The 230,686-nt window shown below is 72.9% G+C and carries 186 protein-coding genes, 1 pseudogene and 1 riboswitch (2 of these 188 running past the window's edge); of the genes and pseudogenes, 90 read left to right on the plus strand and 97 right to left on the minus strand.

Annotation, left to right across the window (positions count from 1 at the left end; all coding sequences use genetic code 11):
• Positions 1-117: the 5' portion of a hypothetical protein gene (locus O7602_RS10965; RefSeq protein WP_281588426.1), read on the minus strand. The gene continues 573 nt to the left of window position 1, outside the view; 117 of the gene's 690 nt are visible here — the first part of the coding sequence; the start codon lies at positions 115-117; its stop codon lies off the left edge, out of view.
• 244 nt (positions 118-361) lie between these two features.
• On the opposite strand from O7602_RS10965, the gene O7602_RS10970 reads away from it, so the two are divergent.
• Positions 362-961 carry an SMI1/KNR4 family protein gene (locus O7602_RS10970; protein WP_281588427.1) on the plus strand — a complete coding sequence of 200 codons (600 nt, stop codon included), beginning with the start codon at positions 362-364 and terminating at the stop codon, positions 959-961.
• Between the two features lie 162 nt (positions 962-1,123).
• Here O7602_RS10970 and O7602_RS10975 read toward each other — a convergent pair whose 3' ends face one another.
• The gene (locus tag O7602_RS10975) at positions 1,124-1,723 is read right to left on the minus strand and encodes a TetR/AcrR family transcriptional regulator (RefSeq protein ID WP_281588428.1); all 600 of its coding nucleotides are present in this window, start codon (positions 1,721-1,723) and stop codon (positions 1,124-1,126) included.
• A gap of 80 nt (positions 1,724-1,803) precedes the next feature.
• Between O7602_RS10975 and O7602_RS10980 the strand changes: the two genes are divergently transcribed.
• The gene (locus tag O7602_RS10980; protein ID WP_281588430.1) at positions 1,804-2,688 is read left to right on the plus strand and encodes an alpha/beta hydrolase; all 885 of its coding nucleotides are present in this window, start codon (positions 1,804-1,806) and stop codon (positions 2,686-2,688) included.
• 275 nt (positions 2,689-2,963) lie between these two features.
• Here O7602_RS10980 and O7602_RS10985 read toward each other — a convergent pair whose 3' ends face one another.
• The 4 genes from O7602_RS10985 to O7602_RS11000 all read right to left on the minus strand — a co-directional run bounded on the left by O7602_RS10985 (position 2,964) and on the right by O7602_RS11000 (position 4,833).
• Positions 2,964-3,362 (minus strand): hypothetical protein, encoded by a 399-nt coding sequence (locus tag O7602_RS10985; RefSeq protein WP_281588432.1) that lies wholly within the window; start codon positions 3,360-3,362, stop codon positions 2,964-2,966.
• Between the two features lie 64 nt (positions 3,363-3,426).
• The gene (locus tag O7602_RS10990) at positions 3,427-3,894 is read right to left on the minus strand and encodes an NUDIX domain-containing protein (protein WP_281588434.1); all 468 of its coding nucleotides are present in this window, start codon (positions 3,892-3,894) and stop codon (positions 3,427-3,429) included.
• 90 nt (positions 3,895-3,984) lie between these two features.
• Positions 3,985-4,506: a PspC domain-containing protein gene (locus O7602_RS10995; protein ID WP_281588435.1), complete on the minus strand. Its 522-nt coding sequence runs from the start codon at positions 4,504-4,506 to the stop codon at positions 3,985-3,987.
• A gap of 3 nt (positions 4,507-4,509) precedes the next feature.
• Positions 4,510-4,833 carry a PadR family transcriptional regulator gene (locus tag O7602_RS11000; protein WP_281588437.1) on the minus strand — a complete coding sequence of 108 codons (324 nt, stop codon included), beginning with the start codon at positions 4,831-4,833 and terminating at the stop codon, positions 4,510-4,512.
• Positions 4,834-4,960: 127 nt separating this feature from the next.
• On the opposite strand from O7602_RS11000, the gene O7602_RS11005 reads away from it, so the two are divergent.
• A complete protein-coding gene (locus O7602_RS11005; protein ID WP_281588439.1) occupies positions 4,961-6,430 on the plus strand; it encodes a glycoside hydrolase family 5 protein in 1,470 nt (489 codons plus the stop codon).
• Positions 6,431-6,792: 362 nt separating this feature from the next.
• Here the strand turns inward: O7602_RS11005 and O7602_RS11010 are convergent, their stop codons facing one another.
• Both O7602_RS11010 and O7602_RS11015 read right to left on the minus strand, forming a co-directional pair.
• The gene (locus O7602_RS11010; RefSeq protein ID WP_281588441.1) at positions 6,793-7,185 is read right to left on the minus strand and encodes a VOC family protein; all 393 of its coding nucleotides are present in this window, start codon (positions 7,183-7,185) and stop codon (positions 6,793-6,795) included.
• A gap of 72 nt (positions 7,186-7,257) precedes the next feature.
• Complete coding sequence (locus O7602_RS11015; protein ID WP_281588443.1) at positions 7,258-7,734, minus strand: hypothetical protein; 477 nt, start codon at positions 7,732-7,734, stop codon at positions 7,258-7,260.
• A 675-nt stretch (positions 7,735-8,409) separates the two neighbouring features.
• On the opposite strand from O7602_RS11015, the gene O7602_RS11020 reads away from it, so the two are divergent.
• Positions 8,410-9,111: a hypothetical protein gene (locus O7602_RS11020; RefSeq protein WP_281588445.1), complete on the plus strand. Its 702-nt coding sequence runs from the start codon at positions 8,410-8,412 to the stop codon at positions 9,109-9,111.
• A 157-nt stretch (positions 9,112-9,268) separates the two neighbouring features.
• Here the strand turns inward: O7602_RS11020 and O7602_RS11025 are convergent, their stop codons facing one another.
• Together O7602_RS11025 and O7602_RS11030 are read right to left on the minus strand one after the other, a co-directional pair.
• A complete protein-coding gene (locus tag O7602_RS11025; RefSeq protein ID WP_281588447.1) occupies positions 9,269-10,018 on the minus strand; it encodes a 2-hydroxy-acid oxidase in 750 nt (249 codons plus the stop codon).
• A 175-nt stretch (positions 10,019-10,193) separates the two neighbouring features.
• Positions 10,194-11,132, minus strand: coding sequence for a 3-oxoacyl-[acyl-carrier-protein] synthase III C-terminal domain-containing protein (locus O7602_RS11030; RefSeq protein ID WP_281588449.1), 939 nt, complete (start codon positions 11,130-11,132; stop codon positions 10,194-10,196).
• Between the two features lie 32 nt (positions 11,133-11,164).
• Here O7602_RS11030 and O7602_RS11035 point away from each other — a divergent pair, with 32 nt between their 5' ends.
• The 4 genes from O7602_RS11035 to O7602_RS11050 all read left to right on the plus strand — a co-directional run bounded on the left by O7602_RS11035 (position 11,165) and on the right by O7602_RS11050 (position 15,933).
• Positions 11,165-12,355 (plus strand): glycosyltransferase, encoded by a 1,191-nt coding sequence (locus O7602_RS11035; protein WP_281588450.1) that lies wholly within the window; start codon positions 11,165-11,167, stop codon positions 12,353-12,355.
• A 60-nt stretch (positions 12,356-12,415) separates the two neighbouring features.
• Complete coding sequence (locus O7602_RS11040) at positions 12,416-13,393, plus strand: ATP-binding cassette domain-containing protein (RefSeq protein ID WP_281588451.1); 978 nt, start codon at positions 12,416-12,418, stop codon at positions 13,391-13,393.
• 2 nt (positions 13,394-13,395) lie between these two features.
• Complete coding sequence (locus O7602_RS11045) at positions 13,396-14,160, plus strand: ABC transporter permease (RefSeq protein WP_281588452.1); 765 nt, start codon at positions 13,396-13,398, stop codon at positions 14,158-14,160.
• A gap of 120 nt (positions 14,161-14,280) precedes the next feature.
• A complete protein-coding gene (locus O7602_RS11050) occupies positions 14,281-15,933 on the plus strand; it encodes a class I adenylate-forming enzyme family protein (RefSeq protein WP_281588454.1) in 1,653 nt (550 codons plus the stop codon).
• A 100-nt stretch (positions 15,934-16,033) separates the two neighbouring features.
• Here O7602_RS11050 and O7602_RS11055 read toward each other — a convergent pair whose 3' ends face one another.
• From O7602_RS11055 to O7602_RS11105, 11 genes are all read right to left on the minus strand, one after another.
• Positions 16,034-17,062, minus strand: coding sequence for an alcohol dehydrogenase catalytic domain-containing protein (locus tag O7602_RS11055; protein WP_281588456.1), 1,029 nt, complete (start codon positions 17,060-17,062; stop codon positions 16,034-16,036).
• Positions 17,049-17,699 carry a GntR family transcriptional regulator gene (locus O7602_RS11060; protein WP_281588458.1) on the minus strand — a complete coding sequence of 217 codons (651 nt, stop codon included), beginning with the start codon at positions 17,697-17,699 and terminating at the stop codon, positions 17,049-17,051. Before O7602_RS11060 ends, O7602_RS11055 begins: the two co-directional genes overlap by 14 nt.
• A complete protein-coding gene (locus tag O7602_RS11065) occupies positions 17,696-18,556 on the minus strand; it encodes a DUF2090 domain-containing protein (protein ID WP_281588460.1) in 861 nt (286 codons plus the stop codon). Before O7602_RS11065 ends, O7602_RS11060 begins: the two co-directional genes overlap by 4 nt.
• Complete coding sequence (locus tag O7602_RS11070) at positions 18,553-19,539, minus strand: alcohol dehydrogenase catalytic domain-containing protein (protein ID WP_281590249.1); 987 nt, start codon at positions 19,537-19,539, stop codon at positions 18,553-18,555. Before O7602_RS11070 ends, O7602_RS11065 begins: the two co-directional genes overlap by 4 nt.
• 5 nt (positions 19,540-19,544) lie before the next feature.
• A complete protein-coding gene (locus O7602_RS11075) occupies positions 19,545-20,360 on the minus strand; it encodes a carbohydrate ABC transporter permease (protein WP_281588462.1) in 816 nt (271 codons plus the stop codon).
• Positions 20,357-21,310 carry a sugar ABC transporter permease gene (locus O7602_RS11080; protein ID WP_281588463.1) on the minus strand — a complete coding sequence of 318 codons (954 nt, stop codon included), beginning with the start codon at positions 21,308-21,310 and terminating at the stop codon, positions 20,357-20,359. Before O7602_RS11080 ends, O7602_RS11075 begins: the two co-directional genes overlap by 4 nt.
• Positions 21,311-21,314: 4 nt before the next feature.
• Positions 21,315-22,613 carry a sugar ABC transporter substrate-binding protein gene (locus tag O7602_RS11085; RefSeq protein ID WP_281588465.1) on the minus strand — a complete coding sequence of 433 codons (1,299 nt, stop codon included), beginning with the start codon at positions 22,611-22,613 and terminating at the stop codon, positions 21,315-21,317.
• Between the two features lie 11 nt (positions 22,614-22,624).
• Positions 22,625-23,728, minus strand: a complete 1,104-nt coding sequence (locus O7602_RS11090) for a 6-phosphofructokinase (protein WP_281588467.1) — start codon at positions 23,726-23,728, stop codon at positions 22,625-22,627.
• A gap of 1 nt (position 23,729) precedes the next feature.
• Entirely contained in the window at positions 23,730-25,181 is a 1,452-nt protein-coding gene (locus O7602_RS11095) for an aldehyde dehydrogenase family protein (RefSeq protein WP_281588469.1), read from the minus strand.
• Positions 25,178-26,344, minus strand: a complete 1,167-nt coding sequence (locus O7602_RS11100) for a mandelate racemase/muconate lactonizing enzyme family protein (protein WP_281588471.1) — start codon at positions 26,342-26,344, stop codon at positions 25,178-25,180. The genes O7602_RS11095 and O7602_RS11100 overlap by 4 nt, the downstream gene beginning before the upstream one ends.
• A gap of 269 nt (positions 26,345-26,613) precedes the next feature.
• Positions 26,614-27,396 (minus strand): DeoR/GlpR family DNA-binding transcription regulator, encoded by a 783-nt coding sequence (locus O7602_RS11105; protein WP_281588473.1) that lies wholly within the window; start codon positions 27,394-27,396, stop codon positions 26,614-26,616.
• 121 nt (positions 27,397-27,517) lie between these two features.
• Here O7602_RS11105 and O7602_RS11110 point away from each other — a divergent pair, with 121 nt between their 5' ends.
• From O7602_RS11110 to O7602_RS11130, 5 genes are all read left to right on the plus strand, one after another.
• Positions 27,518-28,384: a hypothetical protein gene (locus O7602_RS11110; RefSeq protein ID WP_281588475.1), complete on the plus strand. Its 867-nt coding sequence runs from the start codon at positions 27,518-27,520 to the stop codon at positions 28,382-28,384.
• The gene (locus tag O7602_RS11115) at positions 28,385-29,110 is read left to right on the plus strand and encodes a sulfite exporter TauE/SafE family protein (RefSeq protein ID WP_281588477.1); all 726 of its coding nucleotides are present in this window, start codon (positions 28,385-28,387) and stop codon (positions 29,108-29,110) included.
• The gene (locus tag O7602_RS11120) at positions 29,104-29,475 is read left to right on the plus strand and encodes a DUF202 domain-containing protein (protein ID WP_281588478.1); all 372 of its coding nucleotides are present in this window, start codon (positions 29,104-29,106) and stop codon (positions 29,473-29,475) included. Before O7602_RS11115 ends, O7602_RS11120 begins: the two co-directional genes overlap by 7 nt.
• A gap of 98 nt (positions 29,476-29,573) precedes the next feature.
• Positions 29,574-29,921, plus strand: coding sequence for a DUF202 domain-containing protein (locus tag O7602_RS11125; protein WP_281588480.1), 348 nt, complete (start codon positions 29,574-29,576; stop codon positions 29,919-29,921).
• Between the two features lie 348 nt (positions 29,922-30,269).
• Entirely contained in the window at positions 30,270-30,749 is a 480-nt protein-coding gene (locus O7602_RS11130) for a hypothetical protein (RefSeq protein WP_281588482.1), read from the plus strand.
• 152 nt (positions 30,750-30,901) lie between these two features.
• Here the strand turns inward: O7602_RS11130 and O7602_RS11135 are convergent, their stop codons facing one another.
• Both O7602_RS11135 and O7602_RS11140 read right to left on the minus strand, forming a co-directional pair.
• A complete protein-coding gene (locus O7602_RS11135) occupies positions 30,902-31,093 on the minus strand; it encodes a DUF397 domain-containing protein (protein WP_281590251.1) in 192 nt (63 codons plus the stop codon).
• Entirely contained in the window at positions 31,090-31,887 is a 798-nt protein-coding gene (locus tag O7602_RS11140) for a helix-turn-helix transcriptional regulator (protein WP_281588484.1), read from the minus strand. Before O7602_RS11140 ends, O7602_RS11135 begins: the two co-directional genes overlap by 4 nt.
• A gap of 177 nt (positions 31,888-32,064) precedes the next feature.
• On the opposite strand from O7602_RS11140, the gene O7602_RS11145 reads away from it, so the two are divergent.
• A complete protein-coding gene (locus O7602_RS11145) occupies positions 32,065-33,042 on the plus strand; it encodes an aldo/keto reductase (protein ID WP_281588485.1) in 978 nt (325 codons plus the stop codon).
• 94 nt (positions 33,043-33,136) lie between these two features.
• Here O7602_RS11145 and O7602_RS11150 read toward each other — a convergent pair whose 3' ends face one another.
• Positions 33,137-34,507 (minus strand): PHB depolymerase family esterase, encoded by a 1,371-nt coding sequence (locus O7602_RS11150; protein ID WP_281588487.1) that lies wholly within the window; start codon positions 34,505-34,507, stop codon positions 33,137-33,139.
• 187 nt (positions 34,508-34,694) lie between these two features.
• Between O7602_RS11150 and O7602_RS11155 the strand changes: the two genes are divergently transcribed.
• The 5 genes from O7602_RS11155 to katG all read left to right on the plus strand — a co-directional run bounded on the left by O7602_RS11155 (position 34,695) and on the right by katG (position 40,804).
• Positions 34,695-35,663 (plus strand): PaaX family transcriptional regulator C-terminal domain-containing protein, encoded by a 969-nt coding sequence (locus O7602_RS11155; protein WP_281588489.1) that lies wholly within the window; start codon positions 34,695-34,697, stop codon positions 35,661-35,663.
• Between the two features lie 44 nt (positions 35,664-35,707).
• The gene (locus O7602_RS11160; RefSeq protein WP_281588491.1) at positions 35,708-36,496 is read left to right on the plus strand and encodes an aminoglycoside adenylyltransferase domain-containing protein; all 789 of its coding nucleotides are present in this window, start codon (positions 35,708-35,710) and stop codon (positions 36,494-36,496) included.
• Positions 36,497-36,928: 432 nt separating this feature from the next.
• On the plus strand, positions 36,929-37,936 hold the full coding sequence (locus tag O7602_RS11165; protein WP_281588492.1) for a glycoside hydrolase family 11 protein: 1,008 nt from the start codon (positions 36,929-36,931) through the stop codon (positions 37,934-37,936).
• Positions 37,937-38,055: 119 nt separating this feature from the next.
• Complete coding sequence (locus tag O7602_RS11170; RefSeq protein ID WP_281588494.1) at positions 38,056-38,484, plus strand: Fur family transcriptional regulator; 429 nt, start codon at positions 38,056-38,058, stop codon at positions 38,482-38,484.
• Positions 38,485-38,527: 43 nt separating this feature from the next.
• A complete protein-coding gene (katG, locus tag O7602_RS11175; protein ID WP_281588496.1) occupies positions 38,528-40,804 on the plus strand; it encodes a catalase/peroxidase HPI in 2,277 nt (758 codons plus the stop codon).
• Positions 40,805-40,866: 62 nt separating this feature from the next.
• Here the strand turns inward: katG and O7602_RS11180 are convergent, their stop codons facing one another.
• Positions 40,867-41,430: a GNAT family N-acetyltransferase gene (locus O7602_RS11180; RefSeq protein ID WP_281588498.1), complete on the minus strand. Its 564-nt coding sequence runs from the start codon at positions 41,428-41,430 to the stop codon at positions 40,867-40,869.
• A gap of 143 nt (positions 41,431-41,573) precedes the next feature.
• On the opposite strand from O7602_RS11180, the gene O7602_RS11185 reads away from it, so the two are divergent.
• The gene (locus tag O7602_RS11185; protein ID WP_281588499.1) at positions 41,574-42,356 is read left to right on the plus strand and encodes a methyltransferase domain-containing protein; all 783 of its coding nucleotides are present in this window, start codon (positions 41,574-41,576) and stop codon (positions 42,354-42,356) included.
• Positions 42,357-42,680: 324 nt separating this feature from the next.
• A complete protein-coding gene (locus O7602_RS11190; protein WP_281588501.1) occupies positions 42,681-44,858 on the plus strand; it encodes a carbohydrate-binding module family 20 domain-containing protein in 2,178 nt (725 codons plus the stop codon).
• A 55-nt stretch (positions 44,859-44,913) separates the two neighbouring features.
• Here O7602_RS11190 and O7602_RS11195 read toward each other — a convergent pair whose 3' ends face one another.
• The 6 genes from O7602_RS11195 to O7602_RS11220 all read right to left on the minus strand — a co-directional run bounded on the left by O7602_RS11195 (position 44,914) and on the right by O7602_RS11220 (position 50,363).
• On the minus strand, positions 44,914-46,119 hold the full coding sequence (locus tag O7602_RS11195; protein ID WP_281588503.1) for an MFS transporter: 1,206 nt from the start codon (positions 46,117-46,119) through the stop codon (positions 44,914-44,916).
• A 77-nt stretch (positions 46,120-46,196) separates the two neighbouring features.
• Positions 46,197-46,673, minus strand: coding sequence for a hypothetical protein (locus tag O7602_RS11200; protein WP_281588504.1), 477 nt, complete (start codon positions 46,671-46,673; stop codon positions 46,197-46,199).
• Positions 46,674-46,687: 14 nt separating this feature from the next.
• Entirely contained in the window at positions 46,688-47,518 is an 831-nt protein-coding gene (locus O7602_RS11205) for a hypothetical protein (RefSeq protein WP_281588506.1), read from the minus strand.
• 83 nt (positions 47,519-47,601) lie between these two features.
• Positions 47,602-48,360 carry an SDR family oxidoreductase gene (locus O7602_RS11210; RefSeq protein WP_281588508.1) on the minus strand — a complete coding sequence of 253 codons (759 nt, stop codon included), beginning with the start codon at positions 48,358-48,360 and terminating at the stop codon, positions 47,602-47,604.
• Positions 48,357-49,382: an alcohol dehydrogenase catalytic domain-containing protein gene (locus tag O7602_RS11215; RefSeq protein ID WP_281588510.1), complete on the minus strand. Its 1,026-nt coding sequence runs from the start codon at positions 49,380-49,382 to the stop codon at positions 48,357-48,359. Before O7602_RS11215 ends, O7602_RS11210 begins: the two co-directional genes overlap by 4 nt.
• A 33-nt stretch (positions 49,383-49,415) precedes the next feature.
• Positions 49,416-50,363 carry an aldo/keto reductase gene (locus O7602_RS11220; RefSeq protein ID WP_281588511.1) on the minus strand — a complete coding sequence of 316 codons (948 nt, stop codon included), beginning with the start codon at positions 50,361-50,363 and terminating at the stop codon, positions 49,416-49,418.
• A 134-nt stretch (positions 50,364-50,497) separates the two neighbouring features.
• On the opposite strand from O7602_RS11220, the gene O7602_RS11225 reads away from it, so the two are divergent.
• Complete coding sequence (locus tag O7602_RS11225) at positions 50,498-51,193, plus strand: FadR/GntR family transcriptional regulator (protein WP_281588513.1); 696 nt, start codon at positions 50,498-50,500, stop codon at positions 51,191-51,193.
• Positions 51,194-51,210: 17 nt separating this feature from the next.
• On the opposite strand, the gene O7602_RS11230 is transcribed toward O7602_RS11225, so the two are convergent.
• The 9 genes from O7602_RS11230 to O7602_RS11270 form a co-directional block, all read right to left on the minus strand.
• Entirely contained in the window at positions 51,211-52,065 is an 855-nt protein-coding gene (locus tag O7602_RS11230; RefSeq protein ID WP_281588515.1) for an amidohydrolase family protein, read from the minus strand.
• Positions 52,062-53,375, minus strand: coding sequence for an enolase C-terminal domain-like protein (locus tag O7602_RS11235; RefSeq protein ID WP_281588518.1), 1,314 nt, complete (start codon positions 53,373-53,375; stop codon positions 52,062-52,064). Before O7602_RS11235 ends, O7602_RS11230 begins: the two co-directional genes overlap by 4 nt.
• 24 nt (positions 53,376-53,399) lie before the next feature.
• Positions 53,400-54,440 carry an ABC transporter permease gene (locus O7602_RS11240; RefSeq protein WP_281588520.1) on the minus strand — a complete coding sequence of 347 codons (1,041 nt, stop codon included), beginning with the start codon at positions 54,438-54,440 and terminating at the stop codon, positions 53,400-53,402.
• On the minus strand, positions 54,433-55,974 hold the full coding sequence (locus O7602_RS11245) for a sugar ABC transporter ATP-binding protein (protein WP_281588522.1): 1,542 nt from the start codon (positions 55,972-55,974) through the stop codon (positions 54,433-54,435). The genes O7602_RS11240 and O7602_RS11245 overlap by 8 nt, the downstream gene beginning before the upstream one ends.
• The gene (locus tag O7602_RS11250) at positions 55,971-57,038 is read right to left on the minus strand and encodes a sugar ABC transporter substrate-binding protein (protein ID WP_281588524.1); all 1,068 of its coding nucleotides are present in this window, start codon (positions 57,036-57,038) and stop codon (positions 55,971-55,973) included. Before O7602_RS11250 ends, O7602_RS11245 begins: the two co-directional genes overlap by 4 nt.
• A 38-nt stretch (positions 57,039-57,076) precedes the next feature.
• On the minus strand, positions 57,077-59,062 hold the full coding sequence (locus O7602_RS11255; RefSeq protein ID WP_281588526.1) for an alpha-L-fucosidase: 1,986 nt from the start codon (positions 59,060-59,062) through the stop codon (positions 57,077-57,079).
• 190 nt (positions 59,063-59,252) lie between these two features.
• Positions 59,253-59,552, minus strand: coding sequence for an STAS domain-containing protein (locus O7602_RS11260; RefSeq protein ID WP_281588528.1), 300 nt, complete (start codon positions 59,550-59,552; stop codon positions 59,253-59,255).
• The gene (locus O7602_RS11265; protein ID WP_281588529.1) at positions 59,549-63,703 is read right to left on the minus strand and encodes a SpoIIE family protein phosphatase; all 4,155 of its coding nucleotides are present in this window, start codon (positions 63,701-63,703) and stop codon (positions 59,549-59,551) included. The genes O7602_RS11260 and O7602_RS11265 overlap by 4 nt, the downstream gene beginning before the upstream one ends.
• 208 nt (positions 63,704-63,911) lie before the next feature.
• A complete protein-coding gene (locus tag O7602_RS11270; RefSeq protein WP_281588531.1) occupies positions 63,912-65,015 on the minus strand; it encodes a DUF4037 domain-containing protein in 1,104 nt (367 codons plus the stop codon).
• A gap of 262 nt (positions 65,016-65,277) precedes the next feature.
• On the opposite strand from O7602_RS11270, the gene rph reads away from it, so the two are divergent.
• Complete coding sequence (rph, locus tag O7602_RS11275; RefSeq protein ID WP_281588532.1) at positions 65,278-67,875, plus strand: rifamycin-inactivating phosphotransferase; 2,598 nt, start codon at positions 65,278-65,280, stop codon at positions 67,873-67,875.
• 61 nt (positions 67,876-67,936) lie between these two features.
• On the opposite strand, the gene O7602_RS11280 is transcribed toward rph, so the two are convergent.
• From O7602_RS11280 to O7602_RS11305, 6 genes are all read right to left on the minus strand, one after another.
• Complete coding sequence (locus O7602_RS11280) at positions 67,937-69,406, minus strand: arabinofuranosidase catalytic domain-containing protein (protein WP_281588534.1); 1,470 nt, start codon at positions 69,404-69,406, stop codon at positions 67,937-67,939.
• Between the two features lie 272 nt (positions 69,407-69,678).
• Positions 69,679-70,548: an STM4011 family radical SAM protein gene (locus O7602_RS11285; protein WP_281588536.1), complete on the minus strand. Its 870-nt coding sequence runs from the start codon at positions 70,546-70,548 to the stop codon at positions 69,679-69,681.
• Positions 70,545-71,873, minus strand: coding sequence for an STM4012 family radical SAM protein (locus tag O7602_RS11290; RefSeq protein WP_281588538.1), 1,329 nt, complete (start codon positions 71,871-71,873; stop codon positions 70,545-70,547). Before O7602_RS11290 ends, O7602_RS11285 begins: the two co-directional genes overlap by 4 nt.
• Positions 71,867-72,670: an STM4013/SEN3800 family hydrolase gene (locus tag O7602_RS11295; RefSeq protein ID WP_281588540.1), complete on the minus strand. Its 804-nt coding sequence runs from the start codon at positions 72,668-72,670 to the stop codon at positions 71,867-71,869. The genes O7602_RS11290 and O7602_RS11295 overlap by 7 nt, the downstream gene beginning before the upstream one ends.
• A complete protein-coding gene (locus tag O7602_RS11300) occupies positions 72,658-73,737 on the minus strand; it encodes an STM4014 family protein (protein ID WP_281588542.1) in 1,080 nt (359 codons plus the stop codon). The genes O7602_RS11295 and O7602_RS11300 overlap by 13 nt, the downstream gene beginning before the upstream one ends.
• Before the next feature lie 42 nt (positions 73,738-73,779).
• Entirely contained in the window at positions 73,780-74,712 is a 933-nt protein-coding gene (locus O7602_RS11305) for an STM4015 family protein (RefSeq protein ID WP_281588543.1), read from the minus strand.
• A 230-nt stretch (positions 74,713-74,942) separates the two neighbouring features.
• Here O7602_RS11305 and O7602_RS11310 point away from each other — a divergent pair, with 230 nt between their 5' ends.
• From O7602_RS11310 to mmsB, 5 genes are all read left to right on the plus strand, one after another.
• A complete protein-coding gene (locus O7602_RS11310) occupies positions 74,943-76,301 on the plus strand; it encodes an endo-1,4-beta-xylanase (RefSeq protein WP_281588544.1) in 1,359 nt (452 codons plus the stop codon).
• Between the two features lie 79 nt (positions 76,302-76,380).
• A complete protein-coding gene (locus tag O7602_RS11315; RefSeq protein ID WP_281588546.1) occupies positions 76,381-77,703 on the plus strand; it encodes a PHB depolymerase family esterase in 1,323 nt (440 codons plus the stop codon).
• A 200-nt stretch (positions 77,704-77,903) separates the two neighbouring features.
• Positions 77,904-79,043, plus strand: a complete 1,140-nt coding sequence (chvE, locus tag O7602_RS11320) for a multiple monosaccharide ABC transporter substrate-binding protein (protein WP_281588547.1) — start codon at positions 77,904-77,906, stop codon at positions 79,041-79,043.
• An 82-nt stretch (positions 79,044-79,125) separates the two neighbouring features.
• The gene (gene mmsA / locus O7602_RS11325) at positions 79,126-80,664 is read left to right on the plus strand and encodes a multiple monosaccharide ABC transporter ATP-binding protein (protein ID WP_281588549.1); all 1,539 of its coding nucleotides are present in this window, start codon (positions 79,126-79,128) and stop codon (positions 80,662-80,664) included.
• Positions 80,661-81,911: a multiple monosaccharide ABC transporter permease gene (gene mmsB, locus O7602_RS11330; RefSeq protein WP_281588551.1), complete on the plus strand. Its 1,251-nt coding sequence runs from the start codon at positions 80,661-80,663 to the stop codon at positions 81,909-81,911. Before mmsA ends, mmsB begins: the two co-directional genes overlap by 4 nt.
• 50 nt (positions 81,912-81,961) lie before the next feature.
• On the opposite strand, the gene O7602_RS11335 is transcribed toward mmsB, so the two are convergent.
• Positions 81,962-83,482, minus strand: coding sequence for a ricin-type beta-trefoil lectin domain protein (locus O7602_RS11335; RefSeq protein ID WP_281590253.1), 1,521 nt, complete (start codon positions 83,480-83,482; stop codon positions 81,962-81,964).
• Between the two features lie 789 nt (positions 83,483-84,271).
• Between O7602_RS11335 and araB the strand changes: the two genes are divergently transcribed.
• The 9 genes from araB to O7602_RS11380 all read left to right on the plus strand — a co-directional run bounded on the left by araB (position 84,272) and on the right by O7602_RS11380 (position 96,472).
• The gene (gene araB, locus O7602_RS11340) at positions 84,272-85,954 is read left to right on the plus strand and encodes a ribulokinase (protein ID WP_281588553.1); all 1,683 of its coding nucleotides are present in this window, start codon (positions 84,272-84,274) and stop codon (positions 85,952-85,954) included.
• Complete coding sequence (locus tag O7602_RS11345) at positions 85,951-86,634, plus strand: L-ribulose-5-phosphate 4-epimerase (RefSeq protein WP_281588554.1); 684 nt, start codon at positions 85,951-85,953, stop codon at positions 86,632-86,634. Before araB ends, O7602_RS11345 begins: the two co-directional genes overlap by 4 nt.
• Before the next feature lie 94 nt (positions 86,635-86,728).
• On the plus strand, positions 86,729-87,724 hold the full coding sequence (locus O7602_RS11350; protein ID WP_281588556.1) for an ABC transporter substrate-binding protein: 996 nt from the start codon (positions 86,729-86,731) through the stop codon (positions 87,722-87,724).
• Between the two features lie 72 nt (positions 87,725-87,796).
• Positions 87,797-89,335, plus strand: a complete 1,539-nt coding sequence (locus tag O7602_RS11355; protein ID WP_281588557.1) for a sugar ABC transporter ATP-binding protein — start codon at positions 87,797-87,799, stop codon at positions 89,333-89,335.
• Positions 89,332-90,402, plus strand: coding sequence for an ABC transporter permease (locus O7602_RS11360; RefSeq protein ID WP_281588558.1), 1,071 nt, complete (start codon positions 89,332-89,334; stop codon positions 90,400-90,402). Before O7602_RS11355 ends, O7602_RS11360 begins: the two co-directional genes overlap by 4 nt.
• A complete protein-coding gene (yjfF, locus tag O7602_RS11365) occupies positions 90,399-91,391 on the plus strand; it encodes a galactofuranose ABC transporter, permease protein YjfF (RefSeq protein ID WP_281588559.1) in 993 nt (330 codons plus the stop codon). Before O7602_RS11360 ends, yjfF begins: the two co-directional genes overlap by 4 nt.
• 26 nt (positions 91,392-91,417) lie before the next feature.
• Entirely contained in the window at positions 91,418-92,920 is a 1,503-nt protein-coding gene (gene araA, locus O7602_RS11370) for an L-arabinose isomerase (protein ID WP_281588561.1), read from the plus strand.
• A 234-nt stretch (positions 92,921-93,154) separates the two neighbouring features.
• The gene (locus O7602_RS11375) at positions 93,155-95,221 is read left to right on the plus strand and encodes an RICIN domain-containing protein (protein WP_281588563.1); all 2,067 of its coding nucleotides are present in this window, start codon (positions 93,155-93,157) and stop codon (positions 95,219-95,221) included.
• A 261-nt stretch (positions 95,222-95,482) separates the two neighbouring features.
• Positions 95,483-96,472, plus strand: a complete 990-nt coding sequence (locus tag O7602_RS11380) for a LacI family DNA-binding transcriptional regulator (protein ID WP_281588565.1) — start codon at positions 95,483-95,485, stop codon at positions 96,470-96,472.
• A gap of 615 nt (positions 96,473-97,087) precedes the next feature.
• Here the strand turns inward: O7602_RS11380 and O7602_RS11385 are convergent.
• Positions 97,088-99,844, minus strand: coding sequence for a beta-L-arabinofuranosidase domain-containing protein (locus O7602_RS11385; RefSeq protein ID WP_281588567.1), 2,757 nt, complete (start codon positions 99,842-99,844; stop codon positions 97,088-97,090).
• A gap of 80 nt (positions 99,845-99,924) precedes the next feature.
• The gene (locus O7602_RS11390) at positions 99,925-101,400 is read right to left on the minus strand and encodes an arabinofuranosidase catalytic domain-containing protein (protein ID WP_281588569.1); all 1,476 of its coding nucleotides are present in this window, start codon (positions 101,398-101,400) and stop codon (positions 99,925-99,927) included.
• A gap of 246 nt (positions 101,401-101,646) precedes the next feature.
• On the opposite strand from O7602_RS11390, the gene O7602_RS11395 reads away from it, so the two are divergent.
• Together O7602_RS11395 and O7602_RS11400 are read left to right on the plus strand one after the other, a co-directional pair.
• Complete coding sequence (locus O7602_RS11395) at positions 101,647-102,873, plus strand: sensor histidine kinase (RefSeq protein WP_281588571.1); 1,227 nt, start codon at positions 101,647-101,649, stop codon at positions 102,871-102,873.
• Positions 102,861-103,523, plus strand: a complete 663-nt coding sequence (locus O7602_RS11400) for a response regulator transcription factor (RefSeq protein WP_281588574.1) — start codon at positions 102,861-102,863, stop codon at positions 103,521-103,523. The genes O7602_RS11395 and O7602_RS11400 overlap by 13 nt, the downstream gene beginning before the upstream one ends.
• 51 nt (positions 103,524-103,574) lie before the next feature.
• Here the strand turns inward: O7602_RS11400 and O7602_RS11405 are convergent, their stop codons facing one another.
• A complete protein-coding gene (locus O7602_RS11405) occupies positions 103,575-104,735 on the minus strand; it encodes a serine hydrolase domain-containing protein (RefSeq protein ID WP_281588575.1) in 1,161 nt (386 codons plus the stop codon).
• Positions 104,736-105,061: 326 nt separating this feature from the next.
• On the opposite strand from O7602_RS11405, the gene O7602_RS11410 reads away from it, so the two are divergent.
• The 7 genes from O7602_RS11410 to O7602_RS11440 all read left to right on the plus strand — a co-directional run bounded on the left by O7602_RS11410 (position 105,062) and on the right by O7602_RS11440 (position 115,963).
• Positions 105,062-105,847 carry a BTAD domain-containing putative transcriptional regulator gene (locus O7602_RS11410; protein ID WP_281588576.1) on the plus strand — a complete coding sequence of 262 codons (786 nt, stop codon included), beginning with the start codon at positions 105,062-105,064 and terminating at the stop codon, positions 105,845-105,847.
• Positions 105,844-109,173 carry a type 2 lanthipeptide synthetase LanM family protein gene (locus O7602_RS11415; protein ID WP_281588577.1) on the plus strand — a complete coding sequence of 1,110 codons (3,330 nt, stop codon included), beginning with the start codon at positions 105,844-105,846 and terminating at the stop codon, positions 109,171-109,173. The genes O7602_RS11410 and O7602_RS11415 overlap by 4 nt, the downstream gene beginning before the upstream one ends.
• Before the next feature lie 71 nt (positions 109,174-109,244).
• Positions 109,245-109,496, plus strand: coding sequence for a mersacidin/lichenicidin family type 2 lantibiotic (locus O7602_RS11420; RefSeq protein WP_281588579.1), 252 nt, complete (start codon positions 109,245-109,247; stop codon positions 109,494-109,496).
• A gap of 88 nt (positions 109,497-109,584) precedes the next feature.
• Complete coding sequence (locus O7602_RS11425) at positions 109,585-109,863, plus strand: mersacidin/lichenicidin family type 2 lantibiotic (protein ID WP_281588580.1); 279 nt, start codon at positions 109,585-109,587, stop codon at positions 109,861-109,863.
• Between the two features lie 94 nt (positions 109,864-109,957).
• Positions 109,958-113,305: a type 2 lanthipeptide synthetase LanM family protein gene (locus O7602_RS11430; RefSeq protein WP_281588582.1), complete on the plus strand. Its 3,348-nt coding sequence runs from the start codon at positions 109,958-109,960 to the stop codon at positions 113,303-113,305.
• Entirely contained in the window at positions 113,298-113,792 is a 495-nt protein-coding gene (locus O7602_RS11435; protein WP_281588584.1) for a hypothetical protein, read from the plus strand. Before O7602_RS11430 ends, O7602_RS11435 begins: the two co-directional genes overlap by 8 nt.
• Positions 113,789-115,963, plus strand: coding sequence for a peptidase domain-containing ABC transporter (locus tag O7602_RS11440; protein ID WP_281588586.1), 2,175 nt, complete (start codon positions 113,789-113,791; stop codon positions 115,961-115,963). Before O7602_RS11435 ends, O7602_RS11440 begins: the two co-directional genes overlap by 4 nt.
• 14 nt (positions 115,964-115,977) lie before the next feature.
• On the opposite strand, the gene O7602_RS11445 is transcribed toward O7602_RS11440, so the two are convergent.
• Complete coding sequence (locus tag O7602_RS11445) at positions 115,978-118,812, minus strand: BTAD domain-containing putative transcriptional regulator (RefSeq protein ID WP_281588588.1); 2,835 nt, start codon at positions 118,810-118,812, stop codon at positions 115,978-115,980.
• A gap of 117 nt (positions 118,813-118,929) precedes the next feature.
• Entirely contained in the window at positions 118,930-119,745 is an 816-nt protein-coding gene (locus O7602_RS11450) for a hypothetical protein (protein ID WP_281588590.1), read from the minus strand.
• Positions 119,746-120,092: 347 nt separating this feature from the next.
• On the opposite strand from O7602_RS11450, the gene O7602_RS11455 reads away from it, so the two are divergent.
• From O7602_RS11455 to O7602_RS11475, 5 genes are all read left to right on the plus strand, one after another.
• Entirely contained in the window at positions 120,093-121,715 is a 1,623-nt protein-coding gene (locus tag O7602_RS11455; RefSeq protein ID WP_281588592.1) for a cellulose-binding domain-containing protein, read from the plus strand.
• A 1,053-nt stretch (positions 121,716-122,768) separates the two neighbouring features.
• The gene (locus O7602_RS11460) at positions 122,769-123,578 is read left to right on the plus strand and encodes an ABC transporter ATP-binding protein (protein WP_281590255.1); all 810 of its coding nucleotides are present in this window, start codon (positions 122,769-122,771) and stop codon (positions 123,576-123,578) included.
• A gap of 28 nt (positions 123,579-123,606) precedes the next feature.
• Entirely contained in the window at positions 123,607-124,593 is a 987-nt protein-coding gene (locus O7602_RS11465; RefSeq protein WP_281588594.1) for an iron-siderophore ABC transporter substrate-binding protein, read from the plus strand.
• 5 nt (positions 124,594-124,598) lie between these two features.
• A complete protein-coding gene (locus O7602_RS11470; protein WP_281588596.1) occupies positions 124,599-126,698 on the plus strand; it encodes an iron ABC transporter permease in 2,100 nt (699 codons plus the stop codon).
• Positions 126,699-126,716: 18 nt separating this feature from the next.
• Complete coding sequence (locus O7602_RS11475) at positions 126,717-127,661, plus strand: siderophore-interacting protein (RefSeq protein ID WP_281588598.1); 945 nt, start codon at positions 126,717-126,719, stop codon at positions 127,659-127,661.
• 23 nt (positions 127,662-127,684) lie between these two features.
• Here the strand turns inward: O7602_RS11475 and O7602_RS11480 are convergent, their stop codons facing one another.
• The 10 genes from O7602_RS11480 to O7602_RS11525 form a co-directional block, all read right to left on the minus strand.
• Positions 127,685-128,830: an alanine racemase gene (locus tag O7602_RS11480; RefSeq protein ID WP_281588600.1), complete on the minus strand. Its 1,146-nt coding sequence runs from the start codon at positions 128,828-128,830 to the stop codon at positions 127,685-127,687.
• Positions 128,827-130,422 (minus strand): IucA/IucC family protein, encoded by a 1,596-nt coding sequence (locus tag O7602_RS11485; protein ID WP_281588602.1) that lies wholly within the window; start codon positions 130,420-130,422, stop codon positions 128,827-128,829. Before O7602_RS11485 ends, O7602_RS11480 begins: the two co-directional genes overlap by 4 nt.
• Positions 130,419-132,038 (minus strand): IucA/IucC family siderophore biosynthesis protein, encoded by a 1,620-nt coding sequence (locus tag O7602_RS11490; protein ID WP_281588604.1) that lies wholly within the window; start codon positions 132,036-132,038, stop codon positions 130,419-130,421. The genes O7602_RS11485 and O7602_RS11490 overlap by 4 nt, the downstream gene beginning before the upstream one ends.
• Entirely contained in the window at positions 132,038-133,210 is a 1,173-nt protein-coding gene (locus O7602_RS11495; protein WP_281588605.1) for a siderophore biosynthesis protein, read from the minus strand. The genes O7602_RS11490 and O7602_RS11495 overlap by 1 nt, the downstream gene beginning before the upstream one ends.
• Positions 133,211-133,324: 114 nt before the next feature.
• Positions 133,325-135,094, minus strand: coding sequence for an IucA/IucC family siderophore biosynthesis protein (locus tag O7602_RS11500; RefSeq protein ID WP_281588607.1), 1,770 nt, complete (start codon positions 135,092-135,094; stop codon positions 133,325-133,327).
• Positions 135,091-135,660 (minus strand): GNAT family N-acetyltransferase, encoded by a 570-nt coding sequence (locus O7602_RS11505; RefSeq protein ID WP_281588609.1) that lies wholly within the window; start codon positions 135,658-135,660, stop codon positions 135,091-135,093. Before O7602_RS11505 ends, O7602_RS11500 begins: the two co-directional genes overlap by 4 nt.
• Positions 135,657-136,919, minus strand: coding sequence for a SidA/IucD/PvdA family monooxygenase (locus tag O7602_RS11510; protein ID WP_281588611.1), 1,263 nt, complete (start codon positions 136,917-136,919; stop codon positions 135,657-135,659). Before O7602_RS11510 ends, O7602_RS11505 begins: the two co-directional genes overlap by 4 nt.
• An 8-nt stretch (positions 136,920-136,927) precedes the next feature.
• Entirely contained in the window at positions 136,928-138,433 is a 1,506-nt protein-coding gene (locus tag O7602_RS11515) for an aspartate aminotransferase family protein (protein ID WP_281588613.1), read from the minus strand.
• Between the two features lie 68 nt (positions 138,434-138,501).
• Positions 138,502-139,746, minus strand: a complete 1,245-nt coding sequence (locus O7602_RS11520) for an MFS transporter (RefSeq protein ID WP_281588615.1) — start codon at positions 139,744-139,746, stop codon at positions 138,502-138,504.
• The gene (locus O7602_RS11525; RefSeq protein WP_281588617.1) at positions 139,746-140,456 is read right to left on the minus strand and encodes a siderophore-interacting protein; all 711 of its coding nucleotides are present in this window, start codon (positions 140,454-140,456) and stop codon (positions 139,746-139,748) included. Before O7602_RS11525 ends, O7602_RS11520 begins: the two co-directional genes overlap by 1 nt.
• Positions 140,457-140,544: 88 nt before the next feature.
• Here O7602_RS11525 and O7602_RS11530 point away from each other — a divergent pair.
• Together O7602_RS11530 and O7602_RS11535 are read left to right on the plus strand one after the other, a co-directional pair.
• Positions 140,545-142,773 (plus strand): annotated as a pseudogene (locus O7602_RS11530) (penicillin acylase family protein); the annotation flags it as partial.
• 27 nt (positions 142,774-142,800) lie between these two features.
• A complete protein-coding gene (locus O7602_RS11535) occupies positions 142,801-143,343 on the plus strand; it encodes a GNAT family N-acetyltransferase (protein WP_281590257.1) in 543 nt (180 codons plus the stop codon).
• Between the two features lie 474 nt (positions 143,344-143,817).
• Here O7602_RS11535 and O7602_RS11540 read toward each other — a convergent pair whose 3' ends face one another.
• The 3 genes from O7602_RS11540 to O7602_RS11550 all read right to left on the minus strand — a co-directional run bounded on the left by O7602_RS11540 (position 143,818) and on the right by O7602_RS11550 (position 146,124).
• The gene (locus tag O7602_RS11540) at positions 143,818-144,708 is read right to left on the minus strand and encodes an SGNH/GDSL hydrolase family protein (protein ID WP_281588628.1); all 891 of its coding nucleotides are present in this window, start codon (positions 144,706-144,708) and stop codon (positions 143,818-143,820) included.
• A gap of 124 nt (positions 144,709-144,832) precedes the next feature.
• Positions 144,833-145,978 (minus strand): helix-turn-helix transcriptional regulator, encoded by a 1,146-nt coding sequence (locus O7602_RS11545; RefSeq protein WP_281588630.1) that lies wholly within the window; start codon positions 145,976-145,978, stop codon positions 144,833-144,835.
• Positions 145,975-146,124: a hypothetical protein gene (locus O7602_RS11550; protein ID WP_281588632.1), complete on the minus strand. Its 150-nt coding sequence runs from the start codon at positions 146,122-146,124 to the stop codon at positions 145,975-145,977. The genes O7602_RS11545 and O7602_RS11550 overlap by 4 nt, the downstream gene beginning before the upstream one ends.
• 127 nt (positions 146,125-146,251) lie before the next feature.
• Here O7602_RS11550 and O7602_RS11555 point away from each other — a divergent pair, with 127 nt between their 5' ends.
• The 3 genes from O7602_RS11555 (at position 146,252) to O7602_RS11565 (ending at position 148,642) form a co-directional block, all read left to right on the plus strand.
• Entirely contained in the window at positions 146,252-147,664 is a 1,413-nt protein-coding gene (locus O7602_RS11555; RefSeq protein WP_281588634.1) for a Tat pathway signal protein, read from the plus strand.
• Positions 147,665-147,755: 91 nt separating this feature from the next.
• Positions 147,756-148,310 (plus strand): GCN5 family acetyltransferase, encoded by a 555-nt coding sequence (locus O7602_RS11560; RefSeq protein WP_281588636.1) that lies wholly within the window; start codon positions 147,756-147,758, stop codon positions 148,308-148,310.
• 143 nt (positions 148,311-148,453) lie between these two features.
• Entirely contained in the window at positions 148,454-148,642 is a 189-nt protein-coding gene (locus O7602_RS11565; protein WP_281588638.1) for a DUF397 domain-containing protein, read from the plus strand.
• Between the two features lie 528 nt (positions 148,643-149,170).
• Here O7602_RS11565 and O7602_RS11570 read toward each other — a convergent pair.
• Complete coding sequence (locus O7602_RS11570) at positions 149,171-149,773, minus strand: hypothetical protein (protein ID WP_281588640.1); 603 nt, start codon at positions 149,771-149,773, stop codon at positions 149,171-149,173.
• Positions 149,774-150,028: 255 nt separating this feature from the next.
• Positions 150,029-150,625 (minus strand): TetR/AcrR family transcriptional regulator, encoded by a 597-nt coding sequence (locus O7602_RS11575; protein WP_281588641.1) that lies wholly within the window; start codon positions 150,623-150,625, stop codon positions 150,029-150,031.
• A gap of 69 nt (positions 150,626-150,694) precedes the next feature.
• Here O7602_RS11575 and O7602_RS11580 point away from each other — a divergent pair, with 69 nt between their 5' ends.
• The gene (locus O7602_RS11580; RefSeq protein ID WP_281588643.1) at positions 150,695-151,069 is read left to right on the plus strand and encodes a nuclear transport factor 2 family protein; all 375 of its coding nucleotides are present in this window, start codon (positions 150,695-150,697) and stop codon (positions 151,067-151,069) included.
• 13 nt (positions 151,070-151,082) lie between these two features.
• Here O7602_RS11580 and coaD read toward each other — a convergent pair whose 3' ends face one another.
• Positions 151,083-151,592 carry a pantetheine-phosphate adenylyltransferase gene (gene coaD, locus O7602_RS11585; RefSeq protein ID WP_281588645.1) on the minus strand — a complete coding sequence of 170 codons (510 nt, stop codon included), beginning with the start codon at positions 151,590-151,592 and terminating at the stop codon, positions 151,083-151,085.
• 582 nt (positions 151,593-152,174) lie between these two features.
• Between coaD and O7602_RS11590 the strand changes: the two genes are divergently transcribed.
• The 9 genes from O7602_RS11590 (at position 152,175) to O7602_RS11630 (ending at position 162,843) form a co-directional block, all read left to right on the plus strand.
• Positions 152,175-153,338 carry an ROK family protein gene (locus O7602_RS11590; protein WP_281588647.1) on the plus strand — a complete coding sequence of 388 codons (1,164 nt, stop codon included), beginning with the start codon at positions 152,175-152,177 and terminating at the stop codon, positions 153,336-153,338.
• A 36-nt stretch (positions 153,339-153,374) separates the two neighbouring features.
• On the plus strand, positions 153,375-154,424 hold the full coding sequence (locus O7602_RS11595; protein ID WP_281588649.1) for an extracellular solute-binding protein: 1,050 nt from the start codon (positions 153,375-153,377) through the stop codon (positions 154,422-154,424).
• A gap of 109 nt (positions 154,425-154,533) precedes the next feature.
• Positions 154,534-155,607 (plus strand): ABC transporter ATP-binding protein, encoded by a 1,074-nt coding sequence (locus tag O7602_RS11600; RefSeq protein WP_281588651.1) that lies wholly within the window; start codon positions 154,534-154,536, stop codon positions 155,605-155,607.
• On the plus strand, positions 155,604-157,388 hold the full coding sequence (locus O7602_RS11605; RefSeq protein WP_281588653.1) for an iron ABC transporter permease: 1,785 nt from the start codon (positions 155,604-155,606) through the stop codon (positions 157,386-157,388). The genes O7602_RS11600 and O7602_RS11605 overlap by 4 nt, the downstream gene beginning before the upstream one ends.
• Positions 157,376-158,215 (plus strand): creatininase family protein, encoded by an 840-nt coding sequence (locus tag O7602_RS11610; protein WP_281588655.1) that lies wholly within the window; start codon positions 157,376-157,378, stop codon positions 158,213-158,215. Before O7602_RS11605 ends, O7602_RS11610 begins: the two co-directional genes overlap by 13 nt.
• A complete protein-coding gene (locus O7602_RS11615) occupies positions 158,212-159,183 on the plus strand; it encodes an amidohydrolase family protein (RefSeq protein ID WP_281588657.1) in 972 nt (323 codons plus the stop codon). The genes O7602_RS11610 and O7602_RS11615 overlap by 4 nt, the downstream gene beginning before the upstream one ends.
• Complete coding sequence (locus O7602_RS11620; RefSeq protein WP_281588659.1) at positions 159,180-160,631, plus strand: lyase family protein; 1,452 nt, start codon at positions 159,180-159,182, stop codon at positions 160,629-160,631. The genes O7602_RS11615 and O7602_RS11620 overlap by 4 nt, the downstream gene beginning before the upstream one ends.
• Entirely contained in the window at positions 160,628-161,548 is a 921-nt protein-coding gene (locus O7602_RS11625) for an ROK family protein (protein WP_281588661.1), read from the plus strand. The genes O7602_RS11620 and O7602_RS11625 overlap by 4 nt, the downstream gene beginning before the upstream one ends.
• Positions 161,549-161,808: 260 nt before the next feature.
• On the plus strand, positions 161,809-162,843 hold the full coding sequence (locus tag O7602_RS11630; RefSeq protein WP_281588662.1) for a hypothetical protein: 1,035 nt from the start codon (positions 161,809-161,811) through the stop codon (positions 162,841-162,843).
• A gap of 55 nt (positions 162,844-162,898) precedes the next feature.
• Here O7602_RS11630 and O7602_RS11635 read toward each other — a convergent pair whose 3' ends face one another.
• From O7602_RS11635 to O7602_RS11695, 13 genes are all read right to left on the minus strand, one after another.
• The gene (locus tag O7602_RS11635; protein ID WP_281588664.1) at positions 162,899-164,725 is read right to left on the minus strand and encodes an AfsR/SARP family transcriptional regulator; all 1,827 of its coding nucleotides are present in this window, start codon (positions 164,723-164,725) and stop codon (positions 162,899-162,901) included.
• Between the two features lie 99 nt (positions 164,726-164,824).
• Positions 164,825-165,781, minus strand: a complete 957-nt coding sequence (locus O7602_RS11640; RefSeq protein ID WP_281588666.1) for a Gfo/Idh/MocA family oxidoreductase — start codon at positions 165,779-165,781, stop codon at positions 164,825-164,827.
• Positions 165,778-166,620 carry an inositol monophosphatase family protein gene (locus O7602_RS11645; RefSeq protein WP_281588667.1) on the minus strand — a complete coding sequence of 281 codons (843 nt, stop codon included), beginning with the start codon at positions 166,618-166,620 and terminating at the stop codon, positions 165,778-165,780. Before O7602_RS11645 ends, O7602_RS11640 begins: the two co-directional genes overlap by 4 nt.
• Positions 166,617-167,150: a flavin reductase family protein gene (locus tag O7602_RS11650; RefSeq protein WP_281588669.1), complete on the minus strand. Its 534-nt coding sequence runs from the start codon at positions 167,148-167,150 to the stop codon at positions 166,617-166,619. The genes O7602_RS11645 and O7602_RS11650 overlap by 4 nt, the downstream gene beginning before the upstream one ends.
• Positions 167,150-168,649, minus strand: coding sequence for an amino acid adenylation domain-containing protein (locus O7602_RS11655; protein WP_281588670.1), 1,500 nt, complete (start codon positions 168,647-168,649; stop codon positions 167,150-167,152). The genes O7602_RS11650 and O7602_RS11655 overlap by 1 nt, the downstream gene beginning before the upstream one ends.
• A 91-nt stretch (positions 168,650-168,740) precedes the next feature.
• On the minus strand, positions 168,741-169,802 hold the full coding sequence (locus O7602_RS11660; protein ID WP_281588672.1) for an acyl-CoA dehydrogenase family protein: 1,062 nt from the start codon (positions 169,800-169,802) through the stop codon (positions 168,741-168,743).
• Between the two features lie 127 nt (positions 169,803-169,929).
• Positions 169,930-171,087, minus strand: coding sequence for an acyl-CoA dehydrogenase family protein (locus tag O7602_RS11665; RefSeq protein ID WP_281588674.1), 1,158 nt, complete (start codon positions 171,085-171,087; stop codon positions 169,930-169,932).
• Entirely contained in the window at positions 171,084-171,338 is a 255-nt protein-coding gene (locus O7602_RS11670; protein WP_281588676.1) for a phosphopantetheine-binding protein, read from the minus strand. The genes O7602_RS11665 and O7602_RS11670 overlap by 4 nt, the downstream gene beginning before the upstream one ends.
• A gap of 4 nt (positions 171,339-171,342) precedes the next feature.
• On the minus strand, positions 171,343-172,578 hold the full coding sequence (locus O7602_RS11675) for an alanine racemase (protein ID WP_281588678.1): 1,236 nt from the start codon (positions 172,576-172,578) through the stop codon (positions 171,343-171,345).
• Entirely contained in the window at positions 172,571-174,067 is a 1,497-nt protein-coding gene (locus O7602_RS11680) for an AMP-binding protein (RefSeq protein WP_281588680.1), read from the minus strand. Before O7602_RS11680 ends, O7602_RS11675 begins: the two co-directional genes overlap by 8 nt.
• Entirely contained in the window at positions 174,064-175,284 is a 1,221-nt protein-coding gene (locus O7602_RS11685; RefSeq protein WP_281588682.1) for an acyl carrier protein, read from the minus strand. Before O7602_RS11685 ends, O7602_RS11680 begins: the two co-directional genes overlap by 4 nt.
• 77 nt (positions 175,285-175,361) lie before the next feature.
• The gene (locus tag O7602_RS11690) at positions 175,362-176,576 is read right to left on the minus strand and encodes an inositol-3-phosphate synthase (protein WP_281588684.1); all 1,215 of its coding nucleotides are present in this window, start codon (positions 176,574-176,576) and stop codon (positions 175,362-175,364) included.
• Between the two features lie 41 nt (positions 176,577-176,617).
• Complete coding sequence (locus O7602_RS11695; RefSeq protein ID WP_281588686.1) at positions 176,618-177,892, minus strand: DegT/DnrJ/EryC1/StrS family aminotransferase; 1,275 nt, start codon at positions 177,890-177,892, stop codon at positions 176,618-176,620.
• A 105-nt stretch (positions 177,893-177,997) separates the two neighbouring features.
• Between O7602_RS11695 and O7602_RS11700 the strand changes: the two genes are divergently transcribed.
• From O7602_RS11700 to O7602_RS11715, 4 genes are all read left to right on the plus strand, one after another.
• Positions 177,998-179,113: a glycosyltransferase gene (locus O7602_RS11700; RefSeq protein WP_281588688.1), complete on the plus strand. Its 1,116-nt coding sequence runs from the start codon at positions 177,998-178,000 to the stop codon at positions 179,111-179,113.
• Positions 179,114-179,123: 10 nt separating this feature from the next.
• Positions 179,124-180,563, plus strand: coding sequence for a condensation domain-containing protein (locus tag O7602_RS11705; RefSeq protein WP_281588690.1), 1,440 nt, complete (start codon positions 179,124-179,126; stop codon positions 180,561-180,563).
• A 39-nt stretch (positions 180,564-180,602) separates the two neighbouring features.
• The gene (locus tag O7602_RS11710) at positions 180,603-181,829 is read left to right on the plus strand and encodes an MFS transporter (protein WP_281588692.1); all 1,227 of its coding nucleotides are present in this window, start codon (positions 180,603-180,605) and stop codon (positions 181,827-181,829) included.
• Positions 181,830-181,920: 91 nt separating this feature from the next.
• Positions 181,921-182,700 carry a helix-turn-helix transcriptional regulator gene (locus tag O7602_RS11715; protein ID WP_281588694.1) on the plus strand — a complete coding sequence of 260 codons (780 nt, stop codon included), beginning with the start codon at positions 181,921-181,923 and terminating at the stop codon, positions 182,698-182,700.
• Here O7602_RS11715 and O7602_RS11720 read toward each other — a convergent pair.
• The 12 genes from O7602_RS11720 to O7602_RS11775 form a co-directional block, all read right to left on the minus strand.
• Positions 182,697-183,239: a hypothetical protein gene (locus O7602_RS11720; protein ID WP_281588696.1), complete on the minus strand. Its 543-nt coding sequence runs from the start codon at positions 183,237-183,239 to the stop codon at positions 182,697-182,699. The two genes, O7602_RS11715 and O7602_RS11720, sit on opposite strands and share 4 nt — an antisense overlap.
• Positions 183,218-185,452: a hypothetical protein gene (locus O7602_RS11725; RefSeq protein WP_281588698.1), complete on the minus strand. Its 2,235-nt coding sequence runs from the start codon at positions 185,450-185,452 to the stop codon at positions 183,218-183,220. The genes O7602_RS11720 and O7602_RS11725 overlap by 22 nt, the downstream gene beginning before the upstream one ends.
• A 185-nt stretch (positions 185,453-185,637) precedes the next feature.
• Positions 185,638-186,615 (minus strand): ribonucleotide-diphosphate reductase subunit beta, encoded by a 978-nt coding sequence (locus O7602_RS11730; RefSeq protein ID WP_281590259.1) that lies wholly within the window; start codon positions 186,613-186,615, stop codon positions 185,638-185,640.
• 38 nt (positions 186,616-186,653) lie between these two features.
• Positions 186,654-188,999, minus strand: coding sequence for a ribonucleoside-diphosphate reductase subunit alpha (locus O7602_RS11735; RefSeq protein ID WP_281588700.1), 2,346 nt, complete (start codon positions 188,997-188,999; stop codon positions 186,654-186,656).
• Positions 189,000-189,121: 122 nt separating this feature from the next.
• A riboswitch (cobalamin riboswitch) is annotated at positions 189,122-189,333 on the minus strand.
• A 124-nt stretch (positions 189,334-189,457) separates the two neighbouring features.
• Entirely contained in the window at positions 189,458-190,921 is a 1,464-nt protein-coding gene (locus tag O7602_RS11740) for a PepSY domain-containing protein (RefSeq protein WP_281588702.1), read from the minus strand.
• A 139-nt stretch (positions 190,922-191,060) separates the two neighbouring features.
• Complete coding sequence (locus O7602_RS11745; protein WP_281588703.1) at positions 191,061-193,007, minus strand: bifunctional copper resistance protein CopD/cytochrome c oxidase assembly protein; 1,947 nt, start codon at positions 193,005-193,007, stop codon at positions 191,061-191,063.
• A 386-nt stretch (positions 193,008-193,393) separates the two neighbouring features.
• On the minus strand, positions 193,394-194,011 hold the full coding sequence (locus tag O7602_RS11750; protein ID WP_281590260.1) for a copper resistance CopC family protein: 618 nt from the start codon (positions 194,009-194,011) through the stop codon (positions 193,394-193,396).
• A 26-nt stretch (positions 194,012-194,037) separates the two neighbouring features.
• A complete protein-coding gene (locus O7602_RS11755) occupies positions 194,038-195,267 on the minus strand; it encodes a Dyp-type peroxidase (RefSeq protein ID WP_281590262.1) in 1,230 nt (409 codons plus the stop codon).
• Between the two features lie 167 nt (positions 195,268-195,434).
• Positions 195,435-196,025 carry a copper chaperone PCu(A)C gene (locus O7602_RS11760; protein ID WP_281588705.1) on the minus strand — a complete coding sequence of 197 codons (591 nt, stop codon included), beginning with the start codon at positions 196,023-196,025 and terminating at the stop codon, positions 195,435-195,437.
• 157 nt (positions 196,026-196,182) lie between these two features.
• A complete protein-coding gene (locus O7602_RS11765) occupies positions 196,183-196,575 on the minus strand; it encodes an SCO5389 family protein (RefSeq protein ID WP_281588707.1) in 393 nt (130 codons plus the stop codon).
• Between the two features lie 144 nt (positions 196,576-196,719).
• Positions 196,720-202,185, minus strand: a complete 5,466-nt coding sequence (locus tag O7602_RS11770; protein ID WP_281588709.1) for a carboxyl transferase domain-containing protein — start codon at positions 202,183-202,185, stop codon at positions 196,720-196,722.
• 217 nt (positions 202,186-202,402) lie between these two features.
• Positions 202,403-202,510: a DUF2188 domain-containing protein gene (locus O7602_RS11775; RefSeq protein WP_281588711.1), complete on the minus strand. Its 108-nt coding sequence runs from the start codon at positions 202,508-202,510 to the stop codon at positions 202,403-202,405.
• A gap of 86 nt (positions 202,511-202,596) precedes the next feature.
• Between O7602_RS11775 and O7602_RS11780 the strand changes: the two genes are divergently transcribed.
• The gene (locus O7602_RS11780; RefSeq protein ID WP_281588713.1) at positions 202,597-203,466 is read left to right on the plus strand and encodes an LLM class F420-dependent oxidoreductase; all 870 of its coding nucleotides are present in this window, start codon (positions 202,597-202,599) and stop codon (positions 203,464-203,466) included.
• 103 nt (positions 203,467-203,569) lie between these two features.
• Complete coding sequence (locus tag O7602_RS11785; protein WP_281588715.1) at positions 203,570-204,220, plus strand: class I SAM-dependent methyltransferase; 651 nt, start codon at positions 203,570-203,572, stop codon at positions 204,218-204,220.
• A 99-nt stretch (positions 204,221-204,319) separates the two neighbouring features.
• Here the strand turns inward: O7602_RS11785 and O7602_RS11790 are convergent, their stop codons facing one another.
• Both O7602_RS11790 and O7602_RS11795 read right to left on the minus strand, forming a co-directional pair.
• Positions 204,320-205,519 carry a sugar efflux transporter gene (locus tag O7602_RS11790; protein WP_281588717.1) on the minus strand — a complete coding sequence of 400 codons (1,200 nt, stop codon included), beginning with the start codon at positions 205,517-205,519 and terminating at the stop codon, positions 204,320-204,322.
• Positions 205,520-205,641: 122 nt separating this feature from the next.
• Positions 205,642-207,216, minus strand: coding sequence for an FMN-binding glutamate synthase family protein (locus O7602_RS11795; protein WP_281588719.1), 1,575 nt, complete (start codon positions 207,214-207,216; stop codon positions 205,642-205,644).
• Positions 207,217-207,333: 117 nt separating this feature from the next.
• Between O7602_RS11795 and O7602_RS11800 the strand changes: the two genes are divergently transcribed.
• Positions 207,334-207,894 carry a hypothetical protein gene (locus O7602_RS11800; RefSeq protein WP_281588721.1) on the plus strand — a complete coding sequence of 187 codons (561 nt, stop codon included), beginning with the start codon at positions 207,334-207,336 and terminating at the stop codon, positions 207,892-207,894.
• Positions 207,895-207,901: 7 nt separating this feature from the next.
• On the opposite strand, the gene O7602_RS11805 is transcribed toward O7602_RS11800, so the two are convergent.
• The gene (locus tag O7602_RS11805) at positions 207,902-209,095 is read right to left on the minus strand and encodes an endo-1,4-beta-xylanase (protein ID WP_281588723.1); all 1,194 of its coding nucleotides are present in this window, start codon (positions 209,093-209,095) and stop codon (positions 207,902-207,904) included.
• 178 nt (positions 209,096-209,273) lie between these two features.
• Between O7602_RS11805 and O7602_RS11810 the strand changes: the two genes are divergently transcribed.
• Positions 209,274-210,758: an RICIN domain-containing protein gene (locus O7602_RS11810; protein WP_281588725.1), complete on the plus strand. Its 1,485-nt coding sequence runs from the start codon at positions 209,274-209,276 to the stop codon at positions 210,756-210,758.
• On the opposite strand, the gene O7602_RS11815 is transcribed toward O7602_RS11810, so the two are convergent.
• Positions 210,755-211,759: a LacI family DNA-binding transcriptional regulator gene (locus O7602_RS11815; RefSeq protein ID WP_281588726.1), complete on the minus strand. Its 1,005-nt coding sequence runs from the start codon at positions 211,757-211,759 to the stop codon at positions 210,755-210,757. The two genes, O7602_RS11810 and O7602_RS11815, sit on opposite strands and share 4 nt — an antisense overlap.
• Positions 211,760-211,936: 177 nt before the next feature.
• Between O7602_RS11815 and O7602_RS11820 the strand changes: the two genes are divergently transcribed.
• The 16 genes from O7602_RS11820 to O7602_RS11895 all read left to right on the plus strand — a co-directional run.
• Positions 211,937-213,205 carry an extracellular solute-binding protein gene (locus O7602_RS11820; protein WP_281588728.1) on the plus strand — a complete coding sequence of 423 codons (1,269 nt, stop codon included), beginning with the start codon at positions 211,937-211,939 and terminating at the stop codon, positions 213,203-213,205.
• Positions 213,202-214,200 (plus strand): sugar ABC transporter permease, encoded by a 999-nt coding sequence (locus tag O7602_RS11825; RefSeq protein WP_281588730.1) that lies wholly within the window; start codon positions 213,202-213,204, stop codon positions 214,198-214,200. Before O7602_RS11820 ends, O7602_RS11825 begins: the two co-directional genes overlap by 4 nt.
• 1 nt (position 214,201) lies before the next feature.
• Complete coding sequence (locus O7602_RS11830) at positions 214,202-215,062, plus strand: carbohydrate ABC transporter permease (protein ID WP_281588731.1); 861 nt, start codon at positions 214,202-214,204, stop codon at positions 215,060-215,062.
• Between the two features lie 39 nt (positions 215,063-215,101).
• The gene (locus tag O7602_RS11835; protein ID WP_281588733.1) at positions 215,102-217,426 is read left to right on the plus strand and encodes a glycoside hydrolase family 3 N-terminal domain-containing protein; all 2,325 of its coding nucleotides are present in this window, start codon (positions 215,102-215,104) and stop codon (positions 217,424-217,426) included.
• A gap of 145 nt (positions 217,427-217,571) precedes the next feature.
• Positions 217,572-218,636 carry a glycosyltransferase family 39 protein gene (locus O7602_RS11840; RefSeq protein WP_281588735.1) on the plus strand — a complete coding sequence of 355 codons (1,065 nt, stop codon included), beginning with the start codon at positions 217,572-217,574 and terminating at the stop codon, positions 218,634-218,636.
• A 93-nt stretch (positions 218,637-218,729) separates the two neighbouring features.
• Complete coding sequence (locus tag O7602_RS11845) at positions 218,730-220,601, plus strand: glycosyltransferase family 2 protein (RefSeq protein ID WP_281588737.1); 1,872 nt, start codon at positions 218,730-218,732, stop codon at positions 220,599-220,601.
• On the plus strand, positions 220,595-221,755 hold the full coding sequence (locus O7602_RS11850; protein WP_281588739.1) for a glycosyl hydrolase: 1,161 nt from the start codon (positions 220,595-220,597) through the stop codon (positions 221,753-221,755). The genes O7602_RS11845 and O7602_RS11850 overlap by 7 nt, the downstream gene beginning before the upstream one ends.
• Positions 221,756-221,889: 134 nt before the next feature.
• Positions 221,890-224,157: an FAD-dependent monooxygenase gene (locus O7602_RS11855; RefSeq protein WP_281588741.1), complete on the plus strand. Its 2,268-nt coding sequence runs from the start codon at positions 221,890-221,892 to the stop codon at positions 224,155-224,157.
• A 23-nt stretch (positions 224,158-224,180) separates the two neighbouring features.
• A complete protein-coding gene (locus O7602_RS11860) occupies positions 224,181-224,477 on the plus strand; it encodes an antibiotic biosynthesis monooxygenase family protein (RefSeq protein ID WP_281588743.1) in 297 nt (98 codons plus the stop codon).
• Positions 224,474-225,739, plus strand: coding sequence for a cytochrome P450 (locus O7602_RS11865; RefSeq protein WP_281588745.1), 1,266 nt, complete (start codon positions 224,474-224,476; stop codon positions 225,737-225,739). The genes O7602_RS11860 and O7602_RS11865 overlap by 4 nt, the downstream gene beginning before the upstream one ends.
• Positions 225,721-226,386, plus strand: a complete 666-nt coding sequence (locus O7602_RS11870; protein ID WP_281588747.1) for a TcmI family type II polyketide cyclase — start codon at positions 225,721-225,723, stop codon at positions 226,384-226,386. Before O7602_RS11865 ends, O7602_RS11870 begins: the two co-directional genes overlap by 19 nt.
• 103 nt (positions 226,387-226,489) lie before the next feature.
• On the plus strand, positions 226,490-227,656 hold the full coding sequence (locus O7602_RS11875) for a sigma-70 family RNA polymerase sigma factor (RefSeq protein WP_281588749.1): 1,167 nt from the start codon (positions 226,490-226,492) through the stop codon (positions 227,654-227,656).
• Positions 227,538-228,899: a pectinesterase family protein gene (locus O7602_RS11880; RefSeq protein WP_281590264.1), complete on the plus strand. Its 1,362-nt coding sequence runs from the start codon at positions 227,538-227,540 to the stop codon at positions 228,897-228,899. Before O7602_RS11875 ends, O7602_RS11880 begins: the two co-directional genes overlap by 119 nt.
• Positions 228,900-229,037: 138 nt before the next feature.
• Positions 229,038-229,415, plus strand: a complete 378-nt coding sequence (locus tag O7602_RS11885) for a DUF1622 domain-containing protein (protein ID WP_281588750.1) — start codon at positions 229,038-229,040, stop codon at positions 229,413-229,415.
• Between the two features lie 96 nt (positions 229,416-229,511).
• Entirely contained in the window at positions 229,512-229,790 is a 279-nt protein-coding gene (locus tag O7602_RS11890) for a hypothetical protein (protein ID WP_281588751.1), read from the plus strand.
• Positions 229,791-229,884: 94 nt separating this feature from the next.
• On the plus strand, positions 229,885-230,686 hold the 5' portion of the coding sequence (locus O7602_RS11895; protein ID WP_281588752.1) for a dehydrogenase. 176 nt of this gene lie beyond the right edge of the window; the window shows 802 of its 978 coding nt (coding positions 1-802); its start codon is at positions 229,885-229,887; its stop codon lies off the right edge, out of view.

The raw sequence follows: 230,686 nt of genomic DNA on the forward strand, positions 1-230,686 counted from the left end.
GCACTCGTCGTCACTCGGACCTGCCTCGACTGGCACCACCCGCGCGTGCGCGGTCAAGAACTTCCGCGCACGTGCGCCCAACGGCGAAGGGGAGACGAGGATGCGTGGGTGCGACATCAACGCATTCTCCGACACGACGTGGCACGCGCGGTCCGATCCCGAACGCCCGATTCTCGCCAAGAAGGGAGCCGTGCCGCGCCGCGCCGCTCACGGACTGTGGCCGGAGTCGACGGATTCAACCGTGAACGCGCCCGACCTGCGGCATGAGCGTGCAGAGCCAGCTCGTGTTGCTTGCCTCCCTACGCCGGGTCGTGAGCGCTGCCGTTCTCCAAGTTCCGCAGGTACGCGTCACAATGATCGCGTGACTGCTGATCCCCACTTGTCGGCGCGCCTCGACCGGGTAGCGGAGAAACTGGCTGTCGCAGCGAGACGGCCAGGCAAGTCAGTCATGTTCGGGGCGTCGGCTCACCGATTCGAACTGGGTCCGCCGTTGCCCCAGACCGAGGTCGCTGCATTCGAACGTGAGCACGGCGTTTCACTACCGGAGGACTACCGGGCGTTCATCACCGTGATCGGGCACGGCGGGCCGGGCCGTTGGGGTGGTGCCGGCCCGTACTACGGCCTGCACTCTCTTCAGGACTGGGCCACCAGCCTGTGGGGCATGCCCGACTCGAACACGCTGAGCAAGCCTTTCCCCGCTGAGCCGGGACGGGTGTACTCAGATTGGCCGACTGACGTTGCGCCCGGTGACGACGACGAGCCATATACCGGGACGCTGGCGCTGAGTGATCAGGGCTGCGGCTACCTGTCCATCCTTGTGGTCAGCGGACCCGCCCGCAGCCGCGTCACCGACAATAGCGATACCTCGACCGGACCGACCTTCACCAACGATGCCGACTTCCTCGGGTGGTATGAACGCTGGCTCGACGCTGTGTTAGACGGCGCGACTTATTTCCGATGATCACCTTCGCGCCCAACTCGGCCATACACACATCAATCGCCACCGTGCATCGATGACTCACCGTGACGCCCGGTCGGCGGCATGTGCGGATGCCGTTGGTGCGTGGCCAATCGTGCATGCCGCTGCTCGGGTCGTTTCTTCGTGATGTCGTCGGTTCGGTGGTCAGGGCTTGAACAAGCGATCGATGTGGTAGGTGAGAACGGCGAGTGCGGTTTCGCCGTCTCGTTGGCCGCCGAGCACGCTTGCACCGAGGCCGTTAGTGAGGGCGAGCAGCCCGGCGGCGGTCGTCTCTGGGTCCAGGGTGGCGTCGATCTGGCCGGCCTGCTGTGCGGCGCTGAGTTGCCCGGCGAGTAGCCGTTCGAGCTTGTCGGGGTAGGTGGCGCCGTGCCGGGTGGCGAGGTCCGGATCGGTGAAGACCAGGGTGTAGTAGCCGGTGTAGGCCCTGGTCATGTCGAGGCTCTCGGTGTCGGTGGGCAGGATTGCGGTGAGCGTGCCGTAGACGACGCTGCGGGGGGTTACCGGGCCCCAGGCGCGGATGTGGCTCTCGACCCGCGTGGCCAACCGTTCGCCGAGATAGGCCAAGGAGCTGAGCAGTAGCTCTTCCTTGGTGTGGAAGTAGTACTGCACCAGGCGGAGGGAGACGCCGGCTTCGGCGGCCACCTCGCGCATGCTGGCGGAGTGCAGACCGCGGGCGCTGGCGATGCGCAACAGCGCCTCCCCGATCTGCCGACGGCGTATCTCGTGATCCACACGTTTGGGCACGGTGATCCGTTTCCGGGATGGACGTCTATGGCTTTGATGATACGCTCGTATCAAGAAACGTCGGATGAGGTGGCGACAGCATGCCAGCTGCCGGGATCAGTAGCTTCGCCAGCGACAAGGCGCAGACGCGGTTCGCGCGGGCGTACGAGGACTTGCGTCTGCGGCGCTGGCCGGCCGATGCGGTCGCGGTCGACGTGCCGACCAGCTTCGGCGTAACCAGGGCGTACCAGACCGGCGGTGAAGGCATCCCGTTCGTGCTGCTACCGGGGGCCGGCGGCAACGCACTGTCGTGGCTCCACTACATGTCTCGGTTGGCCGCGACGCGGCCGGTGATCGCCATCGACCCGGTCGGCGAGCCCGGACGCTCGGTGCAGGAAAAACCGCTGTACAACGGCCGCGACTGGGCCGACTGGCTGGACGGGGCCCTCACCGCACTGGGAGTCGAGCGCGCTCATCTAGTCGGCGTCTCCTACGGCGGCTGGATCGCCTTGCAGTACAACCTGCACCTGCCTGGCCGTGCCGAAACGATCACCCTGCTCGACCCCGCCGGCTTCGGCCGTGTCAGCGGTCGCTTCCTCGCCTGGATCATGCTGGGCGGGCTGGCCGCATTCAGCCCCGCGCCGTTCCGCCGCCTCGCAGCGCGCGTCCTGCGGAACGCAACTCTGCTCGAGGACGACCTGATGCGACTGCTGCGAGCCAGCACCGCCTTCCGTCGCCGCCATCTCAATCCCCCCGAGCTCACCGACGAAGAGTTGGGCAGGGTGACCGCCCCGACCCTGGCACTGCTCGGCGAAAGAAGCCAGATGTACGACGCCCAGTCGGTGGCCACCCGGATCCGGGCGCAGATCCCCGGCGCACGCGCCGAGACCGTCCCCGAAGCCGGCCACGACCTTCCCGTCCGCTGCCCCGACCTCGTCAGCGACCGGACCATCCAGTTCACCGCCGCGACCGAAACGCGAGGATGAGAAACATCCGCTCATCGGCATGACAGTGGCTGCCACGGACTCGGCGCGCGTCACACGGTCGACCAGCGTGCCCAGGACGTCGCCGCCGAGGTGTGTCGGCCTGGCCCGGGCGGGGCGGCCTCCACCACCACTTCGCCGCCAAGCAGGAGCTGGCCGTCGCCGCGATCCGACTCGACGCCTGCCCGGCAGAATCGCGGGCGATGGCGTACACCTCGTCGAGCGTGACGAGCACGTCCATCCGGCGGTTCTGGACGGCGGCGACTCGTACCAAAAGTCTATTGGCGACGGTGCGGTCCCGCGGCCATCCGGATGGCCTTCCACACGCGCCCATACCAAGGCGGACGGCGCGGGTGGAGGTAGATCCTGATGTCGCTCAACGCGCCGGTCGCGCCGACGCGGCGTAGCTCGGGAACCACCCGGTCCTCGTCCAGCCGGCCATGGACCCGCGCCAGGTGTCCCAGGCACGTCGCGGCAAGCAGCCTCACCTGTCTGTCCTCGTGATCGAGCAGGCCAAGATAGAGTTCCTGAAGCTCCTGCCAGTCTCCATCGCCATGCAGGACCGCGCCGACCATGGCGTCCAGGGCACGGGAAAGCTCACCGCAGTCGAGCGCCGCACGTACCTCGCCCGGTGCTGCCGGCGGGGGGTTGCGGAAGACGTGGTGCTGATGGCTCATGGACCGCATCCTTGCTCACCGGTACGGTTCCGTCGAATTGTCCGTGCCGTGCGGCTCGACGCCGTCAGGTGATGAGGTGGCCGGTGGCCCGCAGCAGCGCGCGGGCGAACCGGTTGAGATCCACGCCGGGTAGCTGCGTCGGGGTGAACCAGCCCAGCTCGCTGATCTCGTCGTGGTCGGGCGTCGGGGTCCCGTCCGTGTGGCCGGCCCGGTAGACGGCGGTGACGTAGGCGACGCGGTCGCCGTTGGGATAGGTCACCTCGTAGTCGGCGCCGCCGAGCACGTCCAGCAGTCGCGGCGTGCCGATCTGGATGCCGGTTTCCTCGCGGATCTCCCGGATGGCCGCCTGGGCCGGTGACTCGCCGACGTCGACCGCGCCGCCGGGCACCGCCCACCCGTCCGAGCTGCCGGCGTGACGCACCAGCAGGAGCCGGGCGTGGTCGTCGACGACGAGGACCGACACCGACGGGAGCTGGATCAACTCGTGGCCGAGAATGGTCCGCAGCCGGGCGAGATGGGACGACATGGCCATCAGGGCACGGTAGCCGCCGACAGGACGTGCTCAACGAGGCAGTTCGGTGCCGGGCCGCGTCCAGACGTCGGCACGATCGCGCCTACCTGGTCACCTGCCGTCCCGTTGGCGCTCGTAGTCGGCAACCGTCGGGACGACGGGGAGCAGGAGCAGCAGGACCAGATACGGTACGGCGAGTGCGCCACCGGTGAGCAGGGTCAGCAGCAACACGACGGTTCGTACCCAGTCGACGCGGAACCCGCCGTACGCCGCGATGCCGAGGCAGACGCCGCCGAACCACTTGCCCTCGTCGATCCGGCACCAGAACCGGCCACGCGGCCGTCCCTCGACGGGGGAGGGCGGCGCGGGGCGTGCGGGGCTCACCGGCCCCAGCTCGGCCAGGATCGTGGCCATCTGGGCGCCGGTAACCGGCTCGTCGCCCGAGTCGGTGAGCGCGCCCAACCGGTCGCCGATCGCGGATTCGAGATCTCGGACGATCTCGTCGGCGTCCGGGTCGCCGCTCAGCGCGCGTCGCGCCTCGTCGAGATACTGCCGCAGGGCGTCGCGTGCTTCGGCGGTGGCGGGATAGGCCGCGACGTGACCGGTGAGACGAATGGCTGTCGGCTCGTTCACGGGTCATCGTCCCATCGTGTTGATCATGCGGGTCAACTCGTTCCAGTAGTCGCGGAACGCGGCGAGTTGGCTTCTGCCGGCATCCGTGAGGGAGAAGTATTTCCGGGGCGGCCCGGACGGCGACTCGTGCCACTCGTGGTGCACGAGGCCGTCTCGTCGGAGCCTGCTCAGCAGCGGGTAGAGCGTGCCCTCCTGGGTGGGGAAGCCTGCCTCCTGGAGCGCGGCGAGGATCTCCGCCGCGTACCGCTGCCGGGACTCGACCGCGGCCAGGACGAGTGGCTCCAGCAGGCCGCGCCGCAGCGCCACGAGCTTCGGATCGGTCTGCATACCAATACCTTGCCATAACAAGGTACCTGTCGCAACATGACAAGGGTGCGGGCTGATCCGTGGCGGGAGCGCTCCCGTAAACCCCTCGGTACGGATGTGAGACACCCGGCGAGAGGTGGCGGTTCCGATGGGCAGTTCGAGGTTCGGCAGGTCACGCAGGTCAGAGCGTCGTTGGCGGCTCGGCGCCGTCGCCGGGGTCGCGGTTCTCGCCGTCGGCGTCGGGTTGGGCATCGCCTCCGCCGACGAGTCGGCGCCCACCGTCAGTTGCCCGAAGGTCACCGTCGGTGTGAACATCCCGGCTCCACAGCAGGCCGAGGTGCGGCGCAACCTCGAACTGCTCGACACCCAGATCGCCGAGGCCGACAAGCGGCTGCGCGACTCGGTCGGTCAGGGCGGTCCCGACTTCGCCCGGAACGCGGTCCTCGGCCCGCTGCGGGACAAGCGATTCGCCACCATCAACCGGATCGAGACGGCGATCGGCCGTAACGCCGCGAAGCCCGACCTCGACGCCGAGGGCTTGTCGGCCTGTGCGCTCAGCGACGGCACCAGGGCGGCACCGGTCACCAAGCCCACCACCGCCCCGACGACCGGCGCGGCGGCCGAGCCGGCACCCGCCGAATCCGCGGCCGTGCCGGGGGCATCCACGTCCGCGCCGGCCGGTACGCCCGTGGCGGTCAACGGTCAGCTCAGCGTGTGCGGTGTGCAGTTGTGCAACGAGGCCGGCGAGGCGATCCAACTGCGCGGCATGAGTAGCCACGGCCTGCAGTTCTTCCCGAACTGCGTGAACGCCGACTCGCTCGCGGCGCTGCGCACCGACTGGAACGCCGACTTCATCCGGCTGTCGATGTACGTGCAGGAGGGCGGCCTGGAGACCGACCCGGTCGGCTTCACCGCCAAGGTGAACGGCCTCGTCGACGAGGCCACCCGGCTCGGGCTCTACGTCCTGGTGGACTTCCACATCCTCACCCCGGGCGACCCCAACGTGAACCTGAATCTGGCCAGGACGTTCTTCGCGGACGTCTCGGCCCGGCACGCGGCGAACGACAACGTGCTCTACGAGGTCGCGAACGAGCCGAACGGGGTCAGCTGGGACGGCATCAAGACGTACGCCGAGCAGGTGATCCCGGTGATCCGGAAGAACTCGCCGGACAGCGTCGTGCTGGTCGGCACCCGCGGCTTCTCGTCGCTGGGCCTCAGCGAGGGCAGCGACGAGACCGAGGTCGTCAACGATCCGGTCGACGCCGAGAACGTCATGTACACGTTCCACTTCTACGCGGCCTCGCACGGCGCCGACCGGCGCGCGGTGGTGGCTCGGGCGGCGAAGAGCCTGCCGCTGTTCGTCAGCGAGTTCGGCACGCAGACCTTCACCGGCGACGGCACCAACGACTTCGCCAGCACCACCGCCTGGCTGGACCTGCTCAAGAGCAACAAGATCTCGTACGGGATGTGGAGCTTCTCCGACGGCCGGGAAACCAACTCGGCGTTCCAGCAGGGCACCTGCGCCGGTGCGAACTTCACCGGCAACGGCGTGCTGACCGAGGCGGGCCGGTACCTCCGCAGCCGGATCCTCACCGGCGTCGGCAACCCGAACGGCTGATCGCCCGACGGCGCGCGGCCCGGATCCCGGTTGCCGGATCCGGGCCGCGTGGCCCCAGTCGACTGCCGAGGCGCTGCCGCACTCGCCGGGATGCGGCCTGGGCCGCGCGGCGCGACGCGCGGACTCGCGCGGAACGGATCGAAATCGCGATGGCGGAACTCGACGACAAGCCGTCGACCGACGACATCGACTTCGGACCCGGCCGCGATAATCGACTTCGGACCCGGCCGCGATACCCGTGTACGGCGCGGAGGATTGCCGGGCCCCGGCCGAGGTCGGTAACCTATCCGCCGGGTCACTCTGGTGAAGCCCAAACAGCCCGGCCGCTGGTGTCGGTGGCTCGGCTGGCGAATGCGGTGACGTCAGGTCGCGCCGAGGAGGTCCCACCGGTTGCCGGCGATGTCGAGGAAGACCGCAACCCGGCCGTAGGGCTCGGTCCGCGGTCCGCGGACGAAGGTGACGCCGGCCTCGCCCATCCGCCGGTAAGCAGCGTCGAAGTCGTCGACACGGAGGAAGAACCCGACCCGGCCGGCTACCTGGTTACCGACAGCGGCACGCTGGTGTCTTCCGTCGGCGCGAGCGAGCAGAATCCCGGTCTGGGCACCCGGGGGCCGGACGACGACCCATCGCTTGGGTCGTCCGTCATTGGTCAGCGATGGAGTGTCCTCGAGAAGGTCGAAGCCGAGTACGCCGATGAAGAATGCGATCGCCGGGTCATACTCCTCGACAACCAGGGCAACCAAGTCGATCCGCACCACGGAAGCGTACCCGCGGTCGTGTTGTACTCGCTGATCGCGCGCCGACAGCGGCAGATGCAGATATGGACATCAAACGGTAGGTGTCGAGTCGGGACGGTCGATATCTTGCTCGTCGTCGTGTGTCGGTCTGGGCGTCGGGTACATCGGTCGGTCAAGGCGGGCCTGACGTCGTGCCAGGCGCATCAACACAGCGGCCAGGCCAGCGCCGGTCGATGCCGCGACAGCGATGCTGACGATGAGCGTGACGACGCTGCTGACCTGGGATAGACCGTGAACCGCGGCGGCGGTGGCTGTGCCGAGGAACAACGACGCCAGCGCCACCAGGACAAGCCAGGCGGCGAAGGTCTTGCTGCCCCGAGGGTTGTTGAACGGTGTCGGCCAGTCGTCATAGATGGTGTCCGACAGATATGGCTGGACTTCGGGCGCCTGGCTGACGAAGTAGTGGCGCAGTCTGGTCTGCGCCTTCTCGGCCTCCGTCAGACTGCCGCGGGCGACGAAGTCCCGATAGCTGACCAGCAGAGTAAACGCCGACGACATGGCGCACACGGCCGCTACGGCAAGCCAGAACCGGGCTCCGATCGGCAGGCCAGGTCGCCGCGTAGATCGCCACCAGCGTGGACAGCAGTAGCGTCAGGCCGGTTCCAAGGATGGTCGGCGTCTGATCCACCCGGGCCGAGGCGGCCTGGGCCTGTTGAACGCGACGCTGGTACTCATGCGAAGCGATCATCAATGCCACGCTCGCGGATTCGCCCACCAACCGCCCCCTCAACGCGAACCGAATCGTACAACCGCCGGACCCGTTGCCCGTCTCTTCACAGCGTCCGCTCACGGCAGCTCGGGAAGGCGCCTTGGCCGAAGTCCGGCCACGCAGCGTAACGGCAGCAGCCGGCAGGTAGGGCGTCCACTCGGCGGCATTTGAGTAAGCCCTGTCTGCGCGATCGCGGTGGCCTTGCCTCGGAGGTCGCGGCTCGGACGTAGCCAGCAACCAGGTTTGACGTCGGTGGCACCCCGAGGTTCGCGGGACCGGCGTCGGCTCAGTGATCGCAAATACGGGCAATTCGTGCAGATCTGGAGCTTTAATCAGCATTGGCGCGGCGGCAGGCAATTCCACTGCGCCCGCTGGGATGAAATTCTGTGTTTGACGATCTCGATACGATGCGGTGCAAGTGAATCGTTGGTTTCGCGGCTCTTGATTGGATCAGGGTGATACCACAAGATCAATTGAAGGACCAGGTTCCCAAAGAGCGCACCGCGCGCGAATGGCTTCAGTTGATGGCGGCCTTGGTGGGGCTCGCGGCCGCTATCGTCACTGGAATCTATGGCATCTGGGCAAACAAGGCCAAGACGGACGCCCAAGCCGAGTCCGCGACGGCGCAACAGGATGTCGACAACGCGCATAAGCAGATCCAGGATCTGCAGAAGCAGGTTCAGGCTATACAAAGCGAGAATGCGCGGCTTCGCGAACAGGGCAATCCACAGGGCGCTCCCCCCTCCTCGCCCTCCGCAGATGTTGCTATCGGTGACATATACCACAAAGGCTTGGTGACCGTCGCATACGGAAAACGCATCGACCTTGATGCGCCGCCGGATGACCCGCAATGGGGTTCGATCGTCGACGATCGCGCCAAAGTTGATCTGGGCTGGCAATTTTATTGTGATGGCCTCTGTTTTGGAGAAGGATCGGCGCGCTTTCCCATTCAGGACAACAACCTGATTGTCGGCAGTGAAGCTACCGGGGAAACATGCATGGCGACTAGCGGATACAAGATCGGAAGCATCGCTCGAACTAAGGTCAAAAGGGGGCTCACCGTCTGTGTGGTTACTGATGAGGGGCGATTTTCCCTGGTCCGCGTTGCTGACGTCGGCGATCCGGCAAGTCCGATTCGTTTCGAGGTGACTACGTTCATGAAGTCGGGGGATTAGCTTGCAGCTCGGGGCTTTTCCGACGATCTCCTTCGGCTGCGATGCAGATTGGAAACCTTGGACCTCCAGGCTCGTTCGAGTGTCCAATCGAAAAGCAGGCTCTTCTCGGCTCCGGATGCTGGTGGACGTCGTGCTCGACCGAGCATCTCCGCGCCGGTTATTCGCTGCCCTCGTTCCTGCCATCGGTATCGAAAGTCTCGTGCGGATGCCCCGTCACGATCGCCACCAGACACAGGTAGCGCAGCTCAGGGTCGTAGTCGGCGACCACCACCGTCCCGGGCCGTACCGGACCGTCGTCGAGTCGGTCCAGCAGCGCCCACCAGACACCGGTGGACGGCTGCCCCGGCGGCGCCACCGTCACCGGCTTCCCGCCGGATGCGACGACCCCGTTCGCGACCCCGGCGAGGCCCGCGCCAAGCACCACCGCCACATCCGCCCGGCCGGCGCCGAGCCCGCGCAGCTCGGCCGCCGCCAGCCCGGCCACGTCCTCCGGCGCGACGTCCGCGCATTGCCGCAACGCCGTCACCCGCGCGCCCGCGCCGGCAGCCGGCCCGCCGCCCGGCGGCGGGTCACCCCCGACGGCCGGGCCGCCGCCGAGCAGCAGCGCCACGGCCCGGTGCCGCTCCGGCACGGCAACCCCCGGGTCGTACGGCAGGACGGACTGCTCGACGGCGAGCACCAACGAACGGCGGCCCGCCGGCTGGGCGCCAGCGATCCGCAGCCCGGTGAACGCCGCCGCCGAGCCCTGGTCGCAGAGCGCGAACGACATCGGCGTCCCCGGGCAGACGTGACTGAGGTACGCGGCGGTGGCCCGGCCGGGCAGCGCGTCGTGCACGGCGAACGCCAGCACCAGCAGGTCCACCGGCTCGTCGTCGGGCACGAGCGCCGGGATCAGCGAAGCGGCCATCTCCCCGTAGGACTGGCCGAGCGCCGCCGGGTCGACCGGCAGGCCGTACGGGCGGGTCAGGTCCGTCAGGTATTCGGCGGTCCGGTCCCGCAGGTCGGGGTCGGCGAGCAGGTCGGCCGCGCCGGTGAACTCCCGGCGCGCGGCGCGGATCAGGTGCAGCAGGACGCCTCCCAGGTCAGTGTTCGAACACCATGGCGGCGAACGTCGCCCCGTCGCCGGCGCCGACGGCCGCGACGAGGTAGCGGTCGCCGGGGCGCAGCAGGTCGCGTTCCCGGGCGGTGCGGTAGTTGACGAACGCGTCCGCGCAGTAGACGTGCCCGGCCCCGGTGATGTTGTCCAGCACCACCTTCTCCAGCGGCAGCCCGATCAGCTTGCACAGCCGCTTCCAGGTCATCAGGTTGACGTTGTGCGGTAGCACCAGCCGCAGGTCCGCCAGCCCCACCCCGGCGTCGGCCAGGGCGCGGCCGATCACGTCGGCCAGCGCCGGCCGGTACGCGCGCTGGAACCGGGCCGGGGACTCGCCGCCGGCCACGTCGAACTCGCCGCGTTGGGCGCAGGCGTACGCCAGCAGCCGGTCCCGGTCGCCGTGCGCGCTGACCAGGCAGGCGGACGCGCCCTCGCTGAACATCGAGGTTTCCGGGATGAACTGGGCGTCGCGGGTGAACGCCTTCTCCCCGGTGAGGACGAGCGCGAGCGGCTCCTCGCCCGGTTGGTGCGGTTCGGCGGCGAGCAGCCGGCCGGCCACCTCGATCGCGGTGAGCGCGCTGGCGCAGGACTGCTGGGTCAGGGTGAACGCGAGCGCGTGGCTCAGGCCGAGCGCCCGGCAGACGTCGTGCAGCGGGTTGGCCGGGTACGGGCTGACCACCGGGAACGCGCGGCCGTACAGGACGAACCGCACCCGGTGTTCGGCGCCGCGTAGCGCGGTGAGGCCGTCGACCGCGCGCAGCAGCAGGTCGGGCAGGGACCGGGCGGGGTCGCGGCGCACCTCGGTCAGGCCGTGGAACCGCCGGAACAGCCGGATCTGCATCTCGGTCAGGCGCAGCGGCGCGGCCAGGGTCTCGATCGGCACCCGGTGGCTCGGCAGGAACACCGAGACGGCGTCGATCGCCGTCATCCGTACACCGTCACGCGTGCCATCATATCGACGTGGCTCGGTTCCTTTTCGTGGTGCTGCCGGTGCACTCGCATCTGAACGCGCCCTACGCCATCGCCCAGCAGCTTGAGGCCGCCGGGCACGAGGTGGCGTGGTGCGGGCCGCGCAGCGACCTGCGGCCGATGATCGGCGCGGACGCCACGCTCTATCCCACCGGCAAGCGTCACTACCGCCCGGACGGCGGGACGGGGATGGCCTCGGTGCGCAGCCTCTGGGAGGGGCACGTGCTGCCGGCCAACCGCTTCATCCGGGACGCCGCCGAGCGGGCGGTCGTCGACTACCGGCCGGACGTGGTGGTCGCCGACCAGTACGCGCTGGCCGGCGCGCTCGCCGCGCACCGGCACGGGCTGCCGTGGGCGACGTTCTGCGTCGGCATGCTGGAGCTGACGCCGCCGGGCGAGGAGATGCCGGAGTTCGCCGACTACGTGCGGGCGCAGTTGACGCGGGTGTGGGCGATGACCGACCTGCCCGTCGACGGGACGCTGGATCTGCGCTTCTCGCCGTACCTGGTGATCGGGTTGACCACGGCGGCGCTCACCGGTCCGGCGGCGATGCCGGCGCGGTGCGTGCTCGTCGGGCCGGCCCTGGGCCGGCGCCCGCACGCGCCCGGCTTCGCCTGGGACGCCTGGGATCCGGACCGTCGGCATCTGCTGGTCACGGTCGGGACGATGGCCGAGCACCTGGCCCGCGACTTCTTCCACCGCACGCTCGCCGCCACGGCGCCGCTCGCCGACCGCCTCCAGGTGGTCCTTACCGCCTCGCCGGAGCTGGTGCCGGATCCGCCGGCGCACGTGCTCGTCGCGCCCCGGGTGCCGGTGCTGGAGCTGATGCCGCGCCTGGACGCCGTGGTGTCGCACGGCGGGCTGGGTACGGTCACCGAGGCGATGGCGCACGGCGTGCCGGTGGTGGTCGCGCCGATCCGGCACGACCATCCGGCCGTGGCGCGGCAGGTGACGCGCGCCGAGGCCGGCGTCGAGGTGTCCTTCCACGCGGCCACCCCGGCGGAGCTGACCACGGCGGTGACCGCTGTGCTCGACGACCCGGCGTACCGGGCCGGGGCGTGTCGGGTGGGGGAGTCGTTCGCGGCGGCGGGCGGTGCCCGGGCCGCCGCCGCTCACCTCGCCGAGCTGGCCCGCGCACATCGACCGTTGTCCAACGCTCCGGGCCCCACTAGCCTGACCTGACGCACCCGCGCGAGCGCCGTGGCGGGTCGGCCCGGCGTGGCCGCCGCACGAGGAGGCTCGATGATCGAGGCCACCGGCCTTCGCAAGTCGTTTCGGGTGGGTCGCGGCCGTGGCGCCAACACGGTCGAGGCGGTACGCGGGGTCGACTTCGCGGTGCGGCGCGGCGAGATCGTCGGCTTCCTCGGCCCCAACGGCGCGGGGAAGTCCACCACCCTGCGGATGCTGGCGACGCTGCTGAAGCCCAGCGGGGGAGCGGCCACGATCGCGGGCGTCGACCTGCTGCGCTCGCCCGCCCAGGTGCGGCGGCGGATCGGGTTCGTGGCGCAGGCCAGCGGCACCTACGACGACTCGACGGCCCGCCGGGACCTGGTGCTCCAGGCGCGGATGCACGGCCGGTCGAAGAGCGTGGCGCAGGAGCTGGCGGCGGCGGCGATCCGCGCGTTCCAGCTCGACGACTTCGCCGACCGGAAGATCAGGACCTACTCGGGTGGGCAGCGCCGCCGGCTCGACGTGGCGCTCGGCGTCATCCACTCGCCGCAGGTGATGTTTCTGGACGAGCCCACCGCGGGGCTCGACCCGCCCAGCCGGACCCGGATGTGGCAGGAGGTGCGGCGGCTGCGCGACGAGGGCATGACGATCTTCCTGACCACGCACTACCTGGACGAGGCGGACAGCCTGTGCGACCGGGTGTCCATCATCGACGCCGGCCGGATCGTCGCCGAGGGCACGCCGTCCGACCTGAAGCGCGAGATCTCCGGCGACGTGGTCGCGATCGACTTCGCCGCGCCCGACCTCGTCGCCGCGGCCGGCGGTGACCTGCCGGCCGCGACGAAGCTGCTGGCCGAGGCGCCCTACGTCCGCGCGGCGGAGCCGGTCGACGCCACCCTGCGGCTCTACGTCGACAGCGCCGCCACGGCCATCCCGCAGATCATGCGGGCGCTCTACGACCGGGGCGTCGAGCCGGCCGCGATCGAGACCCGCCGGCCCAGCCTCGACGACGTGTTCCTGGCCAAGACCGGCCGTTCGCTTGAGGAGTGACGGTGCGACTCGTCCGTGACACCTGGCTGATCTTTCAGCAGGAAGCCGGCCTGATGGTGCGCAACCCGGTGATGGTCGCGTTCAGCCTGGCCCAGCCGATCACCTACCTCATCCTCTTCGCCCCGTTCCTCAAGGTGGTGATGGTCGACCGGGGCGCGTCCACGTACGCCGACGCCTACCGCATCTACGTGCCCGGCCTGTTCGTGGCGATGGGGCTGTTCGGCGGCCTGTTCGCCGGCTACGGGCTGCTCAGCGCGTTGCGCGCGGGCATCATCGACAGGTGCCGGGTGACGCCGGTGAGCCGCACCGCGCTGCTGCTCGGCCGGGCGCTGATGCACGTGTGTCTCAATGTGACGCAGGCGGTCGTGGTCACGCTTGTGGCGCTGCCGTTCGGCCTGCGCGTGCACCTGGTCAACCTGCTCGTCTCGTACGGGCTGCTGGGCGTGATGGTGCTGCTGAGCACGTCCATCTCGTACGACATCGCGTTGCTGGTCCGCAACGAGAACAGCCTCGGCGTGCTGGTGAACACCGTGGGTCAGCCGATCTCGCTGCTCGCCGGCGTGCTCATTCCGCTGGTGCTCGCGCCGATGTGGATCCAGCGGGTCGCGCTCTGGAACCCGTTCGCCTGGGCCACCGACGGGATGCGGGCGCTGTTCGCCGGCCAGATCTTCCAGACCGTGGTGTGGCAGGGCGCGCTCATCATGGTCGGGTTGGCCGCCGCGAGCCTCCTCTGGTCGTCGCACCTGTTCAACCGCGAGGTCTCCTGACCGTCCTATATAGACCATTGTCTCGCCGTGACGGGCGCTCTAGCCTGATCGTGTCCTCGCGCGGTGAGGGCGCGCGGGGGCGTGGCTTCGGTGGGCGTGTCACACAGAGGAGGCAACGCGTTGGGTGCCGACAACTTCCGGGCGACCCTGGCGGCGGACCAGGAACTGGGCGCGGGCAACGTCCTGCTGCGGCTGGCCGAGCACGGGGCCGACATGCGGATGCCCCGGGTGACGTTCGACGTCGACGTGGACGGGATCCCCGCCTGGACCCCGCTGTCACTCGCCACGCTCACCGAGCGGGTGGCCGCCCGGGCGGCCTGGTTCGCCGCGCGTGGCATCGGCCGGCGGGACCCGGTCGCGGTGTACGTGACGTCCGCGCCGGACGTGTTTCTCACCTTCCTGGCCCTCACCTGGCTCGGTGCCATCCCGGCGCTGATGAACGGCAACATGCCTGTCGAGCTGGCCGCCGAGTTCGTCCGCCGGCTGCGCGGCGTCGGTGTCGTGGTGGACGCCGACCACGCCGCGTTGCGCGAGCACGACCTCGGCGTGCCGATCCTCGGCGACGCGGCGGAGACCGGCGCCGGTGACCCCGCGCAGGCGCCGCCGCACCACCGGCACCACCCGGAGGACCCGGTCGCCATCACCCACTCCTCGGGCACCACCCGGGTGCCGGCGGCGATCGTTCACTCGCACCACGGCCTGTTCGCCGCGATCCGCGCGGTGCGGCTCACCGAGTCCCGGCCGTACGGCGAGGTGCGGGAGCTGTCCGCGCTGCCGGCCGCGCACGCCGCCGGCATCATCACGCTCAACCAGGCGCTCTGCAACGGCTACCAGTTGCTCTGCCTGTCGGCGCAGGGCGGCCCGTTCGCGCGCAGCGCCGAGACGATCCTCGACGCGATCGAGCGGTGGCGTCCGACCGGCGTGTTCGGCTTCGCCGTGACCTGGTCGGAGCTGGCCCGCGTCGACCTGAGCACCCGCGACCTCAGCTCGGTGCGCAACTGGTTCAACACCGGCGACTGCGCGCACGAGTCGCACGTACGCCGGCTGGTCGCCGTCGGCAGCCACCCCACCTGGACCCGGGACGGCATGGTCGACGTGCCCGGCTCCAAGTTCGTCGACATGCTCGGCTCCACCGAGATGGGCCACGGCGCGTTCCGGATCACCCACCGGCTCGGCAGCGACCGCTACGACCGCTGCGTCGGCAAGCCGTACCCGTTCGCCGAGATCGCCCTGCTGGACGTGCGCACCGGCGAGGAGGTCCCGGAGGGGCAGGTCGGGCACGTCGGGTTGAAGTCGCCGACGCTGGCGATCGGCTACTGGAACGACTCGGTCACCACCTGGCGGACCCGGCTGAACGGCTACTACCTGACCGGCGACCTGATGTACCGCGATCCGAACGGCGACTACCACCACGTCGACCGGGCCAGCGACGCGGTCGACCTGGGCGACGGCGCGTGGCTCTACACCGCGCTGTCCGAGGAGCGCATCCTCGCGCACTGCCCGGACGTGCGGGACTGCACGGTCGTGGCCGCCACCGCCGACGGGGGCGGGACGGTCACCGACGTGCTGCTCCTGCTCGCCGACGACTCCGATCCCACGCTCGACCGCACCGAGCGGGTCCGGGCGGCGCTGGGGCCGGCGGTGGCCGCGACGCTGCGGCGGGTGGTGACCGTCCCCGAGGACGGCGTGGTGATGGGACCCACCGGCAAGGTGCGCAAGTTCCTCATGCGCCAGCGCCTGCTGGCCGACGCCGGGGCGCCGGCCGCCGGATAGCCGGCGTCGGCCCCGGACCCGCCGGTCAGCCGCGCGCGGACAGCCGGCGTCGGCCCGGTCAGCCGCGCGCGGACAGCCGGCGTCCGCTCCGAAGTCGCCGTCAGCCGCGTGCGGCGGCGACGCCGTGCGGCGCGACGAACACCTTGTCGGCCGTGCCGGCGCGCTGCGCGTCCAGGGCCGCCGGCAGGTCGTCCAGGCCGTAGAACGCCGGTCGCAGCCGGTCCAGGCCGAGGGTCGGCAGCATCCGCACGGCACGGTGATGGGTGTACGGGTTGATCACCGCGCCGACGAGCGTCAGCTCCCGGGAGAAGATGTCGTGCGGGCGTACCCGGGCCTCGTCGTCGGGCCGGGCCACCCCGAAGACGAGGATCCGGCCGCCGCGCGACGACGCGGTGACCGCCGACTCCAGGATCCGGCCGGACCCGACCGCGTCGATCACGTGCGGGAAGCCCAGGCCGTCGGTGAGCGCGACCGCCTCGGCGAGGGCCGCCGGGTCGAGGGCGGCGTCCGCGCCCATCCGCAGGGCGGCGTCGCGCCGGTCGGCGCGCGGGTCCAGCACCACGATCGGGGCGAGCCCGCGCGCCCGGGCCAGGGCGACCATCATGGCGCCCGCGGGTCCGGCGCCGAAGATGAGGATCGGCAGCCCCGAACGCGGGTCCAACTGGTCCACCCCGTGCAGGCAGCAGGCGAGCGGTTCGGTGAGCGCCCCGATCCACGGCGGCGTCCCGCCCGGCAGCCGGTACGCGATCCGCGCCGGCACCGTCATCCGTTCGGTCATCCCGCCGTCGAGCTTGACGCCGTAGCCGCGTTTGCGGTCGCAGAGGTGTTCCTGCCCGAGGCGGCAGTAGGCGCACCTGGTGCAGTAGTCGTGCGGCTCGACGGTGACCAGGTCGCCGACGGTCAGCTCGTCGACCTCGGCGCCCACCTCGGTGACCCGGCCGCACACCTCGTGCCCGAGCACGACCTGCGGCGCGGCCGGGAAGCTGCCGGCGACGATGTGGCTGTCGGTGCCGCAGACGCCCACCGCGAGCGGCGCGATCGCCACCTCGGCCGGGCCCAGCGGCGGCGGCGCGGACCGGAGCAGCCGGACGTCCCCGGCGCCGAAGAAACGGGCCTCAGTCAGCAGCACGCAGCAGCTCCTTGAGTCGCCGGATGTGGGCGCGGGCGGCCTCCTCGGCGGCTTCCGCGTCGCCGGACCCGATCGCCTCGAAGATGGCCTGGTGGTCGTGGACGGCCTGGACCATGCCCCCGGTCAGGCTGGTCGAGCGCATCGCCACCAGCACCCGGGTCTGGACGCTGTCGAGCATCTGCGCCAGCACCGGGCTCTGCGCCGCCTGTCGGATCTCCCGGTGGAACGCGGCGTCCAGCTCGATGTGGCGGGCGAAGTCGCCGGTGGCGGCGACGGTGCGGTGCTCGGCGAGCAGCGCGAGCAGCGTCCGCCGCAGCGTCGCGTGGTATTTCCCGGTGGCCAGCCGGGCGACCGCGCCCTCCAGCACCTCGCGCGCCTCGTAGAGGCTGACCAGCTCGGCGGGGGAGATGCGGGCGACCTCCGCGCCACGGTTCATCGTCTCGGTGACCAGGTTCTCCTGCACCAGGCGAATCACCGCGTCCCGGACCGGGCTGCGGCTGACCCGGAACTCCTCGGCGAGGGCCGGGACGCTCAGCCGGGTGCCCGGCCGCAGCTCACCGGAGATGATCCGGTCGCGGAGGGTCTTGTAGAGCACCTCGCCGACGCGCTGCTGGTCGGCCTGGAGAAGACTTGTCACCTGAGGAACGTCCCTGCGAAGTGGCGGTAGTTGGCGGCGACCGCCGCGACCGCCTCGGGCCGCGTCAACTCGCCGGCCAGAAGTCCGCGCAACGATTCCCACCAGATGCTACGGCCGATCGCGAAGCCGGTGAATCCGTTGTCCGCCGCGTCGGTGAGCCACCGGTCCAGGGTGGGCCGCGGCGCGTTCGCGCCGAGCAGAATGCACTCGCCGCCGGCCTGCGCGGCGAGGGCGGCGGCGGTCCGGTAGTGCTCCGGCGCGCCCAGGTGCTCCAGCTTCCACACGTCGACGGGCACCTCCTCGGCGATCTCCGTCATGGCCCGGTGGATGAGCGCCGGCCGTACCTCGGTCTCGAACACCTCGGTCGGGACGGCCCGCTGCTCCGCCGTCGGCGGGACGAGCAGCTCGAAGAGGAACCGGCCGCCGGCGTCGCGTACCGCCTGGGCGACCTTGGCGAGCCGGGACCGCTGCTCGCGGTTGTCCGCGGCCGATCCCTCGACCTGGTAGCGGACCAGCACCTTGGGCAGCTCGGGACGGAAGTGGGCGAGGAAACCCGGCAGGTCGTCCGGCTCGGTCTCGTACAGCTCGCGGCCACCACGCTCCACCGGCATGCTCAGCGTCACGTGGTGGGCCCGGGCCCGCTCGGGTACGCCGGCGCCGAGCTGCTCGTCGACCAGGATGCCGGCGTGCTCGGCCAGCCGGGGCTCGGCGTCGAGCGCGGCGAGCAGCCCGTCCAGGACCATGTGCTTGCCGTCGGTGACCGCGGCGCGTTCGGCCGGCAGCGCGGTCCGGGTGTGACCGTAGAGCGCCTGGGTGAGCCAGGGACGCTGGTCGACGGCGAGGATCAACAGGCTCATCGGGTTACCTCCGTGAGATGGGCGTCCGTCGACACGATGCAGGGCTTGACGTGGTCGCCGGCCACGAAGCGGGCGAACGCCTCGGGCAGCTCGGGCAGGGTGAGGGGCTTGACGATCAGGTCGCGCAGGGCGGCGCCGACGACCCGCAGCAGGTCCCAGTTCGCGTCGACCTCGTCGACGGGGAAGTAGAACGACCGCACCGTGTAGCAGTCGGTCCGCCGCCAGCGCGGCGTCGCCGGCATGGTGTACGGCTCGTTCGACTCGCCGAGCGCGACGACCGTGCCGCCGGGCCGGACCACCCGCTGTGCCGTCTCCCGGGCCGCGTCGGCGCCGCTGACCTCGACGACCATGTCGTACTGGTTCTCGGCGGACAGGTCGCCGGCGGGGCGGGCGCCGAGCGCGGTGGCGGTCGCCAGGCGCGCCGGGTTCGGGTCGAAGGCGTCGACGGCGACGCCCATGGCCTGCGCGACCGCGACGACACCGAGGCCGAGCGGCCCGGCCCCGACGACGAGCGCGCGGTCCACCGTGTCCTGGGTGCGCAGCGCCAGCCGCAGGGCGTGCGCCGCGGTGCCGACCGTGTCCAGGCCGAGGACCGCGACGGACAGCGGGATGTCGTCCGGCACCGGCAGGACGCACCGCGCCGGCACGTCCACGTGTTCGGCGAAACCGCCGTCGCGCTGCCAGCCGATCAGCTCCGACAGGTGCAGGCACTGGTTGGTGCGGCCGGCGACGCAGCGGACGCAGGCGCCGCAGAAGACGGGGATGTAGACGATGCCCCGGGTGCCCTCGGGCAGCGCGCCCCCGACGACCGTGCCGCCGATCTCGTGGCCCGGTACGACCGGCGAGCCGCTGTGCAGCAGCCGCTTGTCCGATCCGCAGAGCGCGCAGACGTCGACCCGTAGGCGTACGTCGCCGTCGGCGATGTCACCGAGCGGCGCCTTCTCGAACTCGATCTCGCCGTGGCCCCGGAACCGGGCCCGCATGGACGTCACTTGACGGCTCCTCCGGTGATGCCGCGCACCAACCAGCGCTGCGCGAAGATCGTCAGCAGCAGGGCGGGCGCGGAGATGAGCGTGCTCGCGGCCATCAGGCCGCCGAAGTCGTTGGATCCCTGGCCGATGAAGTTGAACGCGATCACGGTCAGTGGCAGCGTCCGGTCGTTTGCCAGGGCCAGCGCGAACAGGAAGTAGTTCCAGCTGAAGACGAAGCTGAGCGTCAGCGCGACCGACACCCCGGGCAGGGCCAGCGGCAGCGCGATCCGGCGGAACCGCTGCCAGGCGTTCGCGCCGTCGATGAGCGTCGACTCCTCGATGCTGATCGGGATCTCCTCGAAGAACGGCACCAGCAGCCAGATGCACAGCGGCAGCGTGATGATCAGGTGCGCGACGATCAGCAGGGTGTAGTTGAGCGCCACGCTGTCCGGGCCGCCCACACGCACCGAGAGCACGAACAGCGGGAGCACGAACAGCACGCCGGGCGCCATCCGGGCCAGCAGCGTGAGGAAGCCGAGCGCGGCCAGCTTGCGGCGCACGATGACGTACGCCGCCGGCGCGCCGAGGACCAGCCCGAGGATCGTCGAGCCGCCGGCCACGATGAAGCTGTTGGCGATGTAGCGGCCGAAGGTGAAGCGCTCGAAGAGGTTGGTGAAGTTCTCGAGCGTCAGCGGTGACCCGACGTCGAACAGCGAGCCGGTGATGTCGACGTTGTTCCGCAGCGACGACCAGAGCATGAACAGGACCGGGCCGAAGAACACGACGGTGAACACGAGGTACGCGGCGTACACGCCGCTGAGTCGCTTGCTCATTGCGACGCCCGCTGCCGGAACCAGGTGAACGCGCCGGCGATGACGACCACCAGGGCGAGCAGCGCGATCTGGAGGGCGGCGGCGTAGCTCGGCTCCTGGTCGACGAAGCCGGCGTTGTAGCCGTACACGTTGAGGGTGTTCGTGGAGTTCACCGGACCCCCCTGGGTCATGATGTAGATCGTGTCGAAGAAGCGCACCAGGTCCACGGTGCGCAGCAGCATCGCCACGGTGAGCACCGGGCGCAGCAGCGGCAGGCCGATGTTCCAGGCCGTACGCCAGCCGCTCGCCCCGTCGATGGCGGCGGCCTCGAACGGCTCCTCGGGCAGCGACCGGATCCCGGCCGCGATGATCAGCGCCATGAACGGCGTCCACTGCCAGATGTCGACGAGCGCGATGGACCACGGCGCGATGTCCGGGTCGCCGAGCCACACCACCGGGTCGATGCCGACCTTGCCGAGGAGCTGGTTGGCCGCGCCGAGCGTCGGGTCCATGATGAGCAACCAGACCAGGCCGACCGCGACCGACGCGGTGATCGCCGGGATCAGCATCATGCCCTGGAAGATCCGCCGGCCGGGCACGTCGAGGCTCATCACGTAGCCGAGCGCCAATCCCAGGACGGTCTCCACGAGCAGGCAGACCACGAAGAGGAACAGCGTGATCTTCAGCGAGTTCCAGAACTCGGGGTTGCCGAACATATCGGCGTAGTTGGCGAACCCGAGGAAGCCCGAGTTCGTCCCGTCGGCCTGCCGGTCGCTGACCGAGAGCCAGATCGCGTACGCCACCGGCACCAGCACCAGCACGGCCGTGACCAGCACCGCCGGGAGCGCGAACGGCCACACGCCCCGCGCGGTCGGATCGTGCCGGCGGCGCCTACGGCGGGCCGCCCCCGCCCCCGGGCCCGCGGTGGCGGGTCCGGAGGCGGCGGACGGCTTCGTCATCAGGTCACTCATGGCGCTATCCGGCGTTCTTCGCCAGCAGCGGGGTTAGTCCGTCCTGGATCTCCTTGGCGGCGGTGGCCGCGTCCGCCTGACCGAGGATCGCCTTGCCGACCGCGTCGCCGACGACCTTGCGCATCTCGGGCGCGGCGACACCCACCGGGCCGACCTCGGTGGAGCCGTTGGCCTGCACGTTCGCCAGGGCAGCGCTCCACTGCTTGAGCGTGTCGGTGTCGAGCGTGTCGGTGTAGCTCTTGTCCTGCGCCACCGAGGTCCGGGGCGGGGCGATGCCGCCCTCGGTGAGCTTCAGCTGGGTCGCCTTGCCGGTCGCCCACTCGATGAACTTCCAGGCGGCGTCCTTGTTCTTGGAGTACGACGACATCGCGACGCCCCAGTTCAGGACCGTCGACTTCGAGCCGGCCGAGCCGGCCGGGAAATCCAGCACGCCGATCTTGCCGACGACCTTGGAGGTCTTCGGGTCGTTGATGGCGCTGATCTCGTTGCTGGACTCCAGCTCCATCGCCGCGTTGCCGGCCGCGAAGAGCGCCGACGACTGGGTGAAGGTGTTGTTGACCACGCCGGGCGGGCCGAAGTCCTTGGCGAGGGTCGCGTACCGGGCGATCGCGTCGGCGGCGCCGGGCGAGTCGAAGTTCGGGGTGCCGTCCGGCTTGGTCCACTCCACGCCCTGCGAGTGCAGGAACGGGCCGAAGGTGAACGGCAGCGCGGCGGACTGGCCGCGCAGGGCGATCGGGGTGATCTTGCCGTCGGACTTCTGCTTGATCGCGGCGGCGACCGTGGGCAGCTCGTCGAGGGTCTTCGGCGGGGTGATGCCGTACTTCTCGAACAGGTCCGTGCGGTAGTAGAGGACGACGCCCTCGACGTTCACCGGCGCGGCGATGGTCTTGTCCTGGATCGTCATGCCGGTCTTGACCGCGGCCGGGAAGTCGGCGACGTCGTACTCCGCCGACTTGTTCATGTAGTCGTCGAGCGGGGCGTAGTAGCCGGCCTTGCTGAACTGCAGGCCCTCCCGCGACGGCAGCGTCATGAACACGTCCATGGACGAGCTGCGCGACTGCAACGTCAGCGAGATCTTGTCGCGGGCCTGCTGCTCGGCGAAGGTCTGCACCTTCACTCGGACGCCCGACTCCTGCTCGAACTCGGGGATCAGCGGCTCGATGGCCTTCTGCCACGGGTGGTTGGACATGACGAGGGTGATCTCGTCGGCGCCGTCGCCCGAGGCGTCGCCGCCACCGCAGCCGGCGGCGAGCCCGCCGACGAGGACCAGGGCGAACCCGGCGCTCAGAATCTTGTTCCGCATCAGTGTGCCTTTCAGTTCTGACCGAGGAGTGGGGCGAGCCAGTCATGGAAGTCGCCGAGGTCGGCGGGGTTGGTGCTGCGCCACCGCGGGGGCACCGGCCGGGTCCGGCCGGCCACCTCCGCGAGTGGCACCGGGTCGTACGTGGTGGCGCCGGCGCTGCGGTGCAGGCCGACCATCAGTCCGGTGGCGCGGTCGGCGAGCAGCGTGGCCGCGTGCCGCCCGGCCTGCGTCGCCTCCGCCCGGTCGACGTCGCTCGCCAGCGCGCCGCTGCTGCGCTGGACCATGCCGAGCACCTCGCCGCGGGCGGTGACCCCCAGTTCGGCGCCGACCAGCCCGGCGAGCGCCCGGGAGACGCCGCCGACGATGATCCGGGCGTGGTTGACGGCCTCGAACGGATCGTCGGTCAGCCCGCTCGCCGCGCCCTCGCTGACCACCACGAACGCCCGGCCGTGGACGCGCAGGGCGTCCTGCACGGCGGTGAGGAACGCCGCCCGGTCGAACGCGAGCTCCGGGATCAGGACCAGGTGCGGCGCGTACGCCGGGTCGTCGCGGTGCCAGGTCGCGGCCAGCGCCAGCCAGCCGACCGAACGGCCGAGGGTCTCCACGATCCGGACCGGCTCGATGCCGGACATGGCGGCGTGGTCGCGGGCCAGGTCCGGGACGACTGTCGTCAGGTAGCGCGCGGCGGAGCCGTACCCGGGGCAGTGGTCCACCCCGACGAGGTCGTTGTCGACGGTCTTCGGGATGCCGACGACGGCGAGGTCGCGGCCGGTCGCGGCGGCCCGGCCGGCGAGCGCGTGCAGCAGGGCCATGGTCCCGTTGCCGCCGATCAGGGCCAGGCCGTCGACGCCGTTGGCGGTCAGCACGTCGAGGGCGGTGTCGAGGTCGGCCCCGGTGACCGCCCGTCGCCCGGCGCCGAGCCAGGACCCGCCGTGCCGGGTGACCGCGACCGGCACGTCGGCGGCGGTGACCGGGGTGAACCGGCCCTCGACGAGACCGTCCGGGCCGCCCCGCAACGCCAGCACGTCGTGCTCCGCCGCCGCCTCCAGGAAGCCGCGGAGGCTGGCGTTGACGACGCTCGTCGGCGCGCCGGTCTGTCCGATCAGCAGGCGCATGTCACACCTGCGCCTTCGCGCCGACGGACAGGAAGGTCTGGAACGCCTCCAGGCCGGGGCGACCGCCCTCGTAGCCGAGCCCCGAGTCGGCCACCCCGCCGAACGGGATCCACGGCGTGTTCGGGGTGCCGGTGTTGATGCCCACGATCCCGGCGCGCAGCCGCTCGGCCACCGCGTGGGCCCGGTCGAGGTCGGTGCCGCAGACGTAACCGGCCAGGCCGTACCCGGTGGCCCGGTGCAGGGCCAGCGCGTCGTCGAGGTCGTCGTAGACGTGGACGGGCGCGATCGGCCCGAAGATCTCGTCGGTCATCACCCGGGCGTGCACCGGCGCGTCCAGCAGCACGGTCGCCGGGGTGAAGTGCCCCCGGTCGGGGAGCGCGCCGCCGCTGATCCGGCGGGCGCCCTTCGCGACCGCCTCGTCGACGAGCGCGGCCATCCGGGCCGGGTCGCCGGCCGGGGCCAGGGGACCGAGGTCGGTGGCCGGGTCGGTGGGGTCGCCGACGACCATCTTCCCGGTGGCCGCGACGAACGCCTCGGTGAACTCGGCCGCCACCTCGCGGGCCACCAGGACCTGGTTGGCGGCGATGCAGGACTGGCCGTTGTTGCGGTACTTCGCGACCAGCAGCGTCTGCGCGGCGGCCTGCGGGTCCGCGTCCGGCAGCACCAGGAACGGCGCGCAGCCGCCCAGCTCCATCACGGTGCGCAGGAAGCGCGGCGCCGCGGCGGCGGCCACCAGCCGACCCACCCGGGTCGACCCGGTGAAGGACACCACCCCGACGGCCGGGTCCGCGAGCCACGGGTCGACCACGTCACCCGGGGCGCCGAGCACGGTGGACAGCACGCCGGCGGGCACGTGCCGTTCCACGACCGCGGCCAGCACCACCGACGACAGCGGGCTCAGCTCGGAGGGCTTGAAGAGCACCGGACACCCGGCGGCGAGCGCCGGCGCGATCTTGCGGGCCGGGATGGAGACGGGGAAGTTCCAGGGGGTGAGCACCGCGGCGACGCCGGCCGGCCGGGCGGTCACCCGGTGCGCGATCCCGGGTACGACGGACAGGCGCTCGGTCTCCTGCCGGTCCAGCAGGTCGGCCATGATCCGGAAGTAGGCGACGGTCAGCCCCAGCTCGGCGGTGGACTCGGCGAGCCGCTTGCCGGTCTCCCGGGTGATCAGCGCGGGCCACTCGCGCTCGGCGGCCAGCGTCTCCACGTCCGCGGCGATCGCCCGCAGCGCCGCCGACCGGGCCTGGGGCGGGGTGCCCGCCCAGGCCGGCAGGGCCCGCCGCGCGACGTCGAGCGCGGCGCTCGCGTCCGCGCCGGACCCGGTGGTGACCTCGGTGTACGCCTGGCCGGTGGCCGGGTCGAGGACGGCGAGGCGTGGCCCGTCGGCCGTCCGGTCGGCCACCCGGACGGCGGTGGCGGCGGCGAGCACGTCGTTGACGATGGGGTCGGTCACGGTAGCTGCTCCTCGTAGGCGTCGAGCGGGTGCGTGTCGAGTGCGATGCCGAAGCCGGGCCCGTCCGGCACGCGGACCGTGCCGTGGTCGGTGAGCAGGTCGTCGGCGGCCCGACGCAGCGGGTTCGAGCGGATGTCCCACTCGATGAGCCGGGTGGCGGGGGAGATCGCGCCGGCCTGGACGGTGGTGGCGGTGGCGACGGCGCCGTTGTAGAGGTGCGGGTTGACGGTCCGTCCGGCGGCCTCCGCCGCGGTCAGCACGTCGAGATACTCGGTGACGCCGCCGACCTTGCCGAGGTCGGGCTGCACGATGTCGACGGCCTCCAGGTACGGCGTGAACGCCGCCGCGCCGTAGAGGTTCTCGCCGGTGGCCAACGGCATGCCGGTGCGCTGCCGCAGCTCGGCCAGGTCGGCGGGGCGGTCGCCGGCGAGGGGCTCCTCGACCCAGGCGACGCCGAGGTCGGCGAGCGCGCGGACCATCTCCAGCGCGTCCGGGAGCGTCCACGCCTGGTTGGCGTCGGCGAAGATCTGGACCCGGTCACCGAGGATCCGGCGGGCGGCGCCGACGTTCGTCAGGTCGGTGTCCGCGCCGAAGCCGACCTTGACCTTGACGGCGGTGAGTCCGAGCGCGGCGCACCTGTGGGCCACCTCGGCGACGCCCGTGGGCCCGAGGCTGGAGCCGTACACGGGCAGCTCGGTGCGGGGGCTCGCGCTGAGCAGCCGGGCCAGGCTGGTGCCGGCGTGGCGGGCGGCGAGGTCCCACAGCGCCATGTCGACGCCGCTGACCGCCTGGTGGACCGGGCCGGGCGCGCCCCACTGGCGGCCCAGCGGCACCAGCCGGGCGAGCAGCGCCCGCTGGGCGGTGGCCGGGTCGGGGAAGCGGTGGCCGGTCATCAGTGGCGCGATGCCGTGGCGGATCGTGGCGTCCCGCTCGCGCCACGCCCAGGACGGGTAGTTCGCCCAGCTCTCGCCGACGCCGACCGAGCCGTCGGCGAGTTCGACCTCGACCAGGACCATCACGCGGTGGGTGAGCGGCGCGAACGACATGGCGATCCGCTCGGCGGGACGCGCCCGGAAGACGCGGCACCGCACGTCCACCACCGCGGCGTCGGGCAGCGCGACGGCGCGGCTCCGCCCGACTGCGGGGTTGACATCGAGGTCCATGTGCCTTCTCTCACGTTCGACGTTAACTGCATGCAGTGTTGAACGTGCGTGACCGGAACGTCAAGAGCCGGAAACAAAGAATTCGCCGGCCGGCGGCCCGCCGGGGGAGATCCGTGCCGGGGTGGGCGCTTCCGGGTGATCCTCAACGGGGTGTGGCGCTGCTGCTGGTGGCGCCGCTGCGCCGCAGCTCGCTGCTGGCGGTGTCCCAGACCGGGCCGATGGTGGTGCTCAGGATGCGGCGTTGCCGCTGGCCGCGGCGGGACCGTAGGTCAGGCGGTGAGGACGCGGGTGCCGGTGCGCCGGGCCGCGGTGGCCACCGGCTCGGGCAGCGGACCGTCCACCACGAGCGTGTCGATCCGGTCGAACCCGCACACCTGGACCGGCGCGGTGGCCGTCAGCTTGCTGGTGTCGGCCAGCAGCACGACCTCGTCGGCGATGTCCATCAGGGCATGCTTGGCGCTCAACTCGACCTCCGAGCGCACGTACGCGCCCCGCTCGTCGATCGCGCTCGCGCCGAGGAACAGCAGGCGCACGCGCATCCGTCGGACCAGGTCGAGCGCGGCGAAACCGACCATCGCCTGGTTGTCGTGCAGCAGCTCCCCGCCGATGCCGATCACCCGTGACCTGGGCCGGGACAGCATGTGGGCGAGGACCGGCACGGAGTGGGTGAGCACGCAGCCGTCGAAGTCCTCGGGGAGCGCGTGCGCCACCTCCGCCGCCGTGGTGCCGCTGTCGACGCCGATCGTGTCGCCCGGCTGGACCAGGCGGGCCGCCGCGGCGCCGATCGCCCGCTTGGCGCCGGCGTGGCTGAGCGCGCGGGAGGCGTACCCCTGGCCCACGGCGCCGCCCGGCGGCAGGCTGACCCCGCCGTGGACAAGCAGGACCTCGCCGCCGTCGGCGAGTCGCCGCAGGTCACGGCGAACGGTCATCTGGGAGACGCCGAGCTGTGCGCTGAGGTCGGCGACGGAGAGGAAGCCGGCGCGGCGCAGCGCCGCCATGATGTGCGTCCGACGCTGCGGGGCGCCGTCGTAGCGCATGGCTTCCAGGGACACGGCGGTAGTGTAGCCCCTGTTCTTCGACTACCAACGGATGTTATTTTTCGAACAACCGTTGATTCAGCCGACTCGACGTCGCCGACCCCCGGCGGCGTCGCGGCCGTCCCCTGGAGGAACCGTGACCGTCGACCCCTCGATCCTCGCCCGCCCGTCCGGCGGCTACGCCATGCTCGCCGTCGACCAGCGCGAGGCGCTGCGGGCCATGTTCGCCGCGCACCAGGACGAGCCGGTGTCCGACGCGCAGCTCACCGCGTTCAAGGTCGACGCCGCGCGCGCCCTCAGCCCCTACGCGTCGGCGCTCCTCGTCGACAAGCAGTTCGGCTGGGACGCGGTCGTCGCGAACGACGCCGTCGACCCTGGCTGCGCCCTGATCGCGGCGGCCGACGCGTTCACGCCCAGCGCCACCGAGTTCGTGGCCGACGTGACCATCGACCCCGAGGTCGACCCCGCGACCGTCCGCGAGGAGGGCGCGAAGGCCCTCAAGCTGCTCGTGCTCTACCGGCCCGACGAGGCGCCGGAGCCCCGCGTCGCCCTGGTCACCGACTTCGTCACCCGCTGCCGCGAGGCCGGCCTGGTGAGCATCGTCGAACCCGTGTCCCGTGGCCCGCGCGACGGCGGCGCCTACGACCACGAGGCGGGCATCTTCGCCGCCGCCCGCGAGTTGGGCGACCTCGGCGCCGACCTCTACAAGTCGGAGGTGCCCACGCACGGCAAGGGCACCCCGGACGAGATCACCGCCGGCTGCGCGGCGCTCACGTCCGCGATCAGCGGCCCCTGGGTGGTGCTGTCCTCCGGCGTACCCGCCGAGGTCTTCCCCGACGCGGTGCGCCTCGCCTGCCGGGCCGGGGCCTCGGGCTTCCTCGCCGGCCGGGCCGTCTGGGCCTCCGTGGTCGGCAGCCCCACCATGGCCGACGACCTCCGGACGATCTCCGTGGACCGGCTGCGCCGCCTGGCCGACGTGGTCGACGACGCCGTGTCGCGCTAGATGCTGCCCGTCGGTGACCTGCTCGCCGTCGGCGCCGTCGCGGTCGGCGCCGCCATGCAGCGCGCGACAGGTCTCGGCTTCGCCCTGGTCGCCGCGCCGTTCCTGGTCGTCATCCTCGGGCCGTTCTCCGGGGTGACCCTGGCCAACCTGCTCTCCGCGGTGATCAACCTGATCGTGCTCTGCGTGACCGCCCGGGCGCTGCGCCGTCGCCTCGCCCTCCAGATGATCGCCGGAGTGATCCTGGCCCTGCCGCTCGGCGTCTGGGTGGTGCGGGAACTCCCCGGTCCGGTCCTGCTCGTCGGCATCGGCCTGATCACCGCCGGCTCCGTGGGCTGGGTGGCGCTGGGCCAGAGCATGCCGTTCCTGCGGAACCGGGGCGGGGCGGTGGCGTCCGGCTTCGCGTCCGGCTTCTTCAACACCACCGCCGGCACGGGCGGACCGCCCCTGGCCGTGTACGCCGCAACCACCGACTGGGAACACCGCAGCTTCGTCCCGACCGTGCAACTGGTCGGGCTGGTCACCAACGTGCTGTCGCTGGCCGCGAAGGGCCCACCGACCCTGTCCTGGCGGATGCTGCTGGCCTGCGGGGCGGCCATGGCCGTGGGCATCGGCGGCGGGCACTGGCTGGGACGCTGGCTGCCGGAGCGGGCGGCCCGACGCTGGATGCTGGCCCTGGCCCTCGCCGGCAGCGTCATCGCGATCGGCAAGGGGGTGGCAGCGTGGTGAGACGATCACCGGCGACCCGCTGGCCGCACCGCGTCTTCGGACAGGGCAGCGACCCGGACCCCCGCTTCAGCCTGGCCAACGAACGCACGTTCCTGGCCTGGATCCGCACCTCCCTCGCACTGTTCGCGGCCGGCGTGGCACTGGAGGCGGTGCACCTGCCGATGGTGCCCGGGCTGCGCCGGGCCGCCGCGATCACGCTGATCGTGCTGGGTGCCGCCGCCCCGGCCCAGGCGTGGTTGGGGTGGCTCCGCACCGAGCTGGCCCTGCGGCGGGGGAGCGGGTTGCCGCCACCGGTGATGGCGGTGCCGCTCGGCGCCGGTCTCCTGCTCGTCGGCGTCCTGGTTCTCCTCGGGCTCGTGCTGTGACCCGACCCGGCCTCCCGCCATCCGTCTCGTCCGGCCGTGCGTCGTCCGGCCGTGCGTCGTCCGGCCGTGCGTCGTCCGGCCCTGTGTCGTCCGGCCCTGTGTCGTCCGGCCCCGCGGCCAACGCGCCCACCGACCGGGGGCTCCAGGTGGAACGGACGGTGTTGGCCTGGCGGCGTACCGCGGCTGCGTTCGTCGTGGCGGCGGCCGTGGCCGGCCGGCTCCTGCTGCCGCACCGCGGCGGGTGGCTCTTCCTGGCCGCCGTCACGGGCGCGACCGCGATCGTCGTCGCCGCGGCGGTGGCGCTGCGCCGCCGCCACCCCGTCACCGACCTGCCGGCGGCCCCGGACGCCGCCCGTACACCCGCCCGCTGGCTGGCGGCGGTGACGGTCGCCACTCTCGTCGGAGGGCTCGGCGTCGCGCTCGCCGTCCTCGTCGGCTCACCCTGACCGGAGCCGGACAGTCCGCGTCCCGATGGACGGCCACCGGCCACACCGACCGGCGTCACCAGCTCGCGGGCTGCGCGGAGGGCGGGTGGAACGTCATGGGTGTCTCGGGCGGCCTGATGCACCCGTGGCGTTCCACTCGTGGGTTGATCGGAGGGTGGGTGGAACGTCATGGGTGTCTGCGGCGCGGGAATGCGGCCACGGCGCTGGCCCCGGGCGGGAGGTCGGCAATCCGGTGCACGCGCGGTGGGTTCCCGACCCCCCACCGACGAACGCACCGGGCCCGCGCTCAAGGTTCCGACCGACCACTGATCGGTCGTGGGGTGCGCGGACGTGCCAGAATCGGCAGCCGTGTCCTACCTACCCGCGCAGCCGTACCAGCCGATGCCGGCCGCCCCACTGACCGCCTACCCGCAACCGATCACGCCGCCGCCGGGCCACGCGGTGCTCGTCGTCTCGGTGAACCGGGGGCCGTACGCGATCCCGGTGCCGACGACCAGCCGCTTCAAGGTCGACAAGCTGGCGGTGCCGATCCCCGGCGAGGGCACCTGGCACATCGCGGTCCCGCCCGGCCCGCACGACGTCCGGTACACCGACTTCATGGGCATCCCGATCGTCACCACGTCGCTGGTGGCCCAGCCGGGGGCGGCGCATCACCTGTCGTTCCGCTTCGGCGCGTGGCGCAACCGGGTGCACGACGGCTACGGCACCGACGTGACGCGCTTCGGCCTCTGGTCGAACTACACCGTCGCGCTCGTCGCACTGGCCGTCATGGTGCCGCTCTGCTGCGGAGTGGTCGGGCTGATTTCGGGCGGCCTCACCTCGACCTGACCGACCCGAAGCCGCCCGAGCCGGCGCGGTGACCACGGCGTAGGTCTGCGCGAGCGCTGCTCCGGCCGGGTCGGGAGGTCGATGTGGTCGGTGCCGACCCGACGGCAAGGATGCCCTTCGGTGTGACGCCGGAGGGCATCGACGCGGACGGGTCAGGCGGGGCCGAGCCGCTTGGCCAGGTCCACGAAGGACCGCCAGGACGCGGCGTCGACGTGCAGGGTGCCGCCGTCGCGGTCCTTGGTGTCGCGGACCAGCACGATGCCCGGCAGGTTGTCGGCGACCTCGACGCAGGAGCCACCGTTGCCGCCGGACCGGGTCGACTTCCGCCACTGAGGGGTGGTCAGTTCCATGACTTCGCCACTTCCTTGATCAGCTTGAGGGACTGCCGGCGGGGGAGTGCCTCGTTCCGCACGATCTCCCACGTCTTCGCGAGCCTAGCAACGTCGGCCGGCGCCTCGACGATCTGCGCGGTGAGCTGGTTGTCCGCATGAACCACCCGGCTCCCGTCGGGCAGCTCCGCGATGATGAACTGCCCGGCCAGGCCCAGGTACATGCCGGCGTCGACCGGCACCACGTGCACCTGGACGTGTTCCAGCACGGCCAGTTCCACCAGCCGGTCGAACTGCTCGGCCATCAGCCCCGGGGCGTCGAGCACCGGCCGGCGCAGCACCGACTCGTCGATGACGGCGATGAGCTGCGGCGGATGCGGCCCGGTCAGGACCGCCTGCCGACCGAGACGGCTCGTCACGATGCGGTCGCACTCCTCCGGGGTGAACCGGCCGCCGGCAAGCGTCGCGCGGGCGTACCGCTCGGTCTGGAACAGGCCCGGCAGGTAGGCCAGCTCGAACCAGCGCAGCGTGGTCGCCTCCCGCTCGAACACGATCCACTCCCGCAGCCACGCCGGATCGGCGTCGAGCGACCCCAGCGCGCGCAGCATCCGCTCGAACCGGCCGCCGGTGCCGAACCGCTCGTCGATCGTCCGCATGTATTCCTTGGTCGGGGCGCGTCCGGCGGTCTCCACCCCGCTGACGTGCGACCCCGAGTAGTCGATCTTCCGGGCGAATTCCTCCTGGCTCATCTCGACCGACGCCCGGAACAGGCGCAGCTCGCCGATCACATAGTTCGTCGCGTTCCCCATCGTCTCCCCGATCTCCGCCCGGCCCGACTGCCCCGATGCCGCCGGTCCTGACCCGTACGGACGCACCGGGCGTTGATCCACGGTAGTCGAACAATTACCAACTGTCATCGAGGCGAGCCGTCGTGGACCGTGTCCCCGAGATCTTGGTGCGGGGCCGCCATGTGCTATCCACGACGCATGGCCGACGACCAGCACGTTTCCCCCGCGGGTGCCGACATCCGCGACCACCGACTGATCTACGGCTGCATGGGGCTGGGCGGCGGGTGGGACGACGAACCGTACGGCGCGCCGGAGATCGCGGCGGCCCAGGCGGCCGTCGAGGCCGCCCTGGAGATCGGCGTCACCGCGTTCGACCACGCGGACATCTACCGCAACGGCAAGGCCGAGGCGGTCTTCGGTGAGGTGCTCGCCCGCGCGCCGGAACTCCGCTCGCGCGTCCAGATCCAGACGAAGTGCGGCATCCGCCTGGCCGGCGACGACGGGCCGGGCCGCTACGACCTGCGCGGCACGCACATCACGCACAGCGTCGAACGGAGCCTGACCCGGCTGCGCACCGACGTGCTCGATGTGCTGCTGCTGCACCGGCCGGACCCGCTGGCCGACCCGGACGAGGTGGCCGAGGCGCTGACCTCGCTGCACCGGCAGGGCCTGGTGCGGCAGTTCGGCGTGTCGAACATGGCGGCGGCGCAGATCGCCCACCTCCAGGCGTCGCTCGACGTGCCGCTGGTCGTCAACCAGTTGGAGATGAGCCTCGCCCGCCGCGACTGGGTCGAGGCCGGCGTCCTGGTGAACACCGCCGAGTCCACAAGCACCGGGTTTCCGCTCGGCACCCTGGAGCACTGCCGGGCGCACCGGATCGGCGTCCAGGCATGGAGTCCGCTGGCGCGCGGGCGCTTCACCGGCGCCGGGCGTACCCCGGCCGACCGGGAGACCGCCGAGAGGGTCGCCGCGCTCGCCGGCGCCAAGGGCACCACGCCGGAGGCGATCGTCCTGTGGTGGATCCAGCGGCATCCGGCGCGGGTGGCGCCGGTGATCGGCACCGCGGACCCGGACCGCATCCGCGCCTGCCGGGACGCGGCCCGCCGCGACCCGGAACTGACCCGCGAGGACTGGTACGACCTCTGGGTTACCGCCCGCGGCGCCCCACTGCCCTGACAGCCCGTGCCCCCGCGCGCCCATGCCGGATTCCCGGAAAGAGTGGCTGTCCGAGCCTGGACAGCCACTCTTTCCGGGAATCAGCGGGACGGGGTCAGGCGAGGGTGCAGGTGGCGCCGTTGAGGGTGAAGGAACTCGGGCGGCCGGTGTTACCGGTGTGGGTGGCCTGGAATCCGATCGTGGTCGATCCGTTCGCCGGGATGGTGCCGTTGTAGCTGACGTTGCGCGCCGTCACCTGGCCGGAGCTGGGGGAGTACGACGCGTTCCAGCCCGAGGTGATGTTCTGTCCACCGGGCAGCGTGAACCCCAGCGACCAGCCGTTCACCGCGGCGGATCCGGTGTTGGTGATGGTGATGTTCTCCGTCAGCCCGGTGTTCCAGGCGTTCAGGTCGACGCTCACCCGGCAGGCGCCGGAGCCCGGCGGCGGCGTGGTCGGGGGCGGCGTCGGCGAGGTGGTCGGGCTCGGCGAGGTGGTGGGGCTCGGCGAGACGGTCGGGCTGGGTGAGACGGTCGGCGACGTGGTGGGGCTCGTGCCGGTCAGGCCGAAGAACGCGATGGCGACCGCCGCCATGCCGCCGGACGGCAGGCTGTGCCCGGCGCCCTGGACGCTGTACGCCTCGACCTGGACGGTGCCGTTGGCGTCGGCGTAGCGCCGCCGGTTCCAGTTGGCCTGCGGCGTGTCGGTGGAGGTGGGCGTCTGGCTGAGGCCGAACACGTTCGTCCACTGCTCGATGGTCTCCTGGAGCAGCGAGTACGGCACGAGGGTGTCGGCGGTGCCGTGCCAGAGCTGCACCCGGGGGCGGGGACCGGAGTAGCCGGGGTACGCCGCGCGGACCGCGTCGCCCCACTGCTGCGGGGTCCGGTTCATGTTGCCGCCGGTGCACTGGCTGCTGCCCGGCGGGTAGTCCGCCGCGTTCGCGAAGCAGTTGTAGGGCACGCCCATGAATGCCGCGCCGGCCTTGAACACGTCCGGGTAGAGCGCCAGCATGTGGTTGGTCATCATGCCGCCGGACGAGCTGCCGGTGGCGTAGACCCGGTCCGGGTCGGCGCCGTACTGCTGCTGGACATAGCGGACCATCGAGACGATCGACACCGGGTCGCTGCCGCCGCCGCGGCGCTTGGCGGCGTCGGACCAGGTGTCGAAGCAGTTGCCGAAGCCGGCCTGCTGGGTCGCGCTGGGGTAGATCACGATGTACCCGTACCGGTCGGCGAGCGAGGCGAACTCGCTGCCGGAGTAGAAGCCCGGTCCGGAGCCGCCGCAGCCGTGCATGGCCACCACGGTCGCCGGTCGCGCCGGCCGGTTGTCCGGGACGTAGACGTGCATGCGCATCCGCCCCGGGTTGTCGCCGAAGCTGGTCACCTCGGTCAGCGACGCCGCGTACGCGGGTTGCATGGCCGGGATGACCAGGCCGGCGCCCGCCAGCGTGGCGGCCAGCGCGAGCAGCATCTTCCCTCTGATTTTCACGGAGACTCCTTCGATCACCTGTGCAGGTTGGGGTCGTCGGTGGTGCGCCCTGCCCGGCTCCGCGTCGGGTAGCACATAGTGTTCTCGCCGGTCCGCGAAGTGTCAATCGACGTATCACGATGTGCATGACACCGGCGTGATCCGTCTACAGTCGAGGTCCCATCCCCGAGCCGAGTCCGGAGCGCCCGTGGCCAGCGCGTTCGACATCGAGGAGATCTACCCGGACGAGCCGTCGGTGCGGCTGCCCCGGAGGCAGTCCGGCACCGCGCCGCAGGGCGTCGCGGTGACGCTGATGGCGGACTACACCCTGCGTACCCGGGCGGCTCTTCCGTCCGCGGCGATCGTGGCGCTGCTCGCGGAGGCCGGGGTGAGCAGCGCCGGCGCCCGGACCGCGATCAGCCGGCTGGCCCGCCGCGGCGTGCTGGAGCGCAGCCGGGCGGGCCGCAACAGCTCCTACCGGCTCAGCCAATCCGTCGCCGCGAACCTCTCCGCCGGCGGGCACTGGATCCTCGACTCCACCTCGCCCGCGGCGCCGTGGGACGGGTGCTGGACGATCGTCGCCTTCTCGCTGCCGCAGGATCACAGCGCGCAGCGGCGGGCGTTGCGCGGCCAGCTCCGCTGGCTCGGCTACGCGCCGCTGTACGACGGGCTGTGGATCTCGCCGCACGAGTTGACCCGGGCGGCGCGTGCGCGGCTGGCCCAGCTCACCCTGGGCGCGGTCACGGTGTTCCGGGGCCGGCACGCGGAGCTGGACGCGCCCGGCGGGCGTCCGCCGATCGAGGCATGGGACATCACCGCCATCAGCCGGCAGTACGAGGAGTTCCTGCGCCGGTGGACCCCGCTGGCGTCCCGGACCGGGTCGGTCGACGGCGCGGCGGCGGTGCGGGCGCGCACCGAGGTGATGGACACCTACCGGCGGTTCCCCACGCTCGACCCGCAACTGCCGCTGGAGCTGCTGCCGGCCGGCTGGCCCCGGCAGGCGGCCCGGGACCTGTTCGCGGCCGTCTACGACGGCCTGGCCGAACCCGCCGAGCGGCACGTCCGGGACGTCGTCGCGGGGCACGCCGGCGGCGCGTCGCCGGAGGTCCGGGCGCACACCACCGCCGACCTGCTTGCCGGGGTACGCGCGAACCCGTGCGCCGCACCGCCGGGGTGACGAGCGCGGGGTCCCGTCGCTCCGGCGTCGGGCAGGATGGCGAAGTGATCTCGCCAGAACCCGTTCTGACCGACCTCCGTACCGCCTGGGCGCACGAGCTCTCCGACCGGCTGGCCGGTCTCTACCTGCACGGGTCGCTCGTGGGCGGCGACTTCGCCCCGGGGCGCAGCGACCTCGACCTGCTGGCGGTGCTCGACCGCGACCCGGACGAGCCGCTCCTCGGCGTGCTCGCCGTGCTGCACGCCGACCTGGACCGCCGGCATCCGGAGTGGGCCGGCCGGATCGAGGTGGAGTACGTCTCGGTGGCGGCGGTCCGCGACGCCGCTCGCGGGCAGGCCGACCGGCAGCACGTCATCGCCCGGGTCAGTCCCGGCGAACTGCTGCACCTGCTGCCCGCCACCAGCCATCGCGTGGTCACCTGGTCATCGGTGCGGGAGCATGGCCGTACGCTGCTCGGCCCGGCGGCCGACGCGTTGCTGCCGGAGATCGATCCCGGTCGCGTCCGCGCGGCCCTGCTCGACCACGTACGCGACTGGCCGGACTGGGTGGTCGAGATGACCGGCGCCGGCGCGCAGTCCTACGCGGTGCTCACCCTGTGCCGTGCCTACCAGCGCCTCCGGTGCGGTCGGCAGTTGTCCAAGCGGCAGGCCGCCGAACCGACCGCCGCCGCGTTCCCGCACTGGGCGGGCCTCATCGGCTGGGCGCGCGACTGGTGGTACGAATCCGGGCTGGACAGTGATCCGGGCCGGGCCGGCGACGTGCCCGCGTTCGTGCGCGAGGTGAGCGCCGCCGTCCTGGCCGGGGAACCCGACATTCGAGACCGTGTTCGCTGATCAGCCGGGTACCGAACGTGGGCCGGCGTCCGCGGGCTTCGCGTCCCCGCTCGCCGGCCGGCGCGGCCCGGTCAGGCGGGCTGACCCGCGGTGAGCGCGGCGGCCGGAGCGGCAGGCGACCGAAGGCCCCGGTCCCGATCTTCTGGACCGGAAAGTCTCCGAAAGTTTCGGTACCTGATCTCCGTCAGGGCCCACCGGACGTGCGGTGTCGAAGCGCTTCACCTGACCGTCTGCCAGCACCTATGCCGTCTCCATGGCCCCGCTGCCGCGGTCATCGGTTTCCATGATGTTTCCGGAAGTTGTTGACACAATGAACGACGTCTCCAATACTGTGGCCATCGACTCGCCTCGATGGCGATCGAGGTTCGTCGGCCGGTCGTGGTGCTGCCACCCGCCGGCCGCGCCCCGCCACCACAGGGAGGTAACACGCCCATGAACGACGCCCCCGTCCGCTCGGGCAGCCGCAGGCGCGGACGCCTCAGGATGCTCCTCGGCGGCGCCTGCGCCGTGGCGCTCGCCGCCGCCGGCACGACGGCGGTCCTGTCCAGTCCGGCCTACGCCGACACGACCGTCACGTCGAACCAGACCGGCACCAACAACGGCTACTTCTTCTCCTTCTGGAAGGACAGTGGCAACGTCTCCATGACCATGGGGAACGGCGGTCAGTACAGCACCCAGTGGAGCGGCATCAACAACTTCGTGGCCGGCAAGGGCTGGAATCCCGGCACCGCGCGCAACGTCACGTACTCCGGTAGCTTCAACCCGTCCGGCAACGCCTACCTCACGTTGTACGGCTGGACCCACAACCCCCTGGTCGAGTACTACATCGTCGACAGCTGGGGCAGCTGGCGCCCGCCGGGCAGCGGCTACATGGGCTCGGTCAGCTCGGACGGCGGCACGTACGACATCTACCGCACCCAGCGGGTCAACGCGCCGTCGATCGAGGGCGACAACAAGACCTTCTACCAGTACTGGAGCGTCCGGCAGTCGAAGCGGGTCGGCGGCACCATCTCCGCGGGCAACCACTTCAGCGCCTGGTCCCGGCTCGGCATGAACCTCGGCAACCACGACTACCAGATTCTGGCCACCGAGGGCTACCAGAGCAGCGGAAACTCCAACGTCACGGTGGACGGCACCGGCGGCTCGAACCCGACCACCCCGCCGCCGAACAACGGTGGCGGCTGCACGGTCAGCGTGAACCGGGCCGAGGAGTGGGGTGACCGGTTCAACACGACGTTCTCGGTCAGCGGCAGCAGCAACTGGACGGTGCGGATCCAGACCCAGGGCGGGCAGAGCCTGCAGAACAGCTGGAACGCGTCGATCAGCGGCAACAGCGGCACGCTCACGGCACGTCCGAACGGCAACGGCAACAACTTCGGCATCACGCTCTACAAGAACGGCAACAGCAACACGCCGACGGCGACCTGTTCGGCTAGCTGAGCCGACCTTTCGCCCGGGTGGGGGCGCCGCGACAGCGGCGCCCCCACCGTCGCGTGTGCCGGCCGACACACCCAGGCCGAAACTTGATTGATTCCAGAAGACTGGACTAAGGTCGTGGCATGACGTCCGACTTCGAGACCCAGTTGCGGGCGGTCTCGTTGCGCGTGACCCGGCCTCGCCTGGCGGTGCTCGCCGCCCTGCGGGACCATCCGCACGTCGACACCGACACCGTGATCGCACTGGTCCGGGCGGACCAGCCCACGGTCTCCCACCAGGCGGTCTACGACGTGCTCCGGGCGCTCACCGACGCCGGGCTGGTGCGCCGCATCCAGCCCGCCGGCGCCGTCGCCCGCTACGAGTCGCGGGTGGGGGACAACCACCACCACATCGTGTGCCGCTCGTGCGGCACGATCGCCGACGTCGAGTGCGCCGTCGGTCATGCCCCCTGCCTCACCGCCGCCGACGACCACGGGTTCGTGGTCGACGAGGCGGAAGTCGTCTACTGGGGCACCTGCCCCGACTGCGCGACCGACCGCACCACCAAGTGATCAGCCAGTTCGGCCAGTGATCCGCCAGTTCGGAAGGAAACAGATGAGCGACACCCAGGACAACGGGCCCGTCAGCGCCCAGGGCGTGGACGCCAAGGAGGCGGCCGGCTGCCCGGTCGCGCACGACTCCGTGACCGCCCAGGGCAGCGAGAGCGAGAACCCGGCGATCGACTCGCCGACCCCGAAGACCGGTGGCCGCCCGCGCACCAACCGGGACTGGTGGCCCAACCAGCTCGACCTGTCGGTGCTGCACGCCCACTCGTCCAAGGGCAACCCGCTGGGGCCGGAGTTCAGCTACGCCCGGGAGTTCGCCAAGCTCGACGTCGAGGCGCTCAAGCGCGACATCACCCAGGTGCTCACCACCTCGCAGGAGTGGTGGCCGGCCGACTTCGGCCACTACGGCGGGCTGATGATCCGGATGAGCTGGCACGCGGCGGGCACCTACCGCATCGAGGACGGCCGCGGCGGCGCCGGTGACGGCGGCCAGCGGTTCGCCCCGCTGAACAGTTGGCCGGACAACGCCAACCTGGACAAGGCCCGCCGGCTGCTCTGGCCGGTCAAGCAGAAGTACGGCCAGAAGATCTCCTGGGCCGACCTGCTGGTGCTGGCCGGCAACGTCGCGCTGGAGTCGATGGGCTTCAAGACCTTCGGCTTCGGCTTCGGCCGCGAGGACGTCTGGGAGCCCGAGGAGATCTTCTGGGGCCCGGAGGACACCTGGCTCGGCGACGAGCGCTACGCCTCCGACAAGGAGATGACCGCCGGCGTCGGCGCGACCGAGATGGGCCTCATCTACGTCAACCCGGAGGGCCCCCGCGGCAACGCGGACCCGCTCGCGGCGGCGCACTTCATCCGGGAGACCTTCCGCCGGATGGCGATGAACGACGAGGAGACCGTCGCCCTCATCGCCGGTGGCCACACGTTCGGCAAGACCCACGGCGCCGGCGTCGCCGACGACCACGTCGGCCCGGAGCCCGAGGGCGCCCCGCTGGAGGCGCAGGGCCTCGGCTGGCTGAGCACGCACGGCACCGGCAAGGGCGGTGACACGATCACCAGCGGCCTCGAGGTGACCTGGACCGACCGGCCGACGCAGTGGAGCAACCGCTTCTTCGAGATCCTCTTCGGCTACGAGTGGGAGCTCACCACCAGCCCGGGCGGGGCCAAGCAGTGGGTCGCCAAGGACGCCGAGGCGATCATCCCGGACGCGCACGACCCGGCCAAGAAGCACCGGCCGACGATGCTGACGACCGACCTGTCGCTGCGCGTCGACCCGGCGTACGAGAAGATCTCGCGTCGTTTCCTGGAGAACCCGGACGAGTTCGCGCTGGCGTTCGCCAAGGCGTGGTACAAGCTTTTGCACCGCGACATGGGTCCGGTCAGCCGCTTCCTCGGCCCGTGGGTGCCGGAGGCGCAGCTCTGGCAGGACCCGGTCCCGGCCGCCGACCACGAGCTCGTCGGTGACGCCGACGTCGCCGCGCTCAAGGCGAAGGTCCTCGACTCCGGCCTCACCACCGCCCAGCTCGTCTCCACCGCCTGGGCCTCGGCCGCGAGCTACCGCTCGACCGACAAGCGCGGCGGCGCGAACGGCGCGCGGATCCGGCTGGAGCCGCAGCGTAACTGGGAGGTCAACCAGCCCGAGCAGCTCGCCACCGTGCTGGCGGCCCTGGAGGGCATCCAGCGGGAGTTCAACGCCGCCGGCGGCGCCCGGATCTCGCTGGCCGACCTGATCGTGCTGGCCGGCTCGGCCGCGGTCGAGAAGGCGGCGCGGGACGCCGGGGTCGAGGTGACGGTGCCGTTCCACCCGGGGCGCACCGACGCCACCCAGGAGCAGACCGACGTCGAGTCGTTCCGGGTGATGGAGCCGCGCGCCGACGGTTTCCGCAACTACCTGCGGCCGGGCGAGAAGACCGAGCCGGAGGTGCTGCTCGTCGACCGGGCGTACATGCTCAGCCTGACCGCGCCGGAGATGACCGTCCTCGTCGGTGGCCTGCGCGCCCTCGGCAACAACGTCGGCGGCGCGGCGCACGGCGTGCTCACCGACCGGCCCGGCGTGCTCACGAACGACTTCTTCACCAACCTGCTCTCCCCGGGCACCCGGTGGAAGGCGTCGGAGTCCGAGGAGCACGTGTACGAGGTCCGCGACCTGGCCACCGACACGGTGAAGTGGACCGCCACCGCGGTCGACCTCATCTTCGGCTCGAACTCCCAGCTCCGGGCGCTGGCCGAGGTCTACGCCAGCGACGACGCGCGGGAGAAGTTCGTGACCGACTTCGTCGCCGCCTGGACCAAGGTGATGGAGCTGGACCGGTTCGACAGGTCCTGATCCGCCTGTTCCACCCGACGAGCCCCGGTCGATCCGTCACGGACCGATCGGGGCTCGTCCGGCTACTGCCGCTCCCACCGCTCCTTGGTGATCTCGTACCGTACGTCCCCGTGCTCGGCGCCCTCGATCATTTCCAGGTCCGGGGGAGTGGGAACGGTGCCCACGAGCGTCATGCCGAGCTTCTCCATGACGTGGCGCGAACCGTGGTTCACCGCCATCGTCTCCGCCCAGACCATGCGTATGCCGAGCTTCGTGAACGCCGTGCCCAGCAGCGCCCGCGAGCCCTCGGTGGCGTAGCCGTTGCCCCAGGCCGCCTGCCGCAGCCGGTAGCCGAGTTCGACCTCGTCCAGCGGGCCCTGCGGCGCGGGACGCAGGATGAACCAGCCGATGAACGCGCCGCCGTCCTTCTCGTGCGCGGCGAACAGCCCGAGGTCGCCGCCCCACTTCTGGTAGCCGGCGAGGATGTTCGGGAGATAGCGCTCGCGGATGATCTCCGGCGCGGTCGGTGTGCCGCCGGTCAGGTAGCGCATCACCGCCGGGTCGCTGTCCAGCTCGATCAGCAGCTCCGCGTCGTCGGCGGTGAAACGGCGCAGGACCAGGCGCTCGGTCTCCAGGTAGGTGTCCACGAGTCGATCATGCGGGAAGCGCGTCCGGCAGCCCACGGGTTTTCCCGCGCTTACCTCGCCGACCCGATCGGCCCGGGGCGTGGTGGTGGCCGTCGGGGCGACGACTTCCACAACCGGAGGCGTCCGACCAATACGCTTCGGTCATGCACGGGTTTACCGACGTCGACCGTCAACCGACCCCGGACGCCTGGGTCGGCGTGCTCGACCGTCTCGGCGAGGAGCCCTTCTACCGGTCGTACCAGCGGCGGGTCCGGGAGCTGCTCGACCCCTTGCCCGGTGGTCGTTACCTCGACGTCGGCGCCGGCACCGGGGCAGGCGCGGCCTCCCTGACGGACGAATACGACGTCAGCGTGGTGGCCGTCGATCACGCGTGGACCATGGCCGCCGCCATGCGGGCGCGCGGTCTGCCCCGGTGCGCCGTCGCCGACGCCCATCACCTGCCGTTCACCGACGACTCCTGCGACGGGGCATGGGCCGACCGCACGCTGCAACACCTCGCCGATCCCCACGCCGCGATCCGGGAACTCGTCCGGGTCGTCCGCCCGGGTGGCCGTGTCGTCCTCGCCGACCCGGACTACGACACCCAGGCGCTCGACATCGCCGACCAGGGGTTGGCGCGGCGCGTGCTGCGGTTCCGGGCTGACGTTCTCCTGCGCAACGGCGCTCTGGCCCATCAGCATGCCGGCCTTCTGGCCGCGCACGGCCTGGTCGACGTCGCCGTGGAGCCCCGGACGCTGCTGGTGCGGGACCCGACCGCCGTCGACAACGTGCTCGGCCTCCGCAGCTGGGCCGCCACAGCCGCGCGACGCGGAGCACTCGACCCGGCCGACGCCCGCGCGTTCGAAGACCAGTTCGACGATGCCGTCGCTGCGCGCCGGTTCACCTACGCGGTGACGTTCTTCCTGACCGCCGCGACGGTCACCTGACTGACGGCCCGCCGCCGATGCCGCGAACGGCACGAACGCCGCACCGGTGGGTGTGGTGGCCGCCGGGGAGCGATCATGAGGTTGACGGCGGCGTTGATCTCCGTAGGCGGCGTCAACTTCATGATCACCCCCTTCTTCGGCTGACCTCCGTGCAGATTCACGGAAAGAGTGCGGGGAAGGCGGGCGCGGGTGTTGCTTGCAAGTTTCAAAAAGTTTGCCGCAAGGTATTGCAAAGACTTTCATGGATGCCGCATCGTGGTCGCACCTGGACGGCCGTCCTTCCCCCTGTGAGCCCTTTCGAGCACCGGAAGAGGTCCCCCTGTCATGGAATCCGTCAGGCCACACCCCCGTGGCCGCGCCGGTCGTCTGCTGCTCGCCGCCGCGCTCGTCGCGGCCGGCGGCACGGCCGTCGTCGCCGCCGCCACCACCGCCACCCCCGCCCGCGCCGCCACCGTCCTCAACGACAGCGAGGTGACCGCCAACCTCTGGGAATGGAACTGGACGTCGATCGCCGCCGCCTGCACCGACCACCTCGGCCCCGCCGGGTACGGCGCGGTGCAGGTAGCCCCGCCGCAGGAGTCGGTGAGCCTGCCGAACAGCCCCGACGGCGTGCACCCCTGGTACGAGGTGTACCAGCCGGTGTCGTACAAGCTGGACAGCCGGTTCGGCAACCGGCAGCAGTTCGCCGCCATGGTCACCGCCTGCCACGCCGCCGGCGTCCGGGTCTACGTCGACGCGGTGGTCAACCACATGGCCGGCACCAACAACCCGGCCGGCACGCGCGGCTACGCCGGCACCGAGTTCTCCGGCTACAGCTACCCGGCGGTGCCCTACGGCAGCGGGGACTTCCACCGACCGGGGGACAACTGCCCGACCGGCGGCGGGATCAGCGACTGGAACAACGAAGCCCAGGTGACCAGCTGTGAGCTGCTCTCCCTGTCCGACCTCTACACCGAGAAGGAGGCGGTCCGCACCAAGATCGCCGGCTACCTGAACGACCTGATCGGCCTCGGGGTCGACGGGTTCCGGGTGGACGCGGTCAAGCACGTCAAGAAGGACGACTTCGCGGCGATCCTCGGCAAGCTGAGCAACACCGTCGCGGAGGGCCGCCGCCCGTACGTCGCCCAGGAGATCTTCGACGGCGCGAGCAACCCGGCGTTGCAGGCCCGGGCGTACGTCGGCAACGGCGACGTGCTCGACTTCGGGTACGCCAAGGGCATCCGCTCGGCGTTCCTCGGCTCCATCTCCACGCTGGCGAACGTGCCGAACTGGAACCTCGACGCGCCGAGCGCCAACGTCTTCGCCATGGTCACCAACCACGACCTGGAGCGCGACGGGGTGGTGTTGTCGTACCAGAACGGCGCCGACTACGTGCTCGCCAACTACTTCGCGCTCGCCTACCCGCACGGCAAGCCGTCGGTCTACGACAGCTTCACCTGGTCGAACCGGAACCAGTCCCCGCCGAGCGACGGCACCGGGCGGGTCACCGACACGGTCTGCGGCGCCGCGTGGAACTGCCTGACCCGCAGCGCCGGCATCAAGGGCATGGTCGGCTGGGCCAACGCGGCGCGGCAGGTGAAGACGGTCTCGGACTTCACCACCGTGAACAGCAACGTGATCGGCTTCCACCGCGGCGACCGGGCCTGGATCGGCATCAACGACTCCGGTTCCGCCGCCACCGCCACGTTCACCACGGGTCTCGCCGACGGCAGCTACTGTGACGTCGTCTCCGGCAGCGCCACCGCCGGTGGCTGCACCGGCGGCACGATCACCGTCTCCGGTGGCCGGGCGACCGTGACCATCCCGGCCAACAACGCCGTCGCGGTCCACGTCAACGCGCGGCCGGGCACCGGTCCGTCGCCGACCGCGTCGCCGACGACCAGCCCGACCGGCAACCCCACCGACCGGGTCGCCACCACGTTCACCGTGAGCGCGTCCCCGGCCGCGGGCCAGGACGTGTACGTCGTCGGCAACGTCGCCGAGCTGGGCTCGTGGACGCCGGCCAACGGCGTCAAGCTCGCCGCGCAGGGCGGCGGCGCGTACCGTGCCACGGTCGACCTGCCCCGGTCGACGGCGGTGGAGTACAAGCTCGTCAAGATCAGCACGGCCGGGGCGGTGACCTGGGAGTCCGGCGCGAACCGGAGCTTCACCACGCCGGCCGCCGGCACGTACGCGGTGACCGGGACGTTCCGTGGCGACACCGTCTCCACGGCGGTGGCCACCTCGTTCGCGGTCACCGCGACCACCACGTACGGCCAGAACGTGTTCGTGGTCGGTGACGTCGCGGCGTTGGGCGGGTGGAACCCGGCGAACGCGGTCGCGCTCTCCCCGGCCACCTACCCGGTCTGGCGGGCCACCGTCGACCTGCCGCCGAACACCGCGGTCGCGTACAAGTACGTGAGGAAGAACCCGGACGGCACGGTGACCTGGGAGTCCGGCGCGAACCGGACCTTCACCACCCCGGCCGGCGGCACCCGCGCCAACACCGACACCTGGCGGTAGCGGCCGACGCTGCCCGTCCTCCTTCGTCGAGGGCGGGCCGCGTCGTACCCCGAGGTCATGACCCCGCGCGCGGCCGGAGCCGGGCCACCGGCCGTCCGACGACCGCGACCAGCGCGGCGGCCAGGCACACCGCGGCGGCGGCGACGAACGGTGGTCGGCCGCCGGCGTGCACGGCCACCGAGCCCAGCGGGATGGCCAGCGTGATCGGCCCGAACATCGCCGTGTTCGCGGTGCCGGACACCCGTCCGAGCAGCTTCGGCGGCGTGTGCGTCTGTACCGCGGTGACGGCGGCGACGAGCGTCCACGGCAGGCCGACTCCGATCACCACCGAGGCGGCCACCGTGGCCGGCCACCAGGGCAGGCAGCGGCCCAGGCAGCCGGCGGCGAACAGCGCCGCGCCGGCCACGCCGACGGCGGACGCGCCCCGGTGGCGGACCAGCCGGCCGACGACCAGCCCGGCCAGCACCGAACCGGCGCCCTGTGCGCTGGCCAGCACGCCGAGGAACGTGGACGGCAGGGCCAGCTCCTCGGTCACCACGGCGTAGAGCGCCGCGGTGGTGAAGCCGGACATCGCGATCGACACCGCCGCCAACGCCACGGGTACGCGCACCGCGCGGCGGCGGAGGAGGACGGCGAGCCCGGCCCGGGGGCCGGACGGACGGGCCGGCGCCGGGTCGGCCGTCGCGGACCGGTCGGCCGGGGCGGCGTCGGTGGTCCGTAGCCGCAGCGCGCCGTAGAGCACGGCGACCAGCAGCGGCACGGCGGCGCTGAGCACGGCGACCGGGTGCCCGCCCCGCCAGGCGTAGAGGCCCGCCCCGGCCAGCGGCGCGACCAGCTTCATGCCCTCCTGGGCGCTGGACCGCCAGCCGTTGACGTCGGCGAGTCGCGCCGGGGGCAGCGCCGCCGGCAGCAGCGCCGTCTCGCCGGCGTCGATCACCACGTAGCTGACGCCGTAGGCGAGCGTGACCGCGAAGATCAGCCAGGTCTGGCCCGGCCCGCGGACCGCGAGCAGGCTGAGCAGGGCGGCGGCCAGCGCCAGGTTGACGGCGATGACGAGCGGTCGCCGGGGCGCCCGGTCGAGCAGCCCGCCGAGCCAGGGACCGGCAAGCACCGGGGCGTAGACGCAGAGCCCGGCGAGCGCGGCCAGCCCGGTGGAGCCGGTGAGGTCGAGCACCCAGATGCCGGCGACGAGCGCCATGGCGCTGCCGCCCAGCCCGGACAGCACCGAGATGGCCACGAACAGCGCGGCGTTGCGGCGCATGAGCCCTCCGGAGTTGAGCGGGGAAGACTCACATCCTCAAATCCTGAGTGGGAGCGACGCAATGCCGCTGGCGCATGTCAATCTTTCGTTGACAGCGCGGCGGCGATCCGTCCGGCGGCGTCGCGGGCCGGCGCCGGCAGTCGCGGTCCGACCCCGGCCAGGTCCCCGACGAGGTACGCGGCCAGCGCGAACAACGGTCCCGGCGCGGCGTCCAGGGCCGACGCGCAGGTACGGCGCACCAGCGCCGCCCGGCGGAAGCGGCCGTCCCACGCCCGGTCCGCCGCGATCCACCGATCGAGATCGGTCACGGCGGCCCGCAACCCCACCACCTCGGCCGACCATGTGCGGTCGAGTCGCCCCAGCCGCGCGCGGCGGGCCGCCACGAGCCGTTGCCGGCGTTGCTCGGCGGCCTGCCGGCTGCTCAGCCCCAACGCGCCGGCGATCTCCGCCCAGGTGGCGCCGTCGTGCCGGGCCCGGTCGATCAGCTCCAGCTCCCGCTCGTCCAGCCGGGCGCGGGCGGCCCCGATCTCGGACAGGAGGGACAGGTCCGTCAACGCCACCGTGACGGTCAGCGGGGTGGGGCGACATACAGGCCGGTCCGGCAGCCCGTCTCGCCGGGCTCCAGCCAGATCCGGTCGTACCCGGGCTCCTCGATCTTTCCGGCCGGCGTGCGGACCAGCAGGAGGCACTGCCGTTCCTGCGGTACGCCCACGGCGGCGACGAGCGCGCCCTCGTGGGTGATCGTGTCCACGGTGATCCACTCCTGCGGGAACGCCGCCCGCACCGCGCCCGCGAGCGTCGCCGGGGTGGCGGCGCGCAGCACCGTCGTGAGCCGCTCGCGCCCGTCCGCCGGCAGCGCCGGCACCGGCGCGGCGGTCGGCGGCGGGGGAGCGGCACCGGGCGGGCACTCGATCTCCCGGTAGGTGGTGTAGCGGTAGAGCCGGAGTTCGTAGCGGTAGCAGCGGGTGGCCCGGCCGGCGGGTTGGCCGCTCCCGCCGGGCCGGGCCGTCGGCCCTTCCCCGAGGGACACGAACCGGACGTCGATGGTCGCCAGTTCGTCCGCGTAGACGCGACCCGACCAGGCCAGGGCCTCCTGCCGGGCGGCCGGGTCGGCGCCGGGCGGCGGCGTCGCGACGTCCGTCACGACCTCGGTGGCGGCGATCGACGCGGCGTCCCGGATCCGGTTGCGGTGCCCGAGCGCCTGGTTGAGGCGCTCCGCCGCAGCCGCCGCGGGTTCGGTGGTGGTCCGCGCGGCGTCCGGCACCGGCGCGTCGTCCCTCGCCGGATCGGCGCCGGGGCGCGCACCGCACCCGAGAAGCGCCAGCGTGACCGTGACCGCGACGGCGCCCCGTCGTCGCCGGCCGGATCCCGGCTTCGCCCGTACCGATGCCCCGTTCACGGGCGCCACGCTACCGCCGCGCCGCCGTCGCGGAGGTCCCGGCCACCGCGTCCCGGCGGCGGGCGGCGGGGCCGGGCCTGCGGTCAGCGGGCCAGCCAGGCGCCGTCGACCGGGATCACCGCGCCGTGCACGTAGGCCGCCGCGTCGGAGGCGAGGAAGACGGTGACGCCGCCGAGGTCGTCCGGTCGCCCCCAGCGTCCGGCCGGGATCCGGTCCAGGATCGCCCGGTTGCGTTCCGGCTGTTCGCGCAGCGCGCGGGTGTTGTCCGTGGCGATGTAGCCGGGCGCGATCGCGTTGACGTTCACCCCGTGCGGCGCCCACTCGTTCGCCAGCGCCCGGGTCAGCCCGGCGATGCCCGACTTCGCCGCGGCGTAACCCGGCACGGTCACGCCGCCCTGGAAGCTGAGCATCGACGCGGTGAAGATGATCTTGCCGGAGCCGCGCCGGACCATGGCCCGGCCGATCTCCCGGGCCAGCACGAACGGCGCGGACAGGTCGACCTCCAGCACGTGGTCCCAGTCGTCGTCGGAGTGCTCGGCGGCCGGCGCGCGGCGGATCGTGCCGGCGTTGTTGACCAGGATGTCGACCGGGCCGCGCGCGAGCAGCCATTCGGCCAGCTCACGCACGGCGGCCCGGTCGGACAGGTCGGCGCGGCGGGGCACGAACTCCCGCCCGTGCGCCGCCACCCGCTCCGCCACCTCGCTGCCGGTCTCCTCCAGGGCGGCGCTCACCCCGACCACGTCGGCGCCGGCCGCGGCCAGAGCCTCCGCCATGGCCAGGCCGATGCCCCGCCGGCAGCCGGTGACCACCGCCACCCGGCCGCTGAGATCGAACGGGTTCACGCGCCCCCTCCACAGTCGACGAGCACCTTCACGTCGCCGCCGGCCGCGAGCGCCTCGAACGCCCGCGACACCTCGTCCAGCGGCACGATCCGGGAGATGAGCCGGTCGGCGGGCACCCGGCCGCCGTGCACCAGGCGGACCGCCTCGGCATAGTCGTCCGGCTCGTACACCCGCACGCCGATCAGCTCCAACTCGCGCCAGAAGACCCGGTGCAGGTCCACCTGCCGCGGAGTGGGATGGATCGCCACCACCACCAGGCGTCCGCGTACCGCCAGCAGGTCGGTGGCGAGGCGTACCCCGCTGGCCGAGCCGGACACCTCGAACACCACGTCGGCGCCCGCGCCGCCGGTCGCCTCCCGGATCGCCTCCGGCACGTCGACCGCCGCCGGGTCCAGCGTGGTGAGCCCGAGGTCGGCGGCGAGCGCACGCCGGTCCGGGTCGATCTCCAGGACCGTCACCGTGGCGCCGGTGCCCCGGGCGACCACGCCGATGAGCAGCCCCACCGGCCCGGCGCCGATGACGACCGCGTGCTCGCCGGCGGCGAGACGGGAGCGGCGGACGTCGTGCACGGCCACCGCGGTCGGCTCCACGAGCGCGGCCCGCGGCAGGGGCAGGTCCGCCGGCAGCGGCACCACGATGCGCTCCGGGACGGTCCAGGAGCGCTGCATCGCGCCGGGTGAGTCGACGCCGACGAAGGTGAGCCGGTGGCAGACGTGGGGGTGGCCGGCACGGCACGCCGGGCACCGCCCGCACCAGTCCAGCGGCATCACGGTCACCGGGTCGCCCACCCGGTGCGCGTCCACGCCCGGCCCCAGCTCGGCGATCCGGCCGGACATCTCGTGGCCGAGCACCGCCGGTGGGCGGACCCGCTGGTCCATCGCGCCGTGCGCGATGTGCAGGTCGGTGCCGCAGATCCCGGTGTACGCGACCGCGATGCGCACCTGGCCGGGGCCGGGCGGCACAGAGTCGGTGTCCTCGACGACGAAGCTCCGCTCGCCGACGTAGTGCGCGCTGCGGTTCACGCCGCCTCCTCGGTGTCGCCTGGTCGTCGCACGTCACGCCCTTCCGGTGGCAGGGTTGTTCTCGTCCCGGCCGCTGGTCCAGGCGTAGCCGAGCACCGGCGCCAGCAGCGTCTCGATCTCGTCGAGCAGGTCGGGGTCGGTCTCGGTGAGCGCCCAGCGCACGTTGCGGGCCATGTTCCCGGCGCTCGCGGTGCCGACGAAGGTGGTGGCGAAGGCCGCCGGCGCGGCGGCGAAGCTCAGCGCCACCTGGGCGATGTCGACGCCCCGGCGGGCGCACAGCTCGGCCGCCGCCGCGGCGGCCCGCCGCACCGGTGGCGGCGCCGGGTGCCAGTCGGGCGCGCCCCGCCGCGAGAGCAGCCCCATCGCCAGTGGCGACGCGTTCATCACCGCCGTGCCGAGGGCGGCGAACCCGGGCGCGCTGTCGGCGAGCGCGCGGTCCAGCAGCGTGTAGCGGCAGTAGGACAGCACGGTGTCCACAGGTGTCGCCGCGGCGACCCGGGTGAGCGCGGCCAGCGGATAGCCGGTGACGCCGAGGAAGCGGACCTTCCCCGCCTCGCGCAGCTTCTCCAGCGCCGGCAGCGTCTCGGCGATGACCTGGTTGAGGTCGCCGAACTCGATGTCGTGGCACTGGATCAGGTCGAGGTGGTCGGTGCCGAGCCGGGCCAGGCTCTCCTCGACGCTCGCCGTGACGCGCGCGGCGGAGAAGTCGAACGCCGCCTCGCCGTACCGGCCGACCTTCGTGGCCAGGACGTAGCCGGACCTGTCGACGCCGCGCAGCGCCCGGCCGAGCACCGTCTCGGCGACCGTGGCGCCGTAGTAGGGCGAGACGTCGATGATGTTCACGCCCAGGTCGAGGGCGGTACGGACGGCGCGGATGCCGTCCCGCTCGTCGATCCGGCCGTAGACCCCGCCGAGGGGCGAGGCGCCGTAGCCGAGCATCGACACGTCCAGGCCGGTCCGGCCGAGGGGGCGGTACCGCACGCCGATCACGCTCCCTTCGGCCACGACCGGGTCAAAGATCCGACGTCTCTATAGTGGGGAGCGTCGCCGAGGCTCGCCACCCCGCACGCGGTCGGGGCTACCGCGCACGGCGAGCCGGTCCGGAGGGGGCGTGGATGGCACTTACCGACGACGCGATCGCGAGGATCCGCGGCATGATCTCCAGCGGTGAGCTGCCCCCGGGCGCGCGGCTGCCACCGGAGCCGCAGTTGGCGGCGCAGATGGGCCTGTCGCGCAGCGGTGTCCGGGAAGCGGTGAAGGTGCTCGAGTCGGCCCGGGTGCTCGACGTGCGCCGCGGCGACGGGACGTACGTGACGAGCCTCGCGCCCCGGCTGCTGCTGGAGGGCCTCGGCGTCGCGGTGGAGCTGCTGCGCGACGACACGCTGCTGGAGGTCATGGAGGTACGCCGGATGTTGGAGCCGGTGGCGACCGGGATGGCGGCGCTGCGGATGACCGACGCCGGGCTCGACGAGCTGGCCCGGATCCTGGAGGACATGCGCGCGGCGGCCGGCGACGCCGAGAAACTGATCACCTTCGACACCGCCTTCCACCACACCGTCGTGGCGTCGACCGGCAACGAGACGCTCACCTCGCTGCTGGACGGGTTGTCCGGCCGCACCCTGCGGGCCCGGGTGTGGCGCGGTCTGATCGAGGCCAACGCCGCGCACACGACGATCGACGAGCACCACGCGATCTACCTCGCCCTGCGGTCGCGGGACCAACTGCTCGCCCAGGCCAGCGCGCTGCTGCATGTGAACACCTCCGAGGCGTGGTTGCGTACGGTGCTGGCGGCCAAGGCGGCGGCCGAGTGAGGCGCGGCGGCGTGTGGTCACGCCGGTGACCCCAGGCGGTAGGTCCGCACGGCGGTGCCGGCGAAGATCTCCTGGCGGTGCCGGGTCGGCAGCGGCGGCAGCGCGCTCTCCAACGCCCGGCGCACCCCCGGATAGTCGGACCGCAGCAGGCAGACCGGCCAGTCCGAGCCGAACATCAGACGATCCGGGCCGAACTCGTCCACCGCGACGTCGACGAAGGGCGCCAGGTCGGCCGGTGCCCAGCCCGGCGTGGCCTCGGTGACCAGGCCGGACAGCTTGGCGGTGACGTTGGCGTTCGCGGCGAGCGCGGCGAGTGGGTCGCGCCAGCTCCGCAGTCCCGCCGCGCCCTGGTCGATCCGGGGCTTGCCGAGGTGGTCGAGCACGAGGCGCAGCCCGGGGACCGCGCGCGCGGCCCGGGCCGCCGCCGGCAACTGGTCGGCGCGGATCACCAGGTCGAACGCGAGGTCGGCGGCGGCGACCTCGGCGAGACCCCGCAGCACCTCGGGGCGGTCCAGATAGTCCGGGTCCGCCTTTCCCTGCACCTGGGAGCGCGCGCCGACGAGGAACTCGCCCCCGCGCAACCCCCGGTAGCGCGCGACGGTGGCCGCGACGTCGTCGGCCGCGACGTCGAGCCAGGCCACCACGCCGAGGATCGGCGGCGTGTCGGCGGCGTACCCGAGGAACTCGGGCACCTCGTCGCGGTGGCACCGGCCGCCCTCGACAAGCACGGTGCCGTCCACGCCGGACGCGCTCAGCTCGGCGGTCAGGTCCGCCGGGGTGAAGGGACGGCGGATGGCGTCCAGCCCGGGCCCGTCGAGCCAGTCGTACCCGTGCTCGGGCCGCCACAGGTGGTGGTGCGCGTCGATGATCACGTGCGGGCCTCCTTCGCCGCGGCCCACCGTGCGCCGTCGGGGAACCGGTACGCGGCCCGCGAGGCGGCGAGCATCTCCGCGCTCATGCCCGGCGCCCGGGGCGCGTGGTAGCGGCCGTCCCGGACGACCACCGGGTCGGCGAAGTGCTCGTGCAGGTGGTCGACGTACTCGATGGCCCGGTCCTCGGTGCTGCCGCTGAGCGCGAGGAAGTCGAACATGGCCAGGTGCTGCACCAACTCGCACAGCCCCACCCCGCCGGCGTGCGGGCAGACCGGCGCCCCGAACTTCGCGGCGAGCAGCAGGATCGCCAGGTTCTCGTTGACGCCGGCGACCCGGCAGGCGTCGATCTGCACCACGTCGACGGCGCCGGCCTGCAACAACTGCTTGAACATCACCGCGTTGTGCGCGTGCTCGCCGGTGGCGACCTTCACCGGCGCCAGGGCGGTGCGGACGGCGGCGTGCCCGAGCACGTCGTCGGGCGAGGTCGGCTCCTCGATCCAGTACGGGTCGAACGGCGCGAGCGCGCGCATCCACCGGATCGCCTCCGGCACGCCCCAGACCTGGTTGGCGTCGACCGCGATGCGGATGTCCGGCCCGACGGTCTGCCGGGCGATGCCCAGGCGGCGGACGTCCTCGCCGAGGTCGGCGCCGACCTTGAGCTTGATCAGGCGGAATCCGGCGTCGACCGCCTCCTTGCAGAGCCGGGCCAGCTTGTCGTCGTCGTAACCGAGCCAGCCCGGTGTGGTGGTGTAGGCCGGGTAGCCCTCGGACAGCAGCAGGCGCTCCCGCTCGGCGCGTCCGTCCCGGGCGGCCCGGAGCAGCCCCAGCGCGTCCTCCTCGGTGAGGGCGTCGCGCAGGTAGCGGAAGTCGACCTGCGCCACCACCTGTTCCGGGGTGAGGTCGGCGAGCAGCCGCCACAGTGGCTTGCCGGCGCGCCGGGCGGCGAGATCCCACACCGCGTTGACCAGGCCGCCGGCGGCCATGTGCACGACCCCCTTCTCCGGGCCCAGCCAGCGCATCTGGCTGTCGCCGACGAGCCGGCGGGCGAGCGCGCCGGGGTCGGCGAGGAGCCGGTCGACCGGCTCACCGACCACCATCGGCGCGAGTGACCGCAGCGCCGCGACCACGAGCTCGGTGCCCCGCCCGACGGTGAACACCAGGCCGTGCCCCTCGTCGCCGGCCGAGGTGCGCAGGAGCAGGTAGGCGGCCGAGTAGTCGGGGAAGGGGTTCATCGCGTCCGACCCGTCGCGCTGGCGGGACGTCGGGAACCGTACGTCGATGGCTTCTACGGACGTGATGCGCTCGCTCAACGGGTCTCCTGGGGTCGGACGGTCTCAGGTCTGTGCCTTGCCACCGGTGATGCGGGAGACCACCAGGGCCACCAGGATGACGGTGCCGTTGAGGAAGTTGGTCCACTGCGCGGGCACCCCGGCCAGGGTCAGCACATTTATGATCATGAAGAGCAGCAGGACGCCGGTGAAGGCGCCGAAGACGCTGCCCCGGCCGCCGTTGAGGCTGACACCGCCGATCACCGCGGCGGCGAAGACCTGGAAGATCGCGCCACTGCCCTGGGCGGCCGGCACCGCCGCGAGTCGACCGCTGATCAGCAGACCGGCCAGCGCGGCGAGGACACTCGCCACGATCAGGGCGATCCACAGCACCCGGTCGGTGCGGATGCCCGCGGCCCGGGCCGCATCGGTGTTGCCGCCGATCGCGTAGAGCGCCCGACCGGCGCGGGTGAAGCCGAGGACGACCACTCCGGCGGCGAACAGCAGCAGCGACACCCAGATGGACGCCGGCACCCCGAGCCAGGTGGTGGAGCCGAGGTACGTCATCGACTCCGGCAGCGCGAAGAAGGTCTGCCCGCCGGAGATGCCGGTGAGCAGGCCGCGCAGGACGATGAGCATGCCCAGCGTGACGACGAACCCGTTCAGCCCGAAGCGCACGATGAGCAGCCCGTTGAACGCGCCGACGAACGCGCCGACGAGCAGGACCACCGGCACCGCCCAGGCGCCGGGCAGCAGATCCAGCCCCAGCCCTCGGGTGAGCGCCGGGTCGACGGTCAGCCAGGCCGCGATGCCCGGCGCGAGGCCGAAGGTGGACTCCAACGACAGGTCCATCTTGCCGGCGATCAGCACGATCGTCTGGGCGAGGACCACGATGGCGATCTCCGACATGCTCTGCAGCACGTTGATGATGTTGTCGGGGCTGAGGAAGACCGGGCTGACGACCCACCCGACGATCGCGACCGCGACGATCGCCGGCACCAGGGCCAGGTCGCGGAGCCGGGCGACGGCCAGGCTCCGCGACGAGGGCGTCGGTGGCGACGCCGGCGGGGCCGGGGACGGGGTGGCGGCGGACAGCGTCTCAGACATGGTGGAGATCCACCCCTTCCATGGCGGCTACCAGGTCGTTGTCGCTCCAGTCGTGCGCCAGCTCGCCGACCACCCGGCCCTGGAACATGACGAGCACGCGATCACAGATCCGCAGGTCGTCGAGTTCGTCGGAGACGACGAGCACGGCCGCGCCGCGCCGGCGTACGCCCTCCACCACCCCGAGCAGCGTCTGCTTGGACCGCACGTCGACCCCGGCGGTCGGGGTGATGAGGACCAGCACCTTCGGCTCGCTGGCCAGGGCCCGGCCCATGACCACCTTCTGCTGGTTGCCGCCGGACAGGTCGGCGACCGGGACGTGCGGCCCGCCCGCCTTGACCGCCAGGTCGGCGATGGTCCGCCGGGCCAGCGCGTCGCGCCGCTCGGGGGAGATCAGCCCACGCCGGGCGATGCGGTCCGGCACGGTCATGGTGACGTTCTCCGCGATGGACAGCGACGGCACCAGGCCCTCCCGGTGCCGGTCCTGCGGCACCAACCCGACGCCGGCGGCGAGCGCGTCGGGCACACTGCCCGGCCGCACCGCGCGCCCGTCGACGTGCACCGTCCCGCCCGCGCGCCGGGCCAGCCCGACGATCGCCTCGGCGGCCTCGACCTTGCCGCTGCCACCGCCGCCGGCGAGACCGACCACCTCGCCGGCCCGGGCCTGCACCGACAGCTCGACGCCGGAGGCGGTGACCAGGTCGCGCACCGACAGGCGCACCGGCGCGTCGGCCGGCAGCGGCCGGTGGTCCGCCCGGGGCAACGTCACGTCCTCGCCGGTCATGGCCGCCACCAGCGCCGGGCGGCTCAGCTCGGCGACCGGCGCGGTGACGATGTGCCGGGCGTCGCGGAAGACCGTCACCTGGTCGCAGATGTCGTAGATCTCCTGGAGGTGGTGGCTGATGAACAGGAACGTGACCCCCTGCGCGCGCAGGTCCCGGATCCGGGTGAACAGCCGGCTGATGCCCGCGGCGTCGAGCTGCGCGGTCGGCTCGTCGAGGATGATGAACCGGGCGCCGAAGGAGAGCGCCCGGGCGATCTCCACGAACTGCCGTTGCTCCACCGACAGGGTCGAGGCGGGCCTGCGGACGTCCACCTCGACCGACCACGCCGCGAGCGTCCGCTCCGCCTCGCGGCGCAGGCGCGACCAGCGGATCAGCCCGTCCCGGCCCCGCGCGTGCCGGTTGAGGAACAGGTTCTCCGCGACGGTGAGCGTGGGGATGATGGTGGACTTCTGGTAGACGCAGGCCACCCGCCGCCGCCAGGCGTCGCGGTCACCGAGCGGCGGCGCGGGGCGGCCGTCGAACGCCACCGCCCCACCGTCCGGGGCCTGCAACCCGGTGAGGATGCCGACGAGCGTCGACTTGCCGGCCCCGTTCCGCCCGACCAGCGCGTGCGTCTCACCGGCCCGGACCACGATGCCCGCGTCGGACAGGGCGACAGTCGAGCCGAAGCGCTTGGTGACGCGTACCGCCTCGACGACGGGCCGGCGCTCGCCTACCGGCCCGTCGTCGAGAGTCCGCGGGTCGGCGTTCATGCCTGGTTGCCCCACAGTGACCGGTCGTCGAACTTCAGCGTGGGCTGACCCCCGACCGGGGCGCCGTCGAGCGTCACGAGCGGCGCCGGGAGCTGGTCCTCCAGCAGCCCGTCCCGGACCTGGATGATGGTGCTGTCGTGGTCGGTGGGGCCGGGCTGGAACGTCTTTCCCTCGATCGCCGCCCGCACGTACTCCAGCCCGTACTTCGCGTACAGGTCGGCCGGCTGGCTGACGGTGGCGTCGATCAGCCCCTTGCCGATGTTCGTCAGCTCCTCCGGGATGCCGTCGTTGGAGACGACGAAGACGTGCTTCGGGTCGGTCGGCGGCACCTGGAGGCCCCGCTGCTTGAGGATCTGGAGCGTGCCCGACAGCGCGAACGACGACTGCATGTAGACGCCCCTGACGTCCGGGTCGGAGGCGAACCGGGTCTGCAACTTCGTCGCGGCCACGTCGGCCTTCCAGTCGGTGGCCTCGCCGAACACGGTGATGCCCGGGAAGTCCTTGCGCATGCACTCGCCGAACGCCTCGGTGCGGTCCCGACCGTTGATCGAGTCGAGGCCGCCCTGGAGCATCACGACCTTGCCCTTGCCACCGAGCTTGGTGCCGAGGAACTGGCAGGCCCGGGTGCCGTAGGCGCGGTTGTCGGCGCGGACGACCATGAAGACCTTGCCGGTGTCCGGCCGGGTGTCGATGGTGACCACCGGGATCTTCTTGCTCTCCAGCTGGCTCAGCGTCGGCGCGATGGCGGCGGTGTCCTGCGGCGCCATCACCACGCCCCGGACGCCCTGGCTCATGAACGTCTGGGCGTTGGAGATGAGGTTCGCGATGTCGTTCTGCGAGTTGGTGGTCTTCAGCTCAACCCTCAGCTCGGCACCGAACTGCGGCACATATCTGATGTACGAGTTCCAGAAGTCGGTGTCGGAGCGCGGGTAGTCGACGCCGACGAGGGGACGGGAGCCGTCCGATCCGTCGCCGGTCGTGCGGTCACCGCAGCCGGCCGCGGACACGACCGACGCGGCGAGCATCAGTGTCAGGCCCGCGCTCAGGAGAGCCCTACGGGTCATGGTGCTGCCTCCATCCTCCGGGGGAGTCGTCACGCGGTTCAGACGGCGGTGATCGTCCACTGCAGGTTGGCGCTGCCGTCCCAGGTCCACTGCTTGACCGGGGACCCGGAGGCGACCTGGCCGCCACCGTCGAGCACCAGGCCGGTCGCCCGGTTGGCGATCCGGTACCGCCCGTTGCCCTGGTCGGTGAGCTGCCACTGTTGGGTGTTGCCGCCGTTCCACGGCGCCTGTGCGGCGGCGACGCCGTTGCCGGTGCGGCCGAAGCCGTCGACGACCATGCCGTTGGTCCGGTTGACGATCCGGTGGTAGCCGGTGCCCAGGTCGACGAGCTGCCACTGAAGGTTGGGGCTGCCGTCCCAGCTCCACTGCTTGAGCGTGGACCCGGAGGCGACGTTGCCGCCGCTGTCCAGCGCGAGGCCGTTCGTCACGTTGGTGATCCGCCGCCAGGTGGTCGTGCTGCCGCCGCCCAACGCCGGGATCGGGCCGTTGAAGGTCAGCTTGAGCACGTACGCGGGCGCGCTGAACGGCGCCGCGGCCGAGGGCAGGGTGATCCGCAGGCCGCCGGTGTCCTGGCTCCGGGTGGGCAGGTTGACGTAGCTGCCGGCGGTGGACCCGAGCAGTTGCACGCCGGCCAGGCTGCTCAGGTCGATCCGGTTCGAGGCGAGCGTGGTGATGGTGACCGTGCTGCCCGGCCAGCCGAGCACGGTGGCGTACAGCACCCGGTTGTCCTTGCTGCGGGTGAACCGGATGTCCTGGGCGGTGCCGGCCCGCGGCGTGCTGAACGATCCGCCGCCCATCTGGGTCGGGCCCTCGCCGTACGTGGTCCAGGCCCGGGTGGCGTAGACGGACTCGCCGAAGCGGGCCAGGTAGTCGCCGATGCCGAGCAGGACGGTGCGCTGCCCGGCGGGGATGGTGCCGTCGGCCATCGGCGCGATGTTGAGCACCATGTTGCCGTTCTTGCTCACCCGGTCGAGCAGCGAGTGCAGCATCTGGTGGAGCGAGTAGTAGCCGATCCCCACCGTGTAGCACCAACTGGAGCTGCTGATGCTGTCGTCGGTGAGCCAGTAGGGCTGGCGCAGGGCGGCGGGACCGCCGCGCTCGTAGTCGAAGACCGTGCCGCCGAGGTCCAGGCCGTCCTTGTAGGTGGCGACGACCTCCTTGTCCCACGCCACCGCCCGGTTGTAGTAGTAGGCCAGGAACCGCAGCCGCTGCGCCTCGCTGATCCGGGTGAGGTTGAAGTCCTGCCAGATCATGTCCGGCTGGGCCTGGTCGATGACCTCGCGCAGCTTGTCGTACCAGAGCTGCTCCTGCGCGGCGGTGCCGAGCTGCCCGTAGAGCTTGCGCAGGCTGGCGTCGGACTGTTGCGGCGCCCACTGGTAGAACCCGGTGAAGTTGTACGCGTGGTGCATGGCGACCATGACCTTGAGGCCACGCGCGCGGATCGCGTCGGTGTGCAGGCGGAGCAGGTCGAGGCGGGGGCCCTTGGCCACCGAGTTCCACTCGTTGACCTGGCTGTTCCACATGGAGAAGCCGTCGTGGTGCTCGGCCACCGGGCCGGCGAAGCGCGCCCCGGCATCGGCGAACAACTGCGCCCACTCGTTCGGGTCGAAGTTGCCACCGGCGGACTTCAGCTTCGGGGCGAACTGGACGAGGTTGCCGGCCTTGTCGCGGGCTCCGTTGATGAAGTTGTGGTACGGCCAGGCGGACGGGTCGCCGTAGACGGCTTTGTGGTGGTTGTTCTCGTTCGAGCCGTTGTTGTACATGTTGCGCGGGTACCACTCGTTGGCGTACGCCGGAACGCTGAACGCGCCCCAGTGGAAGTAGACGCCGAACTTGGCGTCCTGGAACCATTCCGGCGCGGCCGGGTGTTGGCCGACCGACGCCCAGGTCTCGGCGTAGGAGGACGGGCCGGGGATGGCGGCGGCGGCGGACCCGGGGCGGAGGACGCCGCCGACGGCGATCGCGGCGCCGCTCGCGCCGAGGGCGGTCAGAATCGAGCGACGGGGGTAGTGCGGACGGGACATGGGGATCCCTCCAGAACACGGTGGTGGTGTCTCAGACATCAGACGTTAAGCGTTTCCAGCAGGTAACGTCAATGATGGATTGAGGGAAAAGCCCGGTCATACATCTTATGTCTCACCGGTGAGCTGGACCATCGTGGTTAACGTTAACATCGACGATCCTAAAAGCATCGGAATCGGGCTCGTCGACGCGTCAGCGACTCCGCACGGTCGTCAGGTCCGCGAGCCCGGAGATGGTGAGCAGCGGCTCCAGCAACGGGCCGGCGACGAGCGCGATGCGCTCGGCGTGCGGGAACAGCACGGCCAGGCCGGCGCTGTCCAGATATTCGACCTCGGTCAGGTCCACCACCAGGGGCTTCCCGTCGGGCCGTAGGGCGTCGTCGAGCGCGGCGGCGAAGGAAGCCGCGTTGCTCAGGTCGATCTCGCCGACCGCGATCAGCACGCGCGCGCCATCGGGACCGCTGCTTGTGGTGAGCTTCAGGGCCGTGCTCATCGGATGATCCTTGCCTGCATGTCGACGGTCGTGCCGGTGGCTCCCGGCGTCACGGTGATGCTGTCCATGAGAGCACGCATGAGCGCCAGCCCCCGACCGCGACTCGGGTCGGCGGGCCGGTTCTGCTCCCGCCAGTGCCCGCTGTCGGTCACGCTCAGCCGCAGCGCGTCGGCGGTGGCGGCGGCGCGCAGCCGGATCCGGCCGCCGGGGCTGTCCCGGTGGCCGTGCTCGATCGCGTTGGCGCACGCCTCCCCGGCGGCCACCAGTACGTTGTAGGAGTACGCCGGCGCCAGCCCGCACCGGTCCAGCCACCCGCGCAGCGCGGTGCGGACCTCGGCCAGACGGGTCGACTCGGCGGGGAAGTCCAACTCCAGCGGACCCGGATGACGGTAGAGGAGCAGGGCCACGTCGTCGTCGTACCCGCCCGCCGGGGTGAGCCGCTCCATCACCTCGGTGGCCAGGGCCTCGACCGGGATGCTCCGACCCTCCTGGATCGCGGTGGTGGCCCGGTCGATGCCGGCGGTCAGCGGCTGGCGTCGGCGCTCGACGAGACCGTCGGTGTAGAGCATGAGCGTGGCCCGGGCCGGCACGACCGTCTCGGCCTCCGGGCGTTCCCGCCCGGTACGCACCGCGAGCGGCCGGGACCGACCCTGGTCGAGGAACCGGGGCGTGCCGTCGGCGTGCACCACGATGGCCGGTGGGTGCCCGGCGCTGGAGTAGCGCAGCAGCCCGGTGGCCGGGTCGAGGACACCGCAGAAGACGGTGGCGCACTGCGCGCCCGGCAGCAGGGCGGCGAACCGGTCCAGAGCCATCAGCGTCGGGGCGGGGCTGGCGTCCTGGAGCAGCAGCGCCCGACAGGCGCTGCGCAACTGCCCCATCACGGTGGCGGCCCGGAGGCCGTGGCCGACACAGTCGCCGACCACGATGCCGATCCGCCCGTCGGGCAACTCGACCGTGTCGTACCAGTCGCCGCCGACCTTGAGCGGCAGCGTGGCGGGGGAGTAGCGCACGGCGAAGCCGGCCGGCAACCGGGCCGGTCCGAGGATCGCCCGTTGCAGCGCCAGCGCCGTCTCGCGCTGCTGGTCGATCTGGTGCACGCGGTGCAGGCCCTGACCGAGGTGGCCGGCGAGAAGCGCCAGCAACGTCTGGTCCTGCTCGGTGAAGGGCCGCTTCTCACCCAGGTCGATCCAGAGCCCCATGGTGCCGTACGGGTGCTCCACCGCGATGCCGGCGCCCTGCGCCCGGGTCGCCACCGGAGTCAGCAGCGGCGTGTCCCGCAGCGCGAGCAGCGCCTGCCGGCGCTCGTCGGGCAGCGACTCCCAGCGCAGCGCGGGGTCGGTGGCGAGGACCTCGGGCACGGCGGCGTCACCGAAGACGGCGGTCACCACGCCGGCGGCCCGCCACAGCTTGCGCATCTCGTCCAGCGCCCCGTGCAGGGCGTCGGCCAGGTCGTCCGCCCGGGACAGGCGCACGCTCAGCCCGGCCAGGGCGGTCTCGCGTTGCACGGCGTAGTGCTCGGCGGTCACGTCGCGGAACGTCCCCACGATCACCCGGCGCCCGGTGTCCGGGTCGTCGACCTGGTTGAACGCCGCCGCGGTCCAGAGCCGGTGCCCGTTGCGGTGGGTCACCGGGATGGTGTAGCTGCCCCGGGGCTGGCCGATCAACTCCGAGAACGCGGCGGACACCTGACGGTGCGCCTCGGGCTCGGCGTCCGGGTCCGGCCACCACGGCTGCACCGGCCGGTACGGAAGACCCTCGGGGCCGTAGCCGAGGATGTCGGTGAACGCCGCGTTGATCTCGACGACCGAGCCGTCGGAGTCGCAGACGAAAAACGCCTCCTGCAACGAGTCGACGAGCGCGGTGCGCCAGCGGGCGTGGTGGTTGCGCAGCCGGGCCAGCTCCACGTTCGCCCGCACCCGGGCCAGCAGCTCGGCGGCCGGGAACGGCTTGACCAGGTAGTCGTCGGCGCCGGCCTCCAGCCCCTCGATCGCGGCCTCCTGCCCGGCGCGGGCGGACAGCAGCAGCACCGGGGTGCCGGCCGTCCGGGTCTCGGCGCGCAACGCCGACACCAGTTGCAGGCCGTCGAGCCGGGGCATCATCACGTCGCTGACCACCAGGTCGGGCGTGTTGGTACGGGCGGCGTCGAGCGCGGCCTGCCCGTCCGCCACGGCCTGCACCCGGTGGCCGGCGGAGCGCAGCAGGCGGGTGAGATATTCCCGCATGTCGGCGTTGTCGTCGGCGATCAGGACCCGGGCCGGCGCCTGCCCGGGCATCGCCGGTGTCGGCCCGTCGACCGGCGGCGGGTCCGCCGGGACCATCTCGGCGGTCGGGTCGTCGGGCAGCCAGCGCAGCGCCTCCTGCACGAACGGCTCGGCGGACACCGTCGGCCGACCCGGGGCGGCCGGGGTGATCGCGTCGCCGGGCAGGTGGGCGGCGCCGAACGGCAGCCGGACCGTGAACTCCGTGCCGCGACCGGGCGCGCTGGTGGCGCTGATCGTGCCGCCGTGCAGGCCGATCAGCTCCTTGACCAGCGCCAGGCCGATCCCGCTGCCCTCGTCGGAGCGGGCCCGGGCGTTCTCGATCCGGTGGAACCGCTCGAACAGCCGGGGCATCTCGTCCTCGGCGACGCCGATGCCGGTGTCGACGACCCGCAGCACGGCCTGCCCGTCCTCGGCGCGCAACACCACCCGTACGGCGCCGTCGAAGGTGAACTTCAACGCGTTGCTGAGCAGGTTGAGCACCACCTTCTCCCACATGGCCGGGTCGATGTGCACCGGCTGGGGCAGGGGCGGGCAGTCGACCTCGAACGCCAGGCCGGCGCGTTCGATCGCGGAGCGGAAGGCGCTGGCCAGGTCCGCGGTCACCGCGGCCAGGTCCACCGGCTGGTAGCGGGCCTGCATCCGGCCGGCTTCGATGCGGGAGAAGTCGAGCAGGCTGTTGACCAGCTTGCCCAGGCGCAGCCCGTTGCGGCGGATCGCCTCCAGCTCCTCGCGGACCGGCCCGTCGGCGTCCCGCAGCCGGCCGCGCAGCTCGTCCACCGGGCCCATGATCAGCGTGAGTGGGGTGCGGAACTCGTGGCTGATGTTGGAGAAGAACGCGGTCTTGGCCCGGTCCAGCTCGGCGAGTTCCTCGGCCCGCCGCTGCTGGGCCTGGTAGCTGCGGGCGCTGGCGATCCCGGTCGCCACGTGCCCGGCGGTCAGCTCCACGAACCCGCGGTAGCCGTCGTCGAGGGCCCGGTAGCGGTTGAGCCCGGCCACCAGGAAGCCGTACGGCGTGCCGCCCTGCTGGCGCAGCGGCACCAGCAGCGCCTCGGTCGGCGGGTCCGGCCAGCCGCCCGTCGGCAGGCCGGCGAACGCGTCGCCGTCGAGCGGCACCCGGACCGACTCGCCCTCGGTCAGGGCCCGGGCCGGCCAGAGCGCCCCGGGGTCGTCCGACGACAGCGTCGCCGGGGCCGCCGGGTGGTCGGCGGCGACGCCTGTCGCCTCCGCCAGTCGCGCGTCGCCGTCGTCGCCGAACAGGTACGTCAGCGTGAACGGCAGATCCTGCGGGTTACGCGCCAACTGGCGGCCGGCGAAGGCGAGCGTCTCCTGCTCGGTGCGGATCACGCTCGGGTCCGAGCCGAGGTCCCGCAGCGTGGCCATCCGCCGCTCGCCGATCACCCGCTCGGTCTCCTCGCTCACCACGCAGAGCATCCCGACCAGGGCGCCGTCGTCGTCGCGCAGCGGGCTGTAGGAGAACGTGTGGTAGGTCTCCTCACGGTAGTCGGAGCGCTCCAGGAACAACAGCAGCCCCTCGTCCCAGGTCGCCTCGCCGGTGCGCAGCACGGTGTCGATGCGCGGGCCGATGTCGTCCCAGATCTCCGCCCACACCTCGTTCGCCGGTCGGCCCAGCGCCCACGGATATTTGCGGCCCAGCGTGTCGCGCCGGTAGGCGGCGTTGCAGAAGAAGGTCAGCTCGGGCCCCCAGGCCATCCACATGGGGAAGCGGGAGGACAGCAGGATCCGTACGGCCGTGCGCAGGCTCTGCGGCCAGTCGCCGGGCTGCCCCAGCGGGTGGGCCGACCAGTCGACCCGGGCCAGGTCCGGGCCGATCTCACCGTCGACGGCGAACACGTCGGCACGTGCCCGCGGGTCGGTGCCAGCGCCGGTCATCGCCTGAGTCTCCCTCACCGTCTCGGGTCGTGCCCAATCAGCCCTCCGGGTGGGTCTTGCCCCGACGGCGTACCCGCCATGCCGCCGGCCGGCGTCGGGAGTGCCACAGTTCGGCCGTGCGGCCGGAGCGGCGGCCCGCTCGCGGACGTCCCCGCTGGCCGGACGGGCCGGCGGGCGCGGGTGCCGGCCGGGCCGCGCGGGCGCGTGGCTACCGGTCGGGCGGGTAGAGGGCGGCGGTGAGTTTACGGCTACGGGTGCGGTGACCGAGCACGTCGGTGCTGTCGACGAACTGGTCGATGGCGCCGGTCAACGGCAACGCGCGCAGGGCGGGGTCGCCGATGGCGTCGATCAGCGCCCGGGCGAAGCGTTCCGCGTGCAGGACGCGGAAGGGCCGGCCGTGGAAGTGCCGGGTACGCGGGTCGACCGGCGCGGTCAGGCCGAGGTCGTTGTGCCGGGCGGCGGTGGTCTCGTAGGCGGTGACGAGGTGGCGCTCGCGATCGCGCCAGTTGTCGGCGCCCAGGGCAGCGGCCAGCGTGGCGGCGAGTTGGTCGGTGTCGGGGAGGCGGGCGAAGGCGGTGCCGAGCCACTTGCTGTAGGGCGGGTAGGTCCGCTCGATCAGCAGGCGTAGCCGCATGAGGTCGCGGACGAGACGGGCGGCCACGACCGCCGAGCCCAGTTCGTCACCGACCTCGCCGCAGCGGCCGACGAAGGGTTCCTCCTGGCTGACGCGTTGCCACTGGCAGGCCAGGACGTAGCGCCACACGTCGTCGGGATACCAGGCCAGCGCGCGTCGCGCCGCGGCCAGGACGCCGAGTCCGTCGTGGTGCACGGCACCGGCGGTGACCTCGGCCAGGGTCTGGGTGGGAGTGGCAAGCCAGTCCTCCGGTGTGACGCCGCTCAGCGGGTCGAAGCCGAGGTGGCCGGTCAGCCAGTCGCCGAACTCGGCGATCACGACGCCGTGCTGGACGGGCCCGGTGGTGTGTCGCAGGTGCCGGGTGCCGTGCCCGGTGCGGACCAGGCTGGTGGGATAGCCGGCGATCGTGGCGGGCAGCCGCTCGCCGAGCAGGTGGTCGACCCGGGCGCCGTGGCGGGCGAGGTCATCGGCGGTGAGGAACAGGTGCAGTCGCGGACCCCAGTCGTGGTCGGTGGACCGCCGGGTGTCGAAGCCGAGGACCTCGGACCCGGTGCCGATCAACGCCGCGCTGTAGGTGAGGTCGGGCAGGTGACGAGAGAACAGGGGCCGGACCGCGTCGTCGTGAAGCCGGCGGGACAGCTCGACGCCGGGCATGAAGTCCACGGGCACGCTCGGCATTCTCGCAACGCGGACCGGCTGCCGGCGACGGATTTTCGCCGCTCCTCGTCGGAGGCCGACCGCGCCGCACACGGCAAGGCCGCGCCGCACACGGCAAGGCCGCGCCGCACACAGCAAAGGCCGCGCCGCACACGGCAAAGGCAGGGAGACCACTCCCTGCCACCTCTAACGTATATCGCACCCCGGGTCTTGCGGCAAGACCCGGGTGGTGCCGCAGAATCGTCGGCCGGACGCGGTTCACCTGGGAAAACGGGGGCACGGAATGACCGGACGCTATGTGGTCGGATTCGACGAGATCGATGAGGGGCAGGTCGCCGTCGTCGGCGGCAAGGGCGCGCATCTCGGGGCGCTGTCCCGGACGGACGGGGTGAGCGTGCCCGCCGGCTGCTGCGTGACCACCGACGCCTTCCGGCGGGCCATGGCCGAGGTGCCGGCGCTCGACGACCGGCTCGACCAGCTCTGCCGCACGCGGCCGGACGACCGGGAGACCATCCGCACGATCAGCGCGGAGATCCGCCGCGTCGTCGAGGGCCTCGGCGTTCCCGACGACGTCGCGGCGGCGATCACCCGCGCCCTGGCCGACCTCGGCGAGCACGCCGCCTACGCGGTCCGGTCCAGCGCCACCGCGGAGGACCTGCCGACGGCGTCGTTCGCCGGGCAGCAGGACACCTACCTCAACGTGGTGGGTCCGGCCGCGATCCGCACCCACGTCGCCCGGTGCTGGGCGTCGCTGTTCACCGAGCGGGCGGTGACCTACCGCCTCCGTAACGGCATCGACCACCGCTCCGTGCGGATGGCCGTGGTGGTGCAGCGGATGGTCCTGCCGGAGGCGGCCGGGATCCTGTTCACCGCCGACCCGGTCACCGGCAACCGGAAGGTCGCCTCGGTGGACGCCGGCGTCGGCCTCGGCGAGGCGCTGGCCTCGGGGCTGGTGAACCCGGATGTGTTCACGGTGCGTGACGGCGCGATCGAGCGCCGGACGATCGCCGTCAAGCGGCGGGCCGTACGCGCCGTGCCCGGTGGCGGCACGCGGATCGAGACGATCGACCCGGCCCGCCAGGAGCGGCCCGCGCTCACCGACGCGCAGGTCCTGAGGCTGGTCCGGCTCGGCCGGTTGATCGAGGCCCGGTTCGGTCGCCCGCAGGACATCGAGTGGGGTCTGGTCGACGGCGACTTCCAGATCCTCCAGAGCCGGCCGATCACCACGCTGTTCCCCGTCCCGGCCGTCGACGACGGACAGAACCACGTCTACCTGTCGGTCGGTCACCAGCAGATGATGACCGACGCGATGAAGCCGCTGGGCCTGTCGATGTGGCAGCTGACCGCCATGGCGCCCATGCGTTCCGCCGGCGGCCGGCTGTTCGTCGACGCCACCCGGCACCTGGCGACGCCCGCCGGCCGCGCCGCCTTCCTGGACCTCATGACGCGGTCCGATCCGCTGACCCGGGACGCGCTGGAGACGATCCTGGAACGTGGTGACTTCGTGCCGACGGTGCCGGACGCGGGTCCCGCCGGTCCGCCGGCCGGTCTGCCGCCGGCGACGATCGAGACGGATCCGGCCATCGTCACGGCGCTGATCGAGGGCAGCCAGGACAGCCTCGCCGCGTTGCGGCGCGACATCCGGACCCGGTCCGGGCCCGCGTTGTTCGACTTCCTGACCGAGGCGTTCGAGGAGCACAAGCGGGTGCTCACCGATCCACTGAGCATTCAGGCGATCATGGCGGGCATGGAAGCCACCTGGTGGCTCAACGACAAGCTGGGGGAGTGGCTGGGCGAGCCCAACGCGGCCGACACGCTCACGCTGTCCGCCCCCGGCAACGTCACCTCGGAGATGGGGCTGGCGCTGCTCGACGTCGCCGACGTCATCCGTCCGTACCCCGAGGTGGTGGCGTTCCTGCGCGACGCCGGCGGGGGCGGCTTCCTGGACGAGCTGCCGAAGCTCCCCGGCGGGGTCGAGGCGCGCGACGCCATCTCGGCCTACCTGGACCGGTACGGCATGCGCTGCGTCGGCGAGATCGACATCACCAGGCCGCGGTGGAGCGAGCGGCCGGACACCCTCGTACCGCTGATCCTCGACCACGTCCGGAACTTCGCGCCCGGGGCCGCCGCGCGGCGCTTCGAGCAGGGCCGGCGGGCGGCGGAGCGGAAGGCCCGGGAGGTGCTGGCGCGACTGCGGGCGTTGCCGGACGGGGCGGAGAAGGCCGACCAGGCGCGGCGGATGATCGACCGGGTCCGGACCTTCATCGGCTACCGGGAGTATCCGAAGTACGGCATCGTGAGCCGCTACCTCGTCTACAAGCAGGCGCTGATGGCGGAGGCCGACACGCTGGTGCGCGCCGGCGTGCTGGCCGACCGGGAGGACGTCTTCTTCCTGACCTTCCCGGAGTTCCGCGACGCCGTGCGCACGCGGCGGGTGGACCGGCGGTTGATCCGCGAGCGCGCGGACGCGTTCCGGACCCACCAGGCGCTGACGCCACCCCGGGTGCTCACCTCCGACGGCGAGGCGGTCACCGGGGCGTACCGTCGTGACGACGTGCCGAGCGGCGCCCTGGTCGGCCTGCCGGTCTCGCACGGGACGGTCGAGGGGCGGGCGCGGGTCGTCCTGGACCTGGCCCGGGCCGACCTCGACCCGGGCGACATCCTCGTCACGGCCCACACCGACCCCAGTTGGACGCCGCTGTTCGTCGCCGTGGCCGGCCTGGTCACGGAGGTGGGCGGCCAGATGACCCACGGCGCGGTGATCGCCCGGGAGTACGGCCTGCCGGCTGTGGTGAACGTGCCGGGGGCCACCCGGCTGATCCGGGACGGCCAGCGGATCCGGGTGCACGGCTCCGGCGGGTACGTCGAGCTGCTGTCCTGACCCCGGTCCGGTGGGACCCGGCCGTCGCCTCCCCCGCCCGGGAGGCGACGGCCGGGTCGGCTCAGCGGTAACCCGCGGCCACGACGTTCGCCTGGACGGCGTTCTCGGTCGCGTCCGAGGGATAACCGGCCACCATGGCCCCCTCGTAGAAGGTGCCGACGCTCTGGTTCCGGTTGTCGATGCAGCAGTCGCCGCCGCTGCCCAGGATGATCGCGCCCTGCTTCTTCATCGGGCTGTAGCCGGGGGGCAGCGATCCGTCGTAGAGGGTGTAGAGGTTGCCGGACTGGGCGTTGCTGCCCTTGATGGCGAAGCGCGACGTGCCGTTGTTCTTCAGCGTGGCGGTGACGAACTTGCTGGTGAAGGCGCGTTGGTTGGGGTTCCAGGACTGGCTGCCGCCGGGGTAGAGGCCCCATTCCAGGTCGGCCTGCACCCAGGGGCCGCTGCCGGAGCAGCCGCCGAACCAGCAGCTGGTGCTGAAGTTGATCGCGTCCATCGCCCCGGCCCCGTCGGCCCGGCGGGTGGTCTCGCTGTTGCCGTAGTCGAAGCAGCAGCCGCTGTTGACGTGGGTGCCGCTGGTGACCATGTACATGCCCTCGGGCGCGCTGCCGGTGGGGATGCCGGTGTCCCGGCCGTTCCGCCAGTAGCTGCTGTTGCCGGGGATGAACAGCGAGTACGCCTTGGCCCCGCCGACCGTGATCGACTCGCGGTTCGCCACGGCCGGTTGGACCGCGCCGCCGATGCCGCCGGAGCCCTGGTAGCCGAGGTTGTTGCCCCGGGTCGTCTGGTCGTAGATCCAGGTGATGACGCATGTGGTGTTGGCGCAGAAGGAGTCCTGCGCGGCGGCGTTGGCGGGGCCGCCGGCGCTGACCGTGGTGATGTCGCGGGTGGTGTTGTCGGAGGAACGGCGGACCTGGTAGAGCCGGCCGCTGTAGGCGCGGAAGAGCGCGCGGGTGGTGCTGTGCGCGGCGACGCAGGGGGTGCCGCCGGCGGCGTAGATGTCGCAGGGGCCGTTGGCGGTCGGCGGCGGCGTGGTGGGTGGTGGCGTCGTGGGCGGGGCACTGGTTGGTGGCGTCGACGTCGGTGGCGTTGTCGTCGGTGGGGTGCTGACGCCGCCGGTGCAGGTGGTGCCGTTGAGGGCGAAGCTTGTGGGTGCGGGGTTGCTGCCGGTGGCGGCGCCGTTGAAGCCGAAGTTGGTGCTGCCGCCGGTGGGGATGGCGCCGTTGTAGGAGACGTTGGCGGCGGTGACGGCGGCGCCGGTCTGGGTGAGGCTGGTGTTCCAGTACTGGGTGACGGTCTGTCCGGCGGTGAAGTTCCAGGTCAGACGCCAGCTGCTGACGGGGTCGCCGAGGTTGGTGACGGTGACGTTGGCGCCGAAGCCGCCGGGCCAGGACGAGGAGACGATGTAGGTGACGGAGCAGCCGGCCGCGGCGGCGGACGCGAGCTGGGTGCCGGTGAGGCCGGCGGTGAGGGTGAGCGCGGCGGCGGCGGCGATCGACGCCCAGCGTCGGCGGGAACGGCTGGTGTGTGGCACGGGGACCTCCCGGTCCGTGAGGGGGACGGCACGCCCGGCTGACCACGGTTGACGCTCACGTGCGTCGGTCCGATGTGGATCGCGCTCCGGAGGCGGCCGGGTGTCGACCCCGGCGGCCCATCAGCCATGCGCGTCGAACGGCACCGGTCTGCCCTGGACCGGCGGTGGTGCGAGGTGGCAAGCTCCCGGCGGCCTCTCCGGGAGGCCCGCCCATCTATGTTTGCGTTAACATTGCATGGATGTCAACGGCGCGCCGCGCCGGGCGTCGCCGGTCAGCGCGGCGCCGTGGCCCTCGGCGGCCAGGCGGCCGGAATGCGCTCCAGCACCCCACCGGCGAACACCTCGCGCAGCCCGAGCGGCTTCAGGTGGACATATCCGATGTGGCAGTCGCAGACCGCGTTGCCGCACGCCCGCGGTCGCAGCGCGGCCCGCCACGACCCGTCGTAGAGGTTGCCGATCGGCTCGGCGATGAAGTGGCAGCGCCGAACCGTGCCGTCGCCGAGCACCGAGACGGCCGTCTCGCCGGCGTGGCAGGGCTGCCCGAGGGACAGGTGCGGGCGGACGCTGTGACCGAAGTGCGGGTCCAGGGCGGTCCACACCGCCTCCTCGTCGGCGGTGTAACGGCGCCCCTCGGCCGCGTTGACCCACAGGTAGACGGCGGGCGGCAACGCGGCGCGCAGCGCCCGCGCCTCGTCGAGGTGCTCCGGCAGGCCGACGACCCCGACCGAGTAGCGGATCCCCAACTCGGCCAGGCGCGCGCAGCGACGCAGGAACCGCGCCCGGTCGACCTGCCCCGGATGGTAGGTCGTCCACAACGCCGCCGCGCCGGCGTCGGCGTCGGCCAGCCAGTCGACCCGGGCCGCCAGGTTGGTCTGCACCACCACCCGGTCGACGTGCGGCAGGTGGGACAGCGACACCATCGCGTCCCGGTACCACCTGCGGGTCAGCGCCTCGCCCCAGGGCGTGAACAGCACCGACAGCCGCACGTCGGTGGTCGCGGCGACCCAGTCGGTGAAGCGGGCCAGCGCCGCCCGGTCGGCGCGCAGCAGCTCCGGCGGATCGCGCCGCTTGGCGAACGGGCAGTACGGGCAGTCGTAGTTGCAGCTCGCCAACGGCCCCCGATAGAGGATGGACAGGTTCACCGCAGCGCGTATCCGGTCATCGCGTGCCGCACCTCGGCGGAGGTGAGCCACGGGCCGACGGCGTCGGAGCGGGCCAACCCGGCGGCGGTGAGCCGCAGCCCCCCGTCGGTGGCCCAGCCCCGCTCGACGAGCCGGCCGAGCTGCGGGAAGTCCTCGGACGGCGGGCGGCCGAAGCGGGCCCGGTAGGCGGCGGCGTCGACGCCCTCGGCGCGCAGCAGCGAGGTCAACAGCCAGCGGCGGCGCTGCTCCGCGCCGTCGAGGCGGAACCCGAACTCGGCGTGCGCGAAATCCGCGGCGGGGCGGGCGAGGTAGTCGTCGAGCACCGCGCGTACCTGCGTGACGCTCACCGCGTAGTCGAAGGAGTAGTGCAGCGCCGTGGTGTAGGAACGGGCGCCGCAGCCCAGGCCGACCATGCCGTCGTCCTGGCAGCAGTAGCCCGGGCCGTCCGGCGTCGGCGCGTCGGCGCGGCGGAACTGACGCATCGACTCCTGCCGGTAGCCGGCCGCGCCGAGCGTCTCCACCGCCTGCCGGTAGAGCGCCAGCCGCTGGGCGTCCCAGTCGGCGCGGGCGTGCGCGCGTCGCCCCAGGCCGGTCAGCGGCCGGACGTAGAGCGGGTAGAGGAACAACTCCTCCGGCTGCCAGGCCAGCGCCGCGTCCAGGCTCTGCCGCCACGTGTCGGCGGTCTGCCCGTCGATGCCGTAGATCAGGTCAATGTTGAGCACCGGGAACCGGGCCGCGCGGATCGCGGCCAGCGCCGCCTCCACCTCGACCCGGCGTTGCGGCCGGCCGGCGGCGCGTGCCTCCACGTCGAGGAAGCTCTGCACGCCGATGCTCACCCGGGTGGCGCCGTGCGCGGCGAGCACCGCGAGCCGGTCCGGGGTCGCGGTGGCCGGCGACGTCTCGACCGACAGCGGTACGCCCGGCAGGCCGGCGCCGAGCGTGCCGGTGGCGATGGCGAACAGCTCGGTCAACTCGTCGGCGGTGAGATAGGTGGGGGTGCCGCCGCCGAACGCCGCGCGCGCGAACCCGGCGTCGTCGCCGAGCGCCTCGGCGACCTGCCCGGCCTGCCGGCGGAGCTGCCGCAGGTAGGCGGTGACCTGCTCGGCCGGCGCGTTGGCGCGGGTGAACAGGTTGCAGAAGCCGCACCGCATCTCGCAGAACGGCACGTGCAGGTAGAGGAAGAGCGCCTCGCGTGCCTCGGCTCGCCACACGTCGGCCAGCCGGGGCCGGGGACGCAGCGGCCGGTAGGAGGTCTTGTGCGGGTAGGCGTAGAGGTACTGCTGGTAGGCGGAGCCGTCGAGGCTCGGATCGGTGCTTGTCACCATGCTCCCGGGTGCAGGACGAAATCGGCGTAGGGGACGGTCCACACCACGTCGTGGCCGATCCGGTGACCGGTGTGGCCGTCCTCCCCGTACGCGGTGCCGTGGTCGGAGCAGACGATCGCGAACACCGGGCGGCCCCGGCCGGTCACCAGGCGGAACAGCCGGTCGACGCGCCCGTCCACGTATTCCAGCGCGGCGGCGTGGGTGGCCCGGCTGTCGGCTTCGGCGCCGGGCAGGTGGTGCCGGTTGGGCTGGTGCAGCGCGGCGACGTTGAGGAAGGTGAACAGCGGGCGGCCGGCCGGCAGCCGGGTCAGCACCTCACCCAGCCGGTCGAGCTGCGCGTCCAGGCAGGTGGGGGACGTGACCCCGAACTCCGGCTCCCAGTGCGCCTCGGCGAACAGGTCGGGCAGCGCCGACCCCAGCGGGCTGCGCCGGTTGAAGAAGCCCACCCCGCCCAGGCAGAGCGTGTGGTAGCCGGCGCCGGTGAGCGCGGTCGGCAGGTCCGCCGCGTCGAACACCCAGGTGTCGGCGCCGGCGGTCTCGCTGCCCGGGAACGCCGCCGCGTACCGCCGCTCGTGCCGCCCCGGCACGGTCGGGGTGGGCAGGAAACCGGCGAAGAAGGCGTGGTGGGCGGCGTAGGTGAAGCTGGCGGGGGAGTGCCGCCGCTCCCACCGGCCGCCGGGCAGCGCCCGCGCCAGCCGTGGCGTGCGCCCGGCCGCGGCCAGCTCGGCCGCCACGTCGTAACGCAACGTGTCGAGCGTGACCAGGAGCAGGTCGTGGCTGCCGATCAGGCCGCGCACCCGGCCACCTCCGCCCGCCACTGCCGCCACCGGCCGCTTGTCAGCGCGTGCACCTGCTCGGCGTAGCTGTCCCGGCCGTCGGTGACCACGCCGGGCAGCAGGTCGCCGAAGGCGTTGGCCTCGGCGACGGCGTGCCGGCGCCACCCGGTGCGGAACATCAGGTCGACACCGACGTGCAGCGAGCCGGCGAAGCAGGCGGCCACCCGCTCGCAGGTCTCCATCGCCGCGGACCAGGCCGCCGGCCCCGCCGCCGCCCGCAGCTCGGCGAGGTCGCCGCGCGCGTTGCCGAGGTGCAGGTTGGTCAGCGGCCCCCGGGCGGCGCGGACCACCGCGTGCGTGGGCCGGCCGGCGACCACGAGCACCCGCACGTCGACCACCCGGTCGCGCAGACCGGCCTTGGGCAGCCACCGCTCGACGTGCAGCCCGTCCGGCGCCAACCGGTCGACGATCGCGGCGACCGTCGACTCGTCGGTGAGGCGGCGCACCCGCAGCGAGTTGAACAGCCCGTCCGGGGTGGACTCGACAGTGGTGTCGGCCCGCACGCCGCGCGGGCCGACCGCCAGCGCGAGCACCCCGGCGGCCGACGAGCCGTGCGCCGGCTTGACGAACACCCGGGGCCAGCCGGCGGCGGCCATCGCGTCGCGCAGCGCGGCGTAGCCGGTGACCGGCGGCAGCGCGGCCGGCACCGGCACGCCGGCCGCCGACAGCACCGCGTGGCAGCGTCGCTTGTCGCACAGCGTCGCGACGTCCGCCGGCGCGTTGAGCAGCTCCGCGCCGCCGGCGGCGACCCGGGCGAGGCCGGCGACCAGACCGGCGTACGCGCCGGCGAGGCCGACCAGCTCACCGTGGCGGGCGGCGGTGGGCGCACCCCGCAGCAGCCGGTCGACCGTCGGGTCCTCGCCCGCCGAGTCCACCCGGACCACCGCGCCGGCCGGCGGGGGCGCGGCCCCGGTCAGCACGTCGGCCCAGGGGAGCACGTCGGGGGCGGGCAGGCCCGCGCCGCACACCGCCCGGGTGAACATCGCCACCCGGCGGTTGGCGGGGTTACCCACGACGGTCAGCCGCATGTCACAGGCGTTTCCGCTCGCGCGGGCGGCGGCCGGCGGCGGTCATTCCCCGACCGCGGTGAAGTAGTAGAACCGGCCGTCGTGCTTGTCGGCGGTCTGCGGGTCGGAGACGTCCACCTCGACGCCCGGCAGCGCGGCGACCACCGACGCGGCCACCTCGTCGGACAGGAAGTGGTGGTGCAGGTCGAGCCGGCGCAGGTGGGTCAGCGGCCGACCGGCCAGCAGCGCCGCCGCGCCGGTGTCGCCCAGCACGCCCATGGACAGGTCGAGGACGTCCAACCGGTCGATGACCGGCGCGTCGGCCACCGCGACGGCGATCGCGTCGGCGTGCTCCGCGTTGCACAACGCGAGGTGCCGCAGCGCCGGGAGCCGGTCGCCGGCCAGCACCGCCGCCAGGTCGTCGACGGTGGCGTCACCGCCGTAGTCGGCGACGCCGAGCCACAGGTCGAGCCGGTGCAGCGCCGGCAGGTCGCACTCCCCGACCGCGCGCACCACCGTGCCCGGCAGGCCGCCCGACTCGATGCGCAGCTCGCGCAGCCCGGTGTGCCGGACCGGCTCCAGCCGCAGGCCCTGGGCGCCGCGGATGCCCAGCACCTCCAGCGCCGGGCAGGCCGCCAGCAGCGGGGTGACGTCCCCGTGGGTGAGCCAGGAGATCTCGCACTGCTCGGCGACCAGGTCGGCGAGGAACAGCGCCCGCAGCCCGGTCCACCGCCGCGCCGCGTCGACAAGCACGTCCACCGGCAACGGGCGTTCGTACGCCTCGCCCCACTCGCCCACCACCACGGCCCGCACCGCCTCCGCCGGCACCTCGTCCAGCATGGCGGCGAGCAGGCCGGCGAACTCGGCCGGATCGGCGTCGAACTCCTCGACCTCCAGCCGCCAGGCGACGGCGGACGGATCCGCCGGCAGCGGGGCCCCCGGTGTGAACGGCAGCACCGGCAACCCGGCGAACGACGAGACGTGAGAGTTGATCACACCAACCTCCGGTGCGGCAGCGGCAAGGGCGGCGGAACCGTAACAGGCTGCCCCGACACGACTGTCGGCCGACCATCGGCGGGCGCACGAGGGCGCACACCCGTGACGCCGGACTTGACGCGGGGCATGTTATCGCTCACAGTCGATGGCAGGGCATCCGCAGCACAGGCTCTCCGGGCGAGCCGCGCTGGTCGTGTCACCACCGCTGTAACCCGGAAGAGGAATCCTGCATGAGACCCACGAGAGCCCTGCTGTCCACCGGCCTGCTGGCCGGGGTGCTCGCCGCCGGCATGGCGGTGGCCCTGGCCCCCACCGCCAGCGCCGGCACCACCCTGCGCGCGTCGGCGGCCGAGAAGGGCCGCTACTTCGGCGCGGCGGTCGCCACCAACAAGCTGTCCGACAACACGTACGTGACGGTGCTGAACCGTGAGTTCAACTCCGTGGTGGCCGAGAACGAGATGAAGTGGGACGCCACCGAGTCCCAGCAGGGGCGGTTCAACTACTCCGGCGGCGACCGGCTGGTCAGCCACGCCCGGGCGAACGGGATGAGCGTCCGCGGCCACGCCCTGCTCTGGCACCAGCAGCAGCCGGGCTGGGCGCAGGGCATGTCCGGCTCCGCGTTGCGCAACGCGGCGATCAACCACGTCACCCAGGTGGCCACCCACTTCAAGGGCCAGATCTACGCCTGGGACGTGGTGAACGAGGCGTTCGCCGACGGCGGCAGCGGTGGGCGTCGCGACTCCAACCTCCAGCGCACCGGCAACGACTGGATCGAGGCGGCCTTCCGGGCCGCGCGGGCCGCGGACCCGGGCGCGAAGCTCTGCTACAACGACTACAACACCGACGGCATCAACGCGAAGTCGACGGGCGTCTACAACATGGTGCGGGACTTCAAGTCCCGTGGCGTGCCGATCGACTGCGTCGGCTTCCAGTCGCACCTGGGCACCACGATCCCCGGTGACTACCAGGCCAACCTCCAGCGCTTCGCCGACCTCGGCGTGGACGTGCAGATCACCGAGCTGGACGTGATGACCGGCGGGAACCAGGCCAACATCTTCGGCACGGTCACCCGCTCCTGCCTGGCGGTGTCGCGTTGCACCGGCATCACCGTGTGGGGCGTGCGGGACTGCGACTCGTGGCGTGGCTCGGACAACGCGCTGCTCTTCGACTGCTCCGGCAACAAGAAGGCCGCGTACACGTCGGTGCTGAACGCGCTGAACGCGGGCGGCACCAACACGCCGCCGCCGAACACGACCACGCCGCCGCCGCCGAACCAGACCACGCCGCCGCCGAGCAGTGGTGGTTGTTCGGCGTCGGTGACGCTGAACTCGTGGACCGGTGGTTTCGTGGCTTCGGTGAAGGTGACGGCCGGTTCCGGTGGTACCCGGGGTTGGACGGTCAGCCTGACGTTGCCGGGTGGCGCGAGTGTCACCAACACGTGGAGCGCGACCGCCAGTGGCAGCACCGGCACGGTGCGGTTCGCGAACGTGGACTACAACGGCCAGCTCAGCGCCGGCCAGAGCGCCGAGTTCGGGTTCCAGGGCAACGGCAGCGCGTCGGGCATCACGCCCACCTGCTCCGCCAGCTGATCCACCCGCCGGCCCGGCCCACGTCACCGTGGGCCGGGCCGGCGGCCTCCGTCCGTACCCCACCATGGAGGAACCGCCGATGAGAGCGAAGATCGCGCTGCTCGCGGCCGTGCTGGCGACGGTCCTGACGACGGCGGTCGCCGTCGTCACCGCCGCCGGCCCGGCGTCCGCCGCCGCGCTCACCCAGGTCACCAACTTCGGCACCAACCCGACGAACCTTCAGATGCACCTGTACGTGCCGGACCGGCTCCCGGCCCGGCCGGCCCTGCTGCTGGTCCTGCACTACTGCACCGGCAGCGGTCCGGCGATGCACACCGGTTCCGGCTACAGCCCGTTGGCCGACCGCTACGGGTTCATCGTGATCTACCCGTCGGTCACCCGCAGCAGCAAGTGCTGGGACGTGTCGTCGCCGCAGGCGCTGCGGCGCGGTGGCGGCAGCGACCCGGTCGGTCTCAAGTCGATGATCGACTACGTGACGAGCCGCTACCCGGTCGACCCGGCCCGCATCGGCGTCGCCGGCGCGTCGTCCGGCGCGATGATGACCAACGTGATGGCCGGCGTGTACCCGGACGTGTTCCACGCCGGGGTCAGCTCGTCCGGTGTGCCGTACGGCTGCTTCGCCACCACCAACGGCTCGGAGTGGAACAGCGACTGCTCCGGCGGGCGGATCACCAAGACCCCGCAGCAGTGGGGCGACCTGGTCCGCAACGCCTACCCCGGTTACACCGGCCGGCGGCCCCGGATGCAGATCTGGCACGGCACCACGGACACCACGCTCAGCTACGTCAACTTCGGCGAGCAGATCAAGCAGTGGACGAACGTGTTGGGCGTGTCGCAGACGCCGAGCATGACCGACTATCCGCAGGCCAGCGCCACCCGGACCCGCTACGGCGGCACCGGTGGCATGCCGCCGGTGGAGGCGATCAGCCTCCAGGGCTACGGCCACTCGATCCCGTTCGACGCCGCCCAGGCGGTGCGGTTCCTCGGTTTCGACGGCACCGGCGCGACCACGCCGCCGCCGAGCCCGACGACCCCGCCGCCGAGCCCGACCACGCCGCCGCCGAGTCCCACCACGCCGCCGCCGAGCACGACGTCCCCGCCGCCGAGCACGGGTGGTTGTTCGGCGTCGGTGTCGGTGAACTCGTGGCCCGGCGGTTTCGTGGCTTCGGTGAAGGTGACGGCCGGTTCCGGTGGTACCCGGGGTTGGACGGTCAGCCTGACGTTGCCGGGTGGCGCGAGTGTCACCAACACGTGGAGCGCGACCGCCAGTGGCAGCACCGGCACGGTGCGGTTCGCGAACGTGGACTACAACGGCCAGCTCGGCGCCGGCCAGAGCGCCGAGTTCGGGTTCCAGGGCAACGGCAGCGCGTCGGGCCTGACCCCGACCTGCGCGGCTTCCTGAATCCACCGGCCCGTCGGGGCGGTGCGACGGCCCGTCGTCGCGCCGCCCCGCGGCTTCCTCTCCTCCGCACGGCGGTCTTGTTACGAGAACGAGACATGCGCGTTTCGCCCGATCGGTTGACGTTGCAACTTGTGAGCGTTAACACTCGCCGGGAGGAATACCTGTGCGGTTCGTGGAGTACGTAGGGGAGAGGAAAGCTCGTGCGCAGACGATTTCTGGCCGCGCTGGGCGGCGTCGCGATCGCCGTCAGCATGGCCGCGTGCAGCGGTGACGGCGCGGGTGGCGGCGAGGACAAGAGCTCGGCCAAGCCCAGCGACCTGACGATCGGCGTGTCGATGCCGACCCAGACGTCGGAGCGGTGGATCGCCGACGGCAACTCGGTGAAGGAGAAGCTCCAGGCCAAGGGCTACAAGGTCGACCTGCAGTACGCCGGGGACGAGATCCCCACCCAGTCGCAGCAGATCGACCAGATGATCACGCAGGGCGCGGACGTGCTGGTGATCGCCCCGATCGACGGCACCGCGCTCAGCGGTCAGCTCCAGGCCGCCGCGGCGGCGAAGATCCCGGTCATCTCCTACGACCGGCTCATCCGCAACAGCCCCAACGTCGACTTCTACGTCAGCTTCGACAACTACAAGGTCGGCGTGGCGCAGGCCAACGCGCTCCTGGTCGGCCTCGGGCTGCAGAACAAGGACGGCTCGAAGGGCAGCGCGACCGGTCCGTTCAACGTGGAGCTGTTCGCCGGCTCGCTCGACGACAACAACGCCCACTTCTTCTACAACGGCGCGATGGACACGCTCAAACCGTACTTCGACGCCGGCACGCTGAAGGTGAAGTCGGGTCAGACGAAGATCGAGCAGATGGCCATCCTGCGCTGGCAGCAGGAGACCGCGCAGAAGCGGATGGAGGACCTGCTCACCTCCAGCTACAACGACGGCACCAAGATCGACGGCGTGCTGTCGCCGTTCGACGGCATCTCCCGGGGCATCATCACCGCCCTGCAGAACGCCGGCTACCGCGGCGGGGCCAAGAAGATGCCGGTGATCACCGGCCAGGACGCCGAGGTCGCCTCGGTCAAGCTCATCAACGACGGCGTCCAGAGCTCGACCGTCTTCAAGGACACCCGTCTGCTCGCCGAACAGGCCGTGGCCGCCGCCGAGTCGTTCCTCAAGAAGGAGGAACCCAAGGCGAACGACACCAAGGCGTACGACAACGGTGTCAAGGTCGTGCCCGCGTTCCTGCTGCCGGTGCAGACCGTCTACAAGGAAGACATCAAGTCGGCGCTGATCGACTCCGGCTACCTGACCGAGCAGGAAGTCGCCGCCGGCCGGGCCGGCTGATCCGTGCGGCGGACCCGGTGGCGCACCGCGTCACCGGGTCCACCGGCGCACCGACGCGACGGCCACGAGCAGGACGGTTTCCATGAGCGATCACATCCTCGAAATGCGGAACATCACGAAGACCTTTCCCGGAGTGGCCGCGCTCCAGGACGTCTCGCTCGCCGTCCGGCGCGGCGAGATCCACGCGATCTGCGGCGAGAACGGCGCCGGCAAGTCCACCCTGATGAAGGTGCTGTCCGGGGTGTACCCGACCGGCAGCTACGACGGCGAGATCGTCCTCGACGGCAAGCCGGTCGAGTTCCGGGGCATCCGGGACAGCGAGTCCCGCGGCGTCGTCATCATCCACCAGGAGCTGGCGCTGGTGCCGTACCTGTCGATCGCGGAGAACATCTTCCTCGGCAACGAGCGGCGCGGTCGCAGCGGGCTGATCGACTGGCACCGCACCAACGCCGAGGCCACGGCGCTGCTGCGGTCGGTCGGGCTGGACGAGAACCCGTTGACCCCGGTCATCCAACTGGGCGTGGGCAAGCAGCAGCTGGTGGAGATCGCCAAGGCGCTGTCCAAGAAGGTGCGGCTGCTGATCCTGGACGAGCCGACCGCGGCGCTGAACGAGGTCGACTCGGCGCACCTGCTGGACCTGCTGCGCCGGCTGCGGGACCAGGGCATCACCTGCATCATGATCTCCCACAAGCTCGGTGAGATCACCGCGATCGCGGACTCGACCACGGTGATCCGGGACGGCCGGACGGTCGAGACGCTCGACATGAGCGACGGCACGGCGACCCAGGAGCGGATCATCCGTGGCATGGTCGGCCGCGACCTCGCCGCGTTCTATCCGACCCGCACCTCGACGCCCGGCGACGAGGTGCTGCGGATCGAGGACTGGACGGTGCGCCATCCGACCCAGGACCGGCTGGTGGTCGACCGGGCCTCGCTCTCGGTCCGCGCCGGCGAGGTGGTCGGCATCGCCGGGCTGATGGGCGCCGGCCGCACCGAGCTGGCGATGAGCGTGTTCGGCCGCGCGTACGGCCGGGACATCTCCGGCCGGATCTTCGTCAACGGCCGCGAGGTGCGGACCAGGACGGTGGCCGAGGCGATCGCCAACGGCATCGCGTACGCGACCGAGGACCGCAAGCACTACGGCCTCAACCTGATCGACGACGTGCGGGGCAACATCTCGGCCGCGGCGCTGGGCAAGCTCGCGCGCAACGGCTGGATCGACGGCAACGAGGAGATCAAGGTCGCCGAGCAGGGCCGGCGCGAGATGAACATCAAGGCGCCCACCGTCATGTCGGTGGTGGGCAAGCTCTCCGGCGGCAACCAGCAGAAGGTCGTGCTGGCGAAGTGGCTGTTCACCGACCCGGACGTGTTGATCCTCGACGAGCCGACCCGGGGCATCGACGTCGGCGCGAAGTTCGAGATCTACACGATCGTCAACCGCCTGGTGGCGGCCGGGAAGGCCGTCGTCATCATCTCCTCCGAGCTGCCCGAGCTGCTCGGCATGTGCGACCGCATCTACACCCTGGCGGCCGGTCGGATCACCGGGGAGTTGCCGGTGGGCGAGGCCACCCAGGAGAACCTGATGGAACTCATGACCAAGGACAGGGATCTCGTCGGATGACCAGCACGAAGCCCTCCACCTCGCCGAAGGCCACCGCGCCCGACGCCGGGGCGGGCGCCACCCTGCACACCGGGACCAGTGACCCGCGGACGCTGATCCTCGGCAACCTGCGCCAGAGCGGCATCTACATCGCCCTCGTGGTGATCGTCGCGCTGTTCGCGATCCTCACCGACGGCGTCTCGCTCAGCCCCGGCAACCTCACCAACATCGTCCTTCAGTACTCCTACATCCTGGTGCTCGCGATCGGCATGGTCATCGTGATCATCGGCGGGCACATCGACCTGTCCGTCGGCTCGGTGGTGGCGCTCACCGGGGCGGTCTCCGCCGTGCTGGTGATCCGCGAGGGCATGCCCTGGTGGGTCGGCATCCTGGCCGCGCTCGCCGTGGGCGTCGCGGTGGGCGCCTGGCACGGCCTGTGGGTCGCGTACGCCGGGATCCCGGCCTTCATCGTCACCCTGGCCGGCATGCTGCTGTTCCGCGGCCTGACCCTGCGTGTGCTCGACAACATCTCGCTGTCGCCGTTCCCGTCCGAATACCAGCGGGTCGCCGCCGGCTTCCTCAACGGGCTCCTCGGTGGGCAGGGCTTCGACGCCTTCACGCTGCTGATCGGTGTCTTCGCGGTGGTCGGGTACGCGGCGAGCGTCTTCCGGACCCGGCTGGCCCGGATCCGCCACGAGCAGCCGGTGGAGTCGTTCCCGCTGTTCGTCGTCCGGGTGGTGGTGGTCGGCGCCGTCGTCATGTGGTTCGCCTGGCAGCTCGCCCACGCGCGTGGCCTGCCGATCGTGCTGATCATCCTGGCCGTGCTGGTGCTCATCTACGGCCTGCTCACCCGCCGCACCGTCTTCGGCCGTCAGGTCTACGCGATCGGCGGCAACCTGCCGGCGGCGACGCTGTCCGGTGTGCGGGTGAAGACGGTCAACTTCTGGGTCTTCGTCAACATGGGCTTCCTCTCCGCCGTGGCCGGGGTGATCTACTCGTCCCGCTCCAACGGGGCCCAACCGGCGGCCGGCAACATGTTCGAGCTGGACGCGATCGCGGCGGCCTTCATCGGCGGCGCGGCGGTGACCGGTGGGGTCGGCACCGTCGTCGGCGCGATGGTCGGTGGCCTGATCATGGCGGTGATGAGCAACGGAATGCAGCTCATGGGCGTCGACCAGTCCATCCAGTCGGTGGTGAAGGGCCTGGTGCTTCTCGCCGCCGTGGCGTTCGACATCTGGAACAAGCGCCGCGCCGCGGGCAGCCGCTGAGCCCGGCCGGCCGGCCGGACGGCGGGGAAGCCGTCCGGCCGGCCGCACGGTCACGCCCGGCTCCACCGCTGGTTGGTGTTGCCGTGGCAGGTCCAGAGGATCACCCGGGTGCCGTTGGCGGTGGCGCCGCCGTCGACGTCCAGGCACAGGGACGGGAAGCGCCCGTTGCTCACCGTGCCGTTGCTGTTGAACGTCCACTGCTGGTTGGTGCCGCCGTTGCAGTCCCAGATCTGCACCCGGGTGCCGGTGGTCGCGTTGGTCGGCACGTCGAGGCACTTGCCCAGCACCTGGAGCGTCTGCCCGCTGGCGGTGAACTGCTGGTTCGGGTTGCCGTGGCAGTCCCAGATCAGCGTGCCGGTGCCGTTCGCGGTGCCGCCGTTGTCGACGTCGAGGCACCGGCCGGCCGACTCGCTGCGCAGCCGGAACGTGGTCGGGGTGGGCGGCGGGGTGGTGGTGCCGCCCCCGCTGACCCGGTAGACGACGGTGCCGTGGCCGGGGACGCTCGCCGAGATCGCGCCGGAGGTGGTGCTCGTCGTGTCGGTCCACGCATCGCGCAGCGTGAACGAGGTGCCGCTCTTACCCACCGCCGCCGCGGTGGTGGAGATCGTGGTGGTGCCACTGCCCTGGTTGAACAACGCCACCGCCACATCACCGTTGGCCAACCGCTTCGCCAACACCCGGCGGGTACCGTCGAACGACACCTGCGCCGCCTGCAACGCCAACGCGTCCTGACTGATCCCGATCAACGTCGGATTCTTCAGAATCGTCTGCGTCGCCGCGTTCATGTTCCGCAGATCGTTACCCGCGATCAACGGCGACGCCAACACCGCCCACAACGCGAAATGACTCCGCATCTCCGTGTCGGTCATCCCACCCCGACCCACCTCCAACATGTCCATGTCGTTGAACGCCCCCGGCCTCGCCCGCCCCGCAAGGGGCACCGTCACGTCCACGATGTTCTGGATCCCCATCGGATACCCGTTGGTCTGCCCCGAGTTCCACGTGTTCGTGATGTCCTCCGTGGTCCGCCACATGTTCGCCACATCACCCCAGTCCCGCTGCGGACCCGTCTTCGAATGCACACTGTTGGAGTTGATGCTGTACACGATCGGCCGACCCGTCCCCGCCAGGGCATCACGCATCAGGTTGAACACCCGCACCTGCTCATCGATCGACCCAGACGGCGAACACCAGTCGTACTTCAGATAGTCCACCCCCCAGGACGCGAACTGACGCGCGTCCTGCACCTCATGCCCCTGCGCCCCCGTCGACCCCGGATAACTGTTGAAATACTGCGCACACGTCTTCGTCAACGGACCCTGATAGATCCCGAACTTCAACCCCCGCGCATGAATGTAGTCACCCAGGGCCTTCATCCCCGACGGGAACCGACCCGGATCCCCCTGCAGATTCCCCGCCGAATCCCGATTCGGATTCATCCAACAGTCATCCACCACCACATACTCATACCCGGCATCCCGCATACCAGAACTCACCATCGCGTCCGCCATCTGCCGGATCAACGACTCACTGATATTGCAACCAAACGTGTTCCAACTGTTCCACCCCATCGGCGGCGTACGAGCCGCACCGTTGTCAAGCGCCCGCGCCGGGTGCGGGGTGACGACCCCGTCGGTGACGGTGGCCGCGAGGGCGACCGCCGCCACTCCCAGGGCGGCGAGCATCCATCGTGTCCTTCTGCGCACAGGTCCTCCTCGGTTGACGGGCGCCGACGAAGCCGGCGTCCTTCAGGGAGCGACCGCCGGCCGCGGCCCGTGCCACGGATCGTCGGTGGGCACCGGGGAGGCCGTGGCGTCGAGGGGACCGGTGGACCGCCGGCAGCCGCTCTTCGGTGGTGGATTCGGCGATGGCCGGGACGCCGCCGGCCGCCACCTCGCTGCGTGCCGGTTGCGTCCGCCCGGGGATCGGCACGCCGGTGCAGTGATGCCGCGGATGTTATCGCTGACATCAAACTGTGTAAATAGTTGAAGGCGTCTCGCAACGCTTGCCGACCGGGTCGACGGGAACCCGGCCGGACGGAAAAAGTGCCGTTGAGAGCCCCTCTGCCGGCCCGCCGGGCGGCTGGCCCGGTGTCCGTACCGGGGCGCGGGCGGATGATCGACGAGTGTCCACGCAAGGCATCGATTGTTCTCGCTAACACTGCGGCGCGCGGGTCCGGATCCGCCGACCGCCGGTCGCTCTCGTGGATCTCGCGCGAGGGGTGGGCGGGCCGGTACCCGCGCCGTCCGCGGCGGGTGTCGCGCGGCGACCGTTCCCGTTACGTAGCCGTTGCGTTCGGGTGTCTTGACGGATGTATATGTGAGCGCTAACACTAACTCCGTGACACGGGAGAGGTGCAAATGAGCGAGGTGGACGCGGCCGACCGGTACGTGATCGGGGTCGATTTCGGCACGCTGTCCGGGCGGGCGCTCGTGGTGCGGGTCCGCGACGGCGCCGAACTCGGCACGGCGGTGCACGAATACCGGCGCGGGGTGATCGAGACGGCCCTGCCCGACGGCGGCCCGCCGCTGCCGCCGGACTGGGCGTTGCAGGATCCCGACGACTACCGGGACGTGCTGCGCGAGGCGGTGCCCGCCGCGCTGGCCGCCGCCGGCGTGGACCCGGCCCGGGTGATCGGGATCGGCACCGACTTCACCGCCTGCACCGTGCTGCCGACGCTCGCCGACGGCACCCCGCTGTGCGAGGTGCCGGAGCTGCGTCACCGGCCGCACGCCTGGGTCAAGCTCTGGAAGCATCACGCCGCGCAGCCGCAGGCCGACCGGATCAACGCCCTGGCGCACGAGCGGGGCGAGCCGTGGATCGGCCGCTACGGCGGCAAGATCTCCGCCGAGTGGCAGTTCGCCAAGGGGTTGCAGATCCTGGCCGAGGACCCCGAGGTCTACCGACGGGCCGACCGCTTCATCGAGGCCGCCGACTGGATCGTGTGGGAGCTGTGCGGCGCGGAGACCCGCAACGCCTGCACCGCCGGCTACAAGGGCATCCGGCAGGACGGCCAGTACCCGTCACCGGACTACCTGGCCGCGCTCGACCCGGACTTCACCGACTTCGTGACCAAGCTGGACGGCCCGCTGCTGCCGCTCGGCGACCGGGCCGGCACGCTCAGCGCGCGCGCCGCCGCCTGGACCGGGCTGCCCGAGGGCATCGCGGTCGCGGTCGGCAACGTCGACGCGCACGTCACCTCCGCCTCCGCCCAGGCGCTGCACCCGGGCCGGCTGGTGGCCATCATGGGCACCTCCACCTGCCACGTGCTCAACGGCACCCACCCGGCCGAGGTGCCCGGGATGTGCGGTGTGGTCGACGGCGGCATCAGCCCCGGCGCCTGGGGCTACGAGGCCGGGCAGAGCGGCGTGGGGGACATCTTCGGCTGGTTCGTGCGGCATGCCGCCCCGGCCGGCCTGGACTCGCACGAGCGGCTCACCGAACTGGCCGCCGCCCAGCCGGTCGGCGCGCACGGCCTGGTGGCGCTGGACTGGTGGAACGGCAACCGCTCGCTGCTTGTCAACCACGACCTCAGCGGGCTCGTCGTCGGGCTGACCCTGGCCACCCGCCCGGCGGACGTCTACCGCGCGTTGCTGGAGGCCACCGCCTACGGCACCCGGATGATCATCGAGGCGTTCGCCGAGGCGGGCGTGCCGGTCGACGACCTGGTGGTGGCCGGCGGGCTGACCTCGAACCGGTTGCTGATGCAGATCTACGCCGACGTCACCAACCGGCCGCTCGGCATCATCGGCTCGGCCCAGGGGCCGGCGCTCGGGTCCGCCATCCACGCCGCGGTCGCCGCCGGGGCGTACCCGACGGTGCACGAGGCGTCGGCGGCCATGGGCCGGGTCGACGAGGGCGTCTACCGGCCGATCCCGGACAACGTCCGCGCCTACGACGCGCTCTACGCCGAATACCGGGCGTTGCACGACCACTTCGGTCGCGGCGGGAACGACGTCATGCTCCGCCTGCGGGCGATCCGGAACGCGGCGGTGGACGCCGCCGCGGCGCCGCACGACTCGACCCTGGAGGTGGTCGGATGAACACCGACGTCGCCCGGCAGATCGCCGCGCTGCGGCAGACGGTCGCCGGCCTGCACCGCGAGCTGACCCGCTACAACCTGGTCGCCTGGACCGCCGGCAACGTGTCCGCGCGGGTCCCCGGGCAGGACCTCATGGTGATCAAGCCGAGCGGGGTGGACTACGACGACCTGACCGCCGACACCATGGTGCTCTGCGACCTGAACGGCGTCGTGGTCGACGGCGGCGGCTCGCCGTCCAGCGACACCGCCGCGCACGCCTACGTCTACCGCGCGATGCCCGAGGTCGGCGGCGTCGTGCACACGCACAGCGGGTACGCCACCGCTTGGGCGGCCCGGGGCGAGTCGATCCCGTGCTGGCTGACCGCGCAGGCCGACGAGTTCGGTGGCGAGATCCCGGTCGGGCCGTTCGCGCTGATCGGCGGCGACGACATCGGCAAGGGCATCGTCAGCACGTTGTCCGGGCACCGGTCACCCGCGGTGCTCATGCGCAACCACGGCGTCTTCACCATCGGCAAGGACGCGCGCGCGGCGGTCAAGGCCGCGGTGATGTGCGAGGACGTCGCTCGCACGGCGCACCTGGCCCGCGCGCTCGGGCAGCCGCTGCCGATCGCGCCGGCCGACATCGACGCGCTCCACGACCGCTACCAGAACGTGTACGGCCAGCGCCCGCCCACCGGGTGACCCCGACCAGCACCACCTCTCATCCCACCACCACAACCGGTCGCCCCGGCCCCGCCGGTCGCGCGCCCGGATCACCCCACCCACGAGGAGAACGATGCGAACCAGGAGTATGACCCGTACGGTCATCGCGGCCCTTGCCGGCGTGCTGCTCGCCGGCAGCATGGCCGCCTGCGGCAACAGCGACACCGGCGGCGATTCCGGCGGCGGCGACGACAAGCTCGTCCTGGGCTTCTCCCAGGTCGGCGCGGAGAGCGGCTGGCGTACCGCCAACACCACCTCGATCAAAGAGGCGGCGGGCGAGGCCGGCATCGAGCTGAAGTTCGACGACGCGCAGCAGAAGCAGGAGAACCAGATCAAGGCGATCCGGAACTTCATCCAGCAGAAGGTCGACGTGATCGCCTTCTCGCCGGTGGTGGAGTCCGGCTGGGACACCGTGCTCAAGGAGGCCAAGGACGCGAAGATCCCGGTCATCCTGACCGACCGCGCGGTCGACTCGGCCGACAAGTCGCTCTACAAGACGTTCCTCGGCTCCGACTTCGTCAAGGAGGGCCGGCTCGCCGGCGAGTGGCTGGTGGAGGAGAAGAAGTCCGCCACCGGCCCGGTGAACATCGTCGAGCTTCAGGGCACCACCGGCTCGGCGCCGGCCAACGACCGGAAGAAGGGCTTCGGCGAGGCCATCGCGGCCAACCCCAACCTCAAGATCGTCGCGTCGCAGTCCGGTGACTTCACCCGCGCCGGCGGCAAGCAGGTGATGGAGCAGTTCCTCAAGGCCAACCCGAAGATCGACGTGCTCTTCGCGCACAACGACGACATGGGCCTGGGCGCGCTCGAGGCGATCACCGCGGCCGGCAAGGTGCCGGGCAAGGACATCACCATCATCACCGTCGACGCGGTGAAGGACGGCATGCAGGCCCTGGCGGACGGCAAGTTCAACTTCATCGCCGAGTGCAGCCCGCTGCTCGGCCCGCAGCTCATGGACCTGACGAAGAAGGTCGCGGCGGGCGAAGAGGTGCCGGCCCGGATCGAGACCGAGGAGACCACCTTCACCCAGACGACGGCGAAGGAAGCCCTCCCCAACCGCAAGTACTGATCCACACCGGGGGTCGCCGTCACACCGACGGCGGCCCCCGTGCCACCACGTTCCCAGAAGAGGTCCGATGGCATGACGGGTGACCGTCCGGTCCTGACCATGACCGGAATCAGCAAGTCCTTCCCCGGCGTCCGCGCGCTGCACGACGTCGACTTCCGGCTGTTCCCGGGCGAGGTCCACGCGCTCATGGGTGAGAACGGCGCCGGCAAGTCCACCCTGATCAAGGTGTTGACGGGCGTCTACGGCACCGACGCCGGCGTCGTCACGCTCGCCGGTGACCAGGTGTCGTTCAGCGGGCCGATGCAGGCCGCCGCGGCCGGTGTGAGCACCGTCTACCAGGAGGTCAACCTCTGCACGAACCTGTCGGTGGCGGAGAACATCTTCATCGGCCGCGAACCCCGCCGCCTGGGCGCCGTGCGGTGGGGCGAGATGCGCCGGCGGGCGCGTCAGCTCCTGGCCCGGCTCGACCTCGCCCTCGACGTCGGCGCGCAGCTCGGGACATACTCCCTCGCCGTGCAGCAGATGGTCGCCATCGCCCGCGCCATCGACGTCCAGGCCCGGGTGCTCATCCTCGACGAACCGACGTCCAGTCTGGACGCCGGCGAGGTCGCCCAGTTGTTCCGGATCATGCGCCAGTTGCGGGACGACGGGATCGCGATCCTGTTCGTCACCCACTTCCTCGACCAGGTCTACGACATCGCCGACCGCATCACCGTGCTGCGCAACGGCAGCCTGGTGGGGGAGTACCGGACCGAGGAACTGCCGCAGTTCAGCCTGGTGGAAAAGATGATCGGCCAGGAGCTGGACGTGCTGGAAGGGCTCGACGTGCAGCAGCAGCGCGCCACCGTCGCGTCGGACAAGGCCCCGCTCGTGGACGCCGCCGAGCTGGGCCGCCGTGGCGCGGTCGCCCCGTTCAGCCTGCGCATCCACGCCGGTGAGGTGGTCGGGCTGGCCGGTCTGCTCGGCTCCGGTCGGACGGAGGTGGCCCGGCTGCTCTTCGGCGCCGACCGCGCCGACCACGGTCAGGTCCTCGTCGACGGCGGCCGGGCCCCGCTGCGTACCCCGATCCAGGCCATCGGCCGGGGGATCGGCTTCTGCTCGGAGAACCGCCGCGCCGAGGGCATCGTGCCCGAGCTGTCGGTCCGGGAGAACATGATCCTGGCGATGCAGGCGGCGCGCGGCTGGCTGCGGCCGATCCCGCGCCGCCGGCAGGACGAGCTGGTCCAGAAGTACGTCGAGGCGCTCAGCATCCGGCCGGCGAACCCGGAGCTGCCGGTGCGCAACCTGTCCGGCGGCAACCAGCAGAAGGTGCTGCTGGCGCGCTGGCTCATCACCGAGCCGCGCCTGCTCATCCTCGACGAGCCCACCCGCGGCATCGACGTCGGCGCCAAGGCCGAGATCCAGAAGCTGGTGGTGCAGCTCTCCGACGGCGGCATGGCGGTGCTGTTCATCTCCGCCGAGCTGGAGGAGGTGCTGCGCCTGAGCCACCGGGTCGCGGTCATGCGCGACCGTGAGATGGTCGCCCAGCTCGACAACGACAGCTCGCTCGACGCGGACCGCGTCATGCGCACCATCGCCAGCGGAACCCCCCGGGAGGAGGTGAACCGATGAACACCGTCACCGACCGCCTCCGCCCGCTGACCGGGCACCGCCTGTTCTGGCCGGTCCTGGTGCTCGTGGTGATGCTCGCCGCGAACACCGTCTACCGGCCCGGCTTCCTCGCCGTGGAGGTCAAGAGCGGCCACCTGTACGGCACGCCGATCGACATCCTCCGGTTGAGCGCGCCGCTGATCCTGGTCGCGCTCGGCATGACCCTGGTCATCGCCACCGGCGGCATCGACCTGTCCGTCGGCTCGCTCTGTGCCATCAGCGGCGCGATCGCCTGCCTGCACATCAGTGAGTCGGCCGACCAGAACAGCCCGTCCACCGTGCTCACCGCGTTGGCCCTGGCCTTCGGGGCCGCGCTCGTGCTCGGCGCGTGGAACGGCGTGCTGGTCTCCGTCATCGGCATCCAGCCCATCATCGCCACGCTGATCCTGATGGTGGCCGGCCGGGGCATCGCCCAGCTGGTCACCGAGGGGCAGATCATCACGATCAACTCCGAGCCCTACCGGGCGATCGGGCTCGGGCACTTCCTGACCCTGCCGCTGGCCATCCTGATCGCGCTCGCCGCGGCGCTGCTGGTGGCCGCGTTCACCCGCCGCACCGCGCTCGGGCTGATCGTGGAGTCGGTCGGCGGCAACGCCGAGGCCAGCCGGCTGGCCGGCATCCGGTCGCGCCGGGTGGTCTTCCTCGTCTACGTGGTCAGCGCCGCCTGCGCCGCGCTCGCCGGCTTCATGGTCACCGCGAACGTGTCGAGCGCCGACGGCAACGCCGCGGGGCTCTGGATCGAGCTGGACGCGATCCTCGCGGTGGTGATCGGCGGCACCTCGCTGGCCGGCGGCCGGTTCTCCCTCGGCGGCACCGTCCTCGGCGCGTTGATCATCCAGACCCTGACCACCACCGTGTACGCCATGAACATCTCGCCACAGACGTCGCTGCTGTTCAAGGCCGTCGTCGTCATCGCCGTCTGCCTGGTGCAGGCCCCGGCGTTCCGGGCCCGGTTCCGGCGGCGCCGGCGCGGCGTCGAGCCCGGTCCGGCCACGCCGCAGCGGGAGAAGGAGCAGGTTTCGGCATGAGCAGCACGTCGTTGTCCGCCGTCCGGTCCTGGCGGCCCAGCCTGCCCCGGCGACACGTCCCGGTCCTGGCCACGCTCGCGCTGCTGCTGGTCATGTACGGCATCGGCGTGTCCCAGTACCGCGCCTTCTCCAACGTCCAGGTGATCTTCAACGTCTTCATCGATAACGGTTTCGTTCTCGTGGTCGCGGTCGGGATGACGTTCGTGATCCTCACCGGCGGCATCGACCTGTCCGTCGGCTCGGTGGTCGCGATGACCGCGATGGTGTCGGCCGCCCTGCTCCGCGACGGCATGCCGGCGGCCCTGGTGCTGGTCATCGCGCTGCTCATCGGCCCCACGCTCGGGTTCCTGATGGGCTGCGCGATCCACTTCTTCGAGATCCAACCGTTCATCGTCACACTCGCCGGGATGTTCTTCGCCCGGGGCATGTGCACGTTCATCAGCGGCTCCTCGATCTCCATCACCGACGGTTTCTGGACCGGCATGTCCCAGGAGCGCATCGGCAACCCGGCCGGGAACTTCGTCTCGATCAGCGTGCTCATCGCGTTCGCGGTGGTGCTCGTCGCCGCGTACGTGCTGGCGTACACCCGGTTCGGCCGCAACGTGTACGCGGTCGGCGGCAACGCGCAGTCGGCGCTGCTGATGGGCCTGCCGGTCGGGCGGACCCGGATCGCCGTCTACACGATCAGCGGGCTCTGCTCGGCCATCGGCGGCCTTCTGCTGTCGTTCTACACGCTGTCCGGCGCGCCGCTGATCGCCGTCGGCATGGAGCTGGACGTGATCGCGGCGGTGGTGATCGGCGGGACCGTGCTCACCGGCGGGTCCGGATACGTCTTCGGCACCGTCCTCGGCGTGCTGGTGCTCGGCGTCATCCAGACCCTGATCACCTTCGACGGCAGCCTCAACTCCTGGTGGACCAAGATCGTGATCGGCGGGCTGCTCTTCGCGTTCATCCTCCTCCAGCGCCTCATCGGCATCCGGTTCAAGTGACGGCAACTAGCGCGGAAGGCAACAACATGGCAACTCACCCCCAGCCCGAGGTCTGGTTCCTCACCGGGAGCCAGGGCCTCTACGGCGAGGACACGCTCCGGCAGGTCGCCGACCAGTCCCGGCAGATCGCCGCCCGGTTGGACGAGTCGCCGGACATCCCCGTCCGCGTGGTCTGGAAGCCGGTCCTCACCACCAGCACGGACATCCTCGCGGCCTGCCGGGACGCGGCGGTGCAGGGCGCGGTCGGGGTGATCGCCTGGATGCACACGTTCTCGCCGGCCAAGATGTGGATCTCCGGGTTGGACGCGTTGCAGACGCCGCTGCTGCACCTGCACACCCAGGCGAACGTGGCGCTGCCGTGGGACACCATCGACATGGACTTCATGAACCTGAACCAGGCCGCGCACGGCGACCGGGAGTTCGGGTACATCCAGACCCGCCTGGGGGTGGCCCGCAAGACCGTCGCCGGGCACGTCACCGACCCGCGGGTGGTGGGTCGGGTCGGGGCCTGGGCCCGCGCGGCCATCGGCTGGTCGTCGCTGCGGACGCTGCGGCTGGCCCGCTTCGGCGACAACATGCGCGACGTCGCGGTGACCGAGGGGGACAAGGTCGAGGCGGAGCTGCGGTTCGGCGTCTCGGTCAACACCTACGGCGTGAACGACCTGGTGGCGGCCGTCGACCAGGTCGCCGACGCGCAGGTGGACGACCTGGTCAAGGAGTACGACGACGCCTACCGGCTGGACGCCGCGCTGCGGCCGGGCGGGGACCGGCACGACTCCCTGCGGTACGCCGCACGCCAGGAGATCGGTCTGCGTTCCTTCCTGGACGCCGGCGGCTTCCGGGCGTTCACCACCAACTTCGAGGACCTCGGCGGCCTGCGCCAGCTCCCCGGCATCGCGGTGCAGCGACTGATGGCCGACGGGTACGGGTTCGGCGGCGAGGGCGACTGGAAGACCTCGGTCCTGGTGCGGACGCTGAAGACGATGGCGGTCGGCGTCGAGGGCGGCACGTCCTTCATGGAGGACTACACCTACGACCTGACGTTCGGACACGAAGTGGTCCTCGGCGCGCACATGCTCGAGGTGTGCCCGAGCATCGCCGCCGACGTGCCGACCGCGGAGATCCACCCGCTGAGCATCGGCGGCCGGGAGGACCCGGTTCGGCTGGTCTTCGACGCGGCGTCCGGCCCGGCCGTCGTGCTCGGCATGGCCGACATGGGGGAGCGGTTCCGGCTCGTGGCCAACGTGGTCGACGTGGTACCGCCGCCGCAGCCGCTCCGCCGGCTGCCGGTGGCCCGGGCGGTCTGGCGGCCCCGCCCCGACCTGGCCGGCTCGGCGGAGGCGTGGATCACCGCGGGCGCGCCGCACCACACCGTGCTCTCCCAGGCGGTGGGCGTGGAGGAGTTGCGCGATCTGGCCGAGATGGCGCGTACCGAGCTGGCGGTCATCGACGGCGACACCGAGCCGCACCGGTTCGCCGACGAGTTGCGCTGGAACCAGGCGTACTACCGGCTCGCCCGCGGCTTCTGACCGCCGGGACCACCGCCACGGGTGGCGTGCGCCGACGTTCGCGTCGGGGCGCGCCACCCGGTTCGTGTCCGGGACGTTACGGCTTGACGTACGGCATGTTATCGCTCACAGTCGATGCATTGGGATCGCCGGCGCCTTCCGCGGGCCGTTCCGTGCTCAGCATGCGCCGCGGTTGCCGTGCGTCCGGTTTCCCCTCAGGCGGGGGCCGCTGTTAACGATCACATGAGGAGGGTCATGGTGGCGACAGGTCGGCTGTCCCGGCTCCTGGCGGGGTTGGTGGCGATGGTGGTCGGCGGGGTGCTGGTGGGGGTGGCCCCCGGGCCGGCCTCGGCGGCGACCGTGGACACCACCGCGTACTACGTGCTGGTGAACCGCAACAGCGGCAAGGCGTTGGACCTGTACAACCAGGCCACCAACGACGGGGCGCGGATCACCCAGTGGACGCGCAACAACGGGGCCTGGCAGCAGTGGCAGTTCGTCGACTCCGGCGGCGGCTACTACCGGGTGCGCTCGCGGCACTCCGGCAAGGTGCTGGACGTGACCGGCGCCTCCACGGCCAACGGCACGGCCGTGGTGCAGTGGAGCGACCACGGCGGGACCAACCAGCAGTTCCGGCTGGCGGACTCGGACGGCGGCTACGTCCGGCTGATCAACCGCAACTCGAACAAGGCGCTGGAGGTGCAGAACGCCTCGACCGCCGACGGCGGCAACATCGTCCAGTACGACGACTGGAACGGCGCGAACCAGCAGTGGCAGCTCGTCCGCGTCGACGGCGGCGGCACCCCGACCGACCCGCCGCCCGGCGGCACCTTCACCAACCCGGCGGTCTGGCAGGACTTCGCCGACGTCGACATCATCCGGGTCGGCGACGTCTACTACATGTCCGCCTCCACCATGCACTACTCGCCCGGCGCTCCGATCCTGCGCTCGTGGGACCTGGTGAACTGGGAGTTCGCCGGGCACTCGGTGCCCCGGCTGGACTTCGGCACGAAGTACGACCTGCCTCCCGGCAGCCGGGCGTACGTGGACGGCATCTGGGCCTCGACGTTGAACTACCGGCCCAGCAACCGCACCTACTACTGGGCCGGGTGCATCGACTTCGCCCAGACCCACATCTACACCGCCGGCGCGGTCGACGGCGCGTGGAGCAAGCTCACCACCATCCCGAACTGCTACTACGACGCCGGCATGCTGATCGACGACAACGACACCATGTACGTCGCGTACGGCAACGGCACGATCAGCGTCGCGCAGCTCTCCGCCGACGGCCGCACCCAGGTGCGGGCCCAGCAGGTCTACCAGACCCCGTCGAACATCGGCACGCTGGAGGGGGCACGCTTCTACAAGCGCAACGGCGCCTACTACATCTGGCTGACCCGGCCGGCGAACGGCCAGTACGTGCTCAAGTCCACCAACGGCCCGTTCGGCCCGTACGAGCAGCGGCAGGTGCTGCTCAACCTGCCCGGCCCGATCTCCGGCGGCGGCGTGCCGCACCAGGGCGGGTTGGTGCAGACGCAGAACGGCTCCTGGTACTACATGGCCTTCACCGACGCGTACCCGGGTGGCCGGATGCCGACGCTGGCGCCGATCACCTGGACCGCCGACGGCTGGCCGCAGGTGCAGACCGTGAACGGGACGTGGGGGGCGAGCTACCCCAACCCGCTGCCGCTGCATCCGGTCAAGCCGCTCACCGGCACCGACACGTTCGCCGGCACCACGCTCGGCGTGCAGTACGAGTGGAACCACAACCCGGACAACAGCCGGTGGTCGGTGAACAACGGCCTCCGCCTGCAGACCGCCAGCGTGACCAACGATCTCTACCAGGCCCGCAACACGTTGACCCACCGGATCCAGGGCCCGACCTCGACCGCGACCGTCGAGCTGGACTACTCGGCCATGCGGGACGGCGACCGGTCCGGACTCGCCATGCTGCGCGACAGCTCGGCGTGGATCGGCGTCCGGCGGGACAACGGCGCCACCCGGGTGGTCATGACCAACGGCCTGACCATGGCCAGCGGCGCCTGGAACACCACCTCCACCGGGTCGGAGATCGCCAGCGCTCCGGTCTCCGGCGGGCGGATATGGCTGCGGGCCAAGGCCGACATCCGGCCCGGCTCCGGCCGGCAGGCGACGTTCTCCTACAGCACCGACGGGGTCACGTTCGTGCCGCTGGGGAACGCGCTGACGCTCAACAACGCATGGCAGTTCTTCATGGGATACCGGTTCGGCATGTTCAACTACGCGACCCAGGCGCTGGGCGGCGCGGTGACGGTGCGGCAGTTCTCGCTGACGACGCCGTGACACGGGCCACCGCTATCCGCCGTTGAGTCGTCCGGTAATTGCCCGGGGCGGGGGTTCCGAAGTTATCGGAATTGCCCCGCCCCGGGTTCGGCCGTCAATTCCCCGACATTCCGATGCCGCCACTCGAATGGTGATCGATCGCACCGTGACCGGCGCGACCTCTGGCGTAGACTGTCGCCACCCGGGTCGACCCGGTCGACGGCGACCCGTCTCGGCCACGCGGGCATGTGCGAAAGTGAGGTGGCCGTGCGCGGTCCTGCGATGACTGATGTGGCTCGCCTCGCCGGTGTCTCGCACCAGACGGTCTCCCGGGTTCTCAACGGGCATCCGAACGTGCGTGAGCAGACCCGGCTCCGGGTGCAGGCGGCCATCACCGAACTCGGCTACCGGCCCAACCGTGCGGCCCGGACGCTTGTGACCGGCCGGTCCCAGGTGATCGGTGTGGTCGCGCAGAACACCACGCTCTACGGTCCGGCCTCACTTCTGGCCGCGCTGGAACAGGCCGCCGCCGAAGCCGGCTTCGCGGTCAGCATCGGCAGCGTCAGCGACCTCGACCACCGATCCATCTCCGAGGCGGTGGAACGCCACCTCGCGCACCGGGTGGCCGGCATCGTGGTGATCGCGCCGGTCGAGTCGGCCGGCGAGGCGCTCGAACGGCTGCCCCACGACGTGCCGCTGGTGACCGTCGACGGCGATCCCCGCCGGCCGATCCCGCTCGTGACGGTCGACCAGGTCGCCGGCGCGCGGGCCGCCACCCAGCATCTCCTCGACGCCGGGCACCGCACGGTATGGCACGTGTCCGGCCCGTCGGACTGGTTCGACAGCGCCGGCCGGATCGAGGGTTGGCGTGAGGCGTTGCGGCTCGCCGGGGCCGAGGTGCCCCCGCTGGTCCCGGCGGACTGGTCGGCGGCGGCGGGCTACCGGTGCGGGCAGATGCTGGCCCGGATGCCGGAGGTCACCGCGGTCTTCACCGCCAACGACCACCTGGCGCTCGGGGTGCTGCGCGCGTTGCACGAGCACGGCCGGCGGGTGCCCGACGACCTCAGCGTGGTCGGGTTCGACGACGTGCCCGAAGCGGCCTACTTCATCCCGCCGCTGACCACTGTGCGACCCGACTTCGCGGCCGTGGCCCGGGCGAGTCTCGGCCTGCTGCTGGCGCAGATCGAGTCGGCAAGCGTGGGGCCGCTGCGGCGGACCGTCGCCCCGACGCTCGTGCCCCGGCGCAGCGTCGGCCCGCCGCCCCGGCGCTGAACCCTCGCCGGGTGGCGGTCGTCAGCTCCCATCCTTGTCGGTCGGCTCCACCCTGCTCCGGCGGCACTCCGTCCGGCGGCCGACGTCCACCCGGAGGTCGTCGAGATCGTTCTGACCTCGCTACGGCGATCTGACTCGCCGCCGTGCCGGTTGGATGGTGCTGGCCCGCTCGGTGCCTTGAGAGCTGATGGCGTGAATCGACTCACGCTGTCGATGCCGGCCCACGGTCACCGGCGTCCAGCAGTTGATCGACTCCACCTCGGCGAAGTGGCGTGATCCCAGATGCCTCCACCCCGCCACCTCGGCGAAGTGGAGTTGATCAGCGCTGAAACGCCCGCCTTTCGGGACCGTGTTCCACTGAATGGGACGAAAGTAGATCTTGGTACGAAATGGCCCCCATGAGGGCCACTTCGTACCAAGATCCCGCCCGTGCCCGTGCCCGTGCCCGTGCCCGAGCCCGAGCCCGAGCCCGAGCCCGAGCCCGAGCCCGAGCCCGAGCCCGAGCCGTCGACCGTGGGGCGGAGCCGTCGTCGCCGGGTCGCCCGGCCCGGCGACGACGGCGTCTCCGGGGGTACGCGGGTCGGCCGCGACGGCCGGACCCGCGTACCCGGGATCTCAGACGAACCGCCAGCGCTGGTGCGCGGCGCCGGTGTCGTCGGCGAGCACGGCCTGCGCCCCCTGGCTGCCGGAGCCGCCGCTGAGGCCGAGGACCCGGCCGCCGTTGGCGCACTGGATCCGGAAGTAGCCGTTGCCGCCGTGGCGCAGCCGCCACCTGTGGTCGGCGGTGCCGTTGTCGGCCCACTGCACGATCCGGGCGCCGGCGGCGGTGGAGGCGCCCTCGACGCCGAGCACCTTGCCGCTGTGCGAGGCACGCAGCCGCAGGTAGCCGCCGGTGTCCACGAGCGCGGTCCAGAGGTGGTCGGCGGTGCCGGTGTCGCCCCACTGGATGACGAGGCCACCGTCGGCGGTGGACATGTTCTGCACGCCGAGCACGAGCCCGCTGCCGAGGTTCTGCAACCGGCGGGCCCCGTTCGGCAGGAACCGCCACTGGTTGTCCGGGCTGCCGTTGTCCGGGTCCTGCACGGCCATCGCGCCCTGCGCGGTCGAGCCGCCGGAAATGGCGAGCAGCTTGCCGGTGTGCGAGTTGCGCAGCTTGTGGGTGCCGTCGCCGACGTCGACCACGGTCCAGAGGTGGTCGGCGGTGCCGTTGTCGGCCCACTGGAGGATCCGCGCGTTGTCCGCGGTGGACATGTTCTCCACGCCGAGCACCTTGCCGCTGTTGACGTTGCGCAGCTTCAGCGCCGACCCGTCGACGACGAGTTGCCAGTCGTGGTCGGCGGTGCCGGTGTCACCCCACTGAAGGGCAAGCCCGCCGTCGGCGGTGGACATGTTCTGGACGCCGAGCACGAGGCCGCTGGCGGCGTTCGCCAGCCGGAAGCTCGCCTCGCCGCCACCGCCGCCGCCCGTGCCGGCCCGCCAGTAGACCGTGTAGTTGAATCCGTGCGCGTCGTAGAAGGGCCCGAGGTTGACGGTGGCGCCGTTGGCCCGGGCGGTGAACGCCAGCGAGTCGGCGCCGGTCCGGGTGACCGAGCCGGTCTCCAGCGTCGGCAGCGCGCTCAACGTGGTGTTGCCGTAGTTGCCGGAGAGCACCACCGGCCCGTACATGACCGCCTGGACGGCCGCGTCGTCGTTGGCGGCGACCGTGGTCACCCGCATCGGCAGCCGGACGGTGACCACGTCGCCGGAGGCCCAGTCGCGGGTCAGCACGGCGTAGCTGCCCGGTGCGGTGGCGATGCCCTGCGCCGTGCCGTTGACGCTCACCGTCGCCCCGGTGGTCCACGACGGGATCCGGATCCGCATCGTCCAGGATCCGCCCACCGAGCCGGTGACGGTGAGCGTCGTGGTGTCCGAGGCCGGATACGTGGTGCTCTGGGTGACCGTGATGCCGCGCTCGCTCCAGGTGAGCACCGAGGGCAGGAACAGGTTCACGGTCAGCGTGGTGCCGTTGTGGTAGTAGATGCCGTCGGCCAGGTTGGTGTTGGTTTCCAGCCCGGTGCCCTGGCAGCACCAGAAGGAGTTGTAGTCGGTGCTCCACGTGCCGCCGCCCCAGGCCGGGCCGACGCCACGCCGCCCGCCCGGTTTGAGCGGGGTGAAGTAGGTGATGTGGCCGTGGCTGTCGGCCGGGTTCTGCTGGCCGATCATCTGGTTGAGCAGCGCCCGCTCGTAGAAGTCGACGTACGCGACGCGGTCGGGGTCGAGCTGCCACAACTCCCGGGTCAGCTTGAGCATGTTGTAGGTGTTGCACGCCTCGCAGGTGTCGTTGCTCAGGTAGCCGGCGATGGCGTTGGGGGCGCGGAAGTGCTCGGCCTGGCTGTTGCCGCCGATGGCGTACGTGTGCGCGCCGACGGTGATGTTCCAGGCGTTGGTGGCGATGTCGCGGTAGCGGGTGGTGCCGGTGGCCTTGTACTCCCGGGCCGCGCCGATCCACTTGGGCACCTGGGTGTTGGCGTGCAGCCCGTTGAGCTGGTCCTGGTTGGCCGCGAGCGGGTTGAACACGGCCGCGTGGTCGAAGCGCTGGGCGGTGGTCAGCCAACGGGCGTCGCCGGTCTGCTGGTAGATGTCGGTCAGCACCGCGTTCATGCCGCCGAACTCGGTGCCGAGCATGGCCTGCATCTGGGCCGAGCTGAGCCGGCCGGTGCGCCAGTCGACCCAGCCGGCGAGCGCCAGCAGCACGTCGCGGGCCTGCGTGCTGCCGATCAGGCGCCACACGTCGAGCAGGCCGGCGAGCGTCTTGTGGATGCAGTAGTAGGGCACGTTGCCGTTGCTCAGCGTCCGGGCTTCGAGCGCGCTGAAGTCGGACTCGGGGAAGCCGGACAGGTATCCGGTGCTGAAGCCGGCCGCGCCGTTGTTGGCCTGGCACTTCGCCAGCTCGGCGACCATGGTGACCGCCTTGTCCCGGCAGGTGGTGTCGCCGGCCACCGCCCACGCCTGCGCCCACGCGGTGAGGAAGTGGCCCTGCATGTGGGTGCGGAACGGGAAGTTCGGCGCGTCCCAACCGCCGTTGGCGGCGGCGCCGGCGGTGGAGAGCCGGTGGTTGGCGCGGAAGTTGTAGAGCAGCCGGTTGACGTCGACGAACCGGAGGTAGTTCAGCGTGCGGTTCTGGTTGTCCATCCAGCGGCTGGCGGTCAGTCGTACCTGGCCGGGGTCGAACGTGTAGGCGGAGACGCCGAGGTCCGGACGGGCCGGGGCCAGGGCGGCGCCGGCCGGCCCACCGCCGGCGAGGGAACCGACGGTGGCGCCGGCCGCGGTCGCGACGGCGGTGGCGCCGGTCGCGCGCAGGAGCGTCCGGCGGTTCATCGAAGGAGTGGGCATGAGGGGCCTTTCGTGGTGGGACGGGCAGGTGGCGGGGTGCGGGCCGGGGCCGGGCGGAGGTGCTCCGCCCGGCCGGTGGCTCAGTTGCGCAGGCTCCACTGCTGGTTGGCGCCGCCGTTGCAGGCCCAGAGGATCAGCTTGGTGCCGTTCGCGGTGGCGGCGCCGTTGGCATCGAGACACAGGCCGGACTGCTGGCCGGTGATGGTGCCGTTGCTGTTGAGGTTCCACTGCTGGTTGGCCTGGCCGTGGCAGTCCCAGATGATCACCGTGGTGCCGTTGCTGGTGCCCTGCCCGTTGGCGTCGAGGCACTTGTTGCCGAACACCTGGAGTTGCCGCGCCGACGTGTAGGTCCAGCGCTGCATGGTCCCGCCCCAGCAGTCGTAGAGCTGCGTCTGGGTGCCGTTGGTGGTGGTGCCGTTCGGCACGTCGACGCAGCGTCCGGACTGGCCGCCCACGATCTCGACGTTCTGCCGGCTGCCGCCGGTGCTCGCCGCGTAACCGGCGGCGGTGATGTTGGCCTGGACCGCGTCCTCGGTGGCGCTCGACGGGTAGCCGGAGGTCATCACGCCTTCGTAGAAGGTGCCGGCTGCGCCGATGCTGTTGTCCCCGCCGATGCCGAGGATGATGGCGCCTTCCTTCTTCATCGGGTTGTAGCCGGAGGCGTTGGGGCGCTTGCCGTCGTAGAAGGTGGACAGGCCGCCGGACTGGGCGTTGCCGCCGCGGATCGCCCAGTGGTTGGGTTCGCCCTTGACGATGGCGGTCAGGAACCGGTGGCTGATGGACGGGTCGTTGGCGTTGTAGCCGGGGTTGACGCCGGAGAAGAGGCCGTTCTCCAGGTCGGCCATGATCCAGGGGCCGTTGCCGGTGCCGTACCCCCAGACCTTGATGTTGCCGAAGTAGATGGCCTCCATGGTGCCGTTGCCGTTGTCACGGCTGTTGGTTTCGGCGTTGCCGTAGTCGAAGCAGCAGCCGCCGTTGTAGTGGGTGCCGTCGAAGATGGCGTACATGCCTTCGGGTTGGTCGCCCTTGGCGATGCCGTTGGTGTTGTTGTTGCGGTAGCCGGTGCCCGGCGCCACGAAGACGCCGTACGCCTTGCGCCCGCCGAGCGTGACCGGGGCGAGTGTGGCGTCGGCGAGGTTGTCGTAGCCACCGGCGGCCGGGCCGGAGAACCCGCCGGGCGGGGCCTGGGTGAGGTGGTTGCCGCGGCCGGACTGGTCGTAGATGACGCTGATCAGACAGCTCGTGTTGGCGCAGAAGGAGTCCTGGGTGGCGGCGTTGGCGACGTCACCGGCGGCGAGCGGGGCGACGTCGCGGGTGGCGTTGTCGGACGCGCGTCGCAGCTGGTAGAGCGGCCCGGCGTAGGCGCCGTAGAGCGCGCGGGTGGTGCTGTGCGCGGCGACGCAGGGGGTGCCGCCGGAGGCGTAGATGTCGCAGGGGCCGGTCCCGGCGGCACGCGCCGCGGCGCTGGGAGCGACCACCGCCGCGGTGACCGCGACGAACAGGGCCAGGGGTGCGAGGGCGACGGCCAGGCGATGGCGACGGGTGGTGGGGCCCATCGATCCTCCTCCACGGAGATGACGACCGAGTTAACGCTAACAATTGCCCTTAGCGTGGCGTTCATATAGGCGACTGTCAACACGTCGGTCACCGGATGGATGCGACGCCGGGTGCGATCGAAGATCCAAAAGCTGCGATGTTAGCGCTCTCACGAGCTGCCGCCGGTACAGCAGGCTGTACTTTTCGCCGCCGGCGCTGCCGGCGGCGACCGCCGTGACCTATCGTGACGCCGGGGGTGGGCCGACGTGGGGTACGTGCGGAGGCGGGTCCGCGCCGCGGTGGACGCGCTTGAGCATCTCGTCGGCGGGTTGGGCACCGCGGTGCTGGCGTGGGGCGTGCTGCTCTGGGCGCTCACGGTGGCCGCCGCCTGCCTGGTCGGCGTCGGGCTGCTGCTGGCGCCCGGCGCGCTGCGCGGGGTGCGCTCGGTGGCCGACCGGGAACGCGCCCGGCTGTCCCGCTGGGGCGGCCCGCTCCCCACGCCGGGGCCGGCGCCGACCGACCTGCGCGCGGCGCTGCGCGACCCGGTCGTGCGGCGGGAACTCGGCTGGACCGCGCTGCACGCGCCCCTCGGCTTCGGCGCCGGGATCGTGGGCCTCGCGCTTCCGCTCACCGCCGTGCAGGACGTCACGTTCCCGCTGTGGTTCCGGCTGCTGCGACCCGAGGACGGCGCGCCGGGGATCGTCTGGTGGCGGATCGACGGACTGCCCGACGCCCTGGCGGTCGGGTTGCTCGGCCTGGCCGGGCTGGTCCTCGGCGTCGCGGTCGGCCCGGCGCTGGCGCGCGTCCAGGCGTGGCCGGGCCGGTGGCTGCTCGCCCCGCCACCCGGGGTCGACCTGTCGATGCGGGTCGCCCAGCTCACCGCCACCCGGGCCGCCGCGCTGGACGCGCACGCGGTGGAGCTGCGCCGCATCGAACGGTCGCTGCACGACGGCACCCAGAACCGGCTGGTCGCGGTGAACGTGCTGCTCGGGGCGGCGCGGCGGGCCCTGCGGCGGGACCCGACCCGGGCCGACGAGATCCTCGAACGGGCGCAGCACGCCGCCGAGCAGGCGCTCGGTGAACTGCGTACGGTGGTGCGCGGCATCCTGCCGCCGGTGCTCGACGACCGGGGGCTCGCCGGCGCGCTCGCCGGCCTGGCCGGCGGATCGACGGTGCCGTGCCGGCTCACCGTGGACGTCTCCGTGCGCTGCGCCGCCGCGGTCGAGGCCACCGCCTACTTCGTGGTGGCCGAGGCGCTCACGAACGTGGTCCGGCACAGCGGCGCGAGCGCGGTCGACGTCGCGGTGCGCCGCGAGCGGGACCGGCTGCTGGTGACCGTCTCCGACAACGGCCACGGCGACGCGGACGAGACCCGCGGGTCCGGCCTGACCGGCATCCGGCGGCGGGTCGAGGCGTACGACGGCCGGATGACACTGACCAGCCCCACCGGGGGGCCGACGAGAATGCACGTGGAGCTGCCATGCGGATCGTGATCGCCGAGGACGACGCGCTGCTGCGCGAGGGGCTGGCGTTGTTGCTGCGGGCCGAGGACCTGGACGTGGTGGCCACCGCCGGCGACCCGGACGAGTTCCTGGCCGCGGTCGACGCGCATGGGCCCGACGTGGCGATCGTCGACGTGCGGATGCCGCCCACCCATACCGACGAGGGTATCGTCGCCGCGGTCGAGGCCCGCCGGCGCCGGCCCGGCCTCGCCGTGCTGGTCCTCTCCGCGTACGTCGAGCAGGCGTTCGCCACCGAGTTGTTCTCGGTCGGCGCCACCGGGCTCGGCTACCTGCTCAAGGAACGGGTCGGGCGGGTCGAGGAGTTCCTCGGCGCGCTGCACCGGGTGGCGGCCGGCGGCAGCGTGATCGACCCCGAGGTGGTCGGGCAGCTGCTCGCCCGTAACCGCCGGGACGACGGCGCGCTGGCCCAGCTGTCGCCGCGCGAGCAGGAGGTGCTGGCGCTGATGGCGGAGGGACTCGGCAACACCGCGATCGCCGAGCGGCTGTTCGTCACCGAGGGCGCGGTGCACAAGCACATCCGCAACATCTTCGCCAAGCTGCACCTGCCGCCGGACGACCGGGCCGACCGCCGGGTCACCGCCGTGCTGCGCTACCTGAACGACGGCCGGCGCGCCGCCTGAGCGAGGCGACGCGCCGGCCGTGACGCGGTGCGGTGTGGCGTGGCGCGGGGGTCAGCGGGGCGTGGCGCAGATCGCCGCGTCCACGCTGTCCGAGACCGCCTCGGTCATCTCCAGCGAGGTTGGGAGCCCGGTCACCGCGACCACGGCGCTGCGTCCGTCCGTGGTGGCCAGGTTGCGCGTCTCGAAGCCCTGGATGTCGCCGCCGTGCCCCCAGGCGTGCCCGCCGCAGGGCAGGTCGTGCCGGGCGATGCCCAGCCCGTACGCCCAGACGCCGCCCGGCTCGAACTCCGGCGCGGGCACGGTCCGCATCATCGCGGCCTGCTGCGCGGGCTTGAGCAGCCGGCCGGCCAGCAGCGCCTCGAAGAACGTCCGCAGGTCGCCCGGGGTCGAGACGAGCTGACCGGCGGCCCAGCCGAAGGACGGGTCCATCTCGGTCACGTCGACCCACGGCGCGCCCGGCGCGACCGCCACGTAGCCCCGCGGATGCCGGCCGGCGAGGCGCTGCTCGCCGACGCCGGGCCAGGAGGTGCCGCGCAGCCGCAGCGGCTCGATGATCCGCCGGGTGATCTCCTCGCCGACCGGACGCTCGGTGACCCGCTCGACGATCAGGCCGGCCAGCACGTAGTTGGTGTTGCTGTACTCCCACTTCGCGCCCGGGGCGAACCGCGACGGCCGGGTCAGCGCCGCGTCCACCAGAGAACGCGGCTCGAGGTACGCGTGCGCGCGGTCCACCAGGTCCTGCGGCCCGGTGAACAGCACCTCGTCGTAGTCGGGCAGCCCACTGGTCTGCTGGAGCAGGTGGCGTACGGTGATCCGCCGCCCGTCGTTGCCGTGGCCCCGCACCATCCCGGGCAGGTAGCGCTCGACGGTGGCGTCCAGGTCGATCCGGCCCTCGCCGACGAGTTGCAGGACGACCACGGCGGTGAAGGTCTTGGTGTTGCTGCCGATCCGCACCGTGCCGTTCGTGGGCACGTCGCGGCCGGTCGTGCGGTCGCCGACCCCGGCGGTGTAGTCACGCACCCGGTGGCCGGTGCCCCGGACGGAGGCCAGCGCCCCGGGGAAGCCCTGGTCGGAGACCAGCCGGTCGAGGTGTCCCTGCACGGCGTCGGGCCGCCCGGCGTGGGTGGGCGCGGCGGACGCGGTGGGCACGCCCAGGGCGGTGGCGGTCAGCACGGCCACCGCGCCGGCGACCGGAAAGGTTCGGCGGTTCATCGCAACTCCTCGTCGGCGGGAAACGGGTACGGCTTCCAGCCTTGTCGGGCCGGCGTCCGTCCTCCATCCCGCCTGCTGCCGGAGCGATGGTGGCGCAGGCACTACCGACACCGTCGGGGAATGGCGGCAGCCATCAAGAAGCATCAATTGCATAGCAGGTCGACGTCGTCCACGCGCGCCGTTCGTACGCGCATTGTGCACGGGCTGTACGCGGGCCCCCGTAGCATCCCCGAACGCATTGATCTTCGTGGCGGCCGGGGGGCGGCCAGGTTCGCGGTCAGGGGAGGAGAAGCGATGGCGGTGCCAGGTGTGAGCGGTGCGAATCCGTGACGCGGACCCGGTTCTTCGTCCTGGGCCCGCTGCACGCCCAGGTCGGCGGCGAGTGGCTCGACCTCGGGCCGGTACGCCAGCAGGCGGTCTTCGCCCTGCTGCTGTTCAACGCCGGCCGGGTGGTGACCCCGACGTCGATCCTGGAGGGCGTCTGGGGCGGTGACGCCCCGCCGACCGGCACGAAGCTGATCCCGCCCTACATCTACCGGCTTCGGCGCACCCTGCGGGCGGCCTCCGCAGGTCCCGACGGGCCGGTGATCGACACCCTGCGCATCGGTTACCGCCTGCGCCTCGGCGGCGCCCGGATCGACCTCGGCGACTTCGACGAGGCGGTGGAGCGCGCCGCGGCGGCGGAGGCGTCCGGCGACCTGGCCGCCGCCGCCGCGACGCTCGCCGTGGCGGAGAAGATCTGGGCCGGTGAGCCACTCGCCGGCCTGCCCGGTCCGTACGCGCAGAGCCGCCGACACCATTTGCTGGAACGCCGCGTCGTGTGCCTGGAACACCGGATGGAACTGCACCTGCGGCTGGGCAACTTCCACGAGGCGATCCCGGCGCTCCTCGCGCTGCGTACCGAATATCCCCTGCGGGAGCGGCTGGCGATCATGCTGATGACGGCGCTCTACCAGGCCGGCCGGCAGGACGAGGCGGTCCACGTCTTCGGCGCCTTCCGCAGCCGCCTGGACGCCGAACTCGGCGTCGAGCCGACCCCGGCGCTCAGCGCCGCGTACACCTCGATGCTTCGCGGCGGTCTCGCCGCGCCGTCCGGTCCCATCCCGAGATGAGCCGCCCGGATCCGGGCGGCCGGCACGTGACGCGCGACGAACCGCGCAGTGAGGCGGAGCAGATGCACGACAGCACCGACCCGGTGCGGCCCGGGGACGCCGCCTGGTTCCTGGGGCACTCCCTGCGGGAGCGGCTGACCGGCCGGTCACCCGCCGGACCCGTCGACGTCGAGGTCGGCCGGATCCGGCTGAAGATGTGGCGGGACGAGCCCGTGCACACCAGGCGGCCCGACCTGATGGCGCGGCACCTGGCCGAGCACGGCCTCGACTCCGACGGCCTGGCCCGGATGCTGGGCGAGGCGCCGGAGACGGTCCGGGACCGGTTCGACGAGGAGCCCGGGTACGCGCGCCGGCTGACCGACGCCTGGCGCCGCCACCCACCGGCCGACCAGGGCGACGACGACGCCGCGGGGTTCGCCACGATCGCCGCGCCGCTCGTCGCGAGCGCCCGGGACCGGCTCCGGTCCCGGATCGACGCCCTCGTCGCCGGCCATCCACAGTTGACCGCGCCGGCGCTCGCCGCGCACCTGGGGCCCGGCCCGTCGGACACGCTCAACGGGATGCTGGCCCGCGTCATGGCGTTGGAGCTCAACGTGCTGCGCGTGCGCGGCGACCTGCCCGGCGACGACCCGCACGCACGCTTCCACCACTTCCTGCGCCGGCTGCGGCAACCGGAGCACGCGCTGGCCCTGCTGCGGGAGTATCCGGTGCTCGCCCGCGACCTGATCCGGGTGGTCGACAACTGGGAGGCCGCCCGGCTGGAGTTCGCGCGGCGTCTCGTCGCCGACCACGCCACCCTCGCCGACCGTTGTGGCGTCCCGGACGCCCTCGGCGACCTGGCCGGGGTCAGCTTCGGCGCGGGCGACAGCCACCGCGGCGGACGCTCCGTCGCGGTGGTGCGCTTCACCTCCGGCGTACGGGTCATGTACAAGCCCCGCCGCCTCCAGGTGGACCGGCACTTCCAGCAGTTGCTGCGCTGGCTCGACGAGCGCGGCGCGCAGCCGCCGTTGCGGACGTTCTGGGTGCTCGACCGCGGCGCGTACGGCTGGACCGAGTTCGTGGCGGGCGGACCCTGCGCCGACCGGGACGCGCTGAGCCGGTTCCACCGTCGGCAGGGCGCCCTGCTGGCCCTCCTCCAGACGCTCGGCGCGACCGACTTCCACCTGGAGAACGTGATCGCCGCCGGTGAGCACCCGATGCTCATCGACCTGGAGGCGATGCTGCACAACTGGCAGTGGGAGCGGCCGGCCGGTGACGACGATCAGGCCGGCTACCTCCAGGCCGTCGGGGTGGAGCTGATGAGCCGCTCGGCGGTCACCGTGGGGCTGCTTCCCGCCCCGGTGATCTGGACCGAGGGCAACCAGGTCAACCGCTTCGACATGAGCGGGATGGCCGGCGCCGGCGGGCAGTTGACCGCCCGGCCGGTGGCGGTCTGGGACGGCCTCGGCACCGACGAGATGCGCCTGGAGCGGCGGCGGGTGGCGCTGCCCGGCTCGGCGAACCTGCCCACCCTCGGCGACGGCGCGGTCGACGTGACCGAGTTCGCGCCGGAGATCGTCGACGGCTACCGCCGGCTCTACCGGCTGCTGCTGGCGCACCGCGACGAGCTGCTCGCCCCGGCCGGCCCGCTGGCGGCGTTCGCCGGGGACGAGGTCCGCGTGGTCGCGCGCGCCACCGAGTCGTACGTCCGGCTGCTCACCGAGGCGCACCACCCCGACCTGCTGCGCGACGCCCTGGACCGGGACCGCTGGTTCGAGAACCTCTGGGCCGGACACGACCGGCGCCCGCAGCGGGACGCGCTCGTCGCCGCGGAACTGGCGCAGTTGCACGCCGGTGACGTGCCGATCTTCGTGACCACGCCGTCGTCGACGGATCTGGTCGCCGGGGACGGGTCCGTGCTGCCGGGCGCGCTGCGGAAGACCGGGCTGGACGCCGTCCGGGACCGCCTCGCCGGGATGTCGGAGGAGCACCTGGCTCAGCAGAGCTGGATCATCGACGCCTCCCTGACCGCCCTGATCATGGGGGACGCGGGCACCTGGCGACCGCCGGCTTCGGCGAGCCCGGCGAGCCCGGCGCCCGGACCGGTCCCACCCGAACGGTACGTGGACGCGGCGCGCCTCGTCGGGGACCGGCTGCTGGCCACCGCGCTCGAGGACGGCGACCGGATCTGCTGGCTCGGCCTGGGCCTGGTCGCCGACCGGGTGTGGGTGCTCGGGCCCAGCGCCATGGACCTCTACAACGGCATCAGCGGCATCGCCCTGTTCCTCGGCCGGCTCGCCTCCGTCACCGGCGACCCGACCTACCGGCGGGCCGCCGACCGGGCCGCCACGATGATGCTCCGCGAGGCGCGGGCCTGGCTCGCCGCGCCGGTCGCCGAGACCCTCGGCGTCGGCGGCTTCGACCACCTGGGCGGCTCGGTGTACGCGTTCAGCCACCTCGCCGCCGACCTGCGCCGTGACGACCTGCTCGACGTCGCCACCCGGCTGGCCGCCGCGATGGTCGCGCACACCGCCGACAGCCGGGAGTACGACATCATCAGCGGCACGGCCGGCGGGCTGCTCGCCCTGCTCTCGCTGCACCGGATGACCGACGACCCGGACCTGCTGGCCGGCGCCGGCGCGATGGCCCGGCACCTGACCGGCGGCGCGTCCCCGGTGGCCGGCGGCCTCGGCTGGCTCGGCGCGCTCTCCGGCGACCGGCCCCTCGCCGGCTTCTCCCACGGCGCGTCCGGCATCGCCACCGCGCTTGCCCGCTGGGACCGTCACCGCGGCGTCGACGAGCATCGCGCGACCGTGGACGCGGCGCTGCGCTACGAACACACGGTCTACGACGACGCCGCCGGCAACTGGCGGGACCTGCGCCCGGACGCCCCGACGGGCGACGGCATGGTCGCCTGGTGCCACGGCGCGGCCGGGATCGCGCTGGCCCGCGCCGAGCTGCTCGGCTACGCCAGCGATGACGCGCTCGTCCGCGCCGACCTGCGGCACGCGCTGACGGCCCTCGGCGATCCGCGGAACCTGCTGCGCAACCACTCGATCTGCCACGGCGACCTGGGCAACGCCGAGGCCGGGTCGGCCGCGGCGGCGGTCCTCGGCGACGACGCGGCGGCCCAGCACGCCGCCACGGTCGCGGCCGGGGCGGTGGCGGACGTCGAGGCGGGCGCCTGGCGGTGCGGCGTACCCCGGGGCGTGGAGACGCCCGGGCTGATGAGCGGCCTCGCCGGCGTCGGCTACGCGTTCCTGCGCCGGGCGGATCCGGCGGGCGTGCCGTCGGTGTTGCTGCTGGAGCCGCCGCGTGACCATCGCGGTGCCATCGATCTGCCATAGGCCGGCCCTACGGTTCCGGCCGTGGAGGCCCACCCGGACACCATGCATCACCACTTCGATCGGAGACTCGTATGGACTACATCAGGGCGTGGAAGGACCCGGTCTACCGGGCGTCGCTCAGCGACGAGGAGCGGGCGGCCCTGCCGGCCAACCCGGCCGGCTTCGTCGAACTGAGCGACCAGGAACTCGACACCGCACCCGGTGGCACGTGGACCCCGACCCCGACCATCACCGCGGTCACCGGGGTCGCCGGCTGTTTCACCATCAACGGCACGGTCTGCAACGGCACCTGCGCGGCGCTGACCGTCGGCTGCTGCGGCTGACCGATCCACCGAGGCGGCCCGACGCGCCCCCGCCCTCCACGGCGCGTTCCGCCGCCGGCCATCGAAGAATTCACCGAGGAGAACCCCGATGAACATCGTGCAAGCCTGGAAGGACCCCGAGTACCGGGCGAGCCTGTCCGCCGAGCAGCTCGCGGCGTTGCCCGAGCACCCCTGCGGCGTGGTCGAGCTGGGTGACGAGGTGCTCGCGCACATCGCCGGCGCGCGCACCGAGTACCTGCTGACGCTCGGCTGCTGCGGCGGCTTCACCGCCCGCGAGACGCCGTGCGGCTCCTGCGGCGCCACCTGCGGCGGCACCACCTGCGGCACCTGCCAGACGCAGTCGACCTGCGGGCTGTGCACCGCCTGATCCATCCACCACACCGACGGCGCCCGGGCGTACGGGACGCGCCCGGGCGCCGTCGGACCCGCGAGACCCGACCGCCGCGCGAGAGAGAGCACCGATGACGCAGTCGCACCTGACCGGCGATGGACCGGTGGACGTTTCCCACCCCGACTGGTATCTGGCGTACTCCCTGTCGGAGCGGCTCGGCGCCGGGGCGCCGGTCGGTCCGGTGGACGAGGAGCGGGGCCGGCTGCGGCTGCGGCGGTGGCGGGAGGAGCCGGTCTTCGCCGGCGACTCGGAGCTGTTCGACAGCTGGCTGCGCGCGCTGGGCCTCGACGAGCCCGCCCTGGTCCGGGTGCTCGGGGAGATGCCGGAGACGGTCCGCAGCCGGTTCGCCGACGTGCCGGACCACGTGCGCACCATCGAGCGGGCCTGGCGCGACCACCGCCCCGGCGGGACCGCCGCCGACCAGGAGCACCACCACCACGACCACGAGCATGACCACGACCACGAGCACCGGCACGACCCGCACCCGCACGCGGCCTTCGTGGAACTGGTCCGCCCGCTCGTCGACGACGGGTTGCGCCGGGTACGCGCGGCCGTGCGCGAGGCGTGCGCCGCCGCACCGGGACCGCACGTCGACGCGGACCTACTCGCCGACCAGCTCTGCGACCCGCCCACCGCGGCGATCAACCTGCTGGTCGGCCGGGTGCTGGTGCTCGAACTCAACGTGCTGCGGGTCCAGGGACAACTGACCGGCCACACGCCGCAGGAACGATTCCAGGACTTCACCCGACGCCTGCGCGACCCCAAGTACGCCCTCGACGTCCTGATGGAATACCCGGTGCTGGCCCGGGACGCCACCGTCCTGGTCGACAACTGGGTCGACGCCCGGGTCGAGTTCGCCCGCCGCCTCGTCGCCGACCAGGCCGCGCTCGCGGACCGGCTCGGCGACCCGGCCGGGCTCGGCGCCGTGACCGGCGTGTCCTTCGGGGCGGGCGACTCGCACCGGGGCGGGCGCTCGGTCGGCTTCGTCCGCTTCGCCAACGGCGCCCGCGCCGTCTACAAGCCGCGCGGACTCCAGGTGGAGCTGCACTTCCAGCAACTGCTCGACTGGCTCAACGACCGCGGCGCGCAGCCGCCGCTGCGGACCATGTGGGTGCTCGACCGGGGCGAGTACGGCTGGTCGGAGTTCGTCGCCGCCGGGCCGTGCGCCGACCAGGAGGCGCTGCGCCGCTTCTACACCCGCCAGGGCGGCTACCTGGCGCTGCTGCACAGCCTCGCCGCCGTCGACTTCCACCTGGAGAACGTCATCGCCGCCGGCGAGCACCCGATGCTCGTCGACCTGGAAGCCCTGTTCCACCCCGATAGCGAGCACACCGACCGGCAGGTCGGCGTCTCGGTGGAGTCGTTCCGCACCATGCGCGAGTCCGTGCTCGAGGTCGGGCTCCTGCCCCGGCCGATCATCTACCAGGACGACGACGGCATCGGCGGGGTCGACTTCAGCGGCCTGGCCGGCACCGCCGGTCAGCTCACCCCCGCCCCGGTGGCCACCTGGGAGGAGTCCGGCACCGACCGGATGCGCCTGGTCCGCAAGCGGATCGAGATGGGCGGCGGGCAGAACCTCCCCAGCCTCGACGGCGCGACGCACCACACGCTCGACTTCAGCGACGACATCCTGGCCGGCTTCGACCGGACGTACCGGCTGCTGCACCGCCACCGCGACGACCTCCTGGCCCCGGACGGACCGGTCGCGGCGTTCGCCGGCGACGAGGTGCGGGTGATCCTGCGCGCCACCCGCACCTACGGCAACCTGCTCCAGGAGAGCCGGCACCCGGACCTGCTGCGCAACGCGCTGGACCGCGAGCGGTTCCTCAGCTTCCTCTGGCTCCAGGAGGACTGGCCCGGCGCCGAGACCCGGATCGCCGCCGCCGAGCAGGCGCAGCTCAGCCGCGGCGACATCCCCATCTTCGGCACCACGCCCGCCTCGCGTGACTTCGTCGCCGGGGACGGCACGGTCATCGCCGACGTGCTCACCACCAGCGGCCTGGACCGCTCCCGGCAGCGCATCGGCGGGCTCTCCGAGGCGCACCTGGCCCAGCAGACGTGGATCCTGCGCAGCTCCCTGGCCGCGCTGACGATGGGCGTGGAGAGCCAGGGCCAATGGTCGCAGTACCGGGTCACCGCCGCCACCACCCCGGCCCCCGCCGACCGGTTCCTCGCCGCCGCCCGCGCCGCCGGAGACCGGCTGCTGCTGACCGCCGACGCCGGCGACGACTCGCTGGCCTGGCTCGGGCACACCCTGGTCGCCGACCGGATCTGGCAGCTCGGCCCGGTGGGGATCGACCTCTACAACGGGCTGTCCGGGATCGCGCTGTTCCTCGGCCACCTCGGCGAGGTCACCGGCGAGCAGCGGTTCCGGGCGGCGGCCGAGGTCGTCGCGACCATGCTCACCCGCCAGGTCGACCTGCTCGACGAGACGCCGAAGGCGAACCTGGAGAAGTTCACCGTCGGCGCGTTCAACGAGCTGGGCGGCCCGCTGTACGCGCTGAGTCACCTGGGCGCGCTGTGGCGGCGGGAGGACCTGCTCGACGCCGCCGAGCGGATCGTGCCGGTGCTGCTGCACCTCGCCCCCGCCGACGACGCGTACGACGTGATCAGCGGCTCGGCCGGCGCCATCCTGGGGCTGCTGGCGCTGCACGCGGCGCGCCCGTCGCCGCACCTGCTCGACGCGGCCGGCACGTTCGCCGCCATCCTGCGCGCGAAGGCCGAGCCGGCCGGTGACGGGATCGGCTGGGCCGGCTCGGTGAACCCCAGCCGTCCGCTTGCCGGCTTCTCGCACGGCGGCTCCGGCATCGCCGTCGCCCTGGCCCGGCTGGACCGCGTCCTCGGTCACCGCGACCACCTGCCGCTGGTCGAGGGCGCGATCCGCTACGAGCGCTCCGCCTTCGACCCCGAGCAGACGTGCTGGCTCGACCTGCGCGACACCACGCCGGACGGATACTCGATGATCGCCTGGTGCCACGGCGGTCCCGGGATCGCGCTCGCCCGCGCCGACCTGGCCGGCTACGTCGACGACCGCGAACCGGTCGAGCGTGACCTGCGCGACGCCCTGGCCGGCATGCTCCGCTTCGGGTTGACCGGCGAGGTCATCACCGGCACCGGCAACCACAGCATCTGCCACGGCGACCTCGGCAACATCGAGGCGGTGCTGGCCGCCGCCCGGGTCCTCGGCGACGCCGCCGCCGCCCGGCAGGCCGAACTGGTCGCGGCGAGCATCCTCGACTACATCGACCAGGACGGCTGGCTGTGCGGAGTCCCGCTCGGCGCGGAGACGCCCGGCCTGATGAGCGGCATCGCGGGAATCGGCTACAACCTGCTCCGCCTGGCCGCGCCCGACCGGGTCCCGTCGGTGCTACTCGTCGAACCGCCACGACCGGCCGGGGAGCGTGACAACCGTGGCTGAAGCGCCGATCTGGCCCTACCGTCCACAGGCGCTCGCGACCTACCACCACCGCCCGCCCGGCGAACCGGCCCGGCGTACGATCCGGTCCTCGCGCCGGCCGCTCGTCGCGCTCGCCGCCCTGCTGCTGGTCTGCGTGGGGTTCGCGGCGGTCACCCGGGTGCCCAGGGCGGTCGACGGCGCCGTCCTGAGCGCCGACGGGCCGCACCTGGTCGCGGTGTTCGCCGGCCGCGTCGACCCGGCGCCCGGCGCCGAGGTCACCCTCAACCAGGACACCGGACGGACCACGGTGCGCGTGGTCCGCTCGGAGATCGTCGACGACGAGGCAGCCGCCCGGCGCTGGCGGATCCCCACCGAGGCGGCCCGCCCGGCCACCGTCGTCCTGCTGTCCGGCGCGCCCGCCGGTCGCGCCTACGGCCGGCTCAGCCTCGTGGTGGCCGAACCCACCCTGCTGCAGATGCTGCCCGAGGTCACCGGGGCGCTGCGGTGAGCGGGACCCCGCCCCGGCCGCGCCGCCGGGTGCCGGTGATGCTCCAGATGAGCGCCACCGAGTGCGGCGCCGCGTGCCTCGCCATGGTCCTCACCCACCACCGCCGCTGGACCTCGGTCGCCGAGTGCCGCGACCGGCTCGGCGTCGGCCGCGACGGCGCCACCGCGTTGCAGATGGCCCAGTTCGCCCGCGAGAACGGCATGCGGGCCCGCGGCGTCAGCGTCGACCTCGACGCGCTGCCACAGCTCGAACTGCCCGCGATCGTGCACTGGAACTTCCGCCACTACCTGGTGCTGGAACGCTGGGACAAACGTGGCGCGGTCGTCGTCGACCCGGCGATGGGCCGGCGGCGGCTGAGCCGGGAGGAGTTCGGTGCCGGTTTCACCGGCATCGCCATCGAGCTCACCCCCGACGAACGGTTCGCGCGTCGCCCCGGACCGGGCCGGCTGGCCTCGCTGCGGTTCGCCCACGGCATGCTCACCTTCTCCCGCCCGCTGCTCGGCCTCGTCCTGCTCGTCTCGCTGCTGCTGCAACTGGCGGTGCTGCTGCCCGCGCTGGTGACCAAGTTCGCCGTCGACGTGGTGATCGGGCAGGGGCAGGTGGACGCGCTCACCGTCCTCGGCGCCGGAATGGTGCTGCTGCTGGCGGTCCAGGGCGTCGGCACCTACACCCGGGGCCTGGCGCTCAACGTGCTGCACGCCCGCATGGACGACACCATGATGCGGCGCTTCTTCGACCATCTGCTCGCCCTGCCGTACTCCTACTTCCAGCTCCGCAGCAGCGGCGACCTGCTCATGCGGATGTCCAGCAACACCGTCATCCGCGACATGCTGACCAGTCAGACCATGTCGCTGGTCCTCGACGGGCTGTTCGTGGTCGCCTACGTCGGCCTGCTGCTGGCGCTCACCCCGCTCTACGCCGCGCTGGTGCTGGGGCTGGGCCTGGCCCAGCTCGCCGCCATCGTGGCCACCTACCGGGCCATGCGCGAACGTACCCACCGCGACATCGCCGCCCAGGCCGACGAGCAGAACTACGCGGTCGAGGTGCTGGCCGGCGCCGAGACCGTGAAGGCGATGGGCGCCGAGCAGCAGGTCCTCGGCCGGTGGTCCGGGCTGTTCCAGAGCCGCCAGTTCGCGTCCCTGCACCGCCGCCGCCTGGAGACCGGCGTCGAGGCGCTGCTCACCGCGTTCCGGATGGGCTCGCCGATGCTGCTGCTGTGGGTCGGCGCCCACCAGGTCGTGGCCGGACGGATGTCGCTGGGCACCATGCTGGCGCTCAACGCGCTCGCCGCCGCGGTGCTCACCCCGCTGATGGGCCTGGTCAACACCGCCCGGCAGTTGCAGACCGTCGGCACCCACCTGGAACGGATCCGCGACGTCATGGACGAGGCCGTCGAACAGGACGCGTCGACGAGCCGCCCGACGCGACGCATCACCGGCCAGGTCACCCTCACCGGCGTCGGCATGCGTTACAGCACCAACGCGCCGTGGGCGGTACGCGGCATCGACCTGGCCGTCCCGGCCGGCGCGAAGGTGGCACTGGTCGGCCGGACCGGATCCGGCAAGACGACGCTGGCCAAGACCATCATCGGGCTGTACGTGCCCACCGAGGGGGAGGTCCGCTTCGACGGCCGCCTCCTGCAGGACCTCGACTTCCGGGACCTGCGCCGGTCGTGCGGCATGGTGACGCAGGAGCCCGCCCTGTTCGCCGGCTCGATCCGCGACAACATCTCGCTCGGCCACCCCTCCGCCACCTACGAGGAGGTCGTCCTCGCCGCGCAGCGCGCGCAGATCCACGACGAGATCATGATGATGCCGATGGCGTACGAGACGCAGCTGACCGAGGGGGGCGGCGGGCTCTCCGGCGGGCAACGGCAACGCCTCGCCCTGGCCCGCGCCCTCGTGCACAACCCGCCGCTGCTGCTGCTCGACGAGGCGACCAGCCACCTGGACGTGGTCACCGAACGCCAGGTGGACGAGGTGCTCACCGCGTTGTCGTGCACCCGGATCGTGATCGCGCACCGGCTCAGCACCGTGGTCAACGCCGACCTGATCGGGGTGATGGAGGACGGGCAGCTGGTCGAGCAGGGCACCCACCAGGAGCTGATCGCACACGGGCGCCACTACGAGGCGCTGATCCGCGACCAGCTCCAGACCGCCCGACCCGGTTGACCGGGCCCGCCGGGTCAGCCGGGTGGCAGTCCGGCCAGCCGTCCCCGTATCTCCTCGGCGGCCGGATCACCGAGGTCGTCATAGATCCGCAGCGCCCGCTGCCACGCCTCGACGGCCCCGGTCACGTCCGCCATCGCCGCGCGGGCCTCACCGAGACGGATGAGGGTCAGCGCCTCGTGGAACCGGTTGGCCGACTCGACGAAGTGCCGGACCGCCTGCTCGTAGCAGGCCGCGGCCCGGGCCGGGTCGCCGAGCCGGTGATAGGCGAAGCCGAGACTGTCCAACGTCGACGCCTGCCCCACCCGGTCACCCGATCGTCGCTGCCGGGCCAGCGCCTCGGTGCAGTCGACGACCGCCTGCCGGTGGTCGCCGGTGAGCGCGTGCAGATAACCCTTGTTGTTCAACGCCCGCGCCTCGGCGTAGTCGTTGCCGATGAGGCGGGACACGCGCAGCGCCTCCACGCTGTGCCCGAGCGCCTCCGCCAGCCGGCCGGTCTGGGTGCAGAGCTCGGTGCGGTGCCGCAGGATCAGCGCGAGACCGTCCAGGTCGCCGAGTTGCTCGTACAACTCGATCGCCCGCCGCAGGTGGTGCTCGGCCGTGTCCTGGTCGCCCAGGCGCATCAGGGCGCGGGCCAGCATGCGTCGGGCCAGCGCCTGCGCCCCCAGGTCACCGACCCGTTTGGCCGCGTCCAGCGCCACCCGCTGGACCGCCAACTGGTCCTGAAAGAGGCCACGGGGCGCGAGGTAGGCGGCCAGCGCCCAGGCGAACTGGCCGGTGTGCCGCTCGAAACCGGTCGCCGCGGTCTGCCGCAGCACCCGCAGCAGGACGAACCGTTCGGCCTGGAACCACGCCTCCGCCGCGGCCCGGTCCGACATCGGCACCGAAACGTCCGTCGGCTGCGGCGGCATCGGCCCGACCGGCGTCCACGTCGGTTGGAGCAGCGCCGCGGCGGAGAGCCCGACGCGCAGGTAGTGGTCGAACATCCGGTGTCGGGCGTCCCGCCGTTCCTCCGGCCGGTCGTACGACTGCGTCAGCTCGACCGCGTACGACCGGAGCAGGTCGTGCAGCGCGTACCGGTCGGGTCGGTGCTCGGTCAGCAGGTGCAGGCGGGTCAGCTCCGCCAGCAGCGGCGCGACCGCGGCCCCGGGGCCACCGACGAGCGCGGCGACGGCGTCACCGGTCAGGTCCGGACCGGGGTGCAGGCCCAGCAGCCGCAGCAGCCGGGCCGCGTCGGCGCTCAACGCCCGGTAGGACCACGAGAAGACCCGCCTGACGTCGCCGCCGGCCAGCAGCCGCAGCCGGCTGTCGGGCGAGCGTAGCTGGGCCGCCACGGCGTCGAGGGGAAACGCCGGCCGGGCGGCGACGCGCGCCGCCACGATCGAGAGGGCGAGCGGTAGCCGACCGGTCGACTCGATCATCTCAGCGGTCGCCGCCGGGTCCGCGGCGACCCGGCCGTCGCCGAGCCGGCGGCGCAGCAGCAGCGTCGACTCGCCGGCGGTCAGCACCCCGAGCGTCACCGGTCGGGCACCCTCCGCCGCGGCCAGCCCGGTGAGCTGGTCGCGGCTCGTCACCAGCACGGCGCACCGGCCCGCACCGGGCAGCAGCGGGCGCACCTGCGTGGCGTCCCGCGCGTTGTCGAGCAGCACGAGCATCCGGCGCGACGCCAGCAGGCTGCGGAACAGTCCGGCCCGGGCGTCGATGCTGCTCGGCATCCGACCCGTCGGCACGCCGAGCGTCTCCAGGAAGGCGAGCAGGGCATCGGCCGGGAGCACCGCGTCACCGTCGTCGTAGCCGCGCAGGTTGACGTACAGCTGGCCGTCCGGGAAACGGTCCACCGCGTGGTGCGCCCAGTGCAGCGCGAGCGTCGTCTTGCCCACGCCGGCCATGCCGCTGACGGTGACGATGTTGACGGCGCCGGGCTGCTCGATCCGGCGGCCGAGCGCGGCGTCGAGCACGGCGATCTCCGCGCCGCGACCGACGAACCCGGCGACCGCGAGTGGTAGTTGGCGCGGCGGCACGACCGTCGCGCCGGCCGGCACCATCGTCGCGCCGGCCGGCACCACTGTCGCCCCGGCCGCCCCGGTCGTGGCGGGCCGCTGCCCGAGGCGGTGGTGCAGGATGTCGTCGTGCAGCCGGGTGAGTTCGGGGCCCGGATCCATCCCGGTCTCCTCCACCAGCACCTGCCGGGCCTGCCGGAACGCCGCCAGCGCCCCGGACACGTCACCGAGCTGGTAGAGACCGGTCATGAGCTGGGCCCAGGCGCGCTGCCGCAGCGGGTGACGGTCGAGCAGCGCACGCAGCCTCGGCACCACCCGGGCCGCGTCGCCAAGCGACAGTCCCGCCGCCGCGGCGTCCTCCTCGACCAGCAGCCGCCGCTCCTCCAGCCGGTCGACCCGACCGGCGAGCACCCGGGGCAGCGGAAGGCCGCTCAGGGCCGGCCCGCGCCACAGGCCGAGCGCGTCCGCCAGCTCCGGTTGCGCCCCCGCCGGGTCACCCGCCGCCAGCGCCGCCCGGCCCCGGGCCGCCGCCGCGTCGAACCGGTCCAGGTCCCGTTCGCCGGGTCCGACCCACAGCAGGTAGCCGCCCGGCGTGGTACGGATCCGGTCCGTGCCGGCCGCACCGCCGAGAACCATGCGCAGGCCACGCAGGTAGGTGCGGATGTTGGCCGCGGCCGAGGCGGGCGGTCGGTCACCCCAGACCATCGCCGCCAGCTCGTCGGCGGGGATCGCCTCGCCCGGGCGCAGCAGCAGCGCCGCCAGTACCAGCTGTTGCTTCGCCGATCCGAGCGCGACCAGGACGCCGTCCTTCGCCAGCGTCAACGGCCCGAGCAACGCGAAGTGGAGATGCATGGTCATCGCAGCGTACGGCGAGCGGACCACCCCGGCTCGGCGGTCCCATTTCCGGCGTGCGTTAAGAAGGGCCCCCGCCTCTACCGAATGCGTTAAGCGGGGGCCCCTCCTTACACCTCAGTTCAGGCCGCAGGCGGCCAGCGCGTCCAGGTTCGGGCGCTGCGCGCCGACCCGGTTGAACGCGATCTCGATCCGGTCGAGCGCGGCGCCACGCTTGTCCTTCAACGGCCCGAGGATGGCGTTGTCGATGAAGGCCGGCCCGCCCTCCGGCCGGACCGCGAGCTGGGCCAGCCGGGCGTTCGCCTCGGCGATCTGCTTGTCCAGGGCGGCCAGCTCGGCCTGCACCTGACCGGCCGCCGCCGCGGGGACCGCGGCGAGCTGTACGCCGGGGCAGTTGACGGTCCGGGCCTGCCCGGGCGCCGCCGCACCGTTCTGCGCGCCGCCGTTCTGGCCAGCGCCGCCGTTCTGGCCAGCGTTGCCGTTGACGGCGCTCGGCACGCCGGCGGCGTTGAGTCCGCAGGTGGCAAGCGCGTCCAGGTTGGGGCGCTGCGCGCCGATCCGGTTGAACGCGATCTCGATCCGGTCGAGCGCGGCGGTGCGCTTGCTCTTCAGCGGGCCGAGGATGGCGTTGTCGATGAAGGCCGGCCCGCCCTCCGGCCGGACCGCGAGCCGGGCCAGCCGCTCGTTCTGCCGGGCGATCTCCTGGTCCAGGTTGGCCAGTTCCCGTTCCACCTCGGCGTTCGCCGCCGCGGGCACCGCGGGCAGCTTGTCGCGTACCGTCGGGCAGTTGACGGTCTGCGCGGCGGCCGACGCGGCCGACCCACCGTTCTCGTCGGCGGACGCCAGCTGGAGCCCGCCGGCGAGCAGGAGCGCCGCGAGGGCGCCCACCCCACCGAGTTTCAGGACCGCGTTGTTGCGCGTACCCCTGGCCATGCACCTCTCCTTTGGTTGACCTGGAGGGCCGGCGCGGCGTGCGTGCCGCTCCGCCACTCCGCGGTGCGAAGTGAGACGCAGGAATCGTGCTCGTGCCCGCTCCGGCATCGCGGTTCCGGACGATGTCCCTGTCGGGCATGGGTACGGGCGCGGCGGCCGGATCGTTCACCGTCCGCTGATCCGATTGACCGCATCGAGGTACGTCAGTAGTCTGCGCTGAAAGCGCTTTCTGCGCGAGAGGCGCGCGAGGGGACTGGCGTCCGGGCTGGAAGGCCAGCCGGCGACACCGACAGGGCATCGGTGTCGATGTCGGCTTGGCACCGTACCACCACCCGCAGGAGAACCTCATGATCAACCGACAGCGCCGTACGGCGTTGTGGACCTCCACCGCCGCGGCGGCGACGCTCGTCGCCTCCGGCCTGGCCCTCGGCGCGACCGCCGCCCAGGCGGCGCCCGGCTGCCGGGTCGACTACACGGTGGCCGCGCAGTGGTCCGGCGGCTTCACCGCCAACGTCAACCTCACCAACCTCGGCGACCCGCTGAACGGCTGGACCGTCACCTGGTCCTTCGGCGCCGGACAGACCGTCAGCCAGGCATGGAGCGCCGACATCACCCAGACCGGCGCCTCGGTCCGGGCCGCCAACGTCAGCTACAACGGCAGCCTCGGCACCAACGCGACCACGTCGTTCGGCTTCAACGGGACCTGGAACAACGCCAGCAACCCGAAGCCGACGTCGTTCGCGGTCAACGGCGTCACCTGCGGCGGGGCGATACCCACCGACCCCGGGGGGACCAACACCCCGCCGCCGGGACCGACCACCGCACCCCCGCCGCCCACCACTCCGCCGCCGACCACGCCGCCGCCCACGACTCCGCCGCCGACGACCGGAGCGGTGTACGCCGCGCCGAACGGCAGCGCGAGCGCGCCCGGCACCCAGGCCAGCCCCACCACGATCGCCGCGGCGATCACCCGGGTCAGCGCGGGCGGCACCATCTACCTGCGCGGCGGCACCTACAGCCTGGCCCAGACCGTCACCATCGCCGCCGGCAACAACGGCACCGCGAGCGCCCGCAAGAATTTGTACGCCTACCCGGGCGAGACGCCGATCCTCAACTTCTCCGCGATGGGCGAGGACTCGGCCAACCGCGGCCTCGCGTTGAACGCGTCCTACTGGCACGTGCGGGGCATCGTGGTGGAACGCGCCGGCGACAACGGCATCGCCGTCGGCGGCAGCAACAACATCATCGAGCGTACGGTGACCCGGTTCAACCGCGACACCGGCCTGCAACTGTCCCGGATCTCCTCCAGCACTCCGCGCGACCAGTGGCCCGCCAACAACCTGATGATCAGCGTCGAGTCGCACGACAACGCCGACTCCGACGGCGAGGACGCCGACGGGTTCGCCGCCAAGCTCACCGTCGGCAGTGGCAACACGTTCCGGTACGCGGTCTCGCACAACAACATCGACGACGGCTGGGACCTCTACACCAAGACCGACACCGGCGCGATCGGGCCGGTGACCATCGAGGACTCGCTGTCCTACAACAACGGCACGCTCAGCAACGGCACCCAGAACACCAACGGTGACCGCAACGGCTTCAAGCTCGGCGGCGAGGACATCGCGGTCAACCACACCGTGCGGCGCACCATCGCGTACCGCAACGGCAAGCACGGCTTCACCTACAACCGGAACCCGGGCTCGATGACGATCTCCAACAACCTGAGCATCGACAACGGCGAGCGCAACTTCTCGTTCGACGCCGGCACCTCGGTCTTCCGGAGCAACACGTCCTGCCGCAGCGGCAGCGGCTCGAACGACAAGACGGTCGGCAACGTGGACAGCTCGAACCAGTTCTGGTCCGGCTCGAACGGCTCCCGCTGCTCCGGCTGGTCGGGCGCGCTCGGCTGGTCGTTCGCCTCGGACGGGCGCCTGGTCGTGACGTTGGGCGGCCGGGTGGTCTCCCTGTAGCCCCTTCCCCTGGTGCCATCTCGTCTCACCGCCGTCCCGTCGGTCCCATCGACGGGCGGCCGCGGGGTGGTCTGCTCTCCAGCCGGGTCTCGTGCGCGGCGATCGTTTGGCCAGTGATCGGCACCAGTTCGGTGGAGTGGTGGTATCGCCAGTGGTCGGATACCGCCACTTCACCGAACTGGCGTCCGGCCTACCGATGTCTCCCCGACACCACGGGCATCAAGACGGGGCAAATGGGTGCAAGGTGGGGCCTGTTTTACCGGTCAGATCGTCCAGTGGCCCGAATCGTGGCACGGACCGCCCCCCTCCGCGCGGCGGTGCTCCCGCGCGGCGGGGCGGGACGGCGGCGAGGGGCGGCGGGGTCGGGCGGGGGAGGGTCGAGCATGGCGCCGTGCCGTGGTTTCGGAGCGGCTCGCGGCACTGGCTCCCGCATCACGGTAGCCGGCGCCGGCCACGTTCCGGCCGAGCAAGTGAATGGGCCGGGCGGGTCACGGGGCCGGCAATCCTCCGGCGGATGTGACTCTGCGTAACTTTTCCTCCGGACGGCTGACTCCTCCTCCGTCGCCTTTGCTCTGCAGCCATAGACGCATCGAACACCTTCCGTTAGCGATGCGTCTATGGGTGCAGAGCAAAGGCAGCGGGAGGGGAGGGGCGCGCGGGCCCGCGTCGAGCGTTTTTATCCTTTGTGGGTTCTTTGTCCGTGCTGTATTCGGGAGGTGCTCCGGCGGGGCGCTACTCTCTGTCAATGCTACTCTCCGTGACCGCGCGCGAGTCCGGGTGTGGGTCGGCGCGGGCGGCGCGAGGAGTGGGCCGGTGAGGGTTGCGCCGGCGAGAGGGTGGCGCTGGCAAGGGTGGCGAGGGCGGCCCGCTGGCGAGGGTGGTGTGGGTTCCGCTGTCGGCCTGGCGGGACGAGCGCCCGCGCGCTTCGGGGGAGGGAGGGGTGCAACGTCGATCAGCCGGGTGAGTCGGGTCGGCGGAATGAGGGACGGTCGAGGGCGGCTTGACATCGCTCTTGGGGATTAGGTTAGCCTAACCTTCGTGACGAGCGGAACGGTGCGGGCGGACGGCCTGCGGGGCAGTGAGCTGCGGTTGGGCTACCACGGGACCACGGTGGTGCACGACGCCGCGATCACGCTACGGCCGGCGGCGGTGACCGCGCTCGTGGGTCCGAACGGCAGCGGCAAGTCGACGCTGCTGCGTGGCCTGGCCCGACTGCACCCGCTGGAGCACGGCGAGATCGTGCTCGCCGACGGCACCCCGGCGCGGGCGCTGTCCGCCCGGGACTTCGCCCGCCGGGTCACGCTGCTGGCGCAGAGCCGCCCCACCCCGAGCGGGGTCACCGTGCGGGACGTGGTCGGCTACGGCCGGCACCCGTACCGGCAGCGGTGGCGGGCCGGCGACCCGGACGGGCCGGCCGCGATCGCTCGGGCGATGGCCGTCACCGGCGTCGACAGCATGGCCGGGCGTCCGGTCGACGAGTTGTCCGGCGGTGAGCTCCAGCGGGTCTGGTTGGCCACCTGCCTGGCCCAGGACACCGCGGTGCTGTTGCTGGACGAGCCGACCACCTTCCTCGACCTGCGCTACCAGGTGGAGATCCTCGACCTGCTGCGGGAGCTCGCCGACATCGCCGGTGTCGCCGTCGGCGTGGTGCTGCACGACCTCAACCAGGCCGCCGCCGTCGCCGACCAGGTCGTGCTTCTGCACTCCGGCCGGGTGCGGGGCGCCGGCGTCCCGCGCGAGGTGTTCACCGAGGCGGCGCTCACCGAGGCGTACGGCATCCGGGTCGAGGTGACCGTCGACGCGGTCACCGGCCTGCTCTCCACCCGCCCCGTCGGCCGGCACACCAGCCGCGCCACCCACTGAATCCATCCCTGCCACAGAAGAGAAACCGATGTTGCGTACCCGATTCACCCTGCTGGCCGCCGCCGCGACCGCGCTGCTGATCGCCGGCTGCGGCACCACCGAGGCGCCCGCCGCCGCCCCCTCCGCCTCGGACGCGCCGGCCACCGGCCCGGTCACCGTCACCGACAGCCGCGGCAAGGCGATCACCCTGAAGAGCCCGGCGGCCAAGGTCGTCGGCCTGGAGTGGGGTGAGGTCGAGATGCTCGTCGGCCTCGGCGTGATGCCGGTCGGCGTGGCCGACCCCAAGGGGTACGCCACCTGGGTCACCGCCGCGCCGCTGGACCCGGGCGTGAAGGACGTGGGTACGCGCGGCGAGCCGAGCGTCGACTCCATCGTGGCGCTCCAGCCGGACCTGGTGGTGATGGAGGCCGAACGCGGCGCGGCGATCGTCACCCAGTTGGAGAAGTACGTCCCGGTGCTTGTCACCAAGGGCAGTGACGCCACCGACAACCTCGGCCGGATGCGGTCCGACCTCACCATGATCGCCACCGCCACGGGCCGCACCGCGCAGGCGGAGAAGCTGCTCGCCGACTTCGACGCCGCGCTCGCCGACGGGCGGAAGAAGATCGCCGACGCGGGCGCGGCCGGTCGGCAGTTCGCCTTCGCCGACGGCTGGAAGGAGGGCAGCACGGTGTCGATCCGCATGTTCGGCCAGGGTGCGCTCGTCTCCCAGCTCGGCATCCAGCTCGGCCTGAAGAACGCGTGGACCGGCAAGACCGACCCGATGTGGGGGCTGGGGCAGACCGACGTCGAGGGGCTGACCGTCCTCAAGGGCCAGGACCTGCACTTCTTCTACAACGCCTCGGACGGCGAGGACGTCTTCGCCGACGGGCTCGCCGGCAACGCGATCTGGCGCTCGCTGCCGTTCGTGCAGCAGAACAAGCTGCACAAGATGCCGAACGGCATCTGGACCTTCGGCGGCACGCTCTCCGCGAAGCAGTACGTCGACCAGCTCGTCGCCGTCTACACGGCCTGAGCCCGATGATCGCCACCGCCCCGCCGGAGCCGGCCACCCGGCCGGCCCCGGTCGGGCCGCCACCCGCCCGCCGCCGGGTCGCCGGCGCGTTCGCCCTCGCCGCCGCGCTGCTGGTGGCGATCACCGCGGTCCACCTCACCCAGGGCACCTCCGCGGTGGGGGCGCTGGACCTGCTCCGGCTGCTCACCGGCGGCGACGACGAGACCGCCCGGGTGCTCGTCGCCTCCCGCCTGCCCCGACTGCTGACCGGGCTGGCCGTCGGCGTCGCGCTCGGCTTCGCCGGTGGGGCGCTCCAGTCGACCACCCGCAACCCGCTCGCCTCGCCGGACACCCTCGCGGTGAACGCCGGGGCGCACCTGGCGATCGTGGCCACCGCCGCGTTCGGCATCGCGCTGCCGGCGCTGCCCGCAGGTGGGCTCGCGTTCTGCGGCGGGCTCGCCGCGGCCGGACTGGTGATGCTGCTGTCGGCCGGCGGTCAGGCCGCGACGACCCGGCTGATCCTCGCCGGCTCGGCCACCGCGATGGCGCTCGCCTCGCTGACCATGCTGCTCCTGCTTCTCTTCGAGCAGGCCACCATCGGGCTGTTCGCCTGGGGCAACGGCTCGCTCGTGCAGGGCGACCTGGTGGCGTTCACCCAGCTCGCCCCCGTGATCGGGGTCGGCGCGCTGCTGCTCGTCGCGCTCGGGCACAAGCTGGACCTGCTCGCCCTCGGCGACGACACCGCCACCGTGCTCGGGCTGGACGTGCGCCGCACCCGGCTCGGCGTGGTGCTGCTCGCGGTGCTGCTCTCCGCCGCGGCGGTCACCCTGGCCGGCCCGATCGGGTTCGTCGGGCTCGGCGCGCCGGTGATCGTCCGGCTGCTCGGCCGCTGGGTGCCCGAGGTGCACCGGCACCGGGTGCTGCTGCCGCTGTCCGGCATGGTCGGCGTGATCGTCGTGCTCGGCTCCGACGTCCTGCTGCGCGCCGTGCTCGGCGGGCAGGCCGGGGTGGAGGTGCCGACCGGCGTGGTCACCACGCTCTTCGGCGCGGTGCTGCTGGTCTGGTTGGCCCGCCGGCACCGCGACGCCGGGCCCACCCGGCAACCGCCGGGCGGCCACGCGGCCGTACGCTCGCGTGCCTTCCACACCGCCGTGGTGGTGGCCGTCGCGGTGGCGGCGGTCGCGGCGCTGGCGCTCGGCATGCTCGCCGGGGACACCTGGGTGCTGCTCGGCGACATCGTCAACTGGGTGCAGGGGCGCACCGGTCCGGCGTACACCTTCGTGCTGGACGCGCGGTGGCCGCGCGTCGCGGCGGCGCTGCTGGCCGGCGCGGCGCTCGCCCTGGCCGGCACCACCGTGCAGGCGGTCTGCCGTAACCCGCTGGCCGAGCCGGGCATCCTCGGCATCACCGGCGGCGCGGGGATCGGCGCGGTGTCGCTGCTGACGTTCGCCCCGATGGCCGGCGTGCTCGCGCTCTCCGGCGCGGCCGGGCTCGGTGCGGTCGCCGCGTTCGCGCTGGTCTACGGGCTGGCCCGGCGGCGCGGGCTGAACTCGGACCGGCTCGTGCTGATCGGCTTCGCGGTGTGGCAGGGCGGCGCCGCAGTGATCACGTTCATCGTGGTGTCCTCTGACCCGTGGAACACCGGCAAGGCGTTGACCTGGCTGTCCGGCTCCACGTACGGGCGCACCGCGCCGCAGGTCCTGCCGGTGGCGCTCGCGCTGCTGCTCGCCGTCCCTGTGGTGGCCGCGGTACGCCGGGAGCTGGACCTGCTCGCCCTGGACGACGACACGCCCCGGGTGCTCGGGGTCCGGCTGGAGCGAGCCCGGTTGATCGCGCTCGGCCTGGCGGCGCTGCTCACCGCCACCGCCGTGTCCGCGGTCGGCGTGATCGGCTTCGTCGGCCTGGTCGCGCCGCACGCCGCGCGGGCGCTCGTCGGCGGCCGGCACACCCGTGTGCTGCCGGTGGCGGTGCTGCTCGGCGCCACGCTCGTCAGCCTCGCGGACACGCTCGGCCGGTCCGTCATCGCGCCGGCGCAGATCCCCGCCGGCCTGGTCACCGCCATGATCGGCACTCCCTACTTCGTCTGGTTGCTGTGGCGTTCCCGCACGGCGGCCAGTGGCCACTGAGACCGAGAGGACGTCATCATGACCAGCACGCTCGCCGTCGCGCCGTGGCGCGTGTTCACCGTGGAGGTCCGCGCGCTGCGCCGGCTCGGCCCGTCGTTCCTGCGGGTCACGTTCACCGGGCCGGACCTGGACCGGTTCGCCGACAACGGGTACGACCAGCGGATCAAGCTGGCCCTGCCGGTGGCCGACGGGGCGGCCGGGGAGCTGCCCGACGGGCCGGACTGGTTCGCGCGGTGGCGGGACCTGCCGGCGGACCGGCGCAGCCCGATCCGCACCTACACGGTCCGGGCGGTCCGCCCGGAGGCGTACGAGGTGGACGTGGACATGGCGTTGCACGGCGACGGCGGCCCGGCGACCCGGTGGGCGCGTCGGGCCCGCCTCGGTGACCGGCTCGCGGTGGTCGGCCCGGACGCCGGTTACGCGGGCGAGCACGGCGGGGTCGAGTTCCGGCCGCCGGCCGACGCGACGCTGTTGCTGGCCGGCGACGAGACCGCCGCGCCGGCGATCTGCGCGATCCTGGACCGGCTGCCGGCCGGCGCGCGTGGTCACGCGGTGGTGGAGGTGCCGGCGGCGGGGGACGAGCTGCCGTGCCGCACGCCGGTCGGCGTGACCGTGACCTGGCTGCCGCGCGACGGGGCCCCGCACGGCAGTCGGCTCACCCCGGCCGTGACCGCCCTCGCGGCCCGGCTGCTGCCCGCGCCGACCGCCGCGCCCGCCGCGCCGTCAGCCGACCGGCCGGCGGGTCCGTCCGCCGACGCGCCGGCGGGCGGGGGCGGGGAGGCGGAGCCGGAGATCCTCTGGGAGGTGCCGGACCGGGCCGACGGCGCGGCGCTCTACGCCTGGCTGGCAGGTGAGGCGGCGGTGATCCGCGGCCTGCGCCGGCATCTGGTCAGTGAACGTGGGCTCGACCGGCGGGCGGTGGCGTTCATGGGCTACTGGCGGGCCGGTCGGGCCGAGAGCTGAGGCGGTCGGGCCACCGTCGCCGGTCAGCCGTCGACGGGCCGGGCGGCCCACTCCGCCGCGATCCGGTCCGGGTCGCCGACCCGGAACTCCGGCGGCTCGTGCAGCAGGAAGTCCCGGTGGCTGATGTTCCACGCGTAGGCGCCCGCCATGGCGAACACCAGCACGTCGCCCACGCCCACCGGGCCGGCGTCCGCCGAGCGGGACAACACGTCCTTCGGCGTGCACAGTTGCCCGACCACGGTCACCGGCCCGCCGTCGGTGCGCGGGCCACCGCCGCCGCGCCGCCGGTGCACGGTGAACGGCTGCGCGTGCCCCTTCGCCGCCGGTGTCCGCAGGTGGTGCGTGCCGCCGGCCACCACCGCGAACCACTCGCCGTACGAGCGCTTCACGTCGATCACCTCGGTCAGGTACGCGCCGCAGTGGACGGTGACCGACCGGCCCGGCTCGATCCGCAGCCGCACCCCCGGGTACGCGTCGAGCACGTCGCCGAGCGCCCGGCCGTAACCGGCCCAGTCGAACCGGGCCGCCGGGTCGCCGTAGTCGACGGCCATGCCGCCGCCCACGTCGACCTCCCGCGCCCCGATCTCGGCGACCGACCACCGGACCACTGCCTCGGCCACCGCCCCGGCGAGCGGGGCGTCCAGCCCGCTGGCCAGGTGGGCGTGCACGCCGTGCACCTCGACGCAGGCCGGGGGACGGCGGGCGCACGCCACCGCGTCCGCCGGGTCCATCCCGAACGGGCTGGGCCGTCCCCCCATCACCAGGCTCGCCCCCGGCACGTCCAGGGGCAGGTTCACCCGCAGCAGCACCCGTGCCGTCCGGCCGGTGGCCACCGCCAGCGCGCCGAGGCGACGCAGCTCGGCCGGGGACTCCACGTGGATCCGCGCCACCCCCGCGGCGAGCGCGGCGCGCAGGTCCGCGTCGGTCTTGCCCGGCCCGGCGTACCCGGCGGCCGGTCGGCCGGGCAGCACCTCGGCCAGGCGGCGCAGCTCGCCGCGGCTGGCGGTCTCGAAGCCGTCGACGACCGGCGCGAGCGTGCGCAGCACGTCCGGCTCCGGGTTGGCCTTGACCGCGTAGAGCAACTCGACCGGCCGGGGCAGCGCCGCGCGGATCGCCCGCGCGTGCCCGGCCAGCGCGTCGAGGTCGTGGACGTACACCGGCCGGGTCACCGGCGAGCGCCGAACGGGTTCGGCACCGGCACGAACGGCGCGGCCCGGTCCGCGTCCCGCCGCCACCGCACCAGCAGGTTCGCCTTCGCCACGAGCGGGTCACCGGCAAGCAGCGCGCGCAACTCCGGCGGATCGTTCAGCTCGGCGGCCACCGCCGAGACCACCGCGCGCACCTCCCGCCACAGGTCCGGCTCGATCCCCGGCCGGGCGTCGGCCAGGGCGCCGCAGACGCCGGCCAGGTGGTTGACGAACAGGCAGTAGACGACGCGGCGGCGGGAGTCGTCCGCGCTGTACCCGGCCTGCCGCGGCACCCCGTCCGGCCAGGCGGTCCAGCGGCTGGTGTCGAGCTTCACCCCCTCCAGGTCGCGCAGCAGCATCCGGGCCGGGTGACCGTCGGCGTCGCGCACCACGACCACGTTCTGCAGGTGCGGCTCGTGCACCACGCCGTGCCGCAGCCAGGCGTACAGCACGGCCGGCGCGAGCAGCCCGACGTAGCGCCGCCACCAGCCCACCGGGTCGGTGACCGGCAGCGGCGCGGCGGCGAGCGCCGCCGCCAGCACCGGAGTCTGCCCGGGCCGCAGGTGGGCGCGCAGCCCGGTGCGCAGGATCGTCCCGTACGCCTCGTCCGCGCCGGGGGAGTCGACGGTCCGGTAGGCGGGTTCGGCGAGCAACGCCACGCCGTCGGGCAGCGGGATCCCGGCGAGCAGCCCGGTAAGCGCGACCGCGCCGGTCAGCTCGTACCTGGCGTTCTTGCGCAGGCAGTTGGTGATCCGCACGTGCAGGCTCGTCTTCACGAACAGGTCCGCGTCGGGGGAGTAGAGCGTGCGGACGCTCGCGGTCGGCCGCACCGGCGCGCCGGCCGGGCCGAGCCGGCGTACCCGGGGATCCGCCGGCGGCACCAGCGCGAGCTGCCACGGGTGCACCGGCAGCGCCAGGTGCCCGGCCGGTGGGCGCGGCGGGTCCAGGGCGGCCAGCAGCTCCTCGACCGGCCCGGCCTCGGCCACCAGGTCGTCCGGCACGGCGAGCCAGTGCAACCGGAACGCGGCGCGTAGCTCCGGCGCGTACGCCCGCCAGCCGTCCGGATCGCCGCTGCGCCACTTCGGCGTCGGGTGGTGCGGGTGGCCCAGGACGAGCGACTGCTCGGACGCCACGTAGGCGTCGAGGGCCGCGTCACCGGTCGGCGTCGGGTCGGCGGCCGGCCGCCCGGCCAGCAGCCGGGCCACGACGTCCCGGCTGGCTAGCACCTGCCCGATGAACTCGGGATTGTCGCGGCCGGTGCGCGCGGTCAGCTCCGCCGCCACCAGCCCGGCCAGTCGCTCGGCGTCCACCCCGGCCCACCGGCCGCCGTCGAGCCGGTGTCGCACCGGGCCGTGGTAGCGGTGCGCGCCGACCGGCGACACCCGGGTCACCGCGCACCGCAGCACCACCCCGGTGGCGCCGAGCCGCACCCGTACCTCGTCGGGGGTCACGGTGACCGCGCCGGCCGGCGCGGCAACCTCGCGGACCAGGCAGCCGAACACGGCGTGCGCGGTGGCCAGGTCCGCCGGGCGGGTGTGCGGCGCCGCCCGGCGGCGCAGGCCCGTGCTCGTCATCGCGTCTCCCGCAGGTAGTTCGGGCCGGTGCGCCGGTAGTACTTGTTCACGTCGGCGCAGCCGAGCCGCTGCTTCGGCAGCAGGGTGCCGGCGGTGACCATCGCCTTGACCGGCAACCGGTCGGCCCGCAGCACCCGCTCGGTGAAGGTCCGCGCCGCCGGCCCGTCGCCCCACCGGTCCCGCGCCGCGACGAGCCGGGGGGCCAGCGCGGCGGCCGGCGACGGCACGGGCACGCCCCGGGCCGCAAGCGCCAGCAGCGGCGCGGCGGCGGCCAGGTGCAGCGTGATGGTGACGAACACGTCGGCCAGCTCGCCCGGGTCGGCCGCCCACATCCGGGCGTCCCGCAGGGTCACCCCGTCCCGGTGCCGCCGGTCGAGCCGCGCGCCGTCGTCGTCCTTGTAGAGCAGGCCGAGTGTCCCGTCCGGCCGCAGCAGCAGGTGGATGTTCTGCGGATGGGCTTCCAGCGCCACGCCGTAGCGCAGCCACAGGCAGACGTGCCAGTCGAGCAGCAGGTCCAGATAGGACTCCAGCACGGCCACGGGACGGTCGCCGCCGATCCGCTCCAGCACGGTGCCGCCCGCCGGGTCCGGCGCGGCGAGCGCCGCCACCGGCACCACCCGGGTGCCGGACAGGTCCCGGGGGAACCGGCGGAGCAGGAACGCCGGTCCGTCGGCGTCGCCGAGGTGACCGTAGGTGTGCTCGTCGGCGTGCCGGATCCGGCCGGCGAAGGCGGGTTCGGCGGCGGCGATCCGGTCCAGCAGCCCGGCCACCGCCGCGCCGTCGGCGAGGGTGTCCGGTCGCAGGCCGCGCCGGTTGCGGGCGCCGAGCGTGGCGGTGGGCAGCGGCAGCTTGAGATGGGTGTACGGGTCGTCGGCGAGCGCCACCGTCCGCATCGAGAGGGTGGGCCGCACGGTCACCGCCGGCCGGTCCGTCACCGGCAGCGCGTGCCGGGCCGCGGTGAGCGGGTGCGCCGGGAGCAGCAGGTCACCGGCCCGCTCCGCCGCCGGCCACCAGGCGGGCAACGGGCCGGTGAGCCGCACCTGCGCCCGGGGCGCGGCGTGCCAGCGCAGCGTGAAGCGGGGCGCGTGCTCCGGGGCGTACCGGATCAGGTCGTCGTCGTGGAGCCCGTGCCGGCAGCGGTCGGTCGGGTAGACCGGGTGGCCGGCGTGCGCGGCGAGCACGTCGTCGAGCAGCGCCGCCGCCATGCCGGCCGGCGCGGTCGTCCGCTCGGCGGCCACGGCGGCGAACACCGCCGGTCGGGCCCGGGCGGCGAGCCGGCGGGCCCGCAGGTCGGCGTGGCACTCGGCGGCGAACGTGCGCCACCCGGCCTCGGCCTCGGCGTCGCCGCTCGGGGTGAGCAGCACGAGCAGGCCGTCGAGCGTGTCCACCCGGCGGTCGCCGCCGCCCGCGACCCGGACGTCCACGGCGGCGGTCGCGCAGCGCAGCGCCGCCTGGAACCCGTCGACCCGGACCGGTACGCGCAGCAGCCCGGCCGGGCACGGGGTCTCCCACCGGTCGCCGACGAGCCGGCCGTGACGCAGGAGACCGAGGTGGTCCTCGCGGAGCAGGGCGTCGAGCACCCGGGCGAACACCTGCCGCTCGCTGGCGTCGATCATCAGGTGATGGTCCAGCTCAGCTCGCGGCGGAACACGGCGAGCGCGGCCCGCACCCCGTCCGGGTCGGGGCCGATGCCGTGCAGCGCGGCCAGGTAGTCGCGGTTGGTGCCGGTGTGCTCCGCGACCCGGCCCACCTGACGCATCGGCCGGCAGGACAGCCGGACGCCGTCGCGGACGGTGTCCCGCCGTCCGGGTGCCGCGACGAGCCGGCCGGACCGGTCCGCGCAGACGTACTCGACCCGGGCGTGCCGGTCGAGCGTGGCCGGGTCGGGCAGGTCCAGCGCGGCCAGCGGCTCGCCCAGGTGCAGCCGGATGACGTGGGCGAACAGCGGCACCCCGAGCAGGTCGGTGAGGATCAGGTCCATCCGGTCGCCGATCAGACGGTCGTTCACCTCGATCAGCCGGATCCAGTCGCCCCGCACGACGTACTCGGTGTGGCAGGCCCCGAAGCCGACGCCGAGTGCGTCGAGCAGCGTGCCGAGCCGGGCGCGGTGGGCCGGTGGCGGGGGTGACCAGTCGAGGCTGACCTCGGTGAAGGTGGGTGGCGGGCCGAGGCCGGTGTGCCAGCCGCCAAGCGTCGCGAGCGAGCGTCCGTCGCCGAGCGTGTCGTAGGTGTGCAGCTCCCCGGTCAGGTACTCCTCGACGACGAGCGCCACCTCCGGTCGCCGCCGGCGGATCGCGGCGACCCGGGCCGCCAGGTCGGCCCGGTCGGTGACCAGGTACGCGTCCTCGCTTGCCACCCCGTCGCGGGGCTTGACCACCGCCGGGAGGAGGCCGTTCGGCACGTCGGGCGGCGCGCCCGGGTCGACTGTCACCACGCGGACCGGGTCCAGGCCGGCGCGGGCGAGCGCGCGGCGCATGGCCGCCTTGTCCTTGCACCGCCGGGCCGCGTCCGGGTCCTTGCCGGGCAGGCCGAGCTTGCCGGCGGCGACGGCGGTCGCCTCCTGGAGGTGGTCGCTGTTGGACAGCAACGCGGCGGGCGGCTCGGCCGCCGTGGCCGCCACGACAGCCGCCGCGTCGCGGACCGCGCAGCGCCGCACCGGCGCGCCGGTGGGCCACTCGCCCGGCCGGTCGGTCAGCACGGTGACCGGCAGGTCGAGCGCGTCGGCCGCCGGGAGGAAGCCCTCCAGGACGGCGTCGGTGGGGTTCAACGCGGTCAGGTAGAGCCGCATCCCGCCTCCTCGCGCTCACGTTTAGGCAAGCCTATCCTAAACATCCCATTCTGCGAGGTTCGCCACGTCGGTCACCGGGGCGTCGGTCACGGGGCGTCGGTCACCAGGCGTCGGTCACCGGGGCGGCGCGAACCGGGCCAGCGGGTTGGCGAGCGTGCCGGCGAACTGCAACGCGGCGGACGGGTCGGCCAGGTCCACCATCTGCCGGTTGTTCCTGAGCTGGAGCCGGTTGAGACAGGACAGCGCGAACTCCGCCGCGAACAGGTCGTGCCGGCGCATCCGGTCGGCCAGGTGCGGCACGGTCTCGGCGTAACCCGTCGCGCAGTCGGCCACGGTGCGCCAGAAGTCGTCCTGGTCGAGCACGCCGGAGGTGTGCAGGGCGGCGCTCAGGTGCCGCAGGAAGCAGTCGAACACGTCGGTGAGGATGGCGAGGATCTTCTCGCCCTCCGGGATGGCCGCCCGGACCCGGCGCACCGGCGACGGCAGCTCGGCGTCCGGGTTCATCACCACGATCTCCTCGGCGATGTCCTTGAAGATCACCCGTTCCACCACGCCGCCGTCGAGCACCAGGATGACGTTCTCGCCGTGCGGCATGAACGCCAGGTCGTGGGCGTACAGGCTGTGCAGCAGCGGCACCAGGTAGGCGTCCAGGTAGCGGCGCAGCCAGTCCGCCGGCGGCAGCCCGGAGGCGTCGATCAGCGCGCCGGCCAGCGGGCGACCGTCCCGGTCGAGGTGCAGCAGCGACGCCATGGTGGCCAGCCGCCGGCCGGGCGGCAGGCCGGGCACCGGGCTCTCCCGCCAGAGCGCCGCGAGCATCTTCCGGTACGGCGAGGAGCGGTCAGTGGCCGCCTCGTACTGCCGGTGCCGGTAGCCGACCGCGGCCCGCTCCCGCAGGATGGTCAGGCCGGCGCGGCGGAACACCGGGTCGCCGTCGATCAGCGCGGCCAACCAGTCGTTGATCGCCGGCGTGGCCTCCATGTACGCGGCGGACAGGCCCCGCATGAAGCCCATGTTCAACACCGACAGCGCGGTCTTGACGTAGTGCCTCGCCGGGTCGGTGACGTTGAAGAAGGTACGGATGGACTGCTGGGCGAGGTGCTCGTCCGGCCCCTCGCCGAGGCAGACCAGCCGCCGCGTGGCCACCTCGCCGGCGAACGTCACGGCGAGCTTGTTCCACCACTGCCACGGGTGCACCGGGATGAGCAGGTAGTCGGCCGGGTCGAGGCCGAGCCCGGCGAGCGTGGCGGCGAACCGGTCCAGCGTCTCGTTGCCCAACTCGGCGCGGACGAGCGTGTCGTAGTCGAGGTCGGCGGCGCAGGTGAAGGTGGCGTGGTCGCGGTGCGCGGCCAGCCAGAACAGCCGGACCGGGGCGGCGGCCTCCGGGGCGTACCGATGGTAGTCGTGCGCGCCGAAGCCGAGCCGGCCGTTGTTCGCCACGAAGCAGGGGTGACCCTCGGTCATCCCCGTCTCGATGGCCTGGAAGTCGGCGGCGGCCAGCTCGGCGGCGGTGACCGGCGGCTTGCCGAGCTTGTACGCGGTGCCGGCGAGGGTGGAGGTGATCTCCTCCAGATAGACCGGCAGGACCGCGTCGGTGAGGCCGAGCGCGCCGCGCAGTTCCACGCAGAGGTCGACGGCGTCGGGCGGCAGTTCCGCGCCGTCGCGGTGCCGGGTGATGCTCGCGGCGTCGATCTGCCAGTGGTCGAGCGCCAGCCGCCGCGCGGCGAACCGGTACTCCACGGTGCCGTCGTCGCCGCGCACGACCCACTGTCCGGGCCCGGCCGGCTCGGGGACGATCAGGCGTTCGTGGGCGAACTCGGCGAGCGCCTTGCGCACCAGCAGCCGGTTGGCCGTCGCCCACGCCTCGGGGGTCAGGTGGTCGATCATGCCCGCTGGTCTCCTTCGATGGCTTTCCGGAACCGCTCGCGGGTGCAGACGCTGAGGAGCGCGTCCTTCTCCGGTTTGCGGATCTCGCCGACGACGGTGAAGCCGACGGCGGCGTTGAGCGCGTGCACGGCGGTGTTGCGCACGTCCGGCTCCACCACCACCCGGCGGGTCGCCGGGTCGGCGAACAGCCAGGCCATGATCGTGGTGAGGACCGCGTGGGTGAAGCCGTGCGCCGGGGTGTCGGTGGGAGCGCAGAGGAAGTGCATGCCGACGTCGCCGGGCTCCGGGTCGTACAACCCGACCAGCTCGACCCGGGCCGGGTCGTACCGTTCGGCCAGGAACGCCGGCCGGCCGCGCCACGAGCCGAGGTACGCGGCGTGGTGCGGGTGCGCGGCGATCGTCCGGTACGCCTCGGCCACACCCGCCACGTCGGCGTCGCCCATCAGCCAGAACGCGGCCTTCGGATGGGTGACCCAGCGGTGCAGCAGCGGCGCGTCCGCGTCGGCGTCAAGCGGGCGCAGCGTGAACTCGCCGAGCCGGTCGTCCAGATGCGAGAACGTACTCACGAGGCCACCCCGAAATCCTGGAACGCGATCGTCTTCTCGATCGGGTAGTGCTCGCGGCCCGTCAGCTCCCGGATGATCCACGAGTTGCGGTACGGGCCCATGCCCAGGTCGGGGGAGGTGATGCTGTGCGTGTGCGTGCCGCCGTTCTGGAGGAACACGCCCCGGCCGGTGTGGTCGACGCTGTAGTTGCGGGCCACGTCGAAACGGCCGTGGGCGTCGAAGCGCAGCCGGTCGCGCACCGGCGCGAGGAACTCCGGCACCCGGTAGTGGTAGCCGGTGGCAAGCACCAGGCCCTCGGTGTCGAGCGTGAACCCCCGGTCCTGCTCGGTGTGGCGCAGCCCGAGCCGGTAGCGGCCGTCGACGTGTGCGGCGTCGACAAGTTCGGTGTTCGTCAGCAGCCGGGTCGGCGCCGGCCCGTGCAGGCTCTTGGCGTACAGCGTGTCGTAGATGTCGTTGATCAGGTCGGCGTTGATGCCCTTGAACAGCGGCTTCTGTGCCGCCTCCAGCCGGTAGCGGGTCGGCTCGGGCAGCGCGTGGAAATAGTCCACGTAGTCCGGTGAGGTCATCTCCAACGTCAGCTTGGTGTATTCCAGCGGGAAGAACCGGGGCGAGCGGGTGACCCAGGTGAGCTGGTAGCCGTACGTGTCGATGTCGGCGAGCAGGTCGGCGTAGATCTCGGCGGCGCTCTGGCCGCTGCCGACGACGGTGATGCTGCCCTTGGCGCGCAGCGCCTCCCGGTGGTCCCGGTAGCGGGAGTTGTGGATCAGGTCGCCGCCGAGGCCGGCGCAGGCCGGCGGCAGGTACGGCGGGGTGCCGGTGCCGAGCACCAGGTGCCGGGCCCGGTGGGTGACCGGCCCGTCCGGGGTGTCGGCGTGCACCACGTAGTGGTCGCCGTCGTGCTCGACGCGGGTGACGGCGTGCCGGAAACGCAGGTTCGGCAGCTTCGCGGCGGCCCAGCGGCAGTAGTCGCTGTATTCGGCGCGCAGCGGGAAGAAGCTCTCCCGGATGTAGAACGGGTAGAGCCGGCCGGTCTCCTTCAGATAGTTGAGGAACGAGTACGGCGAGGTGGGGTCCGCGAGCGTGACCAGGTCGGCGATGAACGGCGTCTGCAACCGGGTCGAGTCGAGCATCATCCCCGGGTGCCAGTCGACGCCGTCGCGGGCCTCCAGGAACAGCCCGTCCAGGTCGTCGAGCGGCGCGGTGAGGCAGGCCAGGCCGAGGTTGTACGGGCCGAGGCCGATCGCGATGAAGTCCGGCATGTCTCTCCTCACCCGACCGGGGACAGCGTGGCGGCGGTCCCGGCGTACCAGGCGGCGTGCTCGGCGATCAGGTCGAGCACGGCGGCGATGTCGTCCACCGTGGTTTCCGGGTTGAGCAGCGTCAGCTTCAGCCAGTGCGCGCCGTCGACCTTGGTGCCGGCGACGAGTGCCGCGCCGGAGGCGGCGAGGGCCTCACGGGCGTGCAGGTTGGCCTCGTCGACCAGGTTCGGGGCCGCGCCGGACGGCGCGTACCGGAAGACCACGGTGCTGAGCGCGGACGGGGCCGCCACCTCGAAGCGGCTGTCGGCGTCGAGGTGCCGCCAGGCGTCGGCGGCCAGGTCGACCACCTGGTCGAAGAGCGCGCCGACCGCGTCCGGTCCCATGATCCGCAGGGTCAGCCAGAGCTTGCAGGCGTCGAACCGGCGGGTGGTCTGGATGCTCTTGTCGACCTGGTTCGGGATGCCCTGCTCGACCGCCCGGGCCGGGTTGAGGTAGTCGGCGTGCCAGGTGGCGTGCCGCAGCGTGCGGCCGTCGCGTACCAGCAGCGCGCTGGAGCTGACCGGCTGGAAGAACGACTTGTGGTAGTCGACGGTCACCGAGGCGGCCCGCTCGATGCCGTCGAGCAGGTGCCGGCGGGTGGGGGAGACCAGCAACCCGCAGCCGTACGCGGCGTCCACGTGCAGCCAGATGCCGGCGGCGACGCAGATGTCGGCGATCTCCGGCAGCGGGTCGATGGTGCCGAAGTCGGTGGTGCCGGCGGTGGCGACCACGGCCATCACCACCTGCCCGTCGCGCCGGCAGCGGTCGATGGCGCGGGCCAGCTCGTCGGTGCGCATCCGGCGGCCGGCGTCGGTGGGCACGGTGAGCACCGCGTCGGCGGCCAGGCCGAGCAGCTTGGCGGCCTTCTGCACGCTGAAGTGGCCGGCGGCGGAAGTGATGATCCGCAGCCGGGCGAGCACCTCGGGCCGGGCCGGGCGGGTGGCCGCGGAGCCGACCTCCCGGCGGTACGCCTCCTCCCGGGCCAGCAGCATCGCCTGGAGGTTGGACTGGGTGCCGCCGCTGGTGAACACGCCGTCGGCGGCGGCGCCGAGGCCGATCCGTCCGGCCGTCCACTCGATCAGCCGCCGTTCCATCAGCGTGGCGCCGGCGCTCTGGTCCCACGTGTCCAGGGAGGAGTTGACCGCGCTGAGCACCGCCTCGCCGAGCAGCGCCGGGATGACCACCGGGCAGTTCAGGTGGGCCAGGTAGCGCGGGTGGTGGAAGTACACCGCGTCGCGCAACCAGACGTCGTGCAGCTCGTCCAGGGCGGCGTCGGTGTCACCGAGCGGTCGGTCCAGGTCGATGCCGCCGACAAGCGGGGCGAGGGCCTCCGGGGTGATGCCGGTGCACGGGCGGTCCACCTCGCCGACCCGGCGGGCGACCCGGTCGACGCCGCGCGCCAGCACGTCCCGGTATCGCCCGAGCGAGTCGGCGTTGAACAGGTGGGCGCGCGCTGCGGTGCCGATCGAACTCATGCGACTTCCCGGTAGTCGTGCGGACAGGAACGCGGCCATGGCCACGCGGACATCAGGTTAGGGTAGCCTTACCTAACAATCAAGTCCGGCTCCCGCACGGAAGTCGGCCGCGACACCGCCCCGGAGGGCGGGAACCGCCGCTGGTGTGCGACACCCACCACGACTCCCGCGGCGACGAGCACAAGGGACGCCAGCGCCACCGCCGGATAACCGAACCGCTCGGCGGCGGCGAGCCCGACCGAGGCGGCCACGAACGAGCAGACCAGCCCGAACGACGACAACACGGTGAAGTCGGTGCCGCCGCTGCCGGGCCGGGAGTAGTCCATGTTGACCGTGTAGAGCACCACGTTGGCGATCGTGTAGGCGACCAGGAAGAAGGACAGCGCGGCGACCGTGCCACCAAGGGGTGCGCGACCGTTCATCAGCGGCAGCAGCGCCACCGTGGACAGCGCCAGGGTCACCCCGCCTGCGACCAGCACACCGGCCCGGCCGAACCGGCCGACGCCGATCCCCGCGACCAGCCCGGCCACGATCGCCGGCACGCTCGTCACCACGCCTGTCACCACGCCGATCCGCCCCAACGACCAGCCGGCGTCGACGAGCGCGGGCGTCACGAGCGCGTACGCCATGCCGGCGCCGACGTAGACGAGCGGCACCACGCCGAACGTCCACCACCGGCAGCCGGGCTGGCCGAACACCGACACCAGCGCCCGGTACGCGGCGCCGATACGGACCGCCCGGTCGGTGCGCTCCGGCTCCCGGAACCGCCACACCACGAGCAGCCCGACCGCGGTCAGCGCGGCCAGCAGGCCGATCGCCGGCGCCCAGCCGAACATGTCGTACACCAGCACGCAGGCGCCACCGCCGAGCAGGTTGCCCAGATAGCTGGCCGCCACCTGGATGCCGTTTCCGGTGCCCCGGTCGGCGGCGGTCAGCAGCCGCACCGCGACCGCGTCGGCGGCGATGTCCTGGGTGGCCGAGAAGAACACGAACGCGGCGCAGACCGCCACGACCGGGCCGAGCTGGTCCGCCGGGCGGGAGAACGGCAGCAGCGCCAGCAACGTCAGCACCAGCGCGGTCTGCAACACCAGCAGCCAGGACCGGTAGTGGCCGCGGCGCCGGGAGCCGTACCGGTCCAGGATCGGCGCCCAGAGGAACTTGATCGGCCAGATCAGGCCGACGACCTGCACCAGCGCGAGCGTGTCCAGCGAGGTGCCGCCGTCGCGCAGGATGGCGGTGAGCCCGACGGTGATGAAGCCGACCCCGAGATACTGCGTGACGTAGAGCGCGGTCAGCGTGCCGAGACGCCCCATCAGGCGGCCCGCCAGTAGCCGAGCGAGGTGAGCTGGTGCTTGCCGACGCCGAGCGTGCGCCGCAGGTGCCGGGTGAGGTCGCGGGTGGTGGCCGCCTCGCAGGCCAGCCAGTAGTGCGCGGACCCGGCGGCGGGCAGCGCCGCGCGGACCGTGTCGACCAGGTGCCGCCCCGCGTCGCGCCGTGGCACCCAGGTCACGTCGTGGTGGGCGCGGGCGCGCGGGGTCAACGCCTTCTCGCCCTCGTGCGCGTACTCCAACCAGACCGTCGCCGGGATGTCGGCGCCCGCGTCGAGCAGGCTGTTGACCGCCGGCAGCGACGCGGCGTCGCCGACCAGATAGAGGTGCTCCGGGGCCGGATCGGGAAACTGGAACGCGCTGCCCTGCAGCGTCGCGTCGATGGTGTCGCCGACCGTGGCGGCGGCGGCCCAGTTGGCGGCGCAGCCGTCGTGCAGGGCGAACTCCAGCGTGAACCGTCCGGTCGCCGGATCCGGGTCGACGAGCGTGTACGCGCGCTGGTGCGCCCGCCCGCCGTTGTCGAACCAGAGCCGGATCCACATGGTGGGGTGCGTACCGTGCGCTGTGAGCAGGCCGCCGTCGTCGAGGAGCAGGCGCTGGTAGTGCCCGTCTACCGACTCGGTGCCCAGCACGGTGAGCCGGAAGTCCCGGCCGCCCATGGCCCTCAGCACCAGGCCCTCCCAGTTCCGTTTCACGAATCCCTCCCGGTAAGGTCGACCTCAGTTAGGGGAGGGTAACCTAAGTGTCTAGTCGAGGGAACTGCCGTCCGGTCGGGCCGAGCCGGTGACGCGCGTCGATCGCGACCGGTGGGGCGTGCCCCAACTCTGGGCCGGCGACACCGACGCGCTGGCCCGCCTCCAGGGCCGCGTCGCCGCCCTGGACCGGGCGTGGCAGATCTGCGTGGAGCGGTGGCGCGCCGAGGGCCGGCTGGCCGCCCGGGTCGGCCCGACCGAGCTGGCCTGGGACCGCTTCGCCCGGCGGGCCCGGCTGGACGACACGGCCCGGCGCTGCCACGAGCGACTCGACCCGGACACCCGCCGGTGGGTCGGGGCGTACGTCGACGGCGTCAACTCCGGCCTCGCCGAGGGCGCCGCCGCCGCACCCGAGTTCGCCGCCACCGGCAGCGCCCCCGAACCCTGGCAGCCGTGGACCCCGCTGGGTGTCTTCCTCGTCCAGCACGCGCTCTTCTCCACCTTCCCGAACAAGCTCTGGCACGCCCACGTCGCCCGCACGCTCGGCCCCGAGGCGGTCGGCCTGTTCGCCGTGGAGGGGCCGGCGTCGTCCGGCAGCAACGCCTGGGCGCTGCCCGCCGACCCCGCCACCGGACGCGGCCCGGTGCTCGCCGGCGACCCGCACCGGCTGCTCGAACTCCCCGGCATCTACCAGCAGATCCGGCTGGCCTGCCCGGAGTTCGACGTGGTCGGGCTCGCCTTCCCCGGCGTACCCGGCCTGCCGCACTTCGGCCACGCCGGGCACGTGGCCTGGGCCGTCACCAACGCGATGGCCGACTACCAGGACCTCTACCGCGAGCAACTCCGCCGCGACGGCGACCGGGTGCTGGTGCGGGACCCGGACGGGTGGACGCCCGCCGCCCGCCACGTCGAGACGGTCGAGGTGCGCGGCGGCGCCCCGGAGACCGTCGAGATCATCGAGACGCCGCGCGGCCCGGTCATCGACCACGACCGGGTCACCGGCGAGGCGATCAGCCTGCGGACGCCGAGCCGGGTGGAGGCCCGCCTCGGCTTCGAGGCGCTGCTGCCGCTGCTGCGCGCCCGCCGGGCCGGCGACGTCGCCGACGCGCTGCGCGGCTGGGTCGAGCCCGTCAACAGCGTGCTCGCCGCCGACACCGGGGGCGCGGTCCGCCGCCTGGTCGCCGGCCTGGTCCCGGTACGCGACGAGCGGTGCCGCCGGGAGCCGGTGCCCGGTTGGGAGCCGCGACACCACTGGCGCGGCGACCACCTGCCGATGGTGGACGAGACCGTGTCGGCCGGTGACGGTCGGGCGTTCGGCGGCTCTGCCGATGGTCGCGCGGAGCGGGCGTTCGACGGCTCTGCCGATGGTCGCGCGGGCCCGGCGTTCGGCGGTGTCGCGGTCTGCGCCAACGACCGGCGTGCGGATGTCGCCGCACACGGTGTCGACTTCGCGCCGCCGCACCGCGCCCGGCGGATCCGCGCCCTGCTCGCCGACGGCGTCGGGTCGTCCACCGTGCACACCGACGCCCGACTCCCGGCGACCCCGACGTACCGGCTGCTGCGCCGGCTCGACCCGGCCCGGCTCGACGCGCCGGCCCGCGCGCTGCGCGACCGGCTGCTGGCCTGGGACCGGGAGATGGCGGCCGACTCGATCGAGGCCGGCGCGTACGCGGCCTGGCGGTCCGCGCTCGCCCGCCGGCTGGCCGCCCACCCGTCGCTGCGGGCGCTGCACCAACCGTCCGGGTACGACGAGCTGTTCACCCCCTGGACCGACCCGGCGACCCGGATCGGCCTGGCCCTGGACCACCTCGTCGAGGCCGGGCTCGACGCCGGGGCTGCCGGGCTCGATGCCGGGGCTGCCGGGCTCGATGTCGGGGCTGCCGGGTTCGATGTCGGGTCGCTCGGGGCTGCCGGGTTCGATGTCGGGTCGCCTGGGATTGCCGGGCTCGATGTCGGGTCGCTCGGTGGCGACGCGCTTGTCGAGGTGGCCGCCGCGCCGCCGCCCGGGGCGTGGGGCCGGCGGCACCTGCCGCACCCGGTGCACCTGGGCGTGGCTGCCGCAACGGTGGACGCCGTCGCGGCGATGCGGGAGCGGGTGGCGCTCGCCGGTGACACCGACTGCGTTCTCGCCACCGCCAGCGTGCCGGGTGTCTCCGACGACTGCTGGCGCGGCCCGGTCGCCCGCTACGTGTGGGACCTGACCGACCGGGCGGCCAGCCGCTGGATCGTCCCGTTCGGCGCGTGCGGACGGCCCGGAGACGCGCACTTCACCGACCAACTGACCCACTGGGCGGCCGGGACGCTGATCCCGGTGCCCACCGGCCCTCTCGCAAAGGACGACATTATCGTGATCCCCCTGGAACGGACTCCCCTCGGCGACCTCGCGTTGGAGCCGGTGCGGCCGGACCGGCACGCCGAGCTGCTGCACAGTTGGGTCACGCTGCCCCGCAACTCGTTCTGGGGGATGGGGTCGCACACCCTCGACGAGGTACGCGAGGTCTACACGTTCCTGGACGGGCTGGACACCCACCACGCCTACCTGATCCTGCTCGACGACCAACCGATCGGGCTGTTCCAGACCTACCGCCCGGAGGCGGACCCGGTGGGGGAGCGGTACCCGGTCCAGCCCGGCGACGTGGGAATGCACCTGCTGTTGAACCCGCCCCGGCGGTACGCGCGCGGCCTGACCGCCGCCGTCGCCCCGGCGCTGGCCCGCTTCCTGCTGCGGGACCCGGCGGCGCGGCGCATCGTGGTCGAGCCGGACGTGCGCAACGAGGCGGCGCTGCGTCGACTGCGGACGGAGGGTTTCACGTTCGCCGACGAGATCGACATGCCGGACAAGCGCGCCCAGTTGGCGTTCCTCACCCGCGAGCGCTTCGAGGCCACCTGACCGACGCCGGTCCGGTGAGCGCGTTCCCTTGATCCACTCCACCCCGGCGAGGTGGTGGCATCCCGGCCGGTCCGACCCCGCCACTTCGCCGAGCTGGTGTCGAGGGCGCGCTCAGCCCTGCCCCGTGCCGCTGGAGGCGACGCCCGGCGGGACGGGGCGCCATCCGCGAACCCGACCCGTCCCGGGAGGTCACACCTGGAGCGGCGCTCCACGACCGGTTCCTCGGCTGGGTCCGGCGTCTCGCGGTGACGCGACGACACCCGTCGTCTGAAGATCTTGGAAGGAGATGGCCCCTCTGGGGGCACGTTGCTTCCAAGATCTGCACGCGTCCTGGAAAGTGGGAGGAAAATCCCTCATTGTGGGCGATAGGCGTCGTGCTGCGGCCACCGTGCGCCGGCCGGGCCCGGTCCGAGCCGGTCCGAGCCCGGTCCGAGCCGGTCCCGCAGCGCGGCGGGACCGGCTCCAGGAACCCGCTCAGTTCAGGTGTGCCAGCAGGGCGGTGGCCATGCCCTGCTCACCCCGGGCGTTGGGGTGGAACGGGGCGGCCGAGTTCTGCGGCACCAAGCCCTCGACCCAGCGGGTGCCGCTGCTCTTGCACGCGTCCCGCCCGATCGACGGGGTGTAGACGTCGGCGTAGCTCGCGCCGTTCGCCGCCGCGGTGTCGGACAGCATCGTGTTGAGCGCCTTCGCGACGCCGCGCAGGTAGGGCACGTCCTGGTAGGCGATCGGCACCACCGGCCAGCAGCCGTACCCGCTGTCCGGCACGATCGCCGGGTAGCCGAGCACCACCACCCGCGCGTTCGGCGCGGCCTGCCGCACCGACCGCAGCACCGTGGTCACCTTCGGGGCGGCGGCGGCGATCCGGGCCCGGAGCTGGTCGGTGCCGCCGGCGGTGTACCGGTCCTTGCAGGGTGAGCCGAGCGGGCTGCTGAGGCTGTCCTCCGCGCAGGCGCTGATGATCCCCGAGAATCCGATGTCGTTGCCGCCGATCTGCACCGTCACCAGAGCGGTGTTCGACGTGACGGCGTTGAGCTGCGGCGGCAGGTTGATGCCGAGTTGCCCGCTCCCGCCGTACAGGATGTCGTCGGTGGTGGCGCCGGAGCAGCTCACGTCCGCGAACGACGACGAGCCGGCGGACGCGGCGACCAGCGACGGATAGTTGCGGTTGGACCGCAGGCAGTTCAGGTCGACCTGGGTGGGGATGAGCGGGCCGGCGGTGTACGAGTCGCCGAGCGCCACGTACCGCCCGGAGGGCACGGCGGCGTGCGCGGGTGCGGTGACGGCGAGCAGCACGCCGGCGGTGGCCGCGGCGAGCGCGGCCAGTCGTGCGGCCGTACGCGCGAACGGCAGGCGGGGACGGTTCATGGCGCCCTCCCGGAGCGGGATCATGGGGGTGGTGGTGCCGAGAGTCTGTCCCCGCCTGCGAGATCCGTCAATATAGATGGCCCTCACTAAATGCGAGCCGGGTATGTGGGCCGTCGGGGCTCGTTCAGCGGGCCAGGCCGACCAGGGCCGCGAGCCGGGCCACGTCGGCCGCCGCCGGGTCGCGCGGGGCGATCTCGGCGAGCAGGGTACGCGCGACCGGCCGGCACCGGACCTCGGCGGGCGCGATCCGGTCGGCGTCGACGAGCGCCTGCCCGGCGGCGGTGAGATCACCGGCCTGGAGGTACGCGCGGGCGGCGTCGACCAGGTGGGCGGCCCGGTGCTCGGCGGGAAGTCGACGCCACCCGTCGGTGCGCACGGCATGCTCGTGCCGGTGCACCGCCTCGGCGTGCTCGCCGAGTGCGAGCGCGGCGAGGAAGCGGGCCAGCAGCACGACTGTGGGATTGAACTCGGTGTGATGCGGGCCGTCGTCGGCCGTACCCCGATCGGCAAGCGCGGCGGCGTGGCCGAGCAGGTCGTCGGCGTGGCGGCGGTCGCCACCACCGGCGGCGGCTACGGCGGCCTGGACGAGCAGCGTTCCGCGTACCCCATGATCGGTGGTGGTGTCGACGGCCGCGAGGGCGGCGGTGCGGGCGAGGTGGTCGCGGCCCAGGGCGCGCAGCGCCTCGGCGACGGCGATGGTCGCGGCGGCGGCGCGAGCCGGATCACCGGCGGCGGCGACGGCCCGGTCGGCGGCCAGCCAGGCGAGGTCGGCCTCGCCGAGCTTGACCAGCACCGAGGCGGTGAGCCGGTACGCCGGCGGCAGCAGGGCGGGGGTGCCGTGGGCGGCGTCCAGCAGGGCAGGCAACGCGCGCAGAAGCTGGGCGTAGTGGGCATGCTGGTAGGTCAGCCAGGCGTGCGCGACGTGCCGTTGGACCGTGTCCGGCGGTGCCGTCGGCCCGGCCGGGCGGTGGTAGCGGGCGAGCGCGGCGCGGACCGCCTCCACGCCGTCCAACCCGGACGCCGCAGTCGGCGCGGGCCGGCGCGGATCGAGCAGGACCGCCGGGTCCACGCGGAGCACCTCGGCGATCTCCTGGATCACCGAGTAGCGGTCGAGGGCACGCACGCCGCGTTCGACCTTGTCGACCCAGCTCTTCGACTTGCCGAGCCGGTCGGCGAGCATCTGCTGGGTCATCCGCCGCCGGGCCCGCCAGCGGGCCACCCGCCGCCCGATCGGCGCCTCGTCGGTGTCCCGCAGCCGTTGCCCGGTCACCGCTGCCGCTCCACGGGCGGGCGCATGGCCTCGGTGGACTGTCCACAGCGCGGACACCAGCGGGACTTCACCCGGAACGCGAGCAGGCCGAGCAGGAACCCCGGCACCAGCCCACCGAACACCACCGACACGGCGTGGGAAACCACGAGCGCTCACCTCCTGTGTCGCAGGTCCCACATAGAGTGAAACCGCATCCGCTGCCCGCTGGTAGTTCGTCTGCCCATCGGGCATGTGGAACACGTTGAACGCAGACCGAGCACGGAAGGCCGGTGAATGACGCGGGCACCGAAGCAGCGCAACGAACGTTTGCGAGACGCGATCAGAGAGTGCGCATGGTCGTACGACGCCTGCGCGTGCGCCGTACGCGCCGTCGCTCGCGAGAACGGCGAGGCGCTGTTCTCCTGCGACAGGTCACACGTTGGGCATTGGGTTGCCGGGGTGAAGCCAAGCGGTAGCACCGCCCGCTATCTCGCCGAGGCGATCTCCCGCAGGCTCGGCCGGGTAGCCGATCCGGCCTGTCTCGGGCTCCTCAGAGGCGATAGCCTTGAGCCTGACCTAGACGGCCTGGATTGGTGGGGACATGCACCGGCCATCGATCTCCTGACAGTCGGGAGGGCCGACTTGGAGCGACGAGCGTTCGGGCTCACCGCCCTGTACTCGCTGGCGGCGCTCGCTGTGCCACTGGAATCCTGGCAGGAGATCGCGGACCGGGGCCGGCGTGCACAGGGTGGTAACGTCGCCGTCGGTCCCCGGGAGATCGACGCGGTACGGGACATGCTGACCGTGTTCAGCACCGCTGACGAACGGTTCGGTGGAGGACACGCCCGGCTCGCCGTGGTCCAGTACCTCACCTCCGACGTGGCCGGCTTTCTGCAGGGGCGGTTCTCTTCCGACCGCGACCGGGTGGCGATGTTCAGCGCTGCCGCCGAGATGACCTACCTCGCCGGCTGGAAAGCCTTCGACTCATCCCTGCACGGGCTCGCCCAGCGCTACTACGTCCAGTCGCTGCGCCTCGCGAACGAGGCAGACGATCGGGCCCTCGCCGGCTTCACGCTGCGCGCGATGGCACACCAGGCGGTCGACCTCGGCCATGGCCAGGAGGCCCTTCAACTCGCCAACTCGTCCATCGAATGGTCGAAGGGTAGGACAACGCCGGCCGCGACCGCGCTGTTCACCATCGTCAGCGCCCGGGGACATGGGGCAACGGGCGACAGCACCCGCACGTCGGCGGCGATTCGTGCGGCCGAAGCGCATCTCGCGGACGCCTCACCCGATGACGAGCCGACCTGGATCAGGACCAGCGGGTTCACCGAAACCTCCCTCGCCAGCCAAGCCGGTCAAGCCTTGCGGGACCTTGGCGACCTCCCGGCGGCCGAGGCCCAACTCCGGCGGTCGATCGCGACCCGGGACACCGAGGCGTACCGCCGCACTCACACGTTGACCCTTGCCAACCTCGCCGACGTCCAATGCGCTCAGGGACGGCTGCGGGGCGCGGTCGAGAACTGGAACCGTGCAATGGACGCGATGGCGGGGGTTCAGTCCGGGCGGGCGTCCGCAGCGGTAAAGAACATCAGGACGCGACTCGGCAGCCTCGGCGCACGGCTGCCCTCCTTCGCCAAGCGACTCGATCAGCGGGCCGCCGCGTTCGCCAAGGGAACGACCACGGGAGGACAGGTGACGCCCTGAAGCCAGGAGGGGAGTACCGAAGTTGATGTCTCCAAGCGCGGGTGCTGCGGTCCGGCCGGTTCGCAGACCCTACTCCCCGGGCGATGAGCAAATGATCATCGCGTCGGCGCTTCTGAGGGAAGTCCACCAGATCATGCGCTGGCGACGCGAGCGGGTGGCATGGTTGGCCGGTCGGGGCGAGGAGCAGTGGTCGATCGCGCTACCGCGAACTGCTGTGGCGGCTACCGTCTCCGCCGGGCAGACGTGGATGGTCTGGGACGGTGACGAGCCGGTAGCCACCATCACGCTCACCGCCTATGTGGACGTGGACGGCTTGTGGAAGCCGGACCGGGATCCGGAGGCGCTGTGGTATCCGGAGGATGACCCGGCCGACGCGCTGTACGCAGCCAAAATGATCATCCCACTCGCTCATGCGGGCCAGAATCTCGGCGGCGAGTTGTTGGACTGGGCCGGCGGTCGGGCGTACGACGCCGGGCTGACCTGGCTGCGGCTCGACGCCTGGATCACGAACCGCCGCCTGCATGACTACTACCGCCGACAGGGCTTCCGGCACGTTCGCACCATCGAGTCGCGCGTCTCCGGTGCGTGCTTTCAGCGGCCTTCCCAGCCCTATCGGGACGGCCGACTCAAGACCGAGGCAGCCTGAGCGGGCCGAGTCATCCGTCGATGCGTGATCTGCCTGAGGATCGAGCCGTGACCTGGCGTGGCTGTCGGCGGCGTACGACAATCTGAGGACGCTGGCACGGTCGCCGGCCGAGTCGGTGACGTTCATCAAGGAGCTGAGCAAACATGGAACGTGACGCCTGGCGCAAGTCGAGCCGATCCGGCAACAACGGGCAGTGCGTCGAGGTGCGGGACCGGGGCGTCGTGGTCGACGTGCGCGACTCCAAGGCCCCCGCGGCCGGGATGTTGAGCTTCGACACCGCGGCCTGGGGCGCGTTCGTCGACAACCTGAAGCTGCGAGGCGAGCGCCCGTAGCCTGACTACCGCCTTGCAGAGCGAGACAGTGAGTCTTCCGACGCCCAGGGTTTCCTCGTTGAATCGCGGATCTTCGGCATGTCGGTACCGGCCGAGGCCGAACAGTTGACGATTGCGGCCGAGTACCGCGGCGGCGTCGACGGTTCACCGTACGACTTAAGTCGCAATCCCGCTAATTTCCGGTCCTTCGAGCGGACCAGTCCTGGTATGGGCGGGCCGGGGCGGTGGGTGAGCTGGTCGGTGGGTCGTTCGGCGCGGTAGGAGTTGTGTCGGGCACGTTGATCAAGCGGGGGCCGTCGGTGCAGGCGTGGCGGGTTGGGCCGGTCGCGACGCTCGTCGAGGGCGTCGATGAGGGCTTCATTCAGGTGTCATCTGCTGTTCGACCAGGTCGCGCGGCCCGAGAACTGGAATCAGGCCGTGGGATGCGGTGGCGGGGATGCAGTCCGCGTCGAACACTCCGTACGCCTCGCATCTGAACACGGTCGCCCAAAGCCCGTGGATAAGCGTTTGACCAAGGAAGGATGGGAGCTAGTGAAGAAGAAAACCGATTAGGAATCCGACGACCACCGCTATAGAGCCGGCCGTCAGTAGGACTGTCCGCATCTGTCTGAGAGAAAGCATGCTCGCGTCCATCGGGAGGACTCTGGCCGGTCGGGCGCCCCCGGTCCGCTTCCAGTCAAATCCGTTCGAGTCCGTGAAAGTTATCTCCAAATCAATCCTTGGAGCTAGCCGATTGCCCTCTGGTTCAGGCAATGGATCAAATAGGGCAAGGCTGCCCTTGACTTCCCCACGCAAAATTTGTAATCGGCTGGGCCATGTCAGGCCAAATCCCTGATAGACATGCCGAAGCTCGAGGCTGAGCACGGGTGCGGCACTGAAGTTGACGACGCTGTAAGCCGCGTGGGTGTATTCCGAGTCATCGTTCATGGCGCGGCGAAGCCCGGTAAACGTGGCGACGACAAGCCTTGCTTGTGCCTCTTCGGCATCTGCCTTTTCTTCGCGACGCACTCGCTTCTCATGCCGAAACAGTAGGCCGGCGAATATTACGGCGACCGTGGACATGACCAGCCCGGCGAGGCTTCCCCAAGCCTGCATCCAGTCGGTGATCTTCGGCGCTTCCTCGGTGAGCACGGGAACAGGATACGGCCTCCCGTCCACCAAGGACGGTATTTATCCAGATGATTCCACGAGGCGACGGCCAAGGTTTAGATCCGGCTGGGATTGTCGGCTCTGCGAACTTGGCCCCGGTCTTTCACTAAGGGTCGTTCACGTGCGGTTCGACGCGATAGTGCGCGGCCCGTCGACCACGGCGCTGGGGTTCGTGTGCTGGCCGGATGGGTGCACCGGTGAACATCGAGTGGACGGAGTGGCAGAGACCGCCGCTGATCAGGGCTCGCGGGCGCCGTAGAGGCGCAGGATGCTGTGGCGCAGCGCTGCCACCGTCTGCGTGGTGGTCATGCGGCCGGCGGCAACCTCGCCGCCGGCCGCATGACCGAGCGCGATGGTCGCGGAGACCAACCAGGCCGGGCTGAGGGTGTCGTCGAACTCGCCGGTGGCCTGGCCATGCCTGATCAGCCGCTCCAGGCGCTCGTTGACTGCGGCATGCTGGCGGTCGGACTCCGCCTGCTCGGTCGCGGTCGCCGAGGGGTGCAAGAGCAGCGGGTACCGGTCGAAGAGCCGCCAGGTGACGTCCAGCCAGCGCAGCAGCGCCTCGGTGACAGTGTCGCTGTCCACGTCGGCGGCGTCGAGGGCGGCGACGGCTTCGGCGGTGATGCGGTCGACGACCGCGGCCACCAGCAGTGGCCGGGACGGGTAGTGGGCGTACACGGTTTGGCGGGTGACGCCGGCTGCGGCGGCGACCTGTTCCACCTTCGCGTCCGGGTGCCGACCGAGCACCTGGACGGCGGCGTCGAGTACAGCGGCGGCGCTGCGCTCGGCGTCCGAACGCCGCCGTCGGCGTCGACCACCTGTCATCTCTGACATGTTGTATAACTTACCGCCCGACATTATCGTAGACACGCCGTCAAAGATAAGTCGTTTCAGGGAGATCAGATGACGCCCCGTACCGATCTGGCCGGCTATCTGATCCGCTATCCCCAGGAGGCGGGGTTGGGCGACGAGGATCCGGCGACTGTGCTTGACCGCTACCACACGCCGGACTACGAGCTGGTCAACGACGGCGTGCTGCTGGACCGGAAGCGGCTGCTGGATCACATCCGCCCGGCCCGCAAACGGGCAGTTGGTCTCCGTGTCGAGGTGGAGCAGGCGCTGGTGGACGGCGACCATGTCGCCGCCCGGTACCGGCTCATCGCGGAGCTGCGTAAGGGCGCCACGATCACCACGGAGATCTACATGTTCGGGGAGTTGGCTGCCGACGGTCGGCTGCGCCGCGCCGTCCAAGCCACCCGGACGATCCCATCCGCATAGTTCCACAGGTACGTCAAGCGGCGCCTCGACGGCGATGACCTCGGAGAGTCCCCTGTCCGGTCGCTCGTGCCGCAGTGGAAGATGTGGCGGCCAGCTCGGGCCGCGCCGGTAGGAAGACGGTGGGGACGCCCAACGACTGGTTCATCGCGGCGAGCCGTTGTTCGGCCTGGAGGTCGGTGGTGTTCCGCACGCCTCGCACGATCACTCCCGCGCCGTGTCGACGGCAGTAGGCGGCGGTCAACCCGCTCCACGCCGCCACGGTCACCGTGGTCCACCCGGTCGGCAGGACGGCCCGAACGGCGGCGGCCCGCTGTTCCGGGTCGCTGCCCGGCTGCTTGTCACCGTTGATCGCGACGAGCACGATCACCTCGTCGAAGAGGGCGCGTGCCCGCTCCACCACGTCCAGGTGTCCGGGCGTGAAGGGATTGAAGGTGCCGGGATAGACGGCCCGGACGGGCGCGCGCCCCGCGGTCCGCCGCGCCGGGCGTGAGCGTGTCACCGGTTCGGCTGTCTCGGTCCGCATGGCCCGACTGTAGGTGCCGCCACCGGCGGTTGGTGTCCCGACCTGATCGCCGGCCGGCGTGAGGCAGGGACCGGCGAGGATCTCGGTCGCGACGGTAGCGGTGCGGGCGGCATCGCCCGTTTCTTGCAGCGGGGGGCGGGCGGGCGGCGACGAGCGAGGGCTTTGGGTGCACCTGTTGTCGCGGGAGCGACAACAGGTGCACCCAAAGGGGGCCTGGTCGAGGGTGCGGTCGGGTGAGTCGTTTCTGCTCTCAGCTCGAAAGGCACCGGAGAGCCGGGCCCCGGGCACCGGAGAGCCGGGCGCCAGAGAGTTGCCGGCGGCTGGTCGACGCCCCGGCCGGAAGGGTGACTGTCCTCAATGGCAGGGTCATCACGGCGCTCAGGAGAAGGGCGCGACGGTATTTCTTCGTGACGCGAACTAAAGGCGGGTTGATCGTGGGTGCCGAAGTGGTGGCATCGGCGGAGCCAGACTCGTCCGGACGCGCTCATCGCTGCCATTTGTCCAGTTCGCGGGTCGGGGTGCCGGGCCCGCGAGACCAGATCGTGACTTGACGCAATAGTTCGTTCGCCGTAGGAAGGAAGTGTGACAGACGTGGTGACCCCACCGACGAGCCCGGTGAGCCGAGAGCGGTCGAAGGAGATCAAGCGCAGCAGCGTGATCTCCGCCGCCCGCTCGGCCCGGGTGCTGTCCCGCGCCGAGCTGACCGAGCTGACCGGGCTGAGCCCCGCCACGCTCACCCCGCTGGTGCGGGACCTGATCGCCGAGGGCTACCTGATCGAGCGCGGCCCCGGCGCCTCCCGCGCCGGCCGTCCCCGCGCCATGCTGGAGTTCAACCCCCGGGCCGAGCTGGTCGCCGCCGTCGCGCTGGAGCCGGCCCGGATCAGCTGCGAGATCGCCGACAGCGACGGCGCCGTGATCGGCCACCGCGCGGTGCGGCGTACCGGTGACATCGTCGACCTCATCTGCACCGCCGTGCCGGAACTGGCCGGCGACGGGCTGCCCGCGCTGCGCGGCGTGGCCATCGCCGCGCCCGGCGTCTCCACCGGCGGCGCGGTCCGGCTCGCCCCCTCGGTCGGGCTGGTCGAGGCGCGCCCGGTGGGGGAGTCGGTGCAGCGGCGGCTGGGCGTGCCGGTGGTGATCGACAACGACGTGAACCTGATGGCCGCCGGTGAGCACTCCGCCGGCGCCGGGACCGACGTGGCAGACCTGCTCCTGCTGCACGTCGCCGACGGCATCGGCGCGGGCCTGGTGCTCGACGGGCAGGTCCGCCGGGGTGCCGGCGGCGCGGCCGGCGAGGTGGGCTTCCTGCCGCTCGACCCGGCCGACCGGGGGCACGACGGCATCGGCCCGTTCGAGGCGCGCTGGTCGGCCGGCGCGATCGCCGAGCGGGTGGTGGCCCTCGCGCCGGGCCGCCGGCCGTCCGCGCCGGTGCGGGCGCTCGTCGAGCTGGCCGCCACCGACGAGCGGGCCGCCGCGTACCTGGCCGAGGTGCTCACCGCCTGGGCCCGACTCATCGTCTCCTGCGCGTGCGTGATCGACCCCGGACGGGTGCTGCTCAGCGGCGCCGCGGCCGACCTCGACGACGACGCCGTGGAGCGGCTCCAGGCGCTGGTGTCCCTCGGCGCGCCCAGCCCGACCGAGGTCCGCCGTGCGGTCCTCGGTGACCAGGCGGTGCTGCATGGCGCGATCAGCTACGCGCTCTCCGCCGCCGCGTCCGGTTTGTCCACCCTGTTACCCGCTCCCTGACCGCCTGACCACTCAAAACACCCTCGGAGGTACCCCATGAGACGTCGACTTTTGCTCGCCGGTGCGCTCGCCACCGTCCTCGCCACCGGCACCGCCTGCGGCGGCGGCTCCGGTGACTTCGGTTCCGGTTCCGGCGAGGCCGAGAAGCTGACGATCTACACGGCCCGCGACAAGAAGGTGACCACCTTCGTCGTCGACAAGTTCACCGCCAAGTACCCCGAGTACCAGGGCAAGGTCGAGGTGCTCAACCTCGGCGCCCAGGAGATCCTGGAGCGGGTCCGGGCGGAGAAGGCCAACCCGCAGGCCGACGTCTGGTGGGGCGGCACCCAGCAGGGCCTCGCGGCGGGCGCGTCCGAGGACCTGCTCACCGGCTGGCAGCCGGCGTTCGCCGACAAGATGGACGAGGCGTACAAGGACCCGCAGGGCCGGTGGTTCGGCGAGATCCTGCTGCCCGAGGTCATCATGTACAACAACAAGGCGCTCACCCCGGAGCAGGCCCCGAAGGACTGGGACGACCTGCTCAAGCCGGAGTGGAAAGACAAGATCATCATCCGGGACGTGGCGGCGTCCGGCACCATGCGGTCGATCTACGCCTCGATGATCCAGCAGAAGTCGCCCGACGGCAGCAACCCGCAGCCCGGCTACGACTGGCTGAAGAAGCTCGACGCCAACACCGGCGCGTACGCGGCCAACCCGACCGACCTCTACCTCAAGCTGTCCCGCCAGCAGGGCACGCTGAGCGCCTGGAACCTCCAGGACATCCTGCTCCAGGCCAACCAGGCGAACATGCCGTTCGGCTACGTGATGCCGGCCTCCGGCGCCCCGGTCCTGGTCGACGGCCTGGCCCAGGTCAAGGGCGGCAACAGCGAGGGCGCGCAGAAGTTCCTGGAGTTCCTCTTCGACGACTCGCTCCGCGCCGAGCTGGCCAAGGACTACTTCCAGATCCCGGCCATCGACATCGCCGAGAAGCCGGAGTGGCTGGCCCAGCTCAACCTCAAGCCGATGAACGTCGACTGGGACGTGGTCGGCAAGAACGAGACCGAGTGGATCAACCACTGGAACAGCGAGATCAAGAACAAGGGCTGACCGGACGGTACGCCGGGCGCACCACGCGCCCGGCGTACCGCCGTCGCCTCCCGAACCGCCCCCACCCGTCACCGGTCGGACCCGGTTACCGGACGCAAGGAGAGACATCATGATCGATGTCACGCTGGAGTCGGTGAGCAAGCGCTTCCCACGCGCCGGCGACACCGCGGCGGTCGACGACGTCGACCTGCGCATCGGCGCGGGGGAGTTCTTCACCCTGCTCGGCCCGAGCGGCTGCGGCAAGACCACCACCCTGCGCATGGTGGCCGGCTTCTACTTCCCCAGCTCGGGCCGGATCCGCTTCGGCGCCGAGGACGTCACCAACCGGCCGCCGAACAAGCGCGACACCGGCATGGTGTTCCAGAACTACGCGCTCTTCCCGCACATGAGCGTCGCCCAGAACGTGGCGTACGGCCTGAAGATCCGCAAGGTCGGCCGGGCCGACGCCAAGCGGCGGGTCGACGAGGTGCTCGGCGAGGTCCACCTGGGCGGCTACGGTGACCGGCGGATCGACCAGCTCTCCGGCGGCCAGCAGCAGCGCGTCGCGCTGGCCCGGGCGCTGGTGATCCGGCCCCGCACGCTGCTGCTCGACGAACCCCTGTCCAACCTCGACGCCAAGCTGCGCGAGGAGACCCGGGTCGAGATCCGCCGCATCCAGAAGGACTCCGGCACCACCGCGCTCTACGTCACGCACGACCAGTCCGAGGCGATGGCCATGTCCGACCGGATCGCGGTGATGGAGTCCGGGCGGGTCCGGCAGGTCGGCACGCCGCAGGAGATCTACCACCGGCCGGCCACCTCGTTCGTGGCCCGGTTCATCGGCCGCAGCAACGTGCTCAGCCTGCCGGTGGTGAGCGCCGGACCGGACACGGTGACCGTGGCGCTACCAGGCGGCTGGCAGGTCCCGGTCGCCGCGCCCGCCGAGCACGGGCTCCGCGAGGGCGCCACCGCCCTGGTGTCGGTACGCCCCGAGCACATCACGCTCGGCCCGCCCACCGACGACGGCATCCTCAGCGGCCGGGTGACCGAGCTGGAGTTCACCGGCATGGCCACCAACCTGCTCGTCGACGTGGGCGGCGAGGCGGTCCAGGTGGCCGCGATCGACGTGCCGGGCGGGCTGGCCGTGGGCGACCAGGTCGGGCTGCGGCTGCCGCCGGAGCGGATGTGGGTGGTGAGTGCATGAGCACCATCCCCGCGACCCCGAGCGCGGCCACCGTCCCGCCGGTCACCGAGGACCCCACGCCCCCGGGCGGCCGGCGCTTCCGCCGCCCGACGATCGGCGCCAACTCGCGCTGGTTCCCGTACGTCCTGGTGTTCCCGCTGGTGCTGATCCTCTTCGGCTACGTGGTGCAGCCGATGCTCGCCACGTTCGGCGAGAGCGTCGGGGTGGACGGGCCGGACAACTGGTCCCGCTTCCTCACCGGCGACGGGGTGGCCCGCTCCGCGCTGCTCACCTCGCTGCTGATCTCCGCCGCCAGCGTGCTGCTCTGCGGCATCGTCGGCGTCGCCATGGCGTTCCTGCTCAAGCGGTTCTCCTTCCCCGGCCGCCGGCTGATCGAGGCGATCATCCTGGTGCCGGCGGCGCTGCCGCCGCTGATCGGGGCGATCTCGTTCCAGCTCCTCTACAGCGAGACCGGCATCCTGCCGCGCGCGCTGCAACAGCTCTTCGGCACGGAGAACCCGGTGCTGCCGTTCAGCGGCATCGCCGGCGTGCTCGTGGTGCACACGTTCACCATGTATCCGTTCTTCTATCTGGCCGCGTCCGCCGCGCTGACCGGCATGGACCCGTCGGTGGAGGAGGCCGCCTACAACCTGGGCGCGGGCCGGGTGCGGGTGTGGCGCACCGTGCTGCTGCCGATGCTCACCCCGGCGTTGGTCTCCGCCTCGCTGCTGGTCTTCATGACGTCGCTGGCGTCGTACACCGCTCCGTTGCTGTTCGGGGTGGACCGCACCATGACCATGCAGATCTACATCAACCGCACCAACGGTGACCTGCCGATGGCCTCGACCTACGCGTCGGTGCTGGCCGTGGTGTCGGTGCTGTTCCTGCTCGGCATGCGCTGGTACGAGGGGCGGCGCAGCTACCGCTCCCAGTCGAAGGGCGTCGCCAGTCACCGCCGCGAGCTGACCAACCCGTTCGCCCGCTGGCTGGCGCTGGCCGCCTCGCTGCTCGCCGTCGTGGTGTTGCTCGCCCCGGTGGCGACCATCGCGCTGGTGGCGTTCTCGCAGGACGGCTCGTGGACCACCGAGGTCATCCCGTCCGGCTACACCACGCAGAACTTCACCACCATCTTCTCCGACCCGGGGGCCTACCGGCCGATCGTCAACTCGCTCCAGATGAGCCTGCTCGCCACGCTCGGCTGCGTCGTGGTCGGCGTGCTCATCGCGTACGCGGTGCGCCGGCTGGACTTCCGCGGGCGTGGCCTGCTCGACGTGGCGGTCATGCTGGCATGGGCGCTGCCCGGCACGGTGGTCGCGATCAACCTGATCTCGGCGTTCAGCACCGGCAACGCGTTCAGCTTCGGCCAGGTGCTGATCGGCACCTTCTGGATCATGCCGCTGGCGTACTTCGTGCGGTTCCTGCCGCTGGTGTTCCGGTCCAGCTCGGCCACGCTTGCGCAGCTCGACCCGTCGCTGGAGGAGGCCGCCCGCAACCTCGGCGCGTCCTGGTGGCGGGCGTTCGGCACGGTCACGCTGCGGCTGATGCTGCCGGGCGTGCTGGCCGGCGCGCTGCTCGCGTTCGTCAACGGCGTCGGGGAGTTCGTCGCCTCGGTGCTGATCTACACCTCGGAGACCGCGCCGATCTCGGTGGAGATCAACAACCGGATGTACTCGTTCGAGGTCGGCACCGCCGCCGCGTACGGCATGCTCCAGGTGGTGTTGATCTTCGTGGTGATGGTGATCTCCGGCCGGCTCCAGAGCGGCGGCCGGGCGGCCCGGGAGGCAGTGAAATGGACCGCGTGACGAACCTCTGGCCGGCCGGCGGTGGGCTGCTGCCCGCCGCCGGGATCCCCGGCGGCGAACTCGCCGCGGTCGTCGCGGCGGCCGACTTCGCGGTGCTGCCGGTCGGCGCGGTCGAGTGGCACGGACCGCACCTGCCGCTCGGCGCCGACCTCATCCTCGCCGAGGGCTTCGCCTCCGAGAGCGCCGCGCCCGGCCCCGGCCCGCGCGGCGTGCTGTTCCCGCCGGTGGCCTACGCGGCCTGCCCCGGGCAGACCCGGCCCTGGCCGGGGACGGTGGCGATCCGACCGGAGATCGCGGTCGGCTACCTCGCCGACGTGATCGAGGGCATCGTGGCCGCCGGCTTCCCCCGCCTGCTCGTGGTCAACGGCCACGACGCCAACATGTCCACCGTCCGGGCCGCGATGGAGTGGGTCTCCGGGCGGCGCACCGCGAGCCTGCTGCTGGTCAACTGGTTCCAGTTGGTCACCCCGGCGGAGACCGGCGAGCTGTACGGCGACGTGATCGCTCGCGGACACGGTGGCGCGTACGAGACGTCCGGAGTGCTCGGCTTCGCGCCGGAGACGGTACGCCTGGACGCCGCCACCGACCTGCCGCCGCGCCCGAAGCTGCCGGTGACCCACCCGTACGTGCTCGTCGAGTCCCGGCCCGACCCGTGGCAGGGCTGGTCCGGGCACGTCTCGCGGGCCACCGAGGAGGCCGGCCGCACGGTGCGCGCCACGGCCGGCGAGCGGCTGCGCGAGATCGTCACCGCCTGGGTGGCCGCCCCGATGCCGGCCCCGCCCACCGCCGACCCGCTGCCCGACACATCGGGTGAGGAGCGCGCATGACCGTCGACCGGGGGCTTGACGTCGTCGACTTCCACATGCACTTCCGCATCGGCGCCGACGAGACGATCCACGCCTGCGAGGAGGCCGCCGGGATGCACCCGGGCGGCGCACCCGAGCGCGCGGTGCGGGCCGCCGGGTCCGCGCCGTACTCCCGGCAGTGGCGCCGGGCCTGGAGCTTCCCCGACCCGGAGCCGCCCGCCGAGCGCTGGGAGGACGAGGCGGACCGGTGGGCCGAGGAACTGCGCGCGGCGCGGGTGCGCCGGGCGGTCTTCGTCACCGGCGGCGGCAACGACGCGCTCGCCGACGTCGTCGACCGGCACCCGGACCTGCTGCTCGGCTTCGCCCACCACGACCCGTACGGCCCGGACGCCGCCGCCGAGCTGGACCGCGCGGTCACCGAGCGCGGGCTGCGCGGGTTGAAGCTGTTCGCGCCGCTGCTGCGCGGCCCGCTCGACCACACCGACCTCGACCCGCTCTGGGCCACCGCCCAGCGCCTCGGCGTCCCGGTTCTGATCCACATCGGTCACTACGGCAGCGCCGGCGGCCTGCCCGTGGGCCGGTACGGCGGTCCGGACGAGCTGGTCCGGATGGCCCGGCGCTTCCCCGAGCTGGCCGTGGTGGTGCCGCACTTCGGCGTCCAGCACGTGCAGGAGCTGTCCTTCGCCGCCTGGGGCTGCCCGAACATCCACATCGACACGTCCGGCTCGAACCAGTGGGTGCGCTGGATGCCGTACAAGCTCACGCTCGAGGACCTGTTCCGCCGCTGCTACGAGACGATCGGGCCGCAGCGCATCGTCTACGGCAGCGACTCGTCCTGGTTCCCGCGCGGCTACGTCACCCGCTACCTCGACGACCAGCTCCGCGTCTGCCACGAGCTGGGCCTGCCCGAGGACCACCTGCGCGCGATCTTCGCCGGGAACGCCGAGCGGCTGCTCGGCCCGACCGCGAACCGGAAGGAAACCCGATGAGCACGCTGACCACCTACCAGCGCAACCACCTGGCGCCGACGTACGACCACCACGTCGGGCACCTCTACCCGGCGATGGTGCGCGCCAGCCAGGCGCACGTGGTGATGCTTACCGAACAGCGGCTGATCCCGGCCGAGCGCGGCGCCCGCCTGCTGCGCGGGCTGGCCGAGCTGCGCGCCGACACCACCGCCCCGCCGGCGTACGACGGCAGCTTCGAGGACACGTACTACCTGCTGGAGAAGCGGCTCGCGGCGGCGTGCGGCATCCCCACCTCCGAGCTGGACGTGCAGCTCGCCCGCAGCCGCAACGACCTGGACGCCGGCGTGTTCCGGATGCTGCTGCGCGACCAGCTCGTCGAGGTGCTCCAGCGGGTGCTTGACACCGGCCGCGCCGCGCTGGACCAGGCCGACAGGTACGCCGACGTGGTCATCACCGGCTACACCCACCGCCGGCCGGCCCAGCCCACCACCATCGGGCACGCGCTCGCCGGCTACGCCGAGGCGCTCGCCGGCCAGGCCGCCACCTACGCCGACGTGATCGACCAACTCAACGTCTCGCCGCTCGGCTCGTGCGCGTTCGCCGGCACCGACCTGGACATCTCCCCGGCCCGGCTGGCCGAGCTGCTCGGCTTCGCCGGCCTGGTCACCAACTCGTACGAGGCGGTCGCCGGCGCCGACCACCTGGTCCGGGTCGGCACGATCAACGCGCGGGCGCTCGCCACCGGCGCGCGGCTGGCCCGCACGCTCATGGACTGGCTGAGCTGGCAGTGGGTCACCACCCCGGGCGACTTCACCCAGGGCAGCAGCATCATGCCGCAGAAGCGCAATCCGGTGGTGCTGGAACACCTGGTCTCCTACGCCGGGCAGGCCGCGGCGGACGCCGCCTCGGTGCTCAACAACGTGGGCGCCGCCTGGTGGGAGGACTCCAATAACGCCACCACCGACGTGCAGGTGCGGCTCTGGGAGAGCAACGAGCGGGCGGAACGCTTCTTCGCGCTCGTCGGTGGCTTCCTCGCCGAGATCGCGCCGCTGAACCCGCCCAGCCGGGAGGAGATCGTCGCCTCCGGCGCCACCACCACGGCCGCGGCGGACGCGCTGACCCGCCACGGCGTACCGTTCCGGGCCGCGCACTCGCTCGTCGGGCGGCTGGTCCGGGCCGGCGGGCCGGACACCTGGACCGCCGAGGGCGTACGCGCCGCCGCCGCCGACACCACCGGTGAGCTGGACGACGCGGCGGTGGCCGACCTGATCGCCGCCGCCGTCCGGCCGGAGCTGGTGCTCCAGCGGGCGCAGGCCGACGGGCCGGGCGCCGCCGCGGTCCGCGCCCAGGTGGGCGTGCTGCGGTCCGCGCTGGACCCGGTCGCGGACCGGCTGGCCGGGGTACGCGACCTGCTGCGCCGGGCGGATGAGGAACTGGACGCCGTCGCCGCCGAGATTTCGATCCGGTGAGCGTGCGGCTGTCCGGCCCGCCGGCCGCCGACACGCGCGGCGCGGGACTGCTGCTCGGCATCGACTTCGGCGGCACGAAGATGGCGGTCGGGGTGGCCGACGCCGACGGCCGGCTGCTGGCCCACCGCCGGGTACCGACCCACGCCGAGCAGGGCGCGCCGCAGGCGCTGGCCCGGGCGCTGTCGCTCGCCGGTGACCTGGTCGCCGAGGTCGGCGGCCCGCTCGCCGCCGCCGGGGTGGCCTCGCCCGGCGTGGTCCGCCCGGACGGCATCGACCTGGCGCCGAACGTGCCCGGCTGGGAGCGGCTGCGCCTGGCCGACGCGGTCGGCGAGGCGCTGGACGTGCCCCGGGTCGCGGTGGACAACGACCTGAACGCCGCCGCCCTGGCCGAGCTGCGGCTGGGCGACCTGCGCGGCGTCGACCCCGGCCTGGTGGTGGGGATCGGCACCGGCATCGCGGCGGCCGTCACGGTGGGCGGCGCGGTGCTGCCCGGCCACCGGGGCGCGGCCGGCGAGATCGGGTACGCGGTGGCCGGCGCGCCCTGGCCGGGGACGATGCTGGAGCTGGACTTCTCCGGCCGGGCGCTGGACCGGCTCGCCGCCGACCTCGGCGTGCCGGACGGGGCGGCCGGGCTCACCGCCGCCGCCGAGCGGCCCGGCGCGGCCCGCGACGCGCTCGCCGCCCGGGTCGACGAGGCGGCCCGCGCGCTGGCGACCTGCTGCCTGCTGCTCGACCCGCAGCGGATCGTGCTGGTCGGCGGCGTGACGCGCAGCGCGTTGATCCGGCGGATGCTCGTCGACCGGCTGACCGAGGCCCTGCCGCACCCGCCCGACGTGGTGCGGTCCCGCTTCGCCGACGACGCCGCGTTGTACGGCGCGCTGGCCCTGGCGCGGGACACGGTGCCGGTGCCGCGTTGACCGGGTCGGTGTCAAGTGCGTCACATTTCTGACACAGAACATGTCCGCCGCTGGACCCGGGATCCGTTGCGCGACAACGGATCCCACCAGGTGACACCCGGGTGCCGGGCCGGTGCGGAGGCCGGTCGGGCACGCACCGGAACGGCTCCGGCACCGCCGGTGAAGAGTGATCGAACTTCGGCGAGCGTCAGTTTGCAGCCGTCATTACGCTGCGGGTGGTTGATCGCCGGAACCACGGACGACAGGTGGAAGAACCTCAGATGAGTGACAATCACCCTCCCTACGGAGGTTATCCGGACCCGAACGCCGGAGCGTGGGGCAACCAGCCCGACCCCAACGCCCCGTACGGCCAGCAGCCCGCCTCCGGCGCCCCCTACGGCACGCCGCCCGCCTCGGGCGCGCCGTACGGCCAGCAGCCGGCGTCGGGTGCGCCCTACGGCACGCCGCCCGCCTCCGGTGCGCCGTACGGCGCGCAGCCGGGGTCCGGCGCGCCGTTCGGCGCGCAGGCCGGCGCGCCGTACCCGGGCCAGCCCGGCTACCCGGGGCAGCCGGCGCCGTTCGCGCCGGCCCCGCCGCCCGGCCGGTCGAAGAAGGGTCTGATCGTCGGCCTCGCCGCCGGAGCGGTGACGTTGACGCTGCTCTGCTGCGGTGGTGGGCTCGCCTACGTCGCGTTCGGCGGGGACGACAAGGACGACCCGACGCCCGTCGCGTCCGGCAGCACCACCCCGGGGCCGGACGGCTCGACGCCGGCCCCCACCGAGTCGGCGCCGGAGTCGACCGGGCCGGAGGAGCCGTCCAGCAACGACGCGCTGACCGCCCGCTACTCGAGCGAGATGTCCGCCGTGTGCGAGGGCGGCTCGATCCTCAACGCCGCCCCGTACACCGGGCCGTCGAACGCCAAGGCGTACGTCTTCTCCAACGCCCCGGACCGGCCGACGTACTGGTCGCAGAAGTCGTTCAGCTCGGACAAGCGCTACTACGTCAAGTCGGCGGACTTCGCCAGCGCGTCGGTGATCGGCTGCCTGAAGGTGGTCGACGGCAGCGAGGGCACGCCGAAGAAGTGCCAGTACAAGGCCACCGACGGCAAGATCGTCACGGTCGACTACATCTCCTCCCGCTACACGCTGACGTTCCACGCCGCCAAGACCGGCGAGAAGATCGGCGACGGCGGCACGGTCACCGCGCCCACCGCCCGCTGCCCCAGCTTCATCTCCTACAACAAGACGACGATGAAGTCGTACGCGGCGCCGGACAGCGGCACCATCGAGGCGGCGCTCGACCGCTTCCTGAAGTAGACGAGTGTTAACCGGGGGCCCCGCCTATACGCAAGCGTTAAGCGGGGCCCCTTCCTTACACGCACTCGTTGGCGAAGATGCGCAGCAGCTCCGGCAGGTGGAAGCGTTGGCCGGACCCGGAGTCGACCGGCAGCAGCATGTTGTGGTGGACCAGGTGCTCGACCAGCCGGTTGGCCTGCTGCCGGGGCAGGCGCAGGATCTCCACCGCGCTGGTCGCGGTGATCAGCGCGTCGGCGGCGGCCAGCGCGCGCAGCGCCCGGCGGGCGTCCACGTCCAGCCCCCGGTAGCTGACCGAGAGACTGTCCCGCACCGAGATGTCGCCGACGACCAGCTCCGCGAGCCGGTGCTCCTCGTCCTCCAGGTGCTCGGCGAAGCCGGACAGCGCCCCGTCCGGCTGGGCGACCAGCCGGCTGCCGACGATCCGCAACGCCAGCGGCAACTGGTCGCAGGCGTCGGCGATCCGGCCGAACACCTCCGGCTGGTCCCGGACCCGGCCCTCGCCGGCGATCGCCGCCAGCAGCTCCACCGCCTCGGCCCGGTCCAGCGCGCCGAGCGTCAGCCGCCAGCCGACGTCCAGGTCCAGCAGGCGCTGCCGGCTGTTGACCAGCACCAGGCTGCGGCCCGCGCCCGGTAGCAACGGGCGTACCTGCTGCGCGCAGTCGACGTCGTCGATGATGAGCAGCAGGCGACGACCGGCGAGCGCGCAGCGCAGCACGGCGGCCCGCTCCCGGAGGTCGTCGGAGATGTCCGTCAGCGGCACGCCCAGCTCGACCAGCAGCTCCCGGATCAGCTCGCCGCTGCCGCGGGCCGGCTCCCCGCCACCGTCGAAGCTGACGAAGAGCTGCCCGTCGGGAAAGAGATCGGCCAGTTCGTAGCCGCTGGACACGGAGAAGGAGGACTTGCCGACCCCCGGCGCGCCGGAGACGAGCACCACGCCGGCGTGCTCGTCCGCGCCGGTCGGATCCGCGATCCCCTCGGCGATGGCGCGGAGCTGGCTGGCCGTGGTGTCCCGACCGACCAGGGCCGGCGGCTTCATCGGCAGCGCCTGCCGGCCGCCGGGCGGGGCGGGCGGCGGCGCGGCGGGACCGGGGCCGGCCACCACGGCCGGCCAGCCGGACGGTGGCCGGATCGCGGCCGAGTCGGCGTCCAGCGCGACGCGCAGCGCGCCCTGGAGCGTGGGACCGGGTTCGACGCCGAGTTCGTCGACGATGCCGCGCCGGGCCTGCTGGTACGCGGCCAGCGCCTCGGCGACGCGCCCCTCGAGTGTCAACGCGACGACGAGTTGCGCCTGCCGCTGTTCGTCGAGGGGTTCCTCGGTCACCATCCGGCGCAGCGCCGGGATGACCCGGGCCGGCTGGCCCAGCCGCAGCCGCAGGTCGGTCAGCTCGGTGGTCATCTCCCGGTGCTGCTCCCGCAGGGCGGTGACGGTGGCGTCCAGTTCGGTGCCGAGTTCCGGCAGGTCCTCCAGCGGATGGCCGCGCCACAGCTCGATCGCCCGCTCGAACAGGTCGGCGGCGTCCTCCGGCCGGTCCTCCCGGGCGGCCCGGCGCGCGTCGTCGGCGAGCCGGGTGAACCGGAGCAGGTCCAGCTCGTGCTCGTCGACCCGCAGGTGGTAGCCGGGGCCGTCGTGGACCAGCCGGTCGGCCGAGTCGCCGCCGCGGTCGAGCGACTGCCGCAGCCGGTGCACGTACGTGCGGAGGTTGCGGACCGCCGACGCGGGCGGCGCGTCCGGCCAGAGGCCGTCGACCAGCCGGGAGGTGGACACGGTGCGACCCGGGCTGAGCAGCAGCACGGCGAGCAGGAGGCGTGGTTTCGTGCCGGTCAGGGTGATCACGCGGTGGTCCGCAGACAGGGTCAGCGGACCGAGAACACTGAACTGCATGGGTTTGGTCCCTCGCTCCGCGGTACCGTCCACAGTGTTGTGGCGGCTTATTTCCCACCTTCGGCTAGGGAATAACCTGCCCCCAGATGATGAAAGGACTCACCGAACGGCGCTCACGTCGTGGCCCACGGTGAGCTGGGCCGTCGCCAGGTGCGCCGCGTCGAGCACGGCGACCGCGTCCGCCACCCCGGCCCCCGCGGACCGGCCGGTGCGGACCAGCTCGGCGAAGTCCTCCGCCTGGCGGGCCAGCGCCGCGTACATGGTGGCGTCGCCGTCGGCCGGGTCGAGGAACATCAGCCGTTGGTGGCCCCGGGTGCCGAAGACCTCCACCGTGGCCATGTCCCCGCCCGGGAAGTGCCGGCCGAGCGAGACGAGCGCGGTGCCGCCGGCGGCGAGGCCGAGCAACGCCTGCGCGCTGTCCACGTCGTGTCCGCGTACCGCCGGGTCGGTGACCGGCCCGGCCGGCTGCGCCGCGACGCGGACGATGTCCTGCCCGGTCAGCCAGCGGATCTGGTCGAACTCGTGCACGCCCATGTCCACGAAGATCCCGCCGCTGCCGGTGCGGAACGCCGCCGCGGGCGGCTCGCCGTCCCACTGCGACGCCGCCACGAACAGCACCTCACCGAGGTCGCCGCCGGCGATCCGCTCGCGTAGTCGCCGCAGCTCGGGCACGTACCGTCGCCAGTAGGCGACCTGGAACCCGATGCCGGCGGCGGCGGCCACCCGCCCGGCCTCCGCGGCCTCGGCCGCGTCCAGCCCCGCCGGCTTCTCGCACAGCACCGGCACCCCCGCCTTCGCGGCGGCGGCGACCAGCTCGCCGTGCCGGCCGGTGGGCGCGGTCACCAGCAGCCCGTCCGGCACGGTCTCGGCGAGCAGATCCGACACACTCGGGTACGCCCGCAGCCCGGCGGCGGTGACCGCCGCGCGCGCCGCCGGCACCGGATCGACCACGTGGCCGATCCGGACCGTCCGGTTGCCGGCCAGCGCCGCCATGTGGTGCCGGCCCATCCGGCCCGCGCCCACGAGCGCCAGCCGGAACTCGTCATTCCTGGTCATCGTCGTTCCCCTTCCTCGTCGGTGCCCTCCGGGCCGGTACGGTCCGGTCCCAGCCAGTCGGCGAGCGCCTCCACCACGGCCGGCGCGCCGGTGGCGAAGACGGTCGTCCGGTCCCGGCGCCACCGCCGGCTCACCCCGCCGCCGGCCTCGACCAGCGCGGTGCCCGCGGCGATGTCCCACGGGGCCGGGTCGAAGCTGACGAACGCGTCCAGCTCGCCGGTGGCCACCGAGGCGAGGTCACACACCGTGGAGCCGGAGTTGCGCAGGTCGGCGACGCGCGGCGCGAGGTCGACCAGCGCCTGGTAGGCCCGCCGCCGGGGGGCGGGCGCGTTGGGCACCGCGAACGCCACCAGCGCGTGCCCCGGCGTCGCCTCCCGGTTGACCGCCACCGGGGCGTCGCCGTCGTGCGGGCCGTCGCCGTCGAGCACCAGGAAGGCGCCGCTGGCCGGTTGCAGGACGGTGGCCGCGACCACCCGGCCGTCGCCGTCGCCCACGTCGCAACCGGCCGCCACGGCCACGCTCACCGCGTACCGGCTCGCGCCGTGGCTGAAGTTCAACGTGCCGTCCAGCGGGTCGACGATCCACCGCAGGCCGGAGCAACCGGCGCTGAGCCCGGACTCCTCGGCCAGCACGGCGTCCTGCGGGCGGTCCCGGGCCAGCAGGTCGAGGATGGCACGTTCGCTCGCGTGATCCGCGGTGGTCACCGGATCCTGGGCCGCGCCACCCTTGTAGGCGGTCCGGAAACCGTGGTGGCGTGTCTGGCGGATCGCGTCCGCGCCGGCCCGGGCCGCGCGCAGGCTGAGATGGCGCAGGTCGCCGGGGGCGCCGCCGACGCTCATCGCGCCACCTCCGCTTCCCGCAGGTCGGCGACCTGCGCGTAGTGGCCGTCCACGAAGAGCAGCGGCGGCGCGGACCGGAGCAGGCCGGCGGCGCGGACGGTCCCGATCAGCACGGCGTGGTCACCGACCGGCTCGGCCGACACCGCCTCGCACCCGAAGTACGCCACCCCGTCGGTCAGCCGGGGGCAGCCGGTCGCCCGCTCCGCGTCGTACGCGACACCCGCGAAACCCTCGGCGCCGGTCGGTCGGCCCCGGCTGGCGAACCAGGCGGCGTCCTCGCGCTGGTCGTCGGCGAGCACGGTGACCGCGAACCGGCCGGTCCGCTGGACCGCGCCGAGCAACCGGCAGTCCCGCCGCAGGCAGACCAGCAGCATCCGGGGGGACAGGGACACCGTGGTGAACGAGTTGACGGTCATCCCGAGCGGCCCGTCGGGTCCGACCGCCGTGGTCACCGCCACTCCGGTGGCGAACCGCCCGGCGACGGACCGGAACGCCAGTTGCTGCTCGTCCGCTTCGCTGATCCCGGTCATCACCGTTCTCCTCTCGTCCCGCCGGCCCCGTCGCCGACCAGGGCGGCGGTGCGGCGTCGGTCGGTCTTGCCGTTGCCGTTCGTGGGCAACGCGGCCACGTGGTGGATCCGGGCCGGCGCCATGTAGCCGGGCAACCGGTCGGCGCAGCGGCGGGCCAGCTCGGCGGCGATCCCGGCGGCGCCGGTGTAGACCGCCTGGAGGGTGACGGCGTCGCCCTCACCGAGCGCCAGCACCACCGCGTCCTCCACGCCGGGGTGGCCGCGCAGCACCATCTCGATCTCGCCCAGCTCGATCCGGTAGCCGCGCAGCTTCACCTGGTCGTCGAGGCGTCCGTGGTGCACGAGCGTGCCGTGCTCGCGGCGGACCCGGTCGCCCGTGCGGTAGTACCGCTGCCCGGCGTGCGTGACGAACCGGCCCTCGTCGTCCGCCGGGTCGAGGTAGCCGGCGAAGCGCTGCGGCCCCCGGACGCACAGCTCGCCGTCGTCGCCGCCGGTGCCGCCGTCCTCGTCGCGCAGGATCGCGTCGAGGGTGTCGTACACGTCGCCGATCGGCACGGTGCCGTTCGAGGTCGCCGGCCAGTCCGCCGGGTCGGCCGGCAGCCGGTGGGCGGCGCAGGTCACGGTCAGCTCGGTGGGGCCGTAGAGGTTCTCCACCACGCTGTTCGGCGCCGCCGCCGCCCAGGCCCGCGCCGCCTCGTGCGTGAGCTGCTCACCGGCGAACAGGCTGTGCCGCAGGCCGGGCATGACGCCGGGGGAGAGCATCCGCATCCGGCGGGCCAGCGACACCACCGAGGGCACCGAGAACCAGTGGGTGATGCGCCGCTCGTTGACGAACCGCACCGGCGTCAGCACCTCGTCCGGCTGCGGCACCACGAGCGTCGCGCCGCCGCCCCAGGCGACGAACATGTCGAACACCGACGGGTCGAAGGTCAGGTCGAAGGTCTGCGACAGCCGGTCGCCCGGGCCGACCGGGTAGCGGTCGAGGCAGTGGGCGAGGTAGGCGTCGACGTTGCGGTGCCGGATCGGCACACCCTTGGGCCGCCCGGTCGACCCGGACGTGAACAGCAGGTACGCCACGTCGTCCGGACCGCTCGCCGGCTCCGGCGCCGGTCCGGCCGGCGCGTCGTCGAGCCGTACCGTGGCGGCGCCGCCCGCGACCCCGGCCGCGACCTGCGCGCCGGCGGCGTCCACCACCACGGCGTCCACCCCGGCGTCGCGGCACAGCCCGGCGTTGCGGGCGGTCGGGAACGCCGGGTTGAGCGGCACCACGACGGCGCCGGCCCGCAGCGCGGCCAGATAACCGGCGTACGCGGGCAGGCTGCGGGCGGCCAGCAGGCCGACCGCCCGGGGACGCCGCCCCACCTCGGCGTGGATCCGTCCGGCGAGGCCGCCGGCCAGGTCGTGCAGCCGGCGGTACGTCACCGACTGCCCGTCGACCTCCAACGCGACCGCCTCGGGCGCGCGCTCCACACTCCGCTGGAACCACTTGTAGAGACTCACGGCGGTACTCCCTTCCTCGTGCTGTCGGCCTTCCTCGTGCGGTCGGTGCGGTCGGCGTTGTCGGTGCTGCCGGCGCGGTTGGCGTCGTCGGTCAGCGCCCGGCGTCGACAAGTTCGTCGGCGTGGTCGGCGATGCCGGCGAGCATTGCGCCGGTGGCACCGCCGGCGATGCCGAACATGGCCGCCTCGGTGCGCAGGTGCGCCTCGCCGCCGTCGCGGAAGGCGTCCGCGCCGCGCAGGTGCACGGCCTCGGCGGCGACCCGCTCGACCGTCTCGGCGGCGGTGATCTTGAGAAGCATGCCGGTCACCGGGGACGGGACGGCGTCCGGCGCGGCCAGCGGCGGCGCGCACAGCGCGTCGAGCTGCCGGACCGCCACCAGGCAGCGGGCGTACCGCTCCCGGATCGCCGGGCGGTCCCACAGCGTCCCCTCGCCGGCCGGCCGGCCGCGCAGCCAGTCGCGCAGGCCGGCGAGCATCCGGTGGCACATCGCCCGCGCCCACAGCGCGCTCGCCAGCCGCTCCACGCCGGCCTGCCGGGCGAAGCCGGCAAGCGCCCGGCCGGGGCGGCCCACCACGGCGTCCGGGTCGAGCGCGACGGCGGCGAACCGCAGGTGACCGGTGCCGGCGCCGGCGAACGCCCGCCCGGCGGAGGAGACCGTCACGCCCGGCGCGGCGGCCGGGGTGAGCAGCCAGCAGAAGCTGGTGAAGTGGCGCGCCTCGCGGTGCCGGGCGAGCACCAGCGCCGCGTCGCACGTCGTCGCGTTGGTGATCCAGGTCTTCCCGCCGTCCAGGGTGGCCGTGCCCTCGCCCAGCTTCACCCGGGTGGTGGCGTCGAGCAGGTCCGAGCCGGACCCGGCGGCGTCGGTGACGGCGAGCGCCACCACGGTCTCGCCGCGCAACATGCCACGGCGCGCGGTCTCCGCCGGCCCACCGGCGCCGGCCAGCAGCGGCAGTACGGTGGCGACCTGGACGCAGACCGACAGCGTCACGCCCAGCGGGCAGTGGGCGTCCAGTTCGGTGAGCAGCGCCGACAGCCGAACCGGGTCCGGCTGCTCGCCGTCCGGGTAGAGGGCCGCGGTGACGCCGCCGGCGCCGAGTGCCCGCCACACGGCGCGCGGGTCGGCGACGTCCACGCCGGCCAGGGCCACGCGCACCCGCGCGGCATGGTTCCCGGCCGGCGTCGCGGACGCCTTCGTCGGCGTCGGCGTCGGCGTCAGGGGCGTCGGCGTCGCGGCCCTCGGCGTCGGCGTCGGCGTCGCGGCCCTCGGCGTCGGCGTCGGCTCAGGCAAGACGCACCGCCTGGTCGCGCAGCGCCAGCGCCCCGTTCGCCAGCCGCAGCCGGTCGTTGGCGTAGTTCAGCGACGCCGAGCGCAGGTCCCGGAACGTGCGCTCCAGGGCCAGCGGCGAGTCGGTCAGGTAGCCGTGACGCAGCCCGGACAGCTCGACCAGTTCGTCGGCGGCGGCGAACGACTCCTCCGCCGCGCGGATCTTCAACGTGTTGAGCAGGAGTTGCACCGGCGCCGCGGACATGTCCGGCGCGTCGGCGACCACCGAGACGGTGTGCCGCAGCAACGCGTGCGCCGCGTCCAGCCGGATGCGGATCCCGGCCAGCCGCAGCAGCACCAGCTCCGAGGAGGGGTTGAACTGTCGCCGGCCCGCCTCGCCGCGCGCGTGCCGCAGCAACCGCTCGTACGCCCCGGCCGCCGTGCCGAGCCAGGCGGCGGCCCAGCCGACGTGCGCCAGCGGCGCGAAGACCGTGGTGGCGATCTCCCGGAACCCGCCGTGCTCGCCGACGACCTGCCACTGCGGCACCGCGCCGCGCAGTCGCATCGGCACGCTGTGGGTGGCCCGCATGCCCAGCGGACGCCACCCGCCGGTCACCTCGACCTCAAGTTGGTCGCGGGCGGCGTAGACCAGGTCCACCTGGGACGCCGACTCGGCGCCCGGCGCGCGAGTGGTGATGAGGAAGGCGTCCGCGTACGGGCCGCCGGTCACGATCGGCGCCTGGCGGTCGACGCACAGCATCTCGCCGTCGTGTGCCAGGGCCGACTCGGCGGTCAGCAGGTGACCGCCCTTGCCGGCCTCGGTGGTGACCGAGCCGAGATACCGCTCGCCCCGGGCCACCGCCGGCAGCACCTCGGTCCGCAGCTTCTCCCCGCCGAAGGCGGTGATCGCGGCGACCTGCTGGCAGTGCATGGCGAAGACCATCGCCACCGACATGTCCACCCGGCCCAGCGCCAGCGTGACGTCGACCAGGTCGGACAGCGTGCCGCCGGCGCCGCCCTCGGCGGTCGGGACGAGCAGCCCCAACAGCCCGGTACGCCGCATGGCCGCGAGCGCCTCGGTGGGGAACGTGGCGTTCTCGTCCGACTGGCGCGCGTGCGCCGCCGCCACCTCGGACACGGTCTCGACGGCCGGGGCCCACCCGGCGGCGGTCATCGGGTACCACCGCCCACGGGGGTCCGCAGCTCCTCGATCACGCCCCACAGCCCGCCCGCGGTGGCGAACGTGGAGTCGACGAGCTTGTCGTCCGGCACGGCCACCCCGAACGTCTCCTCGATGGCGAAGAGCAGCTCGATCTCGCGCATCGAGTCCAGGCCCAGGTCGCGCAGCCGCGCCTCCTCGGTGATCTCGTCCGGGCCGGCGAACTTGAGGAACGGCCGCAGCAACTCGGTGAATTCGGCGTTCATGACGTCACCTCTCATCTCGTGGGTCTTCGTGGCCGGCGGGTTGCCGGGTCAGCGTCAGCCGGGACGTCTCGACGATCCGGTCGCCGTCGCAGATCACCTCGACCGGGGCCGGATGGCCGAGGAACGCCAGCAGGCTCGCCGAGAGCCCGTACGCGCCGACGTTCGGCACGGCGAGCACGTCGCCCGGCCGTACGTCGGGCAGGCTCGCGGCGCGGGCCCAGGTGTCGAGCGGCGTGCACAGCGGACCGGCCACGATCGCGGCGTCGAGCGGCTCGCCGTCGCGGTCGTCGGCGGCGTGCAGCGCGGGCACGAGCGGCGGCAGCCGGCGCAGGCCGGACATCCCGCCCAGGTGGTTGATGCCGGACTCCAGCACCACCACGGGCGTGCCCTGCGACCGCTTGACGTCGAGCACCCGGGTCAGCAGCGTGCCGGCGGTGGCGGTGAGGAACCGCCCCGACTCGAACGCCACGGTCGGCGTCCCGTCGCGCCAGCCGGGGAAGAGCCCGTCGAGCGCCGCGCCGACGGCGTCGGCGAGCCCGGACAGGTCCGCGTTGCGGCCCGGCCGGGCGAACGGCGCGCCGAAGCCACCGCCCAGGTCGAGCACGGTCAGGTCGACGCCGAGCAGGTCGCGCAGCCGGCGGGCGGTGGTCGCGGCGGTGGTGAACTGCGCGACGAGCGCGTCCACCGAGTCGACGTTGCTGCCGGTGTAGAGGTGGAACCCGCGTACCGGGGCCGACGGGCGGGAGCGGAACTTCTCCGGTGCCCGCTCGATCCAGTCGACGTCGGCGCCGAACTGCGAGGCGACACCGGTCATGGTCAGCCCCTGGCCGGGGTTCGGCACCCGGTCGTTGACCCGCAGCAGGCAGCGCAGATCCACGCCGTGCGCGGCGGCGATCCGGTCGGCCTGGTCCAGCCCGACCGGCGAGTCGACGGAGAACCAGCGGACGCCGGCCCGGACCGCGCCGGCCACCTCGGCGTCCCGCTTGCCGGGGCCGGTGTAGAGCATCCGGTCGCCGGGCACCCCGGCGCGCAGCGCCGCGGCCAGCTCACCGGGGGAGCAGATCTCGGCGTCGCAGCCGGCCTCGTGCAGCGCCGCCACCACCGCCGGGTGCGGGTTGGCCTTGAGCGAGTAGTAGAGCCGGCTCGGCGCGGGCAGCGCCGCGCGCAGCGTGGCGTGGTTGGCGCGTACCCCGGCCAGGTCGTAGCGGTAGGCGGGGGTGTCGAAGGGCAGGTCAGCCACGGCGCTCACCGGCCAGCCGGGCCAGCGCCCGTCGGTCGACCTTGCCGTTGCCGGTCAGTGGCAGGTCCGGCAGCACGACGCAGCGCGCCGGCACCTTCATCTCCTCCAACTGGTCCCGCAGCCGGCGCAGGACGTCGCCCGGCGTCAACTCGGCCACCACGAACAGCGTCGCGCCGTCGCAGCCGGCGGCCGGCGGCAGCACACCCGCCGCGTCCACGCCGTCGACCCGGTGGGCGGCGGCCTCCACCTCGGTGGCGCTGACCCGGGTGCCCTTCTCCTTGTAGACGTCGTCGCGCCGGCCGGCGAAGTGGACGTACCCGTCGGCGTCGACGTGGCCGTGGTCGCCGGTGTGCAGTTGCGGGAAGAGCCCGTGCACGCGCCGGAACCGCTCGGCGGTCAGCTCGGGCCGCCGCCAGTAGCCGGCCATCACGTGCGGGCCGCGGACCACCAGCTCGCCGGTGCTCCCGGCCGGCTGGCGCCGCCCGTCGGCGTCGACCGTGAAGATCTCGGTGCCGGGCAGCGCCCGGCCGCAGGCGCCGGGCCGGCGCAGGTCCTCGTCCGGCGGCATGATCGCCGCGCGTTTGCACTCGGTGAGGCCGAACATCAGTTGGACGCTCAGGCCGGGCAGCAGCTCGCGCAGGCCGGCCAGCACCTCCGGTGGCATGGCCGCCCCGGTGTTGGTCAGCAGGCGCAGCCGCGGGCGCGGCGCGGTGGGCCGGCCGAGCAGCCGCAGCAGGTTGATGGCGAGCGACGGCACGCACGGCAGCACTGTCGCGCCGGAGCCGACCAGGCTCGCCAGCAGCCGGCCGCCGGTCTCGGCCGGGTCACCCAGGCGCAGCCGGGCGCCCGCCACGGTGCTCAGGAAGATCTGGTAGAGGCCGTAGTCGAACGAGGTGGGCAGCACGTCGTGCACCACGTCGTCGGGCCGGTAACGCAGCTCCGACTGGATCGCCCGGACCGCGAAGGTGACCTGGGCGTGCGTGGAGACCACCGCCTTCGGCATCCCGGTGCTGCCGGAGGTGTAGATCAGGCAGACCGGGTCGACCGGGAGCGGGCCGTCGCCGGCCGGCGCGTCCCCGTCGCCGGTCGCCGCCGCGTGCGCCACGTCGGCGGCGCCACGCGCCGGGACACCCCGGGCCCGGGACAGCTCGCCGAGGGGGGCGTCGTCGGTGAGGACCAGGGCAGGTTCCGCGTCGTCGAGCACGTGCGCCAGGGCGACCTCCGGGGCCGGGGTCCGGACCACCACGAAGGCCGCGCCGGCCCGGGCCACCGCGTACAGCAGCGCCGGCAGCGTCGCGTCGGTCGGAAGCGCGACGAGCACCCGGTCGCCGCGCCGGACCCCCACCGCGCGCAGCCAGCCGGCCAGGCGCAAACTCGCGGTCCGGACCTCGTGGTACGTGTGGCAGGCGGTCCCGTCGTCGACGGCGGGCGCGTCGGGACGCGCGGCGGCCGTGCTGTCGAGCAGGTCGGGCAGCAGGTCGGCACTCATCGGGCACCCCCGGCGGCGGCGCCGAACATGGCGCACAGCGAGCCGACGTCCCGCAGGTCGGCGGCGGAGAGCGCGGTCGCCGGCACCTCGACGCCGAGGCGTTGCTCGACCCGGTCGATGACGTCCACCAGCCGGAACGAGTCGAACCCGGGCAGCTCCCGCAGCACGTCGGAGCTGTGCAACTCGGACCCGTCCAGGTGCAGGGTGTCGCCGAGCGCCCCGAGCACGGCCGCGCGTACGCCGTCCCCGCCCGCCGGACCCGCGCCGGCCGGCGCGGCGTCGGCGCCGACCGACTCCAGCGCGGTCAGGTGACTCTCGACGAGGGTGCCGAGCGCGTCCGCCAGCTCCGGCGCGGCGGGTCGACCCGCCTGGGCGCGGCGCAGCGCGACGTAGCTGCGGGTGGCGAGCTGTTGCCAGCGCGGGCCCTGGCCGGCCAGCGCGGCGGCGGCGTCCGGCGCCGCCGCGGCGAGCCAGTGTTCGTGCAGGTCGCGACCGCGTGCCAGCAACCAGACGTCGAGCACGAAGCGGTGCAGCCCGGCCACGGTGCCCAGGGCGGCGGCGGTCCGGTCCAGGTAGGCGGCGATCTCCGGGCGGGCCCGGCGGGCCCGGTCGGCGTTGCCGGCGAGCATGGCCGGCACGTCGATCGCCGGCGCCGGGTGCACCGCCACGGCGGGCGTGTGCGCGCCGCCGGCCAGCGCCGCGTCGAACCCGGCGGTGGGCAGCCGCCACACGCCCGGCCGGGCGGCGCCCCAGGCGGTGTCGTTGTGGTAGGCGTCGACCACCGTGACCTCGTCCGTGGTGGCGGCCGTGACCAGGAAGCTGTGCCGCATGTGCTCGTGCCCGTGATAGGGGCACCAGGGCAGGTCGTAGGCGTCGGCGATGACGTAGAGCGGCTGGCCCGGGCCGCACAGTTGACGCACCTGCGGGCCGTCGAGCTGCATCCACCGGCCCTCCACCCACAGGCCCAGCAGGTCGGCCGCCTCGGCGGCCCGGTCGTCCGAGGTGGCCTCGACGGTGACCAGGCCGTCCCGCTCCCGGGTGGCGAACCCGAAGCGGGCGCCGAGGGCGAGGTGACTGCCGGATCCGTTCGCGTGGTCGGCCAGCAGCGCGAAGCTCGTCTGGAGGCAGTCCAGCGCGGTCGCGCGCAGGCCGGTCAGGATCGGTGTCCACACCGGATCCGTGGTCGGCGGGTCGGGCGCGTTCGGGACGTGTGACATGGAGGGCTCCTCGGAACGGATACAGGGGGCGGGGACCGCCGGCGCGGAACGGACCGCGCCGGCGGCCGGGACGAAGGTCAGCGGTCGGTACGGCCGTCCAGCCCGCTGGCCCAGGCGGAGAGCACCGACGCCTGCTCGGCGAGGGCGTGCTCGTCGGAGCCGATCGGGTCCTTGAAGAAGAACCCCAGCTCCTCGATCGCGCCCACGTGCCCGGCGCGGTGCGCCGCGGCGGTCAGCCGGGCCAGGTCGAGCACCAGCGGGGCGGCCAGGGTGGAGTCGACCCCGCTCCAGGTGAGCTGCATGGACATCCGGACGCCGAGGAACCCCTCGAACGAGACGTGGTCCCAGGCGGTCTTGTGGTCGCCGAGGTCCGGCACGTTGTCGATGTGCAGCGGAGCGGTGACGTCCTCGCCGAGCAGCGCCGGCAGCACGCCCGACTTGGAGCTCAGCTTGCTCCGGGCGTTGCGCGGGTCCTCAAGCGTGGCGCCGTCACCGCCGCCGAGCAGGTTGACTCCGGCCCAGGAGAGCACGTGCAGGGCGCGGCAGGTGAACATCGGCGCCAGCGCGGTCCGCAGCAGCGTCTCCCCGGTCTTGCCGTCCGAGCCGGCGAACGGCACCCGCTCGCGTTGCGCCAGCATCTCCAGCGCGGGCAGCCGCGCCCCGGTCGACGGGGTGAAGTCGACGAAGCCGCATCGGGCCTGGAACGCCGCGTACGCGACGACCGCGCTGGCCGGCAGCGCCCGGTCCGCCGGGTCGGCCAGGCTGCGGGTCAGCGCGTCCAGGTCGTCGTGCTCGGGCCGGTGCTCGACCGGCGGCTCGGTGGACGACACGTTGATCACGACGACGTGGGACAGGCCGTGGCGGGTGCGGAACTCCTCGATGTCACCGGCCAGCCGGTCGATCACCTCGGCCAGCGGACCGGTCTCGGTCCGCGCGTCGTAGCCGGTGCGCAGGTCGCGCTCGACCTCGGGCAGGCTGCCCCGCACGGCGGCCAGCACCGGGGCCGGGATGACGCCGGAGTCGACGAGCGACTCGGCCTTCTTCTCCAGCGGGGTGTCGACGATGTCGTGCCCGCCGACGACCAGGTCGGCCCAGTCGGCGAGCGGCGCGTCGCGCAGCATGCCGGTGTCGGTGACGCAGCCGGTCGAGTCGGTCATGCCGGCCCGCAGCGCCAGCAGGCCGGTGATCGCGGTGGTGGCGACCGAGCCGCGGGCGCCGTTGAGCCACACGCCGACGGGTCCGTCGGCCTCGGGGGTCGGATTGTGCGAGGTCTCACGCTGGGTGACGGTCACGGGAAGGTCCCTTCTGGTGGGTGCGCCGGCGGTGGCGCGGATCAGCGGGTCAGCACCTTGGTGACGGCGGTGGCCACGTCGTGCATGTCCTGCTCGGTGCCGAGGAAGGTGCTGTGGTGCGTCTGGACCGTGTGCGCGGCGAGCCACTCGGTCTTGGGGTAGGTGCGGTCGGCGTGGATCGCCGCGAAGCGCTCGGCGAGCGGCGCGAGCAGCGGCTTGGTCCACGGCTGGAGCAGCTTGCTGCGGTGCAGTGGCTCGTCGGTGAGGTAGAACCGCTTGCCCAGCTCGGCGGTGAGCGCGGCGGCCACGGCGGCGTTGTCCATGCCGGTGGGCAGGTCGTCGAGGACGAGCGTCCCCTCGTAGATCGAGATGCGGGTCTGCGCCGCCGCCGGTTGCAGCAGCCGGACGCCGTCGACGTCGGCCAGCAGTTCGGCGAGCAGCCGGTAGTTGCGGTTGCGCACCTCGTGCTGGGCGTCCAGGGTGGCCAGTTGGGCGCACGCCACCGCGGCGGAGAACTCGTTCAGGCAGAAGTTGGCGCCCTGCACCCCGGCGCTCTCCTCCAGATCCAGCTCACCCGGGGGCGTGCGGTCGCCGCGGTAGCGACGCGAGTCGGCCCGCAACTCCTCCAGGACGGGTGCCAGGCGGTCGTCGTCGGTGACCACGGCCCCGCCCTCGCCGCAGGTGAGGACCTTGCCGTGCTGGAAGCTGAAGCAGCCCAGCCGGCCGAACGAGCCGGCCTGGCGGCCCTGCCAGGTGGCGCCGTGCGCCTGCGCGCAGTCCTCCACGATGGAGATGTCGCGCGGCCCGGTGACCGCGTCGAGCGCCGGCATGTCGGCCATGTTCGAGGCCCAGTGCACGGCCACCACGGCCCGCGGGTCCACCGACAGGTCGAGGTCGTCCGGCCCGACGCAGCCGGTGTCGCGGTCCACGTCGACGAGCACCGGCACCAGGCCGGCACGCAGCGCCGCGGTGGCGGAGGCGGTCCAGGTCAGCGCCGGGACGAGCACGGTCTCGCCGTAGCCGAGGCCGAGCGACTCCAGCGCCACCACGAGCGCGCTGGAACCATGGTCGACGGGCACGCAGTGCCGGCTGCCGACGTAACGGGCGAAGTCGGCAGCGAAGCGGCGTTCGAACAGGACGCCGTCGCCGACGGTCGGGCTGCTGATCGCCCACCGCCCGCCGTGCAGCACGGCGGCGAGGTTGGGGGCGGCGTCCGGTGCGGGGATCGGCCAGCGCGGCCACGGTCGGTCCGGCGGACGGACCGGCCGGCCGCCGTCGACGGCGAGCCGCCGGTCGAGCGGAATGGAGGTCGTCATGCCTTCGACCTTGATGGCCGTCGATACATCGGCGATACACGTCGGATACCTGCGCAAGAGGTTGCCGTGTATCAATCCTGTATCGATGTGGCCGACGCTTCAGGCATGAGCCGATCCGCATCGCCCGTGGGCGAACCGACCGAACCCCGCGCCGTCACGCGCGGCGTCTCCGTCGTCATCCCGGTCAAGGACCGGGTGCCGGAGATGCGCCGCCAGCTCCGCAGCCTGCGCGACGCCGCCCCGAACTGTCCGGAGCCGGTGGAGGTGGTGGTGGTCGACGACTCCGCGCCCGCCGCCGCCGCCGCGCACCGCGCCGCCTGCGCCGAGTACGGCGCCCGCTACGTGCGCGGGCCACGGCACGTCGGCGCCAAGCGCAACCTGGGTGTCCGGCACGCCCGCCACGACCTGCTTCTCTTCACCGACTCCGACTGCCGGGTACCGGCCGACCTGATCACCAGGTACGCGGCCCGGCTGCGCGCCAGCGGCGAGGAGGTCGCCGGCGTCGCCGGCCCGGTGCTCGTGGACCCCGGTGACAGCGCGTTCTTCCGCGTGATGAGCCGCTCCTACCTGCTGCTCGGCGACCTGACCCGACCGCTGCACCACGAGCGGGTCTCCTGGGGCGCCGGGGCTAACACGGCGCTCAAGCGCGCCGCGTTCGACGCGGTCGGCGGGTTCCCGGAGGACTCCCCGATGCCGATCGGTGGGGAGGACCTGCACCTCGGGCTGCTCCTGACCGACGCCGGCTACGTGCTGCTCGCCGAGCCGGACGGGGTGGTCACCCACGACACCGGCGTCGCCGACTCGTTCCGCGCGGTGGCCTACCGGTTCACCACGTACGGCCGCTCCGAGCAGTGGCTCTGCCTGGCCCACCCGCGCCGGCGCCGGTTCGTGCTCAACACCGCGAGCCTGCTCGCCGCCACCGCCTTGGCCGGGCTGCTGACCGCCCGGCGCAGCTCCGGGCGCAGCCTGCTCGCGGTGCCGGCCGTCGCGGCGGCCGTGATCGCCGCGAAGACACCCGGCCGGCTCGGCGGCGACCGGGGGCCGCGGGCGGTCGCCGAGTCGGCGGCCTGCGCGGCGATCGAGACGCTCTTCGACGGCGCCGCGTTCGTCACCGCGCTCCGCCTGGGCCGGCCCGACCTGCTCTTCACCGGCTTCCGCGCGCCGGACGAGGCCGACTACCAGCCGGTCACGCCCGCGGCGGCGCAGCCGGTGGCGGCCTGAGGGGGACGCCATGCCGACGACGCTGCCGCTGGCGCCGAGCCAGCAGATGATGTGGGAGTTCATGACCGCGCTCGACCCGGCCCACCCGGGTGACGCCCGGCTCGTGGTGGTGGAGTTCCGCCGGCTGCGCGGCACGCTGCGGGTCGACACGCTGCGGCAGGCGATGCGGGACGTGGTGCGGCGGCACGACGCGCTGCGGATGCGGTTCGACCGCATCGGCCCCGAACCGGCCCTGACGATCCTGCCGCACGTCGACTCGCCGCTGGAGGAGGTCGACCTGTCCGGCCTCCCGCCGGACGAGCAGCAGGCCCGCGTCGAGCAGATCGCGTACGCGCACCGCAACGTCGCGTTCGACCCGGGCCGGGCGCCCCTGTGGCGGGCCGCGCTGGTCCGACTCTCCGCGACCGAACACGTGCTCGCGCTCTGCTTCTTCCACATGGTCTCCGACGGCTGGTCCTGCCGGGTGTTCGTGGAGGACCTCTGCCACGCGTACGCGGCCCGGCTCGGCGCGGCCGACCCGCAGCCGCCGCTCGGCGTGGACTTCGCCGGGCTCGCCGCGCTCCAGGAGGCGGAGCTGGCCGGCGGCGGGATCGACGCCGCCGCCCGGACCGGCTACTGGGCCGAGCGGCTGCGCCCGGTGGAGCCGTACCAGCTCTTCCCGGCGCCGCCACCCGGCCCCGACGTCGAACTCAGCGCCGAGGTGGCCACCCGCTTCGCGTTCCCGCCGGAGGTCACCGCGCGGCTGCGCCCGGCCGCCCGCCGGGCCCGGACCAGCCCGTACGTCCTGCTGCTCGCCGCCTACCTGGTGGTGCTGTCGACGCGGGCCGGGCGGCGGCGGGTGGTGCTGGGCACCACCACGCTGGGCCGGGAGAGCCCGCTGTCGCGGCAGCTCATCGGCCAGTTCACCAACAACGTCTACCTGCCGGCCACCGTCGACCCGGACGCGCCGATGCGCGCCGTGGTCGCCGCCGCGCACGCCGCCCTGGCCGAGGCGATCGACCACGCCGCCCCGTTCCACCGGGTGGCCCGGGCGGTCCGGCCCGACTTCCCGCGCGTGCGCCCCTGGCCGGACAACCACCTGTTCGACGCCTGGTTCCAGTCCGCCGCGTCCGCCTCGCCGGTGTTGAGCTGCCCGGAGCTGCGGGTCGAGCCGGTCGACATCACCGCCCGGCCCGCGCCCGGCACCCCGCCCCCGGTGCTCGCCGCCGACGTGCCACCCGACTGCCTGCCGGTCTGGGTGAAACGGGGCTCGCCCATCGTGGTGGTGGACGACGACCGGGCCGGCGGCGTGATCATCCGTAACCGGGGCGTCTTCGGCGACGACCTCGTGGCCGGGCTGATCGACGACTACGTGGCGGTGGTGTCGGCGCTCGTCACCGACCCCGACCTGCCCCCGGCGCGGCTGCGCCTGCCTGACGGTGCGTGCTTCTTCGACCACGCCACGGGGTAGGACACTGACCGGGACCGATCCGAGAGAGGTACGACGACCATGACGGACACCTCGACGCACCCGCACACGACGGAGTCGCCCACGCCACCGGTGCCCCGGACGGCTGTCCGGGCCCGCTGGTCGGTGGTGCTGCTCTTCGTCATCATGGGCCTGGCCATCGGCGGTTGGTCCGCCCGGGTGCCCGAGGTCCGCGACGCGGTCGGCGTCGGGAACACCGGCTGGGGCCTGGCCAACATCGCCACCAACGCGGGGGAACTGATCTCCCTGGTCGTGGTCGCGGTGCTGATCAGCCGGATCAACACCCGCCGGTTGGCGCTGGCCGGGGCCGCGCTGATCCTGGTCAACGCGCCGCTGCTGGCGGCGTCCACAAGCCTGGTGGCGCTCGTCGCCGGGCTCGCGGTCTGGGGTTTCGCGGCGAACCTGCTGGCCACCCCGATGAACGCCCAGTCGGTCGAGGTGCAGAAGCGCTACGGGCGGCCGATCCTGTCCACCTTCCACGCCGGCTTCAGCATCGGCATGCTCGCCGGCGGGCTCTGCGGCACCGGCGCCGCCGCGGTCGGCCTGTCCCCGTCGGCGCAGATGGCCGTCACGAGCGTGCTGCTGGGCGCGCTGCTCATCGGCACCCAGCGCTGGCTGCCGGACACGCCCCGCCAGGAGCCGAAGGACGGCGAGGCCCGGCGCGGGCTACGCGAGCGGTTCACCCCGCAGCTCGTCCTGCTCGCGGCGATCGCGTTCCTCGCCTCGTTCGTCGAGATGGCCGGCGCGCAGTGGAGCGCGCTCTACGCCACCGAGGTGGCCGGCGCCGCGGCGGTGCTGGCCGCCGCCACGTACACCTGCCTGTCGCTCGCCGCCACCGTGGCCCGGCTGGTCGGCGACCGGCTGGCCGGCCGGATCGGGCGGGTCCGCTTCGTCCGGGCGTCGGCGCTCGTCGCCACCGTCGGCGTGGCGTTGCCGGTGGCGTACCCGCATCCCGCGGCGGTGATGGCCGGCTTCGGGCTGCTCGGGTTCGGGCTGGCCTGCGTGACCCCGACGGTGCTCGGCTTCGCCGGCGAGCAGCCCGGCCTGACCTCGGGGGAGGGCGTCTCGGTGGTGGCGATGGGGCAGTGGCCGGGTGCGCTGCTCGCGGCGCCGGTGATCGGCCTGCTCGCCGGCGCGCTGGGCCTGCGTACCGCGTTCGTGGTGGTGGCCGTGCTGGCGCTCGCCATCGTGGCGTTGATGGGCCGGGTCCAGGCCCGGGCGCTGCCGGGCGAGAGCCCGGCGGCCTGACCGGCGCGGCTCCGGCCCGCGCGGTGGGGAAAAGGCGACCGGTGTCCATTTGCTGACGTGGGAATCCCGCGCGGTCTTCTATGGTCCCCGTGTGACGCTTTCCACCACCGCGGCGGACCAGGCGTGGGTGCGCGAGACGGCGACCGGGATCGGGGCGCTGCGCGGCCGGGCGCTCGTCGACACGGTCCTGGCCGCCGTCGCCCGCCGTCTCGACAGCGAGCTGTCCACGTACGCCGAACTCGACCTGGCCACGCTGCGGCTGCCCGACCTCGCCGCCGACCGGCCGGTGGACCGGGCGCTCGTGCGCCGGATGCACCACCAGGTGACCGACCATCCGTTGTTCGCGCCGACCGTGCGCCTGTCGCATCCGTACCCGGGGCCGCCGACGCAGGTGACCGACGTGGTGTCGGAGCGGCGGTGGCGGCAGCACGCGCTCTACCGGGAGGTGCTCGCGCCGCGCGGCATCGGGGCGCACACGGTCGCGCTCGTGGTCGGCCCGACCCCGGTGCTGCGCTGGTACCAGTTCAACCGCGACCGTGCCTTCGACCCGCGCGAGATGGACCTGCTCACCCGCCTGCAACCGGCGCTGATCGCGGTGCACGGGCGCGCCTGCCGGCCCGGCGCGGCTCTTCCCGGCGGCGCGGCTCTTCCCGGCGGCGCGGCGCTGACCGGGCGGGAGGTGGAGGTGCTGCGCGGCATCGCCGACGGGCTGACCGTGCCGGCCACCGCGCGCCGGCTCGGCCTGGCCGCCGGCACGGCCCGCAAGCACCTGGAGAACGTGCACCGCAAGCTGGGCACCTCCGGGCCGGTCGCCACCGTGATGAGGGCGGTCGAACTCGGCATCCTGGAGGTGCCCGGCCCGCGGTCCTAGATGGTGGCGCAGGGCAGCGGCGCGCCCCGGCAGGCCCGGATCAGCGCGTCGACCTCGACCCGGCCGATCCGCCTGTCGGACAGGACCACGTCCACCACGGCCGCGGTGTCGCCGACCGGCAGGTCCACCACCACGTCCGCCTCCTTCACCCGGGGGGTGTCGTGCGCGTTCTCCTTGCTGCCGTACACCCGGACCGCGAGCGGGTCGTCGAGCGCGAGCGTGTCCAGCACGCCGCCGGCGGTGTCGCGCACGACCAGTTGGAGCGGCCCGCCGGCGCCGCGCAGCGACGACGGGAAGCCCCGGTCGATCTCCAACAGGTTCGCGGTGGCGCTCCGCGTCGACACCCGCAGCCCGAGCCGCAGGTGGGTGCCGGTGGTCGGGTTCGCCGGGTCGACTGTCGGCGCGGGCACGACGGGCGCCGCGCCGGCCGGCGTCGGGGCGGCCGGCGCGGCGACCGCGACGACGCCGAGCAACGGCAGCGCGAGCGCCGCCACCACCAGGGTACGGATCCGTCGGTTCAGCACTGTCCACTCCCGCATCGTGCGAAGGTCGCCTCGGCGGCCCGGATGTCGTCGGCCCGCTCGACCGAGTTGTTGATCATCACGTCGGCCATCGGCCCGTCGCTGCGCCACCAGCCGGTCGGGCTCACCCCGTCGGTGATCTCGTTGCAGGTGCTCGGGTCCGACCCGCCTCGCTGGCAGTCCCGCAGCGAGTGGTAGGTGTTCTTGCCCTCGCCGTACCAGTAGCCGCCGTCGCAGCAGTACTCGTCGCCCTCGTGGTAAGCGCTGTGGTGCAGCTCGTGCCAACCCACGATCGGCGAGTCGGCGCTGAACGAATTGCCGGAGGCGTTGTCCCGGCAGTTCACGGTGTGCAGCACGCCGTTGGTCTCGGCGAAGCTGACCGGGCTGAACCCGCCGCGCCGGCACAGCGCGTCGCCGTCCGGGCTGACCGTCACCTCGACCGGCACGTTCTGCACCCAGATCCCCACCTGCGACCAGTGCGTGCCGATCGAGCTGGGGAACACCCGGGAGCGGATGCCGAGCAACTGCCACGCGTTGTCGTCGACGGCGTTGCCGAACTGCCGCGCGCCGGTCAGCGTGGACGTGTCGTAACCGGTGCCCGGCGCGTACGCCACGTCGATGGTCTGGTTCAGCGGCCGGGTGTTCACCCGCCCGCCCGCGTCCACCACCGCCGGCACGCTGGCCCGCCACAGCGGCACCAGGGTGACCTCCGGCGTCTGCGACGGTTCCGGCGGGTTCAGGTCGGTGATCCGCCAGTCCGCCACCGCCGTGCGCGCCTCCGGCACCCCGTCGGCCTCGCTCGCGGTCACCCGGTAGGCCACCGCCGCGCCGGCGAGGATGTCCGCCGGGATCACCGCCTGGCACTCGCTCACCTGCTCACAGGTCCGCACCACGCGGGGCGCGAGCGCCACCGGCCGGCCGATCCAGCCGGCCGGGCTCATCTCCACCGTGATCCGGGCCGCCGGCCGGGCGGTGTGGTCGGTCGCGACCACCCTGGCCCGGATCGACGTGCCGGGCACGGACTGCGGGTTGACCGCCGGGACACCGGGCTCGGCGAGCGCGTACACCTCCAGGCCCGGCGGCGGGTCGGACACCGGCACGGTACGCGAGGCGGCCGGGAACGTCCGCCCGTCGTCGGCGGCGCCCTCAAGCGTGAACACGTAGCTGCCGGGTGTGGCCCAGGAGCCGTCGGCGTGCCGGCCGGTCCAGGAGAACGACAGCGGGCCGGCGGCACGGCGCACGTCGGGGCTGCGGAACACCTCGACGCCGCCGCGCAGCACCCGCATCCGGAACGTGCCGGCCGTCGGCACCACCGCGCTGACCACGATCGGACCGCTGCGGTACTGCCAGTTGGTGGCCGGCTGGCTCGACATGTCGGTGAAGGCCAGCGCGACCCGCTGGATCACCCGCGCCTGGGTGCGCTTCGCCGAGCCGGCGTCGATGGGGTCGACGACCGTGATGTCGTACCCGCCGACCGCCGCGTACGACCCGTCGGACCAGCGGCCGTCCCAGTCCACGTTGAACGCGCCGCCGTAGAACGGGGCCTCGTAGAGCGTGAACGACGCGCCTGTCGCCTGCGCGGTGACGGTGAACCGCAGCGCCGACGGCACCGACAGCGAACCGCTGATCGTCAGCCGCTCGCCGAGCCGCGGGTCGAACTCCCGGGGCGTGCCGGTCGGCGGCGGCGACGTGATGCCGATCGTGGTCGGCCGGGGCGCGACCGTCACCGTGAAGATCGCCCGCGACGGCCCGCCGCTGGTGCTCCACCGGGACGTGCCGCTCCGGCCGCCGAGCAGGCTCGTGGTCGCCCAGTCCTTCGCCGCGCCGGGGTTGAGGTCGGCCTGCTCGCGGCTGCCGCCCTCGGTGGAGTCGTCCTCCCACAGCTCGAAGGTGACCCGGAAGTCGCCGGTGACCGAACGCCCGGCGCAGACCGTGCTCGGCGTGACGATGTCCGTCCCCGACGTGGCCGGCAGCGCCATCTCGCAGCGCTGCTGCTGGCCGTTGTCCTGGGTGATGACGGCGACGCCGAACAGTTCCGGCGGGTCGCAGATGACCAACCAGACCCGGTCGAGGCACTCGGTGGTGTGCATCTCGTCGACCGTGACGGTGACCGTGGAGCCGTAGCTGGCCACGGCCGGCGCGGCCGGCAGCGCGGCGGCGAACGCCACCCCGACCACCGTGGCCAGCGCCGCCGCCAGGAACGGCCGCAGCCGTTGACGTATCCGTTTCACGCGTTCCCCCCTCGTCCGCCGACGCCCGCCCGGGACCGGCGCAGACAACTGTGCGGATCGGCGTGGACGCGGGCGATACGCGCATGCGCGTACCGGGGATGTCGCCGGCCGGACTGCGGACCCGGCGGCGGTGTGCGGTCGGTCGTCCCGGCCGCCGCGGGCGCGGCCGGGACGACCGACGACGGTCAGAAGTCGTCGTCGAAGGTGACGCTGCCGGTCACCCCGACCTGGTACGCCGACACCCGCCGCTCGAAGAAGTTCGACAGCTCCTGCACGTCCTGCAACTCCATGAACGCGAACGGGTTGCCGCTGCCGTACATCGGCGCGATGCCCAGCGCGGCCAGCCGACGGTCGGCGACGTGTTGCAGGTACGCGCGCATGTCCGTCGGCGACATCCCGGACACGCCCTGGCCGAGGAGGTCCTCGGCGAACTGCGCCTCGCACTCCACCGCCTCGGCGAGCATGTCCCGGACCTGCCGCTCCATCTCGTCGTCGAACAGGTCCGGCTCCTCGGCGCGCACCGTGTCCACCACGTCGAAGGCGAACGCCATGTGCATCGACTCGTCGCGGAACACCCAGTTGGTGCCCGACGCCAGCCCGTTGAGCAGCCCCCGGGAACGCAGGAAGTAGACGTAGGCGAACGCGCCGTAGAAGAACAGCCCCTCGATGCAGGCGGCGAAGCAGATGAGGTTGAGCAGGAACGCCCGCCGGTCCGCCCGGGTGCGCAGCTCCCGCAGCTCGAAGATGGAGTCGATCCACCGGAAGCAGAACTCGGCCTTGCGGGCGATCGACGGGATGTTCTCCACCGCCGCGAACGCGGCGAACCGTTCGGTCTCGTCCGGCACGTAGGTGTCCAGCAGGTTCAGGTAGAACTGGACGTGCACCGCCTCCTCGAACAGCTGCCGGGACAGGTAGAGCCGGCCCTCCGGGGAGTTGACGTGCTGATAGAGGTTGAGCACCAGGTTGTTGGCGACGATGGTGTCGCCGGTGGCGAAGAACGCCACCAGCCGGGACACCAGGTGCCGCTCGGCCGGCGAGAGCCGGTCCAGGTCGGCCAGGTCGGCGTGCAGGTCCACCTCCTCGACGGTCCAGGTGTTGCGGATGGCGTCCCGGTAGCGGTCGAAGAAGTGCGGGTAGCGCATCGGTCGCAGGGTCAGGTTCATGCCCGGGTCGAGCAGCAGGGGCCGGGTCTCGGTGTGCGTCACTGGCAGGCCTCGCAGCTCTCGGGGTTCTCCAGGGAACAGGCCGCCGCCGCGTCCACGACCGGGGCCAGCACCGTGGCCTGCTGGATCCGGGTCGCGGGACGTGACCGCAGGTAGTAGGTGGTCTTCAGCCCGGCCTGCCAGGCGTACCGGTACATCGAGGAGAGCTTGCCGATCGTCGGCGCGCTCAGGAACAGGTTCAGCGACTGCGACTGGTCGACGAACGGCGCCCGCGCGGCGGCCAGGTCGATGAGCGCCCGCTGCGGCAGCTCCCACGCGGTGCGGAACAGCTCCCGCACCTCGGCGGGCAACTCGTCGATGCCCTGCACCGAGCCCTCCGCCCGCTTGATCCGGTCCCGGATCTCCGGCGTCCAGAGCCCGCGTGCCTTCAGCTCCCGCACCAGATATGTGTTGACCTGGAGGAACTCGCCGGACATGGTCTCGCGTTTGAACAGGTTGGACACCTGCGGCTCGATGCACTCGTAGCAGCCGGCGATCGAGGCGATGGTGGCGGTCGGCGCGATCGCCACCAGCAGCGAGTTACGCAGCCCGTGCGCGGCGATCCGCTCGCGCAGCGCCGTCCAGCGGGCGGTCCGCGCCCGCTCCGCGCCCCACAGGTCCGGGTGCAGGTCGCCCTTCGCGGCCCGGGTCCGGTCGTACGCCGGGTGCGGGCCGAACCGCTCGGCCAGCCCGGCGGACGTCTCCAACGCGGTCAGGAAGATCTCCTCCTGCACCCGGGTGGACAGCTCCCGCGCCCGCGCCGAGTCGAACGGCAGGCGCAGCGTGAAGAACGCGTCCTGAAGACCCATCAGCCCCAGCCCTACCGGCCGCCAGCGCGGGTTCGACGCCGCCGCCTGCGCGGCCGGGTAGTAGTTGATGTCGATCACCCGGTCGAGGAAGACCACCGCCGTGCGCACCGTGGCCCGCAGCTTCTCCCAGTCGACGCCGTCGGCGGTGACGTGCGCGCCGAGGTTGACCGAGCCGAGGTTGCACACCGCCGTCTCGGCGTCGTCGTTGACCTCCAGGATCTCGGTGCACAGGTTGGACAGGTGGATCACGTTCCCCGGCTCGCCGGTCTGGTTGGACAGCCGGTTCGCCGCGTCCTTGAACGTCATCCAGCCGTTGCCGGTCTGCGCGAGCGTGCGCATCATCCGCCCGTACAGGTCCCGGGCCTTCACCGTGCGGACCGCCTTCTTCTCCGCCGCCCGGTACGCGGCGTCGAACGCCTCCCCGTACAGGTCGGGCAGCTCCGGGGCGTCGGACGGGTCGATCAGCGACCAGTCTTCGTCGGCCTCGACCCGGCGCATGAACTCGTCCGGGATCCAGTTGGCCAGGTTGAGGTTGTGCGTCCGCCGGGACTCCTCGCCGGTGTTGTCCCGCAGCTCCAGGAACTCCTCCACGTCCGGGTGCCACGGTTCCAGGTAGACGCAGGCCGCGCCCTTGCGCCGGCCGCCCTGGTTGACCGCCGCGACCCCGGCGTCGAGCGTCTTCAGGAACGGCACGATGCCGTTGGAGCGCCCGTTGGTGCCCCGGATCAACGCGCCCCGGCCGCGTACCCGCGACCAGGAGATGCCGATGCCGCCGGAGAACTTCGACAGCTTCGCCACCTGGTGGTAGCGCTCGTAGATCGAGTCCAGCTCGTCGCGCGGCGAGTCGACCAGGAAGCACGACGACATCTGGGTGTGCCGGGTGCCGGAGTTGAACAGCGTGGGGGAGCTGGGCAGGTAGGCCAGCGCGGACATCAGCCGGTAGAAGCCGACCGCCTCGGCCGGCGTGTGCGACAGCCCGCACGCCACCCGCAGCAGCCAGTACTGCGGTGTCTCCACCACCAGCCGCGACTCCGGGTGCCGCAGCAGGTAGCGGTCCGCCACCGTGCGCAGTCCGAAGTATTCGAAGCGCAGGTCGCCGGCGGGGTCCACGGCGTCGTCCAGCTCGCCGGCGTGGCGGGCCACGAACGCGGCGGTGTCGTCACCGACCAGCCCGAGGGCGTGCCCGTACGCGATCGACTGGCTGAAGGTCGCCACCTGCTGCCCGCGGACCTCCTCGTGCACGTACGCGGCAAGCAGCCGGGCCGCCAGTTTCGAGTACTGTGGCTCCTCGCCGATCAGCTCGGCCGCGGTCTGGATCGACAACCGGTCCAGCTCGGCGGTGCTCGCCCCGTCGTACAGCCCGCTTATCGTCCTGGTGGCGACCCGCAACGGGTCCACCTGGTCCAGGTCGGCGACCCAGCGTTCGACCGCCCGCACGATCCGGTTGACGTCGACCGGCTCGGTGTCGCCGTCCCGCTTGCGGACCCGCATCGCCGACCGGCGCTGCTCCGGAGGGCTCTCCCGCACGACCGTCATGACCTCTCCTCGCTGTCACTGGCGATGGCCTCGGACGGCGGGAGAACGCCAACGGGCGCGGCACGACGGCCGGCCCGGCTGCTGGCGTCGGTCGTCCCGCGCGACCTTCGACCGCCGCGCGCGGTGGCGCGCGGCGCGCTGGCAGGTCTTCGGACTCGCGGGCCGGACCGGGTTCGGTCGCCTACTGGCCGTCGCTTCCCAGGCCGGTGGCCCAGTGCTGATGACGGCGGTCGTTCCCACTTACCGCTGCGGGGCAGTCCCGGACTCGCACCGGGTTCCCTCTTGCCTCGACCACCCCCGAAGGCGCGGCCGAACCAGCTGCGGCACCACCATATATGGCGATGAAGGCCCGCACGCAACACCACATGTCGCCCCCCGGCGTGTCAACCCGAAGGAAGGGGCCCCGCTTAACGCATTCGGTGGAGGCGGGGCCCCCGCTTAACACCCCGGCGCGCGCGTCAGCTGCCGGCCGGGGCGGGCGAGACCGGGACCGCCGGGCGGCGGCGACGTTGGCGCAACCCGACCACGGCGTCGATGATGAGGAAGCCGAGCAGCGGGCCACCGAACCACGGCAGCGCCCAGCCGAGCGCCACCACGACCGGCACGCCGACAAGCAGCGCCCACCAGCGCAGCCCGCGTACCGCCCCGCGGGCCGGCGGCGCGCCAAGCGGCGCGCGGCGGTCGGCGCGGGTGGGTCGGCGCTGCCACCACATCCGGTAGCCCCAGACGACGACGCAGAGCAGGCCGAGCGCGAGCGCGGCGAGCAGGATCTGGTTCACCGGCCCGAACAGCCGGCCCATGTGCGCCTGGATGCCGAGCTTGCTGAGCTTCGCCAGCACCGGCCAGTCGGCGAAGTCACTGCGCGCGGTCACCGTCCCGGTGGCCGGGTCGACCGCGACCCGGTCGTACCCGACCGGCCACCTGTCGTCGGTCTGGGCGACCGTCCACGCCGCGCCGGCCTCGCCGGGCGGGGTGATCGCGACCGGGCCGGACAGGCCGGCGGCGCGGGCGCCGCCGAGCACCCGGTCGTACGTCGCCGGGTCCGTCGCCGTCGCGGTGGCCGCCCCGCCGTGCTGGTGCTCGCCACCGCCGGTGGCCGGCGGCGCGCCGGCGAGCGCGGTGGAGATCTCCGGGGTACGGGCCCGCAGCGCGTCCAGCCCGGCGCCGAAGTTCGCCCCGGCGTAGCGGGACCAGGTCAGGCCGGTGGCGGAGAGGAAAAGCAGGCCGACGGCGAGCCACACACCGGTGGTGGCGTGCCAGCCCCGGGTCCGGCGCACGCCCCGGGCGGCGGACAGGTCGGGCACGAGCAGGTGCCGGGCCCGGGACCGGCCCGCCGCGCGCCGGCGCCACCACAGCACCACGCCGCCGAGCGCCAGCACCCACAGCCAGCTCGCCGCGATCTCCGAGTAGTGCCGCCCGACCGCGCCCAGGTGCAGGTTGCGGTGCAGGTCGTCGAGCCAGGTCGTGGCCGGCGTCGAACCGAACCAGGTGGTCAACCCGCCGGACACCCGAGCGGTGTACGGGTCGACGTAGACGGTGTGCTGCCGGTCGCCGAGGTCGTCCCGGGCGAAGACCACGCGGGTGGTCCGGTCGCCGTCGCCGGGCTGCACCTCGGTGAGCGTGCCGTCGGGGTGCGCGGCGCGGGCGGCGGCGATCTGCTCGGCGAGCGGCCGGGGCTGCCCGCCGACGGTCGAGACGGTGAGCTTGTCGCCGTAGAGCGCGTCGTCGAGCTGCGGGGTGAGCGTGTAGGCCAGCCCGGTGAGCGCGGCGACCAGCAGGAACGGCGCGACCAGGACGCCGGCGTAGAAGTGCAGGCGGGTCAGCAGCGCCACCGCCGCGGATCGGCGCGCCGGCCGGACGGGACCGGCCGGGGTGGTGGATGAGTCCGGCGCGCGGTCGCCGGGCAGTTCGGTCACGGACATCTGGGCAACTCCGATCGGGAAAAAGGAATTGGGGTACGGGCCGGCCCGCTGCCCGTCGAGCCGTGCCGTGGTGCGCGGTTGCCGCCTCCCGGTGGAATGGTCGGCCCGCGCCGGGCGGAAGTTCCCGCCGATGTCCCGATCAGTTCCGGTCGTCACCGCGGGCGGTGGCGGCCAGGAACGCGTTGTACCGGGCCAGGTCGTCGTCCTCGCCGGTCGCCTCGGCCCGGTCGGCGGCCCGGTCGACCCGGCGCTGCTCGCGCTGGTCGGCCCGGATCCACTGCCGGACCAGCAGGACCATCACGACGGCGGCGGGGATCTCACCGAACGCCCAGGCGATGCCCGCGCCCAGCTTCTGGTCCGTCAGCAGCGACGACGCCCAGTCCGGGTGGACGCCGAGATACCAGTCCGGGGCGATGACGGTGGTGGTCTGCATGAGCGCCAGGCCGAAGAAGCCGTGCGCCATCATCGCGGCCAGGTGCAGGAGCACCAGGATCGGGTGGGGGAGCCGGGGCCGCCCCGGATCGATGCCGATGAGCACCCAGAACAGCAGGTAACCGGAGAGCACGAAGTGACCCAGCATGGCCAGGTGGCCGAGGTGGGACCGCATCAGCGTGCCGAGCAGGTCGCTGAAGTAGAGGCCGAACAGCCCGGCCACGTAGACGCCGAGCGCCACCAGCGGATGGGTGAGCAGCCGGGTCACCCGGCTGTGCAGGGCGCGCAGCAACCACTCCCGGGCGCCGCGTACCCCCGGCTCGGTCGGGCGGCGCAGCGCCCGCAGGGCGAGCGTCACCGGGGCGCCACCGACCAGCAGCACCGGCACCACCATGGACAGCACCATGTGCTGGGCCATGTGCGCGCTGAACAGCACGTAGGCGTAGCGGGCGAAGCCGAGGCCGGTGGCGGCGGCCAGCACCAGCAGGCCACCGATCCAGCTCGCGGTGCGGGCCACCGGCCAGTGGTGCCCGCCCCGGCGCAGCCGGCGCACCCCGGCCAGGTAGCCGCCGACGCCGACCACGGTCACGGTCAGGAAGAAGAGGTCGGGCAGCGGTTGCCCGAGCAGGTGCGCCGCGGTGGGCGCGGCCGGCATCGCGAACCCGAGCACCGCGGTCACCGGGTCGGCGTCCGCCGGCTCCACCACCGGCGTCGGGCTGCGGGACAACGCCACCGCCAGGCCGATCGTGGCGGCGAAGACGACGAGTTCCCCGGCGGCCAGGCGGATGAACGCGCCGCGTCGCCCGGCGGCCAGGTCCGGCAGGGTACGCCGCCGGTGCGCGGCGCCGAGCAGGCCGAGCAGTACGAGCGCGGCAAGCTTGCCGAGCACCAGCGCGCCGTACCCGGACCGCCAGAGCTGGTCGACGGTGCCGAGGCGCACCGCGGCGTTCGCCAGCCCGCTGACCGCGACGGTCCCGAAGCAGGCGAGCGCGAGCCGGCTGTAGCGCGCGGCGGCCCCGGGCAGGTGCCGGCTGCGCCTGATGGTCAGCAGCGCGGCCAGGCCGCCGGCCCACAGCGCGGCGGCGAGCACGTGCAGGGCCAGGCTGGACACCGCGATCTGGTGGTTGCCCGCCCCGGCGGCGTGCCCGGTCAACGCCGGCGGCAGCAGCCCGACCAGCGCGAGCGCCGACACCAGCGCGGCCGTCCGGCGGGACACGCCGACCCGGGCCGCCACCGCCACCACCGCCGCCAGGCCCGCCTGCACCAGCAGCGACTGCCCCTGCGAGATGTCCGTGCCGAAACTGACCACGCTCGCCGTGCCGAGCCGGTCCAGGGGTACGCCGAGCAGGTCGGAAACGGTGAGCACCAGCAACGCCAGGGCCGCCACCGCCCAGCCGGCCGCCGCCAGCCCGGCGCGGCGCAGCAGCAGCCAGCCGTGCGCGGACACGCTCGTACCGTCGCCCGGCAGCAGGAACGCGGCAGTCACCGCGAACCCGACGGTGAGCGTGGCCAGCCCGTCGACGAGCAGCCGGACCGGCGGCAGGGCCCAGGTGGTGACCGGCCCGGGGTCGGGCAGACCGGGGATCGCGGCGGCGAGCGCGCCGCCGGCCCGCAGCGCGAGCAGCAGTACGGCCACCGCCGAGCCGACCGCCACCAGCCCGACGAGCCAGCCGCCGACCGGCCCCGTCCCACCACCTGCCCCCGGTCGGGCGGTCGTCCTTCCGGCCGTTCCCGGTCCGGCCGTTCCCGGTCCGATCGATCCTGGTTCGGTCGGTCCCGGTCCGGCGGTCGCCGGTTCGGTCGGTCCCGGTTCGGCGGTCGCCGGTCCGGTCGGTCCCGGTTCGTTCGGTCCCAGTTCGGCGGTCGCCGGTCCGGCCGGTCCTGGTCCGGCGGTCGCCGGTTCGGCAGCAAGCGCCTCGGCGAGGACCGTTTCGGCCCGGTCGGACCGTTCGGGGGACTGCGGGGACGATGACGTGGGCTGGTGCACGGTGCGGAACCTGGTTTCGGATCGGTCGGCCGGGGGCGGCCCGGCCTCGGTGTTCAGGAGGCGCGGCGACGCCGGAGCAGCAGCACGACCGCGCCGGCCAGGGCCAGGGCGACGAGCACCCCACCGGCCAGCAGGACCACCGGCGGGCCGTCCCCGGCGTCACCGCCGGACATCGGGCTCCCCGCCGCGTCGACGCCGCTCGCGCGCGCCCCGGACGCGGCCGGCTCCCCGCCGGGCCCGGACGCGCCAGGCGCTCCGGAAGCCCCGGACCCGCCCGGCACCGCCGGCGGCGTGGGCGCGGCCGGGTCGGCGACCGTGAAGCGGTACGACCCCTGCACCGGGTGGCCGTCGGCGGAGACCACCCGGTAGGCGACCGTGTAGGCGCCGTTGGGCAGCGGCCCGTCGATGGTGACGCGGCCCGCCGTACCGTCCACGGTGGGCGCGCCGGTGGGCACCTTCCGCCCGTCGGCGTTGCTGAGCACGATGGTGGTGAACTCCGGGTTCAGCCGTTGCGCGAACCGCAGCGTGACAGTGGTCGGCGCGGCGGTCAGCCGGGCGTCCTGGGCCGGCGTGGCGGCCTGCAACGAGTTGTGCGCCGCGGCGGGCGCGGCGGGCGCCAGCAGCAGCGCGGTGAGCACCACCGCGAGGGTGGCGACGGTACGGGTACGCATGTCGGACCGGGCCTTCCGGGTCGTCGTCATCCGAGCACCTGCTGGCCGATCCAGCCGCCCTCCGGGCAGCCGGGCGGTACGGCGAACACGGCGGAGCCGATCGGGGTGGTCCACTCGTTGAGCAGGTCCCGTTCGGCCAGCCGGCGCTGGATGGGCAGATACTGGCGGGCGATGTCGGCCTGGTACGCGGCGAAGACCAGCCCGCTGTCCGCCTGCCCGTCGGCGGTCGGCACGCCGTCGTAGTTGTAGGGCCGGCGCAGGATCTTCTGCCGGTCGTCGGTGACATGCGCCCGGGTCAGGTGCGAGAAGTCCGGGATGACGGTGAGCCCGTCCGCGCCGAGCGCGGCGAAGTCCGGCTCGTCGTGCTCGGCGACGCCGGTCAGCGGTGCGCCGGTGTCCAGCCGCCGGCCCACCGCGACCTCCCGGTCGGTGCGGCCGAGCAGGTCCCAGGTCTCCAGGTTCATGCTGATCCGCCGCACCACGAGGGTGGTGGAGTCGCGCAGCCAGTCCGGCCCGTCGGTGACCCACACGGCGGTGTCCGACGGCGTGCCCGGCTTCGGGTTGGCGGTGCCGTCGAGCTGCCCGAACAGGTTCCGCTGGGTGCGGCCCGGTTCGGCGCCGGCGGCCCGCCGGAAACCCTGCTGCACCCAGCGCACGGTGGCGAACGGGCGGCTGTCCTTGACCAGGACGCGCTGGGCGTGGGCGACGGTGAGCGGGTCGTCGGCGCAGATCTGGAGCAGCAGGTCCCCACCCGACCAGCGCGGTTGCAGCCGGTCCACGCGGAACGCCGGCAGTTCGGCCACGGACGGCGGCCGGCGGTCGGCGCGCCCGGCGGCGGCGTAGAGGCCGGGGCCGAAGCCGAACGTGACGGTCAGCCGGGCCGGCAGCAGGCCGAGTTCCGGTTCGGTGTCGGCGAGCGCCGGCCGGCCCTGGGTGAGCCGGGCGGCGTCGTCGGAGAGCAGCCGCAGCATCCGCCCGAGCGCGGCCCGGTCGGTGCCGGGCTTCAGGGTGAACGCCACGAACGCGGCGTGCGCCTGTGGCTCGGTGGTCACGCCGGACTGCCGGGCGCCGTGGAACGGCTCGACCGCGTCACCGACCCGGGCGACCGGAACCGGCTCCGGGCGTACCCCGGGATCGGCGGGACCGGCGGCGGCGACCGCGCCGGCGCCGGCCAGCGCGCCCCCGACGGTGAGCGCGCCGCCGGCGAGCAGGCCGCGCCTGCTCACCGGGCGGCCCGTGGCGGAGCCCTCGGTCATGCGGGGCTGGTTGGGCATGCCCTCACGGCCCTCGCTGCGCTCGGTGCGTTCGGTCATGCGGGGCTGGTTGGGCATGCCGTCACGGCCCTCGCTGCGCTCGGTGCGTTCGGTCATGCCGTGCCGGTTGGGCATGCCCTCACGGCCCTCGCTGCGCTCGGTGCGTTCGGTCATGCCGTGGGGCTCATGCTCATCTCCGGCATCGGGGAGTCGCCGTGGCCGGGGGCGTAGGACTCCTGGGCGCCGGTGAACGGCTTCGCCACGGCGGTGAACGTCTGGGTGCGGCCGTCGGCGAAGGTGAGCGTGAAGCTGAGTTCGTCGCCTGCCTGCACCGGCTTGGCGATGTTCATCAGCATCAGGTGGTCGCCGCCGGGCTCCAGCGTGGCGCGGGAGTGGGCCTTGACCACGATGCCGCCCTCCTTGGGCTGCATGACCATCTTGCCGTCCTTCATGGTCATCTCGTGCAGCTCCATCGGGGAGACCTCGGTGGCCGCCTTGGTGATCGTCACATCCGCGTCGCCGTCGTTGACCAGGGTGCCGAACGCGGCGGTCATGCCCTTGTCGGCGGCCTTCACCCACGGGTCGCTGATGCCGAGCACCCCGGCCGCCGCGCTCGCCGAAGCCGAAGCCGAAGCCGTCGCCGACGGTGCGGCGGTGGTCGAGCCGTCGGCGGAGCCGCAGGCGGCGACGGACGCGGCCAGCAGGGCGGCGCCGATCAGGGCCGCCGGGCGCCGGAGCCGGCCGCTGGTGGTGCTGGGCATGATGTTTCCCCTCGACGATGAGTCTTCATACCGTTGGTCGAGGTCGAGGGGCGGTTAGTTCCGCCCGGTGCGCTCGATCACCTCACGCACAGCCCGGCCGAGGTCCGGGTGCGTCTGTTGTCGCCCGGGCGACAACAGACGCACCCAGAGCCGCCGGTCAGCAGTTGCGCAGCGTCGGTGACTGGTTGAGCAGTTGGCCGCGGCTGGAGGTGAAGCGGCGGTACGCCTCGGAGTCGGCGGCGGACGGCCGGAACGCGGCCACCCGGTGGCAGTTCTGGAACGCCAGCTTCACCCCGAAGTGGCGTTCCAGGCCGGCGCGGATCGCGTCGCTGGCGAGGGCGCGCAGCAGTTGCCCGCGCTCGGTCTCGCCCGGCGGCGGGACGAGGTTGTCGGTGAAGTCGGCGTCGGACGTCTCCAGGTCGGCGACCACCCGACTGACCGTCTCCCAGGCGTACGGCAGGGAGTCGCGGACGCAGGTGACAAACGCCTCCTCGTCGATCGCGCCGGTCTCGGCGGCGTGCAGCAGGGCGGGCGGAACGGTGAGCGACATGGCGGTCCTCCACTACTCGGTAATGGAAATCGTTTCCATCTGTTGTGACGAGCACACCACGGGGACGGGGAGCGGTCAAGCACCGGCCCACGCCGAAACGGCGGACGGGCCAGGGCCCGTCCGCCGCAGCGGTGTCAGCGGAGATCAGCCCCGGCGCGCCTCGATCGCCTCGATGACCCGGGGACGCAGCTCGGCGGCGCGGATCACCGCGTCCACCGAGCCGACCTCGACCGCGCGCTGGATGCTGTGCACCCGGTCGAACTCGGTGGCCACCTCGCCCAGCTTCTCGGCGCGTACCGACGAGCGAAGTTCGTCCAGCTCCGCGGTGAGCGTGGCGCGTTCGGTGCCGGCGGCGGACGCGACCCGGCCCTCCAGGTCGCGTACCCGGGGGTCGGCGGCGGTGCGCGCGGCGACCTCGCCGGCGAACACCACGGCGGCGGCCGGCGCGCCGCCGAGCACCGAGGCGTACGAACCCTCGATCGCCAGCACCGTCATGCTCGGGTTGAGCGCCTTGGAGAACACCACGAACGCGCCGCCGTGATAGCGCGAGATGACGCAGAAGACGATCGGGCCGCGGAAGTTCACGATCGCCCGGCCGATCTCGGCGCCGTACTCCAGTTGCAGCTTGCGCATCGACTCCGGCGAGCCGTCGAAGCCGGACAGGTTCGCCAGCACCACGAGCGGCCGGTTGCCGCTTGCCGCGTTGATCGCCCGCGCCGCCTTCTTCGACGACCGGGGGAACAGCGTGCCCGCGGTGTAGGTGTCCGGGCCGTCGGTGGGCGGGAAACCGCGCCGGGGCACCGACCGCGACTCGATACCCAGCAGGCACACCGGGATGCCGCCGAGGTGCACGTCCTGCACCACCGCGGTCTCCGCGTCGGCCATGCCGGCCCACCGCTCCAGCACCGGGTGGTCCTGGTCGGCCAGGGCCCGCATCACCGTACGGATGTCGAACGGCTTCTTCCGGTCCGGGTTCGCGGTGGCGGAGAAGATCTCGCCGACGGTGGCGAAGTCGCTGCCGGCCACCGTGTGCGGGAAGGTGGAGACGTCCCGGTCCACCGGGTCGGTGGTGGTGGCCCGGCGCGGCGCGTCCTCGCCCGGCGCCACGTACGTGTGGTCGTAGTGCGCCATCAGCACGTCGCGCGCCGCCGGCAGGTCCGGCGCCCAGTACTGGGCCTGACCGTTCGGGCCCATCACCCGGTCGTAGCCGCCGATGCCGAAGTTGTCCTCGGCGGACACGCCGCCGGAGAAGTCGAGCGACTGCTTGCCGGTGAGCACCATGGCCGAGTCCGGCGTCATGACCAGCACGCCCTTGGTGTGCATGAGCATCGTCGCCTCGGCGTTCCAGTAGGGCTGGGCGCCCACGGTGATCCCCGCCACCACGATGTTGATCTCACCGCCGGCCTGGGTGAACTCGACGATCCGCTTGAGCGCGGCGGCCACCCAGTCCATGTTCTCGGTGCCCGAGGTCATCGAGATGCGGGCGCCGGCGGAGAGCGCGTACCACTCCAGCGGCACCCCCAACCGCTCCGCCAGGTCGAGCGCGGCGATGACCCGCCGGCACTCCGGCTCGGAGAGCGCGCCGAGCGACTTCGTCGGGTCGCCGAGCAGCACCACCCGGGTCACGCCCTGCGGATGCCGGGGCGTCGGCGTGGTCACCACGCCGGCCACGATCGCCGCGGCGTTGCGTCCCTTCGGGCGGTCCACCGGCACCAGCACGTGGTCGGCGTCCAGGTCGTGCTCGGCGAAGTCACCGAGCAGGCCGGTCAGCTCGTACGGGTAGACCGTGTTGCGGCTGGCCGCCCGCAGCACCTTGAGCCGGTAGTCGTCGAGCGGCTCGACCGGCCCGGTCGGCGGCTCGCCGATGGTGAGTTCGGCCCGTCCGGTGACGTCGAAGGTGATCCGCACGCCGACCTTGGTCAGCTCGCCGGTGCGCCGGTCGCGCTGCCGCGCGATGAACAGGACCTCCTCCAGGTCGGCGCCGACCGTCGTGGGGCGCATCCGCCCGGCGATCAGCTCCATCTCCTCGCGGGTCAGCTCGCTCGGCGGCCACACGTAGATGACGATCCGGTTGGTGGGGAACCGGACCTTCGACGGCCGCCGGGACTGCGCGCGGCGGATCGAGTCGATGCAGGCGGCGACCGTGTCCTCGGCGGTCGGCAGCGCGACCAGTCGCCCGTCCTGCTCCCGCAGCCCGGTCAGGTCACGCACCTGCGCGAACGCCACCAGCCGCTGGTCCGACGGGTTCTCCCGGGCGACCGCCTGGAAGAGGTAGACCTCCTCGTCCAGCGACGGCAGCCGGGTCAGGTCGAAGCCGTGCAGCCGCTCCATCTGCATGCGCTGCGCGATGTACGGGTGCAGGCCGCGGATCAGCCGCTCCTCGACCATCCGGCTCCCGGACCCGTCCGGGCGGAACGTGAAGTGGTGGTGCATCACCGCGCCGCTGCGACCGGCGACGGTGATGGTGAGCCGGCGGACCCGGTCCGGCAGCGGATGCGCGTTGATCACGTCGAGCAGCGCGGCGGCGATGGCGGCCAGGTCCTCCGGCTGGCTCTCCCAGGCCAGGTAGACGTCGGCGTCGACCGCCTCGGCGTCCCCGGCCACCTCGGCCAGGCCGCGCAGCGCGTCGCCGAGCGCGTCGAACCGGACCGCCGTGGAGACCACCGTCGACTCGGCCCGGCCGGCGACCACGAACACGCAGTCCCCGGCGGTGTGGGTGCGCACGCCGGTGAGCGCCTTGTTGCCGTAGTAGCGCCGGGTCAGCACCTCCAGCATGGGCACGTTGTCCAGGTTGTCCCGCACCAGCCGCTGGCCGAGCAGCCGGACCAGCGGCTCGGTGCTGCGGACCATCTCGGCGATCCGCTCGGCCCGGTCCGGCGCGTCGGGCCGGTCGTCGAGGTGCCGCAGGTGCGCCCGGACCCGCGCGTACACCTTGGCCCGGTTGCGGCGCAGCAGCGGCTGGGCGAACCAGGCGAACACCACGCCCCGGGCCAGGTCGGCGACGACCGGGAAGCGGACCTGGGTGGCCGAGACCAGCCGTTCCAGCGCGAGGCCGGCGGGCTCACGCAGCGCCTCGTCCGGCGGCGGCTCCCGCAGCCACGACCGCAGCAGCGCGGCGATCGCGGTGGCGTCGACGGCGGCCCGCTGCTGGGCCAGGAAGATCCGGAACACCGCGGCCTCGAGCGCGGGGGTACGGTCCAGCTCGGTGACGTCGTAGTGGCCCAGCGCCTTGGCCAGGCGGGCCCGGAACGACTCCGGTGACCCGGCCCGCTCCACGTCGAGGCTCTGCAGGTAGGTGTGGAAGTGCTCGCGGGCGCTGTGCAGGTGGCCGCTCGGGACGTCCTCGCCGCCGGGCCGGTTGCGGCTCAGCTCGGCCAGGTCGGCGAAGACCTCGACCAGCTCCAGCTCCTCGGCCAGCGGCCGGTGCCCGGCGTCGGTGGCCGCCCGCCGCGCGTCCAGGTAGTCGTCGAGCACCCGGCGCTCGTCGTGCGGGTCGACGTCGAAGCCCAGCAGCAGGGCGCGCAGGTCCTCCCGGCCGCGTTCGGCCCGGCTCCGCGCCGGCACGTCCCCGGCGGCGGCGGGCAGGTCCAGCTCGGCCGCCGGCTCGACCGCGGCGACGGCCCCGGCCTCCTCCTCGGCGACCGGCTCCAGGCGCAGCAGCGGCGCGCCGGCCTCCACCTGGGTGCCCACCGCGACGGCGCACTCCTTGAGGCGGGCCCGGAACGGCGCCCGCAGCACCGTCTCCATCTTCATCGCCTCCAGCACCAGCACCGGCGCGCCGGCCTCCACCTCGGCGCCGATCTCCAGCGGGGTGGCGACGACGAGCGCCGGCATCGGGGACCGCAGCACGCCCCCCTCGTCGCGGCTGATCCGGTGGGTGACGCCGTCCACCTCGACCAGGTGGACCGGGCCGTGGGTGCCGGTGAGCAGGCGGTAGCGGACACCGTTGACGACGATCTGCCCGGTGTGCCGGTCGAACCGGTCCAGCTCGACGTCGGCGGTGACCGTGTCGCCGCCGGCCTCCACGCCGACCCGGAACCGGTGCGCGCCGACCCGGGCGACCCGCATCCGGTAGGTCGCGCCGCGCAGCTTGAGGTCGAGCGGCCGGCCACTGCGGTGCTGCACCTGGGGCCGACCACCGGCCGCGGTGGAGAGCAGCCGCTGCCGTTCGGCGGCCTCGTCCTCCTCGTACGCCTCGATCGCGGCGGCGGCCAGCGCCACCGCGGAGTGCCGGTGCGCGACGAGCCGGCCCTCGCCGCGGACCCGGTCGATCCAGCCGGTGTCCGCGCTGGCGTCGATCACCTCGGGCTGGTCGAGCAGGTCGAGCACGAAGCTCTTGTTCGTCGCGCCGCCGGCGATCACCACGGTGGTGTTCGCCATCGCCCGGCGCAGCCGGCCGAGCGCCTCGTCCCGGTCCCGGCCGTAGGCGATGATCTTGGCGATCATGGAGTCGAAGTCGGCCGGGATGGTGTCGCCCTCGCTGACCCCGGTGTCCACCCGGATGCCCGGCCCGGCGGGCAGGTCCAGCCGGGTGATCCGGCCGGGGGAGGGGGCGAAGTCCCGGTCCGGGTCCTCGGCGTTGAGCCGCGCCTCGATGGCGTGCCCGCGCTCGGCCGGCGGCCCGCCGGTGAGCCGACCGCCACCGGCCACGTGCAGTTGCGCCTTGACCAGGTCGAAGCCGGTGGTCGCCTCGGTGATCGGGTGCTCCACCTGGAGCCGGGTGTTGACCTCCAGGAAGGCGAAGAGCCGGTCGCCGGGGTGGTAGAGGAACTCCACCGTCGCCGCGCCCCGGTAGCCGACCGCCACCGCCAGCCGCTCCGCCGACGCCTTCAGCTCGGCGACCTGCTCCGGGGCGAGCACCGGCGACGCCGACTCCTCGATCACCTTCTGGTTGCGCCGCTGCACCGAGCAGTCCCGGACGCCGAGCGCCCACGCCGTGCCCTGCCCGTCCGCGATCACCTGCACCTCGACGTGCCGGGCGCCGCTGACCAGGCGCTCCAGGAACACCACGCCGCTGCCGAACGCGCGCGCCGCCTCCTGGCTGGTGCGCTCGTACGCGTCGGCCAGCTCGTCGTCGCTGCGGATCACCCGGATGCCGCGCCCGCCGCCGCCCGCGGTCGCCTTCAGCATCAGCGGGTAGCCGATCTGCGCCGCCGCGGCCAGCGCCGCCTCCAGGCTCTCCACCGCGCCGCGGCTCCACGGCGCGACCGGCACGCCGACCTCCTCGGCGATCAGCTTGGAGCCGATCTTGTCGCCGAGCTTGCGCATCGCCTCCGGGCTCGGCCCGACGAACGTGACGCCGACCTTCTCGCACAGCTCGGCGAAGGCCGGATCCTCGGCCACGAATCCCCACCCGACCCACGCGGCGTCCGCGCCGGTCTCCACCAACGCGCGCTCCAGCACCTTCAGGTCGAGGTACGGGCGGGCGGACGCGGGCCCCAGGTCGTAGGCGACGTCCGCCTCGCGGACGAAGGTGGCGGTGCGGTCGACGTCGGTGTGGAGCGCGACGGTCTCGATCCGGCTGCCGGTCTCCGCGGCCAGCTCACGGACCGCGTGGATGAGCCGCATGGCGGCCTCACCCCGGTTGACGATGGCGACACGGGTGAACACGTGACCGTCCCCTTCGGTAGACCCACGGTGGAACGCCGGGTGGCGGCGATGCTCCGGCCTGCCTCACCTTTCCGTCTGCCAGCGGGCGGCGCCATGCCGTAACCGCCGAACCGGAGCGGGGACCGTTGTAGGAACCGCACAAAACTTTTTAGCCAAAACGCGGACGACGCCGGGCCCCAGCGGGTCCGGCGTCGCGCGGCGGTCGGGACGTACCGGTTCAGCCCGGGATCTCCCGAGGGTCGCGGCTGCGGGGGTACGTGTTCTTCTCCCCGATCGTGCCGTCCTGCTTCTTGATCACGTGCTCGGTGCCACGGTCGGCCGCCATGTCCCTCGATCCGTGGTCGATGGGAAATGTCTGCCCCCGCGCGCGGTGGGCTAATCCTGCCTAGGCTCGATCCGGAGGTGCCGAAGATGAAGCTCGGACTGCACTACTGGACCTACTCCACGCCGGCCGACCCGGCGGCGATCGCGCCGACCCTGGCCCAGACCGCCACCCTGGCCGAGGAGGCCGGGGTCGCCTCGTTCACGGTGATGGACCACTACTTCCAGATGGAGGCGATGGCGCCGGCGAGCGAGCCGATGCTCGAGGCGTACACGACACTCGGGTACGTGGCGGCGCTGACCCGGCGGATGACACTCGGCGTGCTGGTCACCGGCGTGATGTACCGCTACCCGGGCCTGCTCGCCAAGATCGTTTCGACGCTCGACGTGCTCTCCGGCGGCCGGGCCCGGCTCGGCATCGGCGCGTCCTGGTACGAACGCGAGCAGCGCGGCCTGGGCGTGCCGGTGGTGCCGATGGCGGAGCGGTTCGAGCGCCTGGAGGAGACGCTGCGCATCTGCAAGCAGATGTGGAGCGACGACGACGGTCCGTTCGAGGGCCGCCACCACCGCCTCGCCGAGACGCTCAACTCGCCGCAGCCGCTGACCCGCCCGCACCCGCCGATCATGGTCGGGGGCGGCGGCGAGAAGAAGACGCTGCTGCTGGTGGCCCGCTACGCCGACGCCTGCAACCTGTTCGGCGCCGGCCGCGACGAGGTGGCGCACAAGCTCGACGTGCTGCGCCGGCACTGCGCCGACGAGGGGCGTGACTACCACGAGATCGAAAAGACGGTCCTGGTCAGCCGCTCACCGCTGGATGACGTGAACGCGTTCCTCGCCGACGTCGCCGCGTACGCGGAGCTGGGGGTGACCGAGGTGCAGACGGTGCCGGACCGCGATCCGGTGGAGTTCACCCGCCGCCTGGCCGACGACGTCCTCCCCAGGCTCACCGCCCTTCCCTGAGCGCGGTATTTGCCGGAACGGCAAGGATCCTTGCCGCCGGGTTTACCCGGGCGCACGATGGCGGGGCCGGGCCGCTGGAGCGCCCGGGGCGAAGGAGGCAGGCATGACCGGGCACCACCACCAGCAGAACCCGCCGGCGGACACCGATCCGACCCGGTTCTGGGACGAGCGCTACGGACAGTCGGACCGGATCTGGAGCGGCCAGGTGAACCCGGTGCTCGCCGAGGTGGCCGCCGAGCTGACCCCGGGCACCGTGCTCGACCTGGGCTGCGGTGAGGGCGGCGACGCGATCTGGCTGGCCGCCCGCGGCTGGCGGGTCACCGCCGTGGACATCTCGACCGTCGCGCTGGAACGGCTCGCGGTGGAGGCCGCGCGGGCCGGCGTGGCGGACCGGATCACCACCGCCCGGCACGACGTGCTGCACGACTTCCCGGCCGGCCGCTTCGACCTGGTGTCGGCCCAGTTCTTCCAGTCCCCGCTGATCCTGCCCCGGGAGCAGGTGCTGCCCCTGGCGGCCGGGGCGGTCGCGTCCGGCGGGCGGCTGCTCGTCGTCGAACACGGCGCGCCGCCGCCGTGGTCCGGGCTCGACCCCGACGACCCGCGGTTCGCCACCCCGGACGAGATCCTGGCCGCGATGGCCCTCGCCCCGGAGAGCTGGGAGACCGAGCGGCTGGGCGAGTTCCGCCGCATCGCCACCCACGACGGCCACACCGGGGAACTCGTCGACCACGTGGTGCTGGCCCGCCGCCGCTGACCGCGCACGCCGTCCGGCCGCGTCGATGGTCGCCCCGGCGACCACCGACGTACCCGAACCCGGGCGGTCGGGCCGGCGCGGTGGGGCCGCGGCGCGCCGTCAGGCCGGCACGGGCGGCCGGGGCCGGGTCAGCGCCAGGGCCAGCAGGCCGCCCGCGCACAACGCCGCGCTCATGCCGTACGCCCACCGGAAGCCGACCTGCGCGGAGAGCCCGAGCAACGGGCCGGCGAGCATGGCGCCGATCGGGAACGAGTTGGTGAACAGCGTGGTGGCCCGGCCGGGCTGCCCCGGCAACAGGTCCTGCACGTAGGCGATGGCGACGCCGGACACCGCGGCGATGAACAGCGCGTTGACCGGCTGCGCGAGCAGCAGGACCCCGACGCTCGACGCCCCGGCGGCGATCAGGTAGTAGACGACGCCGCAGCCGGCGCCGACCAGGATCAGCGCGCGCAGCCGGAACCGCGCGGTGAGCGCGCCCAGCCCCAGCATCAGCGGGATCTCCAGCGCCGCGCAGAGGCCCAGCACCAGACCCGCGTCCGCCGGGTCGCCGCGCAGGTCCCGGCCGATGAACAGCGGCAGCACCTGCACGCCGAGCGTCATCGGGCACTGCAACATGGTGAAGGTGACCACGGTCAGCGCCAGCCGCCACCGCGACGCCTCCGCCGGGAGGGCACCCCGCTCGTCGGCGGTCGGCCGGGGCGGCAGGGGGAGCTCCTTCAGCCGGGCCACGACCACGAGCGCGGCCAGCGCGTACATCGCGGCGGCGGTGGCGTAGAGCAGCCGGAAGCCGCCGCTCGAGAGCAGCACCGCGGCCAGCGGCGGCCCGGCGACCCAGGCCAGCGAGAAGACGGTACGCATGGCGCTGATGCCCAGCGCGGCCCGCCCGGGACTGTCCCGGTCGAGGAGTTGGCGGGCGTACGCGAACGACTGCGGGAACGTCGAGTTGGCGAACGCCATGGCGGTCACGGTCAGCGCCAGCAGGATCCAGTAGTCGCGGACGACCGCGATCAGGCCGGTGCCCACCACCCCGGCCAGCGCCGCCCCGATGAGCAGCCTGCGCCGGATCGGCCACCGGTCGGACAGGCGCCCGACGAGCGAGGCGACCACCACCCCGGACAGCGGCGCGACGACCAGGATCACGGTGACCCGCACCGCATCGGCCTGGACCTCGGTGTTGAGGAACAGCGACAGGAACGGCATGACCACGGCGACGGACAGGCCGACCGTGAGGAACAGCAGGGCCAGCGGCAGCAGCCGGAAGGGGCCGGCGCGCACCGCCGGCCGGGTGTCCAGAGCCATGCGGCGCACGCTACGCGCTGACCCCGCGCGGACCGAAGCGGTTTCCCGGCCCTGCGGGACCGGACGTTAAGAAGGGCCCCCGCCTATGCAAAAGGCGTTAAGCGGGGGCCCCGCCTTACCGCTCAGCCGGCGGCGGTGGGGGAGGGGGGCGCGCTGCTGCCGCGCGGTGCGGCGGGGGTCATCAGCGCGGCGATCTCCTTCTGGTCGGCGGGAGAGGGCAGGCCCCACTCCGGGCGGTAGCCGTACACCTGGTCCAGCGGGGTGGAGGCGGTCCGGCCGTCGACGATCTCGATGGAGTCGGTGCCGATCAGGCCGGGATGCTCGACGCCGCACGCCTCGGCCACCTTGACCAGGTCGCGGCGCAGCGTACGGATGTAGTTGGCGGCCCGCACCGACTTGCGGGCCGGGTCGAGGCCCCGGGCCAGCCAGGCGTTCTGGGGCGCGACGCCGGTCGGGCAGGTGTCGGTGTGGCACTTCTGCGCCTGGATGCAGCCGATCGCCAGCATCGCCTCCCGGCCCACGTTGACCATGTCGGCGCCGAGCGCGAACGCGACCACCGCGTTGTCCGGCAGGCCGAGCTTGCCGGCCCCGACGAACACCACCTGCTCGTGCAGGCCGCGCTCGGCGAACGTCCGGTAGACGCGGGAGAAGCCCTGCTGGAACGGCAGCGACACCGAGTCGCTGAAGATCAGCGGGGCGGCGCCGGTGCCGCCCTCGCCGCCGTCCACGGTCACGAAGTCCACGCCCCGGCCGGTGTCGCGCATCAACGTGGTCAGCTCGTCCCAGAAACCCAGGTCGCCGACGGCGGACTTGATGCCGACCGGCAGGCCGGTCTCGGCGGCGAGCAGCTCCACCCAGTCCAGCAGGCTGTCACAGTCGGAGAACTCGGCGTGCCGCGACGGGCTGACGCAGTCCCGGCCCACCGGGATGCCCCGGGTGGCGGCGATCTCGGCGGAGACCTTCGCCGCCGGCAGCAGGCCGCCCAGGCTCGGCTTGGCGCCCTGGCTGAGCTTGATCTCCAGCGCCCGCACCGGCGCGCCCGCCACCAGGTCCTTGAGCCGGTCCAGGCTGAACCGGCCGTGCTCGTCCCGGCAGCCGAAGTAGGCGGTGCCGAGCTGGAGAACCAGCTCACCGCCGTGGCGGTGGTACGGCGACAGCCCGCCCTCGCCGGTGTTGTGCAGGCAGCCGGCGAGCGCGGCGCCCCGGTTCAACGCCTCGACCGCGTTGCCGGAGAGCGAACCGAAGCTCATCCCGGAGATGTTGACCACCGACTCCGGCCGGAACGCCCGCGCCCGCCCACGGGCCGCGCCCAGCACCTTGGCGCAGGGCAGCGCCACGTCGTGCCCGGCGGCGGGCGTCGACGGCGGCACGGCCCGGCCGAACGTGCGGTGCTTGACGATCGGGTAGCCGCGGGTGTGCTCGATGTCGTTGTCGGTGCCGAACCCGAAGTAGTTGTTCTCCTGCTTCGCCGAGGCGTACACCCAGCGCCGCTGGTCGCGGGTGAAGGGCCGTTCCTCGTCGTTGCCGGCGACGATGTACTGGCGCAGCTCGGGTCCGATCGACTCGAGCAGGTAGCGGGCGCGGCCCAGGACGGGGAAGTTTCGCCGCAGCGCGTGGTCACGTTGCAGCAGGTCCCGTGCGGCGAGTGCGGCGACGGCGGCGACGGCGGTGGGTACGGCTCTTCTGGCCCAGCTCATCCCGCCTCTCTTTCCGCCCCGGCCGCCGGTCAAACTCGGCGGGAACCCGGCCGGCATGGGCGGTGCCGCGGAGGTGAGGCGGGGCATGGCCGCGCCCGGTGCGGGTAACGCTGCGCCATGGCGAAGTACACGAAGCCGGAACTGCGGGAGCGGCTCAAGGAGGAGATCAAGGCCGCCGACAAGGGCGGGCGGCCCGGGCAGTGGTCGGCCCGCAAGTCGCAACTGCTGACGAACGAGTACAAGAAACAGGGCGGCGGCTTCGAGGGGCCGAAGGACGCGCGGCAGCGCTCCCTGCAACGGTGGGGCGGCGAGCGGTGGCAGACCCGATCGGGTGGCACGCGCGCGCGACACGACGGCGAAACCGAGCGTTACCTGCCCAAACAGGCATGGGAGGAGCTGTCGGAGTCCGACCGGCGCGCCACCGACACCCGCAAGCGTCGCGCCTCCCGCTCCGGCCGGCAGTACGTGTCGAACACCGGCCCGGCGAAGCGGGCGCGCCGGGACGCGACCGCCGCCGCGCGGGTGGACGAGCTGCCGGTGGCCGAGGGGGTCAAGCTGGTGCGGGGTCTCGACAAACGCCAGCTCGACGCGGCGTTGCGCCGGGAGCGCCGCGGCAAGGCCCGCCGCACGCTGATCCGGCGGCTGGAGTCGGAACTCGGTCGCCGCCGGTCAGCGTGAGCACGGCCTACCGGTGCGGCCGCTGCGGTACGCGGGGAAGCACGAACGGCGGCCCGGAGTAGATGAGGTCGGCCTTCAACTCCTGGTACGACCGCTTCGGCTGGTAGTTCTCGTCGTACACGGTGGCCAGGCCCTCCGGCGGGTCGGAGAACGCGCCCGGCACCCAGGAGTGCTTGTCGGTGAAGCCCCAGAGCGTGAACGACAGGCAGTGCCGTTCGGCCAGGCAGGCCCGCAGCAGCGTGCTGAAGTTGGCCGCGGACGCCTGGAGGCGCGGGTTGATCTCGGCGGAGTCACCGGCCTGGACGCCGTCGGTCATCTGGCTGCGCACGTCGACCTCGGTGAACGCGGTCGCCAGCCCCAGGCCGGCGAACTTCCGCAGCGCGGCGACGACCTGGAGGGTGTCGTAGTTGCCGTACTGGGTGCCCAGGTGGCCCTGGCTGCCGACGCCGTCGATCGGCACGCCCCGGGCCCGCAGGTCCCGCGCCATCTCGTAGACGAACTGCGTCTTGTCGTCGGCGGGGTTGCCGGAGCCGAAGGCCTCGATGTTGTAGTCGTTGTAGAACAGCAGCGCCTTCGGGTCGGCGGCGCGGGCCCAGCGGAACGCGTCCGCGACGTAGCCGGGGCCGAGGTGTTCGGCCCAGAAACCCTTGTAGTGCAGGGTGGACGGGGTGTCCCAGGGGTCGCTGACCGCCTCGTTCACCACGTCCCACTGCCAGATCTGGCCCTTGAAGTGCCGGACCACGGCGGTGATGTGGTCGCGCAGGATCCGGCGCAGCTCGGCGGTGTCGATCGAGCCGTCCGCGACGCCGCTGGTCAGCCATGTCGGTAGCTGGTTGTGCCAGACCAGCACGTGGCCGCGGACCCGCTGGTGGTGCTGGCGGGCGAAGGCGACCAGCTCGTCGGCCGGACCCCAGTTGTAGGTGCCCCGGGTGGGTTCCAGGCTCTCCCACTTCATCACGTTCTCGGCGGTGACGGTGGAGAACTCGGAGCCGGCCAGCTCGCGGTAGCGCGGCTCGGCGGCGTTGCCCAGGGTGTCCATGTCGACCGCGGTGCCCACGTACAGGCCGTGGCGTTTGGCTAGGTCGCGCAGGCTCTGTGCGGTCGGGTCGTACGGTTTGCCGGCGGTGGCGGGGGCGACGTTCAGGGCGGCGGCGGTCGCGACGGCGACGACGCCGGCGGCGATCCAGCGGCTCGGCTTCATGGGTTCCTTCCGGTAAGCGTGGCGAAACTTCCGGGAAAATTTCCGAAACTCGATCGGCACGTTACGACGGGTGACGTGCTCACGTCAATCAATTCGTCGGCCCGAAACCTTGACATGTCGCGTTGTTAACGCAAACATCGATACCCATCTGTCTAAGGGGGTCGTTCGCGTGGACGAGATGACGTGCAGCAGGCCGACACGCCGGTTGCTTGTCGCGCTGGTGGCCGTGGTGACCGCGCTCGTGGGCGTCGTCGTCGCGTCGTCGTCGCCGGCCGCCGCCGCCACCGACGGGTTCCGGGGCATGAACTGGGCCGTGCTCGGTGACAACTTCAGCACCGGGCCCCTCGTCGTGCAGGGCCTCAGCTCGTCCGACAGCAACGCGACGGTGCGGGCCAAGGCCAACGCCCTCTACGACGACATGGCCGCCACCATGGGGGTCAACACCGTCCGGCTGCCCATCAACACCCACACGGTGGGGACGGCGTGGTGGGAGGCGTACCGGGGCGCCATCGACGCCGCGACCGCCCGCGGGTTCAAGGTCATCCTCGCCTACTGGGAGGACGGCGCCGCCTCCGGCGGCCGGATCACCAACCTCGCCGCGTGGAACGCGATGTGGTCCACCGTGACCAACACGTACGGGGCGAACCCCAACGTCTACTTCGAGCCGATGAACGAGCCGCACGGCTACAGCTCGGCGGAGTGGCGCAACGTCGCGGCCGACTGGCTCAGCTACCACTACTCGGCGGTGCCCGGCCGGGTGCTCATCGGCGGCACCGGCTTCAGCCAGGACCTGCGGGACATCTGCAACGACAGCCGCTTCAACGCGACGCTGCTCTCGTTCCACTACTACGCGTTCTTCTACGGCGAGATGACCTACGACGCCTTCCGCAGCCACATCCAGACCCGCCTCGGCAACTGCGCCTCCCGCGCGGTCGCCACCGAGTTCGGCGCGCCGATGAACGACGGTCGCAACTACGCCGACGCGGGCAGCACCGACAACTTCGTGCGGTACATCCGCGCCATGGCCCAGGTCATGCGGGACAACCGGATGGGCGGCACCTACTGGCCCGCGCTCGGCGGCAAGCCCGGCACCATCGGGTACGACTGGTACTCGATGTACTCGCTCAGCGGCGGCGGCACCGACCTGAACCTGACCGTCCGCAACGCCTCCGGCGCCGACCGGATCCGCTACGGATGGGGCGACACCGTCGACGGCGGCACCACGACGCCGCCACCGACGACCGGAACGTTCTACCGGGTCACCGTGCGCCACAGCGGCAAGGCCATGGACGTCCAGTCGCCGAACACCGACAACGGCGCCCGCGTCGGCCAGTACACGTACAACGGCAACCCGTGGCAGCAGTGGCAGTTCGCCGACGCCGGCAGCGGCTACTGGCGTCTGATCAGCCGCAACAGCGGGAAGTGCCTCGACGTGGTGGGCGCGTCCACCGCCGACGGCGCCGAGCTGATCCAGTACACCTGCGGCGGCGGCGCTAACCAGCAGTTCCAGATGGTCGCCAACGTCGGCTGGTTCCAGCTCCGGGCGCGACACAGCGGCAAGTGCGTGGACGTGCCGGCCCTGTCGACCGCGGACGGCGTGGTGCTCAAGCAGTACACGTGCAACACCGGCGCCAACCAGCAGTGGTCACGCGCGGCTGTCTAGTCGAGCGACCGGCAGGAGGCCCGCACCACCAGCTCCGTGGGTAGCCGGATGTGCGCGTCGCGGTCGACGCCGGCGATCAGGTCGATCAGCAGGCGCAGCGCCTCGGCGCCCATGCGTTGCAGTGGTTGCCGGATCGTGGTCAGCGGCGGGTTGACAAGCGCCGACTCCGGGACGTTGTCGAAGCCGATCACCGACAGCTCGTCCGGCACCGGGATGCCCATGGTGCGGGCGACGTCGAGCGTGGAGATCGCTGACAGGTCGTTTCCGGCGAAGATGGCGGTCGGGCGGTCGGGGAGCGCGAGCAGCTCGGCCGCCGTACCGGCGGCGCCCTCGATCCGGAAGCCGCCGACGCGCACGAGCCGCTCGTCGACCGCGACGCCCGCGTCCGCCATGGCCTGGCGATAACCCGCCTCCCGCAGGCGGGCCGACTCCAGGTCGGGTCGACCGCTGATGTGCCCGATCCGGCGGTGGCCGAGGGAGAGCAGGTAGTTGGTCGCGAGCACGGCGCCGGCGAAGTTGTCCGAGTCGACGGTGGGCAGGCCGGACGGGCCGGTGTGCGGGTCGACGGCCACCACGTTGAAGCCGTGCTTGGTCTCGACCACGGTCGGCGTCACGATCACGGCGCCGTCGATGAGCGTCCCGGACAGGCGGGCCAGGGACCGCCGTTCCCAGCCGACGGCGGCGGCCTCGCCGTCGCCGCTGGAGTAGGCGAGCAGTTGGTAGCCGCTGCCGGCGACCTCCCGGGAGGCGCCCTTCAGCAACTCGGTGGAGAACGGCTCGAACTCCGCGACCAGGATGCCCAGGACGTGCGTGCGGTGGCTGCGCAGGCTCTGCGCACCGAGGTCGGCCTCGTACCCGAGCTCGCGGATGACCTGCTGCACGCGCTCGACGGTGGCCTGGGCGACGCCGTACCGGCCATTAACAACCTTTGATACGGTCGCCACTGAGACGCCGGCGGTACGTGCCACGTCGGACATCTTGACGCGCTGCGGGTAGGCCACGCCGACGATGATAGAGGGCGTCAGGGAGCGTGTCCCGACGGTGTCGAAAACGTTATCGATACCGATTGACTTCGAGTTACGTGGCTGTAACACTCCCCGTCAGGTAACCCGACTGTGGTCGAGGAGACAATCTCTATGGTGATGAAACGACGTGCCGGCGCGGTCCTGGCACTGTTTATGACCACCGCTCTCGTCGCCGCCGGATGCGGCGGCGGTGGCGAGGACGACGCGGACAAGGGTGGCGAGCTCTACAAGGACCCGGTGACGCTGACCTGGTGGCACAACGCCTCCCAGGACGGCCCCGGCAAGACCTACTGGGAGAAGGTCGCCAAGGACTTCTCCACCGCCCACCCGACCGTCACGATCGAGATCGAGGCGATCGAGACCAACCAGCTCCAGCGCACCCGGCTCCCCGCCGCGCTGTTGAGCAACGACCCGCCGGACATCTTCCAGGCGTGGGGCGGCGGCGAGATGCGCGAGCAGGTCGAGGCCGACTACCTCAAGGACGTGACCGACCAGGTCAAGGACGAGGTCGCCGACATCGGCAGCGCGGCGGAGATCTGGCAGGTGAACGGCAAGCAGTACGGCCTGCCGTTCCGGATGGGCATCGAGGGCGTCTGGTACAACAAGGACATGTTCGCCCAGGCGGGCATCAGCGCGCCGCCGACCACCTTCGAGGAGCTCAACGAGGCGGTCACCAAGCTCAAGGCCATCAACGTCATCCCGATCGCCCTGGGCGCGGGCGACAAGTGGCCGGCCGCCCACTGGTGGTACAACTTCGCGCTGCGCGCCTGCTCGGTCGACACGCTGAAGAAGGCGTCCACCGACCGCAACTTCGACGACCCGTGCTTCGTGAAGGCCGGCCAGGACCTGAAGGCCTTCATCGACACCAAGCCGTTCCAGAACAACTTCATCGCCACGCCGGGGCAGAACGACCCGACCAGCGCCAACGGACTGCTGGCCAACGGCAAGGCCGCGATGGAGCTGATGGGCGACTGGAACCGCGGCACGCTCGACACCGTCGCCACGGACAAGGAGAAGCTGGCCAAGTTCCTCGGCTGGTTCCCGGTGCCGGCGATCTCCGGTTCGGCGGGTGACCCGAAGGCGGCCCTCGGCGGCGGCGACGGTTTCTCCTGCGCCAAGAACGCTCCGGCCGAGTGCGTCGAGTTCCTCAAGTACCTGGTCAGCGACGAGGTGCAGAAGGGCTACGCGGCGACCGGCACCGGCCTGCCGGTGGTCAAGGCCGCGGCGGACGGGGTGAGCGATCCGGCCCTGAAGTCGATCCTGACCGCCACGTCCGAGGCCACCTACGTGCAGCTCTGGCTGGACACCGCCTTCGGCAGCACGGTCGGCACCGCGATGAACGACGCCATCATCGCCATCTTCGCCGGCAACGGCACGCCGGAGAAGGTCGTCGACGCCATGAAGGCGGCCGCGAGCAAGTGACCTCCACCGACCAGACCCGGTTCCCCGCCGGCGGCGTCTCCGCGCCGCCGGCGGGCCTCCGGCCCGCCGCACGCCCGTCCAACCGCCGGGCGCAGACCCGGCGCAAGTGGTACGAGATCATCGGGCTGACCACGCCGGCGCTGATCATCTACGTGATGTTCGTGCTGGTGCCGATCGGCTTCGCGTTCTACTACAGCCTCTTCCGGTGGCGCGGGGTGGGCCCACCCACCGAGTACATCGGTTTCAAGAACTACACCCTGGCCTTCCAGGACCCGATCTTCCTCGACGCGCTGCGCAACAACGCCATCGTGGTGTTCGGCTCGCTGCTGATCCAGGGGCCGGTCGCGCTCGGCGTCGCGCTGCTGCTCAACCGCCGCTTCCGCGGGCGCTCCGCGTTCCGCCTGCTGGCCTTCGTGCCCTACGTGCTCGCCGAGGTCACCGTCGGCATCATGTGGAAGCTGATCCTCACCGGCGACGGCACCGTCGACGTGCTGCTGCGGTCGGTCGGCCTGGGCGGCCTGGTGCAGGCGTGGCTGGCCGACCTCGACGTGGTCATCTGGACGCTGCTCGCCGTCCTCACCTGGAAGTACGTCGGCTTCGCCATCATCCTCCTGCTCGCCGGCCTGTCCAACGTGCCGGACGAGCTGACCGAGGCCGCCGCGATCGACGGCGCGAGCTGGTGGCAGATCCAGCGCCACATCACCCTGCCGCTGCTCGGGCCGACGATCCGGATCTGGATGTTCCTGTCCATGATCGGCTCGTTGCAGGTCTTCGACGTGGTCTGGGTGACCTCCGTGCCCGCGGTGCGGTCCCTCGGCGCATCGGCCACCATGGCGACGTACATGGTGGACAACGGGTTCTTCGCCCGGCTCTGGGGCTACGGCAACGCGATTGCCGTGATCCTGTTCGTCATCTCCTTCGTCGCGGCGCTGCTGTTCCAGCGTTTCCTGCTCCGTCGGGACATCGAGGGCGCCATCACGAGAAGGGCGAACTGACGTGAGCGCTAACACCGTCGTCTCCCGGCCCGCCGGCCGCCGTCCGCTGTCCTGGGGCACCCCGCTGACGTACGCGCTCGCGCTCGCGGTCGCGGCCGTGTCGATCGCGCCGATCGTCTACGTCATCATCGGCGGTTTCCGCACCACGCCGCAGATCGTGGCGGATCCGGCCGGCCTGCCTGACCCCTGGGTCTGGGACAACTACTCCCGGGTGCTCACCCAGAGCGACTTCTGGCGGCAGGCGTTCAACAGCGCGGTGATCGCGCTCGGCACCACGCTCGGTGTCGTGGTGCTCGGCCTCTGCGCCGCGTTCGTGATCGCCCGCTACACCTTCCGCGGCCGGGAGGCGTTGCACACGTTCTTCACGCTCGGCCTGCTCTTCCCGGCCGGCGCGGCCATCCTGCCGCTCTATCTGATGCTGCGGGACCTGAACCTGATCAACTCCTACTACGCGGTGATCCTGCCGCAGGTCGCGTTCTCGTTGCCGATCACGATCGTCATCCTGCGGCCGTTCCTGTCCGCCATCCCGCGGGAGTTGGAGGACGCCGCCGCGATCGACGGCGCGGACCGCCTCGGGTTCCTCTGGCGGATCGTGCTGCCGCTGTCCCGACCGGCGCTCGTCACCGTCGGCATCCTCGCGTTCGTGGCGAGCTGGAACGCGTTCCTGCTGCCGCTGCTCGTCCTCGGCGACGTCAACCTGCACACCCTGCCGCTGGGCGTGCAGAACTTCTCCAGCCAGTACACCACCGACACCGCCGGCGTCCTCGCCTTCACCTCGCTGGCAATGCTGCCGGCGCTGCTCTTCTTCACGCTCGCCGAGAAGCAGATCGTCGGCGGTCTCCAGGGCGCGGTCAAGGGCTGAGCGGCAGCGGTCAGCGCACAACACAGGGAAAGGCACACCATGACAGAGGTCCACGCGGTGGTGGGCGGGCCGGTGCCGGCCCAGGCAGGTCCGGATCACGACCGGCGGGACGCACCGGCCGGTGAGGCCCGCGTCCGGGAGTTGCTCGGCCGGATGACGATCGAGGAGAAGGTCGCGCAGCTCGTCGGGTTCTGGGAGAAGGAGGACGGCGAGGCGGTCGCGCCCCTGCAGGGCGAGTTCGCCGACAGCGGCCGACTCGAGGACTTCTCCCGGCACGGGCTCGGTCACCTCACCCGCGCCTACGGCACCCGCCCGGTTGACGCCGCCGCCCGGGCGGCGTGGTTGTGGAAGTTCCAGCGGGACCTGGTGACCGGCACCCGGCTGGGCATCCCGGCGCTCGTCCACGAGGAGTGCCTGACCGGCCTGTCGGCGTGGAAGGCGGCCACGTTCCCCACGCCGTTGGCCTGGGGCGCCGCGTTCGACCCCGATCTGGTGACCGAGATGGCGGCGGCGATCGGGGCGTCGATGCGGGCGCTCGGCATCCACCAGGGCCTGTCCCCGGTGCTGGACGTGATCCGGGATCCGCGCTGGGGCCGGGTCGACGAGTGCATCGCCGAGGACCCCTACCTGGTCGGCACCGTCGGCACGTCGTACGTGCGGGGCCTCCAGTCGCAGGGGGTGCACGCGACGTTGAAGCACTTCGCCGGCTATTCCGCCTCCCGGGCCGGGCGCAACTTCGCCCCGGTCCACGCCGGCCCCCGCGAGATGGCCGACGTGCTGCTGCCGCCGTTCGAGATGGCGATCCTCGACGGCGACGCGCGCAGCGTCATGCACTCCTACGCAGAGGTCGACGGCGTGCCGGTGGCGGCCGACCCGGCGATGCTGACCGGCGTGCTGCGGGACCGGTGGGGCTTCGACGGCACGGTGGTGGCCGACTACTTCGGGGTGGCCTTCCTGAACCTGCTGCACCACGTCGCGGCCGACAACGCGGACGCGGCAGCGCAGGCGCTGGCCGCGGGCCTGGACATCGAGCTGCCGACCGGCGACGCCTACCTGACGCTGCCGGCGTCGGTGCGGGCCGGAGTGGTCGACGAGACGTTCGTCGACCGGGCGGTGCTGCGGATCCTGCGCCAGAAGCTGGAGCTGGGGCTGCTCGACGCCACGTTCACCGAGGAGCCGCCCGGCGCGATCGACCTCGACCCGCCGGAGCACCGGGCGATCGCCCGCCGCCTCGCCGAGGAGTCGGTCGTCCTGGTCGGCAACGACGGCGTCCTCCCGCTGCCCGCGGGTCGGCGGGTGGCGGTCGTCGGTCCGAACGCCGACCGGCAGGGCGCGCTGTTCGGGTGCTACTCCTTCCTCAACCACGTGCTCGTCCAGCACCCCGGCGTGGAGACCGGCATCGAGGTGCCGACCGTCCTCGACGCGGTGCGGGGCGAGTTCGGCGCCGACCACGTCACCTGGGCCGGGGGCTGCGACGTGGACAGCGATGACCGGTCCGGTTTCGACGAGGCGGTCGCCACGGCGTCCGCCGCCGACGTCGCCGTCCTGGTCGTCGGCGACCACGCCGGCCTCTTCGGGCGCGGCACGGTCGGGGAGGGCTGCGACCGGGACGACCTGGAGCTGCCCGGCGTCCAGCGGGAGCTGGTCGAGGCGGTCCTGGCCACGGACACTCCGGTGGTCCTGGTGCTGCTCACCGGCCGGCCCTACGCGGTCGGCTGGGCGTTGTCCCGGTGCGCGGCAGTGGTGCAGACGTTCTTCCCCGGCGAGGAGGGCGCCGGCGCGATCGCCGGGGTGCTGTCGGGGCGGGTCAACCCGTCGGGCCGGTTGCCGGTGAGCCTGCCCGGCTCGGCCGGCGCGCAGCCGTACTCCTATCTGCACCCGACGCTCGGCGAGGGCAGCAACGGCACCAACCTGCCGGCGACGCCGGTGGCGTCGTTCGGTCACGGCCTGTCGTACACGACGTTCGCGCACTCCGACCTCACCGTGCCGGCCACCGTGCCGGCCGACGGGGCGCTGCGCGTGACGGTGCGGGTGACGAACACCGGGGCGGTCGCCGGCGACGACGTGGTCCAGCTCTACGGCCGCGACGTGGTGGCCTCGGTGACCCGGCCGGTGGCGCAGCTGCTGGGCTACCAGCGGGTGCGCCTGGAGCCGGGGCAGTCGGTGACCGTCGAGCTGACGGTGCCCACCACTCGCCTGGCCTTCTCCGACCGCACGCTCACCCGGGTGGTGGAGCCCGGCGACGTCGAGCTGTGGGTGGGCACGAGCGTCCGGCAGGACACGCAGGCGTCGACCACGCTCGTCGGCGACGTCGTCGAGGTCACCAACGCTTCTCCGCGCTGGACGACCACGAAGCTGGGCTGACGTCCGTCCGCCGGCCGTCTCGGGGCGGCCGGCGGACCCTCGTTCCCGGAGCGATTTAGCGGCATATCGGCCATATAGCCCGTTTTGTCTCCGTAGGCTCCTGGGTGTCAGCCGGCGCCGGCCCTCAAGGGATGCGTGAGTCACCGTGAACGACGCGGACACCATGGTCCTGCCCCGGCTCGGGTCGGCCGAGGTCGGCGTCGAGGACCCGTGGGGTGAGGACGGGCCGCCCCGTCCGCGCCGGTCCACCGCCCGCGCCGCGGCCCGCGCCGCCCGGTGGCGGGTGGCCGCGTGGCTGCTGCCGGCGCTGCTGATGGGCGGCCTCGGCGGCGCCGGGCTCGGGACCGCGGGGCCGCGGGCCGGGGAGGCGGCCACCTGGCGCGCCGCCACGTCGCCGTGGCCCGACGCGCTGGGCGGTGGTCCGGTCCCGCTCGTGCCGTACCACCTGCTGATGCGTGGTTGGGCGGCGCTCTTCGGCGCCGACCCCGTCGCCCTGCGCGTACCCTCGCTGCTGGCGATGGTCGGGGCCGCCGCGCTCGTCGGCGCGCTTGCCGCCCGGATGTTCGCGCCCGGCACCGGCGTGCTGGCCGGCGTGCTCCTCGCGGCGCTGCCCGTCTCGGCGCGGTGCGCGCGCGAGGCCCAGCCGTACGCCCTGGCGGTGTTCGCGGCCGTGCTCGCCACCTGGCTGCTGCTGCCGGTCCTGGACCGGCCGCGCGCGCGCCGGCTCGCCGCCTACGCCGGCGCGGTGGTCCTGCTCGGCCTGTGCCAGGTCGGCGCGTTGCTGCTGCTCGCCGGCCACGGCTGGGTGGTGTTCGCCTTCCGTCGCCGCGCCGCCGGCCGGTGGCTGGCCGCCGCGGCGCCGGGGGTGCTCGCGGTCGCCGCGCTGGTCGGGTCCGGGGTGCGCGCCGACGGGCTGTTCCCGCCGGGCGTGCGGATCGATCCGGCCGCGCTGGCGGCGACGCCCCGGGAGCTGTTCGGCGCCGCCGCGCTCGGCGCGACGCTCGCCGGCCTGGCCCTGTTCAGCCTTCCCCTCCGGTATGCCGCCGCGATCTGCACCGCGTGGGCGCTGGTGCCGGCGCTCGGCCTGCTCGTCGTCGCCCGGGCGGCCCCGGTCTGGTCGCCGGACGCCCTGCTCTTCACGGTGCCGGCCTGGGCGGTGCTCGGCGCGGTCGCCCTGGCCCGGCTGCGCCCCGGGGCGGCCTCCTCCTGACGGCCGAACGGTCCGGATGCGGCTGATCGCCCACTTTGGTGGTTATTGCCGGCTTAGCATCGGTCGGGGTTCCGGGCGAGCCCGATGCAGACCATGGGGGAAACGTTGGCCGTCGCCGCCGATTCACGCCTGTCCCGCGCCGCGACGCCGAGGGCGCCGGGGCCACCGCCGGTCGGTCCGCCGCCGGCCGCGCCGCCCGGACCGGCCGGCCGGCCGGCGCCGGAGCGCCGGCAGCGCAACATCCGGGCCCGCCTCGCGTACGCGCGCTGCGGCGCCGTCGCCGGGCCGCTGCGCCCACCCCGCCACCCCGACGCGACGGTGCAACTGCGCCCGGCCGCCTCGGTCGCCGCGCGGCTGGTGCTGACCCTGCTGGTGCTCGTCAACAGCGCCGCCGGCCTGCTCCTCGTCGGCTGGCTGCTGCTGCCGCGGCACGTGCCCGGCCCGGGGGTGATCGGGCTCGGCGGCTGGTCGACGGTCGCCGCCCGGCTGGCGTTCTGCGTGGTCGTCGGCATCGAGCTGATCCGGCTGGCGCAGAACCTGGTGGTGTGGGTGTTCGCCTTCCACGCCAAGGATCCGGTGCCCGTCGATCCGCCGGTCGGCCTGCGGGTGGCCCTGCTCACCACCATCGTGCCGAGCCGGGAGCCGCTCGCCGTCGCGGAGCGCACGCTGCGCCGGCTCCGGGAGATCGTCTACTGCGGACAGGTCGACGTGTGGATCCTCGACGAGGGCGACGACCCGGCGGTGCGGGCGATGGCGGCGCGGCTGGGCGTCCGCCACTTCAGCCGCCGGGGCCGGCCGGAGTACAACCAGCCGCGCGGGGAGTTCCGGGCCCGGACCAAGTCCGGCAACCACAACGCCTGGCGGGCCGAGCACGAGCACCGCTACGACGTGGTCGCCAATGTCGACCCGGACCACGTGCCGCTGCCCCACTTCCTGGAACGCACGCTCGGCTATTTCCGCGACCCCGACGTGGCGTTCGTGGTGACCCCCCAGGTGTACGGCAACATGCACCAGAACTTCGTCGCCCACGGCGCCTCGGTGCAGCAGTACCTCTACAACGGCCTGATCGCCCGGGGCGGCAACGGGCTGGACGCGCCGCTGCTCACCGGCACCGGCCACCTCTACCGCCCGGCGGCGTGGCGGACCATCGGCGGCTACCAGGACTCGATCATCGAGGACCACCTGACGAGCATCCGGATCCACGCGGCCGTCAACCCGGCCACCGGCCGCCGGTGGAAGGGCGTCTACACCCCGGACGTGGTGGCGCTGGGGGAGGGCCCGACCTCCTGGGCCGACTACTTCAACCAGCAGCGACGCTGGGCGGCCGGCGTCTGCGAGATCCTGCTCCGGCGGAACCTGCGCGCCCCGCGCGAGTTGCCGTCGCGCCGCCGCTGGCAGTACCGCCTGCTCCAGTTCTACTACCCGAGCGTCGCGGTCAGCCTGCTGCTGGGCAACGCCGCCACCGCGCTGTACCTGCTCACCGGCGTCGAGGCGGGCCGGCTCGATCCGCGAATGTGGGCGACGCTGTGGGGAGCGACGATCGGCACCTGGTTCCTGCTCTGGCTGTGGTTGCGCCGCTTCAACATCGCGCCGCACGAACGGGAGGAGGTCGGCATGGTCGGTATGGCGCTGGCGCTGTTCGCCGGGCCGGTCTACCTGGCCGCCGCGGCCGGCGCGGTGCTGCGCCGCCGGCTCGGCTTCGTGGTCACCGCCAAGGGGTCGCTGCGCACCGCGGAGTCGCTGCGCACCTTCCGGCTGCACCTGTGCTGGGCGGGCGCGTCCGCCGGTCTGCTCGCGGCGAGCTTCGCGTTCGACCACGGCCACCCGCTGCTACGGGTGTGGCCGGCGCTGACGCTCGTCACCGGTCTCGCCCCACCGCTGATCGCCTGGGCGGAGAACGTGCGCTCCCGGCGGGGCGACCCGCCGGGGTCGTCGGCGCCGACCGGCGGGGGTGCGCCGTGCTGAGGCTGAGCGTGCCCCGGGTGGGCCTGGCGCTGGCCGGCGCGCTGCTGTTGGCGTACGCCTTCGTGGTGGCGCCGGGCGTGTGGCGCGGCCCGGGCGCGGACGTACCGGACCGGCGCGCCGGGGGAACCGCGCCGGAGGCGGTGGCGACGGCCGACGCCCCGGCGGCGGCCACGACCGGTCCCGCCGGCGTGTTCCCGCCGGCCGGCCGGACGTTCGTCGGGGTGATGACCGAGAAGGGACCGTACGACCTGACCGCCGTGGACCGGTTCGCCGACGCCGCCGGGCGGGCGCCGCAGGTGATGCTCTTCAGCGCCGGCTGGGCGTCCGCCGCCTTCGACCGGAGCCTGTTCGACCGGATCGCCGAGCGGCACATGATGCCGATGCTGGGCTGGGAGCCGTGGGACCACGCGGTGGACGTCGCGGCCCGGGACACCGGCCTGCCGGCCCGCCAGGTCGACCGGCTCCGCTCCACCCAGCCGGACTACCGGCTGGCCCGCATCGCCGCCGGTGACTTCGACGGCTACCTGCGGTCGTGGGCCGAGGGCGTGCGGTCGCTCGGCTATCCGGTGGCGATCCGGTTCGCGCACGAGATGAACGGCGACTGGTACCCGTGGTGCGAGCGGGCCAACGGCAACCACCCGGGCGACTACGTGCGCGCCTGGCGGCACGTGCACGACGTCTTCACCGCCGCCGGGGCCACGAACGTGACCTGGGTGTGGAGCCCGAACGCGCGGTGGGACAAGACCACCGCCGGGCTGACCGGGCTCTACCCGGGCGACGACTACGTCGACTGGGTCGGCGTCACCGGCTACTACGGCATGGGCGCGTTCACCACGTCGTACTCGACCTTCGATGAGATCTTCGGGCCGACCATCGCCGAGATCCGCGCCGTGACGCGCCGGCCGCTCGTCGTCACCGAGACCGGCGCCGCGGACACCGGCGGGCGCAAGGCCCAGTGGATCCGGGACACGTTCGAGGCGCTGCCCCGCTATCCGTACCTGATCGGGTTGATCTGGTTCGAGGTGGACAAGGAGCAGGACTGGCGCGTGGCCGGCTCGCCGGACGCCTCGGCGGCGTTCGCCGAGTCGGTCGCCGCCGACCGGTACGACGTGACCTGGTCACCGGCGATGCGGCCACGGACCGCGGCGGACTGACAGGCGCGGTCGTTTCGGTGGCGTCACCGCCCGGCGACACGTCCCGCCGTGCCGGTGACGACCTGGTGACGCGGCCTGCGGCAGGGTCGCGGCACGAGGACGGCACGGCGCGAGGGGGCGGCATGATCAGGACGATGCGTCGGCTTCGGGCGCGTCCCGGTTGCGCGCCCGCGGTGGGCCCGGCCTGGGCGGACGTGGTCGGGCAGCTCCGCGCCCTCACCGGCGGCCTGCGCCACGAGCTGCTCCGCGACGCCCTGGACTCGTACGGCTTCGTCGTGGTCACCGAGTGGACCGACGAGGCGGCGCTGCGCGCGTACCGGGACGGTCCGGTGGCGACGCGCCTGGCCGACCTGCTCCGGCCGCTGACCGACCCGGCCGGGCCGCCCGACTATCCGCTGCTGACCGAGACGGAGGAGGGCGCCGGCCCGGTCTACGTGGACGTGGAGTTGACCGTGCCGTGCGCCCGCCTCGCCGAGTTCCACCGCGGCTACCCCGAGGTGGTGCGGCGGATGACCGCCGTGCCGGGCTACCGGCGCGAGCAACTGCTCCGCGAACCCGGCTCGGACACGCACCACATCGTCGCCGAGTGGGACGGCGCGGCCGAGTTCCTCGACTGGATCGCCGATCCGGCCCACGCCTCGGCGCAGGCCGGGCCGATCGCACCGTTCCTGCTGGACATCCGGCGCCGCCTCTTCCACGTCGTGCCCGACGGTGGGGGCCGCCGACACCACACCACGGTCAGGGAGGCCGACGTGCAGAGGACAACTGACGTACTTGTCGTCGGGGCGGGCCCCACCGGGCTGACCGCCGCCGTCGAGCTGGCCCGCCGCGGCGTCGACTGCCAGGTGATCGAGAAGCTGGCGGCCCCGCCGGGCCAGGCCGACAAGGCGATCGGCGTGCACTGCCGCACCATGGAGATCTGGGAGGAGCAGGGCGTCGTCCGGGAGGCGATGGACGCCGGCATCTGGCTCACCGGCAACATGGTCTTCGTCAACGGCGTGCAGACCCACCGGATGAGCTGGGAGCTGCCCGGCCTGCCCTACGCCCACCTCGGCCTGCCGCAGTACGAGACCGAGCGGATCCTCACCGCCCGGCTCGCCACGCTCGGCGTCCGTCCGCGACGCGGCGCCGAGCTCGTCGACTTCACCCAGGACGCCGACGGCGTGACCGCCGCCGTCCGCACCGCCGACGGCGCCACCGAGACGGTACGGGCGGCGTACCTCGTCGGCTGCGACGGCGCGCACAGCCGGGTGCGCGAGCGGCTCGGGCTCACCTTCACCGGCGGGCTGGGCCGCTTCCCGCAACTGTTCATGCTCGTCGACGTCGACGTGGACTGGGACATGCCGGACGGGCACCTGCTGCGGTTCCTGCACACCACCGACGGGCAGATGGACGGGATGCTCGTCTGCGTGCCGCTGCGCGGCGAGCACCGCTACCGCATCGCCACCCTGGCCCCGCCCCGGTTCTTCGCCCAGACCGGTGGGCAGGACGCCCCGCCCGGGTTCAGCGAGGAACTCGCCTCACCGACCCTCGACGACGTGCAGGCCGCCCTCGACCGGCTCGCGCCGCCCGGCACCCGGGCGTCGAACCTGCGCTGGTCGTCGGTGTTCCGGATCAGCCACGGCATCGTCGACCGCTACCGCCACGGCCGGGTCTTCGTCGCCGGCGACGCCGCCCACCTGCACCCGCCGGCCGGTGGGCAGGGCATGAACACCGGCATCCAGGACGCCTGGAACCTGGCCTGGAAGCTGGCCCTGGCGGTACGCGGGCTCGCCGCGCCGGGGCTGCTCGACAGCTACGAGGCCGAGCGGCGCCCGGAGGGCGAGGAGATCGTCGGCCGGGCGGTGCGGCTGGCGGGCACCGAGGAACTGGACCGCGCCGATCTGGAACGGCAGTTCCGCCAGGAGATGTCGCTGCTGCTCAGTTACGCCGGCAGCCCGCTGGTCGGGGAGACCGTCGCGGACCCGGCCGCGCTCGGCGACGCGCCCCGGCCCGGCGACCGCGCGCCGGACGTCGAGGGCCTGCGCCGGCGCGGCGTCGGCCACCCGCTGCGGCTCCGGGACCTGACCCGGGGAACCCGGCACACGCTGCTGCTCTACGCCGACGCCACGGCCGGCGCGGCGGAGCTGGCCGGTCTCGCCGACCTCTGCGCCGACGCGCGTCGGCAGGCCGGCGGGGAGCTCGACGCGTACCTGCTGCTGGACCCGGATGTCGACGAGCCGCGACTGGCCGACCCGCCGGTGCTGCGCGACGCCGACCGCCGGTTCCGGGCCGGGTACGGCCTGGCCGGCACCGGGCTCTACCTGATCCGCCCGGACGGGCACGTCGGTTTCCGGGGCGCCCCGGTCGACGCCGACGCGCTCCGCAAGCACCTGGGCCTGGTGTTCGGCGGCGCCCGGTGAGCCGGGTCCGCACGGTCCTGGCGATGCGGACCCGGGAGGGCTGCGCGGAGCGTTTCGAGGCCGAGTGGCGCACCGCCGCCGAGGAGATCCGCACCCTGGACGGCTGCCTGCACCAGGATCTGGTCCGCGACGCCGACGACCCGCGCAGCTATCTGATCATCAGCGACTGGGCGGACCGGGAACGGTTGGACGCGTTCGGCCGCAGCGCGCACCGGGACCGGCTGCTGCGGGTGGTCCGCGAGTTGCGCGAGTCCGCCCAGCGGCACACGTACCAGGTGCTGCACAGCGTGTCCGGCGAGCCGGGGGAGGAGGCCCGATGACCGAGGACGTCGTGCCCGCCGCCGAGCTGTACACGGACGCGTTCGCGGCCGACCCCTACCCGACCTTCGCCCGGCTGCGCGCGCACCGACCGGTCTGCCCGGTCGGCTCGCCGCGCTTCGACTCCTGGCTGATCACCCGGTTCGACGACGCGCGGGGGGCGCTCACCGACCCGCGCCTGTCCAAGGACCTCTACGGGCCCGACCAGCACTACCTGCGGATCTTCGGCCCGAACTCGGAGGGGTTGAACCGCAACATGCTCAACTCCGACCCGCCCGAGCACACCCGGCTGCGTCGGGTGGTGTCGCAGGCGTTCGCGCCGCGGCGGATCGAGGCGCTGCGCCCCCGGGTGGCCACGATCGTGGACCACCTGATCGACAAGATGATCCCGCGGGGCGAGGCGGACCTGATGCGCGAGTTCGCCATCCCGCTGCCGATGACTGTCATCTGCGAGCTGCTCGGCGTGCCGCCGGCCGACCACGACCGGGTGCTCGACTGGACCCAGGTCATCCGCACCTCGGGTTCCACCAGCCGGCCGCCCGCCGAGGAACGCGCCGCGGTGCAGGAGGCCCAGCTGCGGCTGCACCACTACCTGGCCGACCTGGTCCGGGCCAAGCGCGACGACCCGGCCGACGACATCATCGGCGCGCTCGTGGACGCCGTCGACCGGGACCGGACGCTGTCCGAGGCGGAGCTGGTCACCACCACCTTCCTGCTGCTGTTCGCCGGGCACCAGACCACCGCCGACTTCCTCGGCAACGCGGTGCTGGCGCTGCTCACCCACCCGGAACAACTCGACCTGCTGCGTACCACGCCGCGCCTGCTGCCCACCGCGATCGAGGAGCTGCTGCGGTTCGACGGCCCGCTGCCGGTGGCCAGCCCGCGCATCGCCACCGAGGACGTCGACTACCACGGGGTACGCATCCCGCGCGGCGCCATCGTCGGGGTGGCGATCAACGCGGCCAACCACGACCCGGACCACTTCACCGACCCCGACCGGCTCGACCTGCGCCGGGTCCGGGGACCGCACCTGGGCTTCGGGCACGGCGTGCACTACTGCCTCGGCGTCTCGCTGGCCCGGATGGAGGCGCTGCTCGCGCTCTCCGCGCTGCTGCGCCGGCTGCCCGGGCTGCGGCTCGCCGTCCCGCCCGCCGAGGTGCGCCGGTTGCCCGCCGCCTCGCCGTTCCGCGGCCTGCTGGAACTGCCCGTCACCTTCTCCGTGCCGCACTCACCCAAGGAGCAGTCATGGTCTTCCGGAACGTGATCGTCTGCCACATGGTCCCCGGCAGCGACGAGGTCGTCGGCAACGTCTTCGGCCACTACGACCAGGTCACCCGCCCGCAGGACCTCGGGGTCGTCGGGCGCTACCTGCTCTCCCACCACGACCTCTACCTGCACGTGATCGAGCGGGAGCAGGACCCGCGGATCTCCGGGCAGACCCGCGGGCTGCCCGCGTTCCAGAAGATCGCCGAGGAGATCGGCCCGTACGTGACGCCGTACCCGCGTTACTGGAAGAACCCGTCGGACTCGGTGGCCAAGGAGTTCTACCACTGGGCGCCCGACGGCGAGCCGCCCGCGGACACCACGCTCACCGTGATCGTCGGGCGGATCAAGCCGGGCGCCGAACCGGACGTGGCCCGGGTGTTCGGCGAGTCCGACGCCGGGTCGCTCCCGACCGACCTGGGCGTCACCGGCCGCTGGCTCTACTCGATCGACGACGTCTACGTCCACCTGCTGGAGCAGGAGTCGTCGGCCGCCGAGGCCACCCGCGACCAGCACGCCGACAAGCCGGCCTTCGCCAAGGTGATGCAGGACCTCGGCCCGTACGTCGAGCCGTACCGGCCGGATCTCTGCCGCGGCCCGCAGGACCAGGCGGCAACCGTCTTCTACCGCTGGCGCGCCCAGGACTGAGCGTCGCCGGAGGTTTACACGCCGGTGACGGTGTGTCAGCCTCTGGGCGCGCTCCCACGATCGCCGGTGGTCGGCATCTCCGGGGGCCGGAGGGCGGTGCGTCGTGGCGGCGCCGGTGGACGTCGAGCTGGTGACGGCCGCGCGCCGGGGCGACCGGGGCGCGCTCGCCGCGCTGCTCGCCGCGCACCTGTCGCTCGTGTACCGCGTGGTCGGACGCGCGCTCGCCGGGCACCCGGACGTCGACGACGTGACACAGGAGGTCATGCTGCGGGTGGTCGAGCGGCTGCCCGCGCTTCGCGACCCGGAACGCTTCCGGGCCTGGCTGGTCACCATCGCCATCCGTCAGGTCCGGGAACACGCCCGCCGGCGGGCCGCGTCCCGGCAGGTGCCGCTGGATCCGTCCGCGGAGCCGCCGGACCCGGCCGCGGACGTGGCCGGCGCGGTGCTGGCCGGGGTGGGCCGGGACGCGGAGCGGCGGGACGTGCACTGCGCCGTCGAGTGGCTCGACCCCGACGACCGCGAGGTGCTCGCCCTGTGGTGGCGGGAGCTGAACGGCGAGCTCAACCGCGCCGACCTGGCCGCGGCGCTGGCGGTCGGCCCGGCCCACGCGGCGGTCCGGATCCAGCGGATGCGCGCCCGCCTGGCGCAGGCGTACACCGTGCTGGGCGCGTGGCGGGCCACGCCGCGCTGCCCGGAGTTGGCCCTCGCCGCGCGGGGCTGGGACGGTGCGCTCGCCCCGCTCTGGCGCAAGCGGCTGGGCCGGCACGTGCTTGCCTGCCCGCGCTGCCTCGCGGCCGGCGGACATCGGGCCGGGCCGGAGCAGGCGCGGCCGGTGCCTGCCGGGCCGGCGGCCCCGGCCGGGCGGCGCGCCGCGGTCGGGGCCCGGCCGGCCGGGACCGGTGCCGGCCCGACCGCCTTCTGGGAAATCCGCGGAAACCCGTTGTCGCGGTCGCGGTGGGCCCGTCTGTGTGCTGACGGGTCGCCGGGCAGCACCCGTTCCGGGCACCGCTCCCCGCCGCGAGGGCCGCCGCCAGCGATGGCGGTGCCGGTGGGGGCGACCACACCGCATCCGCACCGAACCCGGGAGAACCGTGAGACATCTCGTCCGACGACAGACGGCGGCCGTGCTGGCCGTCCTCGTCACCACCGCCATCGCCGCCGTGGGCGTCGTCACCGCCCGCCCGTCCCAGGCCGCCGCGGGCTGCCAGGTCGACTACCGGGTCACCGCGCAGTGGCCCGGCGGCTTCAGCGCGGCCATCACCATCCGTAACCTCGGTGACACGCTCACCGGCTGGCGTCTCGGCTGGACGTTCCCGGCCGGGCAGACCGTCGCGCAGTCGTGGGGCTTCACCGCCACGTCGTCCGGCGCGGCCGTGGTCGCCACGAACGTCGACTGGAACGCGACCATCGCCGCCGGCGCGAGCGTCGACGTCGGCTTCAACGGCGTGTCCAGCGGCACCACCAACCCGAGCCCGACCGCGTTCACGCTCAACGGCGTGGCCTGCGGCGACTCGTCCACCCCCACACCGACATCCACCCCGACCTCCGGGCCGACCACGCCGCCGCCGACCACGCCGCCGCCGACCACTGCGCCGCCGACCACCCCGCCGCCCACCACCCCGCCGGCCGGCAGGCCGACCGTGGCCGCGGACGGCAGCGGCAGCTACCGCACCGTGCAGGAGGCGGTGGACGCGGTGCCGGCCAACAACACCACCCGGCGGGTCATCACCATCAAGCCCGGCACCTACCGGCAGGTGGTGCGCGTGCCGTCGAACAAGCCGAACATCACCTTCCAGGGCCTCGGCTCGTCCCCGTCGAACACGGTGCTCGTGTTCAACAACTCCGCGGGCAGCAACGGCACCTTCGCCAGCGCCAGCGTGTTCGTCGACGGCGCGAACTTCGTCGCGGAGAACCTGACCATCGCCAACGACTACGTCGAGAACAACACGACAGTCGACCAGCAGGCCGTCGCGCTGCACCTCAACGCCGACCGGGCCGTGCTGCGCAACGTCCGGCTCCTCGGTGACCAGGACACCTTCCTGGTCAACGTGCGCACCCGCGCCTACGTGGTCGACTCCTACATTGAGGGCACCGTCGACTTCATCTTCGGCGACGGCACCGTCGTCATCCACGCCTCCACCATCCACGAGAAGCGTTCCACCGGCGCCCCCATCACCGCCGCCCGGACCGACCCCGCCAAGCCCTACGGATTCCTGATCTACCGGTCCACCATCACCGGCACCGGCAGCAACAACACCACGCTCGGCCGCCCCTGGGGCCAGGGCGCCCAGGTGCTCTACCGCGAGTCCACGCTCAGCAACACCGTCAAGACCAGCCAGCCATGGACCGACATGAGCGGCAACACCTGGCAGAACGCCCGCTTCTCCGAATACCGCAACACCGGCCCCGGCGCGACCGTCAACGGCAACCGCCCCCAGATGAGCGACGCCCAGGCCGCCAACTACACCCCGCAGAGGTACCTGGCCGGCACCGACGGCTGGAACCCGATGTGACCGTCGCCTGAGGTCGGCGGCCGGGACGGCGGGCGGGTCAGCTCCCCGCCGTCCCGGCCGATCGTCCGTCACCGGCAAACCGGCCCGCCGACGGCGCCGGATGCGCGAGGCTGAGGCCGAGGCGTACGGGGGTGTCGGGTGCCGACCAAGCAGATCATCCAGCACATCGGGGCGCTGCTGGACCTGGCCGGGGTGCTTGTCATCGGGGTCGGTGTCGTGGTCGCCACGGTGGTGTACGCGGTGCGCTGCGGCCGGACCCGGCAGGTGGTGGCGCACTACCGGGCGTACCGGCAGGGGGTGGGGCGGGCCATCCTGCTCGGCCTGGAGTTCCTGGTCGGCGGCGACATCATCCGCACCGTCGCGGTGTCGCCCACCTTCACCAGCGTCGGCGTGCTGGCGCTGATCGTGGCGGTCCGGACGTTCCTCAGCTTCTCGCTGGAGGTCGAGTTGGACGGTCGCTGGCCCTGGCAGGGCAAGCCCCCGGTGGGCAGCGCCCCGGGCGCGGGCCGGACGTGACATTGCTCGCTGGCGGGCACAACTGCGCAGGTGAGAGGTTTGATCCCGGCTCACCGGGTCACTGATACCGGGAGTGACGACCGAGAGGGGACACCGGTGCCCGACACGATCCGGACCAGGTCCAGTCAGGACGCCGCGCTGCCGTACGGCGTCACCGACCCACTGCTGTGGCGGGCCGCGTACGACGTGGCCGCGAACCACCGGCCCGACGCCCAGGGCCGGTGCTCCAGCCTGCTCTGCGCCGGCCGGCCGGCGCCCTGCGAGCCGCTGGACTCGGCCCGGCGGGCGATGCGACTGGCCGGGGACACCGGCCGCCGCGCCGGCCGCGACGAGTCGACCGGCCGTGCGGCCGGGGAACGGCGGCGGGCCGCCTGAACGGCCGGCCCGTCGGGCGGTCTGAACCATGTGCCTCCCGGTCCCGTGTTTATGATCGACAACCTGACCGGAATGCGGGACCTGAGGAGGGTTCGTGACCGTCGACGCCCGTGCCTTCTGGCTCCGCGCCCCCGGCGAGGGCGAGCTCCGGCCGGTCCGGCTCGCCCCGCCCGGCCCCGGCGAGGTGCTGGTCCGCACCCGGTTCTCCGCGGTCAGCCGGGGCACCGAGACACTCGTCTTCACCGGCCGGGTCCCCGCCGACCAGCACGCCACCATGCGCGCACCCTTCCAGGAGGGCGACTTCCCGGCGCCGGTGAAGTACGGCTACCTCAGCGTCGGCACGGTCGAGGCCGGCGCCGAACGGCTGCTCGGCCGTACCGTCTTCTGCCTGTACCCGCACCAGAGCGCGTACGTGGTCCCGGCCGACGCCGTGGTGGTCGTGCCGGACGGCGTGCCGGCGGAGCGCGCCGTGCTGGCCGGCACCGTGGAGACGGCGGTGAACGCGCTCTGGGACGCCGCGCCGCTGGTCGGCGACCGGGTCACCGTGATCGGCGGCGGGATGGTCGGCCTCAGCGTGACCGCCCTGCTGGCCCGCTTCCCCGGCGTGCGGGTCGAGCTCGTCGACGCCGACCCGGCCCGGGCCGCGGTGGCCGCGGCGCTCGGCGTCGACTTCGCCTCGCCCGCCGACGCGACCGGCGACCGTGACCTGGTGGTGCACGCCAGCGCCAGCGCCGCCGGCCTGCAACGCGGGCTGGAACTGCTCCGCCCGGAGGGCACCGTGCTGGAGCTGAGCTGGTACGGCGACCGCCCGGTCACCCTCGCGCTCGGCGGCGCGTTCCACTCCCGGCGGCTCGGCATCCGCAGCAGCCAGGTCGGCACCGTGTCGCCCCGGCGCG

Source organism: Micromonospora sp. WMMD1128 (genome assembly GCF_027497235.1).
Lineage (GTDB): Bacteria > Actinomycetota > Actinomycetes > Mycobacteriales > Micromonosporaceae > Micromonospora.

Coding starts and splice junctions, on each gene's coding strand:
- O7602_RS10980 (WP_281588430.1), top strand. CDS start 1,804: ATGCCAGCTGCCGGGATCAGTAGCTTCGCCAGCGACAAGGCGCAGACG.
- O7602_RS10985 (WP_281588432.1), bottom strand. CDS start 3,362: ATGAGCCATCAGCACCACGTCTTCCGCAACCCCCCGCCGGCAGCACCG.
- O7602_RS10990 (WP_281588434.1), bottom strand. CDS start 3,894: ATGGCCATGTCGTCCCATCTCGCCCGGCTGCGGACCATTCTCGGCCAC.
- O7602_RS11000 (WP_281588437.1), bottom strand. CDS start 4,833: ATGCAGACCGATCCGAAGCTCGTGGCGCTGCGGCGCGGCCTGCTGGAG.
- O7602_RS11005 (WP_281588439.1), top strand. CDS start 4,961: ATGGGCAGTTCGAGGTTCGGCAGGTCACGCAGGTCAGAGCGTCGTTGG.
- O7602_RS11025 (WP_281588447.1), bottom strand. CDS start 10,018: ATGGCCGCTTCGCTGATCCCGGCGCTCGTGCCCGACGACGAGCCGGTG.
- O7602_RS11030 (WP_281588449.1), bottom strand. CDS start 11,132: ATGACGGCGATCGACGCCGTCTCGGTGTTCCTGCCGAGCCACCGGGTG.
- O7602_RS11040 (WP_281588451.1), top strand. CDS start 12,416: ATGATCGAGGCCACCGGCCTTCGCAAGTCGTTTCGGGTGGGTCGCGGC.
- O7602_RS11065 (WP_281588460.1), bottom strand. CDS start 18,556: ATGAGCCTGTTGATCCTCGCCGTCGACCAGCGTCCCTGGCTCACCCAG.
- O7602_RS11070 (WP_281590249.1), bottom strand. CDS start 19,539: ATGCGGGCCCGGTTCCGGGGCCACGGCGAGATCGAGTTCGAGAAGGCG.
- O7602_RS11075 (WP_281588462.1), bottom strand. CDS start 20,360: ATGAGCAAGCGACTCAGCGGCGTGTACGCCGCGTACCTCGTGTTCACC.
- O7602_RS11080 (WP_281588463.1), bottom strand. CDS start 21,310: ATGAGTGACCTGATGACGAAGCCGTCCGCCGCCTCCGGACCCGCCACC.
- O7602_RS11085 (WP_281588465.1), bottom strand. CDS start 22,613: ATGCGGAACAAGATTCTGAGCGCCGGGTTCGCCCTGGTCCTCGTCGGC.
- O7602_RS11090 (WP_281588467.1), bottom strand. CDS start 23,728: ATGCGCCTGCTGATCGGACAGACCGGCGCGCCGACGAGCGTCGTCAAC.
- O7602_RS11100 (WP_281588471.1), bottom strand. CDS start 26,344: ATGGACCTCGATGTCAACCCCGCAGTCGGGCGGAGCCGCGCCGTCGCG.
- O7602_RS11115 (WP_281588477.1), top strand. CDS start 28,385: ATGCTGCCCGTCGGTGACCTGCTCGCCGTCGGCGCCGTCGCGGTCGGC.
- O7602_RS11140 (WP_281588484.1), bottom strand. CDS start 31,887: ATGGGGAACGCGACGAACTATGTGATCGGCGAGCTGCGCCTGTTCCGG.
- O7602_RS11145 (WP_281588485.1), top strand. CDS start 32,065: ATGGCCGACGACCAGCACGTTTCCCCCGCGGGTGCCGACATCCGCGAC.
- O7602_RS11165 (WP_281588492.1), top strand. CDS start 36,929: ATGAACGACGCCCCCGTCCGCTCGGGCAGCCGCAGGCGCGGACGCCTC.
- O7602_RS11170 (WP_281588494.1), top strand. CDS start 38,056: ATGACGTCCGACTTCGAGACCCAGTTGCGGGCGGTCTCGTTGCGCGTG.
- katG (WP_281588496.1), top strand. CDS start 38,528: ATGAGCGACACCCAGGACAACGGGCCCGTCAGCGCCCAGGGCGTGGAC.
- O7602_RS11185 (WP_281588499.1), top strand. CDS start 41,574: ATGCACGGGTTTACCGACGTCGACCGTCAACCGACCCCGGACGCCTGG.
- O7602_RS11190 (WP_281588501.1), top strand. CDS start 42,681: ATGGAATCCGTCAGGCCACACCCCCGTGGCCGCGCCGGTCGTCTGCTG.
- O7602_RS11195 (WP_281588503.1), bottom strand. CDS start 46,119: ATGCGCCGCAACGCCGCGCTGTTCGTGGCCATCTCGGTGCTGTCCGGG.
- O7602_RS11225 (WP_281588513.1), top strand. CDS start 50,498: ATGGCACTTACCGACGACGCGATCGCGAGGATCCGCGGCATGATCTCC.
- O7602_RS11240 (WP_281588520.1), bottom strand. CDS start 54,440: ATGTCTGAGACGCTGTCCGCCGCCACCCCGTCCCCGGCCCCGCCGGCG.
- O7602_RS11245 (WP_281588522.1), bottom strand. CDS start 55,974: ATGAACGCCGACCCGCGGACTCTCGACGACGGGCCGGTAGGCGAGCGC.
- O7602_RS11250 (WP_281588524.1), bottom strand. CDS start 57,038: ATGACCCGTAGGGCTCTCCTGAGCGCGGGCCTGACACTGATGCTCGCC.
- O7602_RS11255 (WP_281588526.1), bottom strand. CDS start 59,062: ATGTCCCGTCCGCACTACCCCCGTCGCTCGATTCTGACCGCCCTCGGC.
- O7602_RS11260 (WP_281588528.1), bottom strand. CDS start 59,552: ATGAGCACGGCCCTGAAGCTCACCACAAGCAGCGGTCCCGATGGCGCG.
- O7602_RS11265 (WP_281588529.1), bottom strand. CDS start 63,703: ATGACCGGCGCTGGCACCGACCCGCGGGCACGTGCCGACGTGTTCGCC.
- O7602_RS11270 (WP_281588531.1), bottom strand. CDS start 65,015: ATGCCGAGCGTGCCCGTGGACTTCATGCCCGGCGTCGAGCTGTCCCGC.
- rph (WP_281588532.1), top strand. CDS start 65,278: ATGACCGGACGCTATGTGGTCGGATTCGACGAGATCGATGAGGGGCAG.
- O7602_RS11290 (WP_281588538.1), bottom strand. CDS start 71,873: ATGGTGACAAGCACCGATCCGAGCCTCGACGGCTCCGCCTACCAGCAG.
- O7602_RS11300 (WP_281588542.1), bottom strand. CDS start 73,737: ATGCGGCTGACCGTCGTGGGTAACCCCGCCAACCGCCGGGTGGCGATG.
- O7602_RS11310 (WP_281588544.1), top strand. CDS start 74,943: ATGAGACCCACGAGAGCCCTGCTGTCCACCGGCCTGCTGGCCGGGGTG.
- O7602_RS11315 (WP_281588546.1), top strand. CDS start 76,381: ATGAGAGCGAAGATCGCGCTGCTCGCGGCCGTGCTGGCGACGGTCCTG.
- mmsA (WP_281588549.1), top strand. CDS start 79,126: ATGAGCGATCACATCCTCGAAATGCGGAACATCACGAAGACCTTTCCC.
- mmsB (WP_281588551.1), top strand. CDS start 80,661: ATGACCAGCACGAAGCCCTCCACCTCGCCGAAGGCCACCGCGCCCGAC.
- O7602_RS11335 (WP_281590253.1), bottom strand. CDS start 83,482: ATGGGGTGGAACAGTTGGAACACGTTTGGTTGCAATATCAGTGAGTCG.
- araB (WP_281588553.1), top strand. CDS start 84,272: ATGAGCGAGGTGGACGCGGCCGACCGGTACGTGATCGGGGTCGATTTC.
- O7602_RS11345 (WP_281588554.1), top strand. CDS start 85,951: ATGAACACCGACGTCGCCCGGCAGATCGCCGCGCTGCGGCAGACGGTC.
- O7602_RS11350 (WP_281588556.1), top strand. CDS start 86,729: ATGCGAACCAGGAGTATGACCCGTACGGTCATCGCGGCCCTTGCCGGC.
- O7602_RS11355 (WP_281588557.1), top strand. CDS start 87,797: ATGACGGGTGACCGTCCGGTCCTGACCATGACCGGAATCAGCAAGTCC.
- O7602_RS11360 (WP_281588558.1), top strand. CDS start 89,332: ATGAACACCGTCACCGACCGCCTCCGCCCGCTGACCGGGCACCGCCTG.
- yjfF (WP_281588559.1), top strand. CDS start 90,399: ATGAGCAGCACGTCGTTGTCCGCCGTCCGGTCCTGGCGGCCCAGCCTG.
- araA (WP_281588561.1), top strand. CDS start 91,418: ATGGCAACTCACCCCCAGCCCGAGGTCTGGTTCCTCACCGGGAGCCAG.
- O7602_RS11375 (WP_281588563.1), top strand. CDS start 93,155: ATGGTGGCGACAGGTCGGCTGTCCCGGCTCCTGGCGGGGTTGGTGGCG.
- O7602_RS11380 (WP_281588565.1), top strand. CDS start 95,483: ATGACTGATGTGGCTCGCCTCGCCGGTGTCTCGCACCAGACGGTCTCC.
- O7602_RS11385 (WP_281588567.1), bottom strand. CDS start 99,844: ATGCCCACTCCTTCGATGAACCGCCGGACGCTCCTGCGCGCGACCGGC.
- O7602_RS11390 (WP_281588569.1), bottom strand. CDS start 101,400: ATGGGCCCCACCACCCGTCGCCATCGCCTGGCCGTCGCCCTCGCACCC.
- O7602_RS11400 (WP_281588574.1), top strand. CDS start 102,861: ATGCGGATCGTGATCGCCGAGGACGACGCGCTGCTGCGCGAGGGGCTG.
- O7602_RS11405 (WP_281588575.1), bottom strand. CDS start 104,735: ATGAACCGCCGAACCTTTCCGGTCGCCGGCGCGGTGGCCGTGCTGACC.
- O7602_RS11415 (WP_281588577.1), top strand. CDS start 105,844: ATGAGCCGCCCGGATCCGGGCGGCCGGCACGTGACGCGCGACGAACCG.
- O7602_RS11420 (WP_281588579.1), top strand. CDS start 109,245: ATGGACTACATCAGGGCGTGGAAGGACCCGGTCTACCGGGCGTCGCTC.
- O7602_RS11425 (WP_281588580.1), top strand. CDS start 109,585: ATGAACATCGTGCAAGCCTGGAAGGACCCCGAGTACCGGGCGAGCCTG.
- O7602_RS11430 (WP_281588582.1), top strand. CDS start 109,958: ATGACGCAGTCGCACCTGACCGGCGATGGACCGGTGGACGTTTCCCAC.
- O7602_RS11445 (WP_281588588.1), bottom strand. CDS start 118,812: ATGCATCTCCACTTCGCGTTGCTCGGGCCGTTGACGCTGGCGAAGGAC.
- O7602_RS11450 (WP_281588590.1), bottom strand. CDS start 119,745: ATGGCCAGGGGTACGCGCAACAACGCGGTCCTGAAACTCGGTGGGGTG.
- O7602_RS11455 (WP_281588592.1), top strand. CDS start 120,093: ATGATCAACCGACAGCGCCGTACGGCGTTGTGGACCTCCACCGCCGCG.
- O7602_RS11465 (WP_281588594.1), top strand. CDS start 123,607: ATGTTGCGTACCCGATTCACCCTGCTGGCCGCCGCCGCGACCGCGCTG.
- O7602_RS11470 (WP_281588596.1), top strand. CDS start 124,599: ATGATCGCCACCGCCCCGCCGGAGCCGGCCACCCGGCCGGCCCCGGTC.
- O7602_RS11475 (WP_281588598.1), top strand. CDS start 126,717: ATGACCAGCACGCTCGCCGTCGCGCCGTGGCGCGTGTTCACCGTGGAG.
- O7602_RS11485 (WP_281588602.1), bottom strand. CDS start 130,422: ATGACGAGCACGGGCCTGCGCCGCCGGGCGGCGCCGCACACCCGCCCG.
- O7602_RS11490 (WP_281588604.1), bottom strand. CDS start 132,038: ATGATCGACGCCAGCGAGCGGCAGGTGTTCGCCCGGGTGCTCGACGCC.
- O7602_RS11495 (WP_281588605.1), bottom strand. CDS start 133,210: ATGCGGCTCTACCTGACCGCGTTGAACCCCACCGACGCCGTCCTGGAG.
- O7602_RS11500 (WP_281588607.1), bottom strand. CDS start 135,094: ATGATCGACCACCTGACCCCCGAGGCGTGGGCGACGGCCAACCGGCTG.
- O7602_RS11510 (WP_281588611.1), bottom strand. CDS start 136,919: ATGCCGGACTTCATCGCGATCGGCCTCGGCCCGTACAACCTCGGCCTG.
- O7602_RS11515 (WP_281588613.1), bottom strand. CDS start 138,433: ATGAGTTCGATCGGCACCGCAGCGCGCGCCCACCTGTTCAACGCCGAC.
- O7602_RS11520 (WP_281588615.1), bottom strand. CDS start 139,746: ATGGGGCGTCTCGGCACGCTGACCGCGCTCTACGTCACGCAGTATCTC.
- O7602_RS11540 (WP_281588628.1), bottom strand. CDS start 144,708: ATGAACCGTCCCCGCCTGCCGTTCGCGCGTACGGCCGCACGACTGGCC.
- O7602_RS11555 (WP_281588634.1), top strand. CDS start 146,252: ATGACGCGGGCACCGAAGCAGCGCAACGAACGTTTGCGAGACGCGATC.
- O7602_RS11560 (WP_281588636.1), top strand. CDS start 147,756: ATGATCATCGCGTCGGCGCTTCTGAGGGAAGTCCACCAGATCATGCGC.
- O7602_RS11565 (WP_281588638.1), top strand. CDS start 148,454: ATGGAACGTGACGCCTGGCGCAAGTCGAGCCGATCCGGCAACAACGGG.
- O7602_RS11575 (WP_281588641.1), bottom strand. CDS start 150,625: ATGTCAGAGATGACAGGTGGTCGACGCCGACGGCGGCGTTCGGACGCC.
- O7602_RS11580 (WP_281588643.1), top strand. CDS start 150,695: ATGACGCCCCGTACCGATCTGGCCGGCTATCTGATCCGCTATCCCCAG.
- coaD (WP_281588645.1), bottom strand. CDS start 151,592: ATGCGGACCGAGACAGCCGAACCGGTGACACGCTCACGCCCGGCGCGG.
- O7602_RS11595 (WP_281588649.1), top strand. CDS start 153,375: ATGAGACGTCGACTTTTGCTCGCCGGTGCGCTCGCCACCGTCCTCGCC.
- O7602_RS11600 (WP_281588651.1), top strand. CDS start 154,534: ATGATCGATGTCACGCTGGAGTCGGTGAGCAAGCGCTTCCCACGCGCC.
- O7602_RS11605 (WP_281588653.1), top strand. CDS start 155,604: ATGAGCACCATCCCCGCGACCCCGAGCGCGGCCACCGTCCCGCCGGTC.
- O7602_RS11610 (WP_281588655.1), top strand. CDS start 157,376: ATGGACCGCGTGACGAACCTCTGGCCGGCCGGCGGTGGGCTGCTGCCC.
- O7602_RS11615 (WP_281588657.1), top strand. CDS start 158,212: ATGACCGTCGACCGGGGGCTTGACGTCGTCGACTTCCACATGCACTTC.
- O7602_RS11620 (WP_281588659.1), top strand. CDS start 159,180: ATGAGCACGCTGACCACCTACCAGCGCAACCACCTGGCGCCGACGTAC.
- O7602_RS11630 (WP_281588662.1), top strand. CDS start 161,809: ATGAGTGACAATCACCCTCCCTACGGAGGTTATCCGGACCCGAACGCC.
- O7602_RS11635 (WP_281588664.1), bottom strand. CDS start 164,725: ATGCAGTTCAGTGTTCTCGGTCCGCTGACCCTGTCTGCGGACCACCGC.
- O7602_RS11640 (WP_281588666.1), bottom strand. CDS start 165,781: ATGACCAGGAATGACGAGTTCCGGCTGGCGCTCGTGGGCGCGGGCCGG.
- O7602_RS11645 (WP_281588667.1), bottom strand. CDS start 166,620: ATGAGCGTCGGCGGCGCCCCCGGCGACCTGCGCCATCTCAGCCTGCGC.
- O7602_RS11650 (WP_281588669.1), bottom strand. CDS start 167,150: ATGACCGGGATCAGCGAAGCGGACGAGCAGCAACTGGCGTTCCGGTCC.
- O7602_RS11665 (WP_281588674.1), bottom strand. CDS start 171,087: ATGACCGCCGCCGGGTGGGCCCCGGCCGTCGAGACCGTGTCCGAGGTG.
- O7602_RS11670 (WP_281588676.1), bottom strand. CDS start 171,338: ATGAACGCCGAATTCACCGAGTTGCTGCGGCCGTTCCTCAAGTTCGCC.
- O7602_RS11680 (WP_281588680.1), bottom strand. CDS start 174,067: ATGAGTGCCGACCTGCTGCCCGACCTGCTCGACAGCACGGCCGCCGCG.
- O7602_RS11685 (WP_281588682.1), bottom strand. CDS start 175,284: ATGTCACACGTCCCGAACGCGCCCGACCCGCCGACCACGGATCCGGTG.
- O7602_RS11695 (WP_281588686.1), bottom strand. CDS start 177,892: ATGACGACCTCCATTCCGCTCGACCGGCGGCTCGCCGTCGACGGCGGC.
- O7602_RS11700 (WP_281588688.1), top strand. CDS start 177,998: ATGAGCCGATCCGCATCGCCCGTGGGCGAACCGACCGAACCCCGCGCC.
- O7602_RS11705 (WP_281588690.1), top strand. CDS start 179,124: ATGCCGACGACGCTGCCGCTGGCGCCGAGCCAGCAGATGATGTGGGAG.
- O7602_RS11710 (WP_281588692.1), top strand. CDS start 180,603: ATGACGGACACCTCGACGCACCCGCACACGACGGAGTCGCCCACGCCA.
- O7602_RS11720 (WP_281588696.1), bottom strand. CDS start 183,239: ATGCGGGAGTGGACAGTGCTGAACCGACGGATCCGTACCCTGGTGGTG.
- O7602_RS11730 (WP_281590259.1), bottom strand. CDS start 186,615: ATGAACCTGACCCTGCGACCGATGCGCTACCCGCACTTCTTCGACCGC.
- O7602_RS11735 (WP_281588700.1), bottom strand. CDS start 188,999: ATGACGGTCGTGCGGGAGAGCCCTCCGGAGCAGCGCCGGTCGGCGATG.
- O7602_RS11740 (WP_281588702.1), bottom strand. CDS start 190,921: ATGTCCGTGACCGAACTGCCCGGCGACCGCGCGCCGGACTCATCCACC.
- O7602_RS11750 (WP_281590260.1), bottom strand. CDS start 194,011: ATGCGTACCCGTACCGTCGCCACCCTCGCGGTGGTGCTCACCGCGCTG.
- O7602_RS11755 (WP_281590262.1), bottom strand. CDS start 195,267: ATGACCGAGGGCTCCGCCACGGGCCGCCCGGTGAGCAGGCGCGGCCTG.
- O7602_RS11760 (WP_281588705.1), bottom strand. CDS start 196,025: ATGCCCAGCACCACCAGCGGCCGGCTCCGGCGCCCGGCGGCCCTGATC.
- O7602_RS11765 (WP_281588707.1), bottom strand. CDS start 196,575: ATGTCGCTCACCGTTCCGCCCGCCCTGCTGCACGCCGCCGAGACCGGC.
- O7602_RS11775 (WP_281588711.1), bottom strand. CDS start 202,510: ATGGCGGCCGACCGTGGCACCGAGCACGTGATCAAGAAGCAGGACGGC.
- O7602_RS11780 (WP_281588713.1), top strand. CDS start 202,597: ATGAAGCTCGGACTGCACTACTGGACCTACTCCACGCCGGCCGACCCG.
- O7602_RS11785 (WP_281588715.1), top strand. CDS start 203,570: ATGACCGGGCACCACCACCAGCAGAACCCGCCGGCGGACACCGATCCG.
- O7602_RS11790 (WP_281588717.1), bottom strand. CDS start 205,519: ATGGCTCTGGACACCCGGCCGGCGGTGCGCGCCGGCCCCTTCCGGCTG.
- O7602_RS11795 (WP_281588719.1), bottom strand. CDS start 207,216: ATGAGCTGGGCCAGAAGAGCCGTACCCACCGCCGTCGCCGCCGTCGCC.
- O7602_RS11800 (WP_281588721.1), top strand. CDS start 207,334: ATGGCGAAGTACACGAAGCCGGAACTGCGGGAGCGGCTCAAGGAGGAG.
- O7602_RS11805 (WP_281588723.1), bottom strand. CDS start 209,095: ATGAAGCCGAGCCGCTGGATCGCCGCCGGCGTCGTCGCCGTCGCGACC.
- O7602_RS11810 (WP_281588725.1), top strand. CDS start 209,274: ATGACGTGCAGCAGGCCGACACGCCGGTTGCTTGTCGCGCTGGTGGCC.
- O7602_RS11820 (WP_281588728.1), top strand. CDS start 211,937: ATGACCACCGCTCTCGTCGCCGCCGGATGCGGCGGCGGTGGCGAGGAC.
- O7602_RS11835 (WP_281588733.1), top strand. CDS start 215,102: ATGACAGAGGTCCACGCGGTGGTGGGCGGGCCGGTGCCGGCCCAGGCA.
- O7602_RS11845 (WP_281588737.1), top strand. CDS start 218,730: ATGGGGGAAACGTTGGCCGTCGCCGCCGATTCACGCCTGTCCCGCGCC.
- O7602_RS11855 (WP_281588741.1), top strand. CDS start 221,890: ATGCGTCGGCTTCGGGCGCGTCCCGGTTGCGCGCCCGCGGTGGGCCCG.
- O7602_RS11860 (WP_281588743.1), top strand. CDS start 224,181: ATGCGGACCCGGGAGGGCTGCGCGGAGCGTTTCGAGGCCGAGTGGCGC.
- O7602_RS11865 (WP_281588745.1), top strand. CDS start 224,474: ATGACCGAGGACGTCGTGCCCGCCGCCGAGCTGTACACGGACGCGTTC.
- O7602_RS11870 (WP_281588747.1), top strand. CDS start 225,721: ATGGTCTTCCGGAACGTGATCGTCTGCCACATGGTCCCCGGCAGCGAC.